The organism is Oceanobacillus sp. M65 (genome assembly GCF_052246275.1).
Taxonomy (GTDB): Bacteria; Bacillota; Bacilli; order Bacillales; family Amphibacillaceae; genus Oceanobacillus_B; species Oceanobacillus_B jordanicus.
Map to the genome: position 1 here is coordinate 1 of NZ_JBQQCJ010000003.1, position 230,686 is coordinate 230,686.

Annotated in this window: 242 protein-coding genes, 1 tRNA gene, 1 pseudogene, 1 riboswitch and 2 other annotated features (1 of these 247 cut by a window edge); of the genes and pseudogenes, 72 read left to right on the forward strand and 172 right to left on the reverse strand. The window is 38.8% G+C overall.

Annotated features, from left to right (window positions below):
• Positions 1-484 precede the first annotated feature (484 nt).
• Positions 485-1,042, reverse strand: coding sequence for a flavin reductase family protein (locus ACTWPF_RS12105; protein WP_443149258.1), 558 nt, complete (start codon positions 1,040-1,042; stop codon positions 485-487).
• Positions 1,043-1,195: 153 nt separating this feature from the next.
• Positions 1,196-1,633: a CBS domain-containing protein gene (locus ACTWPF_RS12110; protein WP_106896458.1), complete on the reverse strand. Its 438-nt coding sequence runs from the start codon at positions 1,631-1,633 to the stop codon at positions 1,196-1,198.
• A gap of 158 nt (positions 1,634-1,791) precedes the next feature.
• Here ACTWPF_RS12110 and ACTWPF_RS12115 point away from each other — a divergent pair, with 158 nt between their 5' ends.
• The 4 genes from ACTWPF_RS12115 (at position 1,792) to ACTWPF_RS12130 (ending at position 6,809) form a co-directional block, all read left to right on the forward strand.
• Positions 1,792-2,337, forward strand: a complete 546-nt coding sequence (locus ACTWPF_RS12115) for a hypothetical protein (RefSeq protein WP_443149641.1) — start codon at positions 1,792-1,794, stop codon at positions 2,335-2,337.
• A gap of 59 nt (positions 2,338-2,396) precedes the next feature.
• Entirely contained in the window at positions 2,397-3,944 is a 1,548-nt protein-coding gene (locus ACTWPF_RS12120) for a flotillin family protein (protein WP_106896456.1), read from the forward strand.
• Between the two features lie 160 nt (positions 3,945-4,104).
• A complete protein-coding gene (locus ACTWPF_RS12125; protein ID WP_106896455.1) occupies positions 4,105-5,097 on the forward strand; it encodes a sodium:calcium antiporter in 993 nt (330 codons plus the stop codon).
• 179 nt (positions 5,098-5,276) lie between these two features.
• Positions 5,277-6,809, forward strand: a complete 1,533-nt coding sequence (locus ACTWPF_RS12130; RefSeq protein ID WP_443149259.1) for a multicopper oxidase family protein — start codon at positions 5,277-5,279, stop codon at positions 6,807-6,809.
• A gap of 182 nt (positions 6,810-6,991) precedes the next feature.
• On the opposite strand, the gene ACTWPF_RS12135 is transcribed toward ACTWPF_RS12130, so the two are convergent.
• From ACTWPF_RS12135 to ACTWPF_RS12155, 5 genes are all read right to left on the reverse strand, one after another.
• Positions 6,992-8,014, reverse strand: a complete 1,023-nt coding sequence (locus tag ACTWPF_RS12135) for a potassium channel family protein (RefSeq protein WP_238021717.1) — start codon at positions 8,012-8,014, stop codon at positions 6,992-6,994.
• Between the two features lie 326 nt (positions 8,015-8,340).
• On the reverse strand, positions 8,341-9,714 hold the full coding sequence (locus tag ACTWPF_RS12140; RefSeq protein WP_238021702.1) for an MATE family efflux transporter: 1,374 nt from the start codon (positions 9,712-9,714) through the stop codon (positions 8,341-8,343).
• A gap of 38 nt (positions 9,715-9,752) precedes the next feature.
• Positions 9,753-10,328 (reverse strand): TetR/AcrR family transcriptional regulator, encoded by a 576-nt coding sequence (locus tag ACTWPF_RS12145; RefSeq protein ID WP_443149260.1) that lies wholly within the window; start codon positions 10,326-10,328, stop codon positions 9,753-9,755.
• A gap of 133 nt (positions 10,329-10,461) precedes the next feature.
• The gene (locus ACTWPF_RS12150; RefSeq protein ID WP_443149261.1) at positions 10,462-11,238 is read right to left on the reverse strand and encodes a FixH family protein; all 777 of its coding nucleotides are present in this window, start codon (positions 11,236-11,238) and stop codon (positions 10,462-10,464) included.
• Positions 11,239-11,252: 14 nt separating this feature from the next.
• A complete protein-coding gene (locus ACTWPF_RS12155) occupies positions 11,253-11,840 on the reverse strand; it encodes a DeoR family transcriptional regulator (protein ID WP_443149262.1) in 588 nt (195 codons plus the stop codon).
• A gap of 156 nt (positions 11,841-11,996) precedes the next feature.
• Here ACTWPF_RS12155 and ACTWPF_RS12160 point away from each other — a divergent pair, with 156 nt between their 5' ends.
• Positions 11,997-12,740: a cytochrome c oxidase assembly protein gene (locus ACTWPF_RS12160; protein WP_443149263.1), complete on the forward strand. Its 744-nt coding sequence runs from the start codon at positions 11,997-11,999 to the stop codon at positions 12,738-12,740.
• Between the two features lie 100 nt (positions 12,741-12,840).
• Here ACTWPF_RS12160 and ACTWPF_RS12165 read toward each other — a convergent pair whose 3' ends face one another.
• Genes ACTWPF_RS12165 through ACTWPF_RS12175 form a run of 3 tightly spaced genes read right to left on the reverse strand, consistent with a single transcriptional unit; the run spans position 12,841 to position 15,702 of the window.
• A complete protein-coding gene (locus ACTWPF_RS12165; protein ID WP_106896446.1) occupies positions 12,841-13,536 on the reverse strand; it encodes an N-acetyltransferase in 696 nt (231 codons plus the stop codon).
• Between the two features lies 1 nt (position 13,537).
• Positions 13,538-14,596, reverse strand: coding sequence for a Gfo/Idh/MocA family protein (locus ACTWPF_RS12170; RefSeq protein ID WP_238021670.1), 1,059 nt, complete (start codon positions 14,594-14,596; stop codon positions 13,538-13,540).
• Entirely contained in the window at positions 14,590-15,702 is a 1,113-nt protein-coding gene (locus ACTWPF_RS12175; RefSeq protein ID WP_379554718.1) for a DegT/DnrJ/EryC1/StrS family aminotransferase, read from the reverse strand. The genes ACTWPF_RS12170 and ACTWPF_RS12175 overlap by 7 nt, the downstream gene beginning before the upstream one ends.
• A 230-nt stretch (positions 15,703-15,932) precedes the next feature.
• On the opposite strand from ACTWPF_RS12175, the gene ACTWPF_RS12180 reads away from it, so the two are divergent.
• The 4 genes from ACTWPF_RS12180 (at position 15,933) to ACTWPF_RS12195 (ending at position 21,635) form a co-directional block, all read left to right on the forward strand.
• Positions 15,933-17,648 carry a nucleotide sugar dehydrogenase gene (locus ACTWPF_RS12180; protein WP_443149264.1) on the forward strand — a complete coding sequence of 572 codons (1,716 nt, stop codon included), beginning with the start codon at positions 15,933-15,935 and terminating at the stop codon, positions 17,646-17,648.
• A 16-nt stretch (positions 17,649-17,664) separates the two neighbouring features.
• Entirely contained in the window at positions 17,665-18,666 is a 1,002-nt protein-coding gene (locus tag ACTWPF_RS12185; protein WP_443149265.1) for a glycosyltransferase, read from the forward strand.
• Between the two features lie 125 nt (positions 18,667-18,791).
• Positions 18,792-20,360 carry an NTTRR-F1 domain gene (locus ACTWPF_RS12190; protein ID WP_443149266.1) on the forward strand — a complete coding sequence of 523 codons (1,569 nt, stop codon included), beginning with the start codon at positions 18,792-18,794 and terminating at the stop codon, positions 20,358-20,360.
• A gap of 195 nt (positions 20,361-20,555) precedes the next feature.
• Positions 20,556-21,635: a glycosyltransferase gene (locus ACTWPF_RS12195; protein ID WP_443149267.1), complete on the forward strand. Its 1,080-nt coding sequence runs from the start codon at positions 20,556-20,558 to the stop codon at positions 21,633-21,635.
• Between the two features lie 62 nt (positions 21,636-21,697).
• On the opposite strand, the gene ACTWPF_RS12200 is transcribed toward ACTWPF_RS12195, so the two are convergent.
• Positions 21,698-22,477 carry a class I SAM-dependent methyltransferase gene (locus ACTWPF_RS12200; RefSeq protein WP_443149268.1) on the reverse strand — a complete coding sequence of 260 codons (780 nt, stop codon included), beginning with the start codon at positions 22,475-22,477 and terminating at the stop codon, positions 21,698-21,700.
• Positions 22,478-22,632: 155 nt separating this feature from the next.
• On the opposite strand from ACTWPF_RS12200, the gene ACTWPF_RS12205 reads away from it, so the two are divergent.
• A complete protein-coding gene (locus tag ACTWPF_RS12205; RefSeq protein ID WP_443149269.1) occupies positions 22,633-23,370 on the forward strand; it encodes a hypothetical protein in 738 nt (245 codons plus the stop codon).
• Between the two features lie 100 nt (positions 23,371-23,470).
• On the forward strand, positions 23,471-23,644 hold the full coding sequence (locus tag ACTWPF_RS12210; protein WP_081779352.1) for a YjzC family protein: 174 nt from the start codon (positions 23,471-23,473) through the stop codon (positions 23,642-23,644).
• Positions 23,645-23,723: 79 nt separating this feature from the next.
• On the opposite strand, the gene ACTWPF_RS12215 is transcribed toward ACTWPF_RS12210, so the two are convergent.
• The 6 genes from ACTWPF_RS12215 to ACTWPF_RS12240 form a co-directional block, all read right to left on the reverse strand.
• A complete protein-coding gene (locus ACTWPF_RS12215; protein WP_443149270.1) occupies positions 23,724-24,974 on the reverse strand; it encodes a YeeE/YedE family protein in 1,251 nt (416 codons plus the stop codon).
• Between the two features lie 252 nt (positions 24,975-25,226).
• The gene (locus ACTWPF_RS12220) at positions 25,227-27,608 is read right to left on the reverse strand and encodes a polyprenyl synthetase family protein (protein WP_443149271.1); all 2,382 of its coding nucleotides are present in this window, start codon (positions 27,606-27,608) and stop codon (positions 25,227-25,229) included.
• A 191-nt stretch (positions 27,609-27,799) separates the two neighbouring features.
• Positions 27,800-27,994: a CsbD family protein gene (locus tag ACTWPF_RS12225; RefSeq protein ID WP_106896436.1), complete on the reverse strand. Its 195-nt coding sequence runs from the start codon at positions 27,992-27,994 to the stop codon at positions 27,800-27,802.
• A gap of 73 nt (positions 27,995-28,067) precedes the next feature.
• Complete coding sequence (locus ACTWPF_RS12230; protein WP_443149272.1) at positions 28,068-28,868, reverse strand: DUF4097 family beta strand repeat-containing protein; 801 nt, start codon at positions 28,866-28,868, stop codon at positions 28,068-28,070.
• On the reverse strand, positions 28,861-29,421 hold the full coding sequence (locus ACTWPF_RS12235) for a DUF1700 domain-containing protein (RefSeq protein ID WP_443149273.1): 561 nt from the start codon (positions 29,419-29,421) through the stop codon (positions 28,861-28,863). Before ACTWPF_RS12235 ends, ACTWPF_RS12230 begins: the two co-directional genes overlap by 8 nt.
• Positions 29,414-29,737, reverse strand: coding sequence for a PadR family transcriptional regulator (locus ACTWPF_RS12240; protein WP_036573624.1), 324 nt, complete (start codon positions 29,735-29,737; stop codon positions 29,414-29,416). The genes ACTWPF_RS12235 and ACTWPF_RS12240 overlap by 8 nt, the downstream gene beginning before the upstream one ends.
• Positions 29,738-29,911: 174 nt before the next feature.
• On the opposite strand from ACTWPF_RS12240, the gene ACTWPF_RS12245 reads away from it, so the two are divergent.
• Complete coding sequence (locus tag ACTWPF_RS12245; protein ID WP_106896433.1) at positions 29,912-30,340, forward strand: S1 domain-containing RNA-binding protein; 429 nt, start codon at positions 29,912-29,914, stop codon at positions 30,338-30,340.
• Positions 30,341-30,430: 90 nt separating this feature from the next.
• On the opposite strand, the gene ACTWPF_RS12250 is transcribed toward ACTWPF_RS12245, so the two are convergent.
• On the reverse strand, positions 30,431-30,994 hold the full coding sequence (locus ACTWPF_RS12250) for a sigma-70 family RNA polymerase sigma factor (protein WP_238021544.1): 564 nt from the start codon (positions 30,992-30,994) through the stop codon (positions 30,431-30,433).
• Positions 30,995-31,257: 263 nt separating this feature from the next.
• Between ACTWPF_RS12250 and ACTWPF_RS12255 the strand changes: the two genes are divergently transcribed.
• The gene (locus ACTWPF_RS12255; protein ID WP_443149274.1) at positions 31,258-34,308 is read left to right on the forward strand and encodes a hybrid sensor histidine kinase/response regulator; all 3,051 of its coding nucleotides are present in this window, start codon (positions 31,258-31,260) and stop codon (positions 34,306-34,308) included.
• Between the two features lie 11 nt (positions 34,309-34,319).
• On the opposite strand, the gene ACTWPF_RS12260 is transcribed toward ACTWPF_RS12255, so the two are convergent.
• The 6 genes from ACTWPF_RS12260 to ACTWPF_RS12285 all read right to left on the reverse strand — a co-directional run bounded on the left by ACTWPF_RS12260 (position 34,320) and on the right by ACTWPF_RS12285 (position 40,103).
• A complete protein-coding gene (locus tag ACTWPF_RS12260) occupies positions 34,320-34,988 on the reverse strand; it encodes a LuxR C-terminal-related transcriptional regulator (RefSeq protein ID WP_106896431.1) in 669 nt (222 codons plus the stop codon).
• Between the two features lie 265 nt (positions 34,989-35,253).
• Complete coding sequence (locus tag ACTWPF_RS12265; RefSeq protein WP_443149275.1) at positions 35,254-35,913, reverse strand: reverse transcriptase-like protein; 660 nt, start codon at positions 35,911-35,913, stop codon at positions 35,254-35,256.
• Between the two features lie 242 nt (positions 35,914-36,155).
• A complete protein-coding gene (locus tag ACTWPF_RS12270) occupies positions 36,156-36,989 on the reverse strand; it encodes a MetQ/NlpA family ABC transporter substrate-binding protein (RefSeq protein ID WP_443149276.1) in 834 nt (277 codons plus the stop codon).
• A gap of 21 nt (positions 36,990-37,010) precedes the next feature.
• A complete protein-coding gene (locus tag ACTWPF_RS12275) occupies positions 37,011-37,673 on the reverse strand; it encodes a methionine ABC transporter permease (protein WP_443149277.1) in 663 nt (220 codons plus the stop codon).
• Positions 37,663-38,676 (reverse strand): methionine ABC transporter ATP-binding protein, encoded by a 1,014-nt coding sequence (locus tag ACTWPF_RS12280; protein ID WP_106896429.1) that lies wholly within the window; start codon positions 38,674-38,676, stop codon positions 37,663-37,665. Before ACTWPF_RS12280 ends, ACTWPF_RS12275 begins: the two co-directional genes overlap by 11 nt.
• Before the next feature lie 87 nt (positions 38,677-38,763).
• A riboswitch (SAM riboswitch) is annotated at positions 38,764-38,867 on the reverse strand.
• A 63-nt stretch (positions 38,868-38,930) separates the two neighbouring features.
• Positions 38,931-40,103, reverse strand: a complete 1,173-nt coding sequence (locus ACTWPF_RS12285; RefSeq protein WP_443149278.1) for a pyridoxal phosphate-dependent aminotransferase — start codon at positions 40,101-40,103, stop codon at positions 38,931-38,933.
• A gap of 202 nt (positions 40,104-40,305) precedes the next feature.
• On the opposite strand from ACTWPF_RS12285, the gene ACTWPF_RS12290 reads away from it, so the two are divergent.
• Positions 40,306-41,094: a carbon-nitrogen family hydrolase gene (locus ACTWPF_RS12290; RefSeq protein WP_443149279.1), complete on the forward strand. Its 789-nt coding sequence runs from the start codon at positions 40,306-40,308 to the stop codon at positions 41,092-41,094.
• 14 nt (positions 41,095-41,108) lie between these two features.
• On the opposite strand, the gene ACTWPF_RS12295 is transcribed toward ACTWPF_RS12290, so the two are convergent.
• The 4 genes from ACTWPF_RS12295 to ACTWPF_RS12310 all read right to left on the reverse strand — a co-directional run bounded on the left by ACTWPF_RS12295 (position 41,109) and on the right by ACTWPF_RS12310 (position 43,628).
• A complete protein-coding gene (locus ACTWPF_RS12295) occupies positions 41,109-41,822 on the reverse strand; it encodes a hypothetical protein (RefSeq protein ID WP_443149280.1) in 714 nt (237 codons plus the stop codon).
• A 28-nt stretch (positions 41,823-41,850) separates the two neighbouring features.
• On the reverse strand, positions 41,851-42,675 hold the full coding sequence (locus ACTWPF_RS12300; RefSeq protein ID WP_443149281.1) for an ATP-binding cassette domain-containing protein: 825 nt from the start codon (positions 42,673-42,675) through the stop codon (positions 41,851-41,853).
• Positions 42,676-42,719: 44 nt separating this feature from the next.
• Positions 42,720-42,881, reverse strand: a complete 162-nt coding sequence (locus tag ACTWPF_RS12305) for a hypothetical protein (RefSeq protein WP_443149282.1) — start codon at positions 42,879-42,881, stop codon at positions 42,720-42,722.
• A 90-nt stretch (positions 42,882-42,971) separates the two neighbouring features.
• Positions 42,972-43,628, reverse strand: a complete 657-nt coding sequence (locus ACTWPF_RS12310; protein ID WP_443149283.1) for a DUF4396 domain-containing protein — start codon at positions 43,626-43,628, stop codon at positions 42,972-42,974.
• A 120-nt stretch (positions 43,629-43,748) separates the two neighbouring features.
• On the opposite strand from ACTWPF_RS12310, the gene ACTWPF_RS12315 reads away from it, so the two are divergent.
• Together ACTWPF_RS12315 and ACTWPF_RS12320 are read left to right on the forward strand one after the other, a co-directional pair.
• Positions 43,749-44,270, forward strand: a complete 522-nt coding sequence (locus ACTWPF_RS12315; RefSeq protein WP_443149284.1) for a hypothetical protein — start codon at positions 43,749-43,751, stop codon at positions 44,268-44,270.
• Between the two features lie 117 nt (positions 44,271-44,387).
• The gene (locus ACTWPF_RS12320) at positions 44,388-44,783 is read left to right on the forward strand and encodes a TIGR02328 family protein (protein WP_058950374.1); all 396 of its coding nucleotides are present in this window, start codon (positions 44,388-44,390) and stop codon (positions 44,781-44,783) included.
• Between the two features lie 36 nt (positions 44,784-44,819).
• Here the strand turns inward: ACTWPF_RS12320 and splB are convergent, their stop codons facing one another.
• Both splB and ACTWPF_RS12330 read right to left on the reverse strand, forming a co-directional pair.
• Positions 44,820-45,848, reverse strand: a complete 1,029-nt coding sequence (gene splB, locus ACTWPF_RS12325; RefSeq protein ID WP_036573652.1) for a spore photoproduct lyase — start codon at positions 45,846-45,848, stop codon at positions 44,820-44,822.
• Positions 45,841-46,098 carry a transcriptional regulator SplA domain-containing protein gene (locus ACTWPF_RS12330; protein WP_106896419.1) on the reverse strand — a complete coding sequence of 86 codons (258 nt, stop codon included), beginning with the start codon at positions 46,096-46,098 and terminating at the stop codon, positions 45,841-45,843. Before ACTWPF_RS12330 ends, splB begins: the two co-directional genes overlap by 8 nt.
• A 302-nt stretch (positions 46,099-46,400) precedes the next feature.
• Between ACTWPF_RS12330 and ACTWPF_RS12335 the strand changes: the two genes are divergently transcribed.
• Complete coding sequence (locus ACTWPF_RS12335) at positions 46,401-47,000, forward strand: hypothetical protein (RefSeq protein ID WP_443149285.1); 600 nt, start codon at positions 46,401-46,403, stop codon at positions 46,998-47,000.
• A gap of 435 nt (positions 47,001-47,435) precedes the next feature.
• Here ACTWPF_RS12335 and ACTWPF_RS12340 read toward each other — a convergent pair whose 3' ends face one another.
• The 4 genes from ACTWPF_RS12340 to ACTWPF_RS12355 form a co-directional block, all read right to left on the reverse strand.
• Positions 47,436-48,251: a ZIP family metal transporter gene (locus tag ACTWPF_RS12340; protein ID WP_058950375.1), complete on the reverse strand. Its 816-nt coding sequence runs from the start codon at positions 48,249-48,251 to the stop codon at positions 47,436-47,438.
• Positions 48,252-48,461: 210 nt separating this feature from the next.
• Positions 48,462-49,253, reverse strand: a complete 792-nt coding sequence (locus ACTWPF_RS12345; RefSeq protein ID WP_161464921.1) for an endonuclease/exonuclease/phosphatase family protein — start codon at positions 49,251-49,253, stop codon at positions 48,462-48,464.
• A gap of 74 nt (positions 49,254-49,327) precedes the next feature.
• Positions 49,328-49,645: a YolD-like family protein gene (locus ACTWPF_RS12350; protein WP_238021383.1), complete on the reverse strand. Its 318-nt coding sequence runs from the start codon at positions 49,643-49,645 to the stop codon at positions 49,328-49,330.
• A 2-nt stretch (positions 49,646-49,647) separates the two neighbouring features.
• Positions 49,648-49,860, reverse strand: coding sequence for a hypothetical protein (locus ACTWPF_RS12355; RefSeq protein ID WP_238021376.1), 213 nt, complete (start codon positions 49,858-49,860; stop codon positions 49,648-49,650).
• Positions 49,861-50,041: 181 nt separating this feature from the next.
• Here ACTWPF_RS12355 and ACTWPF_RS12360 point away from each other — a divergent pair, with 181 nt between their 5' ends.
• Complete coding sequence (locus tag ACTWPF_RS12360) at positions 50,042-50,698, forward strand: cupin domain-containing protein (RefSeq protein WP_443149286.1); 657 nt, start codon at positions 50,042-50,044, stop codon at positions 50,696-50,698.
• A 3-nt stretch (positions 50,699-50,701) separates the two neighbouring features.
• Here ACTWPF_RS12360 and ACTWPF_RS12365 read toward each other — a convergent pair whose 3' ends face one another.
• The 6 genes from ACTWPF_RS12365 to ACTWPF_RS12390 form a co-directional block, all read right to left on the reverse strand.
• Positions 50,702-51,487, reverse strand: a complete 786-nt coding sequence (locus ACTWPF_RS12365; RefSeq protein ID WP_443149287.1) for a cytochrome c oxidase assembly protein — start codon at positions 51,485-51,487, stop codon at positions 50,702-50,704.
• Positions 51,480-51,974, reverse strand: coding sequence for a DUF2243 domain-containing protein (locus ACTWPF_RS12370; protein WP_106896412.1), 495 nt, complete (start codon positions 51,972-51,974; stop codon positions 51,480-51,482). The genes ACTWPF_RS12365 and ACTWPF_RS12370 overlap by 8 nt, the downstream gene beginning before the upstream one ends.
• 141 nt (positions 51,975-52,115) lie before the next feature.
• Positions 52,116-52,862 carry a sulfite exporter TauE/SafE family protein gene (locus tag ACTWPF_RS12375; protein ID WP_036573665.1) on the reverse strand — a complete coding sequence of 249 codons (747 nt, stop codon included), beginning with the start codon at positions 52,860-52,862 and terminating at the stop codon, positions 52,116-52,118.
• A 143-nt stretch (positions 52,863-53,005) separates the two neighbouring features.
• Positions 53,006-53,863, reverse strand: coding sequence for a phosphotransferase family protein (locus ACTWPF_RS12380; protein ID WP_443149288.1), 858 nt, complete (start codon positions 53,861-53,863; stop codon positions 53,006-53,008).
• Between the two features lie 77 nt (positions 53,864-53,940).
• Positions 53,941-54,441: a GNAT family N-acetyltransferase gene (locus ACTWPF_RS12385; protein WP_443149289.1), complete on the reverse strand. Its 501-nt coding sequence runs from the start codon at positions 54,439-54,441 to the stop codon at positions 53,941-53,943.
• A 31-nt stretch (positions 54,442-54,472) separates the two neighbouring features.
• A complete protein-coding gene (locus tag ACTWPF_RS12390) occupies positions 54,473-55,126 on the reverse strand; it encodes a YjbE family putative metal transport protein (protein WP_443149290.1) in 654 nt (217 codons plus the stop codon).
• Positions 55,127-55,288: 162 nt separating this feature from the next.
• Here ACTWPF_RS12390 and ACTWPF_RS12395 point away from each other — a divergent pair, with 162 nt between their 5' ends.
• Positions 55,289-56,740 carry an aldehyde dehydrogenase family protein gene (locus ACTWPF_RS12395; protein WP_443149291.1) on the forward strand — a complete coding sequence of 484 codons (1,452 nt, stop codon included), beginning with the start codon at positions 55,289-55,291 and terminating at the stop codon, positions 56,738-56,740.
• A gap of 85 nt (positions 56,741-56,825) precedes the next feature.
• On the opposite strand, the gene ACTWPF_RS12400 is transcribed toward ACTWPF_RS12395, so the two are convergent.
• The 3 genes from ACTWPF_RS12400 to ACTWPF_RS12410 form a co-directional block, all read right to left on the reverse strand.
• Positions 56,826-57,998 (reverse strand): hydroxymethylglutaryl-CoA synthase, encoded by a 1,173-nt coding sequence (locus ACTWPF_RS12400; RefSeq protein WP_106896406.1) that lies wholly within the window; start codon positions 57,996-57,998, stop codon positions 56,826-56,828.
• Between the two features lie 163 nt (positions 57,999-58,161).
• On the reverse strand, positions 58,162-59,334 hold the full coding sequence (rodA, locus tag ACTWPF_RS12405) for a rod shape-determining protein RodA (RefSeq protein ID WP_443149292.1): 1,173 nt from the start codon (positions 59,332-59,334) through the stop codon (positions 58,162-58,164).
• Positions 59,335-59,346: 12 nt separating this feature from the next.
• Positions 59,347-59,979, reverse strand: coding sequence for a DUF1232 domain-containing protein (locus tag ACTWPF_RS12410; protein WP_443149293.1), 633 nt, complete (start codon positions 59,977-59,979; stop codon positions 59,347-59,349).
• 190 nt (positions 59,980-60,169) lie between these two features.
• On the opposite strand from ACTWPF_RS12410, the gene ACTWPF_RS12415 reads away from it, so the two are divergent.
• Entirely contained in the window at positions 60,170-61,099 is a 930-nt protein-coding gene (locus ACTWPF_RS12415) for an LCP family protein (protein WP_443149294.1), read from the forward strand.
• A gap of 248 nt (positions 61,100-61,347) precedes the next feature.
• Here ACTWPF_RS12415 and ACTWPF_RS12420 read toward each other — a convergent pair whose 3' ends face one another.
• From ACTWPF_RS12420 to ACTWPF_RS12480, 13 genes are all read right to left on the reverse strand, one after another.
• Positions 61,348-62,112 (reverse strand): fumarylacetoacetate hydrolase family protein, encoded by a 765-nt coding sequence (locus ACTWPF_RS12420; RefSeq protein ID WP_443149295.1) that lies wholly within the window; start codon positions 62,110-62,112, stop codon positions 61,348-61,350.
• 22 nt (positions 62,113-62,134) lie between these two features.
• Positions 62,135-64,306: a malate synthase G gene (locus ACTWPF_RS12425; RefSeq protein WP_443149296.1), complete on the reverse strand. Its 2,172-nt coding sequence runs from the start codon at positions 64,304-64,306 to the stop codon at positions 62,135-62,137.
• A 24-nt stretch (positions 64,307-64,330) separates the two neighbouring features.
• Positions 64,331-65,458, reverse strand: coding sequence for an NAD(P)/FAD-dependent oxidoreductase (locus ACTWPF_RS12430; protein ID WP_106896400.1), 1,128 nt, complete (start codon positions 65,456-65,458; stop codon positions 64,331-64,333).
• 19 nt (positions 65,459-65,477) lie between these two features.
• A complete protein-coding gene (locus tag ACTWPF_RS12435) occupies positions 65,478-66,491 on the reverse strand; it encodes an ABC transporter ATP-binding protein (protein ID WP_106896399.1) in 1,014 nt (337 codons plus the stop codon).
• Positions 66,488-67,474, reverse strand: a complete 987-nt coding sequence (locus tag ACTWPF_RS12440) for an ABC transporter ATP-binding protein (RefSeq protein ID WP_106896398.1) — start codon at positions 67,472-67,474, stop codon at positions 66,488-66,490. The genes ACTWPF_RS12435 and ACTWPF_RS12440 overlap by 4 nt, the downstream gene beginning before the upstream one ends.
• Before the next feature lies 1 nt (position 67,475).
• Positions 67,476-68,417 (reverse strand): ABC transporter permease, encoded by a 942-nt coding sequence (locus ACTWPF_RS12445; RefSeq protein ID WP_443149297.1) that lies wholly within the window; start codon positions 68,415-68,417, stop codon positions 67,476-67,478.
• 11 nt (positions 68,418-68,428) lie between these two features.
• The gene (locus ACTWPF_RS12450; protein WP_036573695.1) at positions 68,429-69,346 is read right to left on the reverse strand and encodes an ABC transporter permease; all 918 of its coding nucleotides are present in this window, start codon (positions 69,344-69,346) and stop codon (positions 68,429-68,431) included.
• A gap of 51 nt (positions 69,347-69,397) precedes the next feature.
• Positions 69,398-70,939 carry an ABC transporter substrate-binding protein gene (locus tag ACTWPF_RS12455; protein WP_443149298.1) on the reverse strand — a complete coding sequence of 514 codons (1,542 nt, stop codon included), beginning with the start codon at positions 70,937-70,939 and terminating at the stop codon, positions 69,398-69,400.
• 37 nt (positions 70,940-70,976) lie between these two features.
• Positions 70,977-72,326, reverse strand: coding sequence for a M20/M25/M40 family metallo-hydrolase (locus tag ACTWPF_RS12460; RefSeq protein ID WP_106896395.1), 1,350 nt, complete (start codon positions 72,324-72,326; stop codon positions 70,977-70,979).
• Between the two features lie 112 nt (positions 72,327-72,438).
• On the reverse strand, positions 72,439-73,158 hold the full coding sequence (locus tag ACTWPF_RS12465; RefSeq protein WP_443149299.1) for a GntR family transcriptional regulator: 720 nt from the start codon (positions 73,156-73,158) through the stop codon (positions 72,439-72,441).
• Between the two features lie 472 nt (positions 73,159-73,630).
• Complete coding sequence (locus tag ACTWPF_RS12470) at positions 73,631-74,644, reverse strand: NADP-dependent oxidoreductase (protein WP_443149300.1); 1,014 nt, start codon at positions 74,642-74,644, stop codon at positions 73,631-73,633.
• A 165-nt stretch (positions 74,645-74,809) separates the two neighbouring features.
• Positions 74,810-75,406 (reverse strand): lysophospholipid acyltransferase family protein, encoded by a 597-nt coding sequence (locus ACTWPF_RS12475; protein ID WP_443149642.1) that lies wholly within the window; start codon positions 75,404-75,406, stop codon positions 74,810-74,812.
• 180 nt (positions 75,407-75,586) lie between these two features.
• Entirely contained in the window at positions 75,587-77,092 is a 1,506-nt protein-coding gene (locus tag ACTWPF_RS12480) for a DHA2 family efflux MFS transporter permease subunit (protein ID WP_443149301.1), read from the reverse strand.
• A gap of 174 nt (positions 77,093-77,266) precedes the next feature.
• Between ACTWPF_RS12480 and ACTWPF_RS12485 the strand changes: the two genes are divergently transcribed.
• Complete coding sequence (locus ACTWPF_RS12485) at positions 77,267-78,157, forward strand: TetR/AcrR family transcriptional regulator (protein ID WP_238018419.1); 891 nt, start codon at positions 77,267-77,269, stop codon at positions 78,155-78,157.
• A gap of 655 nt (positions 78,158-78,812) precedes the next feature.
• Positions 78,813-79,013 carry a hypothetical protein gene (locus tag ACTWPF_RS12490; RefSeq protein WP_106896390.1) on the forward strand — a complete coding sequence of 67 codons (201 nt, stop codon included), beginning with the start codon at positions 78,813-78,815 and terminating at the stop codon, positions 79,011-79,013.
• Positions 79,014-79,042: 29 nt separating this feature from the next.
• On the opposite strand, the gene ACTWPF_RS12495 is transcribed toward ACTWPF_RS12490, so the two are convergent.
• From ACTWPF_RS12495 to ACTWPF_RS12520, 6 genes are all read right to left on the reverse strand, one after another.
• Positions 79,043-80,182 (reverse strand): glycerate kinase family protein, encoded by a 1,140-nt coding sequence (locus ACTWPF_RS12495; RefSeq protein ID WP_443149302.1) that lies wholly within the window; start codon positions 80,180-80,182, stop codon positions 79,043-79,045.
• A 50-nt stretch (positions 80,183-80,232) separates the two neighbouring features.
• A complete protein-coding gene (locus tag ACTWPF_RS12500; RefSeq protein WP_443149303.1) occupies positions 80,233-80,727 on the reverse strand; it encodes a glycosyl-4,4'-diaponeurosporenoate acyltransferase CrtO family protein in 495 nt (164 codons plus the stop codon).
• Positions 80,728-80,745: 18 nt separating this feature from the next.
• Positions 80,746-81,804, reverse strand: a complete 1,059-nt coding sequence (locus ACTWPF_RS12505) for a glycosyltransferase family 2 protein (RefSeq protein ID WP_443149304.1) — start codon at positions 81,802-81,804, stop codon at positions 80,746-80,748.
• 108 nt (positions 81,805-81,912) lie between these two features.
• Positions 81,913-83,418 carry a phytoene desaturase family protein gene (locus tag ACTWPF_RS12510; protein ID WP_443149305.1) on the reverse strand — a complete coding sequence of 502 codons (1,506 nt, stop codon included), beginning with the start codon at positions 83,416-83,418 and terminating at the stop codon, positions 81,913-81,915.
• A 13-nt stretch (positions 83,419-83,431) separates the two neighbouring features.
• Positions 83,432-84,304, reverse strand: a complete 873-nt coding sequence (locus ACTWPF_RS12515; protein ID WP_443149306.1) for a phytoene/squalene synthase family protein — start codon at positions 84,302-84,304, stop codon at positions 83,432-83,434.
• A gap of 19 nt (positions 84,305-84,323) precedes the next feature.
• Complete coding sequence (locus tag ACTWPF_RS12520; RefSeq protein WP_443149307.1) at positions 84,324-85,853, reverse strand: phytoene desaturase family protein; 1,530 nt, start codon at positions 85,851-85,853, stop codon at positions 84,324-84,326.
• A 202-nt stretch (positions 85,854-86,055) separates the two neighbouring features.
• Between ACTWPF_RS12520 and ACTWPF_RS12525 the strand changes: the two genes are divergently transcribed.
• On the forward strand, positions 86,056-86,979 hold the full coding sequence (locus ACTWPF_RS12525) for a MerR family transcriptional regulator (protein ID WP_443149308.1): 924 nt from the start codon (positions 86,056-86,058) through the stop codon (positions 86,977-86,979).
• Here ACTWPF_RS12525 and ACTWPF_RS12530 read toward each other — a convergent pair.
• The 5 genes from ACTWPF_RS12530 to ACTWPF_RS12550 form a co-directional block, all read right to left on the reverse strand.
• Positions 86,947-87,456, reverse strand: coding sequence for a hypothetical protein (locus tag ACTWPF_RS12530; RefSeq protein ID WP_443149309.1), 510 nt, complete (start codon positions 87,454-87,456; stop codon positions 86,947-86,949). The genes ACTWPF_RS12525 and ACTWPF_RS12530 overlap by 33 nt on opposite strands.
• Positions 87,457-87,461: 5 nt before the next feature.
• Positions 87,462-88,256, reverse strand: coding sequence for a TolB family protein (locus ACTWPF_RS12535; RefSeq protein WP_443149310.1), 795 nt, complete (start codon positions 88,254-88,256; stop codon positions 87,462-87,464).
• 459 nt (positions 88,257-88,715) lie between these two features.
• Complete coding sequence (locus tag ACTWPF_RS12540) at positions 88,716-89,507, reverse strand: PAS domain-containing protein (RefSeq protein ID WP_443149311.1); 792 nt, start codon at positions 89,505-89,507, stop codon at positions 88,716-88,718.
• A gap of 99 nt (positions 89,508-89,606) precedes the next feature.
• Positions 89,607-90,044: an antibiotic biosynthesis monooxygenase family protein gene (locus ACTWPF_RS12545; protein ID WP_443149312.1), complete on the reverse strand. Its 438-nt coding sequence runs from the start codon at positions 90,042-90,044 to the stop codon at positions 89,607-89,609.
• Positions 90,045-90,046: 2 nt separating this feature from the next.
• Positions 90,047-90,715, reverse strand: coding sequence for a sirohydrochlorin chelatase (locus ACTWPF_RS12550; protein ID WP_443149313.1), 669 nt, complete (start codon positions 90,713-90,715; stop codon positions 90,047-90,049).
• A gap of 113 nt (positions 90,716-90,828) precedes the next feature.
• Here ACTWPF_RS12550 and ACTWPF_RS12555 point away from each other — a divergent pair, with 113 nt between their 5' ends.
• The gene (locus ACTWPF_RS12555) at positions 90,829-91,455 is read left to right on the forward strand and encodes a metal-dependent hydrolase (RefSeq protein ID WP_443149314.1); all 627 of its coding nucleotides are present in this window, start codon (positions 90,829-90,831) and stop codon (positions 91,453-91,455) included.
• Positions 91,456-91,491: 36 nt separating this feature from the next.
• Here ACTWPF_RS12555 and ACTWPF_RS12560 read toward each other — a convergent pair whose 3' ends face one another.
• Together ACTWPF_RS12560 and ACTWPF_RS12565 are read right to left on the reverse strand one after the other, a co-directional pair.
• Positions 91,492-92,037: an NADPH-dependent FMN reductase gene (locus tag ACTWPF_RS12560; RefSeq protein WP_238018429.1), complete on the reverse strand. Its 546-nt coding sequence runs from the start codon at positions 92,035-92,037 to the stop codon at positions 91,492-91,494.
• A 237-nt stretch (positions 92,038-92,274) separates the two neighbouring features.
• Positions 92,275-92,895: a superoxide dismutase gene (locus ACTWPF_RS12565; protein WP_443149315.1), complete on the reverse strand. Its 621-nt coding sequence runs from the start codon at positions 92,893-92,895 to the stop codon at positions 92,275-92,277.
• Positions 92,896-93,063: 168 nt separating this feature from the next.
• On the opposite strand from ACTWPF_RS12565, the gene ACTWPF_RS12570 reads away from it, so the two are divergent.
• Positions 93,064-93,684 (forward strand): helix-turn-helix transcriptional regulator, encoded by a 621-nt coding sequence (locus ACTWPF_RS12570; RefSeq protein ID WP_443149316.1) that lies wholly within the window; start codon positions 93,064-93,066, stop codon positions 93,682-93,684.
• Between the two features lie 25 nt (positions 93,685-93,709).
• Here ACTWPF_RS12570 and ACTWPF_RS12575 read toward each other — a convergent pair whose 3' ends face one another.
• Positions 93,710-94,321 (reverse strand): HD domain-containing protein, encoded by a 612-nt coding sequence (locus ACTWPF_RS12575; protein ID WP_238018435.1) that lies wholly within the window; start codon positions 94,319-94,321, stop codon positions 93,710-93,712.
• Positions 94,322-94,370: 49 nt separating this feature from the next.
• The gene (locus tag ACTWPF_RS12580; protein ID WP_443149317.1) at positions 94,371-95,150 is read right to left on the reverse strand and encodes a Cof-type HAD-IIB family hydrolase; all 780 of its coding nucleotides are present in this window, start codon (positions 95,148-95,150) and stop codon (positions 94,371-94,373) included.
• A 231-nt stretch (positions 95,151-95,381) separates the two neighbouring features.
• Between ACTWPF_RS12580 and ACTWPF_RS12585 the strand changes: the two genes are divergently transcribed.
• The 3 genes and pseudogenes from ACTWPF_RS12585 to ACTWPF_RS12595 all read left to right on the forward strand — a co-directional run bounded on the left by ACTWPF_RS12585 (position 95,382) and on the right by ACTWPF_RS12595 (position 97,438).
• Positions 95,382-96,218, forward strand: coding sequence for an aldo/keto reductase (locus ACTWPF_RS12585; RefSeq protein WP_443149318.1), 837 nt, complete (start codon positions 95,382-95,384; stop codon positions 96,216-96,218).
• 341 nt (positions 96,219-96,559) lie between these two features.
• A pseudogene (locus ACTWPF_RS12590) lies at positions 96,560-96,904 on the forward strand (PAS domain-containing protein); the annotation flags it as partial.
• 42 nt (positions 96,905-96,946) lie between these two features.
• Positions 96,947-97,438 (forward strand): methyl-accepting chemotaxis protein, encoded by a 492-nt coding sequence (locus ACTWPF_RS12595; RefSeq protein WP_443149643.1) that lies wholly within the window; start codon positions 96,947-96,949, stop codon positions 97,436-97,438.
• A 121-nt stretch (positions 97,439-97,559) separates the two neighbouring features.
• Here ACTWPF_RS12595 and ACTWPF_RS12600 read toward each other — a convergent pair whose 3' ends face one another.
• The 6 genes from ACTWPF_RS12600 to ACTWPF_RS12625 form a co-directional block, all read right to left on the reverse strand.
• Complete coding sequence (locus ACTWPF_RS12600; protein WP_443149319.1) at positions 97,560-98,102, reverse strand: 3D domain-containing protein; 543 nt, start codon at positions 98,100-98,102, stop codon at positions 97,560-97,562.
• 168 nt (positions 98,103-98,270) lie between these two features.
• Complete coding sequence (locus ACTWPF_RS12605; protein WP_443149320.1) at positions 98,271-98,963, reverse strand: OmpA family protein; 693 nt, start codon at positions 98,961-98,963, stop codon at positions 98,271-98,273.
• Positions 98,953-100,782, reverse strand: coding sequence for a MotA/TolQ/ExbB proton channel family protein (locus ACTWPF_RS12610; protein WP_443149321.1), 1,830 nt, complete (start codon positions 100,780-100,782; stop codon positions 98,953-98,955). The genes ACTWPF_RS12605 and ACTWPF_RS12610 overlap by 11 nt, the downstream gene beginning before the upstream one ends.
• Positions 100,783-101,053: 271 nt before the next feature.
• Positions 101,054-101,623 carry a nucleotidyltransferase family protein gene (locus tag ACTWPF_RS12615; protein WP_443149322.1) on the reverse strand — a complete coding sequence of 190 codons (570 nt, stop codon included), beginning with the start codon at positions 101,621-101,623 and terminating at the stop codon, positions 101,054-101,056.
• Between the two features lie 66 nt (positions 101,624-101,689).
• Entirely contained in the window at positions 101,690-102,718 is a 1,029-nt protein-coding gene (locus tag ACTWPF_RS12620; RefSeq protein ID WP_443149323.1) for a C45 family autoproteolytic acyltransferase/hydolase, read from the reverse strand.
• A 568-nt stretch (positions 102,719-103,286) separates the two neighbouring features.
• Complete coding sequence (locus ACTWPF_RS12625) at positions 103,287-103,823, reverse strand: hypothetical protein (protein WP_443149324.1); 537 nt, start codon at positions 103,821-103,823, stop codon at positions 103,287-103,289.
• Between the two features lie 209 nt (positions 103,824-104,032).
• Positions 104,033-104,293 (forward strand) — a binding site (T-box leader).
• 65 nt (positions 104,294-104,358) lie between these two features.
• Here ACTWPF_RS12625 and ACTWPF_RS12630 point away from each other — a divergent pair.
• Positions 104,359-105,597, forward strand: a complete 1,239-nt coding sequence (locus ACTWPF_RS12630; RefSeq protein ID WP_106896373.1) for an MFS transporter — start codon at positions 104,359-104,361, stop codon at positions 105,595-105,597.
• A gap of 66 nt (positions 105,598-105,663) precedes the next feature.
• On the opposite strand, the gene ACTWPF_RS12635 is transcribed toward ACTWPF_RS12630, so the two are convergent.
• On the reverse strand, positions 105,664-106,632 hold the full coding sequence (locus tag ACTWPF_RS12635) for an MsnO8 family LLM class oxidoreductase (RefSeq protein ID WP_106896372.1): 969 nt from the start codon (positions 106,630-106,632) through the stop codon (positions 105,664-105,666).
• A gap of 182 nt (positions 106,633-106,814) precedes the next feature.
• On the opposite strand from ACTWPF_RS12635, the gene ACTWPF_RS12640 reads away from it, so the two are divergent.
• Complete coding sequence (locus ACTWPF_RS12640) at positions 106,815-107,381, forward strand: cupin domain-containing protein (RefSeq protein WP_443149325.1); 567 nt, start codon at positions 106,815-106,817, stop codon at positions 107,379-107,381.
• A gap of 48 nt (positions 107,382-107,429) precedes the next feature.
• On the opposite strand, the gene ACTWPF_RS12645 is transcribed toward ACTWPF_RS12640, so the two are convergent.
• The 7 genes from ACTWPF_RS12645 to ACTWPF_RS12675 form a co-directional block, all read right to left on the reverse strand.
• On the reverse strand, positions 107,430-108,524 hold the full coding sequence (locus ACTWPF_RS12645) for a glycerol dehydrogenase (RefSeq protein ID WP_443149326.1): 1,095 nt from the start codon (positions 108,522-108,524) through the stop codon (positions 107,430-107,432).
• 112 nt (positions 108,525-108,636) lie between these two features.
• On the reverse strand, positions 108,637-109,503 hold the full coding sequence (locus ACTWPF_RS12650) for a thermonuclease family protein (protein ID WP_443149327.1): 867 nt from the start codon (positions 109,501-109,503) through the stop codon (positions 108,637-108,639).
• 237 nt (positions 109,504-109,740) lie between these two features.
• Positions 109,741-110,286 carry an alpha/beta fold hydrolase gene (locus ACTWPF_RS12655; RefSeq protein ID WP_443149328.1) on the reverse strand — a complete coding sequence of 182 codons (546 nt, stop codon included), beginning with the start codon at positions 110,284-110,286 and terminating at the stop codon, positions 109,741-109,743.
• Between the two features lie 84 nt (positions 110,287-110,370).
• On the reverse strand, positions 110,371-110,628 hold the full coding sequence (locus tag ACTWPF_RS12660) for a hypothetical protein (protein WP_443149329.1): 258 nt from the start codon (positions 110,626-110,628) through the stop codon (positions 110,371-110,373).
• A complete protein-coding gene (locus ACTWPF_RS12665) occupies positions 110,597-110,764 on the reverse strand; it encodes a hypothetical protein (protein WP_161465673.1) in 168 nt (55 codons plus the stop codon). Before ACTWPF_RS12665 ends, ACTWPF_RS12660 begins: the two co-directional genes overlap by 32 nt.
• Before the next feature lie 63 nt (positions 110,765-110,827).
• Positions 110,828-111,580, reverse strand: coding sequence for a CPBP family intramembrane glutamic endopeptidase (locus ACTWPF_RS12670; protein ID WP_443149330.1), 753 nt, complete (start codon positions 111,578-111,580; stop codon positions 110,828-110,830).
• Positions 111,581-111,833: 253 nt separating this feature from the next.
• The gene (locus ACTWPF_RS12675) at positions 111,834-113,435 is read right to left on the reverse strand and encodes a BCCT family transporter (protein WP_443149331.1); all 1,602 of its coding nucleotides are present in this window, start codon (positions 113,433-113,435) and stop codon (positions 111,834-111,836) included.
• A gap of 172 nt (positions 113,436-113,607) precedes the next feature.
• Here ACTWPF_RS12675 and ACTWPF_RS12680 point away from each other — a divergent pair, with 172 nt between their 5' ends.
• Complete coding sequence (locus ACTWPF_RS12680; RefSeq protein WP_443149332.1) at positions 113,608-115,164, forward strand: ABC-F family ATP-binding cassette domain-containing protein; 1,557 nt, start codon at positions 113,608-113,610, stop codon at positions 115,162-115,164.
• A 158-nt stretch (positions 115,165-115,322) separates the two neighbouring features.
• Here the strand turns inward: ACTWPF_RS12680 and ACTWPF_RS12685 are convergent, their stop codons facing one another.
• The 13 genes from ACTWPF_RS12685 to ACTWPF_RS12745 form a co-directional block, all read right to left on the reverse strand.
• Entirely contained in the window at positions 115,323-115,616 is a 294-nt protein-coding gene (locus tag ACTWPF_RS12685) for a hypothetical protein (protein ID WP_443149333.1), read from the reverse strand.
• Positions 115,580-115,930 carry a hypothetical protein gene (locus ACTWPF_RS12690; protein ID WP_443149334.1) on the reverse strand — a complete coding sequence of 117 codons (351 nt, stop codon included), beginning with the start codon at positions 115,928-115,930 and terminating at the stop codon, positions 115,580-115,582. Before ACTWPF_RS12690 ends, ACTWPF_RS12685 begins: the two co-directional genes overlap by 37 nt.
• Positions 115,931-115,943: 13 nt before the next feature.
• Complete coding sequence (locus tag ACTWPF_RS12695) at positions 115,944-116,105, reverse strand: hypothetical protein (protein ID WP_238018468.1); 162 nt, start codon at positions 116,103-116,105, stop codon at positions 115,944-115,946.
• 31 nt (positions 116,106-116,136) lie between these two features.
• Positions 116,137-116,400 carry a hypothetical protein gene (locus ACTWPF_RS12700; protein ID WP_106896364.1) on the reverse strand — a complete coding sequence of 88 codons (264 nt, stop codon included), beginning with the start codon at positions 116,398-116,400 and terminating at the stop codon, positions 116,137-116,139.
• Between the two features lie 21 nt (positions 116,401-116,421).
• A complete protein-coding gene (locus tag ACTWPF_RS12705; RefSeq protein ID WP_443149335.1) occupies positions 116,422-116,745 on the reverse strand; it encodes a hypothetical protein in 324 nt (107 codons plus the stop codon).
• A gap of 177 nt (positions 116,746-116,922) precedes the next feature.
• Positions 116,923-118,611 (reverse strand): DUF2207 domain-containing protein, encoded by a 1,689-nt coding sequence (locus ACTWPF_RS12710; RefSeq protein WP_443149336.1) that lies wholly within the window; start codon positions 118,609-118,611, stop codon positions 116,923-116,925.
• Positions 118,612-118,738: 127 nt separating this feature from the next.
• The gene (locus tag ACTWPF_RS12715; protein WP_234368462.1) at positions 118,739-119,671 is read right to left on the reverse strand and encodes a M23 family metallopeptidase; all 933 of its coding nucleotides are present in this window, start codon (positions 119,669-119,671) and stop codon (positions 118,739-118,741) included.
• A gap of 167 nt (positions 119,672-119,838) precedes the next feature.
• Positions 119,839-120,036, reverse strand: a complete 198-nt coding sequence (locus ACTWPF_RS12720; RefSeq protein WP_443149337.1) for a hypothetical protein — start codon at positions 120,034-120,036, stop codon at positions 119,839-119,841.
• A gap of 48 nt (positions 120,037-120,084) precedes the next feature.
• A complete protein-coding gene (locus ACTWPF_RS12725) occupies positions 120,085-120,420 on the reverse strand; it encodes a hypothetical protein (RefSeq protein ID WP_443149338.1) in 336 nt (111 codons plus the stop codon).
• A gap of 242 nt (positions 120,421-120,662) precedes the next feature.
• Entirely contained in the window at positions 120,663-126,722 is a 6,060-nt protein-coding gene (locus tag ACTWPF_RS12730) for a lamin tail domain-containing protein (protein WP_443149339.1), read from the reverse strand.
• A 143-nt stretch (positions 126,723-126,865) separates the two neighbouring features.
• A complete protein-coding gene (locus ACTWPF_RS12735; protein WP_443149340.1) occupies positions 126,866-127,330 on the reverse strand; it encodes a hypothetical protein in 465 nt (154 codons plus the stop codon).
• 76 nt (positions 127,331-127,406) lie between these two features.
• On the reverse strand, positions 127,407-128,201 hold the full coding sequence (proC, locus tag ACTWPF_RS12740; protein WP_443149341.1) for a pyrroline-5-carboxylate reductase: 795 nt from the start codon (positions 128,199-128,201) through the stop codon (positions 127,407-127,409).
• Positions 128,202-128,337: 136 nt separating this feature from the next.
• A complete protein-coding gene (locus ACTWPF_RS12745) occupies positions 128,338-128,847 on the reverse strand; it encodes a DUF3231 family protein (protein WP_161465462.1) in 510 nt (169 codons plus the stop codon).
• Positions 128,848-129,376: 529 nt separating this feature from the next.
• Between ACTWPF_RS12745 and ACTWPF_RS12750 the strand changes: the two genes are divergently transcribed.
• Positions 129,377-130,504, forward strand: coding sequence for a CAP domain-containing protein (locus ACTWPF_RS12750; RefSeq protein ID WP_443149342.1), 1,128 nt, complete (start codon positions 129,377-129,379; stop codon positions 130,502-130,504).
• Between the two features lie 171 nt (positions 130,505-130,675).
• Here the strand turns inward: ACTWPF_RS12750 and ACTWPF_RS12755 are convergent, their stop codons facing one another.
• From ACTWPF_RS12755 to ACTWPF_RS12770, 4 genes are all read right to left on the reverse strand, one after another.
• A complete protein-coding gene (locus ACTWPF_RS12755) occupies positions 130,676-131,185 on the reverse strand; it encodes a GNAT family N-acetyltransferase (protein ID WP_443149343.1) in 510 nt (169 codons plus the stop codon).
• A 97-nt stretch (positions 131,186-131,282) separates the two neighbouring features.
• Positions 131,283-132,071, reverse strand: coding sequence for a class I SAM-dependent methyltransferase (locus ACTWPF_RS12760; RefSeq protein ID WP_443149344.1), 789 nt, complete (start codon positions 132,069-132,071; stop codon positions 131,283-131,285).
• 71 nt (positions 132,072-132,142) lie between these two features.
• Entirely contained in the window at positions 132,143-132,649 is a 507-nt protein-coding gene (locus ACTWPF_RS12765; protein ID WP_443149345.1) for a GNAT family N-acetyltransferase, read from the reverse strand.
• A 168-nt stretch (positions 132,650-132,817) separates the two neighbouring features.
• Positions 132,818-132,994 carry a hypothetical protein gene (locus tag ACTWPF_RS12770; protein ID WP_443149346.1) on the reverse strand — a complete coding sequence of 59 codons (177 nt, stop codon included), beginning with the start codon at positions 132,992-132,994 and terminating at the stop codon, positions 132,818-132,820.
• A gap of 537 nt (positions 132,995-133,531) precedes the next feature.
• Between ACTWPF_RS12770 and ACTWPF_RS12775 the strand changes: the two genes are divergently transcribed.
• Together ACTWPF_RS12775 and spoIIP are read left to right on the forward strand one after the other, a co-directional pair.
• Positions 133,532-134,074: an RNA polymerase sigma factor gene (locus ACTWPF_RS12775; protein WP_443149347.1), complete on the forward strand. Its 543-nt coding sequence runs from the start codon at positions 133,532-133,534 to the stop codon at positions 134,072-134,074.
• Positions 134,061-134,975: a stage II sporulation protein P gene (gene spoIIP / locus ACTWPF_RS12780; RefSeq protein ID WP_443149348.1), complete on the forward strand. Its 915-nt coding sequence runs from the start codon at positions 134,061-134,063 to the stop codon at positions 134,973-134,975. Before ACTWPF_RS12775 ends, spoIIP begins: the two co-directional genes overlap by 14 nt.
• A 101-nt stretch (positions 134,976-135,076) precedes the next feature.
• On the opposite strand, the gene ACTWPF_RS12785 is transcribed toward spoIIP, so the two are convergent.
• The 8 genes from ACTWPF_RS12785 to ACTWPF_RS12820 all read right to left on the reverse strand — a co-directional run bounded on the left by ACTWPF_RS12785 (position 135,077) and on the right by ACTWPF_RS12820 (position 139,951).
• Complete coding sequence (locus tag ACTWPF_RS12785; RefSeq protein ID WP_238018486.1) at positions 135,077-135,514, reverse strand: VOC family protein; 438 nt, start codon at positions 135,512-135,514, stop codon at positions 135,077-135,079.
• 111 nt (positions 135,515-135,625) lie between these two features.
• The gene (locus ACTWPF_RS12790; protein WP_443149644.1) at positions 135,626-135,817 is read right to left on the reverse strand and encodes a GNAT family N-acetyltransferase; all 192 of its coding nucleotides are present in this window, start codon (positions 135,815-135,817) and stop codon (positions 135,626-135,628) included.
• Positions 135,769-136,086, reverse strand: a complete 318-nt coding sequence (locus tag ACTWPF_RS12795) for a hypothetical protein (RefSeq protein ID WP_443149349.1) — start codon at positions 136,084-136,086, stop codon at positions 135,769-135,771. The genes ACTWPF_RS12790 and ACTWPF_RS12795 overlap by 49 nt, the downstream gene beginning before the upstream one ends.
• A complete protein-coding gene (locus ACTWPF_RS12800) occupies positions 136,077-137,051 on the reverse strand; it encodes a phosphotransferase enzyme family protein (protein ID WP_443149350.1) in 975 nt (324 codons plus the stop codon). Before ACTWPF_RS12800 ends, ACTWPF_RS12795 begins: the two co-directional genes overlap by 10 nt.
• A 73-nt stretch (positions 137,052-137,124) precedes the next feature.
• On the reverse strand, positions 137,125-137,601 hold the full coding sequence (locus ACTWPF_RS12805; protein ID WP_443149351.1) for a GNAT family N-acetyltransferase: 477 nt from the start codon (positions 137,599-137,601) through the stop codon (positions 137,125-137,127).
• Positions 137,602-137,740: 139 nt separating this feature from the next.
• Positions 137,741-138,592: an LCP family glycopolymer transferase gene (locus tag ACTWPF_RS12810; RefSeq protein ID WP_443149352.1), complete on the reverse strand. Its 852-nt coding sequence runs from the start codon at positions 138,590-138,592 to the stop codon at positions 137,741-137,743.
• On the reverse strand, positions 138,582-139,106 hold the full coding sequence (locus ACTWPF_RS12815) for a sigma-70 family RNA polymerase sigma factor (protein WP_238018494.1): 525 nt from the start codon (positions 139,104-139,106) through the stop codon (positions 138,582-138,584). The genes ACTWPF_RS12810 and ACTWPF_RS12815 overlap by 11 nt, the downstream gene beginning before the upstream one ends.
• A 239-nt stretch (positions 139,107-139,345) precedes the next feature.
• A complete protein-coding gene (locus ACTWPF_RS12820) occupies positions 139,346-139,951 on the reverse strand; it encodes a TetR/AcrR family transcriptional regulator (RefSeq protein ID WP_238018495.1) in 606 nt (201 codons plus the stop codon).
• A gap of 161 nt (positions 139,952-140,112) precedes the next feature.
• On the opposite strand from ACTWPF_RS12820, the gene ACTWPF_RS12825 reads away from it, so the two are divergent.
• Positions 140,113-140,850 (forward strand): SDR family NAD(P)-dependent oxidoreductase, encoded by a 738-nt coding sequence (locus tag ACTWPF_RS12825; protein WP_443149353.1) that lies wholly within the window; start codon positions 140,113-140,115, stop codon positions 140,848-140,850.
• Between the two features lie 204 nt (positions 140,851-141,054).
• On the opposite strand, the gene ACTWPF_RS12830 is transcribed toward ACTWPF_RS12825, so the two are convergent.
• Positions 141,055-141,639, reverse strand: coding sequence for a TIGR00730 family Rossman fold protein (locus tag ACTWPF_RS12830; protein ID WP_443149354.1), 585 nt, complete (start codon positions 141,637-141,639; stop codon positions 141,055-141,057).
• 97 nt (positions 141,640-141,736) lie between these two features.
• On the opposite strand from ACTWPF_RS12830, the gene ACTWPF_RS12835 reads away from it, so the two are divergent.
• Entirely contained in the window at positions 141,737-142,057 is a 321-nt protein-coding gene (locus ACTWPF_RS12835; RefSeq protein ID WP_443149355.1) for a MazG nucleotide pyrophosphohydrolase domain-containing protein, read from the forward strand.
• Positions 142,058-142,205: 148 nt separating this feature from the next.
• On the opposite strand, the gene ACTWPF_RS12840 is transcribed toward ACTWPF_RS12835, so the two are convergent.
• The 3 genes from ACTWPF_RS12840 to ACTWPF_RS12850 are packed head-to-tail and all read right to left on the reverse strand — an operon-like array spanning position 142,206 to position 144,318.
• Positions 142,206-142,697 carry a GNAT family N-acetyltransferase gene (locus ACTWPF_RS12840; RefSeq protein WP_443149356.1) on the reverse strand — a complete coding sequence of 164 codons (492 nt, stop codon included), beginning with the start codon at positions 142,695-142,697 and terminating at the stop codon, positions 142,206-142,208.
• 7 nt (positions 142,698-142,704) lie between these two features.
• Entirely contained in the window at positions 142,705-143,967 is a 1,263-nt protein-coding gene (locus ACTWPF_RS12845) for an NAD(P)-binding domain-containing protein (RefSeq protein ID WP_443149357.1), read from the reverse strand.
• Positions 143,968-143,985: 18 nt separating this feature from the next.
• Positions 143,986-144,318, reverse strand: a complete 333-nt coding sequence (locus tag ACTWPF_RS12850) for an ArsR/SmtB family transcription factor (protein ID WP_443149358.1) — start codon at positions 144,316-144,318, stop codon at positions 143,986-143,988.
• A 749-nt stretch (positions 144,319-145,067) separates the two neighbouring features.
• Between ACTWPF_RS12850 and ACTWPF_RS12855 the strand changes: the two genes are divergently transcribed.
• Complete coding sequence (locus tag ACTWPF_RS12855) at positions 145,068-145,613, forward strand: GNAT family N-acetyltransferase (protein ID WP_443149359.1); 546 nt, start codon at positions 145,068-145,070, stop codon at positions 145,611-145,613.
• A 13-nt stretch (positions 145,614-145,626) separates the two neighbouring features.
• Here ACTWPF_RS12855 and ACTWPF_RS12860 read toward each other — a convergent pair whose 3' ends face one another.
• The 5 genes from ACTWPF_RS12860 to ACTWPF_RS12880 all read right to left on the reverse strand — a co-directional run bounded on the left by ACTWPF_RS12860 (position 145,627) and on the right by ACTWPF_RS12880 (position 149,415).
• Entirely contained in the window at positions 145,627-146,064 is a 438-nt protein-coding gene (locus ACTWPF_RS12860; RefSeq protein WP_443149360.1) for a DnaA N-terminal domain-containing protein, read from the reverse strand.
• Between the two features lie 370 nt (positions 146,065-146,434).
• Positions 146,435-147,181 carry a hypothetical protein gene (locus ACTWPF_RS12865; RefSeq protein WP_443149361.1) on the reverse strand — a complete coding sequence of 249 codons (747 nt, stop codon included), beginning with the start codon at positions 147,179-147,181 and terminating at the stop codon, positions 146,435-146,437.
• Positions 147,178-147,594, reverse strand: a complete 417-nt coding sequence (locus ACTWPF_RS12870; RefSeq protein ID WP_443149362.1) for a hypothetical protein — start codon at positions 147,592-147,594, stop codon at positions 147,178-147,180. Before ACTWPF_RS12870 ends, ACTWPF_RS12865 begins: the two co-directional genes overlap by 4 nt.
• Positions 147,581-148,627: a ParA family protein gene (locus tag ACTWPF_RS12875; protein WP_443149363.1), complete on the reverse strand. Its 1,047-nt coding sequence runs from the start codon at positions 148,625-148,627 to the stop codon at positions 147,581-147,583. The genes ACTWPF_RS12870 and ACTWPF_RS12875 overlap by 14 nt, the downstream gene beginning before the upstream one ends.
• A gap of 715 nt (positions 148,628-149,342) precedes the next feature.
• Positions 149,343-149,415: transfer RNA gene (locus ACTWPF_RS12880), tRNA-Val, on the reverse strand.
• A gap of 287 nt (positions 149,416-149,702) precedes the next feature.
• Here ACTWPF_RS12880 and ACTWPF_RS12885 point away from each other — a divergent pair.
• Positions 149,703-150,194: a hypothetical protein gene (locus tag ACTWPF_RS12885; RefSeq protein ID WP_443149364.1), complete on the forward strand. Its 492-nt coding sequence runs from the start codon at positions 149,703-149,705 to the stop codon at positions 150,192-150,194.
• A 118-nt stretch (positions 150,195-150,312) separates the two neighbouring features.
• On the opposite strand, the gene ACTWPF_RS12890 is transcribed toward ACTWPF_RS12885, so the two are convergent.
• Both ACTWPF_RS12890 and ACTWPF_RS12895 read right to left on the reverse strand, forming a co-directional pair.
• The gene (locus tag ACTWPF_RS12890; RefSeq protein WP_036573835.1) at positions 150,313-150,564 is read right to left on the reverse strand and encodes a spore coat protein; all 252 of its coding nucleotides are present in this window, start codon (positions 150,562-150,564) and stop codon (positions 150,313-150,315) included.
• A gap of 13 nt (positions 150,565-150,577) precedes the next feature.
• A complete protein-coding gene (locus ACTWPF_RS12895; RefSeq protein ID WP_036573837.1) occupies positions 150,578-150,766 on the reverse strand; it encodes a hypothetical protein in 189 nt (62 codons plus the stop codon).
• Between the two features lie 186 nt (positions 150,767-150,952).
• Here ACTWPF_RS12895 and ACTWPF_RS12900 point away from each other — a divergent pair, with 186 nt between their 5' ends.
• The 6 genes from ACTWPF_RS12900 to ACTWPF_RS12925 all read left to right on the forward strand — a co-directional run bounded on the left by ACTWPF_RS12900 (position 150,953) and on the right by ACTWPF_RS12925 (position 157,238).
• Complete coding sequence (locus ACTWPF_RS12900; RefSeq protein ID WP_443149365.1) at positions 150,953-152,683, forward strand: ABC transporter ATP-binding protein; 1,731 nt, start codon at positions 150,953-150,955, stop codon at positions 152,681-152,683.
• Positions 152,673-154,493, forward strand: a complete 1,821-nt coding sequence (locus tag ACTWPF_RS12905; RefSeq protein ID WP_443149366.1) for an ABC transporter ATP-binding protein — start codon at positions 152,673-152,675, stop codon at positions 154,491-154,493. The genes ACTWPF_RS12900 and ACTWPF_RS12905 overlap by 11 nt, the downstream gene beginning before the upstream one ends.
• A 124-nt stretch (positions 154,494-154,617) precedes the next feature.
• Positions 154,618-155,343: an alpha/beta hydrolase gene (locus ACTWPF_RS12910; RefSeq protein ID WP_443149367.1), complete on the forward strand. Its 726-nt coding sequence runs from the start codon at positions 154,618-154,620 to the stop codon at positions 155,341-155,343.
• 128 nt (positions 155,344-155,471) lie between these two features.
• Positions 155,472-155,990: a YjcG family protein gene (locus tag ACTWPF_RS12915; RefSeq protein WP_106896332.1), complete on the forward strand. Its 519-nt coding sequence runs from the start codon at positions 155,472-155,474 to the stop codon at positions 155,988-155,990.
• Complete coding sequence (locus tag ACTWPF_RS12920) at positions 155,987-156,409, forward strand: GNAT family N-acetyltransferase (RefSeq protein WP_106896331.1); 423 nt, start codon at positions 155,987-155,989, stop codon at positions 156,407-156,409. The genes ACTWPF_RS12915 and ACTWPF_RS12920 overlap by 4 nt, the downstream gene beginning before the upstream one ends.
• 124 nt (positions 156,410-156,533) lie before the next feature.
• Positions 156,534-157,238 (forward strand): YetF domain-containing protein, encoded by a 705-nt coding sequence (locus ACTWPF_RS12925; protein ID WP_443149368.1) that lies wholly within the window; start codon positions 156,534-156,536, stop codon positions 157,236-157,238.
• 193 nt (positions 157,239-157,431) lie between these two features.
• On the opposite strand, the gene ACTWPF_RS12930 is transcribed toward ACTWPF_RS12925, so the two are convergent.
• From ACTWPF_RS12930 to ACTWPF_RS12940, 3 genes are all read right to left on the reverse strand, one after another.
• The gene (locus ACTWPF_RS12930; RefSeq protein WP_443149369.1) at positions 157,432-157,686 is read right to left on the reverse strand and encodes a hypothetical protein; all 255 of its coding nucleotides are present in this window, start codon (positions 157,684-157,686) and stop codon (positions 157,432-157,434) included.
• A gap of 91 nt (positions 157,687-157,777) precedes the next feature.
• On the reverse strand, positions 157,778-157,984 hold the full coding sequence (locus ACTWPF_RS12935) for a hypothetical protein (protein WP_443149370.1): 207 nt from the start codon (positions 157,982-157,984) through the stop codon (positions 157,778-157,780).
• 179 nt (positions 157,985-158,163) lie between these two features.
• Complete coding sequence (locus tag ACTWPF_RS12940; protein WP_443149371.1) at positions 158,164-158,382, reverse strand: hypothetical protein; 219 nt, start codon at positions 158,380-158,382, stop codon at positions 158,164-158,166.
• 192 nt (positions 158,383-158,574) lie between these two features.
• On the opposite strand from ACTWPF_RS12940, the gene ACTWPF_RS12945 reads away from it, so the two are divergent.
• Positions 158,575-159,033: a CotY/CotZ family spore coat protein gene (locus tag ACTWPF_RS12945; protein WP_106896326.1), complete on the forward strand. Its 459-nt coding sequence runs from the start codon at positions 158,575-158,577 to the stop codon at positions 159,031-159,033.
• Positions 159,034-159,074: 41 nt separating this feature from the next.
• On the opposite strand, the gene ACTWPF_RS12950 is transcribed toward ACTWPF_RS12945, so the two are convergent.
• On the reverse strand, positions 159,075-159,659 hold the full coding sequence (locus ACTWPF_RS12950) for a CotO family spore coat protein (protein ID WP_443149372.1): 585 nt from the start codon (positions 159,657-159,659) through the stop codon (positions 159,075-159,077).
• A gap of 122 nt (positions 159,660-159,781) precedes the next feature.
• A complete protein-coding gene (mgtE, locus tag ACTWPF_RS12955) occupies positions 159,782-161,164 on the reverse strand; it encodes a magnesium transporter (RefSeq protein WP_106896324.1) in 1,383 nt (460 codons plus the stop codon).
• Positions 161,165-161,586: 422 nt separating this feature from the next.
• Between mgtE and prpE the strand changes: the two genes are divergently transcribed.
• On the forward strand, positions 161,587-162,327 hold the full coding sequence (prpE, locus tag ACTWPF_RS12960) for a bis(5'-nucleosyl)-tetraphosphatase PrpE (protein WP_443149373.1): 741 nt from the start codon (positions 161,587-161,589) through the stop codon (positions 162,325-162,327).
• Positions 162,328-162,363: 36 nt separating this feature from the next.
• Here the strand turns inward: prpE and ACTWPF_RS12965 are convergent, their stop codons facing one another.
• The 3 genes from ACTWPF_RS12965 to ACTWPF_RS12975 form a co-directional block, all read right to left on the reverse strand.
• Positions 162,364-163,236 carry an RluA family pseudouridine synthase gene (locus ACTWPF_RS12965; protein WP_106896322.1) on the reverse strand — a complete coding sequence of 291 codons (873 nt, stop codon included), beginning with the start codon at positions 163,234-163,236 and terminating at the stop codon, positions 162,364-162,366.
• A gap of 134 nt (positions 163,237-163,370) precedes the next feature.
• On the reverse strand, positions 163,371-164,174 hold the full coding sequence (locus tag ACTWPF_RS12970; protein WP_106896321.1) for an NAD kinase: 804 nt from the start codon (positions 164,172-164,174) through the stop codon (positions 163,371-163,373).
• 32 nt (positions 164,175-164,206) lie between these two features.
• Complete coding sequence (locus tag ACTWPF_RS12975; protein WP_106896320.1) at positions 164,207-164,815, reverse strand: GTP pyrophosphokinase; 609 nt, start codon at positions 164,813-164,815, stop codon at positions 164,207-164,209.
• Between the two features lie 183 nt (positions 164,816-164,998).
• Here ACTWPF_RS12975 and ACTWPF_RS12980 point away from each other — a divergent pair, with 183 nt between their 5' ends.
• From ACTWPF_RS12980 to ACTWPF_RS12990, 3 genes are all read left to right on the forward strand, one after another.
• Positions 164,999-165,577: a CYTH domain-containing protein gene (locus ACTWPF_RS12980; RefSeq protein ID WP_443149374.1), complete on the forward strand. Its 579-nt coding sequence runs from the start codon at positions 164,999-165,001 to the stop codon at positions 165,575-165,577.
• Between the two features lie 139 nt (positions 165,578-165,716).
• Positions 165,717-166,097, forward strand: a complete 381-nt coding sequence (locus ACTWPF_RS12985) for a globin domain-containing protein (protein WP_036573874.1) — start codon at positions 165,717-165,719, stop codon at positions 166,095-166,097.
• A gap of 17 nt (positions 166,098-166,114) precedes the next feature.
• Entirely contained in the window at positions 166,115-167,011 is an 897-nt protein-coding gene (locus ACTWPF_RS12990) for a ClpXP adapter SpxH family protein (RefSeq protein WP_106896318.1), read from the forward strand.
• A gap of 566 nt (positions 167,012-167,577) precedes the next feature.
• On the opposite strand, the gene pepF (ACTWPF_RS12995) is transcribed toward ACTWPF_RS12990, so the two are convergent.
• The 4 genes from pepF (ACTWPF_RS12995) to spxA all read right to left on the reverse strand — a co-directional run bounded on the left by pepF (ACTWPF_RS12995) (position 167,578) and on the right by spxA (position 172,325).
• Positions 167,578-169,395: an oligoendopeptidase F gene (gene pepF, locus ACTWPF_RS12995; RefSeq protein ID WP_443149375.1), complete on the reverse strand. Its 1,818-nt coding sequence runs from the start codon at positions 169,393-169,395 to the stop codon at positions 167,578-167,580.
• Between the two features lie 135 nt (positions 169,396-169,530).
• Positions 169,531-170,706, reverse strand: a complete 1,176-nt coding sequence (locus ACTWPF_RS13000; protein ID WP_238018528.1) for a competence protein CoiA — start codon at positions 170,704-170,706, stop codon at positions 169,531-169,533.
• A 139-nt stretch (positions 170,707-170,845) separates the two neighbouring features.
• Positions 170,846-171,553 carry an adaptor protein MecA gene (gene mecA / locus ACTWPF_RS13005; RefSeq protein WP_106896315.1) on the reverse strand — a complete coding sequence of 236 codons (708 nt, stop codon included), beginning with the start codon at positions 171,551-171,553 and terminating at the stop codon, positions 170,846-170,848.
• Between the two features lie 376 nt (positions 171,554-171,929).
• Positions 171,930-172,325: a transcriptional regulator SpxA gene (gene spxA, locus ACTWPF_RS13010; protein WP_036573885.1), complete on the reverse strand. Its 396-nt coding sequence runs from the start codon at positions 172,323-172,325 to the stop codon at positions 171,930-171,932.
• A 396-nt stretch (positions 172,326-172,721) separates the two neighbouring features.
• Here spxA and ACTWPF_RS13015 point away from each other — a divergent pair, with 396 nt between their 5' ends.
• On the forward strand, positions 172,722-173,063 hold the full coding sequence (locus ACTWPF_RS13015) for a P-II family nitrogen regulator (protein ID WP_036573887.1): 342 nt from the start codon (positions 172,722-172,724) through the stop codon (positions 173,061-173,063).
• A 28-nt stretch (positions 173,064-173,091) separates the two neighbouring features.
• Entirely contained in the window at positions 173,092-174,462 is a 1,371-nt protein-coding gene (locus ACTWPF_RS13020) for an ammonium transporter (RefSeq protein WP_106896314.1), read from the forward strand.
• A gap of 166 nt (positions 174,463-174,628) precedes the next feature.
• Here the strand turns inward: ACTWPF_RS13020 and ACTWPF_RS13025 are convergent, their stop codons facing one another.
• The 9 genes from ACTWPF_RS13025 to ACTWPF_RS13065 form a co-directional block, all read right to left on the reverse strand.
• Entirely contained in the window at positions 174,629-175,222 is a 594-nt protein-coding gene (locus tag ACTWPF_RS13025) for a GNAT family N-acetyltransferase (RefSeq protein ID WP_036573890.1), read from the reverse strand.
• Between the two features lie 155 nt (positions 175,223-175,377).
• Complete coding sequence (locus ACTWPF_RS13030) at positions 175,378-176,583, reverse strand: putative glycoside hydrolase (protein WP_036573893.1); 1,206 nt, start codon at positions 176,581-176,583, stop codon at positions 175,378-175,380.
• 254 nt (positions 176,584-176,837) lie between these two features.
• A complete protein-coding gene (locus ACTWPF_RS13035) occupies positions 176,838-177,623 on the reverse strand; it encodes a sulfite exporter TauE/SafE family protein (protein ID WP_443149376.1) in 786 nt (261 codons plus the stop codon).
• Between the two features lie 48 nt (positions 177,624-177,671).
• Positions 177,672-177,899: a sulfurtransferase TusA family protein gene (locus tag ACTWPF_RS13040; RefSeq protein WP_443149377.1), complete on the reverse strand. Its 228-nt coding sequence runs from the start codon at positions 177,897-177,899 to the stop codon at positions 177,672-177,674.
• Positions 177,900-177,917: 18 nt separating this feature from the next.
• On the reverse strand, positions 177,918-179,048 hold the full coding sequence (locus tag ACTWPF_RS13045) for an MBL fold metallo-hydrolase (protein ID WP_443149378.1): 1,131 nt from the start codon (positions 179,046-179,048) through the stop codon (positions 177,918-177,920).
• An 11-nt stretch (positions 179,049-179,059) separates the two neighbouring features.
• A complete protein-coding gene (locus ACTWPF_RS13050; protein WP_443149379.1) occupies positions 179,060-179,632 on the reverse strand; it encodes a sulfurtransferase TusA family protein in 573 nt (190 codons plus the stop codon).
• A gap of 14 nt (positions 179,633-179,646) precedes the next feature.
• Entirely contained in the window at positions 179,647-179,946 is a 300-nt protein-coding gene (locus ACTWPF_RS13055) for a rhodanese-like domain-containing protein (protein WP_443149380.1), read from the reverse strand.
• An 87-nt stretch (positions 179,947-180,033) separates the two neighbouring features.
• A complete protein-coding gene (locus ACTWPF_RS13060) occupies positions 180,034-180,513 on the reverse strand; it encodes a DsrE/DsrF/DrsH-like family protein (RefSeq protein ID WP_443149381.1) in 480 nt (159 codons plus the stop codon).
• A 129-nt stretch (positions 180,514-180,642) separates the two neighbouring features.
• Positions 180,643-180,903, reverse strand: coding sequence for a metal-sensitive transcriptional regulator (locus ACTWPF_RS13065; protein ID WP_036573907.1), 261 nt, complete (start codon positions 180,901-180,903; stop codon positions 180,643-180,645).
• A 413-nt stretch (positions 180,904-181,316) separates the two neighbouring features.
• Positions 181,317-181,491 (forward strand) — a binding site (T-box leader).
• 53 nt (positions 181,492-181,544) lie between these two features.
• Here ACTWPF_RS13065 and trpS point away from each other — a divergent pair.
• Positions 181,545-182,540 carry a tryptophan--tRNA ligase gene (gene trpS, locus ACTWPF_RS13070; protein WP_106896306.1) on the forward strand — a complete coding sequence of 332 codons (996 nt, stop codon included), beginning with the start codon at positions 181,545-181,547 and terminating at the stop codon, positions 182,538-182,540.
• Between the two features lie 47 nt (positions 182,541-182,587).
• Here trpS and ACTWPF_RS13075 read toward each other — a convergent pair whose 3' ends face one another.
• The 6 genes from ACTWPF_RS13075 to ACTWPF_RS13100 form a co-directional block, all read right to left on the reverse strand.
• Positions 182,588-183,349: a YjbA family protein gene (locus tag ACTWPF_RS13075; RefSeq protein ID WP_036573917.1), complete on the reverse strand. Its 762-nt coding sequence runs from the start codon at positions 183,347-183,349 to the stop codon at positions 182,588-182,590.
• 80 nt (positions 183,350-183,429) lie between these two features.
• Positions 183,430-183,636 carry a hypothetical protein gene (locus tag ACTWPF_RS13080; protein ID WP_106896305.1) on the reverse strand — a complete coding sequence of 69 codons (207 nt, stop codon included), beginning with the start codon at positions 183,634-183,636 and terminating at the stop codon, positions 183,430-183,432.
• A 301-nt stretch (positions 183,637-183,937) separates the two neighbouring features.
• Positions 183,938-185,176: a beta-ketoacyl-ACP synthase II gene (gene fabF, locus ACTWPF_RS13085; RefSeq protein WP_238018536.1), complete on the reverse strand. Its 1,239-nt coding sequence runs from the start codon at positions 185,174-185,176 to the stop codon at positions 183,938-183,940.
• A gap of 48 nt (positions 185,177-185,224) precedes the next feature.
• Positions 185,225-186,163 carry a beta-ketoacyl-ACP synthase III gene (locus ACTWPF_RS13090; RefSeq protein ID WP_238018537.1) on the reverse strand — a complete coding sequence of 313 codons (939 nt, stop codon included), beginning with the start codon at positions 186,161-186,163 and terminating at the stop codon, positions 185,225-185,227.
• Positions 186,164-186,392: 229 nt separating this feature from the next.
• On the reverse strand, positions 186,393-187,352 hold the full coding sequence (locus ACTWPF_RS13095) for a BMP family ABC transporter substrate-binding protein (RefSeq protein ID WP_443149382.1): 960 nt from the start codon (positions 187,350-187,352) through the stop codon (positions 186,393-186,395).
• Positions 187,353-187,437: 85 nt separating this feature from the next.
• The gene (locus tag ACTWPF_RS13100) at positions 187,438-188,061 is read right to left on the reverse strand and encodes a hypothetical protein (protein ID WP_443149383.1); all 624 of its coding nucleotides are present in this window, start codon (positions 188,059-188,061) and stop codon (positions 187,438-187,440) included.
• A gap of 116 nt (positions 188,062-188,177) precedes the next feature.
• Between ACTWPF_RS13100 and ACTWPF_RS13105 the strand changes: the two genes are divergently transcribed.
• On the forward strand, positions 188,178-188,354 hold the full coding sequence (locus tag ACTWPF_RS13105) for a YjzD family protein (protein ID WP_081779360.1): 177 nt from the start codon (positions 188,178-188,180) through the stop codon (positions 188,352-188,354).
• 66 nt (positions 188,355-188,420) lie between these two features.
• Here the strand turns inward: ACTWPF_RS13105 and ACTWPF_RS13110 are convergent, their stop codons facing one another.
• A complete protein-coding gene (locus ACTWPF_RS13110; protein ID WP_106896300.1) occupies positions 188,421-188,774 on the reverse strand; it encodes a hypothetical protein in 354 nt (117 codons plus the stop codon).
• A gap of 368 nt (positions 188,775-189,142) precedes the next feature.
• On the opposite strand from ACTWPF_RS13110, the gene ACTWPF_RS13115 reads away from it, so the two are divergent.
• Complete coding sequence (locus tag ACTWPF_RS13115; protein WP_159033226.1) at positions 189,143-189,955, forward strand: undecaprenyl-diphosphate phosphatase; 813 nt, start codon at positions 189,143-189,145, stop codon at positions 189,953-189,955.
• Between the two features lie 44 nt (positions 189,956-189,999).
• On the opposite strand, the gene ACTWPF_RS13120 is transcribed toward ACTWPF_RS13115, so the two are convergent.
• The 3 genes from ACTWPF_RS13120 to yjfP all read right to left on the reverse strand — a co-directional run bounded on the left by ACTWPF_RS13120 (position 190,000) and on the right by yjfP (position 191,529).
• Positions 190,000-190,158 carry a hypothetical protein gene (locus ACTWPF_RS13120; protein ID WP_182858817.1) on the reverse strand — a complete coding sequence of 53 codons (159 nt, stop codon included), beginning with the start codon at positions 190,156-190,158 and terminating at the stop codon, positions 190,000-190,002.
• Positions 190,159-190,286: 128 nt separating this feature from the next.
• Entirely contained in the window at positions 190,287-190,598 is a 312-nt protein-coding gene (locus tag ACTWPF_RS13125) for a metal-sulfur cluster assembly factor (RefSeq protein WP_036573941.1), read from the reverse strand.
• A gap of 169 nt (positions 190,599-190,767) precedes the next feature.
• Positions 190,768-191,529, reverse strand: a complete 762-nt coding sequence (gene yjfP, locus ACTWPF_RS13130) for an esterase (protein ID WP_443149384.1) — start codon at positions 191,527-191,529, stop codon at positions 190,768-190,770.
• 137 nt (positions 191,530-191,666) lie between these two features.
• Between yjfP and ACTWPF_RS13135 the strand changes: the two genes are divergently transcribed.
• From ACTWPF_RS13135 to ACTWPF_RS13150, 4 genes are all read left to right on the forward strand, one after another.
• Complete coding sequence (locus tag ACTWPF_RS13135; protein WP_443149385.1) at positions 191,667-192,500, forward strand: Cof-type HAD-IIB family hydrolase; 834 nt, start codon at positions 191,667-191,669, stop codon at positions 192,498-192,500.
• Between the two features lie 121 nt (positions 192,501-192,621).
• The gene (locus tag ACTWPF_RS13140) at positions 192,622-192,771 is read left to right on the forward strand and encodes a hypothetical protein (protein ID WP_182858816.1); all 150 of its coding nucleotides are present in this window, start codon (positions 192,622-192,624) and stop codon (positions 192,769-192,771) included.
• Position 192,772: 1 nt separating this feature from the next.
• Positions 192,773-192,970, forward strand: a complete 198-nt coding sequence (locus ACTWPF_RS13145; protein ID WP_036573951.1) for a DUF3813 family protein — start codon at positions 192,773-192,775, stop codon at positions 192,968-192,970.
• Between the two features lie 204 nt (positions 192,971-193,174).
• Positions 193,175-193,438 (forward strand): NifU N-terminal domain-containing protein, encoded by a 264-nt coding sequence (locus ACTWPF_RS13150; RefSeq protein ID WP_036573954.1) that lies wholly within the window; start codon positions 193,175-193,177, stop codon positions 193,436-193,438.
• A 100-nt stretch (positions 193,439-193,538) separates the two neighbouring features.
• Here the strand turns inward: ACTWPF_RS13150 and ACTWPF_RS13155 are convergent, their stop codons facing one another.
• Both ACTWPF_RS13155 and ACTWPF_RS13160 read right to left on the reverse strand, forming a co-directional pair.
• Positions 193,539-193,958, reverse strand: a complete 420-nt coding sequence (locus ACTWPF_RS13155) for a hypothetical protein (RefSeq protein ID WP_238018544.1) — start codon at positions 193,956-193,958, stop codon at positions 193,539-193,541.
• Between the two features lie 15 nt (positions 193,959-193,973).
• Complete coding sequence (locus tag ACTWPF_RS13160; protein WP_036573959.1) at positions 193,974-194,816, reverse strand: YitT family protein; 843 nt, start codon at positions 194,814-194,816, stop codon at positions 193,974-193,976.
• A gap of 125 nt (positions 194,817-194,941) precedes the next feature.
• Here ACTWPF_RS13160 and ACTWPF_RS13165 point away from each other — a divergent pair, with 125 nt between their 5' ends.
• The 3 genes from ACTWPF_RS13165 to ACTWPF_RS13175 all read left to right on the forward strand — a co-directional run bounded on the left by ACTWPF_RS13165 (position 194,942) and on the right by ACTWPF_RS13175 (position 197,283).
• Positions 194,942-195,808, forward strand: a complete 867-nt coding sequence (locus ACTWPF_RS13165) for a DegV family protein (RefSeq protein ID WP_443149386.1) — start codon at positions 194,942-194,944, stop codon at positions 195,806-195,808.
• Positions 195,809-196,053: 245 nt separating this feature from the next.
• Entirely contained in the window at positions 196,054-196,248 is a 195-nt protein-coding gene (yppF, locus tag ACTWPF_RS13170) for a YppF family protein (protein WP_106896294.1), read from the forward strand.
• A gap of 162 nt (positions 196,249-196,410) precedes the next feature.
• On the forward strand, positions 196,411-197,283 hold the full coding sequence (locus ACTWPF_RS13175) for an SDR family oxidoreductase (protein WP_443149387.1): 873 nt from the start codon (positions 196,411-196,413) through the stop codon (positions 197,281-197,283).
• 67 nt (positions 197,284-197,350) lie between these two features.
• Here ACTWPF_RS13175 and ACTWPF_RS13180 read toward each other — a convergent pair whose 3' ends face one another.
• From ACTWPF_RS13180 to ACTWPF_RS13200, 5 genes are all read right to left on the reverse strand, one after another.
• On the reverse strand, positions 197,351-198,838 hold the full coding sequence (locus ACTWPF_RS13180; protein WP_443149388.1) for an alpha-amylase family glycosyl hydrolase: 1,488 nt from the start codon (positions 198,836-198,838) through the stop codon (positions 197,351-197,353).
• A gap of 258 nt (positions 198,839-199,096) precedes the next feature.
• Positions 199,097-200,617: an MFS transporter gene (locus ACTWPF_RS13185; RefSeq protein ID WP_443149389.1), complete on the reverse strand. Its 1,521-nt coding sequence runs from the start codon at positions 200,615-200,617 to the stop codon at positions 199,097-199,099.
• Positions 200,618-200,828: 211 nt separating this feature from the next.
• Positions 200,829-201,257, reverse strand: a complete 429-nt coding sequence (locus tag ACTWPF_RS13190; protein WP_106896290.1) for a MarR family winged helix-turn-helix transcriptional regulator — start codon at positions 201,255-201,257, stop codon at positions 200,829-200,831.
• A gap of 74 nt (positions 201,258-201,331) precedes the next feature.
• Positions 201,332-202,072: a type I methionyl aminopeptidase gene (gene map / locus ACTWPF_RS13195; RefSeq protein WP_443149390.1), complete on the reverse strand. Its 741-nt coding sequence runs from the start codon at positions 202,070-202,072 to the stop codon at positions 201,332-201,334.
• 303 nt (positions 202,073-202,375) lie between these two features.
• Positions 202,376-202,741, reverse strand: coding sequence for a YisL family protein (locus tag ACTWPF_RS13200; RefSeq protein WP_443149391.1), 366 nt, complete (start codon positions 202,739-202,741; stop codon positions 202,376-202,378).
• A gap of 204 nt (positions 202,742-202,945) precedes the next feature.
• On the opposite strand from ACTWPF_RS13200, the gene ACTWPF_RS13205 reads away from it, so the two are divergent.
• The gene (locus ACTWPF_RS13205; RefSeq protein ID WP_443149392.1) at positions 202,946-204,139 is read left to right on the forward strand and encodes an ornithine--oxo-acid transaminase; all 1,194 of its coding nucleotides are present in this window, start codon (positions 202,946-202,948) and stop codon (positions 204,137-204,139) included.
• 434 nt (positions 204,140-204,573) lie between these two features.
• Here the strand turns inward: ACTWPF_RS13205 and ACTWPF_RS13210 are convergent, their stop codons facing one another.
• Positions 204,574-205,752, reverse strand: coding sequence for a DUF418 domain-containing protein (locus ACTWPF_RS13210; protein ID WP_443149393.1), 1,179 nt, complete (start codon positions 205,750-205,752; stop codon positions 204,574-204,576).
• 343 nt (positions 205,753-206,095) lie between these two features.
• On the opposite strand from ACTWPF_RS13210, the gene ACTWPF_RS13215 reads away from it, so the two are divergent.
• The 6 genes from ACTWPF_RS13215 (at position 206,096) to ACTWPF_RS13240 (ending at position 208,216) form a co-directional block, all read left to right on the forward strand.
• Positions 206,096-206,311 (forward strand): spore germination protein, encoded by a 216-nt coding sequence (locus tag ACTWPF_RS13215; RefSeq protein WP_036573977.1) that lies wholly within the window; start codon positions 206,096-206,098, stop codon positions 206,309-206,311.
• 14 nt (positions 206,312-206,325) lie between these two features.
• Positions 206,326-206,544, forward strand: a complete 219-nt coding sequence (locus tag ACTWPF_RS13220) for a spore germination protein GerPB (RefSeq protein ID WP_106896285.1) — start codon at positions 206,326-206,328, stop codon at positions 206,542-206,544.
• Positions 206,545-206,620: 76 nt separating this feature from the next.
• Positions 206,621-207,178 (forward strand): spore germination protein GerPC, encoded by a 558-nt coding sequence (gene gerPC, locus ACTWPF_RS13225; protein ID WP_161464524.1) that lies wholly within the window; start codon positions 206,621-206,623, stop codon positions 207,176-207,178.
• 13 nt (positions 207,179-207,191) lie between these two features.
• Positions 207,192-207,368, forward strand: a complete 177-nt coding sequence (locus ACTWPF_RS13230; protein WP_058951230.1) for a hypothetical protein — start codon at positions 207,192-207,194, stop codon at positions 207,366-207,368.
• A 167-nt stretch (positions 207,369-207,535) separates the two neighbouring features.
• Positions 207,536-207,907, forward strand: coding sequence for a spore germination protein GerPE (locus ACTWPF_RS13235; protein ID WP_443149394.1), 372 nt, complete (start codon positions 207,536-207,538; stop codon positions 207,905-207,907).
• Between the two features lie 90 nt (positions 207,908-207,997).
• Complete coding sequence (locus ACTWPF_RS13240) at positions 207,998-208,216, forward strand: spore germination protein (RefSeq protein WP_106896281.1); 219 nt, start codon at positions 207,998-208,000, stop codon at positions 208,214-208,216.
• Between the two features lie 72 nt (positions 208,217-208,288).
• On the opposite strand, the gene addA is transcribed toward ACTWPF_RS13240, so the two are convergent.
• From addA to ACTWPF_RS13260, 4 genes are all read right to left on the reverse strand, one after another.
• Positions 208,289-212,023 (reverse strand): helicase-exonuclease AddAB subunit AddA, encoded by a 3,735-nt coding sequence (addA, locus tag ACTWPF_RS13245; RefSeq protein WP_443149395.1) that lies wholly within the window; start codon positions 212,021-212,023, stop codon positions 208,289-208,291.
• 15 nt (positions 212,024-212,038) lie between these two features.
• On the reverse strand, positions 212,039-215,530 hold the full coding sequence (gene addB, locus ACTWPF_RS13250) for a helicase-exonuclease AddAB subunit AddB (RefSeq protein ID WP_443149396.1): 3,492 nt from the start codon (positions 215,528-215,530) through the stop codon (positions 212,039-212,041).
• A 289-nt stretch (positions 215,531-215,819) separates the two neighbouring features.
• A complete protein-coding gene (gene lepB / locus ACTWPF_RS13255; protein ID WP_036573993.1) occupies positions 215,820-216,371 on the reverse strand; it encodes a signal peptidase I in 552 nt (183 codons plus the stop codon).
• 58 nt (positions 216,372-216,429) lie between these two features.
• Positions 216,430-217,086: a TVP38/TMEM64 family protein gene (locus ACTWPF_RS13260; protein WP_443149397.1), complete on the reverse strand. Its 657-nt coding sequence runs from the start codon at positions 217,084-217,086 to the stop codon at positions 216,430-216,432.
• Between the two features lie 388 nt (positions 217,087-217,474).
• Between ACTWPF_RS13260 and ACTWPF_RS13265 the strand changes: the two genes are divergently transcribed.
• Positions 217,475-217,864 carry a hypothetical protein gene (locus ACTWPF_RS13265; protein ID WP_161464080.1) on the forward strand — a complete coding sequence of 130 codons (390 nt, stop codon included), beginning with the start codon at positions 217,475-217,477 and terminating at the stop codon, positions 217,862-217,864.
• Here ACTWPF_RS13265 and ACTWPF_RS13270 read toward each other — a convergent pair.
• The 4 genes from ACTWPF_RS13270 to ACTWPF_RS13285 all read right to left on the reverse strand — a co-directional run bounded on the left by ACTWPF_RS13270 (position 217,812) and on the right by ACTWPF_RS13285 (position 222,204).
• A complete protein-coding gene (locus ACTWPF_RS13270; protein ID WP_058951225.1) occupies positions 217,812-218,339 on the reverse strand; it encodes a competence protein ComK in 528 nt (175 codons plus the stop codon). The genes ACTWPF_RS13265 and ACTWPF_RS13270 overlap by 53 nt on opposite strands.
• A 215-nt stretch (positions 218,340-218,554) precedes the next feature.
• On the reverse strand, positions 218,555-220,093 hold the full coding sequence (locus tag ACTWPF_RS13275; protein ID WP_443149398.1) for a fatty acid--CoA ligase family protein: 1,539 nt from the start codon (positions 220,091-220,093) through the stop codon (positions 218,555-218,557).
• 309 nt (positions 220,094-220,402) lie between these two features.
• Positions 220,403-221,398, reverse strand: a complete 996-nt coding sequence (locus tag ACTWPF_RS13280) for a lipoate--protein ligase (protein WP_106896274.1) — start codon at positions 221,396-221,398, stop codon at positions 220,403-220,405.
• A 74-nt stretch (positions 221,399-221,472) separates the two neighbouring features.
• Positions 221,473-222,204, reverse strand: coding sequence for an MBL fold metallo-hydrolase (locus ACTWPF_RS13285; RefSeq protein WP_238018570.1), 732 nt, complete (start codon positions 222,202-222,204; stop codon positions 221,473-221,475).
• Between the two features lie 99 nt (positions 222,205-222,303).
• Here ACTWPF_RS13285 and yhfH point away from each other — a divergent pair, with 99 nt between their 5' ends.
• From yhfH to ACTWPF_RS13300, 3 genes are all read left to right on the forward strand, one after another.
• Complete coding sequence (gene yhfH, locus ACTWPF_RS13290; protein ID WP_081779362.1) at positions 222,304-222,432, forward strand: protein YhfH; 129 nt, start codon at positions 222,304-222,306, stop codon at positions 222,430-222,432.
• Positions 222,433-222,902: 470 nt separating this feature from the next.
• Positions 222,903-224,717, forward strand: a complete 1,815-nt coding sequence (gene pepF, locus ACTWPF_RS13295; protein ID WP_443149399.1) for an oligoendopeptidase F — start codon at positions 222,903-222,905, stop codon at positions 224,715-224,717.
• 772 nt (positions 224,718-225,489) lie between these two features.
• Positions 225,490-225,927 (forward strand): GNAT family N-acetyltransferase, encoded by a 438-nt coding sequence (locus ACTWPF_RS13300; protein WP_443149400.1) that lies wholly within the window; start codon positions 225,490-225,492, stop codon positions 225,925-225,927.
• Positions 225,928-226,082: 155 nt separating this feature from the next.
• Here ACTWPF_RS13300 and hemY read toward each other — a convergent pair whose 3' ends face one another.
• The 4 genes from hemY to ACTWPF_RS13320 form a co-directional block, all read right to left on the reverse strand.
• Positions 226,083-227,486, reverse strand: coding sequence for a protoporphyrinogen oxidase (hemY, locus tag ACTWPF_RS13305; protein ID WP_443149401.1), 1,404 nt, complete (start codon positions 227,484-227,486; stop codon positions 226,083-226,085).
• Positions 227,486-228,421, reverse strand: coding sequence for a ferrochelatase (hemH, locus tag ACTWPF_RS13310; protein WP_106896269.1), 936 nt, complete (start codon positions 228,419-228,421; stop codon positions 227,486-227,488). The genes hemY and hemH overlap by 1 nt, the downstream gene beginning before the upstream one ends.
• A gap of 89 nt (positions 228,422-228,510) precedes the next feature.
• On the reverse strand, positions 228,511-229,545 hold the full coding sequence (hemE, locus tag ACTWPF_RS13315) for a uroporphyrinogen decarboxylase (protein ID WP_036576407.1): 1,035 nt from the start codon (positions 229,543-229,545) through the stop codon (positions 228,511-228,513).
• A gap of 165 nt (positions 229,546-229,710) precedes the next feature.
• Positions 229,711-230,686: the 3' end of a PBP1A family penicillin-binding protein gene (locus ACTWPF_RS13320; protein WP_443149402.1), read on the reverse strand. It continues 1,187 nt past the right edge of the window; 976 of the gene's 2,163 nt are visible here — the last part of the coding sequence; its start codon lies off the right edge, out of view; it ends in the stop codon at positions 229,711-229,713.

The following is a 230,686-nucleotide window of genomic DNA, read 5'->3' on the forward strand; positions in this document are numbered from 1 at the left end:
TTAGGCACGCCGCCAGCGTTCGTCCTGAGCCAAGATCAAACTCTCCAAAAAAGTTTGTATCATATCGACACCAATCGACATGATCCGTCTTAGCTTCGCAGAAAACTGGCTTCTGCTTGTATTTCTTTGAAAAACAGAAAGTCTGTTTTCCCTTGACATACTAGTTGTTCTGTTCAGTTTTCAAAGAGCAATTTGTTTGCGTTGCTTTTTTGGAGCAACTTTTATATCATACCATTTTTAAATCAACCTGTCAACAACTTTTTTCGTTGGTTTTTAACGTTTTAAAGTTATTTTTGGTCGCTGCCAAATTTGGCGACTTGAATAATATAGCATCTCTTCAACCAATTCGTCAACAGTTTCCGCATGGAAATTACAGGAAATTTGTTTCTTTTAATCTGTTATAGAAAAACAAAAGCTGTCTTACACGGTTTGACTTAATAACAGCTACATTTATACATATACCCCTTTTGAAGAACTTTAAACATTATTCTTCCAAAAATATTTCGACCTCACTTTTATTATCTATTCTGGAATAGGAAGATCTCCCTAAATAGAGTGGTATGTTGATTTCTTCTAAATTCGGTAGACCATTATCAAGAAACTTAGTATCGTCTCGATAAAATTGCGTGATTTCTCCAACAAACCAGTCATGATCCCCGTATGTATTTCGATCTATTACCTTACATTCATATGCTACATACGCATCGACCAAAATAGGAGCCTGTATTGTTATCCCCTTTTCATAAAGTAATCCCAGCGAATCAAACTTGTCATGTGCAATGCCAGATATATTTCCTGTCCCCTGAATACTTGCAACTTTCTCATATGGAAGAAAGTTAATCGAAAAACTACCAGATTCATTTACTAAACCATAAGTATAGCGTTCCTTCCCAATTGCTACCCCATAAATAGGTGGATCTATGGAAATATAAGAATGCCACCCAGCAGCCATAATATTTTGCTTTCCTTCATTATAGGCAGTAACGAGAGCTACCAACCCTGGATAACTGTGCATTACTGTCACTTTTGTAGGTTTCCTCAAGCGATTACCTCCTTCTATTATAAGAAGCATATCATAATGAATAAATTTGAAAAGAATTTTGATTATTCATATTTCATCTCCCTCTTATTTAGAAGATAGTCACTTAATTTAAAAAGAGCGCCTAGGTTTAATATCCCTGGCGCTCTTTCTAATTTATTTTTGTGGTGCTGAAGGTGTAGAAATAGTTGATAATGCTTGCTCTGCCTCATTATTGTACTGGCTATCTACAGCGAGATCACCAAGTGCTACCATTCCAATAACGTGCCCGTTTTCCGTAACCGGCAAACGACGAATTTGCTGTTGCGACATAAGTTGTACTGCTTCGTGAACATCCATATCAGGAGTACCTTGGACGATTTTTTGAGCAGTCATTACCTCAGATACAGGTGTGTTTGCTGCTTCACCTTGCGCTGTAGAACGTAAGGTTATATCGCGGTCTGTAATAATACCTACCATGCTCCCGCTTTGGTCAACTACTGGAATTGCTCCAATATTGTTATCGCTCATTATTTTTGCTGCATCTTGAATGGATTGTGTACTACTAACAGTAAATACATCGGATGTCATAATGTTACGCAACTGCTGGTGCATGTGTATCCCTCCCCTTCTACACTAGAATGTGTAGCAAATGTTATTTTATGAAAGGTAGTTTTTACAATAAGTCCTGAAAATTTTTCCATTTCCCGAAACCTTTTACTCTTTTAGTCGTAATACAATTAGAGAAACAAGTTAAGGGGGGGCGGATGCATATGACGCTTTTCGGCACATCGATAGAAAGTATTTACTTAATCATCCTTTTATTAGCTGGAGGATTAACCATTCTTTATTTATTTTTTGGAGATATTTTAGAAGGTATTGGAGACACGTTTGGCTTTTTAAATCCTGTATTAATTCTTTCGTTTTTTGCATTTCTTTCTGCAACAGGTTATGTATTAGAAAGTATTACATCTTTATCCAGCATTCTTATTTTACTTCTTGCAGCAGGTATTGCATTACTTCTCGACACTCTACTAAATATCTTTGTACTTATACCTCTTTCTTCTGCTGAGGAATCCCTTAGCCATACAGAAGACTCTCTTATAGGAAGAGTGGGAAAAATAATCATCCCTATTCCCGAAAACGGTTTTGGTGAGATCGTAATAGAGAGTAAAAGCGGAGTAATCTCTAAACCCGCAGCTGGATTTGATAACAATGTTATCCCTGAAGGGGCAAAAGTTTTAGTTTTAGAAGTAAAAAAAGGCGTCTTGTATGTCGTTCCATATGAGAACGAACTTGATGCTCATGATTTAGTTTAATCGAACGAAACCATTTGGTTACGTTTGCTTAATAAAATATAGAACAAGGGGGAAGCGACATGTTTGAAGGAATTTGGATTGCCATCGGGATTGCAGTTATTTTAGTAATAGCACTTATTGGGGTATTTGTAGCAAAATACCGTACTGCCGGACCTGATGAAGCATTAATTGTTACTGGAAGCTATCTAGGAGGAAAGAATGTACATGTGGATGAGTCAGGTAACAAAATAAAAATCATACGAGGTGGTGGCGCCTTTGTGCTACCAGTATTCCAGCAGGCAGAACCACTCAGCCTACTATCGAGCAAATTAGAGGTTACCACTCCTGAAGTGTACACAGAACAGGGTGTACCTGTAATGGCTGATGGTACTGCAATTATCAAAATCGGTGGGTCTATCAGTGAAATTGCTACAGCTGCTGAACAATTCCTCGGGAAATCAAAGGAAGACCGGGAGAATGAGGCAAAAGAAGTTCTGGAAGGTCATCTACGTTCTATTTTAGGTTCCATGACTGTAGAAGAAATATATAAAAATCGTGACAAGTTCTCTCAAGAGGTACAACGAGTAGCGTCACAAGATCTTGCTAAAATGGGACTTATCATTGTTTCCTTTACGATTAAAGATGTGAAGGATAAAAATGGTTACTTAGAGTCACTTGGTAAACCGCGAATTGCTCAGGTTAAGCGTGATGCAGACATCGCAACTGCTGAGGCAGATAAAGAAACACGTATTAAGCGAGCCGAGGCGGCCAAGGATGCACAAAAGGCTGAATTGGAAAGGGCAACTGAAATTGCCGAAGCAGAAAAAGAAAATCAACTGAAAACGGCTGATTACCGTAAAGATCAGGACGCAGCGAAAGCACGTGCTGACCAAGCTTATGACCTGGAAACTGCTCGCTCCAAGCAGGAAGTTACAGAACAAGAGATGCAAATAAAAATTATTGAGAGACAAAAGCAAATTGAGTTAGAAGAAAAAGAAATTCTGCGTCGGGAAAGACAGTATGACTCTGAAGTTAAGAAAAAGGCAGATGCGGACCGTTATGCTGTAGAACAAGCTGCAGTAGCAGACAAAGCCAAACAGCTTGCAGAGGCCGATGCCAATCAGTATCGAATTGAGTCACAAGCGAAGGCAGAAGCAGAACGCGTACGTGTGGATGGGTTGGCTAAGGCTGATTCCCAGCGAGCACAAGGGGAATCAGAAGCAGAGGTTATCCGCTTGAAGGGACTTGCTGAGGCGGAAGCAAAACGTAAAATTGCGGAAGCCTTCGAACAATATGGTGAGGCGGCAATTCTTGATATGATCACGAAGATGCTTCCTGAATATGCTAAAGAAGTTGCAAGTCCATTAGCGAATATTGATAAACTAACAGTTGTTGATACTGGAAGTAGTGGTAAAGATGGAGGAGCAAATAAAGTAAGTGGATATGCAACTAATCTAATGTCCACCCTACAGGAATCTTTAAAAGCTTCATCCGGAATCGACGTTAAAGAGCTATTGGAAAATATAACGGGGAAACAACATAATTCCGATGATCTAGATTTAGATCGTATTCGTTATGAAAACCAACAAGAAAAGCAATTGGCTCATAATGAGTCAAATCATAACTAAATAGCTTTGGTGTTGAACAAGAAAAGCGTTTGATCAGTCGACCTGGTCAACGCTTTTTTTCTTTTTGTTTTCATCTATAACCCTTCCACTTTATGGTGAAAATTGCCTTAGCTAGAATGTTTACGTTTTACTCGTTTCGAGAAAACACAAAAGAGTATTTATGAGAGGTGTTGATTTTATCTGGTATTTAATCCTTATTTTCATTCTGGCTGCAAGCCTATCAGCATACGCAGCCACTCGACTATCCAGTCATGCTGACACCATCAGCAAAGAAACGAAATTGGGCGGAGTATTGGCAGGGACACTTCTTTTAGCAGTTGCCACTTCCTTACCTGAATTAACGGTAACTGTTTCTGCTGGTATTATCGGGAATGCAGGTATTGCGGTAGGAAATGGATTGGGGAGTATTTTATTTAACTTCTTTGTTCTTTTTGTATTAGACCTGCACTTTCGTAGTAAACAACTTTTTTTAGGTGTTTCGGACCATCATATTCATACAGGATTTATAGCACTAGCACTCTGTTTAACCACTGTCGGTGCTCTCGCTATTAAGAATGCGTGGTCTTTCTTTAATATAGGTTCCTTTAGTGTTGCAATTGTTCTCATATATTTTGTGGGCATAATGATAATCTCCCGAAAGCAACGTGCATCTGATGCCTCTCAGAATAATACAGAGAAGAGAAATGTCAGTGTTAAGCGCGCTGTACGTCAGTTTATCCTCTTCTCTGTCATCATATTATTTACTGGCACAGCACTTTCCCTCTCCGGTGATGCGCTAGCTCAAAATACCGGAATTAGTGCTACCGCAATAGGAAGTATCCTTGTTGCTTTGTCCTCTTCTATCCCTGATGCAATGAGTGTTTACATGGCCTTAAAGCTTTTTAATGTAAATATGGCGATAGGCACTATCCTCGGTAGTAACCTGTTTAATATTCTGGTTATTGCACTTGCTGACCCTTTTTATACCGAAGGGAGCATATGGCAGGACTCCAGCAATGAACTAATCTATATGTCACTTATCGGTTTTACTTTAACCGTTCTGACAATGATAATTATAAAACGAGACAGAACAAAGAATTCTGCGACCTATGTCCTTCCATCTGTCATTGCAGTCATTAGCTATGTTGTTGTAGTCGGAATGGTTGCAATTTAAGTTCATAAGTACAGATAACCCCAAACTGCAGACATTGCTCGTGTGGGGTTATTCACTTTTATTTTTCTACTTATCGTATAAGTCCTCCAGCAAACAACTTGAATATAGGGTATTTGCTCATGCAAGGAACCGATCTACAACATCTAATAGAGTAATGACCTTATATTGGAGATGAAAATATGAAACTCAGAAAGTTCATTGATCCATTACCGATCATGGAAACCAAAAAGCCTGAGAAACGTGCCAGGAGAAATTCATATTATGAGGTGGAAATGAAGGAGTTCACTCAAAAATTACATCGAGATTTACCACCGACAAGACTTTGGGGGTACGATGCCCAGTTTCCAGGCCCTACGTTTGAAGTAAAGCAAGGTGAAACGGCCCATGTAAAATGGATGAACCAATTGCCTGAAAGACATATACTTCCAGTCGACACGTCGATTCATAATCTAGCTAGCCAACCTATTGTGCGAACAGTTACCCATTTACATGGAAGTGTGACTAAGCCAGAAAGTGATGGCTATCCAGAAGCGTGGTTTACGAAAGACTTTAGACAAACTGGCCCTGTATTCACAAGAAAAGTTTATGAGTATCCGAACAATCAACGTGCTACTACATTGTGGTATCACGACCATGCGATGGGGATCACAAGATTAAACGTTTACGCTGGGCTTGTAGGAGCATATATTATTCGCGATAAAAAAGAAAGCAACATGGATCTCCCATCAGGTGAATATGAAATTCCTCTACTTTTACTAGATCGCTCCTTCCACGCAGATGGTTCCTTAAAATACCCAACCCAACCTGAAGATGCCTCACCCGAGCTCCCTAATCCGTCTATTGTTCCTGCATATTTAGGTGAAACAATTCTAGTTAACGGCAAAGTATGGCCTTATAAAGAAATCGAACCAAGAAAATATCGTTTTCGAGTAATTAATGCTTCCAATACAAGGACATATCAATTGTATTTTGATAATAACCACCCGATTTTGCAAATTGGCTCAGACGGTGGCCTACTGCGAAAACCTATAGAATTACGCAGCCTAACCTTGGAACCAGCTGAGCGAGCAGATATTATCATCGATTTTTCTCAACTAAAAGGGAAAACCCTTCATTTAAAGAATGATCTTGGTGATGGAGCTGCCCCAGAGGATGAAACACATGATGTCATGCAATTCCGGGTCAACAAAAGAAAAAATGGTAAAGATACAAGCAAAATCCCTAACTCATTATCCACAATAAAATCTTTAAAAGGAAACCAGGTAAAAGCTATCCGAAAACTTAAGTTAATTGGTTCAGAAGATGAGTTTGGGAGACCTCTTCTGTTACTAGATAACAAAAAATGGCATGACCCTATAACAGAAAAACCTCGATTAAATACGACCGAGATTTGGGAATTTATGAATGTAACCAATTTCACCCATCCGATCCATTTACACCTAGTACAGTATCAAGTGTTAGACCGACAACCATTTGATTTAACAAAGTTCAATGAGGATGGAAGTATGGTATATACAGGACCAGCGACCCCTCCCCTACCAAACGAGCGCGGCTGGAAAGATACAATCGCTGCACCATCAGGTCAGTTAACAAGAGTTATTGCGAAATTCAGCCCTTATACAGGTGACTATGTATGGCATTGTCATATATTAGAACATGAAGATTATGATATGATGCGCCCATTTAAGGTGATAAAAGCTGATGAGGAATAAAGTGAAACTTCAATCAGTGGGGGTTTTCGTTCTTCCCCCACTGATTGTGAGTTGAACGAATCGGGGTGTTAGCGTCGTTTACTCTCACTAAAAACTAATGGTTTCACTTGGGAGTATTACGGACGGTTGCACCGGGATAAAGAACAAGAGAGGTTCTGCATATGCAGAACCTCTCTTGTTCGCTAACTTATCACTTTTTTATAAGCATCTTTATCACAAATAATAAACAATCTTGCATCTGCTGGGATTTGTTGATCTAATCGATTCATGATAGTTAAATCTCTTCCATCGGAAATAAGTAAAGCCCCTTGCTGAGTTAGATCATTCTTCGCATCTTGATATGTCACCCATGTATTCTTCTTTTCAATGGAGTATAGATCGAAACCTTGATTGCTTGTCAGCTGCCTAATGATTTCGCTTGAGCCATTAAACAAAATAGACCTTGCAGCTAGGTTTCCGACGGTATCATTTGGTGTTATGTATTCTTCAACTGAAACATTTTTAAATGCCTGGATATGTTTTGAATCGGTAACTTCGCAAATGGTGTAAATGTTTTGCTCATACTCTTTCCCTATTCCTTCCAGAATTGTTGCGATAAGTAATGTTTGACCATCTGCCTGGGAACTAATGGTTGTATCTTCAGGAGAAAAAATCATAACAGATTTACTTTTAAGTAAGTTAGCTTGCATGAGAACATCTCTATTTGCTGGATTTCCACTTACAAATTCTACTTGTTCATGCAATAGAGGAGTTTTATTCACACTCTCATCTATTACTACAATGCGGACATTTCGAAAGGTACGTAGTATTTCATCAAGTGTAATACTTGCTTTTTTCGTCCAATTAATAAGAATAATGTGATCTTCTGTAGTAATATCCAACTTCCCTTCCTCCTTTAATCGCTTTCGAATACTTAAAAAATCAATTGCTTTCCCGATGAAAATAGTCATTAAGCCAATCCCTACTATATATAAAAACATGGCAAAAACTTTACCAGCCACCGTGACTGGTGATACATCCCCATACCCAACCGTTGTTACGGTAGTCATTGTCCACCACAATCCTTCAAAAGGACTAACGAACGTATCGGGCTCTAAGTAGTATATAAAATAGCTACTTGCCAGTACTAAGGTTAAGGTAGCAAGTATAAAGAACCAGTTATTTAACCGAACTACTTTCACAAATAGATTTCTAAAAAAAATCATATGTAACCATTCCTTTCTTCTCCGACATTATTGCGAAACGCCTTTTCACCAAGTATAGCTTCTTTTCATAATATTCTTCAATAGGGAAAAATAAAAACACACGGACGGTTATGTATAGAACGCCAATCCATAATGAAATTCCGATCAGTTTTCTAACCGGATCAGCGCTTAATTCATTCAACTAAAAACATAGTAACATTCCTGCTTTTTAGTGACCAGTTAAAGGGACCATAGTCGACATTCGTTTCCTTGCTATTACATAAAAAAACACTTCATACCGATTTGGTATGAAGTGCATCTATAACTTATTAGAACCTAAAACTCCCTTAAACCATTTTTGTGTCTGTTACTTTTCCCTCAAGTCGCCGTTGCACAATACGTAAACGAGTGAAGAAGCCGATTGCTGCGCAGGTAAGGCCTAAAGTGATTCCGACCCAAAGGCCAAATGGACCAAGGTCTGTATAGGCTGACAAAGCAAAACCAGAAGGAATACCAATAACCCAATAGGAAATAAGCGCTATGATGAAAGGTATCTTTACATCCGTATAACCTCGTAAGGCTCCCTGTAATCCTGCCTGTGTTGCATCAGAAATTTGATAAAAAATGGCTATAATGAAAAACTGTCCTGCCATTGCCACGACTTCTGGATCCTCTGTATAAAGATAGGCAATGGGTTCACGGAATAGGTAAAGGAACACTGCCGCTGTGGCTAGAAATAAGATTCCACCAAGCACCCCCATCACACTATACTGCTTGGCTGCCTGCAGTTTTTCCCCTCCGACAGAATAGCCGACAACAATTGTTAATGCCATCGAGATACTAAGTGGGATCATAAACATAAGGGTAGTAAAACTTAACGCAATCTGGTTTGCAGCTACCGTAACAGCTGTAAACATGGTCCCCATCAACAGGGTAACGACAGAGAAAATACTAGATTCGAAAAAGATCGATAAACCAATCGGTACACCAATTCCTAGCTGCTTCTTCCAAGCCTTTAAGGATGGTTTTACCCAGTCAACAAAAATACGGTAATTACGCACAGAGCTAATCCGAAAAGTCATCAAAATACTTAGGAATAATATGATCCAGTACGTAATAGCCGTTGCATATCCCGCACCTATCCCTCCAAGAGCAGGCAAACCAAAATTACCAAAAATAAAACCGTAGTTCAGTAGTGCATTAAAGGGCACAGCCATAATTGTGATAAACATGGTAATTCTCGTGAAACCTTGTCCATCAAAGAAATTCCGCAACACGTTTGAGAGAAATAAAGGGATAATTCCGATTGAAAGTCCGATCAAATAATGCATTGCAATATGCTCGACACCAGCTTCCAGCCCCATGGTCCGTAAAATCGGTTTTAATATAACACTTCCAATAAGTAACACTACGACCCCGAGACCTGTTGCTAAATAGAGTGCTTGCATTACCGAATACGTAATTTCTTTCTTCTGCCCCCGTCCCATTAATTGGGCGATAATTGGCGTAACAGCGAGAAGAATTCCGTTTATTCCTGTAAAAATTGGCAACCATATGTTTGAGCCAATGGCTACACCCGCTAAATCGTTCGTACCAACTCTACCTGACATCATTGTGTCAACCAGATTCATAGCATACAAGCTTAGCTGGGTGACCATGATTGGCCATAAAATGGATATTAATAACGTTGCTTTTTCCTTCCATGTTTCTGCATGATACATAATATACTTCCTCCATAATGCTATATCTTGTAGTTAGTTTAACTAGAGATTCCTTTCCAAAAAACTTCCCATGCTGCTGACAGCTTTTTTTCGGTCCGCTCGACCCCGCTATAGACTAATTCAACCGATATAGAATCAGCAAGTGCCGAGTAAGCCATGGTGGCTGTTTCCGGGCTAATATGTTCCATTTCCCTTTCTAAAGAAGCTTTTTTGAATCGTTCCAAATAAAAAGAATCTACTTTATCTATATAGCTATAGCTATATTCATTGATCTGCTCATATAGATGGGCTGGTGGGAAGAAAGAAACGCGTAGCCAAAATTTAAGTCTACTATCATATTGATAACGGTCCACATATCCACGTAAAGATTTAAGTAAGCAATCTTTTAATGGTTCTGTGAAATGTTCATCTAAGTAATTTTTCTCTCGAGCAACTTCTATTTGAAAGGTATCATTTACTATTGCTAAAAACAGTTCATCTTTTCCTTTAAAATGTGAATAGATTGATTGCTTCTTCATTCCTACTTGCTCCGCTATTTGCGCAAGCGATGTACCTTCATAACCATGTAATGCAAACAAGCCCAGTGCTGCTTCCTTTATATTCTCCGAACCCATTTCTCACTCTCCCTTACGATCGTTCGTCAGCAGATTATATCATGTCTCAAAAATAATAGCAATCTCACTGATATTAACTGAAAACAAAAAAAGAGCCTTCTTCAGCGAAAGCTCTTTTCTTATGACCAATTCTCTATTTCACTTCTATTTCGTGCTCTTCATGCTCATGTAGGCCATCTTCGTTTTCCACATGTACAACAACATGATAGGTCCCTTTTCCATCAAATTGGTGGGTGGCAATATACTCTCCCGGATTGCTTTCTTCAGCATCAACCCAGCTATGTTTTTCAGCCCCATCTAACCAAAGTTCATAACGCACGCTTGCTTCTTCCATTGCCTCTTCATCCATTTGTAAATGTGTTACAAGCTTCACGTCCTGCGCTACCTCTAACCCCGTTGGCATAGCAAAATGCATGCTGAACCCATCCGCGGCTGCATCATGGCTGTGATCATGTCCTTCTTCCTGGTCCGTTGCTTCATGATCACTTTCTTCCTCTTTGGACGTTTCTCCACTTCCAACTGTCACTTCTTTTTTCGGCATGGTATGTAGTCCCTTGGCAGTTGTGTGGGCATACATTTCATAAACACCATCCTGATCAAAAGAAGTTTCGGCAGTGTATGTACCATCTTCATTATTAATCGACTTTACTTCCCAACTGTCATCTTCTTTTCCTTTTTCCCATATTTCAAATACTACCTCATCAGCGTCGGTGACATTCTCTTCACCATATGTAACGGTTGCTTTTAATTCAATGGTTTCTTCCGCATCTACTGTTTCAGGTACCGAAAAATCCACATCAAGTGTTGCTAGTTCTTCTTCGCTTTCCGCTTGATCCGCATTTTCTTCACTTCCACATGCAACCAGGAACAATAACACAAAAAATAAAGCCATCCAAATCAGTTTTTTCAATGTTCAACTCTCCTTTATTTCTGGGAATGACAATTATTCTGTCCCCCGTTCATTTTTTGCACCAAAACGGTTTTTGCTTCTTCAAATGAATAGACATGCCCCCCAAAACCTTTTACAAATTTCTCTGCATATTCTTTCCATTCAAAGGTTAGCACCTGTGGATGACAACACCCCATATGAACAGAGGTATCCATGACAAACCATGATAGTGGGGCACTAATCGTTGTATGGGTTAGAAAATCGGAACAAATGGCTTGCATTACTTCCCCGCCCATTTGACTATGACGCAGAAGGCCGCAATGGGCACAACAAGCTGTTTCCATTCGATTGTTAGATAAGATCAATCGATAGGCCAACCTTTCACTATATCCTCGCCCACAATAAACGCAACCTTGGACCTTTGTGTTAGCTTCCTGTCCATCTTGTTTCCATGCAACCCCGCCAAATGTCTTGGCAATACATCCTTCCTCAAGGAGCGGCTTTAGATCACGATGAATCGTCATTTCTGAGACGCCGAATCTGTTGCTTAGCTCTGCAATTTTTATAAGTCGTTCTTTTTCAATTAATGACCTTATCCGTTTTTTTCGTTCTAAAGGTAACATAGCATTCCCTCGCCTTATAACAAAATAACACAATCTATAACACACTTTATCATGACCGTCTCTTTTGTTCAATATGAATAATATGAATTATTTGTGAATAGGATGAGGTGGGGATCTCTTTTCTTATGGAGTTAACCTATTTCAGGGAGGGGTATAATGAATATTCAGCTTTTGCTTGAGGGACAAACTTTATGGAGCATGCCTTTACTCCTTTTTTTGTCTAGTTTAATTATAATCTATCTATACTTTTATATACAGTATCGCACATTTAGTAGTATACATTTTCAGTCCTTTTGTTTAGCCATGGGTGTCATTTACTTAGCATATGGTAGTCCTCTTGCAGCAATTAGTTATGCTTTAATTAGTTTGCATATGGTTCAAATGGCGCTACTGTATTTTGTCAGCGCTCCGCTTTTACTCATGAGTTTTCCTGTACTCAACGTATTTAAAAATAGAAAGCCACCGAAGCAATCTATTTCGACTTCTATAATTAGCCTTTTTTTGTTTGCATTATGTTTCTTTCTTTACCATCTACCTTCTGTCATGCACAGTTTAATGGACCACACTGCCTTGCATACGGGATATATTTTATTGTTGTTTATATTATCACTGGGAATGTGGGCACCATTTTGCTGGGCACCATTAGCTACCACTCTTAAAAGAGCTAATCTAAATAGGTTTGCTTTTTGGAATAGTGTAGGTATTATGCCAGCTTGCTTTCTTTTGATAATCGGAGCGTTTTTTAGTCATGTACATTCGCCAATTGTCGCTCATTTGGCGGCCCAGTTGCCTCCAGGTTCGGAAATGTCTTTGATGCTTCTACCACCAGCTTTCGATCAGTTCCTTGCAGGATTGCTTATGATTATAATCCATAAATTCAGCATGATGAAATGGGCTTAGTAGCAAATAAATACATTTTTAAAAACTACGTCGTAACGAAAGTAAACTATATGTACATCTCCCCATTGAAGAGATGTGCCTACATTATAATAGTACATGGTTATCCTTTTATTTCCTTCGCTGGGTTCCCTACCACAATAGCACCAGTCGGAACATTCTTTGTCACAACTGCACCTGCACCCACAATCGCCTTTTCTCCGATCACTACACCAGGAAGCAAAGAAGCATTATTTCCAATCTTCGCTTCTTTTTTTATGGTAGGGCCTTGTAACTTTTCCGTACGGGAAGCCATGTATTTATCATTACTACTGGACATACATGGACCAATAAATACGTCATCCTCTATCACCATATGTGCCGTCACATAAGAACCCGTTTGGATTGTGACATTTTTTCCGATTAAGGTGTTATTTTCTACCATCACATTTTTTCCAACAATACTATTTTCCCCAATGATTACATGCTCACGAATACTTGCAATATCTGCTACTAAAACACCTGGGTGAAGGGTGGAACCTCGATATAAACAGCAATGGGTACCAATCTTTACATCCTCTCCAATGTACAAAGGCTCTAAATCATCCGCTGGCTTTCTTGCCATTTTATTATTGCTAGCTGGCGATTTTCCCAGTAGGCTATAGTCACTTATTACTGTATTATCTGCAACAATTGTCCCTTCTTTAATCGTTACATGATTGCCAATTTCAACGTGATTGCCAATTAACACATCCTTCTCTATAACTACATAGCTACCAATCTTTACGTTTTCAGCTATTATCGCTGTCTCGTCTATCATTTTATTTTCCTCCCATTTCTTTTGTACTGAAGTCCTTTAGAGGCAAATCGATAGGTGACTTCGTCCTATGTGCTCGGTATAAAGCAAAAATGGCTTCCAGCGCTTGCTTGCCTTCCACTAGCGATACCTTTGGCTGCCTGTTATCTAAAATGGCTCCCATAAAATCTTGATACATGTAATAATGTTCATCCATATCTGTTGCTAAAGCATAAAGGTCATCTACATCCTGTTGTTTTTCAGAATAATAGTGGGTTAGTTTATTAAACTGCTCTCCACCGATGGAAAAGGACCCCTTATCCCCAAAAACAGTCAGCTGATACCCGAGGTTTTTCGGGGTTGTTATAGTGTTTGCTTCAATTAATCCTCTGCCACCACTATTAAATTGTATTATCCCTGTCGCAATATCCTCCGTATCCTTCGTCTGTATAGCTTTATCAAGTTCTCCGTAGACCGATTTCACTTGACCCATTGTCCAAAGAAGCTGATCTACCATATGAATTCCTTGGTTAACAAGCATCCCCCCATCTTTATCCCAGGTTCCCTTCCAATTTGAATTTTGGTAATAAGCAAGTGATCTATGAAGACGAAGCGAACTTACGGCAAAGTAAGGCTTACCAAAATCTCCTTCCGCCACCATTTCTTGAAGCCTTTGTAAAAGTGGACGATAACGTAACTGATGACAAACAAGCACCTTCCTTCCGGTCTTCTGTGACAAAGCTAGTAGCTCATCTGCCTCTTTTATAGAGAGAGCTACTGGTTTTTCTAAAATAACATGCTTACCTTGCTTGATCGCCTGTTTTGCAACAGTAGCATGGAGCCCAGACAGCAATGCTACCACCACAATATCAATTGTAGGATCAGCTAATAAAGCTTGGTAATCCACATAGCGAGAGACTGTTCGTTTCTTATCGAGTTGTCTATAGTAATCTACCAATATCCTATCCATGCTTTCATGATTAATGTCACTTACTGCATTAAGTTGCAGACCATTTATTCTTGAGATAGTCGATACATGCTTTCCTGCTATATATCCACAGCCAATAATGCCGATTTTTAGCATGAGTGCATCACCTGAAATTCCTCTAATGCAGCTATTACGTCATCTTGTTCTGTTTCTGTCATAAATGGAAATAACGGCAACGCAAGTAACCGCCTTGACAATTTCTCTGCTATTGGAAAATCACCTTCACGGTAAGATAGATGTTCGTAAGCCTTTTGTAAATGAATACATTGCGGATAATAAATACCGGTTTGGATTTTCTTTGAGGTTAGTTGTTCTATTAAACTATCGCGCTTATCTGTACCGATAGCGTATAAATGATAAACATGCTGGCGATCCGCTTTAGCAATTGGAAGCTTGATACAGGTTAAGGTTTGTAACCTTTGCTGATAGCGAACAGCCCACTCCCTACGCTTCTCATTCCAGTCATCTATATGTTGCAAACAGCATAATAAAATAGCTGCATGGATTTCATCCAGCCTGCTGTTATAGCCAATTTCGTTATGATAGTATTTTCGGTTACTGCCATGTGTTTTTAACTCGCGAATTCGCTTTGCTACTTCTGTGTCAGAGGTTGTCACCATCCCTCCATCGCCTATTGTCGATAAATTTTTCGTAGGAAAAAACGAAAAACATGCAACATCTCCTAAACTACCAACCTCTCTCCCTTGATAGACCGCTCCAAAAGCCTGGCAAGCATCTTCGATTACATGGAGGTCGTGTTGTTTTGCTAAATTATTTAATTCTTGCATATCTGCTGATTGACCGAAAAGGTGAACTGGTAAAATGGCTTTCGTTCTCTTAGAAATTTTCTCACTTACCTTTATTGGATCAAGAGTAAAAGTAATTTGGTCAATATCTGCGAAGACTGGCGTTGCACCAACTCTACTTATCGCTTCAGCAGTTGCAAAAAAACTAAACGGTGTAGTAATCACTTCGTCTCCTGGTCCAATTCCATATGCATGCAATGTAAGCACGAGCGCATCCGTTCCATTGCCAACAGCAATAGCCTCTTTAACTCCTAGTCTATTCGCTATAACTGTTTCCAGCTCTTTTACATTTTCTCCAGAAATAAAGTTACCCTTCTCTAGGACATTCTTCATTTTTTTAAAGATATCTGCTTCCAAGGCAGCAAATTGCCGTTTTGGGTCAGTTATTGGGATCATAAGCATCTTCCTTTACATTATAGTTAATCAAACAACTTCCTAACATCGTATTCAAGGTTTATACCGCATTGAACGGCAACCGCCACGGAGTAGAAGAATTATGCACTCGCACATGCCTATCAGCCAACTCATCCATTTAATATGAAAGAGCCTCTTTTCGCTATCTCTCCCGAACTCTCCCTTGTCCTACGGCATATACAAATATTAGATTTGCTGAAAGGATAATGTTTATGACAACAAATTTAGAACCATTAATAATGATTAGGGAAACTAGTCAATTGTCACAATATGTATCTCAAAAATTAGCCAAAACAGGATTTGAAATTACAGAATTCGATGACCAACACGGTGTTGTTTCTATCATTCTGTTTTTATTTGGTAGGCAATCGGCCAAGCAGTCCAATTTTGAGCTACTTGAAAAAATTCAGTCGAGTAGCCTGAAGATTAATCAATTGTTTTTAATTCATGACAAAATGGAAGGTATCCCCCCCGCTGAAGTGTTGGGTTTACAATCAGTAATGAGAGGAAGCAACTCTACGATTGAATTTGTAATCCGCAATCATTCTAATCTCAAGACCGATACAGAACTTACCGGAGACAAATTAGTTAATCAGCTTCTACGTTATTTGGTTCACCCCCTTTCCCATGGCAAGGTCAGAAAAGAGATCTTATTAAATGAAACGGAAATGATTGGCGTGGTAGGTCTGGGATATGTTGGACTCCCTGTTGCAGTAGGATTTTCAGAAAAACATCGTGTAATAGGGTTCGACGTAGATGATAAAAAGATAGTCAAATTAAAAAGCGGAAAGGATCCGTCCAAACAATTTTCTGCAGAAGCCTTAGCCCAAGCACAGATCGAGTTCACTACAGATGCCAAAAATCTTCGTAATTGTGCATGTATTGTGGTCGCCGTGCCAACTCCAATTTCAGCTTCCAATGAACCAGATTTTTCATACTTGGAGGCAGCTTCCCAGTTAATAGGAGAGAACCTTGCTCCAGAAACTGTTGTCGTTTACGAATCAACCGTATATCCGGGAGCCACGGAGGAAATTTGTTGCCCAATCTTAGAAAACACATCCAAATTAAAGGTGGGTAAGGATTTCTTTATTGGTTATTCTCCAGAAAGAATTAACCCAGGCGATAAGGAGCATACGTTTAAAACGATCCCAAAAGTAGTAGCAGGTCAGAGTGTCTATGTAACCGAGTGGCTTTATCATCTCTATCAAGGTGTCATCGAAGCAAACGTGTACAAAGCCAGCTCTATTAAAGTAGCTGAAGCAGCAAAAGTAGTAGAAAACACCCAACGTGACATTAACATCGCTTTTATGAATGAGCTGTCACATATATTTAACCAACTGAACGTACCAACTAAGGATGTTTTAGAAGCAGCTGGGACGAAGTGGAATTTTTTATCTTTCACCCCGGGACTCGTAGGTGGACACTGTATTGGGGTTGACCCCTATTATCTCATTCATAAGTCAAAGTTAGCTGGTTATGAGCCAAACTTTCTAACTGCCGCAAGAGAAGTGAACGAGTCGATGGTCGACCATATAACGAATACAGTAATGCAACAGATCATTAAGAATCAGCTTCCTTTTAACAACTTAAAAATAACGATTCTTGGAGCGACCTTTAAAGAAAACATCGGGGATATGCGAAACTCCAAGGCTCTTTCCATATTAGAAAAACTTCTTCACCTAGGATTATCCGTACAATTATGTGATCCACATATTGATTCTAGTATGGTCAAGGATATGTATGGAATAAGCAACACACCATTTCCTGAATTGGAAAAAGCAGATATCGTGATTATCACTGTCCCTCATAATGTTTTTGATTGGGGGCAACTAAACAATATATTGAAGGAGAAGTCTATTGTTTTGGATATCAAGTCTGCGGTCCCTTCCAGTTATATCCCTGATAATACGGTGCACTGGCATTTATAAGAAAGGAGGAAGCAAGTTGCAAAAGAAACCAATTATACTCGTGTTGGTTAAACCATTCTGGATGTACCCGAAGCATAAACCTAAAATGGATACCATTAAAGCCTTCGAAAACGTAGCGGAGGTCCATTATTGGCATAACGATGGAGACATTAGGGATATTATACAAAATATTCAAGTAAAACCAGATTTTATTTTTCACTATGATATAGCGTGGAATTATGGACTATCACCAAAAATTAATGGTTTAAGAGATGTGGAGATACCAAAAGGTTGCTATGTGATAGATCTTCATTGGAGACCAGAAGAAAGAAAAAAGTATATTGAGGAAAACAAGATCGATTTAGTCTTTTCTGCTACGATGCATCCCTTTCTACGGGTTTTCCCTGAATATGAAGATAAATTACGATGGCTCCCCTGGGCAATCAATCCAGACGTAATGAAGGATTGGAAGCTAGATAAAACGATTGACGCACTGCTTATGGGGCTAGTTTATGTAAGTAAAGCTAATCAAGGAAAGCACCAATTACCAATAAAAGTTCCCTCAAAAGGTAGGTATGCGTTCCGTGATGCTGTTTTTAATGAGATGCGCGATGATCCTCGTTTTGTCTTTCATCCACATCCCGGCCATTTAGTAAGACAGTCAAACCATTTAATGGTTAATAAAAAATACGCTAAAGAGCTGAATCGGTCCAAGATTTTTTATACATGCGGCAGTCGGAGTAATGTTGGTGGTGTCGCCGTATTAAAATTTTTCGAAGCACCCGCCTGTAACACACTATTGCTCGCGGAAACGAATGAAGACGTGGAAGCATTAGGTTTCGTAGATGGAGAGAACTTTGTGGCATGCACTACTGAAAACATTACGGAAAAAACGGCCTACTATCTCGCCAATGAAGAGGAGAGAGTACGTATTGCTAGAAATGGCTATCAACTAGTTCATTCAAATCATAACAACCAAAAACGTGCGGAACAATTCTTAGGTTACATCTCTCCCCTCCTTGATGGACCAATCGTCTAGGGTAACTCTATTAAGTATAAATGTGCGCTCATATCAGATAGTTTGACTCACTCATTAATTTTTATCGCACATAGAATATAGAGAGTTCCATGGTTGGAACCTTAGTAAAGAAAAGGAGGATTAAAATGGCTGTTACGAATCTGTTATTAAATGGTGGATTTGAATCTGGCACTCTAGCAGAATGGAGTGCAGAAAATAGTTATGTTACAACATCAAATCCCCATTCTGGAAGTTATGCAGCTGTACTGAGAAGCGGTATAGCTGCATCAAGTCTTAGCCAGGTGGTGCCGATTACACCTGGTGATAGTTTTCAGTTTCTCGTATCCTTAGGTAGATTTGGTACTTTCGGCAGTCCCCAAATTATTCTTCGTGTATACTTCTTAAATGAACTAAATATGGAAGTAGGATTGGGGCTGGATGTAGAAATTGTTAGAGGAAGTTTACCGAATGCTGCAAATAACGACTGGCAGGAAATTTATCATGTTACTGGAGAAGCACCTGAAACCGCTACACAGGCTAGAGTTGAAATCAGCAAGCCTTTTGGAAGCTTACTCTCATCTCCCGTCTTAGTTGACGACGTAGCCCTGCTTGATTTTGATGGTGAAGGTGGAGATGGAACCCCAGGACCTACAGGGCCAACCGGGCCAATAGGACCTACTGGACCTACGGGTGCTACAGGACCTACTGGTGTCACAGGTGCTACTGGACCTACTGGTGTTACCGGCGCTACTGGTGCTACTGGACCTACTGGTGTTACCGGCGCTACTGGTGCTACTGGACCTACTGGTGTTACCGGCGCTACTGGACCTACTGGTGTTACTGGGGCTACGGGTGTTACCGGTGCTACTGGCGTTACTGGGCCTACCGGCGTCACGGGCGCTACTGGTGCTACTGGCGTCACGGGTGCTACGGGGCCTACTGGCGTTACTGGTGCTACGGGACCTACGGGTGTTACCGGCGCTACGGGACCTACTGGCGTCACGGGTGCTACGGGGCCTACTGGCGTTACTGGTGCTACGGGACCTACGGGTGTTACCGGCGCTACGGGACCTACTGGCGTCACGGGCGCTACGGGACCTACCGGCGTCACAGGCGCTACGGGCATCACGGGTGCTACGGGACCTACCGGCGTCACAGGCGTTACTGGACCTACCGGCGTCACGGGCGCTACTGGTGCTACTGGCGTTACTGGACCTACTGGCGTCACAGGCGCTACGGGCATCACGGGTGCTACGGGGCCTACTGGCGTTACTGGTGCTACGGGACCTACGGGTGTTACTGGTGTTACTGGTGCTACGGGACCTACGGGTGTTACCGGCGCTACCGGTGTCACGGGTGCTACGGGACCTACCGGACCTACTGGTGCTACGGGACCTACGGGTGTTACCGGCGCTACCGGTGTCACGGGTGCTACGGGACCTACTGGCATCACAGGCGCTACTGGTGCTACGGGACCTACCGGCGTCACAGGCGCTACAGGCATCACAGGTGCTACGGGACCTACCGGCGTCACAGGCGCTACAGGCATCACAGGTGCTACGGGACCTACTGGCGTCACAGGCGCTACAGGCATCACAGGTGCTACGGGACCTACCGGCGTCACAGGCGCTACGGGACCTACTGGGCCGACCGGGCCGACCGGGCCGACCGGGCCAACTGGACCTACTGGACCTACTGGACCTACTGGACCTTAAGTTTACTCAAGAAGGTACTTTACTCAAAGTACCTTCTTTTTCTCACGTTTTAAAGTTTTCAATATTGTATTGGGTTTTACCCAAAAAATGTACGCACTCTTTCTTAAAAAGAAGATGTTAATCCAATCTTTATAAAAGAATTTATAATATATTAGTACATGTGAAATGTTCAGGAAGTGAAAAGGAGTGAAGGGTATGGTAAGCATTAGTCTATGTATGATCGTGAAGAATGAAGAAAAACTATTAGGAAGGTGTCTTGACACCGTTAAAGATATTGTCGATGAGATAAATATTGTGGATACAGGCTCAACAGATCGAACACTAGAGATAGCGAAAAAATACACGGATAGAATATATTTTTTTGAATGGACGGGGAGCTTTAAAGATGCACGGAATGAGTCATTTAAGTATGCTACAAAGGACTATATTCTTTATTTAGACGCTGATGATGTAGTCTTGGAGGAAGATCAAAAGAAACTAAAAAAGCTAAAAGAAGAACTTGATCCATCAGTTGATTCTGTTTCTATGTATTACAATGCTGGTATGGACACGTATGGAAATGTGACCTTAAAATATAGAACGCATCGCTTATTAAAAACGGAACGCCAATATCGTTGGGAAGGAGATGCACACAATTATTTAAATGTACACGGGAAAATTATCACCTCTGACGTAGGCGTGACCCATAAAAAGGAGCATCATGCTGCTGGCCGAACTCTTTCCATATATAAAAAAAGGATTGAAAACAAAGAAACATTTACTGCTAGGGACCATTTCTATTATGGTAATGAGCTGCGGGAAAATGGCCATTATGAGCAGGCAATTGAAAGCTATACGAAAAATATTGAAACGGAACAAGGATGGATTGAAGATAAAGTCTATGCCTGTATTAATCGCGCAGACTGTTATCGTTATTTGGATGAGTCAGATAAGGAAATTGCTTCCCTCTACGAATCCTTTCGATTTTCTAAAACACCTCGCCCCGAATCCTGCAGTCGTATTGGCTATCACTATCAGAAAAAAAGAGAATATAACCAGGCGGTCTATTGGTATAAAACTGCAATTGAACTAGAAGATGACCCAAACAGATGGAGCTTCACTTACCCCGTGTATGCGACGTGGTACCCCCATCTACAACTATGTGTATGCTATTATAATCTTCAGCAATTCGACAAAGCATATGAACATAATGAAAAGGCAAGGAATTACAGACCAGATGATGAAAAGATACTATTTAACAAAGAATTGCTTGAGAAAAAATTAACTAATAACTAAGTTCCTCTAAACTCACTTAGAGTGAGTTTAGCTACATAGTTAACAAAAAGGCTTAGTTTCGATCAGACTTTAACCGCTTTCCACACTGTCCAATAATCTTTTTCCCTTATCTCTTTATGCATAGGTAAACGGCTGCTAATATAATCCACTAACACTTTAAGCTGCGAATCAGAAAGGTGATAGAGGATAGAGCGACCCGTTCGCTGTCTTAGATCCTCTCCCAAGTCTTCTTTCGATTTATAAACTCGCCTTGTCTCCAAAAGCTTTCTCTCCTCAACAATTTTGAAGCCAGTTTCCTCAAGGGTAGTTCTCACTTCACTTGATGCAAAGCGTCTAGCATTTTCTATTTCCTTAAGATGAGGAAATCTCGCAAAAAACCATCCTCTTATATGCTCTTCATTTCCTTCTCTAAAGACATCTTCCATAGTACGGTCCTGAATAATAAACACTCCACCTTTTTTCAACACTCTATTTACTTCAGTAAAACTGCTCCTCAATTCAGATAGGTGGTGAATTAATGCCCTTTCAAGCACCAAGTCCATCTTATTAGGAGCTATGTTTAGTGCAGTGGCATCCCCATGTAAAAATTGAATCTGTGGGTAGTCAAGACAATTTTCACGTGCTGCCGCTAGCATTGGTTCAGAATAATCCACTCCAACCACTTTCGGTATACCAAGTGTACAGAGAGCTTTGCTATAAATTCCTCCCCCACAACCAATATCTGCTGCCTGCTGAATCCATTGCCCATTTAATAACTGTTTTATCAATGTAATCCATTGTTTGTCTGCTATCCTTGTTGTGTAACTATTTTTATTTTGCTCGTCATGAAAATGAATCGCCATCAGCTTCCCTCCCCCACTTTATTCTACAGATTCTTTCTGTATAAATATAATACTTATTAGAAATCCTTCTCGATAACAATTGCTTATCATCTGTTTAGATTTCACCCTATAGGGAAAAGATTTCAAGAAACATCCAGAAAGGACTGACATTGTTAATGAAATTACGAGTATTTTTCGTTACAGGTGTGCTCGCACTTTTCATTACCGCATGTAGTGGTGATCAAGAGCACCCCACTGAAACGTCAAAAGATAGAGAATCATCCCCATCCGCAGAAGATAGTTCCACCTCTAATACAAAAGTTAATAAGGAAAAATCAAGTTCCTATGAAAATGAGCTCAAAATGTCCGAATCTAATGTTAAGTTGCCCACTGCATTTCCAAAGAGGGAAGTGAGTCCTTCTATTGAGATAAATAAGGAGAAAGAGTACAAAGTATCCTATAACGCGGAGGCGGAAAAAGTTGGCAGTTTTTCCGGTAAACAATACGCCTCTTCAGAAGAAGCTATACAAGCCATTGAGGAATTCTCTAACGGAAAAAAAGTAGGACCGTTTGAAGAAGGCGCAGTTAATTTAGGCCATGGGATCACAGGATATGGTGAAGGAGCAACCGGACATCAGTATTTTAGCTGGGAAGAAGGCAATTGGTTATTGAGTATTAGTTCTCTAACTCAGGATGAGATGGATCATGCTGGTATTGCAAAGAAAATAGTGGAGTACCTTGAGACCCATATGCTTCCTGCTCCCGAGGAAAAAGGGATTGTCTATATAGATTACCCTCAAGGCGGAAATGAAGTATCAGTGGACGTGAGGTGGCAGGAGGATAATATGATCTATCGTCTTCAGACAACCCGTGTGCCACTTGATGCGCTGGAAATGACTGCCTCTGTATCTTAAAAAAGCAACGATCGCCCTCAGTCGTTAAATACTTATATAAATGTATGATGACTGTATAACTTGATATACTAAGAAAAAACGTTAACAAGGAGGCGTAGTTATGGGTGAATACAGCCATTTCCGTTCAGGCCAAAAGGTGCCAAACAATGGTATCTACCGTGAAATTGGGGAAACAGGAAGTAATGTCAATGATCCTCAATTTATAGAGTTAAAAGCCGGCGAAAAGTTTCCAGAGACTATGAATCAAAACAGAGTGTGGACTAGGGAAAAATAATGATTAAATGTAAACAAGCACCATGCCAAAATTACAGGCATGGTGCTTGTTTTATTACCGTATCATTGACTTCTCAATACTAACAGAAGGAATCCTTCGATTTGGGAACAGATAGTCCGAATAATGGACGTAAATACAAGGCTACAAATGTGCCTCCAAGTGCTAGAATTCCCCAAATATAACCATGGAGACTAAAGGATGCAATGCCACCAAAGTAAGCTCCAATATTACACCCAAAAGCAAGACGTGCACCATATCCCATCAGCAGACCACCAATAATTGCTGCAGCGACATTTTTAAGGTTCAGTTTGGAAAACTTAAATAATCCTCCAGCAGCTGATGCCAAAAAGGCACCTAAAATAACGCCTAAATTAAGTACAGTAGTAGAATCTGTAAAGATCGATGCATTTAAGGCTTCGACATTACCTTGCCAATAACCCCAACTTGCAACATCAACACCAAAAAACTGCGCAACCTTTGAACCCCATAGCGCAAATGCGGAGGTAACGCCCCAAGGTGTACCACGTGTCATAAGGGTTAAAGCATTAAGTACTGCAAGAACAATAGCCGCAACAAATAATGGCCAAGAGCCTCTAAATATTCTTTTCCAGCCACTTGTTGAAGGTAGGGGAGCCATTTTCGGAGCCTTCCTTCTTCTTTCAATTACTAATGTAATCCAAGCAATTACACCAAAAAGTAGAATGGATACTGCCCATGCGCCACCATAACCCAACCCAGTGGAAGTTGCCAAGGAGACTGGCTCAAACGAAGGTAGATCCTCTGTCCAGAAAGGAAGATGATATGCGCCAACCGTGGAACCGACAATAAAGAACAGTAATGTTACAAACATAACCGATCTACCGCCCCCTACAGCATACAAGGTTCCTGAGGCACATCCACCACCAAGCTGCATACCTATACCAAATAAAAAAGCACCCACAAGTAAACTAATACCTACTGGAGACACATAACCAGATACTTCTCCGCCAAAGAAAGAAAGTCCGAAGGCTAAAATAGGTGCAAACAAGGTAACAGCTACTGCCAACATAAGCATATGCGCCCGTAAGGCTTGCCCGTTTCCAACTGATGCTAGTCTGCGAAATGCAGAGGTAAAACCAAAACGCGCATGAAATAATGTATAGCCAAGCAAGATACCAATGACAAGTAATAACGGCTGCACGGCTTCTTGGCTAAATAATAAATAGACTAAGAGAATTGCACTAACAACCAACCCACCGATGATTTGTGGTGTTTGTGGCTTATTTAAATTTGAATCTTCTTTTTTTATAGGATCCTTCACTTCATTTACTGGTTGAACATATGTTGACATTTAATACACCCTTTTCCGATTAATTTAGTCGGGATTAATGATTATTTTATTATAATACGTGCTGAATAAATTTATGTCAATAAAGTAAATTGTCTTAAGTTAATTGTTTAGTCAAGGAGAGTTTACGAATTACCACTTAATCTATAGAAATCACAGCAATGTTCAGTAGCGTAAAAATCCAGGACCAAGCTACTTTTTCCACATTTTTATAAAAAAGGACTTCTCCAATCTTCTGGAGAAGTCCTTTCATCATTAATTTTCTCGGTTAATTACATAATCTAATAGTTGCTTCAAAAAAGTACTGTTTTGCTTAATACCCTGTAACGCTTCCGCTGCATTACAGTAATGATCCCACATCAGTTTTTTGGCTTCATTAAGCCCTAGAACAGAGACAAATGTAGCATTATGATTTGCCAAATCTTGCCTTGTATTTTTGCCGGTTTGGGTACTCTCACCTTCGACATCTAAAATGTCGTCTTTAATTTGAAAGGCTATGCCTGCATGCTTAGCGAAAAACTTTAATTTTTCTTTTTCCAACTCATCTTTACCAGCCAATATAGCCGGCATGATTAAAGAGGCTTCGAAGCCAATTCCAGTTTTATAAAAACACATCTCTGTCAGTTCTTCAACTGTCAGTGTTTTTCCTCTAGAACTAAGGTCTATCGCCTGCCCCCTGCACATATCGGTAGCAACTATGGAGGAATAGTATATAAGTTGAAGAATTGCAGTTTGATCAAATCCAGCAAGCGATGCTTGATTGGCAACTGCATGTTGGGTTAGAAAAATTCCTGCTAACTCAGCATTTGCTGTGTTATACACTTCGTGAAGAGTGGGTCGGCCCCTGCGTAAAGAAGCATTATCTTGTGCTGGCAAATCATCATAAATTAGCGAGGCGGTATGCATATATTCAAGAGACTTTAAAAGAGGCGCAATTGTAGCAGGATCCATATTATACTCTTCCACTGCCATTACCCATGTCATCACAGGACGTAGTCTTTTGCCTCCACTTTCCAGGCTATAATTCGCGGCCTCTGTAATGGGATCATCAAATAAGGAATTTGATCTAGATGGTGTGAGTGGTAACATACTATTAATCGTATCACGTATTTTTCTTACTGAATCAGTGAATGCTTTCTTTTCCTTCTTTTGATTTTTAAAGTCGTCTATCATTTGATCACGCAGAAGTTTATCAAAAAACTCCACATCTGTTGCTTTCCTAACCATAAGCTGAATTTCATCATTAAATTCGGGCTCAACACCAAAAAGCTTCATTATTTCTTCATACTTTTGTTCTCCCCACTTTTTCTTAAACCGCTTTAAGCCATTAATTGCTCTGGAGAGGATAACTTCTCGTGTTTTATCATCTGATTGATACACATGGTGGATGAGATATGAGATGACTGTCCAATACAATTCGAAAGGGTTAATCAAGTCTTTTCGCTTTTCATGATACTTAAGATAGTACGTATAGGGAGTGACTGACCCCGCCTCCATGTCATTAAACATATCAGCAAAATCATCTGACAACTGGTTATAAATACCATAATAAAATGTTTGTTCATTTATTTGCTGATCCTCGTTAGCGTCTATTAATGAACGCACAATCAAACGGGAGGACGCTGATTTAAGAATAATTGGGACATACAGGTCACTGTTTGTATAGGTTTCTACAGCTAAATCTTTTTCTCGATCATGTTCCTGTGACTGAAAGAAAACAAAGGATTGTTCCAGAAAATTTCCCCAAGCTTCCTTAGAATGTTGTGTTCTTATATATTCAAAGGCGTCTTTTAATTCGGTATGGACAAATTCCATAAACGAGTAAGTCTGTTTAAGCCAGACAGATAATGCTGGTACCACCCCTGTTAACAGTGTCTGGCGTATAATTGCAGCATAGTCTTTCTTTTCTTCGTTTGTAAGTAAACTCGAGTCCAATATGTCATCAATAAATGGGTAAGTCAGTCCATACGCATAGCCAAGTCGAATGGCACGGTCTAATCGTTTTGCACGTGTGGCAGGAAGAACCCTTGTATCCAATTCATCCAGCTCCTGTATGACGACACCACCGATAATTTTAATCAGTTTCCTTCTTGTTTCCGTTGGATCAAGCTCTTTAGGAATGGTTGCGGTTATATCCTTTAATTTATCTATTACCCAGATTAAACTTGATTCCACATTCTCTTTTTGAGCCCAACGGTAGATTTCAACCATGTTGAATGCGTTCAGCTGGTTGTTGTCCTTTTCACCCAATATCTGCTGGCGGATGCTTTCTACAGAACGACTGACTTTTTCTTGTGTTTCTTTGTCATGCAAGGCTCTTCCAATGTCTCGCATATAAATGTAGTAAATGCTACGGTCCAAATAGTCATAAAGCTTCCCTCTTTTATCAAGCCACTGAATGTAGTGATGATAATGTAGTAGGTGCTTGCTTTTTTTCTCATCAAAATATTTAGAGGTAAAGGAAAACCGTTTAACATGTCGTCTCTTCCAGATATTAAAATCTTCTTTTAATGCTGTAAGATGTTTCTTCCCTTCCAAATGGGCTGTAAGATGTTGAAAATACGCAATTGCTTTCTTTTCATGCATTGCGTAACTAGCGTCTTTTATATTAGGTGCTGTACGTGTTTCCTCTCTCATATGAAGTTCCCTCATCTTCTTTATTTCTCTTCGATCCTATTTACTTATAATACTAACAAAATGTACCTGAATATACCTTATTATTATAGCAATTTATTTGAAAAGCTCTTATTTAATACTTTCGACTACGAAGCATATTATTTTAAACTAATGAAAAGGCGAAGCCTCATCGACTCCGCCCTTTCCGTACGTTATCTTTCATAACGATTGTTACTGTTCTGCTTTGCTTCACCAGCAGTATCCTGAAATTCACCTTTTGCTTTATCTTTTTTTCCTTCTGCTTGCATTTTTTTATTATCTGTTAAATTACCTACCTGATCTTTTGTCTCACCTTTTGCTTTACTTATTGCTCCTTTAACTTTATCTGAAGATCCGTTTTTACTCATGTTTACCACGCTCCTTACAGAACGTATTTCCGAAATGGAAGATAATTAAACATGTTAAAAGTTAAGCAGGAACTTAGCGATCTACTGTAATACTCCCATTATGTGTTGTTAATTTAACTCGGTTTTCTCCATCTCCGACAACTGTATCCCAATCTGAGTCACCAAAGATATCAATGCTCCCATTATCTACTCGGACATCAAATGTTACATTAGTCGGCTCCTGACTTGATTTAACATTAATTTTCCCGTTATCAGATGCTAGATGAATAGGACGGTCTAAACTTTCTGTAACAAGTGAGATCGCCCCATTGTTTGTTTTACCGTTCAACTCGCCTTCCACGTTATCGAGTTCAATTTTACCGTTATTAGATTCAACGTCAACGCGCTCGGAAAGGATATCTTCGATCATAATTTTTCCGTTATCCGTGCTGGCGATAAAGTCCTTTGCCTGTATATTTTCCGCATTGATACTTCCATTATTTATATCAACCTTGAAGGCAGTATATTCTTTTTCTGGTAAGTATATGGATAGGGTCATGCTGTCTCCCCAGTCAAAAAAACGGAACATTTTTCTATCACGCTCTCTCGTTTTCACAAGTAAGGTGTCACCTTCTAATTCAGCCTGTAAACGTTCTTTTTCTGGATTATTTCCTTTTCCTTCAAGCTCTACAATAATCTCATCAGACTTGCTTGGTTTCACGTACAGTTTTTGGTTATTTAGTTGAACATCCACCTTTTCCACATCTTGACCAGAAAATTTCTCTGATTCTGAGATTGCAGATCGATCACTTGATGCAAAGGTTACCACACTACCAATAACCCCGATTCCCAACAGAATTAATGCTATAATACTGATCTTTTTAAAATTAGGCATGCTTTAAACCACCTTTCACTAATTTGACATTATAAGATAAATAGCGAATAAATAATTTCACAATAAATCGCGTTGCATAGAACATTCCAATTGAAATGAATAAACCAACTCCGGTAAGCCCAATAGAAGCGAATAAATCAAATAGCCTAAAAGTATCTGGATAGATGATGACATTAAGTAGAACAAGAATGGGTGACACAATAAATGCAACACCTACAGTCCATCCCCCTACAATACATCCTAACACTGCAATAAACGGTCCAAGCACTACAACGAGATTAAAAAATCCCAACCCTATTACTGCCCAAACTGCTCTAAAGACATTACCGACATTCGATTCTTCTCCAACCCTATCTAAATAATACGTTGCCAATAGTTCTTTAGCAATTTGATTAGGAGAGCCAAGAGCGGCTGCAATTTCAGCTTCGTCTTTCCCTTCCTGCATTCCGACATGGAAATGCTCATGAAAATCTTCTAGTATGTCTTGACGTTCAGCAACAGGCAACTTTACTAAAGCCCTTTCTAACTTTTTCATAAAAGCTTCTTTACTCATCGCTAACAACCTCCCTTAATAATTCGTTTACACCTTCAGTAAATGCTTTCCATTCTTCATTTAATTGATGGAGATAATCCCTTCCCTGGTCTGTTAAATGGTAATATTTGCGAGAAGGTCCCTCTTTCGACTCCTGTAAATAGGTTGTAAAATAAGCTTCTTTGGTAAGTCTGCGTAATAACGGATACACGGAACCCTCCGATATAGCAATATTGTCAGAAATCCTTTGAACTAATTCATAACCATATCGATCTTGTTTATCCAATAAGGCAAGTACACAAAGCTCAAGGGCTCCTTTTTTAAATTGTATATTCACTTCCCAGTCACACCTCTTTCTTCACTACTGTTTATTGAACAGTACCTCGATATACTTAATATACAACTAACTACTAATTAATGCAAGGTACTATTTTATACTTTTTTCGTTATTTGATAAAAACGTAGATATTTGTTATAATGAGTTGCTTATAAATCATAAGGGGGAACTTTTTTGTCAATTGAAATAGGCAGTAAAGTCAAAGGTAAAGTAACAGGGATTACTAATTTCGGAGCATTTGTTGAATTACCTGGTGGAAAAACCGGTCTGGTACACATTAGTGAAGTAGCAGACAGTTATGTAAAAGATGTGAATGATCACTTAACTGTTGGCGATGAAGTAGAAGTAAAAATCATCAGTGAAAAAGAAGGTAAAGTAGCTTTATCTATTAAGAAAGCTGTTGATAAGCCAGAAGGTCAGCGCCCATCTCGCCAAGGTAGAGATCGTAATTCGAAGGATTTCCGTCCAAAGGGTGGATTTAAACCTAAGGAAAGCTTTGAAGACAAGGTGGCTAAATTCTTAAAATCAAGTGAAGAGAATTTATCCACGCTTAAACGCAACACCGATACTAAACGTGGTGGCAGAGGCGGAAGACGCGGATAAAAACTTCATGACATAGATAAAAGCAAGCCGGCTGATGGCTTGCTTTTTTATTTATTGAAAATATATTTTTTCGACTTTGGAGGCGTGACGCTAGCCATACAATTTTAATCGTTTTTGGAAATCTTTATTACGTAATTTTTTTCTTACTTGCTTACCCCAGCTTTTTACAGCTTCTTCCGAGGTTTCTTCTTGAATTGCAATTTCTTTTATTTTCATACAACTAATAATGTAATAGTAAATCCATTTCCACTGGTTGTCAGTGAGTTCCTGCTTTAAAATTCCCCATACATGATTTCCTATTATCTCCTCTTCCAAATTGGAAAGTATCTCACTAGAAGCTTCTACTCGTTTTACACGATTACCATTATTTGCATGTTTTTTTATTTCTTTACATGCACTCTGCTGATTTCGACTCTCTCTTCCCTGTTTTCTAGCTAAATCAACCAGCCTATTACGTATCGTATAGTTAAAGTAAGTTGCCATCGGTCCTTTATCAGGCTCGTAGGTCTCATAGGCATTCCACATTGCACAAAGCCCTTCCTGAAAATACTCCTTATGTGGATCGGATAGATTTAATCGATGAATATGAAAGTGTATTCTGCGTTCATTTTGTCTCACTATCTCTTCAAATGCTTCCCTGCTTTTTTTAGTCACTTATACCCCTCCAAATACCTGTCTTTACTCCTACTATCGAAAAATAAGGGAAGGAGGGGGCATCATTTTATGATTTTATTTAGTAAGATGAAACTTCATAAGTATAGTGCCACATTCAGACCACCTTTTCCTCATATAGAGAATTACCCTTTTACTACTAAATCTGTATAGCTAAGTTCATTGCTTCTTGTTATTATTATATTATCATAACCATAAGTTAATATTTCCCTATTTTAATAAATTCATATAGACGGAGCTTACATATGAAAAAACCTTCCATGATACTGATTATAATTCTTTTCTTTCTACTTGTATTAACGGTCTTTCGTCTGTTCTGGGGCAGTATCTATTCAACTACTCACCACCCTGAAGCACAAGAGGGTGTGCTTGACTTAAGACAAGGCCAATTGGAAGAAATACAAACAACCCCAGTAGTGGGGGAATGGACGTTTTATCCGGATGTGTTATTGGATCAAAGTGCATTACAGCAGGCTCAAGATGGTGAAACATATAATACTTTTCCTAATGAATGGAATAACATTCCGATTGGGTCCACTTATACAGTAGGCACGTATCATTTACGAATCCTTCTCCCCCCTTCTGATACAACGACTGATTATGGGCTTCGTATGCCTGTTATTCAATCTGCAACTAAACTGTTTATTGATGGAGAGGAAATTAGTGGTTCTGGTAACCCATCTGTGAACCCTTCTGATTATATTGCCCAAAAGGTCCCCTATACTGTATCTTTTCGATCGAATAAAGAAACGATAGATGTTATCGTGCACGTTGCCCATGGAAACTATCCAATACGATCATCAGAAGTAGGAGTTGTGAAATTTGGATATGCTTCGGCAATAAACAAAGAGACTAGGTTTTCGGTTATTAGTCAGATCATTGTTCTGACTGTACTTGGTGCTGTTGCTATTTTTATTGCTTTCTTGTACTTTGTTGGAAAAAGACCAAAAAGCTTACTGTACTTTTTTCTGTTACTTATAAATGCAATGCTCATGGTACTTTTAGATGTAGATAAATTCCTTCTAAAACTTATCCCTATCACCTATGAAAGCAGTGTAAAAATACTCTTCCTGGTGTATACAAGTATTGCTTCGTTTATGCTTCTATTCTTCAAGCATTTTTTGCCAGAATATGCTAACAGAATGCTCAAATGGTTTTTATCCGCTTATTTGTTGTATGTAGGGTTCATTCTTTTAGCACCGGTCACCTACATACTAAGTCTGCGCTTTCTTTTAGGTATTGTCTTACTTACTACTACTTGCTTTATTACCATACAATTTTTTAAAGCAACCAGGAATCGCATGGAAGATGTAATATACTTATTGCTAAGCGCGGCTGCGATCACAAACAATGTCGTATGGGCCATTATTTATAGCAACACAACAATTGAACGATTTTTCTATCCTGTTGATCTTTTAATTACAATTTTTCTCTTCTCCGCTTTCTGGTTAAAACGTTTTTTACGAAACGTACATCGTATACAGGGACTTTCAGAAGAACTTATCCAAGTGGACAAGCGGAAAGACGCATTCCTTGCTAATACTTCACATGAACTACGTAATCCATTACACAGCATGATTAATATTGCGCATTCTGTGTTGCATAGTAAAGAAAATAAATTGAATCAAGAAGACTATCAAAATATGGAACTACTTATAACGGTTGGAAAGCGGATGTCTTCTATGATCAACGACTTGCTGGATTTGGGGCGAATTAAAGAGAATAAGGTAACCTTACAGTTGAAACCACTTCCTTTACAAGCAGTTACCGCAGGAGTTGTTGACATGCTTCAGCATCTCCTTGAAGATAGACCAGTCCAGATACAAACTGATGTTCAGGGCGATGTTCAACCAGTACTAGCTGATGAAAACAGGCTGATTCAGATTCTCGTCAACTTACTTCATAATGCGATTAAGTATACGGACAAAGGAACTATTACCATTTCTACCAATTACATGGATAACAAAGTGGTTATATCTGTTGCGGATACTGGAATTGGCATGAAAGAGGAGCGGATCCATTCCATCTTCAAGCCATATGAGCAGGGTATAGAGGAGGATGTCGACGAAGTTAGGGGTGGAGTTGGCTTAGGCCTAACCATCAGCCATCAATTAGTTAAGTTGCATGGTGGGGAGATTGAGGTTCATTCTGCCTTGCATAAAGGATCGGTATTTTCCTTTTCTTTGCTATTAGCAAAGGAGGAACATTCTGTTGTTGAAACACCTAACCTCCCAGTTATTTCCCATCTGGAAGCTGCTGTTTCAAAAGCCATAGAAACGACTCATCCTATCCTTTACTCAGAAGCACCAAAGCTACTCGTGGTGGATGATGAAACAATCAACTTGCGGGTGCTAAAAAACATATTAGCTTCAGAACAATATGAAATAACAACTGCTGTTAGTGGAGCAGAGGCGTTGGAAAAATTAAAAACCGATACATTTCACTTGCTCATTAGTGATGTCATGATGCCATATATGTCTGGTTATGAATTAACGAAAAAAGTTAGAGAGCAATACACGCTTTCTGAGTTGCCAATTCTATTACTAACAGCAAGAAATAGCTCAGAGGATTTGTCTACTGGCTTTGCTTCCGGAGCCAATGATTACATTGTAAAACCTGTGGATCCACTAGAATTAAGGTCTCGTGTGGATGTACTTGTAAAGCTAAAAACCTCCATTGCGGAGCATATGCGAATGGAAGCGGCTTGGCTTCAAGCACAAATCAAACCTCATTTTTTGTTTAATACTTTAAATTCCATTATGTATTTAATGGAGATAGATGAAGAAAAAATGCGGTATGTTTTAGATCACTTCATTCAATTTATCCAAACTAGTTTTGCATTTAAAAATACCGAAACCTTGGTTAGCCTAGAAGAGGAATTAGCACTTGTCCATTCCTACATTGAAATAGAAAAAGCGAGGTTTGGTGATCGTGTTAATATAAAATGGGATGTGGATGCAAGAATTAAAGTCCAATTGCCTCCTCTTTCCATCCAAACATTGGTTGAAAATGCAATAAACCATGGCATTTTAAAACAGCCTGCAGGCGGCACCATAACAATTAGTGTAAAAGCATATGAGGGTTTCACAAGGATTTCTATAATGGATGATGGCGTTGGCATGAACTCTGAACAACAGGTACGCCTCACAAAACATAACCCTAGAGAGAGAAAAAGTGTGGGAATATACAATACAGATAGACGACTGAGACAGTTGTTTGGCGAAGGAATAACTATTAAAAGCGAACAAGCGAAAGGTACCATTGTTTCATTTTTCGTTTCAAATGATCAGAGCTAGGAGAAACAACCTTACTTCTCCAACATTTTTTCTTCTATTTGCATGATTTCTGTAAGGATTTGTATAAGCTCCGTTCTTTTTCTAACCCCAAACTTACGATATATCTTACTGACATAGTCACGTACTGTTTTTTCTTTTAGCTTTAGATACTCTGCGATCTCTATGTTTTTTTTATTCTTATAAACCAAAAAGGCAATTTCGTTGTCTCTGCGTGACAAAGAAAAATGCTTTCCAAGCTTATGATTAAAAAGTTGCTTTTCAAAAAAATCCTCCGTCCGGATATTGACTAGTAATGTTCTTACAAGTTCTCCTGATACGACATGTTGATCTTCGCACACATTACTAATTGACTGAACGAGACAATGTGGTGTTACATTATTAAGTATAAAGGACACCACACCTATTTTTAATCCATAAAAAATAGCATCCTTTCTACTCGAGGATAATACAAACATTAGCTTCATTTCTGGGAAGGAGTTCTTTATTGTTTCAGCTAAGTACAGCCTCTCCTCGGCATAGTGAACTAAAATAAGGTCGGGTTGATCATCTGAGATTATATCCTTTATCTCGCTCTCGTTTTCTACAATTCCTATCAGGTTAATATCAGCTTCTCTCGACACCCTGCTGTACAATTTGTGAGTAGAAATACTTGGTGGACCGATGATTAATAGTTTGACCATATAGACACCTTCTAACGTTGATAAATTACTTAATAAGTTTATCCTTAAATACTGTACAAGTTCTATACATGAAGTAAGTGTGCTAAATAAAATGGAAGTGAAGGTCCCTCTCCTCCTACGGAGAATTAGCAATGCGTGGAAAATAGAATTTCTATTTAGCTTAGTAATTTTTACATTTAATTATTACCCTTTACCAACTCCTCACTTGAAACAGATTATAAAAAGCAAACCCTTATTACACATAGGGTTTGCTCTTAAGGTTTTTCTACCTGTCTATTTCTTTTAGGCTAGAGATATTTACTTCTTTTAGTGCTTGGGTAGCGAGCTGGTCTGCCTCCCGATTTTTCTTCCGAGAAACGAGTTCAAATTCTACCTCTAAGCCTAGTTTTGCTAGTATGTCCTCGATACGGTTCGCCCAATTAGCTAGCTCTTTCTCATAGACAGGCCAGTCCTCGCTAAGTTGATTTATAACGACCTGGGAATCCCCAATAATGGTTATAGGCATATGGTGCACACCTAGTTCCTCCACTTCCTTTACACCCAAGTGAAGGGCAGCGTATTCCGCCTCATTATTTGATTCAAGCTCTTCTACAAGTGCATTCCTTCGAAGACGATAAGCTTTTTCATTTTGTTCATAATAAATGGCACATCCGAGGCCTGATTTTCTCGTTTTTAAGTCATAGCCACCGTCAAAGTATATTTTCACATCATGTGGCTCTGTTTTTATCTCTTCCAACTGCTTGCGTAATTCTTTTAAATTCCAGCTATATTCGTGTGTATCAATGAATTGTATATTATTAGCTCTTCCTGTTCTTTCCATGTCTTCTGCTAATAACAATGCTTTTGCCGCACGCATTTCATCTGAGTATAGAACAGTATCTGCACCCTTTGGTGTACGGTAAGTAAATGAAATAATTCCTTTCACCTGCTGACCTCCATTCTCCATATCGCACTTCTTCTCTAGCCTTCCTATATTCCCTAAATTTATGAACGTTAGGCTTTGAGTATCACGAATTATTTCTTTCCCAAAATTATAATATGAGGATAGCACATAACAGACTTTTTCTCCTAGCACTTCCTTATACTTGTTACCATTGCAAATCCCCTGAAAGTTAATTATGTAATAAAAGCCCTATCATGCTTCAGCACAATAGGGCTTAAAAGTGATTATTCTTCAGTCATCCAGCCCGGTTTCCCAAAGCCTTGAAATTCCTCATCAATAATTTGTTCAAATTCATCTGATTCGATAACTTCTTTAATATCTTTGGCAAACTGCGCATCAAGATCATCTGTATTAACTGCAACAACATTCCGGTAATTATCTGGCATTTCTTCCAGAGCCAGCGCATCCAGCAGATCCATGTCGGCAGCAAGGGCAAAGTTTCCTGGAACTGCAGCAGCATCCTCACTATCCACTAAACGTGGCAGCTGTCCTGCTTCCACTTCAACGAATTCAAGATTCTTTGGATTATCCACAATGTCCTTAATAGAAGCCTTTAATGGGTCTACTTCTTCGCTTATAGTGATTAACCCCTGATCTTGCAACATTAATAATGTTCTAGAAAGATTAGTAGGATCATTTGCAATAGCAATAGTACTTCCCTCAGCAATTTCATCCGTAGTTGTAAAAGTATTTGAATATAAACCCATTGGTGCTGTAGGAACAGCAATCACAGAGGATAGATCCATTTCGTTTTCTTCTGCAAAGGCTTCTAAATAGATCGTATGCTGAAACAAGTTCGCATCAATGTCTCCTCTTGATAAAGCATTGTTTGGCTGTACATAATCAGTAAACTCTTGGTTCTCTACTTCATAGCCCTTTTCTTCTAATAATGGCGCAAGAGCTTTTGTTACCATATCACTGTACGGCCCTACAGTAGCCCCAAATTTAATGGACTTTGATTCACCCTCATTATCCCCTGCTCCAGAGTCATCGTTCCCACACGCTGCAAGTAAAAGAATACATAATAATGCCGTAATTGATATAAGTGTCTTTTTCATAGTTGTTCCTCCAACTTGTTTTTATTTTTTATTTACAGTCTTGGCAATAAAATCACCAAGATATTGAATAAGCTGTACCAACACAATTAATACAATAACTGTTGTAATCATTACCGTGTCGTCATACCGGTAATAGCCATAGCGAATGGCTAAATCACCAATCCCGCCACCACCAATGGTTCCAGCCATGGCAGAATATCCTATCAAACTAATTGCGGTGATCGTCAACCCACTGATAAGTCCAGGCTTTGTTTCAGGGAGAATAATATCCTTGATAATTAACCATGGAGATGCCCCTACGGCAATAGCAGCTTCGATTACCCCTTTATCAATTTCTCTTGCAGCAGATTCTACAATCCGGGCGTAAAAAGGAATGGCCGCAACGGATAGAGAAACAGAAGCTGCAAGTGGACCAGTAATACGTCCGACGATGAGGTCTGTAACAGGGAATAGAAAGACAAGCAAAATAATAAATGGTACAGAACGAACTAAATTCACAATGATACCAATTATTCTTTTTGCGATCCGGCTTTCCCAGAATAGTCCTTTGTCTGTTACATAAAGCAAAATACCGATAGGGAGTCCAAGAATCAAGGCGACGAGTAAGCCTATACCCACCATTAGCAATGTTTCAAAGAAAGCCGTGTTCAACTCAGGAAGGATCTCTATTATTCTATCGAGCATGCTGGATCACCTCCACTTGCTTTAACCGCTCTTCTAAATATTGCTTAGCAGAAGCTACCTCTTCCGTTTCTCCTAGCAATTCCATAATAAAAATGCCTAAAGGCGTCTCTTTTATGTACTCCACCTTGCCGTGAAGGATATTGCCACTGACCTGAAACTTTTGCAGCATATCTGACACTACGGCGTCACTCGCTAAGTTACCGCGAAACTGCAATTGGAGAATGGTACCTTTGCAGGCTTCAAGCAACTTTGCTGGTAAATCAAAGTTCAAAATGGTATCAATGAACTGCTTTGTCAGTTCCTCCTGTGGATTTGCAAAGATGTTATAAGATGGTCCTTGCTCAATAATTCTTCCATCCTGCATAACAGCACATGTATCACAAATCTCCTTCACCACTTCCATTTCATGGGTTATTAAGACAATGGTGATTCCAAGCTCTTGGTTAATTTTCTTTAATAACTGCAAAATGGATTTTGTTGTGCTCGGATCCAATGCTGAGGTTGCTTCATCGCATAGTAGGACATTAGGATTGTTCGCAAGCGCTCGCGCAATACTAACACGCTGTTTCTGTCCACCACTTAGTTGTGCAGGGTAATGATTTATTTTATCTGTTAAGCCAACTAGTTCAAGAAGCTCCTCTACCCGCTTCTTCCTTTGTGATGGAGCTACTCCAGCCGCTTTTAAGGCAAACGCAATATTATCGAATACGGTTTTAGCTGAGGCTAGATAGAAGCCTTGAAAGATCATGCCGATCGACTGTCGTGCTTCTCGTAACTTCTTTGGGGAAAGCTCTAATAAATTTACACCGTCCACCATTATTTTTCCTGAAGTTGGCCGTTCTAGTATATTCATACAGCGAATTAGGCTACTTTTTCCTGCACCACTATATCCTACAATGCCGTATATTTCTCCCTTAGGTACTTCCAGTGAAACATTATCCACACCAACGACTTGGCCGGACTTTGTTTCATAGATCTTGCTTACTTTTTCTACCTTAATCATAACGTTCACTCCAATTCCGCCAGTAAATCCAATCCATCAAAAAACCCCCTTTCATCATGAAAGAGGGTGTCGATTACAAGTATCTCACACTTATCTTTCAGAATGAATCATTCTGAAGGAAGTAGCACCACTCCAAATGGAAGGTTGCTGTGACATCTACGGGCCTTTCCCTCCGTCACTCTAGATAAGAAATATTCATATTGTTAGCATAATGATTATCATAGTCTTCGAACTCCACTTTGTCAATAGCTAGTTTAAAATATTCCTAGCTTTCCAATTCGAGCTGCAGCTTCGGCAAGTCGCTCTTCATCAGCTAGCAAACCAGCTCGTACAAATCCCTCTCCCGCTTCACCAAAGCCATTACCTGGTGCTACAACAACGTGTGCTTTTTCCAAAAGGAGGTCAGCAAATTCCTCTGATGTATATCCTTCTGGGACAGGAAGCCATGCAAAGAATGTACCGCGGGGCGCTTGAACGTTCCACCCAATTTCCTGCAATTTTTCTACAAACACATTTCGTCTACTCTCATAGGTAGCTACCAATTCATCTACAGCCGTTTGATCACCAAGTAAAGCCTTCTCTGCTGCTTGTTGCACAGCGCCAAACAAGCTAACGTATAAGTGATCTTGAATCAGGTTGAGGCTTTTTATCACGGAAGTGTTTCCAACAGCAAAACCAACACGCCAACCAGCCATATTATACGTTTTAGACAAGGTATACATTTCTACCCCAATATCCTTTGCTCCAGCAGATTGCATAAAACTTTGCGGTTTCTTTCCATCAAAGCCAATAGCCCCATATGCAAAGTCATGTACTACACAGATTTCATTCTGTTTTGCCACTTCAATTGTTTCATCAAAAAATTCCTTGTTTGCAACACCGGCAGTCGGATTGTTTGGATAGTTTAAAAATAGTAACTTTGCTGCTTCAAGGTCAGCTTGATTTAGTTGTTGATAATTTGGTAAAAAATTATTTTTTTCTAACAATGGCATAAAAACTGAATTTGCATTGGCCATGGCAATTCCGGACATGTAATCTGGATAGCCAGGGTCAGGTAGTAATGCTGTATCTCCTGCATTTAACAAGCATTGGCTAATTTCAACCAGTCCTGTTTTTGCACCAAATAGAATCGCTACCTCTGATTCTGGATCAATATCGACATCGTATTCCCGCTTGTAAAAGGTTGCCACCGCTTCTTTAAGAAAAGCATGGCCTGTAAACGGGGAATATTTATGATAGACAGGGTTATCCGCTGCTGTCTTTAATTCTTCTACTATATGGTTTGGCGTTGGCAAATCAGGATTCCCCTGGCCAAGATTAATCACATCATGCCCCTCACTGCTTAATGCTTGTACTTTTTTTACCAATTTGGCAAAAAACTGCTCTGGCAGGCGTTTCAACGTATCTGATACTGGAAAGCTTTGCACGGTTTTCTCACCTCTAATAATTCTAAAATTCTAATTATCTATGTTAGCCAATTCTGCATCGTTTGTAAAGCTGTACTTACCAAAGGATCAGGTTAATTGACAGGAAAATAAGGCGATGGGATAATAAGCACCAATAACAACGAGCACTTAAATTAGGATCAGGCTGTTAGCTTACCCTTGCTTTTATGAAGGAGTTGATTTTATGATACTGTCTGTTGCCTTGTTGCAGATAGACATTACGTTTGGAGACCCGGTAGCAAATGAAGAAAAGGTAGAAAGAAAGTTTGCAAGTTTAAAAGAAAAGAAAGTAGATGTGGTCGTTTTACCCGAGCTTTGGACAACTGGCTATGATCTTACCCGTTTAGAAGAGATTGCCGACTCTAACGGAGAACGTTCCCTCTCTTTCCTTTCTAGACTTGCCCAGAAATATGACGTGCATCTTGTAGCAGGGTCTGTTGCCAAGCGCACAGAACGAGGCGTAACCAATTCCATGTTCGTTATCAATTCAAATGGTGAACTTGTAAAGGAATATGCAAAAGCTCATCTATTTAGATTGATGGATGAGGAAAAGCATTTGGTTGAAGGTAGTGAGAACGGTATTTTCGAATTGGCCGGAATAAAATCTGCTGGTGTTATTTGCTATGATATTCGTTTTCCAGAATGGATCCGAACACATATGCTTGATAATACGAAGGTGTTATATGTGGTTGCGGAGTGGCCTGCAAAACGAATAGACCATTGGAAAGCCCTGCTTATCAGTAGAGCTATTGAGAATCAATGCTATGTTGTAGCCTGCAACCGAGTTGGTGCTGATCCTAACAATCAATTTGGTGGTCAATCAATGATTATTGGGCCTTGGGGAGAAATCCTGGAAGAAGCTGACGATGAAGAAACCATCCTATACAGTGAATTGGATGTAGAGCAGGTAGATGATGTTCGACAGCGTATTCCGATTTTTTCTGATCGTCGCCCGGATATCTACAGATATTAAGAGAAGAACGCCTTTCATGTTAGAAAGGCGTTCTTTTTTCGTACTAAAACCAAAAAAATTACAGTTAACAAAGATGCATAACCAAGTATGTAGATAAAAGTGGAAAACAGCTGACCATTCGCTGTTACGGTATCCTGGGAAAGCACGTCTATTATTGCAAAGGAAGGAGGAAAAACCCATGTAACAAAAGAAAATCCACTTGGAAGACTGTCTACCACGCCACCCTTAACAAGTGAAATTACTAAAATCAACACAAGTAATAGCCAAGTACTAAGTTTCCTTCTGCTCCATATTTTTGTGAAATATAGCGAAACGGCGACGCCCAAGAAAGAAATAAGGAAATGTGCAGTAATTGCTATCAAAACGTCCCACAATGTAACAGAACGATGGAAAGCACCAATCAAAATTGGATATAGAACAGCCAACATGATAAGAAAGCTTATCATAATAAGAACACCAATTACCTTGCTAAGAAACACAGTATTAAAACTTCTAGCATGTACAGCTGTTATATGAAACTGGGTTGCATCCTCTCTATTCACCAAGGTTATCGTTAACCAGGCGGCGACAAAATATAGAACTGCGCATGAAACAGCATAGCTACTGAAAATGGGATTGGGAACATATGTATATGCTACAAATGTCCACAAGCAAAATAAACTGACGGGCGGTACATATAAGTAGGACCTTAAATAGTCTTTTAACATATAGGAAACGAGTGCTTTCAAAATCTCACCTGGCTTTCTGTTTGTCCACCTATATCCGGCTTTTCTTTGATAGAAATTTAATCTTTCCACCCTGGTTAATAATTGTTAAAAGTAGTTTATCACTGTTGTTAGCTTCTACATTTACCTCATAGCCTCCATCTTGGAGTCTACGTAGAGTTTGCATATCTACTGTCTTATTAATTAGAGGAGAAATTTCATCAAGGTTTCCCGAAAACTGAACCGTACGATACGATTTTTCTGTTTTCATCTCCCCTTCTTTCACCTCTTTATTTTCGATAAGAAGAATACGATCCGCCAAATTTTCTTTTAATAAGCCCTCATGGCAAGTGAAAATAATTGTAGTCTTTTTTTCCTTCAATTGTTTCAGATACTGTAATAAATTTTCCTGCGAATGAGGATCCAGTCCAGAAAGTGGCTCATCGAGTAAAAGGATAGACGGCTCCCTAAGCAAACTTTGCATAAGATTTATTTTTTGTTTGTTGCCTTTAGAAAGTTTATAAATGTAATCTTGATGGAAATTGAAATTAAATTGCTTAAAAAGAAGTGTGACGCGATTTTCAAGCTCTTCCCTATTCATTCCCTCTATTCTCCCCATATGTGTTAAGTATTCCTTGGCAGTGAAATGGAGTGATTTTGGGGGGATTTCCGGGGCATAACCATATTTTTTAATATCCCTTCTCACCTGGCCCTTAGTTGGAGAAACAACGCCTGCTAAAAGCTTTAAGAGCAGGCTTTTTCCTGTCCCGTTCTCTCCAATAACAGCAACACATTCCTTTTCCTTTAAACTTATGGAAACATTATTTAAAATAACCTGATCACCTATTTTAACGTCTACATCTTTTAATTCAATCATCCGCATTCTATTCTCCTATGTATGTTGCCATGCTTCCTAAACGATCATTTATTTTCTAGTTTCTCTAAACGTTTCTCCAGTCTACTAATTCTCTCCTCATTTTGCTTTGCTGGTTCTTTCATTCTGAATACCGCACTTCTAAAAATAGCGATAATAGCGATAAGAAAGACAATGAATCCCGCTACAAACATAAAGATAATTTCCATGGGATACCCTCCTCATCTATATATTTCTTGTTTTCACCATAAAATCCTGCCTAGAAAGGAAAAATGCCCCAATAATTGGGACATTTTAATCTACATTACTTCTTTAATTCCTTTTTTAACAAGTATCCAGTTGGCTGGATAGCTTGTAAGAAAACCGAGTATCATGGCAATTTGCATCATAAACCAATATACAGCAGTATCAGGTTTTGGTGGGACCGCAAAAAGAACAAAATGAACGATTGCCATCCAGCCAAACATGCCGATTTCGAATGCAATAAGTGCAGCGGAATCTGCTTTTATCGCTGACTTAAGCGCACCTTTTTTACCAAGATCTTTGTTCATTGGATAGATCGCATAATATTGGAATATAATTCCGACTAAATATGCTAGGATAAATTCAACCAAATAATGTGCAAACAAAGTGGAACCTACTATCGTGAAACCAGTTAGTGCCACAAACGGCACACCTGCTGCATCCCCTACTGTGCATCCCCCAGCACAATGACTTGTTGACACAAAGACCTTTGCAGGCGTTTTCCGTCGATCTTCACGCTCTGAGTCTTTTGCATTTAGACGTCCCCACTTAAAGTAAGCCCAAATTGCGAATGGTCCAAAAAACCATCCGTTTATCGGCCACACCAAGTTCATTACTTTCATGTGCTGAGGATGCCTGATAACATCCACTATAATAATGGCGGAACTTATTATTCCAATGGATAATGCGACCCAAGATATAGTAGTTAACATCATTTTCACCCCATAGTATAGTTTCTACCCAAGTTTGTAATCTTTCTAAACAATGGATGAACAAACTTTACTCTCCCACCATAATTTATAGGGAACTAACCTATTCTATGAGGTGAGCATATGGAACATTTACCAGCTGTAGACGTTGGACTCATGTCAGATCATTTAATGGCACATGAGGGAATGCTACAAAAATTACGAACGTATCAGGAAATAACCACAAGCCATGATCTTAAAAGAATTCTTGCCCTACAATACAATGTGATGTCTGATCACGTGCGCGTTATGCTTAAATTAATTGATCCTAATCATACTTCTTATGTAGAACTTGCTCCAATCAATATGACCTTGCTCGAACAAAATTCCATTGGGCATTTCGGAATTAGTCAGGCTGACCACTGGATTGCCAGGGAGGCACATACGTCAGCTAAAGACATGGCCAATACGAATTTCACTTCTGCCTTAATGATGCAAAACCAAAACGTGCGAAATGTTCACGTAGAAATGGCCTTACAGCAATTGAAAATGATGGAGCTTTATGAACAATTTATTCATCGAATAGGAGGCCCCTTCATTCCGCGTGTATCCAATGAAGAACAACTTCGTACGTATAACTATTTTCAAGCTTTGTTCTCTAATTAAGTATAGCGGTGTGAGGATTACAACAAATAATGAGTCTCATGGGAAACGATCTAGTTGCCATCATCTTTGTCTATCGTTAAACTACAAGTAACAAAGACCACACCAGGAGGAATCGCCATGCGACTTTGGCACGAAAATTTAATTCCCCACCTGCCTAGGCAACAACTGCTTGGACAGCATCGCGAATGCTGTGCTCTTAGAGGTAATGGTTGGGGAAAGCCACATTCTACAGTAAATTATGTATTCGATTATTCACCATATCGTCTGTTTATCTACCATCAATTAATTATGAGGGAGATGCAAAAACGAGGATATCGGGTCGATCCTTTATGGGAAGATCCTTTTTATAGAGGAAAGATTTCTGAAGCACATAATGAAAATAGCCTTTACGCAAATGAGCATGTAGACGAACTAGAAAGACCACTCTATCCTGAGCATTCCCCTGTCTACTTAAAAGAATGTCTTGATAACCTGAGCGAAAAAGGCATTGAATTGCCAAGAATACAAGAATAAATGAAACCCGCCAGTAAGGCTGGCAGGCTTCTTTTTTTATGTGAAATATTCTATTTTGGCATCAGGGAAGTAGTGGTTGATATAGCCACCAAGCGTATCTTTGATGTCTTCTTGTTCTTCATTTTGATAGACGTATTTACCAATTCCGTATCTTCCCCATTTCCACTTTCGTTTTGATTCATCAAGCTCAAGCTTTGTCATCGGGTAATTTTCCTGAATTACTCGCTTGGCCGGCTTGGTAAAGCGATGCTGAATTAATTCAAAAGTTAAATCCTTCGTTGCTTTTGCTGGCAAGGCCGCTTCCAGCCTTTCAAACATCTCTTTATAGCCTTCTTTCCAACCCTCATGCAAATAAATTGGAGCAACGATAAAACCGAGTGGGTATCCAGCTTCAGCAATCTTTACTGCCGCTTCAATACGTTCTTTCAATCGGGACGTCCCCGGCTCAAAATATTTAATAATGTAATCATCGTTTACACTAAAACGGAAACGCGTTCTACCTTTATGCTCTGCATCCAGTAAATGATCAACATGCGCAAATTTCGTAACAAAACGGAGCTTGCCATGCTCAGACTTCCCGAAGTATTCAATTGCCCTTTTCAATGTGTGGGTCAGATGATCTATTCCAACGATATCAGAGGTACAGGATGCTTCAAACCGGGTGAATTCGGGGGCCCTTTCCTGCATATATTCCTCTGCGGCATCAAAGATCTCGTCTACATTTACATACGATCGGATATATGGCTTGCTTCCCATCGTTGTTTGCAAATAACAATAATGGCAATGGCCCATACAGCCTGTCGCGAAGGGAATTGCATACTCTGCAGATGGCTTTGATGTATCAAATTTAAGTGTTTTGCGGATACCGAGCACAAGCGTTGATTTTGCTGTCCGGTATTTTTGAAAATGATTCTCTCCAGGTAAATTACGAATTTGGTTATGGGATGTTGTTTCCCTTATCTCTATATCCATCTTTTCAAACTTTCCAATTAACTCCTTGGCAAGCGGATATTCCATAGCTCGTGGCTCTACGTATACAAGTTGCGGCACAAAAGGCTTAACCATAATAATCCTCTGTTTCCGGTAGTCCAAAAGCAATCTGATATGCTTCCTCTGCTTCTTCAGCACTTTTGTATACCGCAAACTCCTCTGTTAATGGAAAATAAGTCTCGTGTATAAATAGTGCAAGTTCACCGTTTTGATCTGGATTCTCAACTACAGCAGCCTGTTGCACATGTGCCACGTCTTGGGCATGGGGATTGCGGATAATAATATAAACAACCTCTCCAGGTTGATAGGATTCATTTATATGCATTTTTTCACCATTCTTCCTTTTTACTATTCAGTATCCGCACTTTCTGTAAAATTATGAGAGTTAGCCTTTTCTAACTAGTAAAATGAGAAAGTTATACATTGGTGCGTAGCATAGTAGAAGATGATTGTTTATATGGAGGAGACCTGACTACAGGCAATGGACTTAGTAAATTTAATTAGTCATAACCATTTCCAAGGAGCTATGGTAAAATAAAGTAGAAATATTGTGAAATTAACGTTCCTAAGGCGGGGTTAGTAAAAAATTAATTATAAATTTATGTAGGAGTATGTAGGAGGGTATTTATGAAAAAGGGTTTAATCTTATTTATCGTAATTGGATTTATATTAGTGGGATGTAAGAGTGAAACGAACAACGGAATATCTACTGAATCGAATAAAAGTAATGCTGAAAGTGCTCAAGGAATAAATCCTTTGGATAGCTCTATTACCGGAGAATTTGAATTGTATAATGGGAAAACTTTAAAAGTTGCAGTGATTGGAACTTCTCCTCAGATCAGAGAAGAACAGGTGGTATTTAATGAAATATCTTTTGAGGAATTGACAAAAGGTGAAATGGTGAACTACGATGCCGTCTTTGTTATGAAAGAAAGACTTATCCAAGCCTCCAACAGTCAGTATGCAGATATTTACCTGAATTCTGATATCCCGGTCTTTTTTATATCTGCTAATAGCCATCTTCCTTTTACATTAAAAGATACAGAGTATAGCCAGTCTTGGGAATGGACCCCTGGTAACATGTTTGCTACTGGTGTGATGAAGGACTTTGATAATGGCTCATTAAGAGAATTGGGGTTTGGTTTGTATAATGACGAAAAGACAAATGAACACATAAAAGCAACGTATTCTTTAGTATTCAAGAAAATAGAAGAAATCAGTCTTTAAAGTTTTATAACACATTGTACCAACAGGGGACCACCCTCAATCCATAGCAAGAGGCTGGGACAAAATTATATTATTGCCGTTTAAACACGAATAATACTTTTTAGCGTCGCTAGGCAGAACACTTCGCTTTCCACGGGCACGGCCTCGGGCCAACAGGATGTTGGTCACGAAGGCGTTGCCACAGGACGTGGCGCTCTTAGCCTTTGTTCCTCTCCCAAAACTGTGGGGTCTTCGGACTCGCGCTATTCCCGTTGGACAAGAAAGGCTACGTTAGCAACACATCGCACGCAGAAAATGTTATAGCATTTTCATGGAGTCTCCGCATTCTGCCTACGCTAAAACAAGAAAACCCGAACTAGGCAAACCTTTATACAAGGAGTTGCATGATAGTTCGGGTTTTCAATTGTTTAGAGAACTTTTGTCCCCACCTTTGCCTTATCCAAGGGCAACATCAAGTATCATCATGATGGTGAATCCAATCATTAAACTCATCACTGCAAGATCTTTATTTCCTTCTTCCTGCGAACCAGGAATTACCTCTTCTGCTACAACAAAAATCATCGCTCCTGCTGCAAAGCTTAATGCATAAGGAAGAAGCGGCTGTATAAAGGTAACAGCCATCGCCCCGATAATCCCGGCAATTGGCTCAACCATCCCGGAAAACTGACCGTACATAAAGCTCTTACGGCGTGACATGCCCTCTCTTCGTAGTGGCATGGAGACAGCTAGCCCTTCAGGAAAGTTCTGTATCCCAATACCTAACGCAAGAACAATTGCTCCTGTTATAGAAGCAGATGGAAATTCTGCAGCCACAGCCCCGAAGGCAACCCCAACCGCTAGTCCCTCTGGAATATTGTGCAAGGTTATCGCCAAAACAAGTAACGTACTACGCTTTTTCTTTTTGGGCTGATATCCCTCGGCCTCACTCATTGGGGAGGTGGGATGTAAATGTGGCAAAATTTTATCAATTCCCCATAGAAAAATGCCGCCGAGCATAAATCCAACTGCTGCGGGTACCCAAGTAATCGAGCCATTTTCTTCTGCCAAGTCAAGCGCCGGGGAAAGTAAAGACCAGAAACTAGCCGCAATCATAACCCCACCCGCGAATCCGAGCATACTGTCCATTAATTTTTGATTAAAATTTTTAGTTGTAAATACGAGTGCAGCCCCAAGTGCGGTCATAGCCCAAGTAAATAATGTCGCAATCCCTGCTTGGGCAACTGGGTGCAATGATAGGAAGTAGTCTAGCATAATTAGTGCTCCTTTCTCTGCTGCAATGCCTTGTTTAAATGTCAGTCTATGTTGCTAATTTAATACTATTCCTATCTGACGGGATTTGTAAACAATATCGTACTAAGAGGATGATCTCGAGTAAATAATTTGGGAAGGTAATAGGTGCTATATAAAAATAAGACTTTATAAAAACGTAAAGGAGCAGCATAGTAGCTGCTCCTTACCATGTTAAGCATTTCCTCCTGCCTCTAACACAGCATATAGCGGATAATGATCACTCGGGAATTGGTCTCCATTTCTTGTATTGACGATCTCTATAAAACGAGCTGTGACCTCTCCTTTTGCCAGTATCCCATCAATTCGGAATTCCTTCCCTCCACCTGTAGGATCGTGAAAATTGTTGAACGTTCCCAGTGTGTCATTTTTCCGTTCCTCCGCGGTTTCCCATAGGTTTAGATAGCCACTCTCCTTTAGAATTTGGAAAGGAGTACTTTCATGATTCGCATTAAAGTCCCCTGTTAATACTGTAGGCAATCCTTCACTCAAACCAGATCTTTCCCCCAGTAACGCTGCAGCCTTCTCTCGTGCTATGGAAGCTATATGATCAAAATGCGTATTTAGGATATAGAGTTCCTCTCCATTATCTAGACTACGGAATTTTCCCCATGACACAATTCGCGGACAGGAACTCCCCCACCCTTTGGATCCAGGCTCCTCCGGGTCCTCTGATAACCAGTATGTAGCTGTATCGATTGCTTCAAAAGTAGCTTTTCGGAAAAAAATCGCAGATCGTTCTCCTTTCTCACCGCCATCTCTTCCCTCCCCGATCCACTGATAGTCGGACAGATTTGCTTCTAGATCGCTCATTTGCTGTGGTACTGCTTCTTGGATTCCTATAAAATCTGGATTTTTATCCTTGATTACCTTAATTACTTCTGGTAGTCTTTCCGCCCATGTATGTGGCGTTCCATCCTCACTTGTCAGGCACCTAATATTGTAGCTCATTATACCGATTTGCATGTAGCTTCCCCCTTAGCTATAATACTATCAGTATAGAATTACCCTTCTCGTTTCACAACCAGAAACTGAAACTGTTAATCAATCCAGGCTCCCGTCAAATGATCAAGCGGCAAATACTCCTCATTAATTTTCACAAACCTATTTAAGACATCAACACCCAGTAGCTTGCCTTTTACTTTCTGGTAGTCATGGTCTCTGAAATATTCCAACTCAATAGTCAAATCGTTCGCCAATGCCAGTTGAAGCTGTAAATTAATCTCTTCCATCTGGTACTCGGAAAGCATCGGTTTTTCTTTAAACTCCTCCTCTGCCCACATCTTTTTTAGTAATTCTATATGCTCTGGCAGCATCATCGCTGTCCATTTTATCGTACCTCTGTCATTGACACTCATTGTTATGCCCCCACTTTCTTGATTAGTCCAGCGGAAAGGATGTTTTCGCGTTTAAACGTGCGTACGCTTTTTCGATAATAACAATATGCAAGAACTAGTGTATCATCCATTTTTAGCACACGAATAAAACGTTGCGTAATCTGTTGATTTCCATCCATATAGAACACTACAATCTTTTGTTTTGTTTCCATCGAACGCTTGAATACTCCATTCATTGAGAACATCCTTTCCGGAACACTTGTTCAGAACATCTGTTCTTATTTTACCACATTAGCAAAAAAATATGCATGAAAATTTCTGGAAAAAGATTTGAAGAGAAAATTCCGCGTTTGTCACGACTTCAATTTATGAGGCATAAACTGGGAGGAAAAAACGAAGACGGGGAGTTGTTATCGCATGACAGTCTCATACATGGATTACACAAGTGAGAATGACACATATTTTGCCGATTTGAATAAAAATCGACTATTTACAAGGAACAGACAGAATTACATTAACCGATTAGGAAGAGATGTGCTGAATACTTTAGGAAATGTTTCGCTACTAGATATTTACTTAAGTGATAAGCGAGTTGTAGAACCACACTATCACCAGAACGCCGCCGAACTCGTTTATTGTATTTCCGGTGAAGCACGTGTATCCTTTATTAACCCATTTAATAATGAGGTCAGCAACATTACCATAAGACCTGGACAAGTGGCGAACATCCCTCAAGGATGGTGGCACTGGGAGGAAGCAACAACAGACCAAACACATTTGTTGGCCATATTTGACGCCCCGTATCCTGAGTATATTTTTGGATCTGACATTCTGACAAAGACACCAGTTGAAGTACTGGCACATACGTATTGCCTGAATGCTGATCAGTTACGCAAAACACTTTCTCCACTTAACAATGAAACCATTATTATTGGTCCAACCGATGAATGTGTGCAAAACCAAGTAAAACAACAATATGCCAGTCAACAATCTGTAAAACAGACCTATTCTAGAAGCGACAATTCCTCCACTTACTATGGCGGGTATTATCCACAGGGGCAAAATCATTTCTAATGCCTAGACAGTTTCGAACTTTGCCAACGCTTGGCGTGGTGCAGCAAAACGGTACCAATGTAACATGAGAATAAAAATCAACACCAAATCAATCGCATCCCCACCATAATACATTAATATTCCTCCTGCCTCTGCCTCGTGAGTGGGGACTCCAATTGGAGGATGTGCGTATATATATTTAGACAGAATCGCATGTGCTCCTAAAGCAAACACGAGGACAATGCTACGATATAAATAAGAAAAGCGATGAGGTGTCGGGTCGATATAAATCATCGCTACTGTAAATAAATATCCAGCTGCAAATACATGAAAATGAATAAGCAAATAAACGAGAAGATTATGGTGCATGAAGTGATATAAATTTGTTGTGTAGAGCAGCCATAGTCCTCCTATATTTAATATGGAAGCAATAATCGGATTGCTAAGCACCGATACAGGGAAACTTTTTAAGAAATTGGCAATGAAACGCGCCTGCCTGACAGGAAGCGCTCGAAGCACTAAAGTCACTGGTGCAGAGAGTACCAATAAAAGTGGCGCAAGCATTCCGAGTAGGAGATGGCCCAGCATATGTGCAGTAAAATTTGTGTGGGCCCATTCTACTAAAGGCCCTATGACTGCACAGGTGGCTACAATTACTCCTAAAGTCCAGAGAATATATCTGGACATTGGCCATGGTTGTAAATGGCTTTTTCGGTTGGAAAGAAAGCCTGCTAGACAATAAACAGCAATCCCAGCAATAGATAGAGCTAGGACGATAATAGTCCACCCCCCTTGTATTCCATTATGCACCCGAACTCGACTCCTTCCTCTTATGCATTCTTTTTCTTGTTTGGAAAAGAATGATCAGTCCAGCCAAAATCATGAGGATTGCAACACCGTTCCAAACTATGTCATAAACCCAGACATTATCAACATAACGAATTTGATGCAGTCCCATTACCTTATGTTGAATCAATCCATCATATAATTGAAAAGCACCTGCTCCCAGGAGCAACCCGCCCCACCAACGCTTTAGCCAAAGAGCCCGTCTGCGCCGCAGATCCGCAAACATAAAAAGACCACCAATGGTAGCGAACCAACTGAATGCGTGGAAAAGCCCATCGGAAATAAGACCAATATCTGTCGTAGACTTATCATAAAAATGGTGCCATCGTAGTAACTGATGAAATACTGTTTCATCAATAAAAGCAGCAATTCCTAAGCCAAATAATATACCAGATAACAAATTCCGACCGGCATACTTTATTATCATCTTCGCATGATCTTCCGTATCCATAATACCACCTCGATTTTAAGCTTTTTACTTGTATACCCCTGTAGTACCCCGTTCATTCAAGCAAATATAAAAAATCCGAACCACCGAAGATACTGTCATAAGTTCGGTGGTTCGGATTAAGCTTTAATCGAAATAGTAAAGCTAATTCAAAAGTAGATTAATTCCCCCAAGTGCCGCCAAAATGAGCACAAGGATAGTAAAAACTTTTTGCGGAATAATTGGTAGTACCTTAATACCAACAAATGCCCCTAGAATAATAGCAGGGACTAACCATGCATTAAACGAAATTGATTCTACTGTAATGAGCTCCAAATGGACATAGAACGGTACCTTAATGAGGTTAACAAACAGAAAGAACCACGCTCCCGTTCCAACAAACTCCTTCTTAGGTAGCCCCTTCACTAATAAGTAAATTGTCATGATTGCTCCAGCAGCATTTCCTACCATAGTGGTAAAACCGCCCAGAATCCCCATCAGCAACGTGAAACCCAGTGAGTTAGGTAATAAAGTATTAAACTTCGTACCAAATCGCTCTCGCACAAAATTCAGGGTGATCATGACAAGCACAATAATCCCAATCAACGGCTTCAATTGTGCATCGTTTACATGTTCAAGTACAAAGTAACCCGCAACAATCCCAATTAACACCCACGGAATTAACCCTTTTAAATGGTTCCATTTTACATTTCTACGATAATAAATAATTGCAAAAAAATCCCCCACTAAGAGCATCGGCAACAGAATACCGACAGAATCTCTTGCAGGGAAGACAAACATAAGTAATGTGACAACCAATATAACTAAATTAGGCAATCCAGACTTTGAAAAACCAATACAAAGCGCACAAAAGATTACCAAAATCCATTCCAATAACGTTAGTTCAAACATCGTGCTGCCTCCTGCTTTTAAAAACTATTACTTTAGGATCGTTTAATAGTGCTTACTATGTAATTAGAAGTGCAACTAACACTAGGTAATACTTGCCTTCACCTTTTATCGTAACACAATTAAGTTATTTAAAAACTCTTACACTACTGAACAAGCCTTTTTAAAATCGCGATATTTTCTTCAAGAAATAAAGCATTCTTTTCAATTCCACGTCGTTTACACCAACCGATACTATTAAAAGCATCTGTGAACTGATAAAAAGGCAGGACTGCTTCTAATTCAATTAACGGCCTCACACTGTTGTAGCCATCTTGATAGGCTTTATATAACGCAACATCGAAGCGCAAAAAATCACGATGCAACTTGGTGAAATCAACTTCTGTTGAACCAAAACGTACACTTTCAAAATCAATAACGCCAGCATCATTATTCTCAGCCACAATGATGTTTGCTGGGCGAAAATCCATATGTATAAAACTTGGGCCGTCTGGTTTAGGAAGCTGTCGTTTCATTTTTTCAAACTTCTTAATAGCTATATTGTATAAACGCTCCTCAAGTACTTTTTCTACATCTTCTGCAAAACTATAAAACTTTTCTTCTATAAAAGTAGACCAGTTCACAAATTCATTTTCAATTCCCTTTAAACCATCAGGCGGCTGAATTTCATGAACGGAGGCATGAAGTTCCCCAACGCGATAGGCTGCTGCTTTAGTTACATTGGGTGTTAATGGGTTGCCTTGTAATTCAGATAATAAAAGGGCTCCTGGGCAATCCTCATCACCAGACCAATAATCTAACAATTCCGGGACAGAGACCTTGCCCATTAAAATAATATAAGCCTCTAACTCTCTTTGGTACTTTAATCTTGTAAAAGGTATTTTTAAATAAACAGTTTCGCCATTATGTAAAATACATTTATAAACCGTGGAGCTATGCGAATCATCTACTTCAAGAAATGATTGAACCTGTAGCCCGAATTTATCCAAAATGCGATTTAACAATTAAACCTGCTCCTTTCCTAACAAAATGGAGTCATATAAAACGCCAGATATACGAACCTCATGAAGAGGAGAACTGTCTAAGCATTCTTGATCGAATATACTAACGTATCCCCTTCAGAAAGCCTTACTGTTTTCTCATACCTCAGCCCTGCCTTTTTAGCAACGAAAATGGATGCGAGGTTATTCGGATTAATCAAGCTAATTAACTTGCTTAACCCTTTTTCCTCTAATCCATATTCTCGTAATGCAATAGCCGCCTCTTTAGCTAGTCCTCTCCCCCAATAATCTGGAAGTAACCAATACCCAATTTCTATTTCTCCCTTTCCTTCAATTGTTTGTCTTACCAGACCGGCATGGCCTATCAGCTTATCTTCTGCTTTTAGTTTAACAGCCTGCAATCCAAACCCATACTCATACTCCGAAACCCAGTGTCCCAAACTATCTTTAGCTTCTGCAAATGTTTTCGTTTTTCCTTTTCCAATGTAACGCACGATATTCGGATTAGCCCATAATCCTGCATAGAAATCTAAATCTTCTTCCGTGTACGGTCTTAGAAGTAGTCTATCCGTTTCAATCATTCTCAAAAACACCTCCTTTTCTATTATTCTATCATGTTATCTGATTTCTCCGACGAATTCCACCAATGATTAGAACAAGAAAAATAAGAGCAAGTAGAAATATAGATTTGGGAAAAGATAAGATGTCCAATAACTGGGTCACTCTTTCCTCCTTCATTATCATATCTCCCGCAGTCCACGCCAGTAATGCTGTCCCTCCGTATACGATACTTGGGTATTGTTCCATAGCTTTCATAATTAGACCACTGGCCATAAGAATAATTGGAATGCTAATCATTATACCAATCATGATTAGCAAAAACTGGCCATTGGAAATGGCTACAATAGCCAGGACGTTGTCCAGACTCATTAAAATGTCCGCAAAAATAATAATTGTGATCGCTTCTTGCAAGGAGCTGCCAAACTTTATTTGATGGTCATCTGGCTTGTCCACCAATAATTTATAAGCTACGAACAAAAGAAGCAAACCTCCAACCAAGTGTATCCACGGTAGTTTCAAAAAATAGAGCACAAGAAAGACGAATAGAATGCGAAATGCTATTGCCCCAAACGTTCCCCAGATAACAGCCTTTCGCTTCATGTGATCTGGTAATTTTCTACTTGCCATCGCGATGACGACAGCATTATCTCCACTTAGGATGATATTGACAAGCAGTATCTTTAGTAACGGCTCTATGATTTCCATAACGAGTCTCCCCCAATCTATTTCCTATGGATAGCCTATGATTCTAGAAAAGAAGACAGACCAGACAAAGAGCATTATCTCTTCTCTGACACGCCCTCCGTGTTTGCAGGTATCGTTCCTAGGGAAAATACAATGTAACGACGGAAAGGGGATTGAGTCTAAATGCAAAACCAATATACTGAACTATTTATTAATGGAAACTGGACGACAGGGTCTTCTGGCAAAAAAGTTGAAAATTATAATCCATACAATGGTGAACCCTTAGGAACCATTCAATCAGCAAATCCTGAAGATCTAAATCAAGCATATGAAGCTGCTGCTGCCTACCAGCCAAAATGGGAGGCAATGGAGCCGGCTAAAAAGCAGGAATATTTACTTCACTTAATCGAAACAATAAAAGACAATAAAGCACATATTGTGGATTGGCTTATCAAAGAAGCAGGAAGCAGCAAAGTAAAAGCAGAAGTTGAGATACAGTCAGCTATCCAAATTATCCGTGAATCAGCTTCCTTCCCAACAAGAATGCAAGGCACAACTGGAACCTCTAATACAGAAGGAAAAGAAAATTACACATTCCGCTCAGCCAAAGGCGTCATTGGGGTAATTGGTCCGTGGAATTTCCCATTCCATCTGGCAATGCGTACGATTGCCCCAGCTCTAGCGACAGGGAATACGGTAGTAGTAAAACCAGCTTCCGACACACCCGTAACATCTGGTTTGTTAATTGCTGATTTACTACAGGAAGCAGGCTTTCCAGATGGCGTCATTCATGTAGTAGCTGGACGTGGTTCTGAGATCGGAGATGAATTTGTCGAGCATCCAGTCCCTAAACTCATCTCATTCACAGGGTCGACAGAGGTAGGAAAGCATATCGCTCAACTTGCAAGTAAACATTTAAAAGAGACCTCTCTTGAACTTGGCGGAAATAATGTAATGCTCGTACTGAAGGATGCAGATATTGAGAAAGCAGCCGAAGCGGCCGTTTTCGGTTCTTTCCTTCACCAAGGACAGATTTGTCTATCACTGAATCGCATTATCATAGACGATAGTGTTTACGATGACTTTGTCTCAGCATTCACGCAAGCTGCCAAAAGACTTAAGGCAGGAGATCCTGCAGAAGACGATGTGTTAATCGGTCCGATTATTAACCAGGGACAGATAGAGCATATACAGGAGCTTGTAGAAAGTACAATCGATCAAGGTGCCAAGCTCCACACAGAATTTAAGACAGAGGGAAATGTTATAAAACCAGTTATTTTATCAGAAGTTACTAACGATATGCCAGCAGCGAAAGAAGAAGTGTTTGGACCTGTGGCTTCCCTTCTTCGTGCATCAGATGAAGAAACGGCAATTAAAATTGCCAATGATTCTCCTTTTGGGTTAAGTGGGTCTATCTTTACAAAAGATCGCTATCGAGGCATGCAAGTTGCCAAACGTATTGAAACTGGCATGGTTCATATTAATGATATGTCCGTTAATGACGAAGCACATATGCCATTTGGTGGTGCAAAGCAATCAGGCATCGGGCGCTTTAATGGCGAATGGGTTATGGATGAATTCACAACCACGCAATGGATTAGTGTACAGGCAGAAAATCGAGAGTATCCATTTTAATAAGATATTATAGAACAAAAATCCCAAGATACATGAGTTGTATCTTGGGATTTTATTTGATTAAACAGTAAGCACCTGTATAGTACTACCTATTATCATTTACATACTGACGCATATGATCTTTTATGCCAGCTAAGTAAATTGATGAAGGATCATCTTCCTTCTCTAGTTCTAGAGTAGAGCCATCGGTTGGAAGTGTGTTATTAAATCGTTCCTCATATTCGGCAACATCAATCTCTTTTCTTGAATCAAGTATTTCTTTATGCCTAGTAGGTTGCAGAGCACCTTTAAAGCCTGGCTGCAAAATACCTGAAAAGAATTCGCCTACAGCACCAGAACCGTAGCTGAATAACCCGATTCTTGCCCCTTCTTCCAAATCCTCTTTTGTTTCCAATAGAGATAGCAGGCTAAGGTAAAGCGAGCCGGTATAAATATTACCAATACGCTTATTATACGTTTTGCTTGCTTCATTATTTTCTAACAACCTGTTTTGTGTAACTTCATCAGTCTCAGGTAAAAGTGGCTTTAATGCTTTTTGCCCCATCTTGGTATATGGTAGATGGAAGCAAATTGCTTCGAAATCAGAGAAGGAAGCGTCTGTTTTTACTTTATATTGCTCCCAAACCTTCGCAAAAAATTCAATGTATTGTTCATTTGATAGTTTACCATCAACGATTGCTTTATCTGTATAAGTAGGGCGCCAAAAATCCATCACATCACTCGTATGGTAAGCACTTTTCTCCTCAAGCGCAAGTATTTTCGGGTCAGCACTGATTAACATGGCAACCGCTCCTGCACCTTGTGTAGCTTCCCCACCAGTACGAAGTCCATATCGAGCAATGTCCGATGCAAGTACTAATACTTTGCTTTCTGGATTTAACGCAATATGCCCTTTAGCCATCTGGATCGCTGCGGTAGCTGCATAACAGGCTTGTTTCATTTCAATACTACGTGCATCAGGATTTATCCCAAGCAGATCATGCACATAAACAGCTGATGCTTTTGAGCTGTCGATACCTGTTTCTGTACCGAAAATGACAAAGTCAATCTTTTGTTTATCCGCTTCATCTAAAATATTTAAGGCAGCATTGGCTGCAAGTGTTACCGTATCCTGTGTCATTGGAGCAAACGCCATTTCTTCTTGTCCAATGCCTATCGTGAATTTAGCAGGTTCCACGTCTCTTGCAATTGCTAGTTTATTCATATCTACATATAAGTGTGGTGCGTAAAAACCAATTTTATCAATACCTATTTTCAATGTCCTGCTCCTTTACTACTAAATTTCTACTATTTTACAAGTGATGTATTTCACAAAAATAAAGTCCTTCAAGTTTAATGCAATATAAGATTAATAATATACTTTTTTCTATTCAAAAACAATTCATGTGTACAGAGTATTCATTTAACGTTTCATCAACGCCTTAATCGGAGTTGTTTGAAAAACCTTTATCAAACAAATTATGTTTCCTAGTTCGCATCTGAATACTGAGTATGAGACCAATCGCTGCCATGTTAGTTAACAATGCACTACCTCCATAGCTTATAAATGGCAAGGCAAGCCCTGTTATTGGCATTAATCCGATTGTCATTCCAATGTTTTGAAATACTTGAAAAGCTATTAAGGCTATAATTCCTATTCCTATGTATGCTCCAAAAAGGTTCTTTGCATTTAAAGTAGCTAGTACAATTCGATAAATAAGAAAGAAATAGAGAAATACTAAAATACAAGCACCAATGAAGCCGAATTCTTCACCAATCACCGCAAAAATAAAGTCTGTATGTGCCTCAGGAACCTTTCCGCTTTGAATTTGCACTCCTTGATTAAAACCATTTCCAGTTAACTGCCCTGATCCTATCCCCATTCTTGCTTGTTTCAGCTGATATCCAGAGTTGGAAGGAAAATGTTCAGGGTCTAACCAACCATAAATTCTAGATAGCTGATGGGGTTTAAAGATTTGCATCAATAATTCTGGTGCAACAAAGTAGAGACATACAATTACAGAAACTAGCGCGATTACTCCAAGAAGAATAAGCAGAACCATCTTGCTCGAAATCACCGATATAAACACCAAAGTAGCGGCAGTCATTCCTACCATGAGGGCAGAACCCAAATCTGGCTGTACTAACACCAAAACGAATGGAACAAGGGTAACAATGCCAATTTTTATTATAATCGGTATACTCTTTTTAAATGAAAGCCTTTTGTTACCAACCTTATTTAAAAGGGTCGCAAGGTATAAAACAAGAGAAAACTTCAAAAACTCAGAAGGCTGTAATTCAAATAAACCAAAGTTAATCCACCGTTGTGAACCGTTTTTAATCACACCAAAAAAATGTACATAAATAAGTAATAGAACACTAAATAGATATAAATATAAACTCCATCGCTTTATTAGATCATAGTCCAATAACGCAAAAGCAGCTAGAACAGCAAAGCCCAATATATACCAAAATATTTGTCGTTTCAAAAAATAAAAAGAGTCAGCCGACTCATATTGTCCAGAACCACTATAAACTGCTATCAAACTAAATAGGAAGAAACAAAATATAATAAATAGTAATGTATAATCGATTACATGTTTTTTCGAGTTCATAAACGTCAAACCCTATCCTTGTTTAGCCAGCATGCTTACCGTTAATTGAACTGCAATAGCATCATCTATATATCCAATAGGAAAGAGATAGTCAGGAATTAAATCCAATGTTAAAACAAAGTATAGTAGAGCTCCGCCCATTATGAGTTGATGCTTTATTGTTACATTCCCAGAAGTAAACTGCTCATACATCTCTTCTAATTGCCGTATAAACGGTCCAGCAGCACCAATACGCTTTATCTTACTTTTAAATTTCTCCTTTATCGTTTCCTGCCCCTCTTCTGTCATTGCGTGTTGTCGGTGATTTTTTAACTGTTTCTCCAAACGATCAATTGAAAATTCATGGTGGTCCATATCGGAAGTTTCTATAACCTTTATTAGCTGTTGGATATGCTTTTCTACTTTTTCCTCATTATTATTCGAAATAGAATGATCAGCATAACCAGCAACCTTTAAAAGCTCCTCTATTGGTATATCTAAGGCTTCAGAAAAAGTCCTTAAATGATGAATGTTAGCTTTCCTCTTGCCATTAATAATTCTAGAAATGCTAGAAGTTTCTATATTGGTCATTTCACTAAATTTACGCATGGTGAGACCGTTTATCTGTAATTGTTTTTTTAAAAATCCACCAAATTCTGTAGTCATTTTTTATGTCCACCTACCTATTCTGTCTTGAATACCTCATCTATATCGCAATTTACAGTATCATTGACAATTTGTCAATCTATTAAACAAGCATCTAATCACATATTAATTTAACAAGGAATTAGCATTTTGACATTTTGTCAACATTATCATATAGTTTACATACATTAATACAAGGAGTGTCATTTACATGGGGAGATTAAAAAGGAAATCAAAATTAAAGAAAAGAATAAAGCTTAGTATGCTTACTTTCGTTCTAATAATTGGAGGAGTAGTTACATATAGCATCATTCAGTTTAATCATGGTTTATCCGCGGCAAAAAAGGAAAATTCCTCGGATAGCGAAGCAGTGCATACAGACTTTGCAGGAGAGGAAGTAAAGTTTGGGGAAGTAAAGGTGCTTTTAATCGGATCAGACGCAAGAGAGGGAGAGCAAGGTCGTTCAGACACCTTAATGATTGGTTACTATAATCAAAATACGAATGAAGTAAAAGTAGTATCTTTAATGCGCGATATTTATGTAGACATCCCAGGATACGGAATGAATAAGTTAAATGCAGCTTATTCTTTTGGCGGCCCCGAACTACTTAGACAAACAATTAAACAAAACTTTGATACAGATATAAATTATTATGCGATTGTAGACTTTAACGGGTTCCCTAAAATAGTAGATTTAATTGCACCGAAAGGTCTAAATATAAATGTAGCAAAAAAAATGTCAAAGAATATTGGAATGACTCTAGAAAAAGGAGAACAAACCTTACACGGCGAGGAACTTTTAGGTTATGTACGTTTTCGGAAAGATAGCGAAAGTGATTTCGGAAGGGTAAGACGCCAGCAGGAAGTTCTGTCAAAACTAAAAGATGAGGCAATTTCAGTGAATAGTATAGTAAAATTACCTAAGACACTAGGTATAGCAACAGGCTATGTTGATACAAATATTAGTAATAATATCTTATTTTCAATTGGAAAAGGGTTACTAACTTCAGATCAAGATGTCGAGACATTGAGACTACCAGTTGACGGATCTTTCACAAACCAACGTGTCAATGTCGGGGCTGTATTAGATATAGATTTTGATCAAAATAAACAAGCCTTGGAGGGCTTTTTATCAAGATAGAAAAATTTATCTGAGCTATTAAATGAAAGAAGCAAGTGAATTTAACTGATAGCGAATTTCTCAGAAAATAAAAGGTGCTATTTCACGTGTAATACGGCAAATAGCACCTGGAAAATAAGTTCCGAACTCAGAACCTTTTATTATAGAAAAAATTCAAGTTTTGTGGTTAGGTACTGATCCACGAAAGTTAGAATCTACTATGCTGGCTCGGTACCAATTCTTATAACAGAGAAACACCAAGTTTTCATCTAATAACTAACCTTCGTTTCATTACGTAATGTCCCTATGCCTTCAATGGTGCACTCTACCATTATATTTCCCCCAACCATTTCTGCACCAACAGGGCTTCCGGTTAAGATAACGTCTCCTGGCTGTAATGTCATCACATGAGATAAGTAACGAATCATCTCTTCAATGGTGACAATCATTAAATGTGTTGGACTATTTTGCTTCTCCACACCGCCCACTGTGGCTTCAATTCGAATCTTGTTTAAGTCAAGGTTCGTTTCTACTATTGGACCGATCGGTGTAAATGTATCAAAGGCTTTTCCAATGGTCCAGTGGCCATCCGGATGAAACATGTCCGGTGCTGTAACATCGTTTGCAATTGTATACCCAAATACATACGGTTCCACAGGATCTTCTGGTTGTAATTGCTTTATCTCTTTCCCAATAACCACAGCCAATTCTGCCTCAAATTTCACATTTTCAACCTGCTCCGGTATAACAATGTTTTCATCAGGACCAATAACGGAAGATACTGGCTTAAAAAAGAATACTGGATGCTGTACAGGGTCACTAGGTAATTCCTCTTCACTTGCTACATAATTCGCCCCAATACCTATAATTTGATTTGGTAGGATTGGTGCAAGTAGCTTCACTTCACTACGTAGATGAACCCCACTTGTTTTCTCCCAATTGCTGTAGGGGTCCCCAGAGATTTGGATGATTTTGTCTTTTTCCAAAACACCTTGAAACACTTGATTTTTATCCTTGTATCGAACAAATTTCACATTTTCACCCTCTATTTAATCATCAGATAATTTCTTCTTTTTTTACTTTCCTTCCCTCATGCAAAATAGGTTCTGTATAGCCATTTGGCTGCTTATCTCCTTCGAAGACAAGCTTACATGCGGTCTGGAAGGCAATCGAATTTGCTTCGTTATTTGCCATTGGCTCGTAGGAAGTATCCAGCTGATTCTGTTGATCGACCACTTTTGCCATATTCTTGAATGTATCGTAGACCTGTTCTTTTGTACAAACTCCATGGAGCAGCCAATTTGCAATATGCTGACTGGATATTCGAAGTGTAGCACGATCTTCCATTAAACCAACATTGTGAACATCAAGTACTTTAGAGCAACCAATTCCCTGATTCACCCAGCGGACAACATACCCAAGTATCCCTTGAACATTATTATTTAATTCCTGTTGAATGTTTTCTTTAGCTAACAATTTTTCAGTCATAATAGGTATTTTTAAGAGCTCGTCACGATAGGAAAATAGCTCTGTCTTCGCTAGAAGCTGTTCCTGTACCTTGGAAACATCCACTTGGTGGTAGTGAAGAGCATGTAGTATGGCAGCAGTCGGTGATGGGACCCACGCTGTTGTAGCACCAGATAGTGGATGAACCACTTTTTCTTCAAGCATTGCTTTCATTCGATCTGGCGCAGCCCACATACCCTTCCCAATCTGCGCAATTTTCGGGAACCCACATGAAAGGGCAGCATAGACATTCGATGATTCATAGGCTTTAATCCACTCCGTATGCTTCATGTCATTCTTTCTTTGCACCGGACCAGCAAGCATAGACGTATGAATTTCATCGCCAGTACGATCCAAAAATCCTGTATTTACAAATACAATACGCTCTTTTACTTGCTTAATACATGCTTTTAAGTTAAGGGAAGTTCGCCTTTCCTCATCCATGACGCCAATTTTAATCGTATGCCGTGTTAGGCCAAGTATATCTTCTATACGGTTAAACAATGTATCACTAAACGCTACTTCCTTAGGACCATGCATTTTAGGCTTAACAATATATATAGAGCCTAACTCTGAATTGGCATATTTCTCTTTTCCATTCATTGAGTGCAGGGCAATAAGACTGGTGACGACGGTATCTAGTATACCTTCGTAAATTGGCTTACCAGTTTCGTCTAATATCGCATCAGTTGTCATCAAGTGACCAACATTCCGTATAAACAATAATGATCTCCCCTTAAGGGTAAACCTATCATTACGTAACCCGATATATTCTCGATCCTCATGCAAATGCCGTTCAATCGTACTGCCATTCTTTTTAAAGGAAGCTTTTAAGTGACCATTCATTAGACCAAGCCAGTTCCGATAGACCTCCTGCTTATCCTCTGCATCAACTGCTGCAACGGAGTCTTCGCAATCGATGATAGTAGTAAGTGCGGCTTCTAAGATGATATCCTTTACATTAGCCTTATCTCTACTGCCGATTGGATCCTTTTCATCGCGTACCAATTCAATATGGAGACCATGATGTCTAAATAGAATAGAAGTAGGATTCTCCTTATTTCCAAGATACCCGCGGAATAAGGAGGGATCCTTTAATGAAGCGCTCCCTCCATTTTCCAGTGTAAAAATGAGGGCTTCTCCCCTAATATGATAGTCCGTTACATTGTGATGACTTCCCTTCTCCAATGGAAGAAATTGATCTAAAAGGCTTCGACCAAACGCTACTACCTTTTCTCCTCGTATAGGATTGTAATTAGATCTTATTTCAGCACCATCCGTTTCTGAAATTACGTCTGTCCCATATAATGCGTCATACAGACTTCCCCATCGAGCGTTGGCAGCGTTAATGGCATAGCGAGCATTATTTACAGGAACAACCAATTGTGGCCCTGCAACAGTTACCTCCTCGTCCACGTTATCAGTGGTAACCTTCACTTTTTCAGGTTCCTCTTCTAAGTATCCAATTCTCTCAAGAAATTGCTTATATTGCTGTTGGCTAAACGTAGGGTTGGCAACATGCCAGTTATTAATTGCTGATTGCAATTGATCCCTTTCCTTAAGTAATTCATCATTGATAGGTGTTAGCTCACTCACTAGATCAGAAAAATCATCCCAAAATTTGTTGTAATGAAGGTCAATGTTTACAAAGACCTCCTCGTGAAGGAAATCATATAACCCCTCTTCCACCTGTAATGTTCCTATTTTTTTATAGTTCGCCATTTCTATCAGCCTCTCATGTACATGTTAAATTGGTTCTTTCACTGTAATTGCTCGCATTGGCTGATATGGGCTCATATCCACTTCTATTTGTTCGTCCATCATTAACTCTGCTGCCAATGTGCCAACATAAGGACCCATCGTTAATCCAGATGCTCCCAACCCATTTGCCATGTATAACCCTGTAATGGCGTCCACTGCTCCTACTAATGGCAGAATATCTGGCCCCATCGGACGAAAACCAATACGCACTTCTTTTAAGGTTCCTTCATTCAAACCAGGAGCAACATCTAAAGCGGCTCCCAATACTTCGTGCACTCCTCCAGCTGTTAATCTATAATCAAATCCAGATCCAGTTTCTCTTGTAGCACCGGCAACAACACGAGAATCATCAAATGCCAACATATAATGACTAGTGTGTGGTAAAACAACTGGCCAATCTGACGTATCCTGTTGAGGTAAATTAATATGGGCAATCTGTCCACGCTGTGGCTCCATCGCCAGCTCAAGTCCTAGTGGTTTTAACAGTTCCGGCGCCCAGGCTCCTGCTGCGATAAGCACTTTATCAGCTATGATAGTCTCGCCATTTACAGTAACACCCGTTATTTTTTTCGCCGATGTCTGGAGTGATGCCTCTCCTTCAATTAAGCGTGCACCGTGTTTTTGAGTCGCGCGCTTTAGCGCATCACGTAAATAACTACCGTCAATACGAGCTGCGCCAGATACAAAAACAGCCTCCAAATCATCAGAAAGGGCAGGAAACATTGCCTGAGCTTGTTTTGCATCTAACCTTCTAATTTCACCGGCTTCAGGAGCTTCCTCTTGTTTCTTTCTAACTCGTTTCTCAACTTCGTCTAGTTTGGCAGGGTCTGAGCTGACGCTGAGTGCTCCTACTTTTTTATATCCCGTTTCCGACTCACCATCTTGTTTTAATTGTGCAATAAGATCAGGATAGAATCTGGCACCACGTTTTGCGATTTGGTACCAATCTGGATCATCTACACGGGAGATCCACGGACAGACGATTCCAGCACCAGCGGAAGTTGCTTTCCCGTCCTCAATTCGGTCTACCATCACAACCTCTATTCCATTTTTGACAAGATAATAAGCTGCACTTGATCCAACAATTCCAGTTCCAACTACGACGACTTTCATATCTTATTCTCCTCCCTTTTTATGCATGCAATGGATAATGACAGGCTACAAGATGTCCTTCTTCGTTTGCTTTCAATTTCGGCTTTTCCTCTTTACATTTTTCTGTCGCAAATGGGCAACGCGAGTAAAAACTACAACCTTTTGGCAAGTTGCGCTGATCGGGCAAATCTTTCTCCAGTATTACATCCTCGGAATCTGCTCTTAAAGAAGGGTCCGGAATCGGAACTGCAGAAATAAGTCCTTGGGTGTATGGGTGACGCGTCTTTGAAAATAGGCTTTCCTTGTCAGCCATTTCCACAATTTCCCCCATATACATCACAGCAATCCGGTCACTGATATATTTAACAGCAGGGATTCCGTGTCCAATAAATATTAAAGTTAATTGTAACTTTTCCTTTAACTCTAATAATAGATTCAGTATTTGTGCCTGGATTGAAACATCTAAAGCAGAGACGGGTTCATCACAAACGATTAATTTTGGGTTTAAAGCAATAGCCCGAGCAATCCCAATTCGCTGTCTTTGGCCCCCACTAAATTGGTGGGGGAAACGATCTGCCTGTGATTGGTCAAGTCCGACCAGGTCTAAGAGTTCATAAACTCTCCGATGTAATTCTTTCCCATTAGCTACTTTATGGGTCCGCAACGGTTCGGCAATAATATCAAATACTCGCATCCTTGGATTTAAAGAAGAAAACGGGTCTTGAAAAATCATTTGAACCTCTTTTCGCATTTCCTGCAGCTGTGCTCGCGTCATGTTTAACACATCCTGCCCTTCAAAAAAAATGCTCCCTTCAGTGGGCTCAATAAGCCTTAGAATGGTATTTCCCATGGTAGATTTTCCACATCCAGATTCCCCAACGATGCCAAGTGTTTCACCCTTTTCCAGTAATAGGTTCACCCCGTTCACCGCTTTGACGCTTTCCTTCGGCTTCCCAAATAGATTAGTAGATACAACAAAGTGCTTTGAAAGCTCTTTCACTTCAAGTAATGGAGCTTTTATTGTACTTTGTTTGACTTGCACCTGTTGTGTCATACATTTACCACTTCCTTTTCCTGGTGTAGCCAGCAACGGACAGAAGATCCATCACTAGAAGCAACTAGGTCTGGCGATATTTCTCGGCACTTCTCCATTGCAAATGGACACCGATTTTGAAAATTACAGCCGGATGGTAGTTGATCTGGTGTTGGTACATTCCCTTCAATTGATTGCAGTTTTTCTTTAAGTTGGTGTATTTTAGGTGTACTGTTCAACAAACCTTTTGTGTACGGATGCTTCGGATTTTCAAATAGACTATATACGTCATTTTCTTCGACAATCTCTCCTCCATACATAACTACAACTCTATCCACCATTTCTGCAATAACACCAAGATCATGGGTTATTAAGATAATCGACGTGTTAAGTTCACTACTTAGATTTTTCATTAACTTTAATATCTGCTTCTGAATGGTGACATCTAATGCTGTGGTCGGCTCATCAGCAATGAGTAGTTCAGGATTACATGAGAGAGCCATAGCAATCATCACACGTTGCCGCATCCCTCCACTAAGCAGGTGGGGAAAGGCATGATACTGGCGTTCTGGATTAGCCATTCCTACTTTGCTTAAAAGAGTAATACTCCGTTGCTTTGCTTCCTTCTTATCTACTTTTTGGTGAAGGCGAATTGCCTCGGAAATTTGATGGCCAATCGTGAACACAGGGTTTAGAGAAGTTAGTGGCTCCTGAAAGATCATGGAAATTTTATTTCCACGTATTTTACGTATCTCTTTTTCTGAGAATGTCGTTAAGTCCTTATCATGAAACCTAATCTCCCCCTCCACAATCTTTCCGGGCTTATTAATAAGTTGAAGAATAGATAAAGATGTAACACTCTTCCCACATCCTGATTCTCCAACGATACCAATGATCTCCCCTTTTTTGACTGAAAAAGTTACGCCGTTTACAGATGGAATTACACCATTCTCGGTGAAAAAATGGGTATGCAAATTCTCAACTTCCAATAAGTTATCTGTCATTCTAAGCTCCTCCCTTTTTACTAAAGTAGTTTCGAGGATCTAGCACATCCCGTAACCAGTCACCGAGGAAAATAATGCCCAGTACAGTGATCGTTATAGCAATTCCAGGAAAAGTCGCGATCCACCAATTGGTAGCCAGATAATTCCGTCCATCAGTTAGCATGGCTCCCCACGATACGTCAGGTGGCTGAATCCCTAATCCAAGGAAGCTTAGTGATGCCTCAAGTATAATCGTAGTTGCTACACTTAATGCCGAAATAACAATAAAGGAAGAAATGATGTTTGGTACAATATGTTTTTTAATAATCGTAGTGTTTTTAGTTCCTATAGAGTGAGAGGCTCGTACAAAATCTCTTTCCTTAACACTCAATACTTCACTTCTTACTACACGAGCATAAGATACCCAATTGGTTAGACCAATGACCACTATCAAGGTCATAATGCTAGGTTCAAAGACTGCTAAAACTACTAAAATAAATAGAATGCTTGGTATGGCAAGAAATGAATCTACAATCCTCATAAGAATAGTATCTACCCACTTACCGTAATATCCTGCCGCTACTCCCACAAGTAAGCCAATGATTCCTGCTAGTACCACGGAAAAGATACCTACTAATAAGGAAACCCTCGTACCTACAATAATTCTGCTAAAAATGTCTCTTCCAAGATTATCTGTCCCAAGTAAATAGGAAGTAGACCCACCATCCATCCAAAATGGTGGCAACAGCATACCCGATAAATTATTCTCCGTAGGATCATGTGGTACTATAAGATCGGCAAAAATAGCTACCAACACAACGATTAGCACAATAAAGAATCCAACTGATCCTGTTTTGCTTTGCAAGAGGAGACGACACCAGCGTTTAAAGCCTCCGTAGGCCTTTACTTTTCGCACTGTTGGTCGAATTCCCCCTACTGTTTTTGCTTCAGCATTTCCTTGCATGATGCCCCTCCTTATGAATAATTTATTCTTGGGTCCAGTAATCTATAAATTAAATCCGTTATTAAATTCACAATGATAACAAGCAATGCGATGACAAACACCGCCGCTTGAACTACTGCCATATCTCTCCCATTTACTGCTTGGACAAGCAATAAACCAATTCCTGGCCAAGAGAATACACTTTCAGTTATGAGGGCCCCGCTGACTAAATGTGAAACTTGTAAACCCATTATCGTGACAACAGGGATCAAGGAATTACGGAAAGCATGTTTATAAACTAATATATTGCTAGAAACGCCTTTACTTCTTGCAGTTCTAATATAGTCCTGGTTAAGAATCTCTAGCATATTGGAACGAATAAGCCTTGTCATTTCTGCTGCTATACCCGTTCCTAAAGTAATAGCGGGAAGAATCATATGTACGATTGTACCTCTCCCAGATACAGGGAAAAATTGGATGTTGACTGCGAACAATAATATTAAGAGAATACCCAGCCAAAAGTTTGGCATTGCTTTCCCTAATACAGAACCCCCTGTAATAAATAAATCTACTAACGAATTTTGTTTACGTGCAGAATAAATCCCTAGTGGAATCGCCATTAACGTTGCTACTACCATAGAAGCAGCAGCAAGCTCAAATGTTGCTGGCAATCTTTCTAATACCAATGGAAGTGCAGCTTGGTTATAACGGAAAGATGTACCGAAATTACCTTGAATTAAATCACCCACAAAGCGAAAGTACTGAATATAGAATGGGTCAGTCAGTCCAAGCGCCGCTCGCATTGCTTCCCGATCACTTTCCGAAGCATCTTCTGGCAGCATTAAAGCAACGGGGTCCCCTGCCATATACACAAGTACAAATACAACAAACGAGATGATGAATAGGACAGGGATGATCTGTAGTAGGCGTTTCACAAGATACTTTTTCATATCAAGTCTCCTTTTGGGGAGCCAACATTTGCCAGGCGGCTCCCCCTGTCATTATTTTTTCGTTAGATCATCAAAGCGGATTGCTTCGTCCAAACGTGGTGTAAAAGTAATGTTTTCACTTACCCCGTAGTTCACGGCATTTTGGTAAAGGAAAATATGTGGTCTCTCTTCAGCTACGATTTCTTGAATTAATTGATACTGTTCTTTACGCTCTTCTTCGTCTAAATTTTGGCCTGCAGCGTTAAATAGTTCCTCGACTTCTTCATTTTTATAATCCGTCTGACCGGCCGCTCGCTCCTCGGTATAGTGAACTAAGGAATAAGATGCATCAAGCAAACCATCTGCCAGGCCAATCATAATTAATTCTTCGTTCGACTTTGAATTGTATTCATCTAAAAACGCACTTGATTCAAGTAATTTCAGCTCTGCATTGATGCCTACCTCACTTAACATACTTACAATTAGTTGTGCTACTTCACTATCCAATGGGTAACGACCTCTCGATGAAGTAAAAGTAATATCAATTCCATCTGGATGTCCAGCTTCTGCTAAAAGTTCTTTTGCTCTTTCTACATCATAAACCCGTGTATTTGTTAAATCCGGGTTTGTTCCAAATACGCCTTCTGGAACTCTGGTACGAACCGGGACTCCTGTTCCCTGAAGAACTGAATCCACAATTGCCTGCTGATCGATAGCAAGATCAATCGCTTCCCGAACTTTAGGATCAGAGGTTACATACCCTTCCGTTGTGCGAACCATTAAAAGACTAACTCTAGTTGTTTCACCATTTACCAAATCAACGCCAGATTCTGATTCTACACGCTCCCATTCGTTCGGTGGGATATCTGTTGCAACATCAACCCCACCTGTCAGCAATTCACCAACTCTGGTAGAACTTTCTGGAATAGCACGTACTTCAACTTTTTCCCATTTAGGTTTATCCCCATAATAATCTTCAAACGGTACCAGTGTTACGCGATCATCACGAATCCAATCTTCAAATTGATAAGGTCCTGACCCAATTGGTTTCTCTTGAAATCCTTCTATTCCTACTTCCTCAAAATAAGCTTTGGGAAGTATATCGGACCCACTTTTCGCAAGAAGATTTAGTATTGTAGGCATTGGTCCATCTGTAATAATTTCCACCGTTTGCTCATCTTTTACGTTTACTTCCTTCAATTGTTTAAAGTATGGATATTCCTTTAAAGTTTCATCAGTCATAACGCGCTCCAAACTAAATTTTACATCTTCTGCCGTAACTACCTCTCCATTATGAAAAGTTGCTTCTTTTAATGTAAACTCCCAAGTTTCTTCATCGATTTGTTTGTACGTGTCCACAAGGTCCTCTTGCAATGCCAGCTCGTTATCCCACATAAATAATCGGCTAAACATATTACGATGGACACGGTCCCCTGTAGTGCTTAAAGAATTTTGTGGATCGATTGACGGAATGTCAGCAGCTTGTGCTATGACAAGAGTATTACTGTCGTCCTCGCTTCCTCCTGTTGTTGTTTCTCCTTCATTACTACAGCCTGCAAGTGTCATGATAACTAAAATTAGAAAACCAATACTAAAAGTGCTTATTTTTTTCATTTCCATCCCCCTATTTTGATTATTCAGTCATTAATAGCTAAACATCTCCAAAATGCCGCATGACATTTGCCGTAGCCTTTATCCCCTTTATAAAATCATCTATATAAATATTCTCATTGGGCCCATGAAAGTTTGACCCTGTGTTTGCAACGCCAATCTGAGCAGCAGGTATCTCAGTATTAGCAAGTAATTTTTCCATTGGGCTAGATCCTGCCAGATTACGCATGATGATAGGTGGCTCTTCGTACACTTCTTTCATACTGTCAATAACCGTATCAACAAACGGATTCTCCGAGTCCGAATTAAATGGGAGTAGTCCAGCAAGCTGCTCAATTTCAATATCTCGAAAGCCGTGTTGATCCAAATGTTTGCGCAACAAATCTATCACCATTTTCGGAGTCTGCCCAGGTACTATTCGAAAGTCAATCTTCACTTTGGCCCTGGATGGCAGTACTGTTTTGGCCCCTTGTCCAGTATCCCCTGCTTCCAACCCACAGATTGTGCAAGTCGGGGCGGCCGTCAAACGCTCCTTCAACTCTAATCCAGTTACACCAGTAAGAAAATTGTCTATTTGATAATGAGTTTTTGTATGCTCTTCATCATAATCCATCGTTTGAAAAAAAGCCTTTTCTTTTTCTGTTAGTTCTAAAATATTGTCATAGAACCCATCAATTAGTATTTTTTCATTCTCATTCTTTAATGTACTCAACGCCCATACTAGACGCCATGCAGGATTTTCAACTACAGCCCCTTCCGACGAATGAAGATCAAAAGCTGCGCCCCTAACTCGCAGCTCTACAAAGCATATCCCTTTCACTCCAAAGCTGATATGCGGACGTTTGTCATGAATATTACGCATGCCCCCTTCCCAAATCATGGCATCTGTTTTTAGCTTTTCCGGATTCTCTAATGCAAATTTTTTTAAGTTAGGACTACCAACCTCCTCTTCCCCTTCAATAATGAATTTCACATTAACCGGTAAATCGCCATGAACTTTCTGGTAGGCGTGTACTGCTGCTATTCGTGCTGCTATATTTCCTTTATTATCTGCTACCCCTCTTGCAAAGATCTGTCCATCTTCAACTCTCGCTTTAAACGGGTCAGACATCCATTCTGCTAATGGGTCTGGAGGCTGCACATCATAATGGTTGTAAAAAGTCAGAGTTCTTTTACTACCATTATCGATCTGCCCATAAATGATTGGATATCCGGCAGTCACAACTTCTTCCACATCTGCTCCCAAATCCTCCAGAAGCTGTATCACCAACTCCTTCATCTCCTGCATCCCTATATTTTTTGCAGAAATACTTGGTTGATTACACATGGATAACAACCAATGTTGGTACAAGGATGCATGTTCTTCTATTTGTTGAAAAAGTTTTTCCACTCAATCCCTCCTTTTTCATTATATAAAATATAATATTATAACATTATAAAGTTATAATATTTTTGTATAGTTTCGCAAAATAATAATTTTTAGATATTTTTCTTCAAAAAAATTACAAATCTATTTCTAAGTAAAAGTTTGATTGTTCTTGTTTTAGAATAAATCGTGAATACTCAATTATAGTTCCTTCTTCATCAACTGTATAACGCTCAAGTGAAAATAATTGTTCTCCGACTGGGAGTTGTAATAATTCTGCCTCATAGCTGTCAGCAAAAATAATCGAGAAATATACTTTTGCTTTTCCTAGCTTCTTATGATAAGTCTGGGTAAACAAATTGTAGAGTAGTTCTTTTTCCATATCATTTTCGAGTAGTCCGGGAAAGAGATATACTGGTATATAGGAATATTCGATTGCTACCGGAATGTCTTCTCTTAACTTTATTCTATGAATTTTATACACTTCATCTTCCTGCATTTCAAGTTTTCTTTTAATATCAGAAGATGCTTTCTCAGCCTTAAGGTTCAATGTCCGGTGAGGATGATACTGGTTTTCCCAAGCTTCATTCCTTAAAGAAACAAGTCTTGTTAAATTAGTTTCATCCTTCGTTTTAACAAAAGTACCTTTACCACTTTGTCTGTAAAGCAATCCCTCATGTACTAGATCATGTATGGCTCGTTTGATCGTGATGTTACTAACATTAAATGTCTCTGCAAGCTTTTTTTCGGTCGGGAGTTGATACCCGACGCCCCATTCCTTACTTGTAATCTTAGCTTCCAATATATGTTTCACTTGATCATATAAAGGTGTAGATAAATCCTTGTCTACTTTCATGCTATACTCCCTATCAAAAGTTATAATATTATATTAAATATTTGTTTATTGTTGACAAGTATAATCTCATTTTTTTATGAAGTCAACTGTATATTTATAATTTGTTTTAAAAATCTAATTATTATATAAAAATCAGAAAAGTAAAACCCTTACATTGTAAAATAATTGTAGTAGACTCCTGTTCTACCGATATTTACCAAAGATACAGAGGGTTGATTATACAGTTTTAAAACCACTAAGTTTGAAACAACAAATTGCTTTTTTGCTTGCGCTCTGTAACTACGTTATCTTCCCCTGCTTCCAAATTCTGACTAGAACACTTCCCATATTATTAAGTGAGAGTTGAAGAATTTTGTAATAGCTCCATAAAACAAAAACATCCCGAGAATTGCTTACCCGGGATGTCGTTTATATCCTTTTTTTAAAATCCAGGTCCTCCATTTGTAGCATACTTAGACCTGTTATAGGTCCTTTATTCAGGATCTGAAACTTTTACAAGCTGTTTGCCAATGTTTTTTCCTGAGAACAATCCAAGGAAAGCATCTGGAATCTTTTGAAAGCCTTCATAAATCGTTTCTTCATAGTACAGATTTCCCTTACTCACAGCATTTGCTAATTCTTCATATGCGTCAGCATAATGATCAGAGAAATCGCCAACAATAAAACCTTGCATGAGAACACGGGACTTAACAAGAAATTGCTGTACCCGTAAACCGATATCCTGTTCCCCTTCCTTTAAATTATAAGAGGAAATTGCGCCACAAACAGGTACACGCGCAAATGTATTTAGCATTGGCCAAATGTGATCAGAAATTTCACCTCCAACATTTTCGTAATATACATCAATGCCATCAGGACAGGCATCTTTTAATTGTTTTCCAAAATCCCCCTTTTTATATTCCACGGCTTTATCGTAGCCTAACTTGTCTTTTATATAGTTAGCTTTCTCTTCAGAACCGACAATACCAACAACCTTGGCTCCTGCCTGTTTAGCTAGCTGCCCTGCTACCTGTCCAACAGCTCCTGCTGCTCCAGATATCACAACTGTTTCTCCCCTTTTAGGCTTTCCAATGTGCATCAGACCAAAGTATGCTGTTAAACCGGGCATTCCAAGTACGCTGAGAGCAGCACTCGGATCTAATCCATTTGTTTGTACTTTACTAACCTGGTCTGATTTTTCTACAATGTACTCCTGAAATGGTAAATTCCCTCTAACAATATCACCTTTTTGCAGTTGATCGCTTTTTGTCTCTACCACTTGCGCAACCACTCCACCAGCTAATGGTTCCCCGACTTTAAATGGGTCAACATAAGAAGGCGCGTCTGACATCCTTCCCCTCATATATGGATCTACTGAGACATAAAGTGTTTTTAATAATACTTCTCCATCTTTTGGAGTGCCCTCCTCGACCTCTTTAAATTGAAAGGTACTATCATTAGGTAACCCATTAGGGCGTTCTTGAAGAATAAGTTGTTGTTGTGTCATTGAATTTACCTCCCCTAGTAATTTAAACTTTTAACCACTGTATTTGTTTTCCCCATTTATCAAAAGTTAAGCATGAGGATAGTGTCTCGTAATTTCTACCAGCTGCATTTTACATATACATCTAAAAAAAGAACAATACCTCAACTGGTACTGTTCTTCGCATTATTAACTTTCTTTTAATTGTTCCTGTAATTGGTTTAACGCTACGTTTAACTGCTCCATCATGACTTCCATGCCTTCTTTTTTAGACATGCCCTCTGGTAAATATATAGGTTCACCGTAAATAATATGGGGTTTTACCCGTTTAAACAAGTCAGTAAAATTATTTGGGCCTGCGTAAGCAACAGGAAGAATAGGAACTTTAGAATGCCCAGCAATAGTAACAGCTCCGCGTTTTAAAGGAACTTCTTCACTAGTTCTTGTCCCACTAGGAAAAATTCCAACCACTTTGCCCTCTGCAAGCAATCTTCGAGGTACCTTAATCGTACTCGGGCCTGGGTTTTCTCGGTCAACTGGAAATGCATTAAGGTGTTCCATAAGCCATTTCAGTCCTTTAGACTTAAATAACTCCTTCTTAGCCATATAATGTATTTTAGTTGGTAGCATGGAAACTCCTAGCCAGAGAATATCTACCCAACCAGTATGCGTACAAGCAATAACATATCCATCTTTCCCTTTTGGGATGTTTTCTTTTTGGTGGACCCTTAGTCTACCAAATAAAGTTAATATAAGTTTAACAAGATTAGCAGCAAATGTGTATATCATGCTCTCTCTCCTTACCTGCTTGTTTCTTTGTTTCATTTTAACACAAACTATTAGCACCTGGTACTATTTTCACAAAAAACGTTAAAGTTCCATAAGGATCCTATTAAATGCCCTTCTTATAATAATATGAAATCAAAATAAAAACCAGCACCTTTAATAAGATACTGGTTTTCATCATTAGGAAGCAGGAGTGTCAACTTGCTCATATTCTGTTTTAGGTGGTGTAACCCGTTTAATAAAGAAACCGAGAAGCAGTGCAACGACTGCAATCCATGTGGAAACGAAGAAGGTGAAATTAATTCCTTCTAGCATAGCCTCATTTGCAAGCTGCATTTTAAATGCTGCCATTCCGTCGGTGCTTTGCGGTACATTCCCAGATGCCATCGCTTGGTCTAGTAGATCATTTCCTGCTGTTTCACTTCGTTTGTTCATAACAGTAAGAAGTAAGGCAGAGCCAATTGCACCAGAAACCTGTTGGATAGTACTGTTCATTGCCGTACCGTGTGGGTTGTCTTTCATTGGTAACTGATTTAAACCGTTGGTCATAACCGGCATCATGACCATGGAAATACCAAACATCCGAATGGTATAGAGTAACATAATATAGTAATAACCCGATTCAAGATCTAAATTACTAAATAAATAAGTTGTAAGAACCGTAATAGATAAACCGATAATCGCAAGTATTCTTGCACCAAACTTGTCAAACAAGCGTCCCATAATAGGGGACATAATTCCCATAACAATTGCGCCTGGTAGCATAAGCAAACCGGAATGGAATGGCGAAATCCCGCGGATAGTCTGTACATACAATGGCGTTAATATCATTGCCGAGAACATTGACATAGAAAGGACAACCGAGATAGCTGATGATAATGCGAACATTGGATGCTTATATATTCTGAACTCCAGCATTGGTTCATCCATGTGTAATTGTCGCCAGATGAAACCGAAGAGTGCTATAGCTCCAACAGTAATAGTCCCATAGACTTCTAAAGCATCCCAGCCTTTATCACCAGCCATACTAAAGCCGTAAAGGATACCACCAAACCCTATACTAGATAAGATAAGAGAAGGTATATTTAAACGTACCTCACGATTTTCTGTTATATTACTTAATTTTATAAAAGCAAACACTAAAGTAAATAAGGCAAATGGTAAGACAATACCGAACAATACGCGCCAATCATAATGCTCGATTACCCAGCCGGACAAAGTAGGGCCAATGGCTGGAGCTGTAATCATCGCCAGACCGAAAATCCCCATGGCACTTCCTCTTTTTTCCACTGGGAAAGCTGTAAGCATTACGTTCATTAACAATGGCATCATCACAGCTGAACCTGATGCTTGTATCATCCGAGCTAGGACAAGTATTCCAAAGCTTGGCGCTAACATTGCCAACAATGTCCCTATAGAGAATAGCGTCATGGCAGTAAGAAACAGCCTTCTATTAGTGAATTTCTGAATAAAGAAAGCACTTGCTGGGATCAGAATTCCATTTACCAGCATATACCCTGTGGTAATCCATTGAACAATTGATGGTGATACATCAAATTCTGTCATAATGGTCGGTAGAGCTACATTCAATAATGTGTTATTTAATAAAGCTACGAAAGCCCCGATAAATAGAATGGCAATCATTCCATAAGGAGGTTTTTCATGCATTTGTTTTATATCCAACATTCATTCCCCCGTTCATACTCGTTGTATAAAATTTGTACTTGAAGTTCAACACTTGATTATTTTATACCCTTCGTTCATTTTTGGCAAGAGGAAATTTCCTTTTTAACATGGGAATTGATTAGATAGTTTTTTTAAGTTAAAATTAAATTATACTAACAGTCTAAAGGTGATTATATGAATGAGCGTAAGCGACAAGTTTTATTAACAGCACAACGTCTGTTTATTGAAAAAGGATTTAGCACAACATCCGTACAAGATATTTTGGAAGGGTCTAAAATCTCTAAAGGAACTTTCTATAATTATTTCACGTCAAAAAATGAATGCCTTGTGGCCATTTTGGAATATGTAAATGAGGAAACCTTTGTAAGAAGAAGAGAATTATTAATTGGTGAAAAGAAGTCCGACAAACACGTTCTTGCTAAGCAGATTGCAGTCCGGATGCAAATCAACCGTGAAGAAAATCTATTTATGTTGTTTGAAGCCATTTTTCATTCTGGTGATCAGGAGTTACGTGATTTTGTGAAAAAGAACCATTTAAAAGAGTTGTTTTGGCTTTCTGAAAGATTAATTGATATTTATGGAGAAAAAGCATCCCCTTATGCACTTGATGGAGCCGCATTATTACTCGGAATGATGCAGCAAATCTTTCATATTTGGGCTGCAGCAAGTAATAACTTGGGAGAAGTAGACACACTGGTCTTATATGTTTTACGTCGGATGGATGCTATCATACCAGGACTTGTTTCTAACCAGGACACCCTTCTAAATGAAGAAGTCGTAGTTTCACTAAAACGAAGTCTTAATAGCAAGAAATATTCGAGGGACCAAGTGGTGGAGCAGCTTACTGGTTTTACAGAAAAGCTATCTGATGAAGCAAATGTGGACGGAAAACAATGTATCCACTTTCTAATGGAAGAATTAACTGCAGACAGCCCTCGCATCTATCTTATTGAAACAGTAACTCGCGCCTTCACCAATGCATTCACAGGTACTACTGATGAATTAGAGGCAAGAGAAATTGCATCTAGACTTTGGAGCTATGTTGATACAGTGAATAATAGTTAAAAGAAGGAGAAGAATTTTCCTCATCCGTTACCATCTAAAAGTCGTCTAAATACAGGCGGCTCTTTTTTACAAATTATCTATCAGTAAATTAAAATACTTGATTCTTCTTTATCCTATAAATCAATATCTTCTATCTTTGCCATTCTCATTGGTTATTTGGCGGCGGGCTTGCCTAATACACAAACCCTTTGTCACCATCCTATCACTTTAAAAAAAGATATGTAGGGAAACGTTTAAACGTTATAGAAAAAATCTTCTCTTTTCATTGCTATGCTGAATCCCAACAGTACGTTGCCGTAGACTTTTATGATGGAAGTATTTTGTACGACTTTAATAATGATGAAGTAAGAACATGTGCTATTGATTTTTACCGAAAATTCCCCTTCTATAAATGATATAGGCGAAAAATTTTAGGGATCAAAACGCTTAAAATCTTCGGAAGAGTTCGAATTAGGGGCACCTATAGATTCCATTAAAAATGTGTTTATTCTCTGTGCACTCACGTTTGTTTTTCTTGGTGATGAGATGGATCGTTCATTTTCGAAATGGGAGAGTACGAAGTCTCTATATGAAATAGCATTAAAGGGAGTTGAAGAAGACCGGAATAATAGGTATCCAACCATTAAAGAATTTTATGAAGAATGGAGTCATGCTATTGAGGAAAAAAGGTAAAATGGACCAATTTACTGGCACGTTTGCAAGTGTAGGGGCCTTAATTGGCACTACCATTATGACCGTAATTTTAGGAACGTTCTTCTTAAAGAATTTTCTCGGCTTGTTTGCTGCTGTCATTACGGTATTTGTCGTTAACCTTCTTTATGTAAAATGGAAGCAGGATAAAGGAAATCATTCATGATATGAAGTAATTCCCTTCATTCACCTTTGTTATTTTACTCCTATTATAAGTCGCATAAATTGCTCGGATGTTTTCATTAAATTTTGGTATGCAATCTGTTCTTTCATCGATTCATCTAAGTTAGTCGGTTCTTGAATGATCGAAAAGCAAGCAGTAATCCCGTGTTCATGTAAGCTGGCAACATCCTCGGTAATGGCCCCGGCTACTGCAATAACTGGAACGCCATATTGTTTGGCCAACTGGGCTACTCCCATAGGAACCTTCCCATAAGCTGTTTGGTTATCAAGTTTCCCTTCCCCTGTAATGACAAGATCTGCATCTTTTATGTAGGAGGCCAACTTCACATGCTCCATTACGAGGGAAATACCAGACTTTAATTTGCCATTAAGGAATGCATGGAAGGCTGCCCCAAGTCCTCCAGCGGCTCCCCCTCCTTTAATGGTATGAATTATTAAGCCTGTTTCGCGGTTAACAACAGAGGCGAAATACTTCAACCCGTTATCAAGTTCTTTCACCATGTCAAGATTTGCACCTTTCTGAGGACCGAAAACGACAGCTGCACCATCCTTTCCATATAATGCGTTCTCCACATCACATGCTACTCGAAAGGTACACTCTGTCAGAATAGGGTGCATTCCAGCTATATTTATTTTCTCAATAAGAGCGAGCTGTGCACCACCAAACCCAACTTCATTTCTTCTCCTATCAAAAAATTGAACCCCGAGTGCTTGCAACATACCAATCCCAGCATCATTGGTTGCACTGCCACCGAGTCCGATAATAAAATCACGGCAACCTTGGTCTATTGCATCCATTATCAATTCTCCCACACCGAAAGTTGTGGTTAGCGATGGATTTCGCTGTTGCTTTGTTAAAAGCGTAAGACCACAAGCTGAAGCAACTTCGATAATAGCTGTTTGACCGTTTCCACTTATCCCATAAGTAGCCATAACCTTATCATGGAGCGGGCCAGTTACTAGTTTTTCTCTAAAGACGCCTCCTGTCGCATGAACGATTGCCTCTACAGTACCTTCTCCTCCGTCTCCCATTGGAAGAGAAACAATTTCCATTTTAGGGTCTGCTTTCGTTATCCCTTCTTTAATGGCTTTACTCGCTTGAATTGATGAAATGCTCCCTTTAAATGAATCGACCGCAATGACAGCCTTCATTATTTGTCACCCTTCCTCCTACCTTAACATCATCATTATTTCCGGGGAAATCATGAACTCCTTTGCTTTTTAAGAGACACCAATGGTTCCAGTCGGCCTCGATTATAGCGCTGGGCTATGATGATTGGTATATTTAAAGAAAATGCATAAAGAATCATGATAAATCCAGCCCAAACCGGGTTCCAAATAAAAAAGAAACCAGCAGGTAGAATAGAAAGCCAGTGCGTTAATTCTGCGCGGCGCGACTCTTTTATAAAATTGGTCAGTGACTTAGTATCACGACCATGTAACTGTTTTTTGTTATAACCCGCTCCCATTATAACTGTTCCATCAGGAATTAATCCCTTCCAGCTCTTCACACGGAAATAGCGCTGCCACAATCGCCCCCCTTTTTCCCATGGTCGAATTTTATAAACCAAACGATCGTGCTCAAACCAGTGATCTGGCATAGAGAGTGTCAGGTAAGATATTGCCATATGAATCACAGCCCATGCTATGATATCTGTTATTACGATCCACACTACTGGAAGTTCTACAAATGGCATCGTACCTACTCCTTAATTTTATAGATTGATTTTTCTCCCACGCCAGCTTACAGTCCGCCTTATATAAGTTAAATAGATAGACCAAATAAACAGGATAGTGAAAAACAGGAATAACAAAGGATATAATGCGATCACAGTAGTTGAAAACCTTCCTGTCCTACGAGCAAAAATAAACACTTGGACAAAGAAAATAATATACAGTATTAATGCTATCGTTATCCACATAGTCAAGCCGAGGATGCTTGCTGTTATTAAAAATGGCGTCGTAAGAAAAGCTCCGCTTATCCAGAAACTGATCAAAATAGTAACCAGTGGATGTGTTTCCTGTGAAGCTGTCGCAAAGCTCTTTGTCCACCCTTCCCATAACGAGCCCAGTCCTTCTGGATACATTTGAAAATTGATAAGCCCTTTCCCTCCATAGCAGCGAACTGGATAACCAGCTTTTCTAAAAGCCTCACCTAAAGCTAGGTCATCCATAACAGCATTTCTTATCCCTTGGTGCCCGCCAGATTTCATGTAGTCCACCTTACTACATAGAATACATGGACCAAAGGAACCAGCACCTTTCAGCTTTTTGCCCCAAACTGTAAACACATTCATCCCTACCATAACAATAATGTTAAAAATGGCAGAGAGATTTTCATAAGGGCGTTTAATAGTATGGTATGGTTGAAGCGATAAGATGCCATCAGCTCCTAATTCTTGGTAAGTTGAGGAGAGCTGTACAAGACTTTCAGGTGTCTGTAATTGTGTATCTGCATCCAGAAAGAGCAGCCAATCACCTGAGGCATGCTTAGCCCCCATCCAGCAAGCCGCTGTTTTACCTATCCAACCATTTTCTAAATGATCATTCCGGATCACTTTTACACCGTAAGATGCGGCAATGGATACTGTTTCATCGGTAGATCCGTCATCAACTAAGATTGTCTCAAACTTTATTCCTTTTTGAGATAGTAAGGAATCAAGTAGTGGTATTATTCGTTTCGCTTCATTCCGTGCAGGGATTATAATAGATAAGTTACCTTCAACAGTCTGACTTTCTGAACTCTGGCGAGGCAGAAGAATTTTCCAAAACATAAGAAAACCACTAATAACACCAGCACATATCAAGACTACACAACAAAAAAATAAAAAGTTCACGTTATCCTCCCACTTTACTTTTCTTGGTGTATCGATTAAGGCATCCTACTTAAATGACCGTGCATTATACCGCTTCACAATTTTCTGACATACCTGCTGACCACTAAGTGTAACCATTGGCATACCTCCGCCAGGGTTTACTGTTCCCCCAACAAAATAGAGGTTGTCATATTTCTCACTATGCTTCGGATGCTTGAAGCCTTTATTTTTTTTCTTATCAGATAGTGTCCCGTATATGGACCCACGGTGAGAAGCATAGGTACTTTCAATATCATCTGGTGTCCACATATCCTCTGTTACAATATGTTTGCGTAAATCCGTCAACCCCATTGTTTCTAGCTTTTCTAAAACTACTTCACGGAACTGCAAGTAGTCTTGCCTGTCAAAAGGTACATCCTGCTTATATGGAATATGTGGAAGCACCTTAATATTCTCATAGCCTTCAGGAGCTTGCTCTGGATCCGTTTTATTAACATTTACAAGATAAATTGTTGGGTCATCTGGCAATTCATGATTACGGAATACCTTGTTCATCTGCTTCTGAAGGTCTTTAGAGAAAAAGAAATTATGGTGGGCCAACTGTGGGTACAGCCTGTTTACCCCTAAATGAATTACGAGTCCAGAACTTGATGGCTCAAACTGCTTTTCTAGCTTTTTAATAAAGGCTTCACTTTCTTGTAGTAAGTCCTTGTAAGCTGGTATTACTTCCATATTTGATATAAAATAGTCAGCCCTTATTCTTTCGCCATCAGCTAATTCTGCTGCAATAATTTCGTCCCGTTCATTTTTTATTAGCTTGTTTATAGGCTGGTTCTTATGTAACGACACCCCTAACTCCCTTGCCAACCTTTCCATCCCACCAGCAATTTTATGCATTCCCCCTGGGACATACCAGATACCTTGGGCATGTTGCATATAAATTATCATATTTAAGATAGCTGGTGCATCATATGGAGATGAGCCAACATACTTAATAAAATAGGAAAGCATATTACGTAGCTTTGGATTGCTAATTCGCTTTTTAATCGCTTTATACATCGTGGAGAAAAGATCGAACCCAGTAAGCGAATGCACAACACCATGGTGATTTATCATTTCTTTTGTAGAATCAAGACCTTCCGCGAAGTAACCTTTTTCTGTCATGTTATATAAGTCCCGAGCATAATGAAGAAAATTTTGATACTCTGCCATGTCGTGCTTGGTTAGATCAGGGTTCTCTTGTACCATCTTTCCCAAATCCGCATATAAATCAATTTTCGATCCATCAGGAAAGAATGATCTCCATTCATGTTCAAGCCTCATCGATGGTATATAATCTTTCATTTTGCGCCCACTTCTAGTAAATAAAGCTTCAAAAATGTGTGGCATAGTTAACATGGATGGTCCTAAATCAAACCCAAACCCATCCTGGTCAAGCCGATTTACTTTGCCACCGAAGTGATCATTTTTTTCATAAAGTGAAACTTGATAACCCTCCTGCGCGAGGGAGATTGCTGCAGAGAGACCCCCAAGTCCTCCCCCGACAATTAATACGGATGCCTTTCTTGTCATATGTGCACCTTCCTTATCCAACTTTTCCTTTTGTCTCTTGGTAAATGCGCTTCATCACTATTGGTGAAACATAGTTGCGCCTTTTCAAACAATCATATTTATGATCCCGGACCGCCTGTATAATACCACGGTAAATCTGAGCCGATAATAAAACGGGGAACTGACTGTCCTCGTCAAAATAAAGGATCTTTCCTGAGAAAATATCATATAACTCTTCGGCCCGTACAGCCATTTTTTCCCAAACCCTAATAAAACCTGGATTTATTTGCTGCTGATGCAATTCCTTAGTTGTGTACCCTTCCTTCTCTAATTCTAACATTGGCAAATAAATACGCCCATTGTAGAAATAATCCTCTCCCACATCCCGCAGCATATTTGTAAGCTGCATCGCTATCCCGAGATTAACAGAATGCTCACGGAGGTCTACCTCAGCTTCCGACGCTATAATAGGTAACAACATTAATCCTACTGACCCTGCTACATAGTAACTGTACTCCTCCACTTCCTCCATTGTCTCAGGAGAGTGGAAGTAAATGTCCATCCTTTGGCCAAATAATTGATCATAAAAGGGCTGTAATGACATATCGTAGCGATTGAACACGTCCCGAAGTGCACGCCATAAGGGATGGTCTTTTTCCTCGTGTTGTTCGAACAAAAATAGATCTTGTCTTAAGCCATTTAATGCTAATTCCTGCTCTTCTTTCGTAGAAGAATTGTCAACACTATCATCAGCCAGCCGACAAAATGCATAGATAGCAAAAACTGCCCTTGCCTTCTGTTCAGGGAGTCGCTTAAAAGCATAGTAAAAGCTCTTAGAATGTCTTTTAATTATATCCTCACAATAGCGATAATCCTCTTCTAAACGATTTAGATTTTTGACCTTCATGCTCTAGATCCTCCTATTTTCACGAAACTTCGTGCTTTGCTTTTTTCTCATGATCATCAAGCTGCAATTCCTCTGTTGCAATTTTTGCAGAGAGCAACACAATCGGCACGCCGGCTCCAGGATGGGTACTGCTTCCAGTAAAATATAAGTTCTCACAATTCTTTGCTTTACTTTGTGGTCGCATATGATTGCTCTGCGCGAGAGTTGGTTGTAATCCAAAACAGGCGCCATTGTAGGCATTAAATTTAGAGGCAAAATCGGGAGGAGTCATATATGATTCCGATACGATTTCCTCTTCAATTTGTTCAAAACCCTTCACTTTTTTCATTCGGTTTAAAACTTTACTACGGTAATAATCAATTGTTTCATCGTTCCACTCATACTTTGAAGTAGATAGATCTGACACTGGAACAAGAACATACAATCCATCCTTGCCTTCAGGCGCAAGCGTAAGATCCATTTTGGAACCTATATAGACATAAAAGGAAGGGTCGTCTAGTAACTTTCCTTCGAATATAGCATTTAGATTTTCTTCAAAACCTTCACTGAACATAAAATTGTGCACTTGATCGATCACTTCATATTTTCGATCCATACCAAGGTACATAATGAAACAGGAGCAGGAATATTTCATGCTATCAATCTTTTTGTCGGTATATTTTCCTTTCGCTTTCGTTTCCTGGACTAAATGCTTCATCGCATATGGGAAATCAGCATTACACATAACATAATCTGAAGGGATAAAGCGATCTCCTACTCGTATGCCCTTCGCTACCTGGTTTTCAATTACAATCTCATCGACTGCAGAATTGTAATGAACAGATCCTCCAAGTTCTAAAAAGAGCCTTTCCATAGCTGTAGCCATTGTATGCATGCCACCTTTAATAAACCAAACGCCATAAAGCATTTCAATCATAGGTATCATCGTATATAAGGAAGGACCATTAAAAGGGGAGACACCAATATAAAGGGTTTGAAAACTAATCATCTGCTTGAGCCGTTCATTTTTTATATATTTCCCGACAAAGCGATCAGCGGTGTCAAACGTTTTTAATTTTAAAGCCTGCCGCAACATAAAAGGATTATAAAAGTCTTTCGCTTGACGGAACGGCCGTTGTATAAAATGGTTTTTTGCTACAAGGAAACGTTCATATATTTTTTGTAAATATGTTAAAAAGCCCTCTGCGTCCTCATCACTAATCTCCTCTAGTGTTTTCATCAGTTCGATAAGGTCTGATGATATGTCATAGCGTTCTTCGGCATTTTTCCCAAAAAAAACGGTGTACATGGGATCAAGTCTCTCCATGGGAATATAGTCTTCAGGATCCCGTCCAACAAGCTCAAAGACCTCCCGATAGAGCTCTGGCATCATGACAATGCTTGGACCTAGGTCAAACTTGTAACCATCCTTCTCGATCTTGTGCATTTTCCCACCTGGAATGGCTTCTTTTTCAAATAGTTCTACGTCATAGCCTGCATGCTGCAAGCGGATTGCACTTGCAAGTCCAGCTACTCCCGCTCCTATTACACTGACGCATTTTCTTTTCATCTATTTCTCTCCCCCTGATGCTGATAATGTGCTTTTGCACAGAACGTTGTACAACTTTTATATTGTTTAGTTCTTGCTTGTACCCTTCTATACCCAACATTTTCAGGTTACAAACAATCGTAATTAGGGAAGGGTTATTTAATAGTGTCTAACCTTAAGCATCAAACATTAGACAAGCTATACAGTAGAGGATGTTGAGAAAATGAGTATTACACAAACACAAAGGGAGTATTACATAAAGGAAGTTGCAGAGCGCACAGGGCTTTCAAAGCAAGTAATTCGGAAGTGGGAGAATAGGTACCAATCACTGATACCCAGAAGGAAGGAAAACGGATATCGAGTGTACAGCCAGGATGACATACGTACATTATTAAAGATTAAAGACTATCAGCAAAAAGGCGACAGTATACAGCAAGCTGTAAATAGAGTGCACAGAGAAAGAGCCCAACAAGACCATCAACCTATTGGAAACAATATGGATATGCTTATCATGGATCTTTTAGAAGCAGGGGAAAATTGTGATGAAGCAGGTCTAAACCGTACATTACGACAGGCATATCATTATCATGGAATGGGGTATTTTCTAAATAAAATTGTCATACCATTTTTAGTTGAAGTGGGAAATAAATGGGAACGCGGAGAATGGGAAGCTTTCCAAGAATCGGTGACAAGCTTAGTTGTCCGTGACTTTCTAGTGGAAGTAAGGAGTAGCTTTCGATATGACGACAATGCACCTCTAATACTTGGTGCTTGTCTGCCAGGAGAGCTACATGAAGTTCCGGTTCATATCATACTACTCCAATGTTTAATGAGAGGTTGGAAAACAAAGCTAATTGGCTCATCTCCGGCACCTGGATCAATTGAAGCCTTAGTTTGTCGTTTTCAGCCAAAAAAGGTTCTGTTATCTGCTACGACCACTATTCCGTTCGAACAGAACCCTGAGCTACTTAAAACGTTAGACAAGTTTGCTGGAAGATACCAAAACACTTCCTTTTATCTCGGTGGTCAAGGAGCTATTTCCTTTGTTGGAAACAAACAACTTCGTCATATAATTGTAACGAATTGTATAGAAGATGTTTTAACATTCGAACCATCAATCAGGGCTGCTTTTCCAAATCCGAAGTAAAAATGTGCAAATGAAGGCAATAAGGGAGCAAATAAACAGACCTCCTGCTACCATACCAAGTCCAATCCCTAGCCAAGGCTTACCTAAAAATGCGACTACAAGGCTAGCAGCAAAAACAAGAATCGTTATGAGAGAACTAATTTTCACTGGTCGGTAAACAAACGTTTTCCCCTTAGGTAGAAGATAAAAGGACCATAATACTAAGAATAATACGTACAATCCTCCGAACATATAAGGATTAACGAGGGAATTTTGGTTTGAAGTTCCCTCACCAGCATGGTGCAGTAATGGTAAATCCAATTCAATTGTAGCCATATTTTCTCCATTCGTATCAATTCTTTTTAGTGAATAGATAGCAGGATCGTTGGGCCAATTGGTATGTTCTAAGAATGCTATTGTATCCTGATCGTGAAAATATGTTGGTGATTTAACCGCACTGTTTAAGTCCGTCAATTGCTTTGTTTTTCCGTTATCCATATTTTTCACAAACAAATCGTATTCAAAAGGGAAGATTCTTTAGACTCCTCCGAAACCGCAGAGAAAGCAATATGCTTCCCGTCTGGAGCAAGACTATTGTTATACATATCTTCTATTTCCAACCCCTGTGCACTCACTTCCTCTGTCACACTTTGTTCTGCCAAAGAGTAACGATACAACCTTTCATTCTCCCCTTTAAAATCGCTATAATATATTGCTTCCCCGTTTTCTGACACGGAAAGATTATCCATGGAAAAATGATTTTCTTCTGTCAGCTTCTTTGGTATGTCACTACCTTCCTTTAAATGGTAAAGATCGAATCCTTCAGTAGTTTCTCCAGGCTCTTTATTAAATTCTGAGGCTTTCATTGCAATTATATAGATAGATTTATCAGGTCCAAACACGGCATCACGAATGTGCAGCGTTTCTCCTGTTTTTTGCTCTGGCTCTTCATCTAAAGGCTTACTGTAAAGTACGTTCGTTCCATCTCCTCCTTCAGCCAAAAATAATAGTTCGTCACTAGCAAAAGAAAACACTGGATTATGTAGGAGCTTTCCTTTAATGTCTACAACTCGCTTGACGTCTTTTCCATCAATGTCAGCTATGTAAATGGCTTCTTCGCCTTCTTGATATGCTGAAAAGGCGATTTCTTTATCATCGGGAGAAATCGCAATGCTACTTCCTAAACCAGTAAAATCTTTATAGGGATCACTATCCTTAAACAACGCAAAAGAGACGGCGCTCACCAAAAGGGCACCCGTTATAGCGATAGCAATAAAGAACCAATGCTTACGTGTCATGCTGCTTCCCCCTTTCATTCCTTATTTATTGCGAACAGGCTGGAACATAAGAAAATTAAACAAGCATAAACCTGATGTTCAAACAGAGTATTGCAGAAAAAGTTCGACTACATCCGGATAGCCCCTAATTTTTCGATATTGAATCACACTTTAGCGAAGGAAAAATGCGAAGACTCCTTGAAAATGCATTCGCATTTTCTGCGTGCGATGAATCGCTGACGAAGCCTTACTTGTCCAGTGGGAACAGCACGAGTCCGAAGGCCCCGCAAGATAGAGAAGGATCAAAGGCTAAGATCGCCACGTCCTGTGGCAACGCCTTTGTGACCAACATCCTGTTGGCCCGAGACTAAGGCCGTGCCCACGGAAAGCTGAGTATTTTCCGGAGCGGTAATTAAGCAGTTTTTTTCTTATTGTCGCGTTTAAAAAGGCTGGGACGTTATGCCCCAGCCGCTTGTTACGCTATTTATCTTCAGAAGCCCGGACGATATATTCCATGGCTGTTTGCACACTCTTGAATGTCTTCATATTTCTAAATTTATCTTGTATAGTGGCGGTCTGTACTGCCATGTCAGGCCGGATTCCCGCTACAAGTAGCTGTTTACCCATAAGGGAGATAAATTGGTGAATCTTTAAAAATCTAGCTACCGTATTTCTATCAACTTCATATAAGCCTGAAAGATCTATAATTAAATAATCTTGGTCAGAAAGCTCGAGGTAGTTTGATACGGATTTCATAATAGTATCCAACCGTTCTTCTCCCATCGTACCTATTAGGGGAAGCACCGAAGCATTATCATGGACTGGAACAATTGGGGTCGAGATTCGCTCGATTTCTAACAAATGCTGGGCAAGCAGTCTTTCATTCTCTTTATCTTGCGTGACGTCCTTTTGCACCCCAACAAAATAAGTCTTCTGATCTTCCTCTACCCACATAGGATCGATTGATAACTCATTCCAGAAGCCAGTTCCATCTTTTCTGTAATTGTAAAGTTGTACGGTAATTTGCTGTTCTTCCAAAATGGCATCTCGTAATGCCTGCAAGCTTGTCTCATCTGTTTCTTCTCCCTGTAAAAAACGACAATTGCTACCAATTACTTCACTTTCTGTATATCCGGTCAGTTTGTAAAAGCCTTGATTGGCATAAACAATCGGATTATCCTCGATCGTCGGGTCTGTAATAATTAAGCCAACTCCTGTATAATTAAGTGCTTGTTCTATAAGATATTGTCTACTTTGAATATTTTTAGTCACGCTTGGCTCCACCTCTATAATTATAGTACCCTCTTATCTATCATATTATCGAACAATTATTAAATTGTCTATGATTCTGTAGACTTATACGTAAGGGAACTATCTCTTCGTCTTGTAAAGATGATGATAGGGCTTTCCACTCAATACACCCTTTTCTTTGTCAAGCCCTTCTTTTGTCCCTCTCTTTTTATGTGCATGCTGATAAGCTTTTGAGCTTTGCCAATCTCGAAATGCTTCCACGGTTTCCCACTGGGTAAGAATTAGATACGTACTGTCTGTAATTGGTCGCAGGACGCGTATCGATATAAAACCAGCCTCTTTTTCGATTAGCTTAGGGCGACTAAGGAAACGCATTTCAAACCTTTCCTTTGCTTCATGATTAACAGGTACATAATTTAATACATGAACAGCGTTTTCTTTCAGCTCACCAGATTGGTCAATTATCTCGTATTCTTTTTCTCCTACCTCTATGCCCGTTGCCAATACCGATAGTGCAAGAGAATCTTCCTTTTCTATATGCTGTAGGCTTAGGTTCATTCTTAACTTCCTTCCAAAATCATTATTTTCTTTAGTATATATTTTTCTATGCTCTGATTAAACGATAGAGGATCCATTATATGAAAATTAGTGTTAGAACTTGCTAGAGATTTTAGTTCATAATAAACCTTTCCCTTACCGAAAGTGAGAGGCAACATTGTTACACTTCCATACTCCTCCTGAAAATTAACTAGCTTTTCTTGCGCACCATCTTCTGCCAGCATGACCACCAGCCAAGGCATCCCACTTTTCTCAGCAAGCCTTTTAGCCATTGCACAGAGAGCTTGTTTAGCCTCAAAGTGAGCCGAACCATGTGCTGCGAGGATGAACGGTTCTTTTATATCATAACTTTGTTGTATAAATCTTATGAAGTGGTCATCCTCTACTAAAGGTGGCAGGATGTTCACTGGTGAGTCAGCTTGAATGGCTACATCTTTTAAGTCTTCTTCATAATGCTTACCTTTCAGAAAGAATAATGGAATGACTGTAACTTCGTAATCTTGAGGATATTGGGCCATCATATTCTCCAACAATGGAGAACCGAATTCCAAAAAGCATCCTAACACTGGATCCTGAGCCTTTGCCTGTAGCCGATTGACCATTTCAAGGAAGGATTTATTTTTTGTTTCATCACGCGAGCCATGATAGACAAGTAGCTTTATTTTTTTCAATTAGCTCTTCCTCTCTATTATCTGTATTCCTTAATTAATGTTTCACTAAACAGAACATACATTTTGTTGTACACTATAAGGTGGAATAATTTACATAAGAAGGGAAACACAACATGAATGGTACTGCACATGCTGCTGTTGGCGCAGCAACAGGATTTATCGTAGCAAACACTTATACGGCTCCACCAACCGAAACTGCTCTCCTTGTGAGTATAGGAGTAGTAGCAGGATTACTCCCGGACCTAGATATTGATGGAAAGCTACGTGGGAGAATTACGCTTTCTCATAAACTGTTTCAATCCGTGGGCCAGCTAATTGGTATTTTAATGATTGTTTACAGTATGTATGAAGGCAATGGTACAAACCAATACATTGGGTTGGGCATTGGTCTTTTACTTTTCGTATTTACCTCATTTATTAAACAAAGGCATATGTTGACACTGACTGGGATTGCTGTGATTGCGGTTGGCCTATCTTTACAGGAGACATGGTTATTTTTACTTGGTATCTTTATACTTATCGCTTCAGTCGTCTCGCACCGCAGCTATACGCATTCGTTGCTTGGAGTAGTTTTCGTTGGATACATTGCCTACCGATTAGAGATGTCAATAGGATTAATTGGTGTTCAAAACACTTGTCTGGCAGGGTATATAAGCCATCTAGTAACAGACAGTAAATTCCTCCCTTTTAATAAAAGGGGAGTCAAACTATTTTTACCACTTTCTTCAAAAGAATTTTAAAATTAACTTAAGAAAAAAAGGCTGGTCCATGGCGGATCAGCCCTTTTTATGCTGTAAGGCACTATGAAGCTGAAGTATTTCCTCAGAAAGTTTTGATATTCGTTCATTTACAATTGGGTTTATAATTTCATTGTCATCATTAAAATCATCATTATGAACGAAAACACTGTAAGTTGGAACCATTCCTTTTAAGTAGGAGAGAATAGGCTTCAACTGATATTCGGAGACTAGAAAGTGTTTTTCAACACCTCCAGTCGTAACCATTGCCGTAACCTTTGCTTTAAATGCATCGACAGGTAAGTGATCAAATAAATTTTTGAGAACCCCAGAAATCGATGCTTGGTAAATTGGCGAACCGATCACAAGCGCGTCCGCTGTCATGATTTTGTTTACAACGTCCCAAGTATCTTGATTATATCCTGCTAATGGAAAACCTCGTACCATTTCTACATCGTATTCCTTTAAATCAATTAATTCCGTTTCAAGCGATGGGTCAAGCATTTTAGCCGTCATTAACACATCATGTACGGCCTGTGACGTTTTTTCCCCTACCACTGAACCGGATATTCCTGTAAGCTTCAACGTGTACCCCTCCTGTCGTCGTTTCTTGTAAAGCATATGTACAGAATAAGGTGCATGTTAACACCTTATTCTATTGTATGTTTTTCCCGGTGCAACTGTTCGTAAGACCTCCCACATCAAAATTTTGAAGTGAAACCGTTAGTTTTTAGTGGGAGTACACGGACGCTAACACCCCGATTCGTTCAACTAACAGTCAGCGGGGAAAGAATGAAACTCCTCGTAGATTGAAGTTTCACTTTATTTTGTAGCCGCTTCAAACTTTGTAGCTACTGTTTGCCAGTCAATAATATTAAAGAAGTTCTCAATGTATTCAGGCCTTCTGTTCTGATATGTTAGATAATAAGCATGTTCCCATACATCAAGACCAAGAATTGGTGTTTTCCCTTCCATAACAGGGCTATCCTGGTTTGGTGTGCTCGTAATTTCCAGTTTATTATTTGAGTTTACAACAAGCCAAGCCCATCCTGAACCAAATCGTGTTGTTGCTGCATCTGCAAATTTTTGCTCGAAGCTGCTGATACTTCCGAAAGCATCGTTCATTGCCTCTGCAAGCTTTCCTTCTGGTGCGGACGCTTCTTTAGATGGTGCAATGACCTCCCAGAATAAAGAGTGGTTTAAATGACCTCCACCATTATTTCTAACCGCTGTGCGTATTTCTGCAGGCAGAGCATCAAGATCAGAAAGCAATGCTTCCAATGATTTTCCCTGAAGGTCTGGATGCCCTTCCAAGGCACCGTTTAGTTTGGTTACATATGTTTGATGATGTTTCCCGTGATGTATCTCCATTGTTTTTGCATCAATATAAGGTTCTAGTGCATCGTGTGCGTAAGATAGTGCAGGTAATTCAAATTTAGCCATGTTACTTTCCTCCCTAATCGAAATAGTTTATACTTTTTATACTATAAAGTATAATAAGTTTAAATAAAGCGTACCCTAATCAAATTGGCATCGCAACTAAAATGCTTGATGAGATTATGAAGCCATAACAGAAATAAGTGTTGTACAAGAGACTTAAGGAGGTGCACTATGCAACTAAAAACAACCAAAGATAGAATTCTTGATCTTTTAAAAAGAGAAGTTCGTATGACGGTCGGGGCCTTGTCGGAACGCCTTGAAATTACCGACATGGCTGTAAGGAAACATCTATTGGCCATGGAAAAAGATGGCCTTATTGTTACGGAAGAAATCAGGCAGCCAATGGGGAGACCTGTTCAGAGCTATACGTTGTCAGCGAAAGGAGAACTACTTTTTCCTAAAAGCTATGAAGGATTAAGTGTAGAATTTCTGCAAGACATACAAGCACTTTATGGTAGCAAATCTGTTGAACAGCTTTTTCAAAACAGAGAAAAACGTTTGACGAAGGAATATACTTTACGTATGCAGAAAAAATCACATCAAGAGAGAATACAAGAACTTCAGACTATCCAAAATGAAAAAGGATACATGGCTGACATTACCAAGATAGATGATAATAGCTACGAGCTGATCGAGTACAATTGTCCGATAATGGCTGTCGCAAAAGAATACAAAGTAGCATGTAAATGTGAAACTTCCATGTTTAAAAATGTCTTACAAACAGAAAACGTCAATCGGACAAGCTGTAAAACGGAAGGGAATGACCATTGCAGGTTTCAAATCAGCTTTTAAGCTCCCCATCGGACATTCCCTTGTTTTATGCTTTTAATGTATCTGTTTCGATCCCTGCTTCTCTCAGCTTTTCATCTGCTTCCTCTTCAATTAGCTCCTTTAATTCCTTTAGAACTGGGTGAAAATCTGCATGTTTGCCAAGCATAAAGCTCATTTTATGTTCCACCGGAAGCCATGTGTCGATAGAGGCTTCGTTATGCTGTATTTGCGCTTCAAGCTTATCAAGTGCATTAGCAGTTTTAGCTTCAAGGGTCTTCTTATCTTCAAACTCCATCCACAATTGGTGTACTTCTAATCCTAATTCATGAGGAAGTATGTCTCGGAGATGATCAATTGCCTGTAACTCTCGAGCTTGCTTCAATGCTTTGACTTCCTCATTATCCAGTGTATCAAATGCCGGCACATCGGTTGCTTCTGCCTCAACGAGATCATGAATAATAACCATTTTTAATAACTTTGCAGTATCTAGCTTTTCTTCCATTAATGGCTCAATCAGCATTGCCATTAAGGATAGTCGCCATGTATGTTCCGCAACGCTCTCTCGTCTACCATTGCTAAGCCAACTGTGGCGGAGTTCATATTTAAGCTTCTCTGCAAGCTTAATTACTTGCATAACATCCCTTAATGTATCCTTCATCCTATTTCTCCCCTATTATTCATCTCTTGCCCTCTGATTCTTTAATAATTTACAAAAGCCCTAACATTTGTAATCCTTTTAGAATCCCGTCCTCATCCACAGCTGCTGTTTCATATCTTGCAGCTTGTTTTGCACGAGAATGGCCGTTCCCCATTGCGACACTTTTCGGAATCTCAGTCAGCATCTCCAAATCATTTAATGAATCTCCAAACGCGACGTGATTTTCTGGTTTTATATCAAGCAGATCGGTAACTTTTCTTATCCCGACCGCTTTTGATCCTTCAGCAGGGACAACGTCCACTGATCTCGGGTGCCAACGTACAAAGTTAAAAGCACTATACTTTTCTTCGTAAAATTTCTCTTCGCCCTCTTCACAGAACAATAAGGATTGGTAGATATCTCTTCCTTTGTTGTATGTTGGATCATGTTCTAAGTTCATATCTACTTTTAAGGTGGCCAAGCCTTCGTTTATGGCCTCGTGATCTGGAACGTTTGCCTTCATTTCTTCTTCACCCATGAAAACAATCGGATTCTCTTTTGCCAGTGATACTTTTGCTAAGTCCTCTAATAATTCGCTATTCAAAGGATTTCGGTGAATCACCTCACCTTTATAAACTACATACTGACCGTTAAAACATACATATGTATCAATTTCTAACTCTTCACGCAAGGCTTGGAAAAAAAACGGCGCCCTTCCTGTAGCAATTGCAACCTCATGTCCTTCCTTCTTCAAAGCAGCGATGGCTTCTTTCGTACTTTTGGGAAGTTCTTTTTCTTCGTTAAGAAGTGTACCATCTATATCAAAAAATACGATGTGCTTATCTAGCATGCTAACCTCTCCACCTTTTCTATATACTATTTTTTATCACACTTAGCATAGACTATGGAAGGGTTTTCAAGTCAAGTAATTGCACCCAAATCGTAGTTATTTTCAATCTATTTAGTTGAATCGTTTTAATAGATAGTGATAGTCTAATAATAACAAATATGACCTTATCAAATCGGTTATGAGATTGGTCAACATTTTTGTAACATCTAATAATGAAAGGGAGCGAAAAATATGCACATACCTGAAATCACGCTTAATGATGGTTTAACTGTCCCCGAAATTGGATTTGGAACGTACAAACTAAATGGCAACGAAGGAGTAAACGCAATTACTAGCGCTATTAGTACTGGATACAGGCTAATTGATACAGCTTATAACTATGAGAACGAAGGCACAGTCGGGGAAGCTATTCGCCGTAGCTCTGTACCAAGAGAAGAATTACTTGTTACGTCAAAATTGCCGGGCCGCTACCAACCATACGATAAAGCTGTTACAACGATTCAAGAGTCGCTTTACCGAGCTAAACTTGATTATTACGACCTTTATTTAATCCATTGGCCAAACCCTCAGCAAGGGCACTATGTTGAAGCTTGGCAAGCTCTGATTGATGCGAAGAAATGGGGACTTATTCGTTCCATCGGTGTATGTAATTTCCTACCAGAGCACCTTGAACGACTGAATAAAGAAACTGGTGTGCTACCAAGCATGAATCAGATTGAACTACATCCGTTTTTTAATCAAGAGGAGCAACGTAAATGGCATGAAGATAATAATGTGAAAACAGAGTCTTGGAGTCCTCTGGGAAGAGCGAGCGCCGTGCTGGAAAATGAGACAATTGGCAAAATAGCCGATAAGCACCAAAAGACTATTTCTCAGGTAATTTTACGGTGGCACCACCAACTTGGATCCATTCCAATTCCTAAGTCTGCTTCACCAAGCCGACAACTAGAAAATATTTCCATTTTTGATTTCACTCTAAGTGAATCGGAAATGACTACTATCTCACAGTTAACTCGCCCTGATGGTAGGTTAAAAGATCAAGATCCAGCAGTCTATGAAGAATTCTAATAGAAAAGTAGTTGAGCGTCATTCATTAATGAATGACGCTTTTTTATGTATAGAATTCGTATATGAGTCGTCCTATATAATGATTCTAGCTTAACTTTAATAATTATTTTTAATTCAGGTTTATTCAATTCATAATTAGGGAAATGATACTAGGTCATAAGAATCAGATTAAAATATCAGGCTCGATGAAAATAGAATACGCTAAAAAATAAGGAGACTCCCCTTTTGGACTGCTTTAAATTTAACTACCTTATTTTAAATGTATAGAAATTTTAACAGTAGCCCGAATTAGGAGGATGTTTTCTATGATACATACTAAAGAAACGGAGCAAGTAACAGATATGCACGTAGTCAAAGCAATTGAGGAAAATTTAGCCATTATCCGGTTTGGGCTTGATTATCGTGTTGCTTATGTAAATGATGTATTTGCAAGGACGGTGGGATATACGACAGATGAAATGCTAGGAATGCATCACAAAGAACTTTGCTTTCCTGAATTCGCCAATAGTCCCGACTATAACCACTTCTGGAATAACATCCTGAAAGGGAGAAGCTTTCAAGACAAAATTGAACGAAAAGGGAAAGATAATAAACAGATATGGCTTGAAGCAACGTATATGCCAATCTTTGACGAGACACAGACAAAAGTTATTGGCGTATCAAAAGTAGCTACTGATATTACAGACAGACACAAAGCCATCATGGGCGTTGGAGACCAACTAAATCTCATGTCTACTAATCTAAATTCTAAAGCTTCAGCCGGTATCGAGCGCTCCGAAGATCTCTTAGCATTAATAGGTAGTATTACAAAAGTATCTGGAAAAAATACGGAGAATTTAGCACAACTAGAGAAAGAGACACAATCGATTCAAGAAATTGTTAAAACTGTAAAAGCTATTGCTTCTCAAACGAATCTACTTGCTTTGAATGCTGCAATTGAAGCAGCAAGGGCTGGAGAACATGGTAGAGGGTTTAATGTAGTAGCACAGGAAGTCCGCAAGCTATCTAATAATGTAGAAATATCCATTACTCAAATTCGTGGTAACATCGAACGAATCACATCCGAAATTAACACCATAAGTGCTGGAACAAAGGATGTTCAAGAACATATTATGGAAGGACAAGTAAAAGTCCAAACAACAGTAGAGGATTTTAAAGACCTAACCGAGTCCTCCAAACAATTAGATGGACAAGCTCAACAATTTACTGAACTATTATAGCAACCTTCCTCCAAACTAAGGGGGCTTTTTTTATGCCTTCCTGCGCTTCAATTAATTAAAGAGTGATTTTAAAAAAAGAACTCCCTGATATGGCACTCACCATTCAGGGAAGTTCTCCTTTTTAACCATCAAACACAAACTGTCGATCTTTCTTATCCTCTATAATCTGAACATCAAGCTTCTGTACTCCAAAATGAATCGCTTCTTCCAAATCTTCTATATACACATCTAGACGACCTTCCTTAATTGCACTACCACGATCCTCACATGTGTATGTTTCATCCAGTTCTGGTATATACAACTTTGTCCCAAAATCGAGTGAAGCAGGGCAAGCTAATGTTTCATTTTCTTTTACTAGGTTGCCAGATGCCGTAATCCCATAAGCTGGGTGATTAGGTGATTTACCTGTTGACTCTTCCCCAGCAGTATAGGCAGTAATGATGAATGTTTCTGTATTCAGCTCTTTTCCCTTCTCCTCCTCATTATTTGTTGAATTCTTCAATGGGGTAAATACTGCACTTTCAATAAATGATTGGGACGCGACTAATGGCGACATCACCTCAGCATTTTCATTCTCCCCCATTAAATTTTCCACAAGAGGAAATGTGATGATATGTTGTTCATCGGCTTGTACTTGCTCTGAAAGCGCGAATGTTATTACCAATATAAGTGCGGCGCTTAATAATACCTTTCGAATGTGAAACCCTCCTACCTTTTTCCTGTTGATAAGGTAATTTGTCCTATACGACGAAAAACTGCCATACAAGTCATTGCTTACCCGGAATAGGTTTAAAATAAACTTTTAGGAGGTCTGTCAGCTAAAAAAGGAGGGCTAATCTCCTAAAATCTCCCTCGTTTTATCTAGAATTTCCTCATCCTTTAGTCGGAATTTGAACTCCACTCTACGGGAATCCTCTGCACTATAATCGCCATTTTCGTCCGTTCTAGGATCAGAATAAGATTTGCTGTTTACTGTTAATTTCCCCCCGACATGTTGCTGAATGTTCTCATATGGAAAGTCTTCACTCATAATATAGTCAGCAACACTATAGGCACGCTCCTGGGAAAGCTGCAGATTGTATAAATAACTGCCATCCCGATCTGTATGTCCTTCTATAATAATTTCGGCAATGTACTCCTCATACCCACTCTGTAGCAAAACATCTAAATACTTTGGAACAAATTCATCCAAGAACTTAAAAGACTGAGGTTTTAATTCATCTTCTCCATAATCGAATAAAATTTCTGTATTAAATATAATTGCCCCCGTTTTTTCATCTACCTCAACACCCATTGCAGCGTCACTGAATTCTTCTTTTAGTTCACTTACAAGCTTGGCTCTAACACCCATAATCTGATCAAGGGTTTCCTTCATTTCTTCAATTTGCAGTGATTTAATAACCATCATGCAAATAAAAATCAGCATAAAACAGAGCAGAATGGTTGTTAGCAAATCAGTAAACGATGGCCAGAAGTGCCCTTCTTCTTGTTCATTTTTAAATAATCGTTGATATTTAGAAGTCATTTTGGTTCATTCCTATCCCATTGCTCCAGTTACCAGGCTGCTGCTGCGGAGGAATGGTTCGATGTTGATTTATCGATTGAAGCTCCCTGCTAATCTCTTGAAGTGTTTGTTGAATAAATCTGCCATTACTTTGGTGTGTCGCTTCGGTAATACGTTGGACTTCTTTAAACTCGCTACGAATCGAGTCATTTGTCTGCTCAACGTACCGACCAAAACTTTGCAACAAACTATCCAATTTATTTCCAAGCGAGCCTTCGAGATTCCCGACATAGTTAGATAGCGTATCTTTCAATATCCCAACACTTGCCTCCATCTGATTCTCCCTTTGACGGAATCCATTGTTCATCTGGCTGACTGTAGCATTGATATCTTGAATGAGTTGATTGTTTTTCATCCCGATTTGTTCAAAAGTATTCGCAGCATCCTGCATGTGCTTTTCATATGTCATTGATTCACTCGAATGGTTTTTCAAGTGTTGACTAAAGGTCCGATTAAATTCCTTCAGTTCGGTAAAGCGATCTGAGAGAAGATGCTTATATTCTGCCTGCGTCTGGTTAATAACTTCCAATGCATCAGGAAGTTTCACAATCGATGAGCCCATCTTGTCAAATTCTCGAGATAGCTCTCCAAGATAGGTCATAACACCCGATAGTTTCGTAGATAGATCCTCTCCAAAAATTCTTTGGAAAGTTTTATTTTGATGATCCATCACATCAACTAATTCACCACTTTTTTCCTGAATTCTTTCAAATGAAGTATGCATTGTTTCCTGTTCTCCCAGAAGTTTGGACGTAAATTGCTTGATCTCTCCCACAGACATTTCGAATTGTTGTAATGTCTTCATTTGTGAATCTGAAACTTCCTTCATTTTTTCAAACGTGTTTTCAAACACTTTTACCATTCGTTCGTTTTTGGTGTCCATCTTTTTAAAATAAGAAAACAGTGAATCGAAGTTTTTATTTAGGCTGGTTGTCCCTTCGGAAAAGCCATCTGTTACATCTTTCATTTGTTGGAATAGTCCTTGAAATTCCTCAAGATTATCCGATAATCCATCATTAAAGGCCGCCAAATCCTTGGCAGATTGTTGTAATCCAGCAGTATATTCCTTAAATCCAGTGAATGAAGCTTCAATACCTTGTAAGGATTGTTGATTTGTCTTCTGCAGGCTGAGGATCGATTGATTGATTGCTTCTGAAACACCAATTAGTCGCCCCATGTTATTCTGCTCTGTCCCTTCCAGACTGGACTCTGTCATGAGCATGATATCCGTTAAGATAAATTCTGTGTTCATTATTTTAATGAGTAGCGTCATTATTAATGAGAAGCCCATCCCTGCAATACTCGTATAAAAGGCCACATCAATGCCCGCCAATACTCCAGCAACTCCCTCGACCAGATCACTATCATTGATATTAATGCTACCAAGAGATGAGGTAAGCCCGATAAACGTCCCCAATACTCCAAGTAAGATAAAGACCGACACGGTCATTTGAATCATCTTAATTAAACTTACAACAGGCACTTGAAAAAAGCGCCACCCTGAAAACTTTTCCTGCACGAAGGTTTCCGCCTTCACACCTACTCCCTGCTTGTTGTTAAATTGTTCCTGGAAACCTTGTAGTGGTTCAATATCTAATCGATTTGTGTCTTTCACGTAATTCCGTACTTTTTTCAGTTTCCCAAACAATGTAATATGAAGTAGCACCGCGATGATAAAAAGACCAAACAAAAGAACAAAAATGGCTTCTATCATTGAGTTAGCTAATATTGCTTCCGCCTTTTGCTCACTTGTAAACATCTCAAGAATGGCTTGCACCATTTTATTTTCCTCCTTGTAGCTCGCATATTTTCTAGGTCATACTCTTAGAATTCTCTTCTTCTATTGCTATTCAAAAGAAAGGCGAAACATGTGTACAAGTTAGATGAAAGAAAGAATTTCAACACTATTAATCAAGGTTTTTAAGAAACAAAAAAAGTCAGGATAACAATGTTATCCTGACGAAAAATATTACTATGATATTATAGAGACCTATAACAAATAAAATCCTAAACTACCTGACTGCCATTGCATATGTACTAATTTAGCCTACCTAACCTTCTGGAGTATACACATTTATCTTATGCCAAATAGACTGCCAGTTTTTCTTTTTAATTCTCTCTTTATAAATGGCCATCCGGTCGCTATTTTTGGCAAAATACGGGGTTGGCTTCACCTTTAAGTCTACTACATCTTTAATTCCACAAGGAGCGATTAAAATAATTTGGTCTTCATGGTTTAACCTCACCCCAAGTGCTGTAGCTGTTTCTGGGAATTTAGATATAGCGTCTTCTGAAGATGTGTATGGCGTAAAGTGATTTACCATATGCATCCTCGCTTCGTTTTTTACCGACCAGGGAACTTCAGGGAACATTTCATGCAGCTTCGCTTCAAGTCTCTTTTCTTCTAATTCTTCTATGTTGGTTTTATCAAAAAAGATAACATCTACGTCTGGGAGGGTTGTCTTCTTAAACCCGTGTAATGTGTCCCAGATTTTTGAACGTACGAATCCCGCACATATCCACCAATCCGGCAAATCTAGCTTTTTAGCTATTTTCAGTATTCGCATCATTTCTTTGTCATCTTGTATAAGCTTTATAATATCTTGTTCGGTTTTCACCATGTGGAGACCCCCTATACGGATCGTTTGTTCTATTTCCATTTTAACATAGGAGGAGGTGTTTGTTTCTCAAATTTCGTCTTCCTCGATAAAACCATTCATTTTCTGTACATCTAAATTCACTCCCTTGACCCACTCTTTCAAATCCATTTCTAAGACCCTCTCGCTTTTAGCAATAGTCGTAAGGATTTTCGCTTTTTTATAAGAATAGGAGAAGGTATGTAGGGTTCCAAACAAGTTTTTATAATTAGTGAAATACAGCGGTGAAGTTGGATCCTTAAAAAGGTTAAACATTGTCTCATGGGTCATTAGGTCCACTTCTAATCCATGTAAAAAAGCATCTCGTTGAACCGAACCCGTAATGATATCCCTGTTTTTCTTTCGCATTGTGTGCTCCTGAAAATGATTTACACAGGAGAGCATTTTCTCTCCACGTCTTACCATCACGCTGTCAGGGCTAATCTCCACTTCTGCAAAATCACCAAATCGATCACCGATGGAAATATTGTAGCAAGCAGCATGAGGTATCTCTTTTAATAATTGAGTAGCCTCATCAACTGTACTACAAGTATCCAAAACCATACGGACCCCTATCCAGGCTGAAATCCCTGTGGTATATGATTGATTGCTAACAAAATGTAGCCCAGCCACTAATCCTACTTGGTTGACACCATCGTGTCTCCCCAGTAGGAGAAGATTATATCCCGCTGTAGCAAACGCATCTTTTGGCTGACTAAGTGTGAACAGCCTATCATAGAATTCCGGTGAAAAATCATAATTTCTCACATAATATTCTTTTGTAAGAATTGCAGAGCATCCCATCGCCTTGGTTTTCGGAACATCATAACCACTGAACATAGCTGCAGCCTTCCTGAAGGATATATTCAAACCATCTGCTATTCCCGTCAACTCTTCCAGTAAGTGTGGTGCCAATGAGCAGTATAAAGACTTCATACTTTCCTCATCAATAGCTGATTTTGTTATTGAGTCATATGTATTCAATATTGGTCTGTCACGATAAAATTCCCCTAAATCCCTCCCTATTTGATAAGAACTATTCCTTAGCTGCAGAATATCCACAGTAAATGACCCCATCATTTTTCATCTCCTTGCTTCGATATTTAATTCCATTATACGAATAACAAGGCAAGAGTTCCTGTCTTTTTATGCTCCTTAAAGATAGGTATATACTTTCAACTAATAACTACGTAGAAAAAAACACAAGCATTAGTTAGCAGACCGCCATTATCTTGACCAAAAGCGGTCCCGTTTATGATATAGTTAGAAGACAATAGACTGGCTTCACATGAGGGAGTTGGTGCACTTCTCTTTTTAGGAAGATTCCTAAAAAGGAGGTGATGCCAATGGGGATTGAATCGGTGTTAACGTTAATGATATCCTTCGGGATGCTTATTGCGTTTATCATGTCTGACAAGAACCAAAAAAAATAACCCCTCATGTGCTTTAGCCAGGCGCTGAGGGATTACTTCTCTGAGTGTACCGCCCCCTTATGGGGTTGGTCTATTGGAACCGTTCCATGTGTCCAGCATGGAGCGGTTTTTTATACATTATGCTTATTCGTAAATAGTATACCACGAAATGGGAGTAAATACACTCTTTTACTGGCGATAGGAATAGCTTCGGAATGTCAGGATATATGTGCACATTAGTGAATTACTTGCATAGCTGTTAAAAGGTTGAAAATATTCACTGCTGCTAGGACCCATTTTAAAGCACGTTGTCCTCTAAATGCATAATAAATACCAACTACAGGAAAAATTAATGTTCCCAAGATATATATCATCCCAATGATGCCGCTAATGTATTCACTTAGTAACATGCCACCAAACCAGACAGCAAAAAATCCAAAAACACAAATGAACGATGCTTTCAGATTTCTGCTGCCAAGATCCTTAACCCAAGCTCTACCTACCTCTATGTAGAAATCTTCTTCCTCTCTCTTTTCGCGGACCGCAATAAATGCTGCTATTAACTCCTTGGAGCTCTTATTCTGAACAGGCGCTGGCCCTTCGGTAAAATCCTCATTCAACTGCTCATTATCTAAAAGAGTTTTATGCAAGGATTTCAAAACCTTGTTTACCTCTTTATAGTCCTTTTCCTTCCTGCCTCTTTTCTTCAAAACAGAATGGACAAAGAAACGAATTGCTTTAAGATAAATCATTGATATTAATCTGCCAAACATACTAATGTTCCCTTCTCGTTATAATTGTCCTGCAAATAGATCCTTTAACTATTATCAGTTTACCATATCACAAGAAGAATGAGGATGGTTGGTTATGGACTACAATGCTTCAATGCAATATGGTGTGGTGTGATTGTTAGATAAATAATTAAGGTGAAATTTAGGATTGCGCTTCATTCCGTCCCATGCTAAACTATTTAAAATCATTTTAAAAAACGATGACGAGAAAAGTAAATGAAGTAAATATACAACAGAGAGCTCCGGTCGCTGAAAAGGAGTGTGTATTTATTCATTGAAACAAGACTCTGAGTAGCACGCTGGATTGATACATGATAGCGTGACAGGCGCTCCTGTTACAGAGCTAAAGTATAAGCAAAGTAATCTTTGCCGTACTTGAAGAGGTTAATGTGGTGACATATTAGCAAACTGGGGTGGCACCACGATTTAGAATTTTAAATCTCGTCCCTAAGACATTACGTCTTGGGGGTGAGATTTTTTTGTTTTGCATTTTTTAATTGAAAGGAGTAGAGGAAGAATGAAGGAAAAGTCTAATAGGAAGTATCCCACTCTATTTTTGTTCAAGGTTGGTATATCAAACATTGGAGAATGGGTTTATTTCATTTCACTGAATCTTATTGTCTTAAATATAACTGGCTCTGCTCTAGCCGTAACTGGACTCTACTTAATAAAACCATTAGCCGTCTTGCTCACGAATTTCTGGGCTGGCAGCCTTATCGATCGAATGAACAAACGGAGATTATTGATGGGACTAGATCTATTTAGAGGAATGGTCATTGGCTTTCTTCCTTTATTTGCAACATCTCTTCCGCTTATCTATGTGACAGTATTAATCGTAAATATGGCGGCCTCGATGTTTGAACCAGCTTCTATGGCCTACATGACAAAATTAATTCCACCTAAAAAACGTAAACAATTCAATTCTATTCACAGCTTTGTTACATCAGGAGCTTTTTTAGTTGGTCCTGCTGTTGCCGGCATTCTGTTTTTTATAGGATCGCCAATATTGGCTATCTACATCAATGGTTTTGCTTTAATTATCGCAGGATTAATCACATGGCTACTTCCTGATCTTGAGAAAGGGAAGATCGTTTCAGAGCAAGAGAAAGCCAATACTATAGGGGTTTTAAGAAAAGATTGGCAAGCAGTCTTAACCTTCAGCCTTACGAATCGATATGTTTTTGTCATTTACTTTCTATTCAGCTCAGTTATGTTGGTTTTGGCAAGTGCAGTGGATTCACTGGAGGCTGCCTTTGCTAAACAAGTCCTCTTCTTATCAGATAGTGAATACGGATTTCTGGTTACGATTGCTGGGACTGGCATTATAATAGGAGCTAGTATTAATACACTAATTGTACAAAAACTAAAAACCTCCCTTTTAATAGGAGGTGGGGCTGTATTTGTTACAATTGGATATATTGTGTATGCCTTCTCCACTAACTTCCTAATAGCCGGGATAGGCTTCTTTATTCTTGCCTTTTTCATCTCTTTTGCTAACACTGGTTTCCTTACTTTCTACCAGCATCACATCCCATCTGATATGATGGGACGGATTGGAAGCTTCTATAATTTGCTGGAAGCAATCTTGATTATTGTTGCAACTGGCTTTATGGGTATAGCCACATTATTCATATCAATTCGGTTGACTGTCAGCCTGGGCGTTTTCCTTATGTTCGTGTTGTCGGTTGTCTTACTTGGTGCAAGTGTATTACCCTCCAGAAGGAGATTTTTCCAGTCTCCTATTGCAGACCAATGATGGCAATTCGAAGCTTTTGTAAAAAGGAACATGGCTATACCCCCATGTTCCTTCCTGTTTTAATCCTTAAGAGAACAATTTCTTAATCCTTTGATACGAACGCTCTTTTTCTTTAAAATCATAGAGGTTGGTTAAAATTAACCAGTCCTCACACTTATAAATTTTTGATAACCGAAGGAGCTCTGATTTAACTTTTTCTGGACCACCAATTATCATTCGGCGTCTATTAAACTGTATTTTCTCTTCCTCTGACACACTTAATTGTTTTTCATTAGCTTCCTGCACACTAGGAACACGACTATCCAACCCCTTTTCTACCTGCAGGAGCCAGAGATCCTGGCTCCGCGCTAACTCCTCAGCATGTGCATCGTTTTCCCCACATACTACAAAGACCGCTGTTCTGCTTACAGAGGATTGGAAGAGACCAGGTTTAAACCTTTCACGGTATCGTTGATGACTCGCTTCTCCCCTTTCCGGTTTTATAAAGTGACCGAAAACATAGCCTATCCCTAATTCAGCTGCAAATTCTGCACTATTTTCTCCTAATCCGAGACTAAATAAGCTAGGAGCCACTTCCGTGCGTGGAGCCGCTCTAACTTTTCCTTCTCCCTGTATAAAACGCAGGAGATTTTGTAGTTTTTCTGGGTATTCAGCCATTTGGCTCGGCTTCCCGTCAGCCAATAACGACCGAATGGTTTCGTTGCCCCCAGGTGAACGCCCTACGCCAGCTTCAATTCTTCCAGGGTAAAGAGCTTGGAGCTGTAGTAGCTGAGCTGCAACCTTGTATGAACTGTATTGTGGCAGCAAAATACCACCACTTCCCACAGCTATTTTCTTCGTTTGTCCTGCAAGGGCAGCCATCATGATTTCTGGAGAACTAGAAACAAGCCCTTTTGTTCCGTGATGTTCTGCAAACCAATATCGTTCATAGCCCAAATCTTCTACATATCTAGCCAAATCTATTGTACACACAGCCATTTCTTCTGCACTCATACCCTTTGGCTGTGCCATCTGATCTAACACACCTAACCGCATCCATTAAACCCCTTTTTTGTTCCATTTTCCCTTATTACGTAGCGGAAGGAAAGATAAACGCTCATACTACTATAATGCTTTATAATCGAGCCAACTATAGACATTACTTCTACACAATTTTCAATGACATTTACCCAATCTCTTACATACTATAAGAGCAAAATGTGAAAGGATTGAAGTCTATGTATTATTACCCTTATCCCCATCCACATGTTATTGCTACACACTATAATGCTTTCCCACCTGAATACCCTTATTATCCAGCTGTTCGTCATTATCCTGATTACTATGGAAATAATTGGCCACAAAGTGATCTTCCGAGAATTACACTAAAAGATTATGGTCACCAACCCTTTGTGACCAATATCGAAAGAGCAACCAAGCAGAACAATACCTTCCGTACTGCCTTATGGAGCGGAGACCATCTGCAAGTTACGTTAATGAGCATTCCAGTTGGAGAGGACATTGGACTAGAGCTACATCGAGATGTAGATCAATTTCTGCGCATTGAACAGGGTCGTGGCTTAACCGAAATGGGTAAAAAGAAAGATAACCTGTCGTTCAAACGCCGTGTATCTGATGATGATGCTATCTTTATTCCAGCAGGATTTTGGCATAATATTACAAACACCGGTAACAAACCACTGAAATTGTATTCCATCTATGCTCCTCCAGAGCACCCATTTGGCACTGTTCACGAAACGAAATCACAAGCAATGGCATCTGAACCAGGTTATCATCATTCCTAACCAAATAAAAACAGATCAAGGAACTCATCCCTGATCTGTTTTATTCACTTATGACTTACTTAATTGATCTACTGCCAGAAGAGCATCTGCTACATCTTCTGCAGTAATTCCAGGAGAAAGATTACCCATTGTATCTGCTTCACTTGTTGCTGCTTCGCCAACTTTAACTAGATCTTCATAGGATGCATTATCCAGATGCAAATCTTTTAACGTTGTCGGAAGCCCAAGTGATTGATAAAAATCAATATACTTTCGAATCTCTACTTCAGGGTGTAATTCTAGGACAAGATGCGCAAGGGTTCCATATGCAACTTTCTCGCCATGTGTTAGATGATGAATATCTCCCTCTAATACTGTAAAACCGTTGTGAATGGAATGTGCTCCAGCTAATCCACCACTTTCAAATCCTAGACCAGACAGTAATGTATTTGCCTCCACAATAGCTTCCACATGCTGGGTTACAAGACCTTCTTTTACTGCTTTGTAAGCTGCTTGTCCATATGCAAAAAGTGTTTCTTCACATTTTTCTGCAATAGCTTTGGCAGCAATGCTTGTTTTGCCACCAGCCATGGTATCACTGTTACTTTTAATAGCGGCTCTTGCTTCCACCCAGGTTGCCATCGCATCCGCAATACCTGAAGCAAATAATCTTGGCGGCGCACCAGCAACTACTTTTGTATCTACTAGCACAAGATCTGGATTTTTCTTATAAAAATTATAGGATTCAAATACCCCTTTGTCCGAATAAATTACCGACAAAGCACTTGTTGGTGCATCGGTAGAAGCTGTTGTCGGAACAATAATAACGCCTGTATCCAATTGATCAGCAATCGCTTTTGCAGTATCAAGTGTTTTACCACCACCGACTCCGATTACTGCGTCTACTGATTCACTCTTTCCTTCATCTGTAATTCTGTTTATTTCATTCCAAGATGCTTCTCCATTAAATTCTACATAATGATAGGCCAAATCTTCTTCTTTAAAACTTTTTTCAATAGCTTCTCCTGTAATTCCCCATACCGTTTCATCAGAGAGGATTAAAGGTTTTCGTGTTGCAGTTTCCTTAACATGCTTTCCAATCTTCTCTAAAGCGTTTTTCCCTTGGATATACTTACTAGGTGAAACAAATACAATCTCAGACATCTAATCACTCCTTCATGTTATTTATGCTTATAGTATACCACTATTTACCACTGTTTGTTCATAACTTCACAAACTCTACATATTTTAAGTGTACACCAATATTTATGTTACCCTATGGCAGACTTTCGCAAACCAATCCGTCGTCATCATTTCCATCTAAGCGATGTGAATCTTTTTCTGGTCCGCCAGCTGCCTCAAAAAAATTTTGTGCTTCCTGCTGGGTATCAAAATCTCCACAATCCCTGTCAGGGCCATTCGGGTCGTAAGTTACTTTATTTGAAGCCTCGGGCTCTTTATCTCTATTGTTTGCAGCTTTCTCTTCCTCGTCTTGATAATAAAACCCATTATCTGTCACATATCCTTCTCTGCTCCATATACCAAGCTCATTATCCTTTGCCCTATTCTGTGCTTTCATGTACGCCTCAAAATGTACATAGGGCGGGTCATATACATATGCAAGACGGGCCAGCCCATGTTCTAGCAGGGTTTGATTAAACATCTCACCATCTACCCAAATATAAGCAAGGAGTCGGCCATATTTATCCCTAGCAGGCCCGTCAAACTCAAGCTCTATATGTTTCCCTTCCAGCCTCTCTTTCGCAAAACTGCTCGCTTCAGGTCCTAAAGGCTGAACTGGCTTGGATGGGTGCTTTGTCTCTGGTGTATCTACTAACAGCAAGCGTACCGTTTCTTCCTTTCCATCATAGATCACTTTGACCGTGTCGCCATCTACCACTCTGCTCACTTTCGCCCCTTCCAAAGTCTCTTCTTGAGTGTCCGTCTCTTTATTATGGTTTTCGCTCTCAACCTCTTTTTCCTGTTGCACGGCTTCCTTTTCGTTCCTTTCTTCCACCATAGGCTTTTCAGTTTCTTCTAATGTTCCGTTTTCCCCCATGTTCTCGATTGTTCCACAACCTACTACAAAGATTAATAGAAATGTAGCAATCAGAACTTTTTTTATGTACATATGTAATTTCATGCTGTTCCTCCCTGTATGCTTTAGTTAATTCCAGATAGTGTCTACAAAACTATCTGCACACAAAATTAAGGTTGGTTTCTTTGAATGCCTCTTGATTTTCTATATACGGATGATGGCTGCCTTTTATTAAACTGACTTGCTTATTTTTAAACTGAAATAATTGATGATGAGTTGGACCCACTGCGTGATCGTTTTCCCCAGCTATAATTAGTACTGGATTAGTAATAGCACTCGTTATCAACGAAAAATCTCGAAAATAATCTTTTGATGAAAACACTCAATTAAGTCTACTTCCTTCTTCATTTCTAAATCGGAATATTGGAACGAAAAGTAAACCTCATTTTCTAACAAACTAGTGAGTATTTCATAACAGGTTTTTATAAATGATTCTAAACTCAATGTATCTATTTCTGGTACATCTTTTTTTAATAATGAAGCTCCTCTTATAATCTGATGCTGAAAAGAAGCTAACATATGTAGGGTTACATTTGATAAGATCATCCCTTTCATCCTGTTGGGAAATTTGCTAGCATAATTTACTGCAAGAATGCCACCAAAGGAGTGACCTATGATCCACCATTCTTCGATCCCCAAATGAATGCGTAACGCTTCTATATCCTCAACTACTCTTTTTAAGGAATAGTCTTGTATAGGACTATGTTCAGATCTACCACATCCCCGCTGGTCCAAGTAGATCATCTGCAAATTTTCTTCTAACAAATCCCTTGCAAAGTGCTGAAACGATTTACTCCAGTATCCCGGTCCCCCATGCAGAATAGACAAGGAGCACCCTTTCCACTAATATCATAATACAACGCTAACCCATCACTTGTTTTGAGCTTCATTCATTTACACCCCCAGAATATTTTAACTATTGGTTTTAGGATCTAATAAGATCGGTTCACTGTTTTGTAAACTGGCCTTATATAATGTAATGTTACCGTCAGTTGGTTTAGAGGCTTCTGCATGAATCTCAAAGTTTTCATTTAATGCTATACTCCAAACTACTCCATTATTCCGTTTCAAACTAATAGCGAGCGTACCGAATTGCTCAATATTCTCCCACAGGAAAAGTTCTTTTTCACCGTTTACTTTAATAGGAATCTTGTTCTGGCTCTTGCTCACTCTGTACTTGATTATCTTGTTGATTTGCGACATCAGGCTGTCTTTCTACTACTTCCTCAGAATTTTGCTGGTTTAAGGTTACAACAATCATCACTAGCAACATAAGACCAGACACAGTTAGGATGAAATATTTCACTGTAAGACTCCATTTCTCTATAATAAGTTGCTTCTATTCCGAAATTGCTGCTCCAGACATTGTCTAATAGATATTAAATATGAGAAATATAATAGGGAATACGCTGAATGCTATGTTAACAATGAAATGGCAAACAATAAGGGGAAACAATCTCTTTTGTTTATAATAAATAAGTCCACTACCGGCACCCCACACGAAAAAGGCAACAGCATAGATAAAAGCTCCTTGTACACTTGCAGCTAACATAATATGTTGCAATGCAAAACCGCTGGCTGGAATTAAAATAGCTACCCAAAGTTTACTATAATATTTTCTAAACACCGTTTGTGCATAACCACGGTACATTAACTCCTCAATCGGGGCATTAAGAAAAGGAAAGATCAGCGAGACAACAGCTGCAGACCACATCAACCACCTTGGTCGTGAAAACGCAGCCCCCTCTATATCACCTGCAAATACAGTTTGAAAATGGTCAACAAAGTCCACCCCATATAACAAAAACATGGTTGCTATAACTGCAATCACGAATGGTATGTATAAAACAAACAGCCATAAGAAACCGAACAAAATATCCTTTCCTAATAGCTCTCTACGAAAACCAATTAATTCATTAAACGAGCGTCCCTCTTTTTTTAACACTCGCTTTAAAAAGAAGTAACATAGCACATTTACAACAGTAAAATAAATGGTTGAGAGGTCAGGAAGAAATGGAAAAGGAAGTTCTAGTCCAAATAGCTTAAACAAGACAAAGAGAACCAACAACACGCTAATAAGCAAGGGAATACGGATAAAAGAAACAATCCATGCATTCTTCAATAAATTGCACTTTCCTTCCATCATAAATTTGAATATAGTGAATATTATATTCCTTGTTTCATATTTTCACTGTGTTCCAGAATTTTTAATCTTAAAAGTATCCTTTTCTCTTCTTTATATTGCAGAACAAAAACACACTACAGTACATTTTAACACTTCCCTAAATTTGTGATATAAGAAAATGTTTTTCTAACTTAGAAAAAATGCATTCGCGCAAAAAATGGGCTGGGACGTGATGTCCCAGCCCTTTCGCTTAATTATCTACTTTACTATATCTCTTCTTATCTTGTGGTTCGTCCTTCTTCCGCACATTGTGTATAAATGCTTTATCTTCATCAATCATTTTCTTCGCTGCAAAGATGGTCAGTAACTGAAGGACGATGATTGGAAGCCCCATCAGCCCCGAGACCACTTCTAGCGGAGGAAGACCTCCTACACGCATAAGAACAAGCGCTAACGCTGTAATAATTGCTGCAACAATAATGCGTAAGGTCCTTGGCGGTTCTGACTTACTCATATTTTGTGTGCCAGTATAAGCGGCAATCGTATACGTAGTTGAATCTAACGTTGTCGTTAAGAATATGGTTGCAATTACGATAAAGATAACCAATGCTACGTTTTCTAGTGGCAGTGAAGATAGAATTTCCGGTATAACTGCCATTTCACCTTTATCACTTACGATATTGAGTACATCTACATCGCCTGTTAGAAAACGTTGAATTCCTAGTCCACCTAATATACCTGTCGCTATCCAGGAAATTAAAGTTGGTGCCAACAAGTATGTTAAGATCATTTCTTTAATCGTACGCCCGCGTGAGATTTTTGCGGCAAACACACTGTGTAGCATCGCCCATGTTAAATTGTAAGCAAACCAGAAAACTGTATTACTCTCCACTCGTGTAGTACTTTCCATATTCAACGAGTTTGTATAGGTTGATAAGTCAACGTAGTTGGATATAAGGGAACCCATTGTTTCTGTGAAGAAGTTTAGAATAAATATTCCAGGACCGAGAATCATAACAAATAACGCGAATCCCCCGGCCAAATACATGTTCAACGTACTTAGGCGTTTAATACCACGCTCTATTCCTAAGTAGGCACTAAGAGAAAACAGCAGTACCCATATAACCGTAACAATTAAAGTAAGTGTAAAAGTTACCTCTATGTTAAGTAATTCAGACAGATTATTCGTAATTATTGGTGCGCCTAGTCCTAATGTAACAGCTGCTCCGGCAAGAATGCTGACTAGAAAAGTAACATCGAGCACTTTCCCTCCGAAACCATCTGTAAATTTGTCGCCGAAAATAACACGACATGCCTCGGAAATCCGGAATAGCGGCTTTCTCCTAACGTGCAAAATATACGCCATTGCTGGGGCTGCCATTACAAAGACAGCGAACGTTTGGAAGCTCCAAAGAAACATGGCGTATGTGTTTCCCCATAGTAGCGCTTCTGTAGATCCTGCTTCCACCCCAAATGGTGGATCTATTGCAACATTTGCCCACTCTACCATACCTGTGCGCATAATCGTTGAACCTAATCCCATCGCTATCAAAATGGACGCATATTCAAATAAAGTAAACCTGGGTTTTTCCATTGGATCGCCGAGTACTACCTTTCCATACTTTGAAAAAGAAAAGAATAACCCTGCTGCTACTAAGATAATAGCGTACCATAGATAGCCCCAACGGAAATTATTTACAATACTATTAAAAATGCTATTCAGCACTTCTAGTGATCTCTGTTCATAAATGACTAACGGAATACAAATTGCAATAACAATTAATAAGGCTGGTGCAAATATCCGATAGTCTATTAAATGTGTTTTTTTCTTTTTCCCACTATTATTCTCCATGTTATGCTACCTCCATTATTTCGATCACATTACTGCATACTACTTTTTTACCACACAGGTTGCTTGCTTAAACTAATAAGAAACTGTTTATTTTTTCCTTGCTCCCTATCCTTTTTCCTTTAGGACCGCTATAATGGGAAATGGAATCTTTAGAAAGAAAAGGTGTTTTTACATGAGTTTATTATCAGTGAATAACTTAAGCCACGGGTTTGGTGACCGTGCAATATTTGAAGACGTTTCTTTTCGTTTGTTGCAAGGAGAGCATATTGGACTTCTAGGTGCAAATGGAGAAGGAAAGTCTACTTTTATGAACATTATCACAGGAAAATTAGAGCCCGACGCAGGAAAGGTAAGCTGGGCAAAACACGTACGCGTTGGTTATCTAGACCAGCATGCTGTGCTTAAAAAAGGCATGACCATACGTGATGCACTGCGGACGGCTTTTCAATATCTATATGATATGGAAACAGAAATGAATGATCTGTATGCAAAAATGGGAGAAGTAGAGCCAGAAGAACTCGAGGAAATTCTTGAGGAAACTGGTCGTATACAAGACGCTTTAACCAACAATGACTTTTATATAATTGATGCAAAAGTCGACGAGGTAGCAAACGGACTAGGTCTCGATGACTTCGGTCTGGAGCGAGATGTTCACGATCTAAGCGGCGGACAACGTACGAAGGTGCTACTTGCCAAATTGCTTCTTGAAAAACCCGATATTTTGCTTTTGGATGAACCGACAAACTATCTAGACGTAGAGCATATTGTCTGGTTAAAGGAGTACCTATTGGCATATGAACATGCTTTTATCCTTGTGTCACATGATATTCCTTTTATGAACAGTGTCGTCAATCTTATTTATCACATGGAAAATCAACAGCTCACCCGATATCCTGGTGACTATGATGAATTCTTACGTGTGTATGAAATGAAGAAGCAACAACAGACTGCTGCTTATAAAAAACAGCAAAAAGAAATTGCCAATCTGAAAGACTTTGTTGCACGGAATAAAGCGAACGCGGCAACAAGTAAGATGGCAATGTCCCGTCAGAAAAAGCTTGATAAGATGGAAGTAATTGAGCTAGATGCCGAGAAGCCAAAACCTCAATTTGAGTTTAAAATGGCACGTACACCAGGCAGATATTTGTTCGAAACAAGTGATCTCGTGATTGGCTATGAAGAGCCTCTGTCCCGTCCACTTAATTTAACAATGGAACGCGGACAAAAGCTTGCCCTGTCAGGAGCGAATGGAATTGGAAAAACAACCTTACTGCGGAGTATTCTTGGTGAAATCCCTGCTCTTTCTGGTAGCGTGGAGCTAGGTGAGCATCTGCACATTGGTTACTTTGAACAGGAAATGAAAGAGGTTAGTAAAAAGACGTGCATCGAGGAAATTTGGGATGAATTCCCTCATATGAATCAATACGAAGTGCGGGCTGCTCTAGCTCGTTGTGGCCTTACTACCAAACACATTGAAAGTAAGGTCCAAGTATTAAGCGGAGGAGAAAAAGCGAAGGTGCGCCTTTGCAAACTGTTAAATCAGGAATCCAATTTGCTTGTACTCGATGAGCCAACCAACCATCTAGATAAAGATGCTAAAGCAGAGTTAAAACGTGCGCTTAAAGACTTTAAGGGAAGTGTTTTACTTATCTCCCACGAGCCAGATTTTTATGAAGACATTGTTACAGAAGTCTGGAATTGCGAAGACTGGACAACAAAAGCATTTTAGTGAAAACGCGAAGAGCGCCTGATTCTATACAGGCGCTCTTTTTATACGTTTGGAAAGCATAAAATTTTAACTAGGAAGCAATAACGACGTAGTTAAAATTTTGAAGTCCAAAGTATAAGAAAAACATATACATTTGCTAAAAGACAAGCGAATGCGAGTTATTCTAATAATTGCATTGTAATATAGATCATAAGCGTTAAGAAAAATAGCAATGCCTCTATGTTGTAAATGAACGGATTTGGCTTCAACTTTTCCGTTAGTTTAATTCTTTTTATTGTGCTTACGTTGACCAGGTTATTCACATAATAAATGATCATAAGACTAAACAAACTCATTAATATGGCCATCCATGTTTCTCCATTTAACCAAAAAGATATAGCGAGAAATATAGACCACACACTTTTAAAGACACCCGCTAAATTTTCATAAGAACTCGAAAATGTATCAAGCATCCATGTTGCCCGCTCTTCCCATATTTCACTTGTTCCTGTTTTACAATATGTACGATATGGCCCGCTTGAAAGCCCATTGTGATAACAAGCATAAGTAAATAAACGAATCCAAAAATACTTCCAGTTAAAAGAAGTTCTTGCTCTTGCTCAAAATATAGCGCGAATGGCAGTGGTAGCCACATAGCATACATAAATCCCATTACCACGTGGAGCAATCCTTGTTCCTTGTTTTTCATTAGCTTCATGAATGTAAGAAGGATTGTCACAAATACACCAATCCCTATCCATCCTAGAATAACCGTAGATAATAGCATTGTGTTGCTCCCCCTAACTACCTAAAAACATTACTAGGACAATGGATAAAAATGTACTCAAAAGAAAGGAAATTAGCCAATCCTTTTTCTTCGTAGTTTTAAGCATGATGTTTAAAAACGAACTAATTGCCATCATAACCAAAAAAGCAAACAAAATCATTATGAAAACTTCCATCGTAACCTCTCCTTTTAATAGTTGAACTGGATTACTCTTTAGCCATTTTCTTAGCCATAATGAAAATAAGGATAAATAAATCGATGATTGAGGCAATTAAAGCAGATGTACCTATATATCCCATCCCCATTCCCCCAAAGCCACCTTCAATGAAGCCACAAACTATTAGGATTATACTTAGTAAACTCGTAACAATAGGAATAAGTATACCCTTTTCTTTAAACAATGTACTTAATAAAAATATTGCAACGCCAATTATTAGTGTTACAACAATAAACTCAAGTAATCCACTCATTGCATAACCTCCTGCAGGTGCTTATGTTCTCGCTATATTATAGTAGTATAAAAAGAGGCCAATAAAGACTATTAGCATAAGTGCGAAATATTTTAACTTGTCCACCTCTTTTTGATAGTGGACGCAGACGCTTAACACAATTAAGTAAACTGGCAGGACAATTAAAGAGGGAAAAAGCATCATTTTTAATGACCATTTTATAGACTCCATTACATTTAAAATTGGGCTCCCCCAGTCTAATAAAGTAATGATAAATACAGTACAGAGATAGATAGAAACAGTACATAGCAGTGTCGCAACAATGAAGTATACTAATGTAGTAAACAGAGACTTATTTATTCTCATTAATTACTCCTTCTAGTACTTTTATAATCCTGGCTTACAAATCCAAAAACTGGTAACTAAATGATTGGCTATGATAACATCTGCCTCTATTAACTAAATATATCTGAAGAAAATTTAAGTTACAAAAATTATTAGCCGGGTCGCTCCTTTAAAAAACAGGTCACAAATTATGACCTGTTAGAACGCGCCGGATCCCCCGCCGCCACCGCCAACTCCTGCTCCTCCACCTGGTGTTCCACCACTAGAGGAATAAGCAGCTGCTGCTGTTGTATGTGCTTCTTTAAAATCGTGATTAATTGCTGCGGCGATTACCATAAACATGACAAAATCAGTTTGAGTGCCACTGTTGAATTGAGGTGTGCCCTTCATCATCTTGTCACTTGCTTTATTAACATGTTTATTATTTGTACCGAGGCTATAGATAAAGGCACGCTTTTGTTCATCATCTTGTAATTCTTCCCATTCTTGCTCTTTTAAAGAAGGGTACTTTGCCTGAAAGCTTTTCCATTGTTTATAGATTCGTTCCCCTTTCACCGCGCGTGGTGAGTAAAGGCAAGCAAAACTGAAGAAAGTCCCAAAAAAGACAATCATAATAGCCAAGCTAAGGAATAATCCATATATACCGAATAAAATAATTAACGGTAACAATAAAAGCGAAGAGATACCAACTACAATACGTAATTTCCCCTCATTAGATTTTAATTTATTTCCTTTTATCTCTTCCAAAACAGCTTGCTTCCACTTATGGAAATCATCACGATATGCTTTATGATTTTTCTTGTCTTTCGTATATGCCTTTAAATGCTTAAGAGTAAATTCTCCATTTCTTCCAATCTTATCAAACAACCAACTCAATAATAGGGATTCATGTTTGTGATCGGTATTGCGTTCCATAACAGTAAAGTGTTCCTCGTCATCATGTTTCACATAGCCTTTACGAACAAGATCCAGTAATGCAGCTGTCAGTGTTTTTTCGTTTACCAAGCGTGCATTCATGTACACAATAGTAGCTGGAAGGCTCATTTCTTCTTTTGGCACAGAATATGCAGTACCAAAACGGCGTTCAACCTCTTGCTGGACAGCATTTCTTTTTCGAACTGTATAAATAATTAGTATTAACAAATAAATGGAAAAAGCACCAATAATAAAAGGAGAAATGGTAGTGAAGAAGTCTTTTCTTGCTTCATAAGCAGCCTGCTTCTCATCTAGTTCTTCTTTTTTAGCAAGAATTTCTCCTCGTATTGCTTTATCCTCTGTTAAAGCGGCGCCTGAAAAGAGAGACGCATCAAAGGCCGTTCGAATGTTGCCATTTTTCCCACTATCGACATGTCCCATCTCAAAGCGGACGACACCTTCCTCCTCTACGCTCTCTGAGCCTGCAGCTTCATCCTCACCATAGGCAATGACTCCCTCTGTCGGTTGAGGTGGATGAACATATACATCCATCTGATTATAATCGGATTCGTTGCTTTGATCGAAAAACGGCCAGTCAAACCGTGCAACGTCCGTATATTTTTCAATTCCATTTTCAATTGTATAGGATAGATCAACCGTGATGGTCTCATCCGAGCCACTACGATAAACACGATATTCATTGTCTTGCTGCTCCACATCTAATGCTTGATCTCCCTCTTTTGCAGAGACATCGACAATGGCAGTTTCCTTCTTTGGAATGAGTGATCTGGTAATGCCATTAAATTCTCCTTCAAACCCATAGGTATGCCTCTCAGTGACATGAACTTCTCCATTCTCCTGTAAATACGCATCAATTCGTGTTTTTTCTATGGAGTATTCAACGGCCAGTGCCTCGATAGGAAAAATGAATAAGACCGCTAATATGGTGAGGAATATACTTATCTTTTTCACGTTCTCCGCCCCCTCTAGTTATTATGTAATACGAATTAGCTAGAAAAAAGTTTCATAATGTTTCACAGCTGAGACCGTTAAGCACAAAAAAACCTCCCGAATGGAAGGTTATAATAAAGCTATTAACTTAAAATCCTTCAACCACTTCCCCACGAATAGGCCCCTCAACATTCAACTTAATGCGGAGCGAGGTAGCATTTTCCCATTCAGCACTGTCAGCAACATGGAAATGAATATGTGGCTCACTTGAATTTCCAGAGTTCCCGGCTAAACCAAGCAATTCTCCAGCCTTTACTTCCTGTCCTTCTTTGACTACAACACTATCTTTCTTGAAATGTCCTAGCACACTATATTCATTATTCTCATGTTCGATGATTACATGATTCCCGGCAGGCTGATCAGTATTTGTGTCTACACCAGGAGTGTTCTCTGCAACCCCATTTTCCACTGAAACTACCACACCTTCTAGAGGTGCTACTACATCCTTTCCGAATGCAAAGTAGCTTTCATTTGCCGTGGAATCACCTTCGAAGGTGCTATCCCCCTCTTTCATCAGCAGGTCATAGGCATAGCGCTGAGGTTCATGTGCATAATGGTAGTTAACGAGCTCGTTTGTGCCACCCCAAAAGGTAAACCATGGTTCGTTAATTGGCATGTGGTAGGTGTTCTTTGTATATACTTCATCACTTTCTAAGTTTGCTGTAATGTTTAATACTTGCAACCCCTCAATTGTTAGGTCTTCACTGAAATAAGCCCTGATTCCCTTTTTGTCTTTCTCGCTAATCCATTGATATTCCACCACTTCTGGTAGGCTCATTTCAGAAACTAAAGCATAGCTTTCCACTGCATCATTAAACTGCTCTCCGATTCCTATAAACTCCTCCAATGATACTTCATTTTTGAAAGACTCACTAAACTGGTTATAGATCCGCTCATAATTACCTGAAAGAAATTGCTTTGGGAAATCTCCTGCAGGTATGGCTTCTGTCATTGTCTCTTCCTTCTCCTCCACTTTATCCGAATCACCTTCCTTATTACTACAAGCTGCCAATCCAATCATAAATAACACTCCTATACTTATTTTTACAAATGCCCTCATATTCTCTCTCCCGCTCCTTTCAACCGTGCTTTACCAATAATACGAATAAGTGGGATGAAAGTTTCGCCCATGACCCGAACCCTAATAAAAAAGGAAGACCCGGTATATAGATTTCCGGGTCTTCCTTTTTATTTCCAAGACTGCATGAGCTCTTTAAAAAACTCTGTGTTTAACGTCCATGTGAAATGGTCGAAATAACCTAGCCAGTCTGTTCCAGTTAAATGGCCACCAAGAACGAAGGAACTAAAAAATAGTGTCATATATATTGCAATGGAGAGAAAGCAATCAACTGTCTCTCTCCAATATGGTTTGTCTGTCTGCTTCATCTATCGTTTCCTCTTCTCTTCTTATTTTCTGACAAGAAATAAGAAGAACTAGGAGAGGTAATTAGAATGGTATTTTTTAATATGGATATGCCACGTGTATCTTGGTCTATCAGGGAAAAGCAATTCTGTTGTTAAGAGCTTTACCCTAGGAACTGCTTTTGTTAAAAATAGTGGCAATGAAGGTGGGTGATCTGCTTTATCTACATCTGAAGAGACAACTCCATTTGTGATGTGGGCAATTTCTATCTGCTGCACATCTTTAAATGCTGAAACAGTCTCTTCTGAGGAAGCGGATTGCTGTAAATGTTGCACCAATATTGTCGCCTGGCTAATACCAAAGAAAACCAGTACTCCGATGAATAAGTAAACGCATTGCTTCCTCATCATGTCCCCCCCCTCTATTTTTATCATACCAAGATTATTGATAATTGGATAGATACACTATAAGAATCATTTCAATTATACTAATTGGTGAGCGAAAAACACACTTGTTAATGTAAGCGCAATCCAGTAATGATAGTAAAAATTTTGTTTAAACAAAAAGTAATAATGGAAGCCTTCTAAAAGAAAAAACCGCAACCCTCAAAGGGCTACGGTTATAATAGACAAACCTATACTTTGTGAATTTACATCTCAATCAAGTACTTTTTGCGGTAATAAGAAACCATCCAAATACCAATTCCGCTTAAAAGTGTGAGAGCCCCTAAAAGAAGATAATGATACATAGTCGTTGCCGTTTTTGGCAGTGCAGATCCTCCACTTTCACCACCATGTTGCGTTGTATTCTCTATGATCGGATTATCATCTTTATTTTCATCTTGATCTTTTGGTTTATCTTTATCATCTTTCTTATCATCCTGATCGTTACCTGCAGAAGGATTTTCTACAATGGGATGATTTACCTGATTACCAGGGTTCACTATTTCTCCAGGCTTCTCTTCGTCTTTTCCATTATCTCCCTCACTCGGTTCTTGTGGGTTTTCTGGATTTTCCGGTTCTACTATCTCCCCATCCACCGTGAGGAAATTCCAAATATCCGAACGTTGCTTACCACCATATTGATCTGTTGCTTCGACATACCAGAAATATTCACTGTTTGGATTTAATTCATTCCATGTAACCGAAGCCGTTTCCCCACTCGGTACACCTGTTACTTCACCAATCAGTTCATCTGTATATACATTTACCTCTACATAATCAGTAGCAACTTCTTTTGTTTGTGCTGTCATATCAAAATCTATTGAAAATTCATCTTTTCCAGGAAAATCTTTGGGGTCGTAATAATTATAATCGTCAAGGTGAGGAGAATAAGTTTCTACATCGATCTTATTTTCATTCATGTTAAAGTTTAATATCCTTAAATAACCTTGGCCACCTTCAGGACCACCTTGATAATCGGCTAACAACTGATACACTGAACGGTCTGGAGCCCCATCGCCGTTATCATCAATTTCATCAATTAACGTTTGTGCATTGTGATAATGTCCGCATAAAACAGCGAATACATTTTCATTCGGTACAACAACCTTTTCAAACAATTCGTCACCTGTGGGACTTCTGTTACCTGTAGCGAGTAAATATTCGTGTACATTTAGAATTGCTTTATGATTTGGATGTGCCTCCAACACCTCATTTAACCATTCAATTCCTTCTTCCTCAATGCCCCACCCAAGGTGCACCATAATGAAGTCTATTCCATTTACGGAGATTAAATCGTAATGTCCACGATTATCTTCAAAAGAGCCACCGTAATATGAATTACCTGCGAACCGCTCCTCTCCAAAGAACTGGGAGTAATTCCTGTAGTCACGACTTTTATTGTAGACGTCATGATTACCCGCTACAACACCATATGGAATACCAGCCTCGTCTAGTACGCCCATGGATCGATCCGCTACATCCCATTGTGCAAAATCGTCATGGACGTTAACTAAATCACCAGAATGAAATACATATTCTATGTTGTGTTTCTGTCGGTTTTCTGCAATCCAGTTTACCTGTTTCTCATATATATATGGATAGCTTTCTGAGTAGTACTGCGTATCAGCCATCCAAACAAAACTGAAATCTTCCCCGATGTCTGCTATTTGGTCCTGCACTATCACACTTACTTTGTGATCTTGTAAGTATTTAGATCCGCTTACCGTGCCAATAAGTTCAAATGCTTCCTCACCAGCAATTGTCGAAGTTAATGCATCCCAACTATCCGCACTATAATTCCATGCATACATGGTTACTTTTCTACCAGGAAGAGAAGAGCCATCCCACACAATTTCTATCTCATCATTTTCATCAACCTTCTCATCAACTGTTACATCGAAACGATGATAAGGAAATTGTAAATCAGACTCTGTTGACAGTTCATTTCCATCCAATCTTTCTAATGCTTCACGCTGCTTATCGGTCAGACGTTCCTCTCCATTTGGTAGGTATCCATTTGGAGGCTCAGTGTCCACAGCGTTTTCTGAAATGACAAGATTAGCATCGTCAGCTGTATATTGATAAGACTCGTAGAAAGCGACATCCATCACATCGTTTGTAGGATCCGTTACTGTTACAGATAAATCAGCACTGGTGCCCTCAGTATCGTTGGATAGCCAGTCTGGTAAAAGCGGATTCTCTTCTACAACGTAAAAGCTAACCTTTTCTTCTGATGTATTTCCAGCCAAATCGGTGGCTCGGAAAATCGCCGTATGTTCGCCAGCCGATAACAGAGCAGATGATGTTTCATATGGAAGGGAAATATATTCACCATTCAATTGAGCTGTAACTTCTTCTACACCACTCTCCGCATCCGTTGCTTCAGCGTCAATGTTGAGAGACCCTTTATAAGTCTCCCCTTCTACTATATTAGGCTTCAGAACGGGTGCCGTATTGTCCGTTACTACTGTTGCTTCAACTTCTTCCTCTTCATAAACAGCTCTAACTTTATGTTCACCATCTGCTACAGAGCTTGTATCAAATAGGTAAGCTGTGGAGGTGAATTGCTCTTCCTCTAGCATAAAAGTAAAGTCATAGACCGGATCCTTCCCTGGACTATCTCCAATTGGATAGTTTCTGTTTGGATCAGCGTAATTTGGATCATAAATGGTTGTACCATCTGAAAGTACGAGCCTGATGTTTTTAATTGTGAAGTCATCCCTGTTCTCTCGGGATGTTTCATCAAATGGTCCTACCTTGTTGCCCGCACGAATCGTAATGGTATTGTCCCCAACCTGCAGCCTTTCCGCAGAAACTGGAATTGTTAACGTTGTAAAACTATTATACGTGTCATCAAAAACTTCAAGTATTTCGTCACCCATCGTCACGCCATTTTTGAAGTAGATGTTTGTTTCTGTTACATCAAAAGCAAAGTAGGCTTCCGTTTCCATGGCCATAAATGTATCCGTTGCCTGATTGTCATCAATATAAAGTTCTGTTGCGGTACTGTATTGATCTGTTGTTGCCTTCATAACTTTTTCTCCAGACAACAAGTCCTCGTTACTTACATTCAGACGTAATCCTTCTTGTAAGTATTGATTTTCAACCGAAATCTTTATCCGTTCGGATGTTGTTTGGTTTCTACCATCACTGGCAACAAAGTAATATTCCAGGTCATTTTTCCCAATCAATTCTGGCTCATAGACGATATGAGCGTACTTATCATCTCTCTGTCTTTCCAAACTAACCTTTCGAAAGTTATCTGCTTCATTTGTTCGATAGTATAGAAAGACTGATTTAACTCCAAGTTGATCAGACACTGTTGCAGATAAAGTAACAGGTTCTTGCACTGTAATAGGTTCTTCTATTGACGCAACCTCAATTACTGGCTTTATCGTATCTTCTGGGAACTGGACCTTCTCGGGTGGTACCTGTTCTGACACTATCTTTCCTGGTGTCGCGTCCCACTCTCCAGCACTAATTTTTGTAGAATGAAGACCGCCATCTGCTGGGTAACGATAAAAGATTCCTTTATCCGGTACAGTATCTTTCACACCAGCCTCTTCGTTATATGTTGCATAAGAAAGTTCTTCACCTGATTTCGTTGCAAGTATGAGGGTTCGCTCACTACCATTCGCCATTCCATCGCTATATATCTTAAACAAGTTCTTTCCTTCGATTAAACTACTTTTAAAGTTAGCATTAAAATCATCTTGACTTTTATCAGTATTCCCTTGGTTAATGACCCAAAATACCACTGTCTCACCTGATGGGATGATGACTTCTTGATCCTCTTCTGGTCCCCAGGTTAAATCTCCTTCAGCTCCTCTATTTGGGTACCGATAGCGTAATGTGTAATCACTAAAATCAATTGCTTCAGTTGAGTTATTATAAACTTCAATAAACTCATAAGCATCTGCACCATTTGCATTCACTGTATCAGGGACAAGTTCTGTGATAAGCATTGCAGGGACTTTCTGATAATCAACCGATTGAGTTGGTAATTTTATTTCTTTTTGCTCTGTTTTTGTCTCACCAGATTGATTGGAAGCAGTAATAAAATACGTTACCTGGTCACTCCAAATTTGTTTACGTGGAATGGTAACCGTATAAACTGAAGCGTCTGCCTCAGAAGGAATCATCTGAAACGTTTGGAAGTCTATATCCTTACTTTGCTGAACGGAGAGAATTGCTCCAAGTATATCCTGATCAGACTTTATCTCCACTTCAACTGTAATGTTTTCCTCCGTTATAGAAAAGTTCGGTTTCTCAATAACTGGTTTTTCAGGGGTTTCATCAATTGCAACTGGCTGTTGTGGCACTTGACCATCAACTACAGTTAGTGGCGTAACCGACTCGCCTATGCCTACTTTCATCATGGTATTTCCTTGTCTTGGATAGCTATATACGATTCCTTTATCAGGATAGACATCCTTACCATCATTATTATAAGTTGCAGAAACGATCTCGTTTGAAAATTTATCTGCAACTATTAACGTGCGTTCACTACCATTCGCCATTCCAGCACTTTGAATTTCCGTAACATGACTTTCTGGCAGATTGAATCCATAGTGATTGTTAAAATCCGCCAACTCTAGTGCCTGGTTTCCACCATTTTTAATCCAGACGATGAAACTTTCTTGTGGCTGAATAGCCTTATCGTCGGTAAGGTTCCAAACTTGGTCTGCTGTACTGGTTGGATAGCGGTAAATAATCTGATAATCTTGCATATTAATAGGTTGGGTGGAATTATTGTAGATCTCAACAAATTCATAGGCATCTGCACCATTAACATTTACCGTGTCCGGCGTTAGCTCTGTAATAAGAATGCGTGGTACTTGTTGGAAGTCTGTCTCTCCTTCCGTAACAACTGCCTCCACTTGACCTGCTTCCGGCAAACTAAATGTCTCCCCATCACCCATTATTGCTATAATCCGATAGCTAAAATGTGGTGACCATAATTCTTCCTTAGGGATAGTTACGGAATATAGATCAGAACTCTCCTTCTTTGTAAGGACAAGTTCCTTTTTTCCCATTCCTTTTCCTGTCTGGTACTCTAGAGTAACCTTTGAGGCTACTTTAACAGTAGCCTCTATAGATAAGTCTGCATTCCCATCTATTTCCGTTATTTCTTTGTGATCAATTATCTGGTCCATTTTCGCTTCTGCTGTCTGAGATTCTATCGTATCCTGCTCTGGTTTTTCTTCCTTCGATGCAGGCTTATCTTCCTCTTCCAAAGCATCATTTTCTGTTTCCTTTGTTTTATCTGCATCTTCACTTGTCTCTGGGTCAAGAGTAAGGGCTTGTTCAGGGACTTGACCTGCTACCAATACTCCAGGAATAGCAATTTCTGTTGCTCCCCCATCCTTCATTTCCGCGTTGCTATAATAAAAAAGCTGACTTGTTGCATCATTACTAGTAGAATAATTCACTTGGCTCATAGTTTCAGTTGACTGATTATCCATAAGTTTTAACTGGACATCACCTGAAGTAATAGGTGTGTTAACAATAAATATATCCTTCTTCTCCAGGTTTGTTTCGTAATAGTTATTAAAAGTACTAATTTCAGCATCACTGTCGGAAAACCAGACAACTACTGTTTTCTGTGGAGATATGTTGGCTTCTTCAGGAAAAAGGACTTCCTCATTCCCTAAGAAAAGCTGGAAATCTTTAAGTGATAATGACTGGTCTGTATTATTGTAGATTTCTATAAATGGTTCCTCATCCAGATTAGCTTCTGTAATGAAAAGCTTTGACGCAAGGTTACCCTCTCTATTCACCTGCTTGTCTACTTTGGCAGTATAGACATCCGATTCGGCTTCGGTCTCAACGTTGGACGCTGTAAACCAATAAGCAACATCTTCAGACCAAAAAGCGTCTGCTGAAATGGAGGCTGTGAAAGTATCTCCCTCCGCCTTATTCATCTCTACTCGCACTGGCTGAGAATATTCAGTTGATTTGTAATAAAATTGGGCATTTTCTGCGTTGGGAATACTGACTGTTATGTCATGATTTTTAGCGTCTGTAATACTAGGAGGTTGTTCATGTTGAAAAGTTATAGAGGTTGTATCTAGTGATGGTATGGTGGTATCTTCATTCTCAGCAGACTTTTCCGTGCTAGCTGCCTCTTCACTTTGTTCTAATTTCTTTCCATCTGGTTGTTCTACTGCCGCAAGTGCAATGGTGCTGGGTTGTAACAAGGTTGAACCAAATAAGAATGTAGCTGTAACTGCTGCAAAAAAACTATGTACCCTTTTTTTCTTCATTCTCTTCCCTCCATTTATAGTTGTCTACATAATTATAAATTTCAGATATTAAAGAAGAATGTATTTACTGTGAAATTATTGTAAAGGAAAAAAACACAGTATAAAAGAGCCTAGTATAGTCATATAGGCTCTTGCAGTACTTTTTATTCGGATACTTGTTTTTTTCTATCCCAACCCAATTTTTCGAGTAGTTGATAATCCTTGGACTTTTTAAAAGGAATATCATGCTTTTCAGAAAAATCATCTAACTCTTCATATAGCTTTATAGGTTTAAAATCGATGAGCCGGATGTTAAAACCCTTATGTGTGTGGACAACAGCCCCCTTTGTTGCCCAACCATATCTTTTAAATTTTATATGGCTTATTCGATTTGGTGGCACTCGTTTTTTATATAGGAGAAGCCCCATCCACATGATGTGATATGTAATGGATTCCTCATTAATGTCGCAAGAATAACGAATAAAAGCAGTTGCGAATATAAAGGCTGTAAAAAGGATGAAAGAATAAGAGAACCATCCAAAATTCTCCATATCTCTAACTGTGCTTAAAAAGAAAATAATTGACAAGAAGACTAAAACTCTGCCTCTTCCTGCATACGAATACTGCATCGCCACATCACCTCTCCAGTATGTAAAAGCCTCTTACTAAAGCATACCATAAATTGGATGAATGAAATGGGGAGTTTTAGTGTCCCATTTTTTCCATGTTAGACCGGACTGCCTGAATTATGGCATCCCGAAACCCGCTTGTTTCCAAGCTTGCTACAGATTGGATGGTGGTGCCATTAGGAGAACAAACCTCATCCTTCAATTTAGCTGGATGCTCGCCCGTTTCCAATACCATTTTTGCTGCGCCTAAGGCAGCTTGTGCTGCAATATTGTACGCCTTCTCTCTTGGCATCCCATATAATACTGCGGCATCTGCTAATGCCTCTATGTACATATACATAAATGCAGGAGATGAGCCACCAACTGCACTAGCTATATCCATTAACTTCTCCTCAATCACTTCGGCTTTTCCAATGCTGTTAAATAATTCTACAACGTTCTGCTTCTCTTCTTCACTTATAAAGGAATTAAAGCTAAGACTGGTCAGACCTTCTCCAACAAGCACTGGAGTATTTGGCATTGCTTTTACTAACTTCACTTTTCTTCCAAATCGCGCTTCATTCTCTGCAATGCCCTGTCCTCCAGCAATAAGAATGACCATTGTTTCATCCTGAATACTATCTCTAATCTCTTCTATCACGGCAGGATATTTATCTGGTGTAACAGAAAGAAAGACAATTTCACATAGAGTTGCAATATCTTGATTGCTTTCCACTGTTTGAATCCCGTACGTTTCTTCAAGTAGCTGCAGTTTATCCCAGCTCCGGTTTGAAGCAACAATTTGTTCAGGTAGATGACCTGCCTTCACCATTCCTCCAATAATCGCTTCCGCCATATTTCCACTGCCAATAAATCCGATCTTTTTCTTCATCTAAAAACCCTTTCCCTTTTCTCTACATACTTATATATTTTAGTATAGGGTCCGCTTTTGGGCAAATGGCTATTTAAGTTTTAGCTGAATGACAAAAAAGCCCTCACATTGATGTGAAGGCCTTGAAACTTAAGAATTAGTCACTTTTCGATGCATGGTGGAGCGGTGGTGGAACGAGCCATCCTTTTTCCTTTGTTAGCTTTAAAAACTTCCCACCTAATGCTGCTTTATTCATGTGAAATTGTCCAAACATCATCACGATGTCTTCACGAATCGAAGTACCCATTATCTGACTGCAGGCTACAAGTCCCGCTGCCACCTTTGCAGAAGCTGCTGCTGCCACATCAGGATCCTGAAAGCGTGCTCCAACTGGAATGTCTTCCAAATCTACACTTGGCGGCTCTGGAGCAGCTGGAGGAAGCCCCACACCGTTCTGCGTAAGTACTTCAGAAACTTGCTTTGCCTCTTGCTGAGCTTGTTCGACTGCGTCCTTTAGAAGCTTCTTTAAGTCTCCGTCTCCGACATGATTCATTAACATCTGATGATCTGCTATTGTCTTGTTCGAAACCATTAGATATTCCCATGCACTGAACACTTCACCATAATGCATCGGTTCTTCTTGTGGATTACCACTTAAAATACCCATCTTAACCCTCCTTACAAATTTCGTTTAAGTGCAGCCTTCTTTCTTGCACACCTATATTGTGGTATTAAGTGGAACATATTATCCATTCATACAATAAAATGCGGATAATATCGAATTAACATATCCAATAAGTTACTTTACAAACTCTTCCAGTTATCGTCATCCTTTTAACTTCCTTATAAAGTGAACCTTCAATCAGTGGGGGTATTCATTCTTCCCCCACTGAATGTTAGTTGAACGAATCGGGGTGTTAACGTCCGTTTACTCCAACTTAAACATCACGATTCACCTCATGTTTTGAAGTGGGAGTCATACGGACGGTTGCTCCGGTATAAAGTTTCTTAAAAATCCTCCTGACTTTTCATTAACCTTTGACTTGCTTTATATTGTAGAAAAAAGGGAATCATCAATTACAATGTATTTGCTTTTTAAAATATCAAATGACTTCTATTATGTTGCTCTTTTGTTCATACTGATGATACTTGATACATTTATTAAATTAGAATTTTTGCTCAGGATGTGAATATATATGCCTAAATTACGAAATATTATAGCCTTATTGCTCATAGCATGGGGATTTTGGCATTTTTACGGGGAAGATTTTCAGCATTCTGGCTTTACCGGTGTATATGAAGAAATCTCCACCGATATAAATAATATAAGACAGGATCCCACTGTCATTGCCACTATAGAATCGATTAATCAGGGTTTTCAAGATTTAGTTGGGAATATTAAGGGAGAACAAGAGTCGCCACAATCTGCTGATCCTGGAGCTAATAAACCCCATTTAGAAGCTCCAGAGGACCAATCATTTTCCATACACAATGTAGAAATAGGAGATGATCGATCCAAAGTTGAAGAGATTACCGAAGAACCACAACGATTTACCGTGAATGAATATGGTGTCGAGTGGGTGACATATCATGAGAATTACCATAACTTTTTTATGGCGGCCTTCGATGAAGAGGGAAAGGTTGCCGGATTATATACGAATCAGGACTTACTTACCTCTGAAGACGGCATTGCTTTTGACAGTCACCGAGACGCTGTATTATCCGCACTTGGAGATCCACTTACCGCAATAAGAAAAGGTGCTGTTCGATATCAAATTCAAAGCGACGAGGAATATGACACTTTTCTAATTGACGAAAATTACGTAACCATCTTTTATGATAAGCATGAGAACAATACCGTCACTGCTGTACAAATTATTAGTGAAGAGCTGGAACAACAAAAGAACGCATATTATACAGCTCCAGATGGTGAATTAAAAGAAGGTCTCGAGTATCAACTATTTGATCTGACAAATGCCGTTAGAGTTGTTCACGGGCTCCCTGTATTGGAGTGGAACGAACCTTTACAAAAAACTGCAGAGGAACACAGCTCAGATATGGCAGAAAACAATTATTTTAGTCATACAAACCTAGATGGCCAATCCCCGTTTGACCGAATGGCTGAGGATGACATTGCTTTTCGAACTGCAGGAGAGAATCTTGCTACCGGCCAACCTAGCAGCATCTTTGCCCATGAAGGCTTAATGAATTCAATGGGACATAGGGAAAATATATTACAGGCAAACTACGAAACCCTCGCTGTAGGCGTATCCTTTGGTGAGAATAATAGACCGTATTATACAGAGAACTTTGTTACAGAATAGGCAGCTGTACAATTCCCCTAGTGACTAGCTTTATAAAATAAACTGGAGTCTCTACTCAATAATTCATAAAGGAAGGATCAAGTAAAAAGCCTTGATCCTTCCTTTTTTTCATGGGCCTATTGTTTAATTTTCAACTCCTACTATTACCCCCAAAAATGTTAATAGTTATTGCTAATTCACATACTCTTCACGTAATACACTCATCGTATATGCATCTTGGTAACTCCCATTAACAAAATAATGATTTTTTTGTTCCCCTTCAACCCAGAAACCTACTTTTTTGTAAATATGTATGGCTTTTTCATTAACCTTAATGACCTGTAAAGATAGTTTATGTAGATTTAATTGGTTAAAGCAATAGTCCGCCATTAATTTTGTGGCATCTGTTGCATACCCTTTACCTTGATAATCTGGATCGATCATAATAGCGAATTGCGCGAAACGATGACGGAAATTAATACCGTAGAGACCAAGATAACCGATTCTTTCATTTGAATGATAAAGAATAAACTGTCTAAATGCCTCATTATCTTGCTGCTGCTCATAGTTTTTCTTTAACTTTTCCAGTGTCGTATAAGGCTCCGAGAACCAGTAATCCATTACATCAGGATTTATTCGCATTTTATGAATGAATTCTAAGTCTTCTTTCTCAACTGGCCGAATATGTAGGTTGTTTCTCATTCAATGACCCCTCTCTTAATGTATTAATTAAAATTTTAACAAAATTCTTAGTATGTTTCAGCTATATGTACTTTGCATTGCACTAATTGAATAAATGTCATACTTTTTTAAAACGAAATATAGCAACGGGAGGAATCTCATTCCATTCAAATTGAGTTTCTCCCTTTTCTTTCTTAAAACTTGGTTCCTCTAATCCATCTAATACAAAACCGGCTTTAAAAAATAACGTCGTATAATACGTCATAGGTCTATGAAACATGTAATGTGGTGTATCTTGCCCTTTTATTCCTATAGCTTCATAGGCTTTTGGAGAAAGGTACTTGAATAATTGAATACTATTTCTAGAAACGATTTCGCCGTTAATATCTTCCGATTCATGAATCGTTCTTACTCCTGGCGTTTGAAAACTTGGATGGGTAATAGAGAAGACAAAGGCCCCATTTGGCTTTAACATCTTATGCAATGATTCTATCAACGGATTAATGTCAGCAATATCCATCAATGCCATGTTAGATACGGCGTTATCGTACTTTTGATGCCCTAATTCATTCAAATCTTCATAACTCGTAACATCCAAAACACGGTATTCAATTTGATCTAGATGTTCCTTAGACCGCTTTTTTGCTCGTTCGACCATCTTCGAACTATAATCCAATGCAACTACTTTTGCACCTAATTGTGCTAGCCTTCTTGAAAAATTCCCATTTCCACAAGCAATATCTAATATCGTTTGCCCTTCTTTTACATTTAATAATTTTTCAGTAGAGGGCTTGATAAGTTCTCGGTGAAACTGATTACTCTCTTCCCCCATATAATCATCCCAATGTTCCGCATTCTTCTCCCACCTTAATTTTGAATCCTGTGTAAGTTCTTTCCATTCGCTCAATGAGTATTCTCCTTTCTTTTCTAAATTGCTGGAGTATTTGATTTGGCAAAACTGATCAACTAGCAACACGATTAAATATAATAAGCCATTAATATGTCATCTCCATAGGTCCCATCTTCATACTTAATTTGTTTTCTCTGAATACCTTCGTCTATAAAGCCTATACGCCTGTAAACTTGAATGGCTCTTTGGTTGGATGACGTAACACCAAGACAAATTTTTTCTAACCCTTCCTGCTTTTTCGCCCAGTTAATAAGGTACTCCAAGAGTTTCGTACCAATCCCTTGATTGGTATATGCATTTCTAATCCCCATCCCTAATGAGCCAGCGTGATGTAGACGAGTAAGATCGTAACGTCTAAAGACCATGAAACCTACAACTGTCCTCTCTACTTCATAAACTACAAAAAGATTATTTTTTTCACGACTTTCTTGTATTCTCTCTTTTTCTAAGTTTATGTCATGTGGTAACTCGCTTGGAGATGTTATGAAAAACTTTGATGTCTTTTCTAATAGAATAATTTCCTTCTTTATATCCATAATCGCTTCCGCGTCATTTTGTTGAGCTAATCGTATCACTAAATCTCCCCCAATCTAAAATGCACTTGTTAAGTCGTAGAAAAAGCTCTTAGCGTGCCCAACCTCCACGTAACCAGAAGTTGATTTCAATCATCTTACAAATTGTACATATCTCCCCTAATACCCTCAACTGCAGTTTACTTTGTTGATCAACGTCTTGATTTACCATTAATCCTGTACCCTACCTTTGAGTTTTCTAATTTCACTTAAAACTATTGCTATAAGGGAAACGATTAATCCACCAGATGACACGAATAGTCCAAATATATTCGATGAACCATCTGCTACTAAAATAAGTGCTATTCCAAATAAAGAAATTGAAATGCCAAATAATGACAAGAGCATAGGACACCTCCAAAAGACCATTTTTAATACCTCTCTTCATTACTTAAACAAATAGGTCACTAGTTTATAGCCATATAAACCCCAAACTAATACCTAAAGGAATAGAAACCCAGGTAATTATAAGGGAAAAAACAAAATAAGAAACTAAATTCTTATAGAACTGTAGTAAGACAAAAAGCCCGCCAATCCCCCAAATCACGAGGACGATGAAAAACTCTGGCGCTACAAATGTTTTATCTGTATAGTTTTCAGCAATGGTGCCAGCTGCAAAAAAAGTAGAAACTATATAGCTATAAAACCACTTATTAAAAGGTTATCCAGAGAAATTATTTTTCTTTTCCTCATATTTCACCTCTCCCAAAAGATTTTGCTGGTTGGCAGTTGTACACTGTATAATTTTAACATTATCTCCTAGTTTGTTCACGGTTATTATTATAAAAGTGATTCTTTTCAGTTTTTATTTTGCAATATCTGTAACTTTTATACAAAGTCATTCGATTAATAGTAGAAGACTGATAAAAAAGGAGGGATTTACTATTGCCTTATGAAGATGATTTCGTAAATAATATCGAATTCATTTATGAAAAACATTATCTTGAAGTGTATAAATTTCTAGTATGCTTCGTTGGAAGCCGAGAAGAGGCTGAAGATTTGACGCAAGATGTATTTATTAAAGTATTAAAACATCATAAAAAATTTAACCACCAATCTAAATTATCAACTTGGATTCTTTCCATTGCAAAACATACTGCTATCGATTATCTACGCAGAAAAAGGTTCACAACATTGTTTAAACAAAGCTATTTTAATAAACTTCCAGATAATGAAAAGCAACCAGACTTGTTACTTAGTGATTCAGAGAACCAAGAAGTAGTCAAAAAAGCTATTAGATCTCTAAAGCCACAGTATAGATCAGTTGTAATTCTAAGAGGTGTTAATGAATTATCAATAAAAGAAAGTGCTGAAATATTAGGCTGCAGTGAGTCTAAAGTTAAGGTGGATTTCCATCGTGCATTGAAAATTCTTAGAAAGAACCTCAATACTTTAAAAGAGGAGGTATTTATTAATGCCAACGGATAAAGAGATACTTGATTTGATTAAGAATACTTCAGAGTTAAGACCAAGTAATAACTTTCTTAGTAAAAGTAAAAAGGTCTTAAAGGTTAAGGCAGAGAAAATTAATCAAAGGAGGCGTATTAGGAGAAACGCAAAATTTGGTATTATTTTTTCTATGTCCTTAGCTATTGTACTATGGTTTTCTTTTTTTAACGGTTCCCAATCTGTCCTCTCAACTTATAACTCTATTCTATCTTCACTCAGCCAAAATGAAAAATTAACTACCACAACTAATACAGATCCATCAGTTCTCATTTATCATACACACAACCAAGAATCTTTTACTCCATATATAAAAACAGACACATCCATAGAACCTTTTCACACAGAAATAAACATTACACTTGTTGGCGAAAAACTTGCAAACTTTTTAAATCAAAAGGGGGTTAATTCAATTCATGACAAAACTGATATAACTAAAGAGTTGGAAATTGAAGGCGCAGGCTATGGCGATGCTTACGATCCCTCTAGAAAAGTAGTAACGGATGCTTTAAACCAAAATAAAGATATCAAGTTAATACTGGATCTCCACAGGGATAATTTAGAAAGAAGAAATACGACAGTCGAACTAAATAGTATTGAAATACCCAGAATATCTTTTGTTGTTTCAGAAAATAGTTACTACTATGAAAAAAATTTAAAGGTAGCTACCTTATTACACGAAAAGCTAGAAAGCAAGTATCCAGGTGTTTCTAGAGGAATAATTACAAAAGGAGGAGATACTCCAGAATCCTACAATCAAGATTTACATGAACATTCACTTTTACTAAATATCGGTGGAGTTGAAAACACCTTAGAAGAGGAATATAAAAGCGCAGAAATTATTGCTGAAGTAATCGTTGAGGTTTTAGATGATTTAGAATAAAACCCTTTCCTAATATAACTATAAAACTACACAAAAAAGTCGGTTTCTAGAGTATTTAGAACCGACCCTTCATTTTTTAAAAAAACATTTCCAGTAAATCCTTAATCTATAACCAACATATTAGATTCATCAAATTCCCAGTCTTCTCCGTATGCTACTTCCCAGTAGTAACCATCCAGATCAGTAAAGTAACCACTATAACCGCCCCAATCTGTTTCTTTAGGTTCTTTAATAATTTTAGCACCAGCTAGCTCTGCCCTCTTAAAAACTTTATCGACTTCCCCCAGTGATTTGGCGTTATATGCCAGTGTTATACCTGGGAAACCCTCTGACAAAGCTGGCGGGTTTTCATTATTTATATCCTTAGCAAGTTCTTCAAGCGGATATAATGCAATCCTAGATCCTTCATTTCTAAAAAAGATGATAGCTGGATCAGATTCAGGACCCATAATTGAAGTCTCAAATCCTATTTCCTTGAAGAAATTATGGGATTTTACAATATCTCTCGTACCAAGCGTTACTAAATTTAATCTATTCATATTTTAACCCCCATCTACGTTATCTTTATTTATTTCTATGATGCGGCTAATAACCTTTTATTAAAAGAATAATTTAGAAATAAATAGCTGAACCTCTTTGTACGTTGAAGATTATAGTTGCTTATATACAACTTCCCGATACTCAACAAAGCCCTGCTTATCATAAAAATCCTTTGCAGTTTTGTTATCCAACCAGTAGTCTAACTCGACTCTATCTATACCTTGTTCTCTTGCTAACTTATATATGTAATTCATTAAGTTGGTACCAAAACCCTTTTTTCGTTGTGTAGAAAGTATACTGATTTGGTGTACATAAACAACTTTATAACTTTTTTAAAGGCGCTTTCCGGATATTCTTTCATTTCTATCCAAGCATAACCAACTGCTTGTTGATTATCTTCTAATAGCAAGTAAACAAATTGTTTCTTTTCTATTAGTTTCTTAAATTCTTCTTTTATTGCTTTATAGTTATATTCCTTAAAGTAACTCGGATAGAGTGAATAATGTAAATCATGGACGGGCTTGTTTAACTTGGCGATCAAATCAAAATCCTTCGTTTGGTTTATTTCCATATAAGCCCTCCGTTAAAATTTGTTTTATTACTTAGAAGGGAATGTTTTCGTTCAATTCTCATCCTGAAATGATTCATTATTCTTATCTGATCTTCAGTTAGGTTTTCTGTATCCCAGTACAGATGCATTAAGCTGTACTCAAACACTTCTTTTAATTTAATAAATAGGGGAAGATGTTCTAACATTTCTTGAGCTAATTCATTTTCTTCATGATAGCCATCTAATATTGCCTTTGTTATATTCTCTTCATAGTCAACTATGTTACCTCCACCGACAAACGAATACTCTAAGGCACTATATATTGGAACTGCTAAGTCATATAGATAGAAATGTTTCTCGCAATCTTGAAAGTCGATCATAGTCATTTTCAATCCATCATCAACCAGTATGTTTTCAAGCCACAAGTCCCCATGTAGTAAACCAAAATTCGAATCATTTTTTGGCAGCTCTTTTATAGTAGTTAAGACCTCTTCCGCAATCGCTCTGATCGAGTATTCTTCTTTAGGAATATATTTAAGAAAGGCGTACTCCTCATTTTCATGCCAAACTTTAATATATTTTGGTGAATATATTTCTTCAAATTGTTTCGAAAGACGATGTAATTTCCCTATTTGCCGACCTAATTCTTTTAAAACTTTCGCACTCCATTGTTTCCTTGGTAAATGTATTCCTGGAGCTGCTTTATAAAGGGCGACTAATACTTCCTTGTTTTGAAGTGTTACTTTTTCTACGAACTTATTATTTGAAGAAAGTATCCCAGGAGAAACCCCTAATCCTTCTTTAAACAGGAAGTTTGTATAATTAATTTCCTCTAACTGTTCCTCATAACTTTTATAATTGGTTACCCTTGCGAAGTAATCACCATCATCTGTAGTACACCTAAACATTTCGTTTGTTACTGATTTAATATTCTTGAAATTTTCCTGATACGTTTCATTGAGAAAACGGAGTATCTTTTGCTCCATATTTTTAGTTTCCTTTCTCTTACTAAACTTTTGCTCTGATAAAAATAAGTGCTCTTGCTTTAAAAGAGTTTAACTATTGTCGTAGAGTATTAAACTCTTGAGTTAACTTCCCATCTTTCAAAAACTCCATAAAATTACCATTAGTAAATTCCTTAACCACCTTAAGCCAAAATGTATGTGCAGACTTGTTATTTTCTATTTGAGTAATTTTCCAAAACCCGGGAAACATGTTGAATAGTTTTATGGCAATTTCTTTCCCGTAGCCTTTCCCACTATGTTTCGCCATTATAAAAAACTCTTTAATTGTATTCGGACTTGACACTTTTGAACTTTCTATCAGTACAAACCCTATCAGCTCATCCTCTAACTTTACAAAAAAAGCATGAAAATTATCATCATCCCAGTATTTTTTTAAGTTAAACGGATCGTATTGCCCATTTGCCCCCAAACTAATAGTAGGAATGTATTTACTAAATTCATAAATATAAAATTGCATAATACTTTGTAGTACATCTTCTTCTACTGGTCGTACCTTTTGTAAGTTTAGCAACCTGGCAACCTCCTTCCACATATTAATTTCTTTGCTGTCAACAAAATGAAAGCGTCATTATTTATGATATAGTTTAACACAAAAAATAAACTGTGTAGGAAGAGTTTTCCACCCCTTCCTAACACAGTCTATATCACCCCTATTCACCCAAATGCTGCATTAACTTTTGAGAAGTTTCCTTAAGGACACTGTTATTTATCTTTTTGTAGTATATTCCGTTAATTATCTTCTCCTCTATCCCCTCTTCCATATCAATCACTTGAATGGATTCCAAATTATTATCAAATTGATTAACTGTTGCAGGTGGGAAATTGGATTGACTTCCGTTAATTAGGTCTTTAAATTGCGAGATTGATACCTGTTCTTTAATTAGTTTTCCAACACGGTCCTCTTTCATAACTTCTTCTCTTTCCACACCCTCACTAATCCCTAAAGTTTTCTTAATTTCTTCTGTTTGGATAACCGAATAATAATCAATAGGAAAATCGAATAGATGCGATACAGTTGTTAAGACTGCTTCAGGTGATCGACTAAAAGCATAGGCGTGCGTTAACTTATCTTTCTCTAGGCTATCTCCTTCTGCGTTAAGAATTTCAACATATGCATCACGAGGTATTGGAACTAGATTCACACTCTTGTCGCTATTGTTGTACGTCATTAAAATGTTAAATTCACTTCTATGACTTGCTGGATTCTCCCCAATTAGTAAAGCAGAAAATGACAAGTCATTTTGTTGGGATGCTTGTTGTTGATCTGCTCTTTCTTGACTATAGAGAGTTGGTATAAGTAAACCAATTGCTAAAATTATTACCACTACACTCCCCAATATAGGACCTATACGGTTTATTCTCCTAGATTGGCTGGTGTTATTTTGTTTTTCACGCTCTTTTTTATGAATTTTGTTTAACGTTTTGACCCGGTCTTCTTTAGTAAAGGTAAGATCTTCATCATCCAAATAGGAAAATAGCTGCTTTTTATCTTTATCCTTCATAGATAGTTGCCTCCTCCATTAAGTTTTTTAATTTTTGTCTCCCTCTACTGAGCCTCGTTTTAATAGTATTGATTTTAAGGTCCGTTATTTTTGATATTTCACCAAGTGAAAAAGACTTATAATAAAATAGAAAGATAACTTCCCGATATTTAGGTGGCAAAGAAAAAATTAATTTCTTCATTTCTTCTTGCTCTGACTCTTTGATTACTTCATCTTCTGTGGAAGGTAACAAGGAGGTAAAAGCACTTCCCACAAGACTTCTTGCATGTACCTTTCTATAATGCCAGCTTCTTAAATAGTCTTTGCACTGGTTAATCGTAATTCTATACAGCCACGTTTTCATTGCAGAATCTGAACGAAAATTATCTAGGTTTTCATAACACTTGATAAAGGTATTTTGCACCATGTCTTTGGCAGTTTCGTTCTCTTTCACATAGTTAAATGCCAATCGTACCAATTCACCCCCATGTTCTCTCATCACTTCTTCTAAAATCTCCTCTTTTGAACTTTCCATAGCTGCCCTCTTTTCCAACCTCTTTCTATAATTTGGCCTTTAGACGAGAACCATTGAGCAATGGTTTCATATTTTGTATATAGATTTGATTTTTTTAGTTATACAAAAAACTCCTTTCCACTGTAATTACTTGGAAAGGAATTTTAGTTCACCACATAAGTAAGTTTATTAATTAAAGATGCGTCATGGGTGTTAGGAATATAACAAGAACTCTTATTACTAATTTATTGCTTTTTAATTTAGTCATTTCCTACGTACTTAATGGTTTCCATATGTGTTCTTGCTAAGTTAATTACTTCATATATAAATTCTTCTTTTGTCTCTTGGAACCCTTGTTGGATCCAATTAATTAGAAGTCCATAAAAACCATAGGCTGTATAGCGTGTGAAATAATCCATGTTTACAGGAATATGATTGACTGTCTCAAAGGTGAATTTTTCCTGATAAATTTTTAAAATGGTCTGTGGGAATCTGGTATGTAATCCTGGTATCGTATCGTCAAATTTAATTAACTCAAAAAAATCCCTGTTTTCGTATATATAAGAAACAATGCTAAAAGACTCGGTATCAAGTTTCTTTGTCGATACCGTGCGACCCGTCACAAAAGGTTTGCCCACTGATTCTTCTAGCCCATCAAGCATGGTATCCATTAAGTCAGCTGTTAGCTCAAACTTATCTTGATAATGGACATAAAAAGTACTTCGGTTATAAGATGCATGATCCACGATGTCTTTTACGGACACTGCATGAAATCCTTTTTCTTTAATCAGTTCAATAAGGGACTGCTTAAGATGTTCCTTTGTTCGATTTTTCCGCTGAGATTTTATTTCAAGCTTTTCATCCATTTAAAAACCTCCAAAACAAAGACACTTTTATAAAAAATGTCTATTAATTCAACACTTATCAAAAAAATAATGATTGGTTAAGGAATAATAAGAGACTAGAATTAATTTGTAAACAATAAATTAATACGTTCTATAATTCTATTATACTGGAGGAATCTGTTATGGGTAAACTACAAGATAGAGTAGCAATAATTACTGGGGGTGCATCCGGGATAGGTGCATCAACAGCAAAATTATTTGTTTCAGAAGGTGCAAAGGTTGTACTTGTGGATTTAAATGAAGAAAAAGGAAAAGCATTCCAGGAAGAATTACAAGCGCAGGGTTCAGAAGCTCTTTTTGTGAAAGCTAATATTACAAGTGAAGAAGAAGTAGCAAACGTTTTTAAAGAAACTACTAACAAGTTCGGTAAAGTAGACATCGTATTCAACAATGCGGGAATTGGTCGTGTACACTCGTCTCATGATTTAGATTACAGTGAATGGAGAAATACAGTAAACGTTGACTTGGACGGTGTATTTTTAGTAGCGCGTGAAGCAATCCGCGAAATGCTTGAAAGTGGTGGCGGTACCATTGTAAATACTGCTTCTATGTATGGCTGGGTCGGTTCACCAGGAAGTGCAGCATACAACGCTGCAAAAGCTGGGGTTATTAATCTAACACGCTCCCTGGCTCTTGAGTACGCAGAGAAAAACATTCGCATTAATGCGTTGTGCCCTGGTTTTATTGACACACCTATCATTCCAGAGGAAAGCAAAAAAGAATTGTCTTCCATTACACCGATGAAACGACTTGGAAAAGCAGAAGAAATGGCTAAAGCTGTATTATTCTTAGCAAGCGATGATTCTTCATATATGACAGGTAACAGCCTTACTGTCGATGGTGGGTATACTGCACAATAATCCGATCCTTAACTAAATAAAAAATGTGGTAAACAATGGGGACTTCCCCCCTGTTGTGGAAAATTAACAGTTCTATTTCTTTAACAAAAAATATATGTATTGCGATTTCCATTTGAAACCACAATACATGATGTTTAAAAGCAAACATATATTGTAGGATTAACAACAGATCAAGTGCTGATAACTTGATCTGTTGTTTAGCTTTTAAGTCTGTTTTTCATCCGTTATGTACGTTTTTATAGTTGGAGGCTCATAAGAGTAAAATTTTTCAAGTAACCGTTTAGGATCATCCTCTACAATAGCTATAGAACGATATTTTTCGTGCAAAAATTTTTCGTTTGTCATGTGATTAAACAGTTCAATAAGAGGATTAAAGTATTGATTAATGTTTAACAGACCACAAGGCTTTTGATGAAGCCCTAGTTGAGTCCATGTAAAAATTTCAAAGAACTCTTCTAATGTTCCAGGTCCACCAGGTAAAACGATAAATCCATCTGCAAGCTCTGCCATTTTTGCCTTTCTCTCATGCATAGAACCGACAACGATCAATTCTGTTAATCTTTTATGAGATATTTCTCTTTGTTCTAAAAAAGTAGGCATTACCCCAATCACTTTACCACCATGTTCTAAGACAGCGTCTGCAAGAGCACCCATAACACCGACACTTGCTCCGCCATATACAAGTGTTATTTTACGATTAGCTAGTTCTTTACCAAGCCTTCTGGCGCTTTCAATATACACATCAGAAGCTCCATCACTAGAGCCACAAAACACAGCTATACTTTTCATTGTTACGTCCCCCTTATCATCTTCAACGTTTACATTATACAAAAGTATAAATATTTTGTTAAACTTTACAAGAATAAATTCAAGGGAGTGAGAAAAAGTGGATGTAACAAAATTTCAACATTGGGTAAATGATTACTATGAAAATAAGGGCTGGTCAGAACTAGACATATTTATTCGAATTGGCTTTTTAGCAGAGGAAACTGGAGAAGTTGCTCGCGCCATAAGAGCACTTGAGATTGCCAGGGATAGACCAGATGAAACAACTGGTTCTTTCTCAGACAATAGAAAGGAGTTAGTAGAAGAATTAGGGGATGTATTGGGTAATGTAATAGTGATTGCCAATAAATATAACATCTCTTTAGAAGAAGTATTTAAATCTCATAAAGAGAAGCTTTCAAAACGGTACGCTGATCAATAAGTATACATAACGGAAATGGTTTGCCTTTCCTATCTAACTACGTTATCAAAAGGACTAAATCAAGATAAGGGACTACTTCTCTAATGGGGACCAAAGCTGGGGAGAGGAACCTTTATCCCCCCTTCCCAAGCTCTCAAGTTCACCTAAACTAGTATAGTTTAATTTTCTTTTCCAGCAGAAGGACATCTTTCCATTCCCCATGTAGCTGTGCAATTTTCTCTCTTCTGCCAACTACGTTAAAACCAAACCTTTGATGCAAAGCCAAACTTGCAATGTTCTCAGGGAAAACCCCTGCTTGCATTGTCCATACTCCTTCTTTTTGACAAATCTTTAGTAGAGGTTTAATTAATGCAGATCCAATTCCCTTTCCTTGAAAGTCAGGGTCTACGTATATACCTAATTCAACAACACCCTTATATACTTGACGTGAAGAGTAGGGAGTTAGTGCTACCCATCCTGCCACATTATCCTCTATTTCAGCAACTAGCCTACCGTACGTTAATTTACTCTTGTTCCATTCTTCCCAGTCAGGAACCATGGTTTCAAAAGTAGCTATTCCACCTTCAATCCCCATTTTGTAAATGTCCCTTACACGTTCCCAATCGCTTCTATGCATCTCACGCACTTGAATGGACGACATAGCCTTATCACCCACAGCAATTTTGCTGCTTGTTAGGAATAATATTTGTCTTACAAACCCCTGTTTCCGGTAATTTTAATCTCACCTGTTTCGCTGCTTGAACGTCTCCAGCAATGGATGCGACGATGGATCTAACCTGCTCGTATCCTGTTGTCATTAAGAATGTTGGTGCCCTACCATAGGATTTCACACCCGCTATATAGAAATTAGCTTCTGGATGTCTTAACTCTTCTTCCCCATGAGGACGTACTGTTCCACAGCTATGCAGGTTTGGATCAATTAAAGGTGCTAATGCCGGAGTACTTTCAACTACCGGATCAACCGCATATCTTATTTCACGAAGAAAATTAAAATCAGGGCGCGCACCTGTATTAACGATGAGTTCGTCAACGGAGACCTCTTCACCTTCTCTACTGGTAAGTGTATAGTGAGAGCCCTCATAATTAATACCCTCTACATGAAAGGGAGCTAATACTTCCACAATTCCTTGTTGTACAAGCCTGTGTACACTTGCCCCTAAAGCACCGCGGGCTTCAAGCTGATCTAGAGTCTCTCCTCCAAATGCAGATATAGGAGATTCTCTTCTTAAAACCCAAGATATTTTTGTAGCTGGATAAGTTTCCTTCAACTCCGCGAGATTCATTAGGGAGTTTAAAGCGGAATGGCCAGCACCGATTACGACCGTATGTTTATTTTTAAAGATTTCTGGTTCTTGCTGTACTGCTGGAATATTTGTATGAACTGATTTTATTAGGGAAGAATCAAGCCATACGCCATCGGCAAATGGCGGATTGGGATTTTGCCAAGACCCACTTGTATCTATAATGGCTGAAGCTTTTGTCATGCCTAAAGAAGCTCCATTTCTAAAATGGACTACAAACGGCCTCTCGTTTCGGCTATCAGATTTTAATTTGTCAGCTCCATCTTTTGTAACTGAAATAACTTCTGCATTGTATTGCAAATTATCTTGTATCACTTGTAATTCCGATAATGGTTGAAGATATTCCTCTATTAACTCTTTACCTGTTGGCAACTTATCTTTATCAGGATGTTGCCAGCCAGCTTCTTGCAATAACTGTATTGCTGCTTGATTCGTATTGTACTCCCAAGGAGAAAATAATTGTACATGCCCCCATTCTAGGATGTTACTGCCAACGGTTTCTCCTTTTTCCAAAATCTTAAAAGGTATTTTATATTCAACTAAGTGTGTAGCGGCTGCTAGACCGACAGGACCGGCACCAATAATTACGACAGGTAATTGTTTACTCATAATACGCACCCCTTTGATTTAATTTGAACAGTTATTTTCACTATTTTTTGCTGGACCTCTGAATAAGCAACAAAGCTCCTCTGAGAGTATATGGTTCAACATTGACGGATTCAGCCCATAATAATTCCATGTCCCCTTCTTCTCTCTCGTGATCAACTCAGCATCTAGAAGAATTTTCAAATGGTAGGAAAGCTTTGACTGTGCCATTTCGAAAGCATCGGTTAAGTCGCAAACACAACTGGATTCATCTGGTGATTCAGCCAGCAATTGAAGCAATTCTAACCGCTTCGTATCAGCTAAAGCTTTAAAGATAGCTTGATAATCACTTAGCTTAAGATCTTTCGTTTCCATATTCTCAACTCCTTACATCAAATTATTTTGATTTACATTCATATCATATATCAAAATAATTTGATTTAAAAGTGATATGCTTCCCTTTATAGAGGATCGACCAAATATAATAAAAAAAGGCAAAAAAAGAAGCCCCCTTTAAGAGGCTAATAAAATACTATTTTAGTACTCTCTATCACAATAACTATGATACTTATTCTTTTGACAAGAGCAAATAGCGGTGCTACGAAACCATGGATGATCATAATAACTATTTCTTAGAAAGTTGTCATCATTATTTCCTTGCTTTTTGTGACACCCACATTCATGACTCTGATGCTTTTGACAGGAACTGCAACTACTCATAATAAATCACCCTCCCTTCTTTCTAACACTATATGAAAATAGATAGAAAAAGATTGGACAGGTCTCATAGTTAATAATACATTTTAATACATAACCCTTCTGTTATTTGAATGCGTTAACTACTGTTATATTTAATGTTCCACTAACTGGCACTTCGTACCACAATACATTACTATATCGTTCTCTTTAAATAACTCGGTAAGATTGTTTAATAGTGAAACTTTAATATTTTTAATTCGTACATATGATTACAATCTAATAATACTAGCTTAGAAACGGATGGAACTATAACTATTGCCATTTTAGCCATAGAATCTATAGCTGCAGTCATTGGATTCAAACAGCTTTATCAAAGTCTTCCGTTTGAGTAGTGTTGGATATTTTTATCTTAAGGAAGTGTTCTAATGAAAATTGAAACAGAACGACTAATAATTAAACCATTTGAAAGGCATCATTTTAATGAGGTCTATGAAATTTTTAAAGATGCTTCAACGTGCAGATACCTCTTACATGACAAATGGACTCATGAAGATAAAGAACAGAAGTTTAATAAGAAATTAAATAATAATCAACTAACAAAGGGACGTGCTTTGAATTTAGCGGTCTTGGTGGAATCAAACGTAATTGGAGATCTGTCTGTTTGGTACACAGGTATGAAAGATACTGTTGAAATTGGGTATACATTTTCAAAATCCGTGGCGGGGGGAGGTTATGCAACAGAGGCTGTTATGGCACTGATAAACTATTTATTTGAAACTGTAAATGTTCACCGTATTCAAGCGAGCCTAGATGCACGCAATATAGCATCTGAAAAATTATGTAGAAGGGTAGGAATGAGAAAAGAAGCTCACTTTATACAAGACTTTTGGAATAAAGATGAGTGGACCGATAGTATTGTATTTGGAGTGCTAAAATCTGACTATGTAAAACTCAATTCGAGTTATACATAGAGAGTGAGATAATTTATAAATCCTCACTCTCTGTTGTAACAATTATCTCTAAATCTTGCCCTATCACCTCAATCAACGTTGTAGCGATAAGGTTTAGATATTGACTCTTTATCCAATCCCGCTGAAATATATTTACACAGTAAATGGTGAGTGTTTTTTCTGAAAAGCTCGCTTTGGTGTGGGCAAACCAAACCTTAAAGGAATCAGAGGAGATATTACTAGATATCAATTCTAATATTTTTCCCCATCTATGAGCATCTTCCATTTTATTTTCTTCAGTATCGTCAGATGTAGGAGAAACTAAGATGGTAAGGCCTGCTTCACCATAATCCCACATTTTCACCCATGGATACGTCCCTTCAGGTAAAATAAAGGTTCTTTCTTCTAATGTATTTATTGGTTTACTATCAGCAGTAGTACCATGAGAAAAGGTAGCAGCGTGTATCTTCACTTGTCTGTTCGTATCGTTAAATACTTAAACTTCACTATCTATCTCCTACTACTCCATTTGTTTAATAGGTATTTCTATATAAAAAAACGCTAATCCATTGATATATAACGGATTAACGTTTCTTTCAAGTAGTGATTCCGATTGGGCTCGAACCAACGACCTCTACCCTGTCAACTCTCTAGAGCGAGTAGTATGTAGTTTTGCATAAATTAAATCTATTAGTCCAATAAATCAGAGATCCAACGTATGTTTATCCAAACTGTTTCTGTTAAATCCATTGATTCTAGAAAATCCGTGCAATTTTGTGAAGTGAAATGTTAAGTGTATCAAAGCAATCAAATAATCATATGTTAGTTCTGCTACTAGCATGTTAATTTTCCTTATTCTTTTTGATAATCCCTATTAGCGTATTAGATCTTTTTTTCCCCAATACAATCCTTAATAAATCATAGAGAGCATAATAGTCCCAATGAATTAAGCTTTCTCTAACTAGAAAGAAATTCAGAAGAAAAACCTCATTTAAGACTGAACAAAATAAATCAAAAAATTTATCTTTATCTAAAATTGTATCTTCATAGAGATTGGAAAAGAACTCAACACTCATTACTGGCAAATTTTTCGAACCGGAATGAACAACTCCGCTGAGCTGTTTATAATAAGTTAAGTTTCTTTCAATGGATTTATAGTATTCTTTGAAGTCAGTTTTGTCGACACAATTATGCAAATCACTAAGAAATTTTCTACGAGTTTCCAAAAAACGATAATCTATTGCTTCGAATATTAATAAGGGGTCATTAACAAGCATATTTTGTCTTTCTCGTTCTAAGACAAATTTATAATTTGCTTCTTGTGCAGATCTTAATAACAACAAAGAACTTCTACACTGTCCACTAAAAAGAGCATAAGTTGATTCCAATAGCAAAGAAAAAGTCATGTTAAATTCTGTACTAAAGTATTTCTTTGTTTCAACTTTATTTTTAAGGTAGTTAATTATAAAAACATATCCGAAAACCTGTTTAATTTCTTTTTCATTATTTATAATAAATGGTTCCTTAATACCGTCAATATTTTTTATTTTGGTAAATTCATCTTCAAAAATATCTTTCAAATTACTCAATTTTTAGCTTTTCCTTTACTTATAGAATTAAACCAGCCTACAACATCATCTTCTAAATCACTTGATGTTTTTCTACCTTTATAATTATTAATACCATCTTTTTCTTCTAAGTAAAGGATAATTAGTTTAATAGAGGCTGATACCTTTAAAGAATCATATTCTTTAGAAATATCTTTAAGTACTCTTGAAGCCAAATAGGGCCTCCCTCTATATACATAATCGTTATACTCCTTCTTAAAAACTTCTTTTATAAATTCATTTATATCTTTGTTTTTATCAAAAATTTGTCTATTAGAGATCAATTCAAATAGAAGCCCCAAAAACAAACTTTTTGTTTGTTGAAGGGTAAACCTGTTTTTGTTAATTACGCTCAACTCTTTAATAAAATCTCTTTTTACATCAACTGTTTTCATAAACTTCCTCCACGGGTGAGACCTTGTTTTTAATTTCATAGCTAACCCTTGAAATAGAATTTTTTAGAGCTTCATGCTTAGTCCCACTCTCATCGTACAAAGAAAACTTTAGAGGTACTGATGAATGATATGGTATCTCTGTCTCAAAAAATGATTGAGGTATTGTCTTTTGGAGTCTTTCTTTCAATTTACTGGCAATAGGCATTTCATGAGTTAAGGTAAATAAAACTCCTAAGGATTTAATTTTTTCTCGTTTTAAATCTCTTCTATAGATAGTATACATTTTATTTATTCCTGATTTATTCTCATAAAATGTCGATTCTACTAAATTCTCTAATAACCCGATACCCACACTTGAGAATAAATCAACTTTGCTCGGGATTATATAATAATCAGAAGCAAACAAACTAGCTTGTGTTAAAATTGTCCAATTAGGTGGACAATCAATAATTATATAGTCATATTCCTTTCTTAAATTGTATATATCAAAATGATCTTCCAATACATTGTGTTTTCCACTTGTATCACCAGATAAAGACTCAAACAAATCTAAATCTCCAGGAATTAAGTCTAGGTTATTTTTTAAACTATAAACTAATGAGGGATTTTCTAACGGTTCAACTATACCTTCCTGAGTAAATAATGTTCTTACTGTCATTTTTTTTGCCTTTAATCCATTATATAACAACTGAGAAGATATTTCTTTTTTATAATTATCATCTACATTTAATTCTTCATCTTCGGCTTCATGAGCAGTTGTGTCTGTTACTTCCTCGAATTTCTCTTTAAGTTCATCACGAACCCTATCTCGTAAATCTTTATCTATTTCCTTTTTATGGTGCCTATACTGATGATTAAGCAATGCTTGTGTGGCATTAAACTGAGGATCCATATCAATTACTAAAACGTTATTACCTTCTCTAGAAAAATCATCAGCAATATTTATAGCTGTTGAAGTTTTCCCTACTCCTCCTTTTAAATTTATAAAAGAAATAATTACAGCTTTATCAACTTTCTCAGTGCTAGTCTGCATTTTCTCACTCCTATTTTAAATACTATAGTTAATTCATCTCTATAATTGTAGATTTTTTTAGAAACATTATTTTTATCCTTTGTTATAATTCAAAAGTCATCTCTTCTAATAAAAAATAGTACTATATACATAGTACCAAAAATTCCAATTTAATTGTATTAAAATAATTTTGAATAGATTAAGGCTATAAAACTTGTTAGACGACTCTTTTTTAAGTAGATTCAGTAGATTCATTATCCCGATTACCATTATTAAAAAGTTGGTTAACCATACAAAATCCGGAAAATTCTTGAGAAGGTAGTAGAAATTCTCTGTTTATAGAATCTAATCGATCAGTAAATAAGTCAAATCTCTACCTAGGTTATTAAAGTTTTTTAGTGGAGATGATGGGTCCATATCTAACTTTAAATGATTTAATAGATCATTGTTAACCCATTCTCAGCTAGAACACACAATCAATGAAGTATTAGCCCAACATAAGAATCATCCGGTAAATAATGAGTTTGATTTAGTTGTTTGGCCAATCCAAGGAACTTACTTCGAAAATATAACCGCTTAATTGAAGCAACGAACGATCTCTATATCCCGTTTCTCTATTTGCAACATATCCATGCACCCATACTCATGCGTATGGGTGAAAATCATTTTCTTTCAGAAAATATAGAAAAAACGCTAATCCATTGATATATATCGGATTAACGTTTCTTTCAAGTAGTGATTCCGATTGGGCTCGAACCAACGACCTCTACCCTGTCAAGGTAGCGCTCTCCCAGCTGAGCTACGGAATCGTGTATTTGCAGTAAATCTACTATATAAAAGATCTTTCTATCTGTCAATACTAAGAATAGCGCAGCATGATAGTTATCGCGCAACCAAATCTAGCCGAATATTTTATGCTTTTTCTAAATAAGAATTCTGATACATAGAGGACTTCCCTGCCTTCACCCAGAATGGTTATAGTATGCCAATTATAAAATGAAGGAGTACTATATATGTCAAATAACAAGAAAGAATCTTTTAAAGAAATAAATGTCAAACGATTAAATATATTGTAGATCCTGCTGGCAAGGTCAAAATGTCGCTTTTCAACCAAGATAACATTCCACCAGTTCTTATGGATGGAGAAGATATTCTCCCCGGGCACAGACAAAAAAATCCTATCTCAGGCATAATGTTTTATAACCAAAATGGAGATGAATGTGGTGGACTGATCTATGGAAATGGTAAGGATAAGAATGGTAACGAAACGGTTTCTGCTTCTCTAACCTTTGATCAATATAAACAAGATCAGGTAGTACAAATGAGGTATGTCGAAGAGAATGAAGAACGACATTATGGTTTTTCTATTTTTGATCGCCCTTCTACTCCACTTCCTGAACTAATTAAAGAATATGAAAATATTCAAACGAGGGATAACAATACAGATAATCAGCAAGAAAAATTGGCGGATTTATTTAAGGGTAATGCTGAGCGCGCTTTTATGGGGAAAAATAAAAACGGAGAGGTTACCGTACATCTAAATGGCCAAAATGGAAATCAACGTATTCGTATGGTGTATGGTGATTGATGAACATGATGTGCCAAAGTTAGAATTCTTGAATGCACAAGGAGAGGTGACTTACAAACTCCCGCCTGAATAATGAAAAACAGGACAGCATCCTCCTGCTGTCCCGCTCCCTTCCCTACTATTGTTGGGTGAGTTGGCTTTTGATTTGCTGTACGACTTGAGGGTTTGCTGGTGCTGCTGGTTGGTAGTACCCTTTTTGGCTTGCATAATTATATAAGTTGCGTTGGCGCTGTTCGTCCTGGTTACGTAGTTGAATTAGTGTTTGGCGCAATTGTTCATTGTCTGATTCACTAATATACCCTGCATACCCTGTAAGACTAGCATTTAATCCTGCCAAATAATCATTTACGATATCTTTTTCTGAAAGCATGGAAAATTCCTCCCTATCCTAAAAATGTCATAAGCTTTTGCTGTGCTGCTTTTGCATCCTGTGCATCTTGTTGCAAGATGGAAACTAGCTGTGGGTCCGTACAATTTTGTGCATAAGCTTCAAGCTTATTTGCGATCATGCCATGCCCACCGATAATGTGACGCAGATTTTCCAATTCGAGTTCTGTTAATTGGTTATTCATTGTGATTGCCCCTTTCTTGGAAATACACATCTATCTTTCCCAGCGTTGAAAAGGCTATGCATAAAAAGCCTTCTCTTGAGCTGTTCATTTTATTTCGAAACACGAATTAAATGAGTGGATAAAAACATACTTTCCTATTATAATAGGAAGAATATTGGATTATTTAATGACAGGTGGAGAGTCAACATGAGAACAGTCTTTTCTTTTATTAAACCGTATAAGCTGGCAGCCGTTGCAGCGTTATTGCTAATGCTTGTAGAATTGGCTGCTGAATTGCTGCTACCGCTATTTTTAGGAAAAATGATTAATGACGGGGTGGTTAACCAGGATATCGATAATATTGTGATGTGGGGCAGCATTATGATCGGTCTATCCTTAGTCGGCTTTGTTAGCGGCATTATTAACTCCTTCTATTCCTCCCATGTCAGCTGGGGATTTGCCCATGACATAAGGGAAAGGTTATTTGCTAAAATACAGGAATTTTCTTTTGCTAATTTAAACAAGTACCCCACTTCTGGACTTGTCACCCGATTTACAAATGATGTGCGTCAGGTACAGAATACTGTGTTTATGATTTTACGCATTATTTCAAAAGCACCACTGATTGTCATTGGTGGTGTGACACTGGCATTTATCGTGGATGCCAAGTTATCCCTTGTTTTCCTTGTTACGGTTCCGCTACTAATTGGATTTATTTTATGGATACTGAAGATTGCGAGTGGTCTTTTCGATAAAGTACAGAAAAGCGTAGACAAAGTAAACCGGGTCATGCAAGAAAATTTAGCTGGCATGCGGTTAATCAAGGCATTTTTTCGGAGAAAACATGAAGAAGAACGTTTCACTACGGCAAACAAAGAACTTGCTGATCGTACTCGTTTTACTTTCCGATTTGTGGAGTCATCCATGCCGGTATTGTTATTTGTAATGAATTTAAGCCTCATATTCATTATTTGGTTTGGAAACGCTCAGGCCATTGCTGGAGATACTTCTGTCGGAAATGTCGTGGCAATTGTTAACTACGCGCTCCGTGTTTCTATGGCCATTTCCATGTTTACCTTTATTATCATGGCATTTTCTAGGATGAAGGCATCTGCTGAACGTCTAAGTGAGGTATTAAATTTGGAAGTGGATTTAAAGGATTCCGATACGGTAAACCATGGTGTCCATGTAAGTAAAGGCTCTGTAGCATTTCAGGATGTCTCCTTTGCATACCCTGATACGGAAGAAACAGTTGTAAAACAAATGACATTTGAAGTTGCTGCAGGGGAGAAACTCGCTGTTATTGGCTCCACCGGATCAGGGAAAACCTCTTTATTCCAGCTCATCCCAAGGCTTTATGACCCAACAGGCGGGACCGTCCTTGTGGATGACAAGCAGCTTACCGATTATTCGCTTGATGAACTGCGCGGTAGCATTGGGTATGTGCCGCAAAGTCCACTTCTATTTACTGGTTCGGTGAAAGACAACATTGCTTGGGGAAAAGATCAGGCTACGACCGAAGAAATCGTGCAGGCAGCAAAGGATGCTCAAATTCATGACACTATCCTTGATCTGGATAATCAGTATGAGACCCGCGTTGGGCAAAAGGGTGTCAATCTTTCAGGTGGACAGAAGCAACGGATTTCCATTGCGCGTGCATTGATTCGCAAACCAAAAATTTTAATGCTTGATGACAGTACAAGTGCCCTAGATTTAGCAACAGAATCTCGTTTACTTGATGCAATCGATACGTACCAATGCACCATGCTAATCATTACCCAAAAGATTTCTACCGCTATGCGTGCTGACCGTATTTTGTTAATGGATGAAGGCAAGTTACTTGCTACGGGAACACATAAAGAACTGCTCGCAACCTCTGAACTATATAAAAAAATTGTGGAATCCCAGTTTGGAAAGGAGTACGCATATGCGAAATAATTCATTAAAGCAGCCTTTTCAATATGAAAAAATTCCTGTTGATACAATAAAGGAAGATAAAGCACGGAAAGCGAAGGATGCGCGCGGGACGCTTAAACGGATATGGTCTTACCTCGCCAGAGAAAAATTCAAGCTTTTCCTAGTGATATTAATGGTTGTGGCCAGTTCTGGCCTCAGCCTACTTGGCCCTTATATGATTGGAATGGCAGTTGACGACTTTATTGTCACAAAAGAAAGTGCAGGACTTGCCACTTTGCTAATCTGGCTCGTTGTTATATTCCTGTGCCACTCCCTATCCATTTTTCTACAAAACTTTTGGATGGTAGATATCGCACAGAACACCGTTTATTCGTTGCGTTCCGATTTATTTTATCAATTTCATCGCCTGCCAATTTCGTATTTTGATAAAAGGCAGCATGGCGAATTAATGAGTCGTGTTACCAATGATATTGATAATGTGAACAATACCCTGAACCAGTCGGTCATCCAGATTTTTTCCAGTGTATTGACCCTATTTGGAACCGTTGGCGTAATGCTTTATTTAAGCCCATTATTAACGTTCGTGACCATGTCGATTATCCCTGCCATGTTTTTCAGCATTCGCTGGATTACAAGAAGAACAGGGCCGCTCTATAAATTACAACAAAAAAATCTAGGTGAAGTGAATGGCTATGTGGAGGAAATCGTTTCGGGTCAGCATATTGTAAAAAGCTTCTCTCAAGAAGAACGCGTCATCAGAGAATTTGAAGAGCGCAATCAGAAACTAAATCATTCTGGATTTTGGGCATTAACCATTGCCGGCTTTATTCCAAAGGTAATGAATTCACTTAATGCCTTGAGCATGGCTCTTATTGCCCTTGTTGGAGGAATACTTGCAATCAATGGGCTTATAACCGTTGGGATCATCGTTATTTTCACAGAATATGCAAGGCAGTTTACCCGGCCTTTAAATGAACTATCCAATCAGTTTAATATTCTGCTATCCGCCATCGCTGGAGCAGAACGAGTATTTCAAGTTATAGACGAAAAACAAGAGGAAAGCGATGAAAAAAGTGCAATAAAGCTATCAGAGACGGAAGGAAAAATTGTGTTTGATCATGTTTCTTTCGGTTACGAAGACAGTAAAATTCTAAACGATATTAGCTTTGAAGCTGCACCTGGTGAAACAGTTGCCCTCGTTGGGCATACCGGCGCTGGTAAGACGACTATCGTCAATTTAATTTCCCGCTTCTATAATTATGATGAAGGTGAAATTCGGCTTGACGGAAATGCATTAAAAGATATTCAGCGCTCTAGTCTACGCCAGCATATGGGCTTTGTCTTACAAGATTCCTTCCTCTTCCATGCTACCATTAGGGAAAACATCCGCTATGGTCGCCTTGAAGCAACGGATGAGGAAGTAGTGCAAGCCGCAAAAGATGCCAATGCACATGAATTCATTGAGAAATTGCCTGATGGCTATGATACGATGCTTGACCAGGTTGGTAGTGGAATTAGTCAAGGACAAAAACAATTGCTCACCATCGCCCGAGCATTGCTGGCAGAACCATCCATTCTGATACTGGATGAAGCGACAAGTAATATCGACACTATTACAGAATTAAAGATACAAGAGGCCCTTAAACGATTGATGGAAGGCAGAACGAGCTTTGTTATTGCCCACCGCTTGAACACTATTCAGGAAGCAGATAAGATCATAATGCTGGAACACGGAGAAATTCTCGAACAAGGAAGCCACGAATCTTTACTTGAACTTGAAGGAAGTTATTACAACCTTTATAAAGGCCAGTTACTCGAAAAGGCAAACTGAACCTTTTATAATACGAACCCATTGGTTTACAATAAGAAATAGTAGGGAATCAGAAACCGAAATGCTCGAGTATGACTTCCTTAAAGAGAAAACTATCCGACTTTTAAATATTGGGGGGTTCAAATTGGGAAGAAAAGGCTCCATGACAGAAAAACAAATCGAAAGTAGCTATTTAAATGAAATGATGATTTTAAAACTTTATCAACCACAATCATTTTCACCATTATACAAATATAATGTCTGTATCATGCAGGATGGAAATGATTATTACCAAATGGGACGGATTGCTACCCTTAGTGACCGTCTTCATGATTCTCACGAAATAAGTAATACCATCTTTATCGGAATCCATTACAAAGACAAATATGATCGCAGAGAAAAATATCATCCAAATGGCGAACAGAATAAGGCATATATTAAATTTTTGGTACATGAAGTCGTTCCTCTGCTAGATGACTTGCTCCCGACTTACCATATGGGTCAATCACGAGCACTAATAGGAGATTCATTAGCAGGTACACTTGCCCTCATGACCGCATTAAAATATCCACATACATTTGGCAAAGTCGTTATGCAGTCACCCTATGTAGATGAAACGGTCTTGCAGGCAGTTGAGGAAGCTACATCTATTCATGGGATTGATGTCTATCATACGATTGGTACAGCGGAAACGGCAGTTGATACAACGGATGGGCAAACCCTTGACTTTATTGAACCGAATCGAAAGTTACATGAGCTATTAACTGCAAAAGGACTTAGCTATGTGTATCATGAGCTAGAAGATGGAGAGCATACTTGGAAATACTGGCAACATGATATGAAACGTTTACTTACTACTATGTTCGCATAACCTTAAACGATTTTGCTGAAAAATATAAAAATAATTACCTTGTTCCTTTTAATTTTGTTATAATATAAGGTACACTAAGCTGGTTCTTAAAAAGATACAGTCGTCAAAATATAGAGGAGGTTTTCATAATGAAATATGGAATAGCTATTTTCCCATCAAAAGCTGTACAAGATGAAGCAAATTCATACAGAATGCGTTATGACCCACATTATGCATTAATTCCACCGCATATTACGCTAAAGGAAGCCTTTGATGCTGACGAACAAACTGTCCATGAGTTTGTGACAGAGTTGAAGCATATTGCAAATGATACGGAACCATTTACAGTAAACATTCGAAAAGTAAGTACTTTTGCGCCTGTGACAAATACGATTTATTTAAAAGTAGAACCAAAGCAGGAATTGATCGATTTGTTTGAGAAAATGAACCGTGGTAACCTTCCAGGTAATCAGGAATTTGCCTTTGTTCCCCATATTACGATTGCCCAGAAGCTATCCACTGAAGAATATTCCGATGTATACGGTAGCCTAAAGATGAAAAACTTTGACTTAGAGGATAAAGTAGATCGTTTCCAGCTTCTTTACCAACTGGATAATGGTTCATGGACTGTCCACGACTCCTTTGTATTCGGAAAGGAAAAAGTTTGAATATAAACGTTGTAGAAACAGACGAACAATTAAAAGAAGCTTATCATGTACGTATGACGGTTTTTGTAAAAGAACAAAAGGTGTCACCGGAGGAAGAACTGGATGAACATGATAAAACGGCAACACATCTTGTAGGCTATGAAAATGATCAAGCAATCGCCGCTAGTCGACTGCGCTTCGTAGAGGAATACGGAAAACTAGAACGAATTTGTATACTAAAGGAACACCGTGGTAAAGCATTTGGTTCGCAAATGATTGCTGCCATGGAAGACATCATCTTATCCAAGGGATATAAAAAGGCTAAACTTAATGCGCAAACCCAAGCACTCCCCTTTTATGAGCGCCTAGGGTACAAAACGATTTCCGGAGAATTTATGGATGCCGGAATCCCACATGTAACAATGGTAAAAGACTTGTAAAACACCTCCCTGTGGGGTGTTTTTTTCTCTTTCTCTTTAACCTTTATCTAACAGATTACTATATGAATAAGACCCCCTTTTTCGGGTAGGCTAAGGCTTAAATGCCTATAAGGGGGCAGCACCTTTGAATGATTATCTCTCTATGTTATTTGAAACACTGTTCGGGTTTGCAGCATTATTTTTACTTACGAAGGTATTGGGTAAAACACAAATTAGCCAATTAACACCTTTTGACTTTATTTCAGCCCTGATCCTTGGCGAACTTGTTGGGAATGCATTGTTTGATAAAGAGGCCGGTATTCCAGAGATTGCGTTTGTTATCATCTTATGGGGCGTGCTGTTGTATCTGACAGAAATTATCACGCAAAAGTGGAAAAGGACCCGTGCTTTCATGGAAGGTAGTCCTGATATTATTATTTATAAGGGTAAGCTTATCAGGGATACAATGAAGAAAAGTAAGCTTGACCTAAATCACCTCCAACATTTGTTACGCGAGAAAGATGTGTTTTCTATACAGGATGTAGAATACGCTATATTAGAAACAAACGGCAAAGTCTCTGTATTAAAAAAGGCTGCCAATCAAACACCAACAAAACATGATTTGAAAGTAGCAACACACGATGTCCACCTTGCCACGACACTTATTAATGATGGTGAAATTATTTTTGATAACCTGAAGGAAAAAAATCTCACAGAGGAATGGTTAATCGAAGAATTGCATAAACAAGACTATTCAAGCCCGAAGGAAGTATTCTACGCAGAATACATAAAGGATAAGCAACTATTCCTACTTCCATTTACAAACCGAGGACATAAGCGATTTAAATGAGAATGCAATAAAAATGCTTTAGTTAAAGAAAAATCCGAACTAGGATGTTTTTCCATCTAGTTCGGATTTTTCTGATGCTTGAAGAAGTGGCATTCTAATTAGCGTAGGAAATATTCTTAATCATTTGCCTTTTGACTGATTACATGTGATATTTCCCGTTCCACGAGACTCTCTTCGTTGAATATATAAAAGATTAAACACCTGCACTAAAATTCTTACCTTTACCGGTAATTTGCTCAAAAAACTTATTAGCATGTATATCTTTTTTTGAAGGAAATTGCTGTACTGGGCCATTTAGACGTTCATATTCTTTTTCGATACGTTGATGCTGTTCTTCTAAAATTACTTTGAAAGGTCTTTCAATATAGTGTGGATTTGGTTTTGTTTCCGTAATCCGGTTTTGGTAATCATTGTATTGGTAATGAGAGATTGGAAGAATATAGCCCATATAAGCGCCTCCTTTATAGATAATAAATTTGAGAAGTAAGCTATCTTAGTGGTTAGTTATTTATATATACCCTTTTCTCTAAGAAGTATTCCTACAATTTCTCCATTGTCTTCTCCAATTCTTTTGCAAATTTCTCTACATCACTGATTTTAGCTAAATACCCTTTCTCCCAAGCTTCAGCTTCCTTACTAAATTGGTTAAATTTAGACTCCGGTTGCTTTAGCCATTTTTCATTTTTTTCGAGATGTTTTTCAATATCCCGAATGTGTTGAAGCCACCTGGGTTCAGGTCCTTTCATCAAGAGCCCTCCTTTGTCATTAGAAAAACTTGCATTCGCTCACTCATTAGCGAAGGTTTACGTTTTTCTTATACTTGGGACTTCAAAATTCCAACGACGTCGTCATTTCTTCCTAGATAGAATTTCATGCATTCCGAACATAAAATAAAAAGCAGCTACAAAATAGCTGCCAGTTTCATTTAGAACCAACCGAAAGGATCTCTTCTTTCTTCTTTCTTCTCATCTGTTTTATTCTCAAGGTCTTCCCTATATTCATGGTGTACATCTTCAGCTACTTCTTCTTGAGTTCGGCCACCAAAAAATGGGTTACGATGATGCTGTCTCGTTGGTTCTATATAAACGTTATCCGCCTTTATAACAAGGTCTTTCACATGAATGACTTGTTTTCTCTCAGACACTAGCTTCCACTCCTTTTTCATGTATGTTCGTTATTAGTCTATGTTACAAAATTAGGCTGGTGTAGACATTCGCCCGTTTATACGGATAAATATCTAGATTATTTAGGGTGGATGCCCACACCATCTATGCGAAAACACATACTCTAGTAAAGACAAATGAGTCAATTTCATTTTTGAAGGGAGTAATAATTCATGGGTTGTGGAAAAGATTTTGAAACAGGAAACTGTGTTTGCGATATTCTTAGTGAAATAGTTGAGGCACAGAATGACGTCATTGAAAATTGTTGTGACACGAGCTGCGAACAGTCCATCACGGACTTACTGGGGGAAACAGATAACGGCAATGGTTTAGATACAGTTCCGGTAATCCTTTACTGTAAAGGAGACTGCAAACCATTCCAAGGGTACGGTGCACATCCAAGCAATATCGGATACGTTGTAAGCACCTTCTACTTTAGAGTGAAGAAAATCACCGATGATTGCTGTGCGGTTCTTGAGCTGTTAAGAGATCCTGGTGATGAAAATCCTTGTCCGAAGAATCCAGTGGACCAAGAAACAAAACCACTACGCGCGACTGGTATTTGTATGACTGTAGACCTTAACTGCTTCTGTCACGTAACATGTCTTCCTGCAGTTAATGCACTTAACTAAGGAAACGAAAAAGGCTCGAGGATTATATCCTCGAGCTTTTTTTAAAATCCTAATAATTTTATATGTTTGATGTCATCTAGGTTGATCTTTGTACTTTGTTTCCTGTTGCCTACTCTTATATATACATAGTTGTCCTCAGACCCGGTAATGACACCCCGGTAGGATCTTTCTCCTGTTCTAATTTCACAACGCATTTGTGGAGCATAGCTGGGTGTTGACACGAAGTACGCCACCTTCTCATCAATTGTCATATCTTTAAACTTCGGGCGTTCACTTTTTTCTGTTTCTGTTTCTGTTTCTGTTTCAGGATTTTTAGATTCCTCAATTAGCTCAGGAATTTTTTCCTCATGTTTTTGTTCCACACTTTCGTTAACTTCTGACTCAACCTTTTTCCATTTTTCCTGATGTAGTGCCTGTTCTTCTAAAAAACTGCGACGTCTAGCATGCGTATTGATTGGGCCTACAACTTCTTTTTTCTTTTGCTCAACCGGTTCTGGCTCTGCTGCTAGATGCTCCTTCTTTTCTGCATTTGTATAAGAGGTATATTGCATGGGAGCTTTTGGGTTACTTTCTTTTGGTTGGTGAATGTAAAGCAAGGGGTCTTTCGCAAATCGTTTCTTTGCCATTCGTGATCACTCCTTCCTTTCTCATTATATGAACCCATTTTTATAAATGTGTGAAAGAATTTTAATGGAATAATTGCCTAAACATACAAAAAAGCACTCTGTAGAAGAGTACTTTTTGTCTTTTAAGTTAACAATCCCATAAAGGCTGTGGCCATTCCAAAATAAATGAGGATGGAGATGATATCATTAATTGTTGTAATAAATGGACCAGATGCTACGGCTGGATCAATATTAAAGCGATCCATAATAATCGGGACAAGTGAGCCAGCTAGTGTTGCCACAATCAAGGTGGCAAGAATAGAAATCCCGACCAGCAATCCGAGGAAAATATCTCCCTTCCAGAGATAGATAACCAATGTGATGACAATTCCGCAGACTGCTCCAGTAATTAATCCCGTTACTGCCTCTCGCAATATCAACTTGGTCTTGCCCTGCTTGCCGTAATCGCCTGTTGCCAGACCACGTACTGCTACAGCCAATGCCTGTGTACCAGTATTTCCAGCCATCCCGGCAATTAACGGAATAAAGATTGCTAGAACAGCAACTTGTTCGAGCGTTTGCTCAAACCTTCCAATGAGACTGGCAGTAAACATCCCTAAGAAGAGCAGAATGACTAGCCAAGGAAGCCTTTTTCGGGCTGTGACAAGGGCACTGTCAGCATGTCTTGTGGCTTCCGTTACACCAGCAAGGCGAGAATAATCCTCACTAGCTTCCTCTTCCATAACGTCCAAGATATCATCGACCGTAATAATTCCTAGTAGGTGTTCTTGAAAATCTACAACCGGAACTGCAAGAAAATCATAGTCACGAATCATTTGAGCAACTTCTTCTTGGTCCTTTGCAACGGAAACAGCAACAATCTTTTCATTCATCATTTCTTCCACTAATGTTTCCTCAGACGCAACTATTAAGTCCCGAAGTGAAAGGACACCGACTAATCGCTTATCTTCATCAACCACATATAAATAATAGATCGTCTCCGCATCAGGGGCTTCTTCTTTCAATAGTTTCATGGTCTGATCAGCAGTATAATGCTTGTATGTGGAGACAAACTCTGTCGTCATAATACTACCAGCGGTTTTTTCTTCATAATGAAGCAACTGTTTGATTTCATCAGCTGCCTCTTTATCCATAATTGTCAGTAGGCTTGCAACCTGGTCTTTGTCCAGTTCATTTAATATATCAACCGCATTATCTGCCGACATTTCAGAAAGCATCATGGATGACATTCTTGGGTCCATTTCGGCCACGATAAAGGTGGTATCTTCTAGATCGACATTTTCCATAACTTCCCCAAGCTCTTCTGGAGACAAATAAGTATAAATTTGCATACGGTATGCTTTTTCCTGCTCCATAAAGAACTTCGCTTGATCATATGGATGCATATCCAGAAATTCATCTCGAAATTCTTCTATTTCTTCATGCTCTAATGCATGCTGTAACTTTTTCCAGTGTGCTTCATACTGTACTTCGTATTCTTCGTCATAGCGATTATTGGATTCCATTGAGAAACATTCCTTCCGCTTGAAAAAGCAAGCTAACCTTTTTCTAAAAGCTTACTTTATTCTTGGCAATTCTACATTCAACACTGACTTTCTATTCTATTTTGTGATAATAAAAGTCTAATATTTATTTTCCCTGTAAAGTAGCATTAAAACAATTTGGTTTCTAACTAAATAATGGATATAATAAAGTGAAACTTCAATAGTGGGAGGTTTCATTCTTCCCCACTGATTGTTAGTTGAACGAATCAGGGTATTAGCGTCCGTTTACTCCCACTGTTTCACTTCATGTTTTGAAGTTGGGAGTCTTACGGACGGTTACACCGGTATAAATGACAATTTCATTTTAGATTAGTTAGCAGGGACGCGATTTATGATAATCCAATTTTTACAGGAAAGCAAGAAAATTTATAGGGATGGGTATAATGGAAAAAGTAGATATTATCGGAGACGTGCATGGCTGTTATGAAGAACTACATAACTTGTTTGAAGAGCTTGGCTATCAAAAAGAAAAGGAATATAGCCATCCCGATGGAAGGATTCCTATATTCCTAGGCGATATTACTGACCGTGGTCCTCAATCGTTAAAGGTCATCGAGCTTGTCTACCACCTTGTTATTATACAGAAAAAAGCTCGTTATGTACCAGGAAATCATTGCAATAAGCTCTATCGTTTTTTTCTCGGTAATAAAGTCCAGCAGCGTCATGGTTTGGAGACAACTGTAGAAGAATACAACCAGCTTTGTAGAAAAGAACAAGCAGAAGTTAGACAAAAATTTATGACATTATACGAAAACGCCCCATTATATCTGCAGCTTCCTAAGATGAAAGCTATCGTTGCTCACGCTGGCATAAAAGAGGAATATATTGGTCGCTCGGATAAAAAGGTCAAAACCTTCATACTTTACGGGGATATTACCGGTGACTTTACAGAGGATGGAAGGCCTGTAAGAAAAGACTGGGCAAAAGAATACGAGGGCGCAGACTGGATCGTCTATGGACACACACCTGTCATGTCACCAAGAATCGTCCACCGCACGATTAATATTGATACAGGTTGTGTATTTGGCAATGCATTAAGTGCCTTTCGACTACCTGAAAAAGAAGTTGTGAATGTTCCATCAAAACAGCCTTTAATGAAAGAGAAATTTACTTATTTTGATTAATTAATTTAGCATAGTTCCTCTTAAGTTAGCTTCTCTTTACAAAAGCTGTTTCATGTCTTGTGGCAGTTCCTGTTGAAAATGTATGTCCTCATTCGTTATAGGATGTTTAAAGCTAAGTGCATAACAGTGCAAAGCCTGTCTCCCGATCCATTTGTCATCTCCCCCATATAAGGTGTCGCCTACTAACGGGTGACCAACATAACTGAAATGAACACGGATCTGATGTGTGCGTCCTGTTTCCAACTGAATTCTTACCAGTGAATAGTGGTCGAATTCCTTATCTATTTCATAGTGAGTAATGGCCTGTTTCCCATCCTCCCGTACTGTTCGTTCAATAATAGAGCCTTCTTTACGTTCAATTGGTGCATTAATTACACCCTTTTTGTCTGAAGGGGTTCCTTCAATGACTGCCTGGTATTGCCGTTTCACTTTTCCATCCTTTTGGAAAGCTGATAACCGGGAGTGACTGTAACTATTTTTAGCCACTAGCATTAGCCCTGAGGTATCCCTGTCCAAACGTGTCACAATATGAACCGTGTTCGTGACGTCATGGTTTTTGTAATGGCCAAGTAATGCATTAGCTACTGTTCCTGTAGGCTGTTGTAATGACGGGATAGAGAGCATTCCAGCAGCTTTGTTCAAGACGAGCACAGCATCGTCTTCGTATACGATGGATAACGGTGTATCTTCGGGTTCCATATAAGCTCCAATTTTTTCTTGGGGAAATTCTACTACAAGCTTGTCTCCTTCTTTTAATTCATACCTTACATTCTGGTTTGTACCGTTAACGAGGATGTTTCCTCCATTAAATTTAATAGATTTAATCATTCGCCTCGAAAACCCGTGTTCTCGCTGTAAGTATGTTCGAATAAGTAATCCTTCATGTATTTTTCTAATAATCCATTCCATTTTAATGCTTCTCCTTCATTGCAAGAAATCTTTGTGTAAGATTGTACTTATTTACTTTATAGTTGCTATTAAATATCAAATTAAATCACTATTTATGCGTGAAAGCAAATGTTATGAGCCAAGGTTTCATGACCCTAGCTATTTTCTTCTGCTACAAAGGAGTCGCGTACTCTGTTCCAAAATGGAAATTGACGAAATCTTGCGAAGCGGATACGTTCTTCAGCTACCCGACACTGAATGGATTCTACATTAGTGTAATTTGTTGTAAAATGGTCGATTGCAATTAGAAAACTACGATCAACGGTTGGTCGTAGAATGCATGGATGGTGTTTCGGCAGGATTAACGGTGAACCAATCGTACGGAAAACACGGTTATTAATAGATGCCATTTCTGTTAACTGGATCGCATCGAGTGATGGGTGAATAATAGCACCACCAAGTGCTTTGTTATAAGCCGTACTTCCAGAAGGTGTAGAAATACAAAGACCATCCCCTCGGAAGGTCTCAAACCGCTCTCCCTTTATTTCTACATCAAATACAACGGATCCGTCTGCTGTTTTAATCGTCGCCTCATTAAGTGCAAGAAAAGTATCTTTGCTTTCGCCTGTCTTCGAGCGTATCGTCACTTCTAATAATGGGTATTCCACAATCTGAAAAGGAGTTTTAGCAATCTCGATAATCAATTTTTCCACTTCTTCAGGGACCCAATCTGCGTAAAACCCTAAGTGTCCTGTGTGTATTCCAATAAACGAAGTTTTACTCAATCGATGAATATACCGGTGGAATGCTTCAAGAAACGTGCCATCCCCTCCAATAGAGATAACCAACTCAGGTTCTTCCTTATCATATTCTAAATCAAAATCAGTCAAATACTGTTTCATCGTCGCCTTCAGTTTATTTGAACGATCATCGCCCTTTGATACGATAACAAACTTCATGTATTCATCCTCCTTATTGAAATCAGGCTTTATTATTTCCGGTGGAACATTCTCTGGGCTTCCTGCACTTCACTTTTAATTTTAGACATTTCTTCATCTAGCTTAAACGCCGCTTCTGCTGCACGTTGTAATCTTTCTTTTACCTCAGTTGGTATCCTGCCTTTATACTTATAATTTAGAGAATGCTCATTTGTTGCCCAGAAGTTCATGGCTAATGTTCTAATTTGAATTTCTGCCATAAGAATTTTCCTACCATCAATAGTTTCTACAGGATATTCGATTATTAGATGATAGGATCTGTATCCACTATTCTTTTTCTCTGAGACATAATCCTTCTCTTCTATAATCGAAAGGTCATCGCGGCTTCGGAGCATCTCTACAATGGTATATATGTCATCAACAAACTGACAGACTACTCGTAACCCTGCAATATCCTGTATTTTTTGTTCAATATCAGTCATTTTAATCTGTCTACTTTCAGCTTTTTCCAAGATACTTGGAACAGGTTTAACTCTACCTGTAATAAATTCTATTGGTGAATGCCTTGATTCATATTCAAACTGTTTTCGTATTCCTTTAAGTTTTACTTTTAATTCCTCTACTACCTGTATATAAGGTGCAAGCAACGCTCCCCAATTCACAATTAACACCACCTGATTTTCTTCTAAAACGCGCAATAAAGCCGTTTAGCTCTATGTACGAATCGTCAGGATATAATTCCCATCCTATTGTACCATAATCTAACACAATGGCTAATCTTTGCATATTTGCTTCGCATTAGCCATAATCAATACTAACCAATTTAAAATAATGGAGAGAATAATGTGACACAGGAAATTGAGATTGAATATAAAAATATACTAACAAAAAAAGAATTCGAGTTACTATTAAATATGCTTCCTTTTTCAATAGAAGGTAAAACACAAACAAATTACTATTTTGAAACAAAGGATTTTCTTTTAAAAGAGAATGGAGCAGCACTGCGAATTAGAGAAAAGCAAGGAGCTTACCAACTTACTTTAAAGGAACCAAATGAGACGGGGTTACTGGAGACGCATGACACCTTGTCCGAAGAGGAAGTGGATAAGTGGTTGAGTGGAAAGCCAATAGCAAAAGAGCATACGCAAAAACAGCTAGATAAATGGAATATTACACCATCTTCCCTAACGTACTTTGGTGCCTTGACAACAGTTCGACGAGAAATTCCGTATCGTGATGTCTTACTGGTACTTGATTATAGTACGTATAATGGGCAGGCAGATTATGAACTGGAGCTTGAAGCACCGTCCGAGGAAGTTGGCAGATCCGTGTTTCAGTCGCTACTTAAACAATTTGCCATACCTGAGCGAAAAACACCTAATAAAATTCAGAGATTCTTTCAATCCTTGGATACAAGAGAATAGCTTAATCCTTAATACAATCAGATTATTTGCCCACAATCCCTTCCGTTGCTACAATATATACAAACTTCAAATCAAAAGCACTAACGCATCTTTTATAGTGATGGTCTAGAAGCTTTTATAATAGCAAGGGGAATTTTCGATGAGAGAAACTGGAACAATGTTTGAGGCAATTGGTGGCTATGAGACCATTGAACGACTCGTCAATGCGTTTTATAAGCGTGTCGCCGTTAATACGGAACTTATCCCTATATTCCCGGAAGATCTGACAGAAACAGCAAGAAAACAAACATTATTTTTAACCCAGTTTTTTGGTGGGCCTTCATTATATTTGGAGGAACGTGGCCATCCTATGCTTAGAAGAAGGCACTTACCTTTTAAAATAACTCCCAAAAGACGTGATGCCTGGTTAGAATGCATGGCGCAAGCATTAGTCGAAGCTGAAATAGAGGAACCATATCGCACAGCTATATATGAAAAATTAACGATGACTGCTAACCACATGATGAACACACCAGAATAACAGAAAGGAGAATCGATGTGAGCTGGAATCAAACAGAGCTTAGCTCAACACATGCCAACACATCGGGAAATTACAGCTTTTTTGATGTTCTGCAAAAACCAATTGAGATGTATGTTTTCGTTGACCCTCTTTGTCCAGAATGCTGGGCGCTAGAACCATATATAAAAAAGCTTTCTATTGAATACGGTCGTTTTTTCACTGTTCGTCCTATCGTAAGTGGCCATATTAACACATTAAATAGAGATCAATTTGATAAACCGAAACGACTAAGGGATATATGGGAAAAAACTGCGAAACGAACAGGAATGAGCTGTGACGGTGATTTGTGGATCGATAATCCGGTCACATCGCCGTGGCTTGCTTCCATTGCTATTAAAGCAGCGGAACTGCAAGGAAAAAAGGCTGGAAGACAATTTCTACGTAAAATCCAAGAAGAAGCATTTTTAAATAAACAGAACATTTCAGATGAATCGGTACTCCTGAAATGTGCAGAAAGAGCGAATTTAGATACAGCAGAATTCCAAAGTGACTTATACTCCTCTTCTGCAAAGAAAGCATTTCAATGTGACCTTAAGTTAACCCAAGAAATGGAAGTTGACTATATCCCAACGATCGTTTTCTTTAACCAAATGGTAGAAGAACAGGGCATTAAGGTTTCGGGCCTCTATCCGTATGAAATTTATGTACGTGTATTACAGGAAATATTGCGCATTCATCCTATTCCATCAGAGAAGCCATCACTTGAAGATTTTCTAGCACACTATAATATCGTTGGTAGCAAGGAAATCTCTGTTGTATATGACTGGAGTCAAGCACAAACAGAAAAAGAAATGAAAAAACTGCAGTTGAAACAAATTGTAGAAAGAATTCCTGTTAAGTACGGTTCTTTTTGGAAATATATTGGTAAACGATAAAGACTTAAGCCTTTTAGAAGGCTTATTTTTTTATGTATGATTAGATCCTCTCTCCTACCCTTTTTCAGGATGCGGTCGATTTATAAAAATAGAGGATATACGGGGCAGCGTATATCCTCTATATCTCTCTTTGTATAAATAAACAAAGGGGGATGGGAGAAAGTTTCATGATTCAAACAAAGGGGTTTTGTTTGTTCTCATCTTACAAACTAACTATACCAAGTTTGCTCGTATGTTTCAATAAGTATGTTCACATTTTCACAGAAGTGTCACACTTCTAAATTACGTCTAAAAAACATAAGCATTATCATATGCAAACAAAATAAAAATGTGATAGGAGGACCTTCTGTGCAAGGCTTATTTCCCTTTTTTTTCCTTGTCCTGACCGTGTTCGCGTTCTTTTTAAACATCCTCGGTTTAATGGACGTCATCCCACTTTACCTTACATTACCAATCTTATTTATTTGCATCTATTTAACCGTTTATTCATTCACAAATAAAAAGGTTTATCGCGGGATGAGATAGCAAAACAGGATGATCATTTGACCATCCTGTTTTTTGTTTGTTTAATTTTGTTGAGATAATAGTTCTTCCATTTCATTCAGCTTTTTTTCAAAGACATCTAGCGCATCTAAAATAGGTTGTTTAGATGTCATATCCACCCCTGCCTGTTTTAAGACTTCGATTGGGTAATCACTACTTCCAGCTTTCAAGAAGTTAAGATAGCGATCCACTGACCCGTCTTCTTTAGCAAGGATTTTGTTAGCAAGTGCTGTAGCTGCAGAATAGCCTGTAGCATATTGGTACACATAATAATTGTAGTAGAAATGCGGAATACGGGCCCACTCAAGTCCGATCTCCTCGTCAGATACAACTGCATCTCCAAAATATTTTTTATTTAGCTCATAATAAAGCTCTGTTAGTCTCTCAGCTGTCAACGCTTCCCCATTTTGCATCCGCACATGGATATCATGCTCAAATTCTGCAAACATTGTTTGACGGAAAACTGTTCCACGGAATCCTTCCAGAAAATGATTTAACAGGTATAGTTTTTCCTTTTCATCCTCTGTTGTTTTTAGTAAATGATCATTAAGTAATGCTTCATTACATGTAGAAGCAACTTCTGCAACAAAGATGGAATAATTACCGTAACGGTACGGTTGATTCTTTCTTGTATAATAACTATGCACAGAATGACCGAGTTCATGCGCAAGTGTAAACATATTATTCACATTGTCCTGCCAGTTCAACAGAATATACGGATTTGTACCATAAGCTCCTGAAGAGTATGCACCGCTACGTTTACCTTTATTTTCTTCTACGTCAATCCAACGGTTCTCATAGCCTTCTTTAACAATGTTAAGGTATTCTTCTCCGAGTGGCTCTAATCCTTCTAAAACGACTTTCTGAGCCTTTTCGTATGGAATTTCCATGTCGACATCTTGCACAAGCGGTGTAAAGAGGTCATACATATGCAATTCATCCAATTTCATTACCTTTTTGCGAAGTGCAGCATAACGATGTAACAATGGTAGCTTTTCGTTTACAGCTTCCACAAGATTGTCATATACCTGCTCAGGAATATTGTTATTGTCCAATGCAGCTTCTCTTGCAGAGTTATAGTTGCGCACTTTTGCATAAAAGTTATCCTTTTTAACGTTACCATTTAATGTGGAGGCGAAAGTGTTCTTAAACTCACCATACTTTCCGTACATTGCTTTAAATGCTTCTTCACGGACGCGTTGATCTTTAGATTCAAGAAAACTAATATAGCGACCATGGGTTAGCTCGACTTCCTCCCCTGATTCATTTTTAATACGAGGGAATGTCAAATCAGCATTATTTAGCATACCAAATGTCTGAGAAGCACTAGACATCGGCTCTGAAGCCTCAGCTAGCAATGCCTCTTCCTTTTGACTTAGAACATGAGGACGTTGTCTTGTAATCTCATCAAGTGTTTTCTTATAAGCCTGCAAACCTTGATTTTCCTTGAGAAAAGCCTCGACCTTTCCTTCTTCCATAGCCAAAATTTCTGGTACAACAAAGCTCATCTCACTTGAAGCTTGTGTCAATACATTTTCCGCTTTTGCGTTTAAACCCTGATACCATGAGTTAGTTGTATCCTCATCGTAACGCATATGCGCATATGTATAAAGCTTACCAAGACGTTGAGATAATTTGTCCTGTAGCTGTAGCATGTTGTACAAACTGTCAGCAGAATCAGATAATTTACCTTGGAACTCTGCTATTTGTGGAATATCCTTTTGTAGTTGCGCCAATTCTTCGTCCCATGCCTGATCGGTTTCAAAAATGTCTTCCAGTTTCCAGGTCAAATTTACAGGAAGTTCATTACGTTTTGGTAACTCTTTTGTCGATTTAGCCACTAATATTCCTCCTTTTTTCTCTTTAACTAGTTCTTACAACTCAATGTAGGAGCCCTGATTATAAACCCACTATAATTAGTATATCGAATTCAAGCGGAATAATGCTCGTATTTTGCTTAGGGTCCCGAAATTATTTTACCAAATTTTACTTAAGAATTGTAGAGTCAATTCATTATCCGCCTTGATAGCGTCTTCCACAGAGGAAAAATAGGATATGGGGCTGAGCTTCTGGTATTGGTTAGAAGTCATTTCGCAAAAGTATCCGAGCTGACAAAGGAGCTGCATATACTCTGCAATGGGATTTGAGAAGTGTTTTATGAGCGGAAAGATACCTCGGGGATGTTGGACCTGTCTTAGCACAGCATTGAGTCTATTAAGAGAAATTGTTCCACCGATCGGTAAAGGAGACAGTACCTCGATCACGAGCTTACTCTGCCATTTCCAAAGAGGCTGCCTCATAAAATGCTGAGAAGGCACTGGGATGTGGACGATAGTGGGTAGAAAATCACGATGTAGGCCTTTTTCATAGAGCCATTTATGCCATTTCGACTCTGAACCGAACTGCCTTATTGGACTTATCCTGAAACGCGCTTTCTCTTTTTTCCATAACCTCCACAGTGTTTGTCTCTCGAAGTTACGAAAATGAAATAGTTCAGGAAACTGTATGGCCTGAAGCATACGAATTTGAATTAATCCAAAAGCAAGGCCGTTACCTATACTATATATGTCCATTAAGTTGATAAGTTGAATTGTATGTGGACAAAAGAAGTAAATAATCGGTGGGGTTGCCGCGGTAAATTGGTGTATAAATAGTTGTAGGAAAGCATCCAGTTTAAAACCGTTTGTTGATTTTCGTTTTAGTAGCTGCTCCCCCATAATCCAAATTGGGGTAATTCCTGCTTGTTTATAGCCGTTATTACGTTTAATGATAACTTCTGGCGGGATTCGAGCACATTGAAATTCAATCGCAATCATTTTATTGCCGGCCGTCAATAAAATATCCGGACGTTGCTGAATTTCTGGTAAATAGGCTTCTAATTTCACTTGTAACTGTTGGGCCTTCAACCATTGATATAGCAGAAGTTTCCCTTGTTCATGATAGGCACTTTCTCCATTCTCTGAAGTAATACAGGCATCAGCATGATGGTGGGCAAAATGGGGTATTAATTTTTTACCGGCCTTTGCGATTACCCTGCTTCCACATACAGGACAAGTAAATGTCTGCTTCTCTAATTTAAGTTGCTTGAGCTCAGCCGATGTCAGGATGGCAAGTGTGATGAGCTCTCCCCCACTTGATTTAGCCTGAAGCATCCGATAAATCACCTCCTCACCATCCTTCATTCGACATTAACGGAGTAATTCCTTCTTTAAATAATAGAAATATTCACTACTGCCATAAGGATGCTAATGAAAGTACGTAACAAAAAAAGACACTCTAATTACAGAGTGTCTATGCTTTGGCTGGAAAATACTTACGTACTTGCTCAAACGTTTTTTCTTCAAATATTCTCTTACCGTATTCTTCAAGGAGATGGATTGTTAGTTCCGAATCTTTTCCAAATTCGAATACCTGACTGATAATATCCTCCTGTGCATTCTCATCTAATAAATCTTGTGAGAATTCAAGATAGAGATAGTAGTCATTATCAAAGTGATAAAGCGTTTCTTCAGCACTTCCTTCAAAGTTCTCAAAATAGTGACTTAGTTGTATAACATCTTCAAAGTCCTTGAATTTGACGATAATCCATAGGTTAGCTGCTTCTAGCTCTTCATTGCCTTCTTCTTCAGTTGTTTCGTCGTCTAGTTCATTCGTTTTACCAAACTTTTCTTCAAGCATGTTTTCAATGTTTTTATTTACTGAGAAACCGGAAGTATTGCCATCTTCTTCAGAAAGCTGAATGCTTTCCCCATTTTTAGATATATTCGCATTCGTTACAATAATTTCAAGGCCTTTTTCCAATGCTTGGACTTGAATCCATAATGGACCTTCCACATTGAAACCTTCTTTATAATTTACCTCATCCATCATCTGCCAAAAGAGCTGTTCACTGCGCTCACGGTTATACCAAATTTCTTCTCTTTCGAAACCACGGTCTTCAATGTCCATATAAGAAATATAAAATTTCACCGTATTCTCATTAATTCTTTCTATTTCCATCGATAGTTCTCTCCCTTCTGGTCATAGTTTATAGGTGGAAGAGATAGCTTCACCTTAATCTATATAAATAAACCCTGTATTTCTATTACCCTAAATAGCCTGTCTCTAACCATTAGCTAATTAGCATATTCTCCTTATATGGAAGGATGATTTCCTACTCTCATTGTATGATACTACATAAGTATTTGGAAATTAATATGCCTATATATTATAAATAGTTAGTAACATATTCTAAACTATTTCCCCTAATTTGTCACGATGAATTTTTTGACAATATTATAACGTTTTCAAAATAGCACCAAAAAACCTGCACACCATGAAAAACGCGGATCATTTAAAATGAACCGCGTTTTTATTATTCATTTTTATTTTACGATTAGTTTACCATGCGTTGCGCTTCACGTAACTGGAATGTGCGCACTGTTCTTGGTAAGAATCTGCGAATCTCATCTTCGTTATACCCAACCTGCAGACGCTTTTCATCTAAGATTATTGGTCTTCTCAATAATCCAGGGTTTTTCTGGATCAAATTAAACAGATCCTTCATTGGTAATTGATCAATATTAACGTCCAATTTTTGAAAGACTTTTGACCGTGTTGATATGATCTCATCAGTTCCATCTTCCGTCATACGTAAAATTTCCTTGATTTCATCCAGTGATAATGGCTCGGAAAATATGTTACGTTCCGTAAACGGGATATCATGTTCTTCTAACCATGCTTTTGCTTTTCTGCAAGATGTACAACTTGGTGAGGTATAAAGTGTTACCATATAAAACTTCACTCCTCATTCTAAAGTGGGTTGAATTCATTTCATAACATTGAACAACTTATTAAATTAAAATAAGTTTAATTAACCCTTTATGTAAATTATACTACATTTGTCAAGCGAAAGGTAGAGGGTATACGAGAAAATAGGGTTTTTTTATAAAATGTTCATGAAATGTTTTTAATTCGTTACTTGTAAGGTACCCCAAAACATTTTCAAATAAACCACTTACATGAAAAAATTCTCAATTCGCTTATAAACCGTGTAAACGATTACTTTTAAATATTCAAAAAATTTATGGAAAAGTACTTGCATTTTGCCTTGTTTCCTTTTATGATAATTAACATAACTTGCTGTGTTAGGTTTCCTAACATCAACAAAAGAAAGGGTGTGTTAAGGATGAAAAAGATTGAAACAATTATCCGACCTGAAAAGTTCCAACCATTGCGTAATGCATTGTCGTCTATTGGAATTGGCGGATTGACCGTTACAGAAGCAGCTGGAACCGGAAAACAAAAAGGGCAAACTGGTGTGTTTAGAGGGACCACTTTCCAAATACAATTACTACCGAAAATCAAGGTAGAAATGATTGTAGAGGACAATCAGCTTGATGAAATTGTATCCATTATTCTCGAGACCTGCAGTACTGGTAATATCGGCGACGGGAAAATCTTTGTTTCTTCTGTCGAAGAAGTAATTCGAATTCGCACTGGAGAACGTGGCAACGAAGCTGTTATTTAGTTCCATATCTTAAAAAGGAGGACGAATCATGTTAAAGAAAAGTTTGTTATTATCACTATTCCTATTCTTAGTTGCATCACCTGTCTATGCCGCACCAACTACCGAATCCTTGCAAATTTCAGTTGACCTAGTGTGGGTTATGTTCGCAGCATTCTTAGTGTTTTTCATGCATGCTGGATTTGCAATGGTCGAGTCAGGGTTTACTCGTGCAAAAAATTCACTTAATATTCTGATGAAAAACTTTTTAACTATAAGTCTAGCATCCATATTATTCTTTGTGGTCGGCTATGGGCTTATGTTTGGAACAACTGCCGGTTCTATAATTGGTATTGATGGCTTTCTATTAAGCGGCGTGGAAGATATTGGATTCTTCGTATTCCAGGCTATGTTTGTTGCAACATGTGCAACAATAATTTCCGGGGCTGTTGCCGAACGTATGAAGCTAGGAAGTTACATTTTATTTGTCATAGCAATGACAAGCGCTATCTACCCGGTTGTTGGACATTGGATCTGGCAGGGTGATGGTTGGTTAACAAATCTAGGCTTCAGTGATTTTGCTGGCTCTACAGTAGTACATTTAACAGGGGCAGTCGGTGCGTTAACTGTCGTATTATTCCTTGGACCACGTATTGGAAAGTATACAGGCAAGAAAGTGAATGTCATACCAGGTCACAACATTCCATTAGGTGCACTGGGTGTGTTTATACTTTGGCTTGGGTGGTTTGGCTTTAATGGTGGGAGCACACTTGCCGCAGATCCAACGCTCGTTCCAATGGTAATCGGCACAACACTTCTTTCCACTTCTGCAGCTTTAGTATCCACTGCTGCTTATACAAAATTCCGTTTTAAACGTGTTGATGCTTCCCTATCATTAAATGGTGTACTCGCCGGGTTAGTTGGTATCACTGCAGGCACAGCAGAGATTTCCCTTGCAGGATCTATTCTGGTCGGATTAATTTCCGGGGTGGTACTTGTAGAAGGGATACGTTTCCTAGATACGAAGCTACGAATTGACGACCCAGTTGGCGCTATTACCGTTCATGGAATCTGTGGAGTTTGGGGTACACTTGCGGTCGGACTCTTCTCCACCTCTACAGGACTTTTTTATGGCAATGGTTTCTCCCAGTTAGGTATACAGTTAATCGGAGTGCTTGCGGTTATTGCCTGGACCATGTTAACTGTAGGAGCATTCACTTTCATCCTTACCCGCTTCTCTTCTATTCGTGTATCGGAAGAAGAAGAAATTGCAGGACTTGATTTTGCAGAACACGGTTCTAACGCATATGAATTAAAAGAAACATTACTAACAGACGAGGCTTTGCCATTAAAGAATGGACTTGGCTTAGCTGATCGGCTTAACAATCTATCAGTGGGGCGTACGGAAAAAAAATCATCATAAAAAAAAGATTAGATGAATTGTAGCTTACACGTAAAGTGGGCACTTAAAAAAAGTATTGAAAAAAGGGAATACAAAGGCCGAACAATCATTCGAATCTTTATGGAGAATCGAATGCTGTTCGGCCTTTGCTCATTTTATTTTATTTGGACCTAAACATATTTAGGCTTTATGCTTTTTCAGTTGTTCCTAGACCTTTTAAAATATCGTCCCGGGCATTGTCTTCATCGTAGCTCAATACTTCATCCACCGGCTGATATGCACGGCCGTAGATTTCTTCATCTTTATACGTATGAATATCTTCATACATTTTCTTCATCTGTTCAAAAATAACTTCTTCTGTTTCATTGTTTGGAGACCAGAATAATATCTCCATTGGGGTTTCCTCATTTGTCGCTAATGAACGACGGTTATACCCTATTGATTGCGCATGAGTAAAGCCTTCCCTATGATAGAAATGCAGACGCTTTTCTGTATCTGTATCCTCATAATCTACAGGTTCAACTTCTAAGATAATCGGCTTGTTTTTCTTCTTTAGCTTATCAATTAACTTATGGCCAATTCCTTGACCACGCGTTGCTGCAGATACCCATAGATAATCGATAAAGAGAAACGAATCAAACTCTGCATACATTAAAACATGCTTGGGGCTTTCGTCTTTGTAGTAGACATCCCCCTTTTCTTTTAAAAGCATCTCCATATGCTTTTTTGATTTCATCTCTTCTACCGGAAAATACTTATTTAACTTTTCATACCAATTCATTGATCTACTCCTTATTTTTAGTAGTCCTCTCTAGTATAACGAATAATCTTGCTTTTGTTAAATCGTTACCAAAAAATGTACGTCTGCATATTTTGTCCGTTTGTTTTTAAGCCATACGAAAAGCAGCTCTCTGTCAGGGAGAGAGCTGCTTAACCTTATTCTTTATATCCTATTTTATAATCAACGTTTTCTGTATAACTGTTACCTGAATTCCAAAGCAAGAATTCATTAATGCCACTTTCATGTAATGCCTTTATTTGTGCCTCAACCTCTGCTTTGCCATATTGCTTCGTTGGACCGCTGTATAGCCATGGCGCTTCAAAATCTTGGATCCATGGTCGTGATACTGGTGGCTCTTCCAATGCACCTAGTACTTCATTCTCTACTTTGGCATACTCCTTCACAAGCTTATACGGTTCTTTATCTGGAACTTCAATACCAAAATAAGAAGTCCAATGGCTTGGATAAATCATAGAGGAGATGACATCCACGTTGTCAGAAATTTTGGAGAAGTTTTGCCCAATGCCTGGTGCTTCTTCAATCGTTGCAGCATAACCGAAAATATCAACAGCCACATCAACATCATAATTGGACATTTCTTCCTTTGCATAAGCAACAAAGTCTGTCACTGCTTGTACACGTTTCTTGATATTATTCATATCAGATTCCGCATAATCCCCCATGGAGTATTCTAATTCATCATCTCTACTTTCAAAGCCTTCCGGAAAACGAACATAGTCAAATTGGATTTCTTGGAAGCCCATCTCTGCAGCCATTTTCGCGATGCCTACATTATACTCCCATACTTCTTTTTGAAAAGGACTTACAAATGCTTCCCCTTTTCCGTTAACCCAGACCTTGCCGTTTTCCTTAAAGGAAAGTTCAGGTCTTTCTTTTGCTAGAACCGAATCTTTAAACACTACAACTCTCGCGATAGGGTATATCCCCTTCTCTTCTAGGGTTTTCATCATTGCTTCAGGATCATCAATGAAATTCTTCGCGATGTCTTCATATGGAGAACCTTCTTCTGGCTTGAACGTAAGATTTCCATTATCTTCTTTTACATCAATAACCATTGCATTAAGGTCTGTGCTTTCAATCATGTCCACTAAAGATTCAAAACGACTTCCGCCTGCTGAATTTCCTGTAACATAAAGACCGCGAACCGCATCAGGGTATTCAAATTCGTAACCTGAATCATATGTAAATCGCTTCATGTTATCAATTGCTAAGGGCTTAATGCTCGTTTGCCGTTCCTTATGAGAGCTTACCGTCTCTTCTGCAGCTACAGTGTCTATGGAGAGCACACTTGGCAGTAGAAGCGTCATCATCGTTGTCATTGTTAGTAGTTTTTTCCCCATCCTATCAATCTCCCATTTTTATATTTAAATCTAGTATAAAGGATTACCTGTTAAAATTGGAAGGATTATACTAGAATTTGTCGAAAAGTCGGTTGGTAACTATTACCCTTAATGGGAGATACAATAACCTGTTTAGGAATTTTTCTACTTGATAACGAGGAATAGTTTGACCCTTTTGTGAATAGCCAAATACTCAAACGGGTTCTGTATAATAGCCATCAATAAAACCAACCTCAGGAGAGATTGGTTTTATGTTAACTAACAATGTCTAGCCAAATTTTAATTGCGGTTCCAAAAATTAAGATTGCCAAAATCCATTGTAAAATTTTCGTATTCACTTTTTTCCCTAAATGTGCTCCTAAAGGTGAGGCGATTAAGCTAGCAATAATCATGATCAAGGCAGGTATAAACAATACTTGTCCAGTCATTAATTTACCGGTTGTCGCGCCTATCGAAGAAATGAACGTTATAGCCAAAGATGTTGCAATGGTCATTCTTGTAGGGATCTTTAATACCAGAAGCATAATTGGCACTAAAATAAATGCTCCTGCAGCCCCTACAATTCCTGCTCCAATACCGACTAAAAATGCTAGAAATGACGCCACCCATTTGTTAAAGGTGACCTGCTCCAGCGGGATATCGTCAATTCCCTTTTTCGGCATAAACATCATAATTGCAGCAATAGTCGCTAGCAATCCATAAACAAGATTAACTCCGCCATTCGTCATGAATTGCGATCCGTATCCACCAATAAAACTTCCAAGTAAAATACTTATTCCCATATAAATAATTAGTGTTTTGTTTAAATATCCTCCTTTACGGTATGCCCAAACACCACCTATTGTTGCAAATAAGACTTGAACTGCACTAATCCCAGCAACTTCATGTGCAGTGAACGCCGTCAAACCAACCAGGGATGGGAGATATAATAGCATTGGATATTTAATAATTGATCCACCGATTCCTACCATTCCTGAAACAAAGGAACCGATAAAGCCAATCAGAAAGATAGTTACGATAAAAATAAAACTATATTCCATAATGCAGTCCCTCCTTATAGGAGGGGACCCATACTAATGAGTCTCCTTCTATCCTTTTTTAATCCAAAATTTTAATACATTATCTTCTTCAGTGTCTTTTAACAGTTCATGGCCACCAGATTTTGCCCATGCGGTGAGGTCACTTTTGGCCCCTTTATCAGTTGCATGAACCTCTAGTACTTCCCCTGAGTTAAGTTCTTCCATTCTTTTTTTCGTTTTTACAATCGGCATTGGACATGCTAATCCTTTTGCATCTAATACTTTCTTTACTTCCATTCTTTTCTCCTCCTTGTATTAACCTTCAACCGCACAACGGTTCGGTCCTATTTCCATTTCTTTTTGTTCTTCGTGTTCTGGAGTGATTTGCCCCAGGTTTGTTTGACGAATATCCTGATAAGCATTCGGTTGTGGTGGAAGGTTTTCAGTTACCATTTTTCGGAATACTCCTTCATCCTCAACCTGTAAACCTGAATTTTTACTATATAGATCTCCTAAACGAGCAGACACTTTACCGCCTTCTCCTAATTCTTCTGCAAATGAATAGTGGGCTGGTAGCACAACTAAATCATCGGAAAGTTCCTTGTAGCGATTATAAAGTGTGTTACGAAGATCACCTACCCAGTCTTCTGCCAAACCAGCTAAGTCTGGACGACCAATTGATTTCACAAATAGAATATCACCTGTTAATAAATACGTATCATCAATAATAAATGACGTACTACCAATGGTATGACCTGGTGAGTATACTGGATGGACTTTTACTGCTGTATTTCCTACAATAATGTCATTTCCTTCTTCTAATGGCGTATAATCAAACGTCACCTCAGTAGCATCTTTGGGTGGCAGGTGATACTTTCCATCTACTTTACTTGCAAGGCTAAGGCCACCAGAAATATGGTCGGCGTGTAAGTGTGTATCTATCAAATGTTTAATTTGAATACCCTGTTTTTCTGCAAAATTTTCATATACATCTGTCATTCGTGCTGTATCGATGATAGCTGCTTCTCCGTTTGATTCAATGAAATAAGATAGACAGCCTTTTCCTAGACGTACAAATTGATACAACGAACCACCATCGGTTAAATCACCAATTTTCACTGGCTCCAGATGCTCACTCCATGCTTTCATACCACCTTCTAGGCTGTAAGCATTTATAAAACCAGCTTCTTCTAGTAAGTCTGCAACCATCTCTGAGGAGCCACCTTTTGCACAAACAACAATTATTTCCTTATCCTTCTCTAACCTACTCGAAACTGGTTCGACATCATCTAATAGATTGAAGTACGGCTCGTTAATGACCTCTACCTTACCACCTTCAATTTTCCAATTATCAAATTCATCTGTATTGCGTACATCTAAAATTACCGTTTTCTCATGATTAATTACTTTTTTCGCTAGAGTTTTAGTTGAAATTGTTTTAGCCATACATTTCCCTCCTAGTTATTTTCGTTTGTTGGCCCTTCCCAGTTAGACATACCAGGTACAATGTTTTTCACATTTTTATAGCCGTTTGCTTTCAACTTTTGTGCAGCTAAATCACTTCGACTTCCTGTTCGGCAAATAATGTGTAGTTCTTCATTTTGGTCAATCTCTGAAAGTCTTTCTTCTAGTTCCCCGAGGGGTATATTTTTAGCACCAGGTATATGACCAAAGGCAAACTCTGCTGGTTCGCGGACATCCACAATAGCAAGGGACTCTCCAGCATCTATTTTATTACGAAGTATTCGCAAGTCCATGATAGCTTCGTGCTTAGTATCTTCTTTTGTTTCTTCCTCACTTGCTTTTCTTAAATAGTGCTTCAATACTTCTCCATCTATTACTGTTCCCAAATACTGGTGCCCTGTACTATCTGCCCACGCTTTTATATGAGCTGTAGAACCTTTATCAGTTGCTTGCACCTCAATTACCTGACCTGGTTCCAAATTAGTGATTGCTTTCTTCGTTCTAACAATCGGCATAGGACATGCCAAACCTTTTGCATTTAAAATTTCATTTGCATTTATACTCATATGATCTTCTCCTTTTATTTCTCTACTTCGTCTTCCCAAGCAAGCATGCCACCTACCATATTGGTAACTTCATAACCTTGATCACTTAAAAATGCACAGGCCTTGCCACTTCTTCCGCCAGAACGACAAACAATAAAATATTGTTGATCTTTATCTATTTCATCTAATCGTTCAGGTAGTTGTCCTAAAGCTATATGAAGAGTACCAGGAATTTTACCTTGAGCAACCTCATCTTCTTCTCTCACATCGATTATGCTCAACGTTTCTTCTTCCTTTAACTTCTTCGCTAGTTCTTTTGCAGTTATTTCCTTCATTATTATTTCTCCCTCCACGTTGTTCAGTTCTTTCCTTTCTTACAGCGCCTAAACATACACCTAGGGGTATATAATTTTATAAAAAAATTAGATAAATAAATTTACGTTACCTTGTTCAGCATCACCAATATATGCTGCAACCCCAGCATAATCAATACCATCCAACAATTCTTCCTGTTGCAGACCAAGTAAGTCCATTGTCATTGTACAAGCAATCATTTTAACTTCTTGTTCCTGTGCCATTTCCACTAACTGAGGTAGTGTCATTGCATTGTGTTTCTTGATTACTTGCTTAATCATTTTAGGACCCATTCCTAAGTAGTTCATTTTAGATAGTCCCATTTTTTCAGCGCCTCTCGGCATCATTTTGCCGAACATTTTCTCCATAAGCCCTTTCTTCAATGAAACTTGGTTCTCTTTGCGGAGTGCGTTGAGTCCCCAGAAAGTATGAAAAATAGTAACCTCATGATCATAAGCAGCAGCTCCATTAGCAATTATATAGGCTGCCATTGCTTTATCGTAATCACCACTAAATAATACAATTGTTGTTTTCTTTTTATCGGACATATCCTTCTCTCCTTTTATAATATACATATACACGTAGGGGTATATGTAATGTTTAAAAAAATAGAGTTATATACACATAACCCTATTTTTAGGTTAAAGACTTAGAAATAATTTGTCAATCTTAACAAGTTATCGGCTTCTTACTAGTAAATTGACAGCCTCTTTAATCAGATCTTCTGAACTTTCTCCTTTATCCTTTTCCTCACGGATACATTGCTCAAGATTTGTGCTAACAATTAATGCAGCTGTACGGTCTAAAGCACTCCTTACTGCTGTCATTTGCGTCACAACATCACGACAGTCTTTTTCTTCTTCAATCATTTTTAATAGTCCTCTAACTTGCCCTTCAATACGCTTCATTCTGTTTTTAACTTTTGTATCATACTCCATTTGTTTTCACTCCTTCCTCTTTTGATTTCTGACTGACAAAGGACCTGTTATGCCTCTCTTCTACTTAGAAGATAGTTAGAGACTACAAGCTTAAACTAATGCAAAGCAAGTTGAAAGTGGTTTATATACAAAATTACTATAAGTAATTTCAGTTTATTGGTTTATATTTCATAACAACTTGTCATTATAATATACCCATGCAGGTATATTGTCAACCATTAATCTTTAGTAAGGAAAGAGATTTCTATTGGTAAATAATACCATTATATAACTGAATAACGGCCACATAGGAAAAAGTTTAAGTAGTAAGCTAGTAGATTAAATATAAATCCTCAGATTCACTTACGCTTGAACTATGCAGATTCATACTTGCACTTCCAAACAAAGAAATATATAATGAAACCAAATTAATAACTTTCGCTATGACAAAGGCGTAGTACAATTACCCACTGATTTTTAGAGAGCTTGTGGCTGGTGGAAACAAGCATCAAGGTGAATTGGAATTGGACTTTCGAGCTAACTAACAGTTAAAGTGATTCTGCATATGCAGAATAATAAGGGTGGCACCGCGGTTCATTCGTCCCTATTTCAGAGGGATTAATGGGCTTTTTTTAATGACTTTTTTCAAAGGAGATAGAACCATGAAAACTATTTTTTCCGGCATTCAGCCAAGTGGTACTTTAACATTAGGTAACTATCTAGGAGCGATTCAGCAGTTTGTTCAACTTCAAGAGGATCATCACTGTTATTTCTGTATTGTGGATGAGCATGCAATAACCGTACCTCAGGAACGCTTAACATTGCGGAATAATATCCGCTCCCTAGCAGCACTATATTTAGCTTCTGGGATTGATCACAATAAAGCTACACTGTTTGTTCAATCTGAGGTCCCTGCCCATACACAGCTGGGATGGATGCTACAATCTATCAGTTACATGGGAGAACTAGAGCGTATGACTCAATTTAAGGATAAGTCTACTGGAAAAGAAGCTGTCTCATCTGGACTACTCACCTATCCTTCCTTAATGGCAGCAGATATACTGCTGTACAACACAGATATCGTCCCTGTTGGCGATGACCAGAAACAACATTTAGAGTTGACTAGAAATCTGGCTCAACGTTTTAACAATCGTTTTAATGATATCTTTACTGTCCCAGAAGTTCGCATTCCAAAAGTTGGAGCAAGGATTATGTCACTACAAGAGCCGACGAAGAAAATGAGTAAATCCGACTCGAACGAAAAAGGTTTCATCTCTATGCTGGATACACCAAAGAAAATAGAGAAGAAAATCAAAAGTGCAGTAACGGATTCGGAAGGTATTGTGAAGTTTGATAAAGAAAACAAGCCAGGTGTGTCGAACTTGCTAACGATACATGCTATCTGCTCAGGTAAAAGCATTGCCGAATTGGAAGAAGCATATGCTGGAAAGGGATATGGAGATTTCAAACAAGGTGTCGCGGATGCAGTAATCGCTCTGTTGCAGCCTATTCAAGAACGGTACGAGGAATTGCTTCAATCCGAGGAGTTGGATACCATTTTAGATGAAGGTGCCGAAAAAGCATCTTTCCATGCTAATAAGATGGTTGCCAAAGCTAAAAAAGCAATGGGATTAGGCCGTGTGAATAAAAAGAAATAACAAAAACACAAAAGCCAATTGATAATAGGTTATCAATTGGCTTTTTACTATTTCTGCTTTGAAATATTCTCTGTTTGGCCGTTCTCCACTTCCCAAATTTTCTCAAGGAAAGGTTGGCCTTTAATCAACTTCCCACACAGATCTTCATGGGCGTTACTCCACCCTTTTTTTACTCCTGTATACAATGCGCCCCACACTTCATCTTCATCCATAAAGCGAATGTATGGGTATTTCTTGGGATCCCATTCCGTTAGCCAATAACGCAATTCTTCTAAATTGTTTGTGGTGCGAAGCTGATCAAGCCCCATCATCAATAAATGCTTCAATTGCCGCTCTTTTCTCGTCAATCCAAAGACAAGGTCTGGGGACATCGAAAGCATATGGTATTCCTTTTGGTATGCCTTTGAATCAAACTTGTAGGATTGTGGCTTCGTGTTTTTGATCATATCGTAGACAAGCTGTTCCTGTCGTGGAATCAGTCTACTTTTACGAATCGGAATTTCATAGCCAATAGTATCAAAAACCAGGATGTCTGCTCCATCCGAAACAATACAGGCATAGTCCAATACATTACGCTCCTGCCCTTTACGCACATATGCTCTTTTGTAGATGGAATCCAGCAAAGGACGCGGCAAGTCGTGCATATCATTCTCAATATAATGAAACAGTTCTTTTGTTATGTAAAGTAATGGAACCTGATCAAGCAGCTCAATTCCGTCATTTTTCCGCCATTCATGAAAATAACACACATTATAGCCATTCTCTTCGCCTTCAAACCAATTTACCCAAACATCGTGCATATACAACATAAACAACCCTCACTTCTAAAACTGAACTTAGAATACATTATGACCATCATAAAGAAATTTATTCTAAGCCATTGCAAGATTTAAGGGGTGTTTGGGTAACGGTATACAACAAAAGCCATTAAGACTATTCCTAACGGTAGAAAGTAACACTCCATTCTGCCCGAAATAAAGATAAAGTACTCTAACCATGTGATGCCAGCAGGTAAAAAGTTTAAGTACGCGATAATCGTAACCCCACCACTTACCGCTAAACCAAATCCTATTAAAAAAACAAAAATATAGCCCATCTTATCCCCCACCAATACTTGTCCAAGCTTTTATATATGTATATGCTTGTCCATGGGAAACCATGATTTCTTATTATGCAATTGATTGGAGGCGCTGGGACACGAAAGATCTCTCTCTTGCGATGTTCACTCTTTCTTGGCTGATGTTAGTTCCCCCTAGGCCGATGTTCACTTCTTCTTGGCTGATGTTAGTACACTCTCCGACTATGCACTTCTTCTCGACAAAGATTCCTACTTCAGTACTTTACACCTTCCCTCAGAAACAAAAAAACTGACTGATAAGTTCAGTCAGTTTTTCGGATTATTGATATTTTTTAAATACAAGTGCTACGTTATGACCGCCGAATCCTAAAGAGTTACTCATAACTACATCCACATTTTGTTTCCTTGCTTCGTTGGGTACGTAATCCAGGTCACAGTCTGGATCAGGGGTCTCATAATTAATTGTTGCAGGTACGATGCTGTCCGTTATGGATTTGATTGAAATTAATGCTTCAATCCCACCAGCTGCACCTAGTAGGTGCCCAGTCATCGATTTTGTTGAAGAAACCGCAACATGTTTAGAATGATCCCCTAACACTGTTTTAATTGCTTCCGTTTCAAATTTATCATTTAATGCAGTACTTGTACCATGTGCATTAATATAATCTACCTGGTTTGGAGATAGCCCAGCATCGTCAAGAGCCATTTGCATCGCTCTTGCAGCCCCTTCGCCATGTTCGGCAGGTGCTGTAATATGGTAAGCATCCCCTGTTGCGCCATATCCAACAATTTCTCCATAGATGTGGGCACCACGTTCCAATGCTGTTTCAAGTGATTCCAGAATCATAATTCCAGAGCCTTCCCCCATTACAAAGCCATCACGTTCTTTGTCAAATGGACGGCTAGCTTTTTTCGGATCTTCGTTTAACGACAATGCTTTTGCAGAAGAGAACCCAGCAAATGACATATTGGTGATCGGCGCTTCTGTGCCTCCAGCAATAATGTAATCAACGTCCCCACGCTGAACAGCCTTAAATGCGTCACCAATTGAATTGGCTCCTGAAGCACAAGCTGTAACACTACAAGAGTTAATTCCTTTCGCCCCAAGTTGAATGGATACTTGTCCTGCAGCCATATCTGGGATCATCATTGGCACGAAAAATGGACTTACACGTTTTGGTCCTTTTTCAATAAACTTGGAGTGCTGATCTTCCCATGTCGACATGCCACCAATACCAGAACCAATCCAAACCCCTACACGGTGTGCATTGTCTTCATTAATCTCCAATTTGGCATCTTCTACAGCCATCTTGGATGCAGCAACTGCGTACTGAGTGAATGGATCCATCTTTCGAGCATCCTTCTTATCCATGTATGCTGTTGGGTCAAAATCTTTTACCTCTGCTGCAACCTTTGCTTGAAAGTTATCTATATTTACTTTTGTAGCAAGACCAATGCCAGATTTTCCTGCAACGATATTTTCCCACATTGTATCAACAGTGTTTCCTAATGGTGAAATTGCACCAAGTCCAGTAATAACTACTCTTTTTTGTTCCATTGGATAAACCTCCTATACATAACGGTGTCAGTTTTTGTTAACACCTATTTATTTTCCCCAGCGTATAGCAACAGCGCCCCATGTTAAACCACCGCCGAAGCCTACTAAAACTACGATATCATTATCTTTAATTTTACCGTCTTTTGCAGCTTCTGATAAGGCCATTGGAATAGATGCAGCTGAATTATTTCCGTATTTTTTAATGGTCGTTGCCATTCTATCTTCCGAGATTTCTAAACGTTCGCGAGCAGCTTCCATAATACGGATGTTTGCTTGATGTGGAATGAGATAATCGACATCTTCTTTTTTTAGGCCTGCTTTATCAATTACATTCACTGTTGATTCAGGCATTTGACGTACGGCAAATTTATATACCTCTCTACCGTTCATCACTAACATATCTTGTTCGTTTTGATAGAGCTCCTTGCCACCTGCTCCATTTGATCCCAATTCAAAGGAAAGTATCCCTTTACCTTCTGAAACTTCACCAATAACGGCAGCTCCTGCGCCATCTCCGAGTAAAACACAAGTACTACGATCTTCCCAATTCGTAATTTTGGACAGTTTCTCTGCTCCAATTACTAGTATCTTTTTATAAGCGTTTGTTTCAATAAATTGCTTAGCAGTAATCATACCATACATGAATCCAGAACATGCAGCACTTACATCCAGAGCAGCAGCATTTTTCGCTCCTAGTCTTTCCTGGATCATACACGATACTGAAGGGAAAGGAGTATCAGGTGTTACTGTCGCTGTTAGAATAAGATCAATCTCATCCGCCGTTACATCAGCTTCTTCCAATGCTTGCTTCGCTGCATAATAAGCCATGTCAGAAGTATCAATATCATCTTCAGCAAATCGTCTTTCTTCTATCCCAGTTCTTGTTCTAATCCATTCGTCTGTAGTATCCACCAACTTCTCCATGTCTTTATTTGTTACAACTTTGGTTGGTAGATAATGACCTGTACCTAATACACCAACACCCATATATACAACTCCTTAAAATGTAGTTTTATTATCAATTCTTATGACTTGGTACTAATTTTAATGCATTTTTCTCCTTCTTGCAAGTTTACTGCAGCGAAAAAAAGATGAAATAAACGCCAAGAAGCTTCGTATGAAGCAATTTCCAAGCGAAGTTTCCAAGTAATAGAAAAAGTAAAGAAAGGGAATTTGAACGGTAAAAAAACAACCATAATTATTAGTCTGTTTATGTTTATTGTCCATTAGGTAGAAATTCAGTTTCTTTATATTCTCCCACTACCTCAGTTAAGTATTCTTGGTAGTCTTCCGGCACATTTGAACTAAATGGTCCTAGTGAAATCACGTCATCCTGAAAGTCATATGTTTGAATAGAACCTTCTAATTCGCCCTCTTCATATAAATCAGCTGCAAGCATATATAGCTTGTCCACATGCTGAATCGTACTGGTGAGAACGTGCTGACCTCCAATTTCTGATTGGTCTGTTACATAGCCAATGGCAAACAAGTCATCACGAGCTGCCTTCTCCACAATTTCTTTACTAAAAGCATCTCCTGTAGGATAAACTACATCGACACCAGTTTGAATCACCTGTTCATAAATTTCTTCTGCTGTCTCGGTGTCATTCCAATCGTTTACGAAATTCATATTAATTTCCGCTCGAGGGTTCTCATATTTCACACCTTCATAAAACCCTTCGATTTCCGGCTGCCATTCATGAGCAGCAATAATTCCCACATTGTCATTTGAGGTCATTTTGCCAGCCACCATGCCCCCAAAAAAGCCCATCGCATGGGAATCAAAGTTTAGACTTGTAACATTATCACTAACATAACCACCATTGAAATAAACAAAATGTACATCTGGGTAGCTTTCCGCAATATCTACAAAGTACTTCCCGTAAATACTACTGTGGCCAAATATTAGATTTACTCCGTCTTGAACAAACTCCTCTACAGTATTTACTACCTGCTGTTCTGTTGTAATATCTTCTTTATAGAACACATCTACGTCATAAGTGTTTCCAATCTCCAACAGACCTGCGTATCCTTTGCTCCCCCATGCCTGATCATTAATCGAACCATCCAAGAGCATCCCGACATTTTGTATTTCTTGTTCGTTTGAACTGCATCCAGCTAGAGTGAAAACTAGCCCTATAAATAGCACAAGTCTGAATATAAGTCCTCTAGTCATGGGCGCACTCCTATCATAATTAAAGTTTTTACTCGTTTATATTACATGAATCTTTTTTAAAACGTCCATTTATTCTTCCAAAAATTTAAAGATTGCCATATAGATTATCATATTGAATTTTATTTTCTTGATAATGCTGTAACACTTTTTCTACTTTTTGCTCAATAGGTATATTGTCCCGAAGATAGATAGAATTTTCAAGTTTAAGCTTCGGATTTTCTTCAGAACGGAATGACCGAACATAGAGATCCTCCCGGCTTGCAATCCCTTTGGTATTCCAATCCACCAGTTCCCCGATAAAATCTTTTATATAGATTGATTCCTTTTGAAATAAGATAGAATCAAAACGAACATAAGAGTTGTTCCAATACACTCCGTCTTTATCCATTTGCATCCACTCTCCAAATAATATTGGCACGTGAATACAGGTATGTCTTTTACCCTGGTTTTTCGAACTATCTTTGCATAATACATAGGTATGTACCGTGTTAGCAGTTAATTTATCGTTATAGTCGCCCAATATATATGCAATTTTATACTTCTTTTCCGGATTAAAAGGGCCATAGGAACTATTCCTTCCAAAAAATAAAGTAAGCTCATCTGAATCTTGCTCATTCTCTTGCCCGTGAACCTCAAAACCGAGTTCTAAAAGATGTTCTACCATGTGATAACCTAACCAATGATTGCTTGGAGACACTAAATACGTCACAAAAAAACCTCCTTAAGGAAAGCGAATGATAAAGAAATAGCTTTTCATTTAACCATCTATTTGATAAAATATATACAAAATGTACGAACTATGCATAAAAAAATGAGGTGTTAACAATGCGTTACATATGGACAATCGTTTGGGCTTTACTAATTAGTGGAGTGCTATCCTATGTTCTATCCAGTATGGGTGGCGGACAATTTGATTTAACGAGCACCGTTGTATTTGCTGCTATTTTGTCAGTATTTGTATTTCTACTTGGCGAAGTTGCTTTAAAGGCAGATAAAAAATAATTAACAATATTGGAAAGAGTAACCCTTGCCTCATGCAGAATGGGCAAGGGTTTATTTATTTACATTTTAATACCATGGAAGAATACTTAATGCCGTTAGTGCTGCCAATGGCAGGACAAGCCTTCTAAAACGTGGTCTTCCGTATCCGTAACCCGGTCCATACCCATACCCAGGATATCCGCCATAGCCAAAACCATGCCCATAGCCAAATTGGCGGTAGTCATCTGATGATCCATGGTGTTGATAGGTAGGCATTTGTTGTTGTTCATTTGATTCCAGCGGTACAGCAAAGTATACATACTCGTCATCTAGACCAGTAATAATTCCATCTACATTTGTACCGTCAACCATTTCGGCAAGCACATAAGCATGCATATGTTTTTTACATAAGTCGTATATATGGTGTTGATTATGATTCATTTTAACAACCTCCTCACAATCTAGACTATTCAATAGCCCTTGGGTATGTGACTAGGTTAGAACAAAAGCGAAGAGCCCCGTATAAAAGCATAGCAACTGGGACGGAGCAACCGAGATAAAGGAATCAAGGTGAGCTTGCGAACCAATGATAACTTATTGCAGGGCGCTACGGGAAGTTGCCTAGCTTTTGGGGTGAGCTAGAAGAACAAAAGTGAAGAGCCCTTTGTTAGGTTAGCCAACTAAGAACTATTCGTGTTGCATCAACATCGGCATGCCCCGGATCCTCCGGGCATACGTAGCAACTCGACTAATGCAACTGAGATAAGAACTTTAAAGTAAAAAGTATTTCCAAGGAGGAAATGAAAAACATGACTGAACTGTGGACATTAATAAAATATTTAATATTAGGGTTATTTCAAGGATTTACGGAGCCAATTCCCATTTCATCCAGTGGGCACATTGTTATTTTAAAAAATTTATTTGACCTAGAGATTAAAGGATTATCCTTTGAGATTCTCGTCAATTTCGGTTCGCTTATTGCTGTACTATTAATTTTTCGTCACGATATAATTCGACTTGTTAAGAATGGGGTTATCTACATAACCAAGCGTGATGAAAAGGCAAAAGGTGACTTTCAGTTCATCCTCTTCCTGATCATTGCAACGATTCCAACAGGTATCCTAGGACTACTTTTTGAAGATATCATTAGCGAAACGCTTAGTAAGCCAATTGTTGTAGGTTATACGTTACTACTTACTGGTGCTGCTTTATGGGTTATCCGTAATCTGCGAGGACGGAAAAATGATGGTGATATACGGGTCAAAGATGCGCTTATCGTAGGGTTTGCGCAAGCTGTTGCATTAGTTCCAGGAATTAGCCGCTCCGGCGCAACGATTGTAGCAGCAATGCTAGTAGGTATGAAGCAAGAAACAGCACTTCGCTTTTCTTTCTTGCTTTATATTCCTGTAAGCTTAGGTATTACGATGTTATCCTTCACAGATATCATCACTGACCCTAACTTTGATGCAATGGCAATACCATACCTAATTGCGTTTATGGCTTCTATCGTAGCTTCCTTTTACGCGCTAAAATGGTTTATTAACGTAATGGCTAAAGGTAATTTAAAATATTTTGCTTTTTATTGCTTTATTGTTGGTATCTTGGTCATTTTATTTATCTAAACAAAGAACCTGCACCTTCCCTTTCGGGAGAGATGCAGGTTTTTTTATCGATTCCTTTTATTTCTTTTCCCATTGAGGTTCAGAAATTCCGTATCTTCGGAGAACTCGACGTCTTCACGATTTCGTTCAGGCTCTGTATCATACTTTAGGGCATTTCGCTGTCTACCCTTGTCTTTATTTTTATTTTTATTTTCTTCTGACATGCTATAACCTCCTAGAAGCGTTATGAGTTATAGTATGCCCAAAGAGACTTCTATTATCAAACATAGAAATACCCCATATAAGTCACTAAGATAGCGGCCTTATTATGGGGTATATTACTTGAATAGGATCAATCAGGGATTCCCAATGCAATTTTAGCATAGCGGGACATTCTTTCTTTGCCCCAAGGTGGGTTCCATACAATATTGACATTAATGTCTTTCACTTCTGGAATGTCGGATAATGCCGCACGCACATCCTGCTCGATGTGTCCGGCAAGAGGACAACCCATTGCTGTAAGTGTCATTGTTACGGTAGCAAGTCCTTCTTCATTAAGCTCTACATCATATATTAAACCAAGGTTAACAATATCAATGCCCAACTCTGGGTCAATAACATTTTCCAAGGCACCCATCATATTTTCTTTTAATGCTTCGTCCATACCCTTACCTCCTTCTAAAGTTCTATCTATATTTAAACATACTTTTGTAAATTTTTAAATCATAAAGAAAAGCATATAATACCGTTACTAAGTGAAGCCGACTCGACCAACCTACACTTTAAACTATATTCTCCGACCCGGACAGCACCATGTCTTTGCTATCTTACATTTAAACATGCTTATGTAGCCATTTCACTGCTTCCAAAGTAGCATAGCGGCTAACTTTATGGCCTCGATTTTCTTCTCTTACAAAGTGGATATCCTCTTGATTCACATACTGTTCCTTAACGTCCTGATAAAAATTGTAGGAATGACCAAAAGGCACTGCAGGATCGTTAACACCATGCCAAAAGAATAATGGACGTTGGTTTAATTTCTCTGGTTGTTTGGATAAGTCGTATTGCTCAAGCTGTTGATAAAGCTGGTTAATGGTTTCATCCGTAACAGGTAGATTACCTTTTTCCTTTAATCCTTCAATAAGGGTCCTGGCGAAAATACTTAGCTTGGGTGAACCCATTAATACAGCTGCCGTTTTGATCCAAGGATACTGGGTTAATGCAGCTGACGTGGTAATTCCCCCCATGCTTGTTCCAGCAATCCCTATTCGGCCATTTAAAATAAGATTCCTCTCATCCAAAACATCCTTGATCATACCTAATTCTTTAACATTTTTCATCACGACATCCCAAAAAGACACCATTCTTTGCATAGAATTAACACCCTGCTCACGACTACCATGGTACATACTATCAGGCAAAATTACACGGTAACCATTTTCTGCAAGCATATAGGCTATGGGAAGATTATGTTCCTTGGCGCTAGTGAATCCATGAAAAAAGACGACCGTTGGCAAGGCTTCCGTTTTTTTTGCTGTGTCTGCTATAATTAGGGAAGGTATTTCATTAAGCTTTTCTTCAATTATTCCGATCATCTTACCATGTCTCCTTAATTTGTTTAATAATTATATATTTTACGCCCACAAATACAACGATTGCAACTAATGGACTCACCTAACCCTTTACAGATAAGAAAATCACTTATAAACTAATGACAGATGAGGTGAAATAATTGGAAAATAAAAGACATTTAATAGCATTAGATCTAGACGGAACCCTACTAACAGACAAAAAAGAAATTAGCTCCCAGACAAAACAAACCGTATTAACTGCGATGGAAGAAGGTCATATCGTGGTGATTTCCACTGGAAGACCACACCGTGCAAGTATTTCCTACTACCACGAGCTAGGGCTTGATACCCCAATGGTTAATTTTAATGGAGCTTTGATTCACCACCCAACAGATTCCAAATGGGACGCATTACATAGCCCTATGCCTATCCGAACCGCGCATAAAATTATCGATGCCTGTTATGATCTGGATGTACATAATATTTTGGCAGAGGTAAAAGACGATGTATATCTTGATAGTTATAACAAAGATATTATCGACATTTTCCAATCGTCAAAGAACGATTCTCCTTTTACAATTGGAAACCTTCAACAAAATTTAACAGAGGATCCTACCTCTTTGCTGATCCATCCAAAGGAAACTCATATAAAAGAACTTAGAAGTCATTTAGATGACTACCATGCAGAGTTAATTGAACACCGTAAATGGGGAGCTCCATGGAATATCATTGAGATTGTAAAAAAAGGTATGAATAAAGCAGTTGGGTTGCAAAAAATAGCGCATTATTATGATATTCCACAAGAGAGAGTAATTGCTTTTGGGGATGAAGATAATGACCTGGAAATGATTGAATATGCTGGAGTAGGTGTCGCAATGGGTAATGCCATTGATGAACTTAAAAACATCGCCAACCATGTAACAACAACAAATGAAAACGAAGGAATTGGCGACTTCTTGAAGAACTATTTAAAGCTTGAGGTAAAATCGGTTTAAATTTCCTTCTATATTAATTGCAATAAGAACCATACTACTTAGTGAACGTTATATACAACGTTCACTTTTTTACTTCCTGAACAAGCTATGTATTACAATGTTTTTCTTAGGAGGAGTTACCATGGGAAAACGGAGTAAATCAAAGCGATTCAGCCACCAGAGCGCTGATTCTGTAAAAAAACATGCTGAACGATTTCCGTACCGATCTACTTTTTCCGATGCGGAAAGAAAGCAAGAAGAAGCAGACAATCACACTGTAGGAGGGTTTTAAATTGGAAAACAACCTATTTCAACAAGCTAAAGATGCTGTTGCCAATATGATGAACATGCAAGGTAATTCTACAACTGCTCAAGATCAACAGGCTGCACAAAATGCTATCCAAGCTGCATATAATGAAGCGAGTCCTGAGGAAAAGCAGCAACTTCAGCAATTGGAGAACCAATTAAAACAGCATAATCAATTACAGTAACCTCTGTTTTTTGTGAAGGTAATCCCCGATTCATTTGTTGATGAAAAGGATTTACTTTAAGCAAACTTCCCACCGGGACACGGGATACTTCACCTCACAGCATTAGGCAGACTGCCTTCCACTAGGGCAGTCTGCTTTCTTCTTTTTTATCTGGGCAGTTTCTGCTAAAATATAGCTAAGTATGATGATTAAGGAGGAATTTTGATGAGTATACGTGCAGAGGCAACACCCAATCCCAATGCATTAAAATTTACGACGGATAAATTAATTTTTGAAGGAACGAGCAGTATTTCCGTAATGCCTGGTAATAAAAGTGAACATGCAATTCTTAACGACTTAATGGAGCTTGAAGGGGTCGACAATGTTTTCGGCTATCAAAACTTTATTACAGTAAACAAGAAGTTTGATGCAGAGTGGGACACCTTAACACCAGAAGTTACAAAAGTAATTGAAAAACATGGTTATTAATTATTAATATACATAAAGAGGCCAGTGTCCGCACTGACCTCTTTTTTACGTTTTAGTACCAACATACATCCTGTCTATTGAAACACTCAACAGATCTTTTTTACTTCGATTTCAGATCTATTGGTACATAATTCGGGTTAACTTCTTCCCCTGACTGGTCTTTCCCGTAAAATTTGACTATAGGGGCCTGATCACCTGATACTGCATCCTCTGGCACTTGCAAAAATAATTCAAAAGGACTCACCCCATGGGGGTTTGATTCTAATTCAACTTTTGCTTCACTAATCAGGACCATATCCCCTTGCTTCAACTGATAATATAAATCACTACCTGCAAGTGCGGCTTCTCCCGTTATCGTTGCTTGCAGCGCATCATCTACTTCCACCTCTACATTACGAATACTAACGGAAGCATCAGCACCCTGGCCTCCTTCGTTATTCTCGGCACTCTCATTCGTCGGCTGTTCATTACTGCAACCTACTAGTAGAAGGACTAGGGCAATTATGATACTTTTTTTCATCTCGATTACTCCTGTCTAATCTTTTCTGAAGAAACCAAAGATTCCTGTGGTTTGTACAATATTAGTAAACGCATTTGGGTCTACTTCGTTAATAATCCGTTCAAGGTCATATAATTCATATCTAGTTACCACAAGATACATCATGCTTTTATCTGATTTCGTATAGGCGCCTTTTGCAGGTAGAATCGTAATTCCACGAACCATGGTTTTATGAATTTCCCTTTGCAATTCATCCGCCTTATGCGTAATGATCATAGCTGTTACTTTTTCATGACGTGTATGGATTGCATCAATCACTCGTGTCGTAACATATAATGTTAAAAGCGTATAAAGCGCGTTTTCTGGTTCGTATAAAATACCTGCCAGTGCAATAATGACCGCATTAAGTGCTAGGAAGTATGTGCCAATAGGTCGATCCTTCATTCGGGAAAGAACCATTGCAACAATATCCATACCCCCAGTGGACGCACCAACTTTTAATGTCATCCCTACACCCGTACCAGCGATCACACCACCAAATACAGCATTTAAAATAATATCTTCAGAAAATCCGATAATCGGTATGAATTCTAGGAATACAGAGGTGAATAGTACGGATATCACGCTATAAACTGTAAAACCTTTCCCAACTTTAAACCAACCTAGTATCGCAACTGGTACGTTAAAGAGTAATAGCAGAATACCTGTACTTACACCAATATTAAGAAAATCATTAAACACACTGGAAACAAGCTGTGCAGCTCCAGTAAATCCGCTAGCATAAACATTTGCTCCAATTAAGAAGAAATTTAGGGAAATGGCATTTAACAAAGCCCCACAAATCACAATAATAATACGTCTTGCTTCAAAAATAAACATGCCTAACCTCCTTCAAGCTTATTACCTTCGTGGAAGGGATAACGTTTTCGTTGTAACTTTGTTTTGACTATCATGATGACTAGCTATAAACTAGAAGAAATAATGATAGAAATGCAGGTGATACAATGTTGGTAAAAATTCTTGCTGATTCAGCAACAGATTTGTCAATGAACCATTATAACGAATTTGACATTGAAATGGTACCATTAACTGTTCATTTGGATGAGAAAGAATACAAAGACAATGTTGAAATTCAGCCAAAAACTGTTTATGACGCCATGCGCCAAGGAAAAAGCCCAAAAACTTCTCAGGTTTCTCCAGAGACATTCCATAATTTATTTACGACCTATGCTGAGAAAAACGAGCCACTGGTATATTTGGCATTCTCCTCAGAGCTTTCAGGTACATATCAAACAGCCAAAATGATGCTACAAGAAGTAAAGGAAACCTATCCTGATGCCCCCATCGATGTGGTGGACACAAAATGCGCTTCTATTGGTTACGGCCTTGTAGTTCTCTATGCTGCCAAGGCTGCCAAAAATGGGGCCAGCGCAGAAGACATTATTCAATCTGCACAATACCATGCAACCCATATGGAACATATTTTTACTGTAGATGACCTGGAATATTTATACCGCGGCGGACGGGTTAGTAAAACTGCTGCATTTGTCGGTTCCCTATTAAAAATCAAACCAATCCTTCATGTTGAAAATGGAAAACTTGTACCATTAGAAAAAATCAGGGGATCGAAAAAGCTGTTTAACCGCATGCTCGATATTATGGAGGCACGCGGAACAGACTTTTCGAATCAACTTATCGGCATAAGCCATGGTGATGACCTCGAAAGAGCTGAACAACTTTCCAGCCTAATTCAAGAAAGATTTGGAACAGTCAAAGAAGACATTGTGATCGAAATGGTTGGGTCCGTAATAGGCGCTCATTCAGGTCCAGGAACGATCGCACTATTCTTTTTAAATTCTTCTCCTAAATGATAATGAAGGTCTGATTCGGTCAGGCCTTTTTTTATTTTCACCTTCGTCCCCTAGCTTCCTACTTCCATTTAGAAAAAATGTGGCTATCTATAATAACAACATAGCCTAAAATATTTATATAATACTTGCATAACAAACTTCTGCTTATTTACCGTAAAGCCAGTTCGTCAACATTTCCACATGAAAACCTCCTATTCCTCATATAGTGTAAAACAGAGTGGACAACATTACGGAGGAGTGACAAAATGCTGATGAATACATTGGTCGCTAGCTATAAAACTGATCGAAGCCATGCACCTGATTCCATTCATGCTTTGCTAGACTATTACCAGATGAAATATATTTCCCAAGAGATTGACCTTCTAGTTTATAAAGAAATCTATCGCTTTCTTAATAAAGAAGGCGCTGTGTCTTCTCATGATCAATTCCATAGGGTGTAAGTAAACTAACGTATTCGAGCTATTGTGAATACGTCTTTTTTTCCATTCCTTTATTGCTTAGAGACTAAACAGTAACAAGCCAAGTTCTCCTTCCATGGTTTGTTTAAATACTTTCGGGGAAGATAGTTAATACCAAACATGGTTGAAGGAGGAATTATTGAAATGGGAATGGAAAAAAAGAATGGTAAGGAAACACCACCGGCGCAACACCAGACTAAACAGCCGGGAATTGAATCGAAAATGAACCCAGAACCAGAGTATATCCGTGAGAATTATCAGGGAAGCAATAAACTTAAGCATAAGGTAGCCCTTATTACAGGTGGAGATAGTGGGATTGGACGAGCAGTAAGCCTACATTTTGCTAAAGAAGGCGCAGATGTTGCGATTATTTATTTAGATGAACATGAGGATGCAGAAGAAACAAAACGATTAGTAGAACAAGCAGGAAGAAAATGCTTGCTTATCAGTGGGGACATTGGCAATCAATCATTTTGTGAAGCTGCAGTAACGGAGACGATGGAGAAATTTAAGAAGATCGACATCTTAGTTAATAATGCAGCTGAACAACACCCCCAAGCGAGCTTTATGGACATCACGAGCGAACAACTGGAAAAGACATTTCGCACGAACATTTTCAGTATGTTCTATCTCACAAAGGCTGTATTACCTAACTTAAAAGAAGGTAGTTCTATTATAAATACTTCTTCTATTACAGCATATCAGGGAAGTAAAGACCTGATTGATTATTCTGCAACAAAAGGAGCCATTACTTCCTTTACACGCTCCCTTTCTAGTGCACTTGCAGATCAAGGGGTTCGCGTCAATGGTGTAGCGCCAGGACCAATCTGGACACCACTTATCCCTTCTACCTTCACAGAAGAAAAAGTAGATAATTTTGGTGGCCAGACCCCTATGAAAAGGCCTGGACAGCCGCAGGAACTGGCACCTGCCTATGTTTATTTAGCCTCAGAGGATTCCAGTTATGTCAGTGGTCAAATGCTTCACGTCAACGGTGGTACCGTTCTGAATGGATAAAACATGTTAAATGAGAAACACCCTTTAAGTCAGACTTTTTATTAGACTGTGCTTAAAGGGTGTTTATTTAGACGCTTTTTCTTTTTTGCTTTCTGCTAAGTATTACTATTCCTACTATAAATACGATAAATACAGCTACGACAAAGCCGATAAACAACCAATTATAACCCGTATCCTCTTGGACGATATACACCTCAGCACTCTCTCTAGAAAGTCCTACCTTAAATCCGCCATCATCTCCTACACGCACTGTATCATCATGGAGATAACCTCTTAGCTGCTTGTCCTGATTAATGTCTGTTAATGTTATAGCCTCTGTCTCTTCCCCATTATTAATCGCAATATAAGCAGTTTGATTATCATAACTCCTTTTAAAAATACTCATTGCACCACTCGACCCAACCAACTCAAAGTCACCATGGGAAAATACAGGGAATTGCTTTTTCAGTGACGAGATACGGTTATGAAACTCCGTTAAGTCAGGATCCCCGCTATTAAACTTCACCATTTCCTGAACTTCTTCAGTACTTGACCCATACATAGGTAATTCAGATCCCTGAAATAGCGATGGTGTGCCTGGTGTCATATACATATATGTTAGAACAAGCGACCAAGTCGTTAAGGCATTTCGCCCATTTTCCGAAAATACCTGTGTAAAACGTTTGGTTGATTGATCATCTACGTAGACGAGTCCAATATCGCTTCCCTCTTGCTGTTCATATATATCATCTACTGCATTTCCAGGTTCAGAAAAAGTTGATACAATCGCAGCTCTTAACGAAGGATCATCCCATTTCTGTATACCTGTGCCTTGTGGCAGATCTGCGGTTGCTATATCGTTGTTTAGTACATCACCTAGTAAGTAAATATTTTCATCAATTTCTTTCATTGCTTTCGTAAATTTTTCTAGGAAATTTTGGGATGCTTGATCAGCAGCGTGTAGCTTTAAGCCATCTATTCCTGTTTCATTAACCCAGAAACTTGCTGCATCAATAAGCATCTCCTCTACCTTAGGGTTTTCCTGATTAAGCGAGACAACATTATCTCCCCATGGTGTGTCAGGAGCCTGGTCGTCTTCTATCCAATCCTGTTTCTCAGGATCTTGTACAAGAGGATGGCTTGTTGCTACATAATTCGTGACATACTCCATTACAACCTTAATGTCTCTTTCATGTGCCTCTGATACTAGCTTCTGAATATCTTCCATCGTTCCAAATTGGGAATCAACAGCATAAAAATCCTCCACCCAATAGCCATGATATCCATCTGGTGCGTTTTCCATTAATGGAGATAATACAAGCGTTGTATAACCCAATTCTTCATATGTATCCAATTTATCGATTATCCCCTGTATGTCTCCTCCCTGATATGCATGAGGATCTTCTCGTCTAACCTGCTCATCATTATCGGCATCTCCGTTATTATAACGATCAACTAGAATCGAATATATAATTTCCCCATCCAACTCCCGATCCACCTTATCAGCTGATATCGAGATAGGGGAGCCGATCGATAGAACAACCATACCCAACAACAAACCTATAATTTTTTTCATATTATTACTTCCTCCAACATAGCTTTTCTCTTGTCCTATTATTCGCTATTTAAGCAAATAGTCAATGCTTGACTCCTGATTGTTAAAAATAATTCATGAATGAAGGATGGAAAGTGAACAGCGATTGTATAGGATTCGCCTATTCACAATTCACCCTTCTATATGATGAATGCAAAAAAAATCGCCTAAAACCTAAGCATTTTAAGGTTTAAAGACGATTCTATAATTTGAGTCGTGAAAAATGTTAACGGCCATCGTTTACTCACTCTGAAGCATTTGTTTTTCCTTCTTAACGAGTGGTCTCCCTTTCCCCGTGATCATTTTTGCTCCTGATGCGATAAGCATAATGATTCCGAGAATGAGTAAAAGTGTAAACAGGTCATGGTAAGCACCAAGTATGGCAGATTTTTTAAAGCCCACTTCCAACTGCCTGGACGAATCTTCCGCGTTTAAATTCCCTTTAATTTCTTGATAATGGATTGTGTTCTGTCTAAGCAAGAGCCAGCCAATAAATGGTGAAAGCGTCGCACCTATAAAATTGCGAATAGAGTGCAATGTAGCAGACCGATGGGATGCTTTATGGATATCGCCTGCTAAAGCCGTTCCCAAAGCCCCTGATACAAGAACCATACTTACTCCACATCCAAGACATGCGATTTGAAAATATAAGAATGGCAGAGAAATGTCTGTCCCAATCACTCGCCATTGGAAGCTCACATATATCACCACAAGAGATCCTAAAATTCCTAAAACCCCCGCCCCGAATTTATCAAAGAGCAACGTTTTAAGAATAGCACTTCCTATAATGCCAACAAGGAACCAAAAATAAAAATAAGTTAGATTCAAGTATGAAAGATCCATATTATTACGCAGAAAACCATTGATACCAGCAATAGCAATGATTAGAGAAGAATGGGAAACGACAGCCATGATTGTTCCGGAGACAGGCTTTGCAGACTTTAATGATCGAAAAGGAACCAATGGTGTTTCTGCTTTTAGGTCGACATAAATAAACAGGCCTAGCAATAAGATTGCGATACTAAGAAATGGCCATACGTAAATGGATGAAAATCCGCTATGAGTCAAATTACATAATGGCACTGCGAGCGCCAGAATGGTGGAACAAAGCAGCACTACTGCTCTTTTATCCAATGGGCTTTGTTCCTGCGCTTGCTCTTCTTGTCTCGGTAATCGAAAATAACCAATGATGAAGCATAGCAGGGATGCAATGACATTTAGTAAAAACAGCCATCTCCATGCATCTGTGTACAAAGATAACGAACCGCATAGTGCTCCGAGAGCGCTAGCACCGAATAATCCAGTGATAATCATAAATAGAAATAGGTTTCTTATTTTATTCGGAAACGATCGTAAACTAACTGGTAGGATTGTTAAAAATAAAATCCCTGATCCAATTCCCTGAATTACCCGACCTATACTCAACGTCACAATTCCTGTAGACATCATATCAATAACCGAACCACATAAGAATACTAGAGTGAACAGTAGATAATTTTTACGTAGCCCTAATTTTCTGGTAAGAGCAGGACCTAGTGGTACACCGAGTGCAAATGCCAGGTTTGACAAAATGGAGGGTAAAAGTAAATGATCTGAACTTATGTGGAGACCACTTTGAATTACTCCCTGATTTAAAACATAAGAAAGATTAGAAAAATACTGCGCTCCTATTGCGAATATCGTAAGGAAAGAGATAACCAAATATTGAGGTATCGCAGTTTTACCTTTCACTGATTTTACTGTATGAATCTGTTGACTCATCTATTTTCCTCCCATGAATTACAAGAAACATTGATTCCTAGTAAATTAATTTGTATTAAGCAAGTTGTATTATACAATAAATGAGTCAAAAAAAATATAGATTAACCAACTTTTCTTCATCCTACCCAACGAAAGGTATATTTGTCAGAATAATAAAGAAGCATGATTATTCGCTCTTGAACAATCATGCTCAAATATCTGTTAAAAAAAATTATTTCTTCCAACTTTTAAAAGACTGATTAAGGCGCTCCAAGTTCATTTCCAATTGTTCGAGTTCCTCTTTAGACCACCCTTTAAGAATCTCATCATAGCCGGTAGCACGCGCCTCCTGTACCTTACGTAATGCGGCTTTTCCTTCTTCAGTAATTTGCAAAAGGCTAATGCGTCGATTCTTAGGATCTGCATGTCTGGTAATATATGCTTTCGCTTCCAGATTACTGACCTGTCGACTAGCGGTGGAAATGCTTACCATTAATTGTTCAGCCAGTTCATTGATTCCTAAAGGCCCGCTTTTTTGCAATTCATACAATATAAGGTATTCAGAACGGTCCAGACTACCCAACTTCGGGCTATGAGCTGTTGTAAGACGGACTAATAAGGCAACTTGATATTCAATACTTTGGAGTGAGTCCTGTTTCAAAATATCCCCCCTCAGTTAATATTGGTTATTCTTTATATTAGAAATAGCCGTGGTTCAGTGCGGTTTTAATATACTTATAAGGTAGTAATAATCGGGCCTTCCTTTGTTAAAATAATCGTATGTTCATATTGTGCCACAAAGCTTTCATCAGTTAGATAGGTCCAATCATCATCAGATTGGTAAACTTCCTCTTCCAATGTAGAGATAAAGGGCTCAAATGCAATTACCATACCCTCTTTTAAAATTTCGTCGTCCCAACGAGAGTAGTAATTGAAAATATGGTCTGGTGCTTCATGTATTGAACGCCCAATGCCGTGTCCAGTAAGATTTTTTATTACAGTTAAATCATGCTGTTTGGCTACATTGTGTGTAGCTTTTCCGAGCGCGCTTTTTTTCGATCCTGGCTTTGCCTTTTTAAGTCCAGCGTCGAAAGCTTCTTTTGCAACGTCACATATTTTCTGTAAAATCACCTCTCCATTCCCAACCACAAAGGAAATCCCGGTGTCGGCGAAATATCCATTTTTCGAACCAGAAACATCAACATTTACAAGGTCCCCTTCTTGAATGATCCGTTCCCCGGGGATACCGTGCGCCACTTCTGCATTTACGCTAATGCATGTATGTCCAGGAAAATCGTATTCTCCCTTTGGTGCAGAATTAGCTCCTGTTTTTTCGAACATTCTCTCAGCAATTGCATCAAGCTCTTTTGTCGTCACGCCTGGTTTGGTGCAACGGACTAACTCATCTCGAATTGCTCCACAAATCTTACCTATTTCTTTTAATCCATTAAAATCCTCTTCAGTCTTTGCTATCATCGTGAGTCCTCACTTTTTTTTACATTATTTTATGAATATCATTCCAATTAGATTCTAGCATAAACAGCATGGTATTTACTTCAAAATAGCTTATTTGTTTAACATAACATAAGCGCAAGCGCCCGTTTAGAAACTTACGGACTACGCCTAGCTATGCCAGATGCCAGCCAGGTGGCTCCACGTTGGGACTGCGATTACTCGCCCTACCAAAATCCCTGCCACGCAAAGTGGCGATTTTAATGGCCTTTAAAGTAAAAAAAGCTGTCCTTTGTCTTAAACAAAGAACAGCTTTAACTGCTTTTCTTATGGAAGAATTCCTAATGGCAAACGTCCAAAACCAAGAATTAAGGTAATAAGTAGGGCGATAACTAATTGAATCCATGCCCCTTTTGCCGGTTTTGCTTTGGAGGTTTTTACAAGAATTAACTCCATAGCAACGATTACCCAAAGGCCAGCTACTCCTTTTACAATCGCCTCGGGTAGCATGTCACCTCCACTAAAGTACGTTGCTAGTAGATCCCCACCTGTGTAAAGAATAAATAAGTAATCCAAGCGTAATATCATGTGAAGAATTTTTCCGGGTTTTGCCTTTCCTTGCTTGTACATAATTAATGTTACGATTAGTAAGATTAGCGCTAATGCCCATGCAGTTATATGCATATGCGTCATGCGACCACACTCCTTCCAGTTTCATCCAACTTAAGTTTAGCTACCGCTATCATATCATGTAAGGGAGAAAGTTTCATTTAAAAAGGATTTACATCTCCCCTAACTGGGAACAGAGATTTTATAGAACATTTTAAACTGTAAGTAAAATACTGAAAAAACTGGTATACTTAATTTGAATTGGACTTTTACAGGGAGGGCTAGAAAATGAAGAACAGTCAAGAAATAATTGATCAAACACAGGAGTATGGGGCAAAGAATTATCACCCACTTCCTGTTGTTATTTCCCATGCTGAAGGTGTCTGGGTGGAAGATCCAGAAGGAAATCGTTATATGGACATGCTGAGTGCGTACTCGGCCGTCAATCAAGGTCATCGTCATCCAAAAATTATTGAAGCGTTGAAACAGCAGGCTGACTCTGTTACGTTAACATCTCGCGCTTTTCACAATGATCAGCTTGGCCCGTGGTACGAGAAAATTTGCAAACTAACAAATAAAGAGGCAGCATTACCAATGAATACAGGGGCAGAAGCTGTAGAAACAGCAATCAAAACTGCTAGACGATGGGCCTACGATGTAAAAGGTGTATCAGAGGATAAAGCTGAGATTATTGCCTGTGAAGGAAATTTCCACGGCAGAACAATGACAGCGGTCTCACTATCATCTGAGGCAGAGTATAAACGTGGTTTTGGACCAATGCTTCCCGGTATAAAAATTATACCTTACGGAGACATTGAGGCGTTAAAGTCTGCAATCAATGAAAATACTGCTGGATTCTTGTTTGAGCCTATTCAGGGGGAAGCGGGTATTGTAATGCCTCCGGAAGGATTTTTAAAGGAAGCATTTGAGGTATGTAAGGAAAACAATGTCCTTTATATTGCCGATGAAATCCAAGCTGGTCTTGGAAGAAGTGGTAAACTATTTGCTTGTGACTGGGAAGATGTGACACCTGATATTTTAATCCTTGGAAAAGCACTTGGTGGCGGAGTATTTCCAATATCTTGTATTGTGGCCGATAAGGACATTCTTGGCGTATTTAATCCTGGATCCCATGGTTCTACATTTGGAGGAAATCCTTTAGCCTGTGCTGTGTCTATTGCCTCCCTGGAAGTATTGGAGGAAGAGAATCTGGCAGGACGTTCTCTTGAACTAGGTAATTATATGATGGATGAACTGAAGTCGATCCAAAATCCAATAATTAAAGAAGTACGTGGTAAAGGATTATTTATTGGGGTGGAACTGGCTGAATCAGCACGCTCTTACTGTGAACAGCTAAAAGAGAAAGGCTTATTATGTAAAGAAACACATGAGAATGTGATTCGTTTTGCCCCACCTCTTACCATTAAAAAGGAAGATTTAGACTGGGCAATTGGCCATATTAAAGAAGTACTGAAAGCATAATCAGTAGAGAAGAAACGGTCGAGTGTTAGAATATTGAGGGGCTGGGACATAAAATCTCAGCCCTCTTTAAATCGCAAAAGATAAATTAAGAAAAAAGACTGTTTAATCACCGCTACGGAAAACTCCGCTTTCCGTGGGCACGGCCTTAGTCTCCTCAGAAGCAAAAATCGCTTCTTGCGGGCCTTCGGACTCGCGCTGTTCCCACTGGACAAGTAAGGCTTCGGCAGCAATTCATCGCACGCAGAAAATGCGAATGCATTTTCAAGGAGTCTACGCTTTTTCCTTCGCTAAAGTGTGATCAAGATACAAAAGGATTAGGGAGTATCCGGAAGTATTCAATTTTTTCTACAATACTTTATTTGAACGTACGGTTTTTCTTGTTTAATATTATTATCCCCCCTCTTCTTTTTCATATAATTCTTCTCTCTCCCCTCTTACACCTCTTGTTCTGTTCGACGTAACTTCTGGATTCTTTTATAGGTTATGCTGCGCCAAAGCCACTCAAGAGGACCGAATCGATAGTGTGTGAGCCACCATCTACTAAAGGCCGCCTGCATACTATAAACGACCAGGACCATAAGCATTAATCCCACTGGGGTCATGGCTCCGTATAATCTGAAGAGATAGAATACAAGGAAGCAGACGAGGGACTGCGTTATGTAATTGGAAAGTGCCATACGTCCGACGTATCGAAAAGGCAAGAGAAGCTTTTTTGCCCCTTCCATTTGAGAAAGAAAGGTTATAGAAATAATGTAAAACAGGGCAGAAAACGCACCACCAATATTATCCTGTATCATGGAAAACCAAGCTGGATTACCAAATAAATATGGCCCCGCTTTTATGCCAGCGAACAGGAGAAGTGAAACAAACCATAGCCTACGCAATGTTGCTTGATGTTTTTTTGGTTCGTGTAACCACCGTTGTTTGGCGATGTACATGCCAACTAAAAACAAAGGCAACAGTGTTCCTATTAATAATAGATAACTTATCCCCTCGTTTGCATAAAGCCAATCTACATAATTTTGTTCCCATACTTTAATGAGATTGCCACTTTGGTAGTTGGAAAGTGCCTGTTCTGCAGCAAAAAGATTAGGTTGTCCGATATATTCACGGAATTGGTATAAGGAAATGCTAAGCAGTCCAACTGTCATGCCCATTAGAAGGAATGCCCAACTCAGCATTGTCCTCCCCCTTACGTTTAAAAAAGCTAAAAGCAGCAAACCAATTAATCCATAGGTGAGCAAAATATCTCCATGCCATATTAGAAATGCGTGGACGAGACCAAAGCAAATAAGTGCTCCTAGCCTTCTACCTAGAATTGGAAATACCGATAATGATTTCATCTCAAGTCTTTCCTTCATGAGCTGAATTCCAAAGCCAAACAATAAAGAGAATAATGTATAAAAGCTTGCTTGAAAAAAGATATCTATTATAAGCCTTAATGTGTGATCAATTGAAGATGTCCATGCTGTCTCTTCTCCCCCATATAGAAAATAAGGAGCATTAAATGCGCCAATATTTACGACAAATATACCGAATATGGCGAACCCTCTTGCTTCATCAATCCATTGTAATCTATTTGTTTCCTTTAGAGGAGATGGATATTGTGCCATTTTTCTATCCCTTCTTTCCTTTATGTGCTTTTTATATAGCGTGTGTTCAATAGGAGGGTATAAAGGACCAAGAAATTCGAGGCGGTGTAGCTTTGAATACCGGAACGTATGTAATTAATACGTGAGGAATGGAAAAGCAAGCCAACGAGCTTCAACAGGATGTGGTGACTTCGACGTTCAACACAGGACGTGGCGGAATTTAGTCGAAGGTCATCAGTACCGATGTGTCATTTTTACCAGACTTTTTGAACAACCTCTTATATAGGAATACTCCACTGGGGCCTTATATTCCTTCAACATTTTCAAGAAATAGGCATAACCTAAAGAGAAAGGAGGAGATCATATGCCAGCAAAGGTGGGTGCAGTGAAAGTCATTAACGTTTCTTCATCCGGTATTTTCAATATCGGTGATGTCTATTCAATGAACCCTGAGAGTAGTGCAAAAACCTATGCCGGTGGTGGCTCCTTCAATTCAGGCGACGGAATTCGAGTTAATCTGGCTAATTCAACTACCTACGTCTATGATCCAGACCAAGTAGACCAATCCATTACTTCTTAAATGGGGGAGCTATAATGAATATAACGGTACATCAATCGATTAGTATTTATATGATAAAAGTAGGTGTCGTGACGAATTCATCTGTCTTGCAAATTGGCAGTACCGGGAGTTTTCAGACCCACTCAGCCGTCTATAATACTGGTGGATTTACTAAAGTGGCCGAAGAAGCGGAAGCAATAGGTGCAGTGGAAGAATCGCAGCAATCCGGTCCAATCATCCCACTGTCTGATTAAGCATGCACGACTCCCCCTCCCTTGCATAAACTGATTCTAGGCATTCGTCTATAACCAGGCTAAGGAGGGACGCCCTGTGAATGGCACAGATTGGACTACGTATCTTAATAATCTTAGTGGTTATGTACAAGAGCAGGATAAAAAAATTCAGGAGCTCACCCAAAAGCTAGAGCAGTTACAATCAACCCTGAACGAACAAAAGACAAATCGAATTGAAAAAATTGAATATAAATTTGATCAGTTAAAAATAGAGAACTTAAATGGGACGCTCCATATTGGCATGTCTCCGCAGGATATGGAAGATTTCAGCATGCCTGATCAGTCTTTACCACAAGTCACACAACCATTCAAACAACAGTTAGTTTCTGAACTGTCCAACTTTGTTGAACAGGAAGGCCCTGCACTCATTCGCAATCTTTCCGAGGAATACGATAGAAAAATAGATAAGCCATATCAAGGTATTTTGCTACAGGATATCATCAAGCAGCTCCCGAGTCGAATTGCCTTTTATGAAAAGAAGGCTGCAGATGAAAAGATCGGAGCCAACGATTCCGCTCTGCGGGAATATATAAGTAGCCACATCAAAGAAGAAATTCACCACTCTCTAACTGTATACATGCAATCATCAGATTAAAGGAGGAAAAGACATGATATTTGAAGTGCATAATTGGGGGCTAAATGTCGGGAACATAGAATTAGAAAATGTTTCGGCTTCATCTGTTTTTTTGATTGGTGACAGTGAAGCAATGACAATGAATTCTTTCTTCGACACTCCTCCTGAGTCCTACACAGTTGGGAACATTGTACCGTTATCCGGGGTATAAAGTGAAACTTCATTTGGGGTGGTTTCCCTACTAACTGCACCAAATGGTAGCTAAACGAATCGGACCTTTCTTGGCAGTTGATCCCCCATTTTGGATTCTTGATTTCCCTTTCATTCTCGAAGTGGAGGTCTTACTGCCAGTTTAGGCGGGATAAAGGAGAAAAAATCATGAACAGGAGGATCGCTTCTGTCAATCAAATACAGGTGAATACCGTAAACTTCAGTGGAATTCTTTCGATTGGAGACACTGAAAACTCAAAGCAAATATCTAGAGGGATTGCTTTACAAAAGGAAGGTTCCTATTTTACTAAAAAGGATGAGCTATTCTTCGAAGATTTCCCTCTTTTTAAAATGGAACCTAAAATCGTTGTATCAAATAATAACAACGTGCAAATGAGAACATACCAACATGACGAGAATATACATGTTCAACGTGTCAAAGTCGTTGGGGTAACTACTTCTTCTATTATGCAAATTGGCAGTTTACGCCACTTAGAAGCAGTTGCCTGGTTAAAGCACTTTCGTAAACTTATGGATTAGTTATTTTACAAAATTTCATTTAAACAGGTTGCATTTTTAACATGGTTGCATAGACTGTCTTAAGCAATTTTTTAAATAGTAGGTGTTGATATGCCATCAATTGTCGGACCACTAAAAATCAACAGTATCAGCGGCGGAGTTGTGAATTTTGGTGATGCATTTTACCTCTCTCCGAAAAGCACGTCAAAGACAAACTCCGGTTCTGGGTCACTAAATACAGGTGACTTTATTTGTACGAATAACGGTGTAAGTTCTACTAATCCATTTGACCCTGATGTTAACGACCAAAACGTCACTGCAAATGCATAAAAACAGGAGAACCTCTTTGAGATTCTCCTGTTCCTTCCTCATATTATGCTCTAGCCACTAAAAACTAGGCGTTTAGCTTTTTTCTTCTATAGGTACTTTTATCAATTGCTGTTTGGAAAAGAAATAGAGGTATGTTTCCTTTACAGGTTTTTTCCAAATCTTCTCTATGGCATGTCGATAAAGTTTTAATTGGGTGCTATACCGATTAATCAACTTTTGTTTCATCTTATCAGTCATCTCACCATGAATGGCATCTGATTTATAATCCAAAATAATCCAACCATCCTCAAATGGGACTAGACAGTCAATCACACCTTGCACCAAAACTCTCTCCTCTATAGGATTCTCCCAATTGGCATATACTTCACTTGTCGGGAGAGACAAGCTAAAGGGGACCTCTCTTCTTACCATAGGTGCTTCCATCATAAAGCGCGCAATATCCGTTTGGAGGAAATGTTCAATAGCAGTCTTGTCCACTATAAACGCCTCATCACGTGTCAGCTTTTCTCTCTCAACCAATTCTTCAATAAATGATTCTATCTCCAAGCGGTTTAAGGCTTTTGTTAAAGGGATATGTTGCATTACAGTATGTAACACTGTCCCTTTTTCAGCTGCAGTGACGGTTTTCTCTTTTTGCATAAAAAGTGGCCGTTTTGCAATCGGTGCTTTAAATGGTGTAACAAGCTGGTCTGCGCTATATTCATCCTTCAGCTCCCGCTGTCTCTTTATTTCCGTGACGGACTGTTTTGCCCTTGATTTTGAAGCCTCTATATAAGGATATTGAAAGGATAGTCTCTCATCAACAGTAACAGCCAATTGCTCATCATCAACTTTAACTGGTTGCCATGCTTCCAGATTTTCACGCAATGAGAGCTCTGTTTCGTCATTCGTTTCATCGAGGTTGGCTAATTCACTACCATGTACTACATGTACATTCCAGCTGGAAGGATCAACACGTATTTCATCAAGTACGGCATCCTGTAGTTCTTCTTCTCGCAATATCTCTGTTGTTTGATGACGGATTAGTGCAGGCCCAACCCAGTCTAGATAGGTTTTGGATTCCATACGATAATGTGCGGGCAGCACCCATTCCGAATGGTCAAGCATCTTCTCCCACTTCTGTCGCTTTTTCTCGAAGGAAGCAACATTCCCTATCATGACAAGTTTTTCTTTCGCACGGGTTAGGGCAACATAGAGGACCCGCATTTCTTCTGCAAGCAACTCACGAAGTTTTTCCTGCTTTAAGGCCTGAAAAAACAATGTCGGATATGTGATACGTTTCACAGGATCAATATATTTACTAGCAAAACCAAGATCTTTATGCAGCAAGTACTTTTGGTTTAAATCCATTAAGTTAAATTGCTTGTCCATTGCACCAAGGATTACAACAGGAAATTCAAGCCCCTTACTCTTATGGATGGTCATAATTCGAACAACATCCTCCTGTTCACTTAATGCACGAGCTGCTCCAAGGTCATCTCCTCGCTCTTCCATACGCTCAATAAAACGTAAAAAGCGGAACAAACCACGAAAAGAGGTATTTTCATAGGACCTCGCCCTGTCATACAACGCTCTTAAATTAGCTTGACGTTGTCTTCCGCCAGGCATCCCACCAACAAAGTCATAATAGCCAGTTTCCCGGAAAATATCCCAAATTAAATCTGATAACGCCCCTTGGCTTGCGGCCATACGGAAAGCATTTAATTTAATTAAAAACTGTTCTAACTTATCAGCAACAGGTCCTGTTTGTTCCTTTTTGAATTGCATTAAGGCTTCATAAAAACCCTTGTTTCGGCCAGCGAGCCGAATGGAGGCTAGATCATCTTCCGTTAAGCCAACAATTGGTGACCGAAGGACGGATGCAAGGGGAATATCCTGTCTTGGATTATCAATCACTTTTAATAAACTGATCATTATTTTCACTTCAATGGCCTCAAAATATCCAGTTGAGATTTCGGCATATACGGGGATCCCTTGCTTTTTTAACTCATCGGCAATCGTTGGAGCCCATGTCATGGATCGCATTAGTATTACGACATCACGATACTGCATATCCCGCTGTGTCTGGGTTGCCTTGTCAACTACTTGTAATGGATCCGAGTCCTTCTGCCCGATCCAGCCTTTTATTTTCTCAGCATAGGCTCTTGCTTCAATTTGGGCCTTTTCCAAATCACGATAATCCTCTGCTCCACTATCGTCATCTTTTTCCTCTTCTGTTTCTCGATCGATGATAAGCAGTTCTGGTGCTGGTTCCGTGTGCGGCAACGTGTCATACATTTTATTCCCATAGATTAGTTCAGCGTTTTGGTCATAATCTACCTCTCCCACTGTTTCATCAAGGATCTGTCGGAAGATATAGTTTGCTCCAACCAAAACATCCTCTCTACTTCGGAAATTGCTTGCAAGGTCGATACGCTGTCCCTGCTCTTCATCCTTGGCAAAGCGTTTGTATTTTTCAATAAAGAGGGTCGGCTCTGCATGTCGGAAACGATAAATACTCTGTTTTACATCTCCTACCATAAACATATTCCCTGGTCCAGTTTGATCACTGAGCAGACGCAAGAGTGTTTCTTGTACTAAGTTTGTGTCTTGGTATTCGTCTACTAGTAGTTCACTAAACTTCTTCTGAAACTGTATGGCGACCTGGGAAGGTACTGGTTCTTCCTGGGTTGTTGGTTCTTCCATAAGCAATTGCAGACAAAAATGTTCTAGATCTGAAAAGTCTACAATAGCTTTTTCTCTTTTCTGTTTAGCGAATTCTTCTTTGAACGCTTTTACCAACTCTGTTAGCTTTCTGATCACAGGGGCAAGTTCCCTCATGTCCTCTACATGACTTTCGAGATTACGGCTAAACCACCCCTGCTTCATATCATTCCAACGTTTTTTGTAGCTATCGCGTAACGCTTTAACCTTCTTTTTCTTCGTTTCATTACAATCCATCTTCTTTGAGGAGAGTTTGGCAAAAGTGCTTTTCACCATATACTCCTGGAGCATATTCCAGTCCTCTAGATGTGCCTTCGCTTCTTGTAAACCTGTTAAATCTAACTCAATGGTTTCTGCATATTGGTATGGCCCATCACTTTCTTTTGTCATATCCATAGCCAGTTGCATCTCTTCTTCCATTGCAGTAAATTGGCTACGTACCTCACGTTTCATAATGGTTAGCCAAGAAAGGGTATTTTCCTCCCAACTTTCAGAGACAGCATAGGTGTCAGCAAGCTGGTCTAGCCAATTGTCAGGGCTTGGATTTTGCACGGCGAAGGTATACAGGTTTAATATCAAATCCTCCACCTCTGCGTCACTGCGGTCATTGGAAAATCGATCGACGACAGAAAAGAAAGCCGTCTGTTCACTTCCCTGTTCGCCGTACCATTGTTCAAATAAGTCGTCCATTACTTCCTGCTTAATTAAATCTGCTTCCATATCGTTCGCAATCCGAAATGATGGATCGATATCAAGCAAGTACGCATACTGTCTCACCACATCTAAACAGAAAGAATGTAATGTGGAGATAGAAGCTCGCTGTAGTAAGGAGACTTGTTTTTTTAAATGCTGAGAATGCGGCTCTTCAGCCAACGCCTTTTCTAATGCCTCGCCAACTCGATTGCGCATTTCTTGTGCTGCTGCATTGGTGAACGTCACAACAAGGAGAGAGTCAATGTCAACAGGATGCTGCTTATTTAATAACTTTTGGATAATCCGTTCTACGAGTACCGCTGTTTTCCCAGAACCGGCTGCTGCGGCAACAAGGACATCCTTCCCCCCTGTATAGATAGCCTCTTCCTGCTCTTTGGTCCATTTAACCATTCTACTTCCTCCTCCCTAACGTGTGAGATCTTGCTGAATTTTCTCTAGTATTTCATCATCTTTCATATCTGATAATTTGCGATAATTATTTGTCTCTAATTGTGGATCAAACTGACAGACAGACTGAAAAGGACAGTACGTACACGCCACATTCTGTTTATGCTGGTATGGATTCAAGTGTACGCCACCTGCTGTCATATCGACTCCTGCCTGCATCATCAACTGGTGAATGTGCGACTGGAGACTGGAAAATGTTTCGTTATCAGCAATCTTTGAATAGTTATAAAAACCACCATTCTTTTTCATCCCAGCAGGTACAATTTGACTCGAACCAGAATCCAAGGACGTATCCATCATTTTAACAATTTCTTCATCCGACAAGAGTAAACCTTGCATTTTATATTTTTTAAAGAGTTCTTCTTGAATTGTTTCGTCGTGCAGTTTCTGATTCCCAGAAATCATTGGGTTATGAACATGGAAATAAAGCACCCCAGCAGGTGTTGCCTTTGACCCAAGCCATTGTTCCGAATGGGATAAAACGACATCTAGGTAAGCGAGCATTTGTAAGGCTAGGCCATAATATACTTCAATTAGATTTAACCCTTTCGCGCTGGATTTGTAATCGATAATTCGCAAGTATAGTTCTTGTTGATTTAACGCCTTGTCTACCCGGTCAATTCTTCCTCGAAGTTGTAACTCGTACCCATTCGGCAAGGGCAGATTAAGTGGCGGGAGTGTCTGGCCTGCACCAAATGCAAGTTCCAAACCCACTGGAGAAAAATTACTTTGCCTCGCTTGCTCACTTAACACAAAGGCTGCTCGCGCAATGACTTCCTGTAATTTTTGTTGAATATATTTATAACGATTGGAGCTATGCAATATTTGATGCTGTAAAATTGGCGCTAGATTAGTTACGGCCTTTTGTGCATAGGAATCAGTATCCTGCTTAGACAACTGGGCAAAGTCTTTCCCTTCTGTCCGTATCCACTCCGTAATTGTTTTTAAAGCCTCATGGAAAAGCTGCCCAATATCAGGAGCATCCAGTTTATACGTTTTTCTTTCCTCAAGCCCGAGACTATACTTGGCAAAATGCTGATAGGAACAGCGATAATAGGTTTCCAATCTAGACACACTTGCTTTTACCTGTTTCGGATAAAGCTCTTGCACTGTTTTAGAAGAAAGATCTAGTGGCCTATTCTCATAATATAAGCTTTGCAGTACATTATACGTTGTGCTGTATTTGTCATGATGGCTTACATACCAGTTCAACACATGCCACCACACAGGCTGTACCGGATAACCTTTGCGATTACGCGCAAGCTGGGCAGTTAATGCAGATCTTGTTTTCACAGGCGTTGTAATAAAGCGCTCTGCCTCCACAAGCTCCTCAGGATCCTGTAGTAACAGATGATCACAGCAAACTGGAAATAGATCCTCAATTCGTTTAATAAGCTGGGAGGGCATTTTTGACTTCCCTTCCCCATCACTAAGCGGATAACTTACATATAATTTGTCCTTTGCAGCTGTGAAGGCAATATACATATAAAACCAATCATCAAGTAATTGACGCTTACTTCCATCAGCGAGCTGTAGACCATGATTTGCAAGCAACTCCCTTTCCTGTTCACTAATCATGCCATCAGTTTGAGGCTTCATTGGCCAAACTCCCTCGTTCACGCCAAGTAAAAAGGTGCAGGAAATTCCGCTAATTCTAGAACGGTCTATCGTTCCCACGATGACATGATCAATCGTAGGGGGCACATGTGCAAAGGTTAGGGTCTCAAACCCTGCGTCCAGCGTTGCCCTGAATGTATCCAATGGCATGGTTTCATCTCCAGCCATTTCCACAATCTCATCTAGTAGCTGTAGTATCCCTGTCCAAACCTGATCTTGTTCGCGGCCCTTTTCAACATCTCCTTGCTCATCATATACATCTCGCATTTTCTCAAGTGTGGATGGGACCTTTATTTCCTCCAAGAAAGTGAAAAGGACTACCGCCCTCTCTCGTATGGTTGTTGCCTGTCTTATCGCTTCATCAAATGGCTGTAGAGCTTGTACCACCTGCTGGCGATATTTATTAACACGGGTTTGGACTGCCTTCTCTGTATCTGTCTGTGCTGTCTCATCAAATCCCCGGAAACGCTGGAACACCCACTCTTCCTTGCTCATCCAACGCTCTCTCGAACGAACGCCATATTCCAGTACATAGTTTTCAAGTTCATCAATTGCATCAGCTGTCAGAGGATATTCTGTATCGGTGGCAGGAATAAAGCCAGTCTTTAACACTCGGAAAATAGCATCGTACCGCCAATTTCCTTCTACCATATCTAAAACAGAGCGAATCAGTTCAATCAATGCATGATTTAACATCGTTCTTTTTTCATCAATAAATACAGGTATGTCATAATCACTAAAAACCGTTTTAATCAAATCATGATATGTGTCTGTCTCACGCAGGAAAACAGCGAGGTCCTGATAGCGGTAATTTTCTTCTCTTACAAGACGTATGATCTCCTGTGCTGCTCCCTCTACTTCAGCCCGTGGATGAACTGCTTCCCTAATTTTAATCGGAACATCTCCATCGTAGCTGGGAGCTGGTCTAGTATCAAAATGACGTTCTAAATGGGCAAAATATGGCCGACTTTGAAATCTTCCATACTTCGGTTCTAAAACAACCGTTTCTTCCTGAACAATTCCGTTCTCTTCTGCTATCTGCTTCACTACGTGATACGTTTCGGTCGTTTGATAGAACAAGCTTAGTTCTGAAATCTCCGTCTCCTCGGGATGGTCGACCGTTAGAGCAATGGTCACCCGTTTGCATTGCTTCATCAAGGCCTCAACGACCCTTAGCTCATTCGGAGTGAATTGGTGAAAGCCATCAATATAGATTTCCGCCTGCTTTAAAGAAGCAGCTTCATGGATTTTATCTGCTAGAAGCTGGAGCTGGTCTTCGCTGTCTATATAATTTTCTTGCAGTGCGGTAACTAATTTTTCATAAATATATTGAAGATCATCTAATTTGTTAACAAGTGCTTCTTCTCCGGGCTCTTTATGAACATATTGGTTGATGTCATCCATTTGCCGATGAAGGGATTCAGGGGTAATGTTATAACGCTTGAATTCCGTAATCATAACTTCCAGTTGTTTTAAAAAGCCCTGTTTTTCAATGGCCTTTTGAAAGACACGCCAATCCCCCTGTTTCTCCTCAATAATCTTACGCAGCATCATCTGAACTCCAACAGAACTAATAAATTGTCTAGTTCCGCCTCCCGTTTCTTGAAAAACACGCCAGGCTAGTCTAGAAAAGCTAGAAACCTGTGCGCGGATACTGCCAACCATCTCCTTATCATGAAATAACTCATATTCCTGCTGAAATGTCATTTGGTCTGGCACAATATAAAAAATAGGCGATCCCTGTGGGTCTTCCTGTAATTTCGCCTTTATCTCGTCTATCGTTCTACCACTTTTTCCTGTTCCCGCTCTTCCTGCTAAAAATCGGAGTCCCATAATTCTTCTCCCCCATTTTCTCTTTATTAGAAAAACCCGCTTTTAGCGAATGTGTCGTTTTTCTTATACTACTTGCAATTACAAAATTTTAACTATAGCGTCATTGCTTCCTAGCTATTTATGCCTTCCTATTGTGGAGTCAAAAACGTAAGACTCTCGTATTAAGAAAAGGGCTAGTCATAATGCACAGCCCTCTATATTTCATTTTCTAAAATAATCCGTCCAATTTAGCTAAAGGACAATTTAAAAAGCTTCCACCCTCTATTTTACCAAAGATGGAAGCTCCTAGCTATTTACCAAGACTTAAACTTGTTTTGTTCAATGGCCAATATTTAATATCTACTTTCCCAACAAGCTGTTCTTGTGAGATAAAACCAAACGCTCTACTATCAAGACTATCCTGCCTGTTATCTCCCATAACGAAAAGCTTTCCTTCCGGTACTTCTTGTTCACCCGTAACTTCGTCTAACGTGAAATCTGACGTATACGGTATTGTTTCACTTGCCTTTACATAGGCTTCGAGAAATGGCTCCTCTACGTATTTACCGTTAACGTAAAGTTTATCATTCTCATAGGAAATTTCATCACCGGGTAGGCCGACTACCCTTTTCACGTAATCGTCTTCCTCATTTGCATGAAATACAATGACATCAAAACGTTCGGCCTGTGTCAAATCATAAATTACTTTATTTACCATAAGCAGGTTTCCATCATAAAGGGTTGGTTGCATGGATTCACCATCCACTACATAGCTAGCGAATAGCAAAGAGCGTAATCCGATAACCAACACAGCTAAGATTAGTATTACGGGGATTAGTTTACGAAGTCTCCATTTTTTCATCGTAATTAAGCCTCCAGGGTTTTTCTTCTATCATATTCATACCCTGTTTGGCGGTGTTTTAATCGTTTTCAAGTTCCTTCGCTTCTTTTAGCATTGCCTTCTTTTCCAGACGTTTTTCGATAACTTTCCCCACAATCCAAAAAATGGCAATACAACTCCCTACAATAATAGTACGCATTGGATTTTTAGCAAATTCCGTTATACTTGAACCGATATAAGCTAGGGAAAAGATCATAACCGATTTCCCTAAAAGCACAGCAAGGACAAACTGTTGAACACTAATTTTCGATAGACCGGCAACCACATTTATTACAGCAGACGGGGAAAACGGAAAGCAGGTCAGCAAAAATAAAGGTCCAAAGCCATGCCTCTCCAACCATGTTGTAACTTTCTTCACTTGTTTATTCTTCCTGATTTTCGCAAATAATGGCCTTTTTCCAAGCTTTCGGATTATCAAAAAAACAAGAATAGCTCCGAGACTTGAACCAGCCCAGGATAATAAGAATCCTTCAAGCAATCCATAGGCAGCAGCATTTGCAAAGACAAATACAACGAGTGGTAAAAATGGAAGGAATGCTTCTATGAAAGGTAATAAAATACCTGGTAGTGGCCCAAGCTGTTCATATTCTCCTAGCAGGTGCATGATATATTCATCCAACCTGTCTTCTTCAAACATCATTCTCCAATCAGCTAGTGCAGTGTTTATGGCGTCCATTTAGTGAAATCTCCTCAGTATGTATAAAGTAAAACTTCATTTGGTGGGGTTCTCTACCTCACCCACCAATGTTACTCGAAAGAACCTTTACTGGTAGTCGATCTCCTTGAATTCTCGAAGCGGGAAACTAACTGCCCAGTTTAGGTGGAATAAATGTGTTTACCTGGTCCGTACAATTTCTTCTACTATTTCACTATTCCCATACAAATGGTTGCATAACCTCCATTTATATGCCTATTTCTACTTTTATTTTAATGGAAACGACGCAAAATGCATAGATATAAAAAGGAAAACAGCCACTTTCTTTCCTGCTTTAATAAATTTGGTTGTATTTTTTCTTCATTTTAACATATAATAGAGGAACAAACGTTCTATTCGGAGGGAGATCATGCGCTATCTTACAGAGGAAGAGCGGCACATAGCCTCACGATTTCTATTTCTTTCAATGGCAATCGTGGTGATACAACAGGATATACAGCATATTGAAAGAGGTGCGTTTAAAATTAAGGAACCCTATATGGAGCTTTTGGAGACCATGACGACAGTAGCAAGTGCCGAACGGCGGGAGCTACGCACGCAAATGAATAAAAGGAGAATTGAGGTGGTGACCTTACACAAAAATAATTCCTTCTCTTCCTTTCTCTTTATTTGCCAGGGCAGGGAGGAAAAACGGAATTATTTTAACCCAGCGATTCGCAAAAAAGTGCATGCTATTATACAAGAGCTTATGCAAAAGTCTCTGCCGCCTTTTCCGAAACCTGTTTCTGCAAAAACCTAATTCGATTATCTAGCAAATATCGGAATTGGGCTGTGCGCTGAACTTGGTTTAGCATGGAACCATAGGAAACAGATAAATTCACTTTTTTCCCATTTTTGAACATAATCTCTGTTCCCTGCCCTGCGGCGTCAAGAATATGATCAATATGAGAATGTGCAATCCAGGAACATTGTTTGCTTGATGGTGAGGTAGTAGGAAAGAAGTACATGCCACTGAGAGGATCTACGGAGATAGGGGCCTTATGGGTAATCCCACAAATATCGCGGGTGCCGTCCTGTCTTCCTTTTAGACTGGAGCCAAAGAATTTACAGGCATGGTCCATAACTTTGCTTGCAGGTACTGACACCGTATAATCATTCAGTTCTTCCATTACATAGGTGACAAGGTTACCGGCTGCATCCTCCTCGGTTAGGAGAGCCATCGTGAGGGGGGTAATTTCAGGTGTAGGAGCGTAGATGTCTTCATTAAAAAACATACATATCATCCTTTCACTATACAGTGAAAGAAAGTGGCTTAATAATAAATCTACCAAACTATAGCAAATAAATAAAGACATTAAGACCAATTTATAAGAAAATTTTCACCATAATAATAGTCTCTGCCGCTTATATTTGCCACAGAGACTGCTATTTATCATTATTCACTTTTTAAGTTATCGTTACAATTATCTTCTCAATTCTTTTGTCTGGCCTAACTATTCACGCTACTTTTGAGGCTTCTTCTTAGTATCTTTCCAGTTGTGTTTTTTGGTAGTTCTTCAAGAAATTCGATTCTTGTTGGGATTTTATAGTTAACAAGATGGCCTTTAGAAAAATCTATTAAATCTTTTTCACTGATCTCTGCATCATCCACTACGACAAAGCAAGTCACAGATTCTCCACTCTCGGGGTGTGGCTCCCCTATTACCGCAACTTCTATGACATTTGGATGTGTATAAAGGACTTCTTCTACCTCCCTTGGATACACATTGTATCCCCCAACAAGGATCATATCCTTTTTTCGATCGACAATATAAACATAACCGTCTTCATCAACCCGTGCCATATCGCCAGTATAAAGCCAGCCATCCTTCAAAGCTACCTCTGTTTCCTCAGGCATTTTATAATAGCCTTTCATGACATTAGGCCCACGCACAATAAGTTCACCCACCTCACCTGTTTCCACTTCCTCACCAAACAAATCGACCACTTTATTTTCCACATTCCAGATGCTCGTTCCAATGGAGCCAGCTTTCCTAGGACGATCAATTGGGTTAAAACAGGTAACGGGAGACGCCTCAGATAAACCATAGCCTTCTGATAATTGGATTTGAAATGTTTCTTCAAATGCCTCCAATAAAGATACCGGCATTGCAGCACCACCAGAAATACATAAACGAACCTTTCCGAATTTTGGTTTCTGCCCTTTAACAGCTTGTAAAAGATAATTATACATTGTCGGTACACCAGCAAAAACAGTGGCTTCCCTTTCATTGGCTATGCGCAGTACATCCGCCGGTGAAAATTTAGGGATAATTAGAATGGTGCCTCCATTCATCAAGGGAGCGTTTAGCGAAACAGTTAAACAGAAAACATGGAACATTGGGAGCGCTGCAATCATGCGGTCTTTTCCACTAATCCCTAGATAATCTGCTACGTCTTTGGCATTCGAATAAATATTTTCATGAGAGAGCACAGCACCTTTGGGCTTCCCTGTCGTACCAGAGGTGTACAGAATAATCGCCGTATCCTGATCATCTAATACCGGCCTCTCAAAATCTCCTTCGCCTTTTCCCACTAAACCAGAAAACGTTTTCATTTTTGGCTGTAATAAATTTCCCTGTACTGATACCCCAGCTCCTGAATCACAGGAAATATAATGTTTTACACTAGGTAAATCCTGATCAATAGAAGCGAGTTTCTCAAGCATTACATCCATGGTGATGATCGCTTTCACATCTCCATTATGTAGGATATAGGACAACTCATTGGCAGTGTACATGGGATTTACAGGAATAACAACAAGGCCAAGTCTTAAGGCACCATAAAGGCTAATTACATAATATGGTGAATTACCTACAATCAGGGCAATATGGTCTCCTTTTTTATAACCTAAAGCCTCCATACTGGAAGCAAACCGCTGTACAGCACCTTCCAAATCTAAGTAACTCGTTTCCGCTTCCTCGAAAATATATGCTATCTTTGCCGGGTTTTCCTTTGCTGTAATCGATAGTTGATCACTGATATTCACAAATAAACCTCCCTTTAATGGTGATGAATGAATAGTCATTCATTATGTTGCCAAAAAAATAGTTTTATATTTTATGCTTGTCTTTATTATAAAGTAGGCTTAATTTGTTTTCAAGCAATTTTGAAATTGTTGACAATTAAAAAGGATCTATCGAAAAGTGAGTGGTTTATTAACGGCATTTTTAGATTTGGTTAGGTAGCTCTCGATTCAGTTTGGTGCAATCCCGATTCAGTTAACCGCTTCTCGATTCACTTTGACTGCTCCTTCCACTTTTTCAAATATAAAAAGCTCACCGAGGTGAGCTTTCTCTTAATAGATTAAATTAATAAAGTCTTCTTTGGTAATTTTCCCAAGATAATGCGGCACATCGACACCTGCTAAGGCTTCTTCAATCGATTTTCTTTCATGGCGAACGCCTTTTAGTTTATCCTCAATTACTTCCACACTACCAACCCCAAAGAAGTCACCGTAGATTTTACAGTTTTCAATAATACCCTTTTTCACGTCAAGACGAACATCAACGAGGCCTGCATCAAACTTATGGGTCTCTTGAATATTAAAAGAAGGTGATTTACCATAGTTCCATTCCCAATTCTGATAACGTTCCTTGGAAATTTGTTCTACGTTATTCCAATCTTCCTCTGTTAACTCATATTGTGGGACATCTGCAATATCTTCCACATCAAAAACATGTTTTAAAATGGTTTCTTTAAACTCGTCCATTGTTAGAGACGCTTCAAGAAATTCGGAAATGTTAGCGACACGGCTCCGAATGGATTTAATTCCTTTTGATTCAATTTTTTCTTTACTCACTTTTAAAGCAGACACAACGTTCTCGATTTCTGAGTCGAACATTAATGTCCCATGGCTAAACATCCGTCCTTTGGTTGAGAACATAGCGTTGCCGGATATCTTCCGTCCATTAGCTGCCAAGTCATTTCTCCCTTGTAGCTCAGCTGGGACCCCAAGCTTATTTAAAGCCTCTACCATCGGCTGGGTGAACTTCGCAAAATTTTGGAAACTGTTTCCGTCATCCTTGGTAATAAAGCTGAAGTTCAAGTTCCCTTCATCATGGTACACGGCACCGCCGCCAGAAAGCCTGCGGACAACCTTAATACCATTTTCATCAACATAGCTTGTATTAATTTCTTCGATGGTATTCTGATTGCGCCCAATGATAATGGATGGCTTGTTAATGTAAAATAGCAAATATGTATCTTTCTCTCCAAAATTCTGTAGTACATATTCTTCCAATGCCAGATTAACCATTGGATCTGTAATTCCTTTATTGTCTATAAACTTCATACCAATTAACCTCCCAATAGGATATATCCACCATTAAGTTTAAGGCATCTATCTCGCTAAATCAAAAATAAGGTTTAAGCTTGCCAAATTAGTCCTTCTTTCGCAAGTAATACAGTTCCACTGTATTGCTCTTTTGCTTCTTCTACTAATTGCTTCGTGTCTCCATATTGAGGAAGATGGCTTAGCATTAATGTTTTCACTTTAGCATTTTGCGCAATCTCCCCACCTTCTTTACTCGTCATATGTCCAGCACTCTCTCCATTTTGCTCAGCATAAAAATTACAATCCGTTATCAGCAGGTCAGCCCCTTTTGAAAATGGGATCCACTCTTCTTTAAAACTGCTGTCCGCTGTATATACTACCGTATGCTCACCGTCTGTTATCCGCATTCCGAAACATGGAACCGGGTGAACGGTTTGCAGAAAACTTATTTGAAATGGCCCAATATCTACAGATTCATCAGGCTGATAAGCTTTTCCCTCTGTGTACTCGTGTGACAAGGTAGCAAATCCTTCTTTATCCAACACATGCCCATAGATTGGAAGAATGCCATCAGCACCGTTCACATAATAATTTACTAGCTTTGCGTACTGAAGAACACCAATATCTGCCACATGGTCCTCATGATAATGAGATAAAATAACGGCATTCAACTCTGTCACTGGTATATACTGTTGAAGCTTAGATAATGAGCCACTTCCTGCATCGATCAATAAAGAAAACCCGTCTTTTTCTAGAAGATAAGAAGACGTTGCACCACCAGGGGCAGGATATCCTCCCCAGAAACCTATTACAGTTAATTTCATAACGACACATCCTTTTTCGCATTTTGTTGTAACACAGTATTGACAATTTTCATACTGTTATAATACAATAGCATTATCTTAGCAAAGGAGGATTCACATATGTTTAAAGTTATGGAGTTCTTTCGCAATCTGCCAAAGAAGAAATGCAGTCAATGTGGGCTTGACATGGTAGAACAAGCCGACTGTTATGGTAACCTATGTGACGAATGTGATCATCCCGCAAGATAAATAATTTCACTCTTTTTCACTGTACTATAACACTTACTAATCTATCTACCCTAAAGCAGCTATGGCTTCATAGCTGCTTTTTTTTCTGGTACCTTTCATTCTTTCCTCTTTTTAATAAAGTGAACCTATTTTAATACCTTCCCCTCCTTGCTATTCCATAATAACAAGTAATACGTTTTTCAAACTGAAAAGATCCTTAAATTAAGCGATAATTCTATCATTTATGCCTACAATATATTATAATACTTAGAGTAACGAAATAAAGTGAAACTTCAATCTGTGGGAGTTTTCATTCTCCCCCACTGATTGTTAGTTGAACGAATCGGGGTATTAACGTCCGTTTACTCCCTCTAAAAACTTAACGGTTTCACTTCATGTTTTGAAGTCGGAGTCTTACGGACGGTTGCTCCGAAATAAATGAACATCTATCGCATACATACACCATGATATCAGAAAGGGGAAAATACAAAATGACTACAGGAACAACAAATCGTTTAAAACGTTCAGAAGTACCTACAGAACAAACATGGGATTTAACTGACCTATTTACAACACATAAAAACTGGGAAACAGAACTAGGTGCTGTACAGCAAGACGTTACAAACGTGACAGCCTATAAAGGGAAATTAGGGGAAAACGCCGGAACACTTCTTTCTTGTTTAGAAACACTAGAAGCTTATCAACAACGTGTTATTCGTGTTGCTACATACGCTAGTCTTCGTGCAAGTGCGGATGGTTCTGATCCTGATAACCAACGAGATGCGGCAAAAGTTTCAGCTGCCATGGCTTCCATTGGCACTAAGCTATCCTTTATCCAATCTGAACTCTTAACATTATCAAATGAGACAATCTCACAATTTTTACAGGACCAGCCTGCCTTAAAAACATATGGAAAAATGTTGCAGGATACCTTAGAAAAAAAGCCTTATACGCTAGCTCCTGAGATCGAAGAAACACTGGCAGCATTAAGTGAAGTCCATGATGCACCATACATGGTCTATGGACGCACCAAATCATCTGATATGCAATTTGACTCTATTACAGATAAGGACGGTGTAGAACAACCAATGTCTGCTGCGTTGTATGAAGATCGGTACGAGTTATCCGCTGATACGGAAACACGCCGAGCTGCATATAAATCTTTTACCAACACACTTAATCAATACAAAAATACGTTTGCAGCAACGTACGCTACTGAGGTAACCAAACAGGTAACCATGTCTAAATTGCGTTCATATGACTCCGTTACAGATATGCTACTGCAATCCCAGCAAGTTACCAAGGAAATGTATCATAATCAGTTGGACGTAATCCAGGATGAGTTGGCTCCGCATATGCAACGCTATGCAAAGCTAATGAAAGATAAACTAGGATTAGAGGAACTACAATACTGTGACCTCAAAGCACCACTTGACCCTGAGTTTACTCCGGTTACCACTTACGAAGAGGCGACATCTACCATACTAGAAGCATTGGAAGTCATGGGACCTGAATATACGGAGATTATGAAGAAAGGAATTCATGATCGTTGGGTTGATCTTGCGGACAATGTTGGAAAAGCGACAGGTGCTTTTTGCTCCAGTCCTTATGGTGTGCACCCGTATATTTTAGTTACGTGGACGGATACAATGCGCGGGGCTTTCGTACTTGCCCATGAGCTTGGACACGCTGGACATTTCTATTTAGCTGGGAAGAATCAATCCCTTCTTAATACTCGCCCTTCCACATATTTCGTAGAAGCACCGTCTACGATTAATGAGCTGCTACTGGCAAATCATTTAATGAACAAAACAGATGATAAACGGATGAAACGCTGGGTCATTACGCAATTACTAGGAACATATTATCATAACTTTGTTACGCACCTTCTTGAAGGAGAGTTTCAGCGTAGAGTGTATGATTTGGCAGAAGAAGGAACACCACTTACAGCGAATGTGCTAACAGAGCAGAAAAGAGAGACACTTGAGAGATTCTGGGGACATACCGTAACATTTGATGAAGGAGCAGGACTTACATGGATGCGTCAACCACATTATTATATGGGACTATATCCATATACGTATTCTGCGGGACTAACGGTTTCTACTGCCATGGCAGAAAAAATCCAAACTGAAGGGCAGCCTGCTGTAGACAAATGGCTAGATGTCCTCCGCGCTGGCGGCACATTAAAACCACTTGATCTTATTAAACAAGCTGGGGTTGATATGTCTAAACCAGACGCCATTAAAAAAGCTGTTTCGTTTGTCGGATCCCTTGTCGATCAGTTAGAGGAAAGTTATAAATAAAGTGAAACTCGAACCAGTGGGGGTTTTCGTTCTTCGCCCACTGATTGTTAGTTGAACGAATCGGGGTGTTAGCGCCCGTTTACTCCCACTTAATCATCACTGTTTCACTTCATTTTTGAAGTGGGAGTCTTACGGACGGTTGCACCGGGATAAACGAGTTAATACAGAAAAAACGCTAGGATACCACATATTCTAGCGTTTTTACTATGTGCTCCTAGTTCGATCAAAACATCTTTAACTTTGATACAATCCGACTTAAAAAATCAGGAATAATACCATTGAAATGGTTAGGCCGATAGTAAAAGTCCAATCTTTCAGACCCATTTCCCGATTTCTCTTTTTGTCTATTATTGAAAGAGATTTCCCCATTAATACTAATACAAATGGTAGAACAACTATTGTTTTACTAAGGAAGGGGTTTTCAACCTTTATAGATAACAAGGGTAAGACTACCAGTGATAGCATTCCTATTAAGGCCAATAAGTATAGAAGGTACTTCGCTCGATACAAGTTCATAACTGCGCTCCTCATCATAATATGCTTTATTTCACAGCTCAAATTGTTAAAACTTTCGTGGAGTCACTATATTCACATTTTACTTAAAAAAGCATACCTATCAATTAGCTCAGCAATATTTGGTATATAATCTTTTCAAATTTTTTATAAAAGGCTCTGATAAAGAAATTTTGTTGTTATTCAAACCCAACCAAGTCCTTGCTATAATTACACCAGACATAGATTCGGTAGTGTTCATGAGAGGAGAACTTTATTTATGGAGATTAGAAAACCAAACTATATGGAATATAAAAAGGTTTTATCACTTTCACCAAAAGCATTATTCGATGGTACATTAGGTGAGGCAAAACCTACGGATGAAAAAGTCAAACAACTTATTGAACGATTATTGCAGAAAGGAAGTTATTATTTAATAGCAACAGAAGGCGATAATTTAATGGGTTGGATTCTTATAGGAACAAGTAAAGACCAATTTACGGAAAAGATATACGGATTTATTTATGAATTGTTTGTGTTAGAGGAATTTAGGGGCAATGGAATTTCAAAACAAATAATGAAAACTGGTATCGAACATCTTAAACAAGACGGATATTCAGAGGTTCGTTTAAGTGTATATGCAGGAAATCAAGCATTAAAACTATATGAAAAATTAGGGTTCAAAAATAGAACCATTACAATGAGTATGCAAATTTAAAATATACATCTTAATTGAATGTCTAAAAGGCTGGTTTATTGAGAATTGGGGAACCAAAAAAACGGTTCCCCAACATCTTAACGAAAAAATCAACATCAAACATTAACAGAGCCTTATAAAAAATTGCACAAAAAATATATTTTAAGTCAAAATAATTATGTTAAAAATTTCAATACGTCAGCTACTGCTTTTTCTCCCTGTTCAATACAATCTGGAATGCCAGCACCATCATACGAACATCCTGCCAGATATACTCCAGGAATATGCTCTTGCGCTTTATTTCGTATCTCGGCAAGTCGCTCTAAATGTCCAACCGTATATTGTGGCCGTCCATCTTTCCATCTTGTAATTACACGGAATTCTGGTTTTGCTTTAATCTTCATTGTTTTCTTTAGATCTTTCAGTACAATGTCTGTTATTTCATCATCTGATAAGTCCACGATTTCTTCATCACCTGGTTTTCCAACATAACAACGAAGCAGTATCTTCCCATCTGGTGCTGTACTTGGCCACTTCTTATGTGTCCATGTACATGCAGTGATCCGAAAATCACTATTTCGGGTAACTAGGAAGCCTGTCCCATCAATATCTCGCTTAATCGCAGACTGATCGAAGGCAAGCACAACATTTGCTGTCGAGACAGAAGGTACTTCCCGGAAAGGCTTAAAGAAATCATATTGGCTGAACATCTTCGGTACGGTAAAATGAGGTGTTGCCATAATGATAGCATCTGCTTGAAGCACGTCCCCATCACTTAATAGGATATGATAGCCATGCTCTTTCTTTTCAATATGGTCAACAGCCGTCTTTAGTTTTACTGTCCCCTCGTCTAACTTATCATGTAATACATGTACCATGGTTTCTAAACCATTCTTAAACGAAAAAAACGCACCAGATGCCTTAGTCTGATTGCTTTTAGCCGGCTTTGGCATGCTTTTTTTCAAGCCCTTCATTACACTTCCATACTTCTGCTCGAGTTCATAAAAGTTTGGGTAGGTTGCTTTAAGGCTCATTTGATTAATATCACCAGAATGAATTCCAGATAACAAGGATTCAATCTGGTTCACTAATAATTCATTCCCAAATCGGCGTCGGAAAAATTCTCCTAGGGATTGATCCCCCACCTGCTTCCCTTTTGGGATAAATCTCTCCCCTACTGCACGAAACTTCCCCTTACCTGAAAGGAGATGAGAGTTAAGTAATGGGCCAAGCTCTTTTGGGACACCCATAAAGGTTCCCTTTGGCATTTTATGTAGCTTGTTTTTTAAAAGAATATAGGATTGGCCCGTTGCATTCCGAATCACTTGATCATGTAATCCTAATTCTTCCACAAGCTTAGCTGCAGGTGCCTTTCTCGCTAATAGTGAGTCGGGTCCTTGCTCAATTGTAAATCCATCACGTTTCATTGTTTTAATTTTGCCGCCCAGCCGGTCAGATGCTTCCACTAACTTGATGTTTAGAGAAAGTCCTTGCTCCTTCATGGTCTTCTGCAAATAATAGGCAGCGGATAATCCAGTTATCCCGCCACCTACAATTACAATGGATTTAGTTCGACCCATTACACTTCACTCTTCACTTTTTGCAAAACAACACCCGCGAGCGTAGTAATAAATTGCGGGTTAACGTTAGGCATTTCCGGGCGATAATAGTTTGCACCGAGTTCATCACATACCACTTTACATTCGTAATCATTGTCATAAAGAACTTCTAAATGGTCTGCAATAAATCCAACTGGCGCGTAAACAAAGGAGCGATAGCCTTTATTATGGTAGAGGTCACGAGTTAGATCCTGTACATCTGGTCCAAGCCAAGGATCAGGGGTATTCCCTTCACTTTGCCATCCTAGTTCTACATTTTTAATTCCTGTTTCTTCCTTAATTAACTCTGCTGTTTCGCGAAGCTGTTCCGGGTACGGATCACCGTTTTGCAAAATTTTCTCTGGAAGACTGTGAGCAGAAACAACTAAAACTGCTTTTTCTCGCTCTTCTGGTGTCATTTCAAAGAAAATAGCGCCAATTCGGTCTGACCAAAGTTTGATAAAGCCTGGAGCATTATACCAGCTTTCTACTGATTCAATGGTGATGCCATGCTTTGATGCTTCTTCACTGGCACGGGTATTGTATGACTGCACACTGAATGTGGAGTAATGTGGTGCAAGCACGATAGATACTGCTTCTTTAATTCCATCTTTGGCCATTTCATCTACCGCATCTTCGATAAACGGTGCAATATGTTTTAAGCCAATATATGCTTTAAATTCATACTCATCTTGAGCTTCATTTAAATTGGCTTCTAATGCTTTTGCCTGCTGTTCAGTTATTTTAGCTAGTGGAGAAATACCCCCAATTGCCTTATAACGATCCTTAAGATCTTGGAGCGCATCTTCTGCAGGCTTTCTTCCATGTCGTATATGTGTGTAGTACGGTTCAATATCCTCTTCCTTGTATGGTGTTCCATAAGCCATTACAAGTAAACCTAATTTTTGTTTTCCCATGTTAAGCACCTCTCTATTAAAATTGACAATTCTTTATAAAGTTAACCCTTCCACTAAGGAAAGTTGTTACGAATAAGTGATGTATTTATCTATCTTTTGGAATATCTATGAATATATTCTGTTAGCTTTTTTAAGGTTTCCGGTTTGATATCTGGAGTTACCCCATGTCCAAGATTAAATACATGGTTTCCATCTGCTATTCCTTCATCGATTAATGCTTTTGCTCGGTCTTCAATGGTTTCCCATTTAGTCAAAAGTAAGGTCGGATCTAAATTCCCCTGAAGTACTTTTGTCACACCAATCTCACGTGCTTCTGTTATAGAAGTACGCCAGTCAAGGCCAATCACATCTACTGGTAAGTCATTCCATTCCATCAGAAGATGTCTTGCTCCAACACCAAACGTTATGAGTGGTACACCATGCTGTCTTAATTCAGAAAAGATACGAGTCATTACCGGTTTTATAAACACACGGTAATCGGAAGCATTTAAGGCGCCAACCCAAGAATCAAAGATTTGAATAGCTTTTGCTCCTGCCTCGATTTGTGCCTCTACATACGTAATTACCATATCAGCAAGCTTATCCATTAAAGCAAACCAAGCTGCAGAATCGGTGTACATAAATGCTTTTGTTTTATTATAATTTTTCGATGGCCCACCTTCTATCATATAGCTAGCCAACGTAAATGGCGCCCCGCTGAAGCCAATTAAAGGTACGTCAAGTTGCTCTTCTGTCAATAAACGAATCGTGTCCAACACATACGGAACATCTGCTTTTGGATTAATACTTCCTAATTTTTCTACATCTTGAAAATTTGTAATAGGATTGTGTATTACTGGACCAATCCCACTTTTAATTTCTACGTCCACTCCTAATGCAGGGAGTGGAGACATGATATCTTTATACAAAATTGCCGCATCTACACCATAGTTTTCAACAGGTAAGCGTGTCACGTATGCACAAAGCTCCGGCTGGTGCGTTATTTCAAATAAAGAATACTTCTCCTTCAGCGCACGATATTCTGGCTGTGATCTCCCTGCCTGTCGCATATACCAAACTGGTGTATGGCTCGTCTCTTCACCCTTGTAAGCTTTAATTAACGTGTCATTCATTGTTTTGGCCATGTTATCCATCCTTTATCCACCATAAGAATAATTATCTTCCATAATCAAATCATATATTCCGATTGTAAGCAGAATAAAAACCGCTCTCATAATCCATTATTAACTATAGCGATTAATTTCCCGGCTGTATAGCAAAGCCATTTGATTGTCATGAATTTGTCTAAATTACCAGGATAACTCTACTATATTGGACCTCTTTCCCTCGAGCTTTGTAAGAGGGTCATATGCTGTAATATAGTACTGCTTTGATTGAAACAGGGCATTGCTTATCGTATATTCAGATTGGCCTTCTACCTCTGCAACCCGCTCATCGATACCATCTTCTACTCGATATATTCGATAAACGACACGATCATCATTAGAGCTTTTCCATGTGAGTTTAGCTTGCACGAGTGAGAATCCGCCAAATGTATACGATGCCTTAAGATTTTCTATAATTGGTAACTCAATTGGCTTTTCAAGAGCTACTGCATTTTTCGGCTTTGTAAAGGCCTCCGTTAATGGTTCTATCTTATCCATCTCTGTCAATATTGCTTTTGTTAACTCTGTAGGATAAGCACTTCCTCCTGTTAAGTAGTGGTCCTCATCTGACTGATCATAGCCCATCCATGCTACCATCACATAATCCGGTGTATATCCTGCGAACCATGCATCCTTGGCTTGTCCTTTAACAAATGGATGCTGTGTGGTGCCTGTTTTCCCTGCAAGTTCTTTAGAAAAACTTCCTGCGGTCGCTGTGCCTGTCTCCACCGTCTCTAAAAGCATCTCGGTCATATCCCATGCTACCTGCTCGGTAAACACCTTTGTCTCTTCAGTTTCCGCTTGAAATAAAAGTTCATCATCTGAATTATAAATACGCTCAATTGTATGGGAGTCCACCATTTTGCCATTTCTTGAAAAAGCACTATAGCTATCCATCAGGTCTAATGGCGTAATGCCTTCTGCAAGCCCACCTAATGCGATGGCCAAACCATCATCTTCAATCGAAAGGTTTAGTTTCTGCAAATATTCCTTTGAATAAGAGACACCTAGTTGGTCAAGCAACCATACAGCTGGCGCGTTCTTGGAATATTTAAGTGCATTATAGATGGAGACGGATTCGTCATACTGTCCATCTGCATTTGTGGCAGTATACCCATTG

Excerpts from the sequence above, each read along its gene's own strand:
- ACTWPF_RS12110 (WP_106896458.1), bottom strand. The coding sequence starts at position 1,633 with ATGCACCAGCAGTTGCGTAACATTATGACATCCGATGTATTTACTGTT.
- ACTWPF_RS12115 (WP_443149641.1), top strand. The coding sequence starts at position 1,792 with ATGACGCTTTTCGGCACATCGATAGAAAGTATTTACTTAATCATCCTT.
- ACTWPF_RS12120 (WP_106896456.1), top strand. The coding sequence starts at position 2,397 with ATGTTTGAAGGAATTTGGATTGCCATCGGGATTGCAGTTATTTTAGTA.
- ACTWPF_RS12125 (WP_106896455.1), top strand. The coding sequence starts at position 4,105 with ATGAGAGGTGTTGATTTTATCTGGTATTTAATCCTTATTTTCATTCTG.
- ACTWPF_RS12130 (WP_443149259.1), top strand. The coding sequence starts at position 5,277 with ATGAAACTCAGAAAGTTCATTGATCCATTACCGATCATGGAAACCAAA.
- ACTWPF_RS12135 (WP_238021717.1), bottom strand. The coding sequence starts at position 8,014 with ATGATTTTTTTTAGAAATCTATTTGTGAAAGTAGTTCGGTTAAATAAC.
- ACTWPF_RS12140 (WP_238021702.1), bottom strand. The coding sequence starts at position 9,714 with ATGTATCATGCAGAAACATGGAAGGAAAAAGCAACGTTATTAATATCC.
- ACTWPF_RS12145 (WP_443149260.1), bottom strand. The coding sequence starts at position 10,328 with ATGGGTTCGGAGAATATAAAGGAAGCAGCACTGGGCTTGTTTGCATTA.
- ACTWPF_RS12155 (WP_443149262.1), bottom strand. The coding sequence starts at position 11,840 with ATGTTACCTTTAGAACGAAAAAAACGGATAAGGTCATTAATTGAAAAA.
- ACTWPF_RS12160 (WP_443149263.1), top strand. The coding sequence starts at position 11,997 with ATGAATATTCAGCTTTTGCTTGAGGGACAAACTTTATGGAGCATGCCT.
- ACTWPF_RS12165 (WP_106896446.1), bottom strand. The coding sequence starts at position 13,536 with ATGATAGACGAGACAGCGATAATAGCTGAAAACGTAAAGATTGGTAGC.
- ACTWPF_RS12170 (WP_238021670.1), bottom strand. The coding sequence starts at position 14,596 with ATGCTAAAAATCGGCATTATTGGCTGTGGATATATAGCAGGAAAGCAT.
- ACTWPF_RS12175 (WP_379554718.1), bottom strand. The coding sequence starts at position 15,702 with ATGATCCCAATAACTGACCCAAAACGGCAATTTGCTGCCTTGGAAGCA.
- ACTWPF_RS12180 (WP_443149264.1), top strand. The coding sequence starts at position 15,933 with ATGACAACAAATTTAGAACCATTAATAATGATTAGGGAAACTAGTCAA.
- ACTWPF_RS12190 (WP_443149266.1), top strand. The coding sequence starts at position 18,792 with ATGGCTGTTACGAATCTGTTATTAAATGGTGGATTTGAATCTGGCACT.
- ACTWPF_RS12195 (WP_443149267.1), top strand. The coding sequence starts at position 20,556 with ATGGTAAGCATTAGTCTATGTATGATCGTGAAGAATGAAGAAAAACTA.
- ACTWPF_RS12200 (WP_443149268.1), bottom strand. The coding sequence starts at position 22,477 with ATGGCGATTCATTTTCATGACGAGCAAAATAAAAATAGTTACACAACA.
- ACTWPF_RS12205 (WP_443149269.1), top strand. The coding sequence starts at position 22,633 with ATGAAATTACGAGTATTTTTCGTTACAGGTGTGCTCGCACTTTTCATT.
- ACTWPF_RS12210 (WP_081779352.1), top strand. The coding sequence starts at position 23,471 with ATGGGTGAATACAGCCATTTCCGTTCAGGCCAAAAGGTGCCAAACAAT.
- ACTWPF_RS12215 (WP_443149270.1), bottom strand. The coding sequence starts at position 24,974 with ATGTCAACATATGTTCAACCAGTAAATGAAGTGAAGGATCCTATAAAA.
- ACTWPF_RS12220 (WP_443149271.1), bottom strand. The coding sequence starts at position 27,608 with ATGAGAGAGGAAACACGTACAGCACCTAATATAAAAGACGCTAGTTAC.
- ACTWPF_RS12225 (WP_106896436.1), bottom strand. The coding sequence starts at position 27,994 with ATGAGTAAAAACGGATCTTCAGATAAAGTTAAAGGAGCAATAAGTAAA.
- ACTWPF_RS12230 (WP_443149272.1), bottom strand. The coding sequence starts at position 28,868 with ATGCCTAATTTTAAAAAGATCAGTATTATAGCATTAATTCTGTTGGGA.
- ACTWPF_RS12235 (WP_443149273.1), bottom strand. The coding sequence starts at position 29,421 with ATGAGTAAAGAAGCTTTTATGAAAAAGTTAGAAAGGGCTTTAGTAAAG.
- ACTWPF_RS12255 (WP_443149274.1), top strand. The coding sequence starts at position 31,258 with ATGAAAAAACCTTCCATGATACTGATTATAATTCTTTTCTTTCTACTT.
- ACTWPF_RS12260 (WP_106896431.1), bottom strand. The coding sequence starts at position 34,988 with ATGGTCAAACTATTAATCATCGGTCCACCAAGTATTTCTACTCACAAA.
- ACTWPF_RS12270 (WP_443149276.1), bottom strand. The coding sequence starts at position 36,989 with ATGAAAAAGACACTTATATCAATTACGGCATTATTATGTATTCTTTTA.
- ACTWPF_RS12275 (WP_443149277.1), bottom strand. The coding sequence starts at position 37,673 with ATGCTCGATAGAATAATAGAGATCCTTCCTGAGTTGAACACGGCTTTC.
- ACTWPF_RS12280 (WP_106896429.1), bottom strand. The coding sequence starts at position 38,676 with ATGATTAAGGTAGAAAAAGTAAGCAAGATCTATGAAACAAAGTCCGGC.
- ACTWPF_RS12290 (WP_443149279.1), top strand. The coding sequence starts at position 40,306 with ATGATACTGTCTGTTGCCTTGTTGCAGATAGACATTACGTTTGGAGAC.
- ACTWPF_RS12300 (WP_443149281.1), bottom strand. The coding sequence starts at position 42,675 with ATGATTGAATTAAAAGATGTAGACGTTAAAATAGGTGATCAGGTTATT.
- ACTWPF_RS12305 (WP_443149282.1), bottom strand. The coding sequence starts at position 42,881 with ATGGAAATTATCTTTATGTTTGTAGCGGGATTCATTGTCTTTCTTATC.
- ACTWPF_RS12310 (WP_443149283.1), bottom strand. The coding sequence starts at position 43,628 with ATGTTAACTACTATATCTTGGGTCGCATTATCCATTGGAATAATAAGT.
- ACTWPF_RS12315 (WP_443149284.1), top strand. The coding sequence starts at position 43,749 with ATGGAACATTTACCAGCTGTAGACGTTGGACTCATGTCAGATCATTTA.
- ACTWPF_RS12320 (WP_058950374.1), top strand. The coding sequence starts at position 44,388 with ATGCGACTTTGGCACGAAAATTTAATTCCCCACCTGCCTAGGCAACAA.
- splB (WP_036573652.1), bottom strand. The coding sequence starts at position 45,848 with ATGGTTAAGCCTTTTGTGCCGCAACTTGTATACGTAGAGCCACGAGCT.
- ACTWPF_RS12330 (WP_106896419.1), bottom strand. The coding sequence starts at position 46,098 with ATGCATATAAATGAATCCTATCAACCTGGAGAGGTTGTTTATATTATT.
- ACTWPF_RS12335 (WP_443149285.1), top strand. The coding sequence starts at position 46,401 with ATGAAAAAGGGTTTAATCTTATTTATCGTAATTGGATTTATATTAGTG.
- ACTWPF_RS12340 (WP_058950375.1), bottom strand. The coding sequence starts at position 48,251 with ATGCTAGACTACTTCCTATCATTGCACCCAGTTGCCCAAGCAGGGATT.
- ACTWPF_RS12345 (WP_161464921.1), bottom strand. The coding sequence starts at position 49,253 with ATGCAAATCGGTATAATGAGCTACAATATTAGGTGCCTGACAAGTGAG.
- ACTWPF_RS12350 (WP_238021383.1), bottom strand. The coding sequence starts at position 49,645 with ATGAGTGTCAATGACAGAGGTACGATAAAATGGACAGCGATGATGCTG.
- ACTWPF_RS12355 (WP_238021376.1), bottom strand. The coding sequence starts at position 49,860 with ATGAATGGAGTATTCAAGCGTTCGATGGAAACAAAACAAAAGATTGTA.
- ACTWPF_RS12360 (WP_443149286.1), top strand. The coding sequence starts at position 50,042 with ATGACAGTCTCATACATGGATTACACAAGTGAGAATGACACATATTTT.
- ACTWPF_RS12370 (WP_106896412.1), bottom strand. The coding sequence starts at position 51,974 with ATGGATACGGAAGATCATGCGAAGATGATAATAAAGTATGCCGGTCGG.
- ACTWPF_RS12375 (WP_036573665.1), bottom strand. The coding sequence starts at position 52,862 with ATGTTTGAACTAACGTTATTGGAATGGATTTTGGTAATCTTTTGTGCG.
- ACTWPF_RS12385 (WP_443149289.1), bottom strand. The coding sequence starts at position 54,441 with ATGATTGAAACGGATAGACTACTTCTAAGACCGTACACGGAAGAAGAT.
- ACTWPF_RS12390 (WP_443149290.1), bottom strand. The coding sequence starts at position 55,126 with ATGGAAATCATAGAGCCGTTACTAAAGATACTGCTTGTCAATATCATC.
- ACTWPF_RS12395 (WP_443149291.1), top strand. The coding sequence starts at position 55,289 with ATGCAAAACCAATATACTGAACTATTTATTAATGGAAACTGGACGACA.
- rodA (WP_443149292.1), bottom strand. The coding sequence starts at position 59,334 with ATGAACTCGAAAAAACATGTAATCGATTATACATTACTATTTATTATA.
- ACTWPF_RS12410 (WP_443149293.1), bottom strand. The coding sequence starts at position 59,979 with ATGACTACAGAATTTGGTGGATTTTTAAAAAAACAATTACAGATAAAC.
- ACTWPF_RS12415 (WP_443149294.1), top strand. The coding sequence starts at position 60,170 with ATGGGGAGATTAAAAAGGAAATCAAAATTAAAGAAAAGAATAAAGCTT.
- ACTWPF_RS12425 (WP_443149296.1), bottom strand. The coding sequence starts at position 64,306 with ATGGCGAACTATAAAAAAATAGGAACATTACAGGTGGAAGAGGGGTTA.
- ACTWPF_RS12430 (WP_106896400.1), bottom strand. The coding sequence starts at position 65,458 with ATGAAAGTCGTCGTAGTTGGAACTGGAATTGTTGGATCAAGTGCAGCT.
- ACTWPF_RS12435 (WP_106896399.1), bottom strand. The coding sequence starts at position 66,491 with ATGACACAACAGGTGCAAGTCAAACAAAGTACAATAAAAGCTCCATTA.
- ACTWPF_RS12440 (WP_106896398.1), bottom strand. The coding sequence starts at position 67,474 with ATGACAGATAACTTATTGGAAGTTGAGAATTTGCATACCCATTTTTTC.
- ACTWPF_RS12445 (WP_443149297.1), bottom strand. The coding sequence starts at position 68,417 with ATGCAAGGAAATGCTGAAGCAAAAACAGTAGGGGGAATTCGACCAACA.
- ACTWPF_RS12450 (WP_036573695.1), bottom strand. The coding sequence starts at position 69,346 with ATGAAAAAGTATCTTGTGAAACGCCTACTACAGATCATCCCTGTCCTA.
- ACTWPF_RS12455 (WP_443149298.1), bottom strand. The coding sequence starts at position 70,939 with ATGAAAAAAATAAGCACTTTTAGTATTGGTTTTCTAATTTTAGTTATC.
- ACTWPF_RS12465 (WP_443149299.1), bottom strand. The coding sequence starts at position 73,158 with ATGAAAGTAGACAAGGATTTATCTACACCTTTATATGATCAAGTGAAA.
- ACTWPF_RS12470 (WP_443149300.1), bottom strand. The coding sequence starts at position 74,644 with ATGACACAACAACAACTTATTCTTCAAGAACGCCCTAATGGGTTACCT.
- ACTWPF_RS12480 (WP_443149301.1), bottom strand. The coding sequence starts at position 77,092 with ATGTTGGATATAAAACAAATGCATGAAAAACCTCCTTATGGAATGATT.
- ACTWPF_RS12485 (WP_238018419.1), top strand. The coding sequence starts at position 77,267 with ATGAATGAGCGTAAGCGACAAGTTTTATTAACAGCACAACGTCTGTTT.
- ACTWPF_RS12495 (WP_443149302.1), bottom strand. The coding sequence starts at position 80,182 with ATGAAGGCTGTCATTGCGGTCGATTCATTTAAAGGGAGCATTTCATCA.
- ACTWPF_RS12500 (WP_443149303.1), bottom strand. The coding sequence starts at position 80,727 with ATGCCATTTGTAGAACTTCCAGTAGTGTGGATCGTAATAACAGATATC.
- ACTWPF_RS12505 (WP_443149304.1), bottom strand. The coding sequence starts at position 81,804 with ATGTTTTGGAAAATTCTTCTGCCTCGCCAGAGTTCAGAAAGTCAGACT.
- ACTWPF_RS12510 (WP_443149305.1), bottom strand. The coding sequence starts at position 83,418 with ATGACAAGAAAGGCATCCGTATTAATTGTCGGGGGAGGACTTGGGGGT.
- ACTWPF_RS12515 (WP_443149306.1), bottom strand. The coding sequence starts at position 84,304 with ATGAAGGTCAAAAATCTAAATCGTTTAGAAGAGGATTATCGCTATTGT.
- ACTWPF_RS12520 (WP_443149307.1), bottom strand. The coding sequence starts at position 85,853 with ATGAAAAGAAAATGCGTCAGTGTAATAGGAGCGGGAGTAGCTGGACTT.
- ACTWPF_RS12525 (WP_443149308.1), top strand. The coding sequence starts at position 86,056 with ATGAGTATTACACAAACACAAAGGGAGTATTACATAAAGGAAGTTGCA.
- ACTWPF_RS12530 (WP_443149309.1), bottom strand. The coding sequence starts at position 87,456 with ATGGATAACGGAAAAACAAAGCAATTGACGGACTTAAACAGTGCGGTT.
- ACTWPF_RS12535 (WP_443149310.1), bottom strand. The coding sequence starts at position 88,256 with ATGACACGTAAGCATTGGTTCTTTATTGCTATCGCTATAACGGGTGCC.
- ACTWPF_RS12545 (WP_443149312.1), bottom strand. The coding sequence starts at position 90,044 with ATGAACCTAAGCCTACAGCATATAGAAAAGGAAGATTCTCTTGCACTA.
- ACTWPF_RS12555 (WP_443149314.1), top strand. The coding sequence starts at position 90,829 with ATGAATGGTACTGCACATGCTGCTGTTGGCGCAGCAACAGGATTTATC.
- ACTWPF_RS12565 (WP_443149315.1), bottom strand. The coding sequence starts at position 92,895 with ATGGCTAAATTTGAATTACCTGCACTATCTTACGCACACGATGCACTA.
- ACTWPF_RS12570 (WP_443149316.1), top strand. The coding sequence starts at position 93,064 with ATGCAACTAAAAACAACCAAAGATAGAATTCTTGATCTTTTAAAAAGA.
- ACTWPF_RS12575 (WP_238018435.1), bottom strand. The coding sequence starts at position 94,321 with ATGAAGGATACATTAAGGGATGTTATGCAAGTAATTAAGCTTGCAGAG.
- ACTWPF_RS12580 (WP_443149317.1), bottom strand. The coding sequence starts at position 95,150 with ATGCTAGATAAGCACATCGTATTTTTTGATATAGATGGTACACTTCTT.
- ACTWPF_RS12585 (WP_443149318.1), top strand. The coding sequence starts at position 95,382 with ATGCACATACCTGAAATCACGCTTAATGATGGTTTAACTGTCCCCGAA.
- ACTWPF_RS12595 (WP_443149643.1), top strand. The coding sequence starts at position 96,947 with ATGTCTACTAATCTAAATTCTAAAGCTTCAGCCGGTATCGAGCGCTCC.
- ACTWPF_RS12605 (WP_443149320.1), bottom strand. The coding sequence starts at position 98,963 with ATGACTTCTAAATATCAACGATTATTTAAAAATGAACAAGAAGAAGGG.
- ACTWPF_RS12610 (WP_443149321.1), bottom strand. The coding sequence starts at position 100,782 with ATGGTGCAAGCCATTCTTGAGATGTTTACAAGTGAGCAAAAGGCGGAA.
- ACTWPF_RS12615 (WP_443149322.1), bottom strand. The coding sequence starts at position 101,623 with ATGGTGAAAACCGAACAAGATATTATAAAGCTTATACAAGATGACAAA.
- ACTWPF_RS12620 (WP_443149323.1), bottom strand. The coding sequence starts at position 102,718 with ATGATGGGGTCATTTACTGTGGATATTCTGCAGCTAAGGAATAGTTCT.
- ACTWPF_RS12625 (WP_443149324.1), bottom strand. The coding sequence starts at position 103,823 with ATGTTTGGCAGATTAATATCAATGATTTATCTTAAAGCAATTCGTTTC.
- ACTWPF_RS12630 (WP_106896373.1), top strand. The coding sequence starts at position 104,359 with ATGAAGGAAAAGTCTAATAGGAAGTATCCCACTCTATTTTTGTTCAAG.
- ACTWPF_RS12635 (WP_106896372.1), bottom strand. The coding sequence starts at position 106,632 with ATGCGGTTAGGTGTGTTAGATCAGATGGCACAGCCAAAGGGTATGAGT.
- ACTWPF_RS12640 (WP_443149325.1), top strand. The coding sequence starts at position 106,815 with ATGTATTATTACCCTTATCCCCATCCACATGTTATTGCTACACACTAT.
- ACTWPF_RS12645 (WP_443149326.1), bottom strand. The coding sequence starts at position 108,524 with ATGTCTGAGATTGTATTTGTTTCACCTAGTAAGTATATCCAAGGGAAA.
- ACTWPF_RS12650 (WP_443149327.1), bottom strand. The coding sequence starts at position 109,503 with ATGAAATTACATATGTACATAAAAAAAGTTCTGATTGCTACATTTCTA.
- ACTWPF_RS12675 (WP_443149331.1), bottom strand. The coding sequence starts at position 113,435 with ATGGAGAATAATAGTGGGAAAAAGAAAAAAACACATTTAATAGACTAT.
- ACTWPF_RS12680 (WP_443149332.1), top strand. The coding sequence starts at position 113,608 with ATGAGTTTATTATCAGTGAATAACTTAAGCCACGGGTTTGGTGACCGT.
- ACTWPF_RS12685 (WP_443149333.1), bottom strand. The coding sequence starts at position 115,616 with ATGCTTGATACATTTTCGAGTTCTTATGAAAATTTAGCGGGTGTCTTT.
- ACTWPF_RS12690 (WP_443149334.1), bottom strand. The coding sequence starts at position 115,930 with ATGCTATTATCTACGGTTATTCTAGGATGGATAGGGATTGGTGTATTT.
- ACTWPF_RS12695 (WP_238018468.1), bottom strand. The coding sequence starts at position 116,105 with ATGGAAGTTTTCATAATGATTTTGTTTGCTTTTTTGGTTATGATGGCA.
- ACTWPF_RS12700 (WP_106896364.1), bottom strand. The coding sequence starts at position 116,400 with ATGAGTGGATTACTTGAGTTTATTGTTGTAACACTAATAATTGGCGTT.
- ACTWPF_RS12705 (WP_443149335.1), bottom strand. The coding sequence starts at position 116,745 with ATGAGAATAAATAAGTCTCTGTTTACTACATTAGTATACTTCATTGTT.
- ACTWPF_RS12715 (WP_234368462.1), bottom strand. The coding sequence starts at position 119,671 with ATGATTGGATTGGCAGCTTGTAGTAATAAGGAAGGTGATTCGGATAAA.
- ACTWPF_RS12720 (WP_443149337.1), bottom strand. The coding sequence starts at position 120,036 with ATGAAGCAGACAGACAAACCATATTGGAGAGAGACAGTTGATTGCTTT.
- ACTWPF_RS12725 (WP_443149338.1), bottom strand. The coding sequence starts at position 120,420 with ATGAGGAAGCAATGCGTTTACTTATTCATCGGAGTACTGGTTTTCTTT.
- ACTWPF_RS12730 (WP_443149339.1), bottom strand. The coding sequence starts at position 126,722 with ATGAAGAAAAAAAGGGTACATAGTTTTTTTGCAGCAGTTACAGCTACA.
- ACTWPF_RS12735 (WP_443149340.1), bottom strand. The coding sequence starts at position 127,330 with ATGCAGTATTCGTATGCAGGAAGAGGCAGAGTTTTAGTCTTCTTGTCA.
- proC (WP_443149341.1), bottom strand. The coding sequence starts at position 128,201 with ATGAAGAAAAAGATCGGATTTATTGGCAGTGGAAATATGGCGGAAGCG.
- ACTWPF_RS12745 (WP_161465462.1), bottom strand. The coding sequence starts at position 128,847 with ATGGGTATTTTAAGTGGTAATCCACAAGAAGAACCGATGCATTATGGT.
- ACTWPF_RS12750 (WP_443149342.1), top strand. The coding sequence starts at position 129,377 with ATGCCTAAATTACGAAATATTATAGCCTTATTGCTCATAGCATGGGGA.
- ACTWPF_RS12755 (WP_443149343.1), bottom strand. The coding sequence starts at position 131,185 with ATGAGAAACAACCTACATATTCGGCCAGTTGAGAAAGAAGACTTAGAA.
- ACTWPF_RS12770 (WP_443149346.1), bottom strand. The coding sequence starts at position 132,994 with ATGCTCTTGTCATTATTTGGCATTTCAATTTCTTTATTTGGAATAGCA.
- spoIIP (WP_443149348.1), top strand. The coding sequence starts at position 134,061 with ATGCCAACGGATAAAGAGATACTTGATTTGATTAAGAATACTTCAGAG.
- ACTWPF_RS12785 (WP_238018486.1), bottom strand. The coding sequence starts at position 135,514 with ATGAATAGATTAAATTTAGTAACGCTTGGTACGAGAGATATTGTAAAA.
- ACTWPF_RS12795 (WP_443149349.1), bottom strand. The coding sequence starts at position 136,086 with ATGGAAATAAACCAAACGAAGGATTTTGATTTGATCGCCAAGTTAAAC.
- ACTWPF_RS12800 (WP_443149350.1), bottom strand. The coding sequence starts at position 137,051 with ATGGAGCAAAAGATACTCCGTTTTCTCAATGAAACGTATCAGGAAAAT.
- ACTWPF_RS12810 (WP_443149352.1), bottom strand. The coding sequence starts at position 138,592 with ATGAAGGATAAAGATAAAAAGCAGCTATTTTCCTATTTGGATGATGAA.
- ACTWPF_RS12815 (WP_238018494.1), bottom strand. The coding sequence starts at position 139,106 with ATGGAAAGTTCAAAAGAGGAGATTTTAGAAGAAGTGATGAGAGAACAT.
- ACTWPF_RS12820 (WP_238018495.1), bottom strand. The coding sequence starts at position 139,951 with ATGGATGAAAAGCTTGAAATAAAATCTCAGCGGAAAAATCGAACAAAG.
- ACTWPF_RS12825 (WP_443149353.1), top strand. The coding sequence starts at position 140,113 with ATGGGTAAACTACAAGATAGAGTAGCAATAATTACTGGGGGTGCATCC.
- ACTWPF_RS12830 (WP_443149354.1), bottom strand. The coding sequence starts at position 141,639 with ATGAAAAGTATAGCTGTGTTTTGTGGCTCTAGTGATGGAGCTTCTGAT.
- ACTWPF_RS12840 (WP_443149356.1), bottom strand. The coding sequence starts at position 142,697 with ATGTCGTCCATTCAAGTGCGTGAGATGCATAGAAGCGATTGGGAACGT.
- ACTWPF_RS12845 (WP_443149357.1), bottom strand. The coding sequence starts at position 143,967 with ATGAGTAAACAATTACCTGTCGTAATTATTGGTGCCGGTCCTGTCGGT.
- ACTWPF_RS12850 (WP_443149358.1), bottom strand. The coding sequence starts at position 144,318 with ATGGAAACGAAAGATCTTAAGCTAAGTGATTATCAAGCTATCTTTAAA.
- ACTWPF_RS12855 (WP_443149359.1), top strand. The coding sequence starts at position 145,068 with ATGAAAATTGAAACAGAACGACTAATAATTAAACCATTTGAAAGGCAT.
- ACTWPF_RS12870 (WP_443149362.1), bottom strand. The coding sequence starts at position 147,594 with ATGAAAACAGTTGATGTAAAAAGAGATTTTATTAAAGAGTTGAGCGTA.
- ACTWPF_RS12875 (WP_443149363.1), bottom strand. The coding sequence starts at position 148,627 with ATGCAGACTAGCACTGAGAAAGTTGATAAAGCTGTAATTATTTCTTTT.
- ACTWPF_RS12885 (WP_443149364.1), top strand. The coding sequence starts at position 149,703 with ATGTCGCTTTTCAACCAAGATAACATTCCACCAGTTCTTATGGATGGA.
- ACTWPF_RS12890 (WP_036573835.1), bottom strand. The coding sequence starts at position 150,564 with ATGCTTTCAGAAAAAGATATCGTAAATGATTATTTGGCAGGATTAAAT.
- ACTWPF_RS12895 (WP_036573837.1), bottom strand. The coding sequence starts at position 150,766 with ATGAATAACCAATTAACAGAACTCGAATTGGAAAATCTGCGTCACATT.
- ACTWPF_RS12900 (WP_443149365.1), top strand. The coding sequence starts at position 150,953 with ATGAGAACAGTCTTTTCTTTTATTAAACCGTATAAGCTGGCAGCCGTT.
- ACTWPF_RS12905 (WP_443149366.1), top strand. The coding sequence starts at position 152,673 with ATGCGAAATAATTCATTAAAGCAGCCTTTTCAATATGAAAAAATTCCT.
- ACTWPF_RS12915 (WP_106896332.1), top strand. The coding sequence starts at position 155,472 with ATGAAATATGGAATAGCTATTTTCCCATCAAAAGCTGTACAAGATGAA.
- ACTWPF_RS12930 (WP_443149369.1), bottom strand. The coding sequence starts at position 157,686 with ATGGGCTATATTCTTCCAATCTCTCATTACCAATACAATGATTACCAA.
- ACTWPF_RS12935 (WP_443149370.1), bottom strand. The coding sequence starts at position 157,984 with ATGAAAGGACCTGAACCCAGGTGGCTTCAACACATTCGGGATATTGAA.
- ACTWPF_RS12945 (WP_106896326.1), top strand. The coding sequence starts at position 158,575 with ATGGGTTGTGGAAAAGATTTTGAAACAGGAAACTGTGTTTGCGATATT.
- ACTWPF_RS12950 (WP_443149372.1), bottom strand. The coding sequence starts at position 159,659 with ATGGCAAAGAAACGATTTGCGAAAGACCCCTTGCTTTACATTCACCAA.
- mgtE (WP_106896324.1), bottom strand. The coding sequence starts at position 161,164 with ATGGAATCCAATAATCGCTATGACGAAGAATACGAAGTACAGTATGAA.
- prpE (WP_443149373.1), top strand. The coding sequence starts at position 161,587 with ATGGAAAAAGTAGATATTATCGGAGACGTGCATGGCTGTTATGAAGAA.
- ACTWPF_RS12965 (WP_106896322.1), bottom strand. The coding sequence starts at position 163,236 with ATGGAATGGATTATTAGAAAAATACATGAAGGATTACTTATTCGAACA.
- ACTWPF_RS12970 (WP_106896321.1), bottom strand. The coding sequence starts at position 164,174 with ATGAAGTTTGTTATCGTATCAAAGGGCGATGATCGTTCAAATAAACTG.
- ACTWPF_RS12985 (WP_036573874.1), top strand. The coding sequence starts at position 165,717 with ATGAGAGAAACTGGAACAATGTTTGAGGCAATTGGTGGCTATGAGACC.
- ACTWPF_RS13000 (WP_238018528.1), bottom strand. The coding sequence starts at position 170,706 with ATGCTTCAGGCTAAATCAAGTGGGGGAGAGCTCATCACACTTGCCATC.
- mecA (WP_106896315.1), bottom strand. The coding sequence starts at position 171,553 with ATGGAAATAGAAAGAATTAATGAGAATACGGTGAAATTTTATATTTCT.
- spxA (WP_036573885.1), bottom strand. The coding sequence starts at position 172,325 with ATGGTAACACTTTATACCTCACCAAGTTGTACATCTTGCAGAAAAGCA.
- ACTWPF_RS13015 (WP_036573887.1), top strand. The coding sequence starts at position 172,722 with ATGAAAAAGATTGAAACAATTATCCGACCTGAAAAGTTCCAACCATTG.
- ACTWPF_RS13020 (WP_106896314.1), top strand. The coding sequence starts at position 173,092 with ATGTTAAAGAAAAGTTTGTTATTATCACTATTCCTATTCTTAGTTGCA.
- ACTWPF_RS13025 (WP_036573890.1), bottom strand. The coding sequence starts at position 175,222 with ATGAATTGGTATGAAAAGTTAAATAAGTATTTTCCGGTAGAAGAGATG.
- ACTWPF_RS13030 (WP_036573893.1), bottom strand. The coding sequence starts at position 176,583 with ATGGGGAAAAAACTACTAACAATGACAACGATGATGACGCTTCTACTG.
- ACTWPF_RS13035 (WP_443149376.1), bottom strand. The coding sequence starts at position 177,623 with ATGGAATATAGTTTTATTTTTATCGTAACTATCTTTCTGATTGGCTTT.
- ACTWPF_RS13040 (WP_443149377.1), bottom strand. The coding sequence starts at position 177,899 with ATGGAAGTAAAGAAAGTATTAGATGCAAAAGGATTAGCATGTCCAATG.
- ACTWPF_RS13045 (WP_443149378.1), bottom strand. The coding sequence starts at position 179,048 with ATGGCTAAAACAATTTCAACTAAAACTCTAGCGAAAAAAGTAATTAAT.
- ACTWPF_RS13050 (WP_443149379.1), bottom strand. The coding sequence starts at position 179,632 with ATGAGTATAAATGCAAATGAAATTTTAAATGCAAAAGGTTTGGCATGT.
- ACTWPF_RS13055 (WP_443149380.1), bottom strand. The coding sequence starts at position 179,946 with ATGAAGGAAATAACTGCAAAAGAACTAGCGAAGAAGTTAAAGGAAGAA.
- ACTWPF_RS13060 (WP_443149381.1), bottom strand. The coding sequence starts at position 180,513 with ATGTCCGATAAAAAGAAAACAACAATTGTATTATTTAGTGGTGATTAC.
- ACTWPF_RS13065 (WP_036573907.1), bottom strand. The coding sequence starts at position 180,903 with ATGGAGTATGATACAAAAGTTAAAAACAGAATGAAGCGTATTGAAGGG.
- trpS (WP_106896306.1), top strand. The coding sequence starts at position 181,545 with ATGAAAACTATTTTTTCCGGCATTCAGCCAAGTGGTACTTTAACATTA.
- ACTWPF_RS13075 (WP_036573917.1), bottom strand. The coding sequence starts at position 183,349 with ATGTTGTATATGCACGATGTTTGGGTAAATTGGTTTGAAGGCGAAGAG.
- ACTWPF_RS13080 (WP_106896305.1), bottom strand. The coding sequence starts at position 183,636 with ATGGGCTATATTTTTGTTTTTTTAATAGGATTTGGTTTAGCGGTAAGT.
- fabF (WP_238018536.1), bottom strand. The coding sequence starts at position 185,176 with ATGGAACAAAAAAGAGTAGTTATTACTGGACTTGGTGCAATTTCACCA.
- ACTWPF_RS13090 (WP_238018537.1), bottom strand. The coding sequence starts at position 186,163 with ATGGGTGTTGGTGTATTAGGTACAGGTCATTATCTACCAACCAAAGTT.
- ACTWPF_RS13095 (WP_443149382.1), bottom strand. The coding sequence starts at position 187,352 with ATGACTAGAGGACTTATATTCAGACTTGTGCTATTTATAGGGCTAGTT.
- ACTWPF_RS13105 (WP_081779360.1), top strand. The coding sequence starts at position 188,178 with ATGCGTTACATATGGACAATCGTTTGGGCTTTACTAATTAGTGGAGTG.
- ACTWPF_RS13110 (WP_106896300.1), bottom strand. The coding sequence starts at position 188,774 with ATGAATCATAATCAACACCATATATACGACTTATGTAAAAAACATATG.
- ACTWPF_RS13115 (WP_159033226.1), top strand. The coding sequence starts at position 189,143 with ATGACTGAACTGTGGACATTAATAAAATATTTAATATTAGGGTTATTT.
- ACTWPF_RS13120 (WP_182858817.1), bottom strand. The coding sequence starts at position 190,158 with ATGTCAGAAGAAAATAAAAATAAAAATAAAGACAAGGGTAGACAGCGA.
- ACTWPF_RS13125 (WP_036573941.1), bottom strand. The coding sequence starts at position 190,598 with ATGGACGAAGCATTAAAAGAAAATATGATGGGTGCCTTGGAAAATGTT.
- yjfP (WP_443149384.1), bottom strand. The coding sequence starts at position 191,529 with ATGATCGGAATAATTGAAGAAAAGCTTAATGAAATACCTTCCCTAATT.
- ACTWPF_RS13140 (WP_182858816.1), top strand. The coding sequence starts at position 192,622 with ATGGGAAAACGGAGTAAATCAAAGCGATTCAGCCACCAGAGCGCTGAT.
- ACTWPF_RS13150 (WP_036573954.1), top strand. The coding sequence starts at position 193,175 with ATGAGTATACGTGCAGAGGCAACACCCAATCCCAATGCATTAAAATTT.
- ACTWPF_RS13155 (WP_238018544.1), bottom strand. The coding sequence starts at position 193,958 with ATGAAAAAAAGTATCATAATTGCCCTAGTCCTTCTACTAGTAGGTTGC.
- ACTWPF_RS13160 (WP_036573959.1), bottom strand. The coding sequence starts at position 194,816 with ATGTTTATTTTTGAAGCAAGACGTATTATTATTGTGATTTGTGGGGCT.
- ACTWPF_RS13165 (WP_443149386.1), top strand. The coding sequence starts at position 194,942 with ATGTTGGTAAAAATTCTTGCTGATTCAGCAACAGATTTGTCAATGAAC.
- yppF (WP_106896294.1), top strand. The coding sequence starts at position 196,054 with ATGCTGATGAATACATTGGTCGCTAGCTATAAAACTGATCGAAGCCAT.
- ACTWPF_RS13175 (WP_443149387.1), top strand. The coding sequence starts at position 196,411 with ATGGGAATGGAAAAAAAGAATGGTAAGGAAACACCACCGGCGCAACAC.
- ACTWPF_RS13180 (WP_443149388.1), bottom strand. The coding sequence starts at position 198,838 with ATGAAAAAAATTATAGGTTTGTTGTTGGGTATGGTTGTTCTATCGATC.
- ACTWPF_RS13185 (WP_443149389.1), bottom strand. The coding sequence starts at position 200,617 with ATGAGTCAACAGATTCATACAGTAAAATCAGTGAAAGGTAAAACTGCG.
- map (WP_443149390.1), bottom strand. The coding sequence starts at position 202,072 with ATGATAGCAAAGACTGAAGAGGATTTTAATGGATTAAAAGAAATAGGT.
- ACTWPF_RS13200 (WP_443149391.1), bottom strand. The coding sequence starts at position 202,741 with ATGACGCATATGCATATAACTGCATGGGCATTAGCGCTAATCTTACTA.
- ACTWPF_RS13205 (WP_443149392.1), top strand. The coding sequence starts at position 202,946 with ATGAAGAACAGTCAAGAAATAATTGATCAAACACAGGAGTATGGGGCA.
- ACTWPF_RS13210 (WP_443149393.1), bottom strand. The coding sequence starts at position 205,752 with ATGGCACAATATCCATCTCCTCTAAAGGAAACAAATAGATTACAATGG.
- ACTWPF_RS13215 (WP_036573977.1), top strand. The coding sequence starts at position 206,096 with ATGCCAGCAAAGGTGGGTGCAGTGAAAGTCATTAACGTTTCTTCATCC.
- ACTWPF_RS13220 (WP_106896285.1), top strand. The coding sequence starts at position 206,326 with ATGAATATAACGGTACATCAATCGATTAGTATTTATATGATAAAAGTA.
- ACTWPF_RS13230 (WP_058951230.1), top strand. The coding sequence starts at position 207,192 with ATGATATTTGAAGTGCATAATTGGGGGCTAAATGTCGGGAACATAGAA.
- ACTWPF_RS13235 (WP_443149394.1), top strand. The coding sequence starts at position 207,536 with ATGAACAGGAGGATCGCTTCTGTCAATCAAATACAGGTGAATACCGTA.
- ACTWPF_RS13240 (WP_106896281.1), top strand. The coding sequence starts at position 207,998 with ATGCCATCAATTGTCGGACCACTAAAAATCAACAGTATCAGCGGCGGA.
- addA (WP_443149395.1), bottom strand. The coding sequence starts at position 212,023 with ATGGTTAAATGGACCAAAGAGCAGGAAGAGGCTATCTATACAGGGGGG.
- addB (WP_443149396.1), bottom strand. The coding sequence starts at position 215,530 with ATGGGACTCCGATTTTTAGCAGGAAGAGCGGGAACAGGAAAAAGTGGT.
- lepB (WP_036573993.1), bottom strand. The coding sequence starts at position 216,371 with ATGAAAAAATGGAGACTTCGTAAACTAATCCCCGTAATACTAATCTTA.
- ACTWPF_RS13260 (WP_443149397.1), bottom strand. The coding sequence starts at position 217,086 with ATGGACGCCATAAACACTGCACTAGCTGATTGGAGAATGATGTTTGAA.
- ACTWPF_RS13265 (WP_161464080.1), top strand. The coding sequence starts at position 217,475 with ATGCGCTATCTTACAGAGGAAGAGCGGCACATAGCCTCACGATTTCTA.
- ACTWPF_RS13270 (WP_058951225.1), bottom strand. The coding sequence starts at position 218,339 with ATGTTTTTTAATGAAGACATCTACGCTCCTACACCTGAAATTACCCCC.
- ACTWPF_RS13280 (WP_106896274.1), bottom strand. The coding sequence starts at position 221,398 with ATGAAGTTTATAGACAATAAAGGAATTACAGATCCAATGGTTAATCTG.
- ACTWPF_RS13285 (WP_238018570.1), bottom strand. The coding sequence starts at position 222,204 with ATGAAATTAACTGTAATAGGTTTCTGGGGAGGATATCCTGCCCCTGGT.
- yhfH (WP_081779362.1), top strand. The coding sequence starts at position 222,304 with ATGTTTAAAGTTATGGAGTTCTTTCGCAATCTGCCAAAGAAGAAATGC.
- pepF (WP_443149399.1), top strand. The coding sequence starts at position 222,903 with ATGACTACAGGAACAACAAATCGTTTAAAACGTTCAGAAGTACCTACA.
- ACTWPF_RS13300 (WP_443149400.1), top strand. The coding sequence starts at position 225,490 with ATGGAGATTAGAAAACCAAACTATATGGAATATAAAAAGGTTTTATCA.
- hemY (WP_443149401.1), bottom strand. The coding sequence starts at position 227,486 with ATGGGTCGAACTAAATCCATTGTAATTGTAGGTGGCGGGATAACTGGA.
- hemH (WP_106896269.1), bottom strand. The coding sequence starts at position 228,421 with ATGGGAAAACAAAAATTAGGTTTACTTGTAATGGCTTATGGAACACCA.
- hemE (WP_036576407.1), bottom strand. The coding sequence starts at position 229,545 with ATGGCCAAAACAATGAATGACACGTTAATTAAAGCTTACAAGGGTGAA.